This is a genomic window from Devosia sp. A369 (assembly GCF_054489345.1).
In genome coordinates this window covers 1-224576 of the sequence record NZ_JBTMWV010000001.1, presented here as the reverse complement: position 1 = coordinate 224576, position 224576 = coordinate 1, and the positions used below count along the sequence as shown (strand labels likewise).

Here is a 224576-nt window from a genome sequence, read left to right as displayed (position 1 = left end):
AAGGCCGTGGCGCCTTCGGTGGTCAATGTTTACGCTACCCGCATCGAGCAGCAGGCGGTGTCGCCCTTTGCCAATGATCCGTTCTTCTCGCGCTTTTTCGGCAATGGCCAATTCAGCAGCCGGCCGCGCGAATCCCATGCGCTGGGCTCCGGGGTGATTGTCGAGGCCGGCGGGGTGATACTCACCAACCGCCACGTCATCGAAGGCGCCACCGATGTGCGCATCGCGCTGTCGGATGGCCGCGAATTCCCGGTCGATATCGTCATCGAAGACGCCCAGACCGATCTGGCGGTGCTGCGGGTGCGCCAGCCGGGGGAGGTCAGCTTCCCCGCCATCCAGTTTGCCGATTCCGACGCGCTGCAGGTCGGCGATCTGGTGCTGGCGATCGGCAATCCGTTCGGCGTCGGCCAGACCGTCACCAGCGGCATTGTCTCGGCTTTGGCCCGCACCGGCGTCGAAACCTCGGATTATGAGTTCTTCATCCAGACCGACGCGGCGATCAATCCCGGCAATTCGGGCGGCGCTCTGGTCGATCTCGATGGCCAATTGGTCGGCATCAACACCGCGATCTTTTCCCAGAGCGGCGGCTCGGTCGGGATCGGCTTTGCCATTCCCGCCAATATGGCCCGGCTGGTGGCCGATGCCGGCGTCAGCGGCGGCGAGATCATCCGCCCCTGGTTCGGCGCCAAGCTGCAGCCGGTCACTGCCGATATTGCGTCCAGCCTGGGCATGACTGCCCCGCATGGTGCGCTGATCGCCGAAGTCGCGCCCGAAGGCCCCGCCGCCCGTGCCGGCTTTGCCGCTGGCGACGTCATCCTCAGCGTCGATGGACTGTCGGTCGATGATCCCAGCGCCTTCAATTTCCGCCTCGCCACCAAGCCCATCGGCCAGACGACGGCGCTGGAACGGCTGCGCGGCGGCGCCACGGACACCATCAGCTTCAACGTAGAGCCAGCGCCAGCGGCTGATGACGCCATGTTGGCGACTATCACCGGCAATTCCCGCTTCGCCGGCACCAGCGTCCGCCAGCTCGATGCAGCGCTAGCCGAGGCCAAGGGGCTGCCCTATGACGCCAGCGGCGTCATCATCACCAAGATCGAGCCCGGCTCGGCGGCCGAGCAGATGGGACTGCGCGTCGACGACGTGATCCTGGCGCTCAATGATGTGAAGATGGACACCGCTGCGACCTTCGCCCAGAACGCCAACCAGCGCGCCCGCACCTGGCAAATCATCCTGCAGCGCGATGGCCGGGTAACACGGAGCATTGTCAGCGGGTAGGGCGCGGACCCGATAGTGGGGAATTGCATGGCAAGGCTACGAAAGCCGGTTTCAATCCGCTAGAACAGGCCCATGACCGACCTTTTCGCCCCAGACCCGTCCGACGACTCCGAAAGCGCCCGTCCGCTTGCCGATCAATTGCGCCCGCGCACGCTGGACGAGGTCATTGGCCAGACCCATTTGCTGGGGCCGGACGGCACCTTGCGGCGGATGATTGCCAGCGGTCGGCTCGGCTCGCTGATCCTGTGGGGACCGCCCGGCACTGGCAAGACCACCGTGGCGCGCCTGCTGGCCGACCAGATTGGCTATAGTTTCGAGCAGATTTCCGCGGTGTTTTCCGGCGTCGCCGATCTCAAGAAGGTGTTCGAGAAGGCCCGCTTCCAGCGCCTGTCGGGCCATCGCACGCTGCTCTTTGTCGACGAAATCCACCGCTTCAACCGCGCCCAGCAGGATGGTTTCCTGCCGGTGATGGAAGACGGCACCGTGGTGTTGGTCGGCGCCACTACGGAAAACCCATCTTTCGAGCTGAATGCGGCTCTGCTGTCGCGCAGCCAGGTGCTGCGCTTTGAATCGCTTGGCCTCGACGATCTCGAAAAGCTGGCCGAGCGCGCCGAGGAGCTGACCGGCGACGCGCTACCGCTCGACGCCGAAGCACGGGCCACGCTGCTGACCCTCGCCGATGGCGACGGACGGGCGCTGCTCGGGCTGGTGGAAGAGGTGCTGGCCTCAGCCAAGCCAGGCGAAATCCTCGATGCGGCCAGCCTGCTCACCGTGGTGCAGCGCCGCGCGCCGATTTACGACAAGGCGCAGGACGGCCATTACAATCTGATTTCGGCGCTGCACAAAACCATTCGCGGCTCGGACCCTGATGCGGCGCTGTATTATTTCGCCCGCATGCTCGATGCCGGCGAAGATCCGTTGTTCCTTGCGCGCCGCCTGATCCGCATGGCCTCGGAAGATATCGGCCTTGCCGATCCGCAGGCACTGCCGCAGGCCGTCGCCGGCCGTGACGCCTATCAGATGCTCGGCTCGCCCGAGGGCGAGCTGGCGTTGGCGCAAGTGGTGGTTTATCTGGCGCTCGCACCCAAATCCAATGCCGTTTACACGGCCTTCAAGGGGGCGCTGAGCGTCGCCAAGACCACTGGCTCACCCACGCCGCCCATGGTCATCCTCAACGCCCCCACCAAGCTGATGAAGGGTTCTGGCTATGGCGAGGGCTATATCTACGACCACGACACCCCCGAAGCCTTTTCGGGGCAGGAATATTTCCCCGAAAAGATCGGCCGGCAGAAATTCTACGAGCCGGTCGAACGCGGCTTTGAGCGCGACCTAAAGAAGCGCATCGATTATTTCGACCGTCTCAGGGCCGCTAAACGCACCGGCGAGTAGGGCCAGGCCCTATCTCGGTGCTAAACGCACCGGCGAGTAGGGCCAGGCCCTATCTCGGCGTATTCTGCCAGGCCCCCGCCTTGCCATTGGCAAAACCAAACTCGAACAATTGTCCCAGCCAGGCGCTGTCCCCGAGAATGCTCTCGCTCTGCGGGAAGCTGCCGGGGATCGCCGACAGGCGGAAGGCGATGCCGTTGCGCGCGGCAATATTGGCCAATTGCTCGAGATTAGCCCGGCCGAGATATTTCAGCAGCGTCGGCACGGCGCGCTCCAGCAGATCCAGACTCGCGAGCTTGGTGACCGTTGCCGGGGTCGGATCGACCACACCGTTGAAGATCACATAAAGCTTCTGCGTGCCGCGCCCGCCCTTGTAGCCGCCCGGCATCAGCAGCACCTGCTGGGTCACGCCGCCATCGACATGCAACTCGTCAAACCCATAACCCTGAGCTTCCACGTCCAGCAGCACCGGGGCGAACACGCCGGGCACGGCGGTCGAGGCGAGAATGATGCGATGCACCAATTCGAGCTTGTTGGGGATGTTGCTGATGGCGATGGCGCCGATATCCCAGATCACCGGGCGCTGCGCATCAAGGTTGGTGGTGCCGATATAGAGTCGGCGGCCCTTCCGGTGCGCCGCGCCGACTTCGTTGATCACCTGCTCGTCGACCAGCGCCCGGATGGCGGTCAGGATAATTTTGTTGTCCAGCACCGAGGGAGCGCCGAACAGCGCCGCGAGAAAATCCACCCGCATATTGGTCTGCTGGGTCAGGGTCGAGAAGGCCGCTTGCAGCCGCGCGTCATAGCGTGGGCCGAGAAAGGCGAGGGGGGCCATCATGGCGCCAACGCTGATGCCGGTCACCACTTCAAATTCGGGCCGGTTGCCCTGATCCGTCCAGCCGACGAGATAGCCAGCGCCATAGGCGCCATTAATGCCGCCGCCCGACAGGGTCAGATAGTCGACAATGCCGTCGCCGCCGGCCTTGATGCTGGAATGGGTGGCGACGAAATCGGGATCGTCGCCCCAGTAGCGGATGGTCTGGTCCGCAGCAATGGTCGCATTGGCGGTGAGTTCAGGCGTCAGCGCCTTGCGCGGTGCCATGGTCCCGGCGCAAGCTGCGAGCAGCAGCGTTACCGCAATAATTGCGCTCAAGCGCGCCAGCATCCGACCCTGCATCCGTCACCCCCTTCAGAATCGGCGCTAACCTAGTGCAAAATCTGTCAAAATGCTTCCCTTCACACAGGTGAATTGCCCAATTGGTTGATCTTGTGCAAATGCGCGCGCTGCTGTTGGTGGGGTTGGGCGGCGCTATCGGCGCTATCAGCCGCTACGGTCTCGGCAGCGTGATCGGCCGATTTTGGCCCATGTCCTTCCCGCTGGCCACGCTGTTGATCAATATTATCGGTTCGCTCGCCATGGGCCTGTTCATTGGCCTGCTGGCCCGGTTCCTGCCGGCCTGGCAGGACAGTGCGCGCCTGTTTGTTGCCGTCGGATTGCTGGGCGGTTTCACCACGTTTTCGGCGTTTTCGCTCGAAACCGTGGTGCTGCTAGAGCGTGGGGAACTGTTGTTGGCGGGGACCTATGTGCTGTTGTCGGTTGTGGTTTGTGTGATTGGGCTTTATCTCGGGCTTTTGGTGACCCGAGGCGTGGCATGAGTGGCGTACAACAGCGACAGGTAGAGAGTGACGAAGACGGGATGCGTCTGGATCGCTGGTTTGCTTATCACTTCCCCCAGCTCGGCTTCGGCCGGCTGCAAAAATTGATCCGTAATGGCGAGATCAAGGTCGACAAGGCCAAGGTGACCACCAGCACGCGGTTGTTGCCGGGCCAGACCGTGCGCATCCCCCCGATCGATGATGCGGACACCCCCAAGCCGGTCAAGCTCAACGACGGCGATGCGGAATTCTTGCGCGGGCTGATCCTTTATGAAGACGACGATATCTACGTCTTCAACAAGCCATCCGGTCTTGCCGTGCAGGGCGGCAGCGGCACCACGCGCCACCTCGATGGCATGCTCAAGAGCCTTCCCAATGCCAAGGGAGAAGCCCCGCGTCTGGTGCATCGGCTTGACCGTGACACCTCCGGGTGTCTGGTGGTGGCCAAGACCAAAGCGGCGGCCAGCCATTTCGGCACCGTGTTCCGCTCGCGCTCGGCCCGCAAGATCTATTGGGCTATCGTGGCCGGCAACCCGCATCCCCAGCAGGGCGAAATCTCCTGCTTCCTGGCGCGCCAAAGCACTGCCGATGGCGAGCAGATGGTGGTGGTCCGCAATGGCGCCCCCGGTTCGCAGCATTCGCTGAGCTATTATTCCACCACCGATACCGCCAGCCGGCGCTTTGCCTGGGTCACGTTGAAGCCGGTTACCGGCCGCACGCATCAGCTGCGCGTCCACATGGCACAGCTCGGCACCCCGATCATCGGCGACCCGCGCTATTTCAATATCGAGAACTGGCAGGGCGCCCCGGGCCTTAGCGAAGGCCTGCATCTGCATGCCCGTCGCATCGCGCTGCCGCTGCGCAATGGCAAGCGGCTGGACATGTCCGCCCCGCTGCCGCCGCACATGCGGGCCAGCTTCGAGACATTGGGCTTTGATCCGGACCGCTATGATGTCAGCGGCGACCCCGAGGATGGGAAATGAAACTCGTCGTCTTCGACATGGATGGTACGCTGATCGACACCCAGGCGCTGATCAGCGAGCACATGGCGACCACTTTTGCCGGGCGCGGCCTCACCGTGCCGACGCCGGCAGAGGCGCGTCGGGTCATCGGCCTGTCGCTGCCCCTGGCGCTGGCCCGGCTGGCCCAGACCGAAGATCAGGTGCTGATCGACAATCTGGTGGATGACTACAAGACGCATTATCGCGCCTCGCTGCTCACCGAAGACAGCCGCGAAGGCCTGTTCCCCGGCACGTTGGAGGCGCTGAACCTGTTGCAGGCGCGGCCCGATACATTGCTCGGCATTGCCACCGGCAAGGGCCTGTCCGGCGTGCATCGCATTCTGGCGCTGCACCAGCTTGACGCCCATTTCGTCACTCTGCAGACGCCCGACCACAATCCCTCCAAGCCCCATCCCGGCATGCTGGAAACCGCCATGCGCGAAACCGGCGCCGTCCCCGCCGAAACCGTGATGATCGGCGACACCACTTTCGATATCGAAATGGGTGTGAACGCCGGCTGCAAAACCATTGGCGTTACATGGGGTTACCACGAGCCGGCCGAACTCATCGCTGCCGGCGCCTCTCTCATGATCGACCGCTACGACGAATTGCCCGGCGCGGTCGCCCAATTGCTGGATTAGACCCATGCGTGATCAGCTCGACGATATCCAGAAGCACCTCAATGACGGCTATGGCCGCGCCCAGCACCTCAACAAGGTCGAGCTGCCCAAGCGGTTCTACAAGGAGGTAGGCGTCGCGCCGGTGGAGCAGGGCTTCGTCGTGACCCTCGATGGGCGTCAGGTTCGCACGCCGGGGCATAAGTGGCCTGTTGTCGTGCCTGCGGCCAGCATTGCCACGGCCATGGCCGAAGAATGGGCGGCGCAGGGGGAATTCATCAATCCGGCGACCATGCCGATGGTGCGGTTGATCAACTCCGCCGTCGAGAGCGGTGGGGTGATGATCCCGGCGTTTCGCGAGGAAGTGCTCAAATTCGCCGCTGGCGATTTGCTGCTCTATCGCGCTGAGGCGCCACAGAAATTGGTGTCGGAGCAGGAGCAGGCCTGGGACAAGGCGCTGGTGACTCTGGCGCGCCATTTCGGCATTAGCTTCCAGCCCACCGTGGGCATCATGCACCAGCCGCAGCCGCAGACGACGCTCGACCGACTGGCCGAGGCGATGTCCGAGGAAAACCTGTTCACGCTGACGGCTTTGGTGTCGATCACCGGGCTGACTGGTTCAGGACTATTGGCTATCGGCTTGTGGGCGCAGCTGTTTTCGCCCGACCAGGTGTGGCAGGCCGCCCATGTCGATGAGGACTACCAGATCTCGCAATGGGGTCAGGACGAGGAAGCCGCCGAGCGCCGCGCCATGCGCCGGGTCGAGTTCGATACCGCCGTCGCCGTGGTCGACGCGATGCGCGCTTAGCCCCGGTTTGCCGCCGTCTCAACCACCCAGGTACTCACCTGCGGGGCGATTTCGCTGAGGGGTGTCAGCACGAAATCGCGCTCGTGGGCGTAGGGGTGGGGCAGGGTCAGGCGGGGGGTGTTCAGCACTAGCTGGTCATAGGCGATGATGTCGAGATCGATCAGTCGCGGGCCCCAGACTTCCTTGCGGATGCGGCCAATTTCCAGTTCGATGCCTTGCAGAATATCGAGCAGTTCCAGTGGCTTGAGGCTGGTTTCCAGCTCGATCGCCATATTGGCGAAGTCGGGCTGGTCGGTCTTGCCCCAGGCTTTGGTGATGATCACCCGTGACTGTTTGGTGATGCTGATCGCGTCGTGGGAATCGATGCGGCGCAGCGCTTCGGCCAGTTGCGCCGATGGATCGCCGATATTGGCGCCAAGGCTCAGCCAGGCCTTTGACATCATTGGGGTTTCCGCGCCCGATGCAATTCGATGGCGGCCTCGCCGCGAACCATGGCAATCGGCGCTTCCGGCTTGCGCAGGCGGATGATCACCCAGGTAACGCCTTCAAAACTCTCGAAAATTGCGTCGACGATGTTCTGCGCCACCGCTTCCAGCAGCTTCATCCGCCTGGCCTCGAAGGCGGCTTTGATCACGTCATAGATATCCGCATAGGAAATGCCGGTGCTGAGCCGGTCGGTGCTGGCCGGGACCGACAGGTCGGCGCCCAGTTCGATATCGATGAAGAATCGCTGACCCAGCGTCGCCTCCTCGGCGAAGACGCCGTGGTAGCCGTAAAAGCCCAGGTCTTTCAGGATGATACGGTCGCCCGTAAAGCTTTCGGCCATCTGGCTACCTCAGTTCTGCGGGCGGACCATACAGCGTTGCCTGCGCCACGCGAAGGGCATCGCGGTTGGCGCGCACGTCATGCACGCGAAAGATATGCCCGCCATTGCTGTATCCCAGGACGGTGGTCGCCAGCGTGCCGGCCAGCCGGTCTTCCGGTTGATTTTCCAACAGTTTTCCGATCATCGACTTGCGCGACGTACCGATCAGCATAGGCAGCATTGTCTGGCAGCATGCTTGCGGAATGCTGGCGGTTTTCTTGAGGATTTCATAATTTTCGGCGAGGGTTTTGCCGAAACCGAAGCCGGGATCGAGAATGAGCCGGTCGGTACTCAAGCCAGCGGCTGTCGCCAGCGCGATACTGCGAGCGAAATAGCTGGCCATCGCCTCGAGGATGGGCACGGCAGTGTCGCGCGCCTTGTCCCAGTGCATGGCGATCACCGCTGCATTGTGCAGCGCGGCGACTTCGGCCATTTCGGGCGCGCCTTGCAGGCCGTGGACGTCGTTGATGATCGACGCGCCGGCCTGCAGCGCCTGATCGGCGACCAGCGGCTTGTAGGTGTCGACGGAGATCGGGGCGGTGATGCCGGCGGCGATCAGTGCGTCGATGACTGGCATGACGCGATCGAGTTCCTGTTGCACGCCGACCGGCTCGGAGCCGGGGCGGGTGCTCTCGCCGCCGATATCGATGATGTCGGCCCCATCGGCCAGCATCTGCCGGGCGTGGGCGACGGCGCTGGCGACGAGGTTATGCTGGCCACCATCGGAGAAGCTGTCGGGGGTGACGTTGAGGATGCCCATGACCAGCGGCGTCTGGCCGAGGATCAGCGGCGCGCGGTTGGGCAGGGGGATGGTGTGGCTGGTGTGCATGGGGAGTGGTTTACGCCAGATTCGTGTGGCGGTGTAGGGTGGCGTGCTGCGGCGGAGTGGCTGGTAGTCAGACGCACATATTGCTCCAACCACAGTGTCACCCCGGCCTTGAGCCGGGGCCCATCCCCCAATGGTGCCAGTTCTCGCATCTCAGGATGGGTCCCGGCTCAAGGCCGGGATGACATGGAGTGTGGGGGACGCGTTGGTGGCAAAAAACTAAAACGGCCAGACCAGCATCAGCATGGGGACGGCGACGAGGACGACCAGGATCGAGAGCGGGGCCCCTAGGCGCCAGTAGTCGGAAAATTTGTAGCCGCCGGGGCCCATGACCAGGGTGTTGCACTGGTGGCCGATGGGGGTGAGGAAATCGCAGCCGGCGCCGATGGCCACGGCCAGCAGGAAGGCTTCGGGGGCGTAGCCGAGGCCGGTGGCGAAGGTGGCGGCGATGGGGGCCATGACCAGCACGGTGGCGGCGTTGTTGAGGAAGGGCGTGACCGCCATGGCGGCGACCATGATCAGCGCCAGCGCGCCCCAGCCCGGCATGGTGCTGGCCACCATGGAGAGCCAGCCGGCGATGATGTCGGTGCCGCCGGTGGATTGCAGGGTCGCCGAGACGGGGATCAGACAGGCCAGCATGATCAGTATCGGCGCGTCGAGCTGGGAATAGACTTCGCGCAGCGGAATCGAGCGGCTGAACACCATGGCGACGGCGGCGGCAAAGAAGGCCGGGGCGACCGGGATGAGGCCGAAGGCGGTGGCGCCCATGGCCACCAGCAGGATGGCCAGCGGCAGCAGCCCATTGCGGACGCTGCCCAATCGCAAGCCGCGCTCGACCAGCGGCAGGCAGTCCCATTCGCGCAGCAGCTCGGGCAGGCGCTTGAGATGGCCCTGCAGCAGGATCACGTCGCCATTCTGAAAACGGATCTGGCCGAGGCGGTCGGTGAAGCGCTGGTCGCGGCGGCTGATGGCGAGCAGGTTCAGCCCGGTGCGGTCGAACAGGGTCAATTCCTGCGCCGAAGCGCCGATCAGGCCGGAATTGTCGCCGATCACCGCTTCGATGACGCCGATATGGGCAGCGTCGCGGGTGGCGGCACCGCGCCGTTCGGAAAAGCTCAGGCCGGAGGTCGACACCATCTTGTCGAGGGCTTCGGGATAGCCCTCGATGATCAGGATATCGCCGGCGCGCAACTGGGCATCGGGCAAAGGGGTGCGGCGGCGGCCATTGGCGCCCATGATGCGGGTGATCATGGCCCTTCCATCGGCGGCGGCGTGAATTTCGGCGATGGTGCGGTTGATCGCCGCGCTGTCTTCGGTGACGCGGGCCTCGGTGGTGTAATTCTTGATCTCGATAGCGCGGTCAATGCCGCCATCCTCGCGCTTGCGTTCGGGCAGCAGGCGATAGCAGAAGGCGAGGAAAATCACCCCGACGATGGACAGCGCCAGCCCGGTGGGGGTGTAGTCGAACATCGAAAACGGCTTGCCGACCATTTCCTCGCGGACGCGGGAGACGATGATATTGGGCGAGGTGCCGATCTGGGTCATCAGCCCGCCGAGCAGCGAGCCGAACGACATCGGCATCAGGAACAGCGACGGCGACACCCCGGATTTGCGCGCCATCTGGAAGGCGATGGGCATCATGATGGCCAGCGCGCCAATGTTTTTGACAAAGGCGCTGAGGATGGTGACGGTGACCACCAGCAGGATCAATTGGGCGCGGGGCGTGCTGACATTGGGGGCAAAGCGCTGCACCGCCAGCTCCATGATGCCGGAGCGCGACACAGCGGCGCTGACGACCAGGGCACTGGCGACGATGATGACGATGTCATCGGCAAAACCGGTAAAGGCCTCGGCGGGCGGCACTATGCCCAGCAGCATGGAAGCCAGCAGGGCGCAGACCGCGACCACATCATAGCGCCAGCGGCCCCAGACGAACGCAACCATCATGAGCGCGATGATGGCGAAGGCGAAGATCTGCGGCAGGGTCATCAAGTGGTTCCGGCTGACATGGCGCTAGGGTCGCCGGGATGGCAGGTCCGGAGCAAGGGCAAAATCGTGTTGGGAGGCGATTATGTAGTGCAACCAATTGGCGCAGGGGGATGGGCGGTGGGGGCGTTTGTAGGTGGTTGCCCCATCCACGATGTCATCCCGGCCTTGAGCCGGGACCCATCTTGAGATCTCAGGATGGGCCCCGGCTCAAGGCCGGGGTGACACCGAGTTTGTGGAGCAATGCGGGCACCCGGATGACACCGAGCGTGTGGAGGGTGGAGGATTACGAAGGCGCTGGGTTAGCGCCAGCCGCCTTTGGCTTCGAGGGCGGATTTCAGCACCAGGGTGACCACCGCCATCAACGCCAGGGTCGAGGCGGCGGCGAAGGAGCCGGTGACGTTGAAATCGTTGAAGAGCTGGCTGATCTGCAGGGGCAGGGTGTTGGTCTGGCCGCGAATGGAGCCGGAGACCACGGAGACCGCGCCGAATTCGCCCATGACGCGGGCATTGGTGAGGATGGCGCCGTAGAGAATGGCCCAGCGGATATTGGGCAGCGTGACATACCAGAACATCTGCCAGCCATTGGCGCCGAGCGAGAGCGCGGCTTCCTCGTCTTCGGAGCCCTGCTGCTGCATCAGCGGAATCAGTTCGCGCGCCACGAAGGGGGCGGTGACGAACAGGCTAACCAGAATGATGGCGGTGAGCGAGAACATCAGCTGGATATTAGCGGCGGCCAATAGCGGCCCGAGCAGGCCCTGACCGCCATAGAGGAAAAGATAGACCGTGCCGGCGACAATCGGGCTGACGGCTGCGGGCAGCTCGATCAGGGTGATGATGAGCTGGCGACCGGGAAAGCGGAAGCGGCTGACCAGCCAGGCAATGGCCACGCCGACGCAGATATTGATCGGCACCACGATCAGCGCCGTCACCACGGTGAGGCCGATGGCGTGCAGCGTGGTGGCTTCGACGATATTGGCGAAATAGACGCCGAGCCCCTCGCGCAGGGCAAAGGCGAAAATGACCAGCAGTGGCACCAGCAGCATGATGGCAGAGAGCACGAAGGCGAGGGTGATCAGGGTCAGCTCAGCCAAGGAGCGGGGCTGGGCTGGATGGTGGTGTTCCCCTCCCCCTTGAGGGGAGGGGGTGTCGTTGGCGGTGCCTGACCGGGCGGGGCGAGTATGCTGATCGGCCGACACCCCCACCCTAGCCCTCCCCTCAAGGGGGAGGGGACCGTATGGAGCGTGTTGCGGCAGCGTGCTCATCAGCGGCTCCGATTCATGTAGCGCAGCTGCCAGGCTTGCAGGGCGTTGGTCAGCAGCAGCGTGAGGAAGGCCGCGAGCAGCAGCACGAAGGCCAGAGCGGCGGCGGCCTCGTAGTTGTATTCGTCGAGCCGGATGAAGATCAGCAGCGAGACGATTTCGGTGAGGCCGGGCAGATTGCCGGCGATGAACACCACGGCGCCGAACTCGCCGAGCGAGCGGGCGAAGGACAGGACGCAGCCGGCCATGAAGGCGGGCAGGATGGTTGGCCAGATGACGCGGGCAAACACCTGAAAGCGGGTGGCGCCGAGGGTGCGGGCGGCTTCCTCAAGGTCGACATGCACGTCTTCCAGCACCGGCTGGATGGTGCGGACGACGAAGGGAATGGACGTGAAGGTCATGGCGGCGATGATGCCGAACTGGGTGTAATTGACCTTGAGCCCGTTGGGCTCGAGGAATTGGCCATACCAGCCGGTCTTGGCGAACAGGGTGACCAGCACCAGCCCGGCGACGGCGGTGGGCAGGGCGAAGGGCAGGTCGACCAGTGCATCGAGGATGCGTTTGCCGGGGAAGCTGTAGCGGGTGAGCACCCAAGCCAGCAGCAGGCCGAAGGCGCCGTTGAGCACGGTGGCCGCAAGGGCGGAGCTGAAGGTGATGCGATAGGCCGCCAGCGAGCGGTTGGAGGCGACGATGCGCCAGAATTCGGGCCAGCCCATGCCGCTGACCTTGAGCAGCATGGCCAGCAGCGGCAGTGCCACGATGATGGTGAGATAGAGCATGGAGACGCCCAGCGTCAGCCCGAAGCCGGGCAGGAGATGCTTGCTGCGTTTCTGCGCCATGTGCCCTCACGTCGAAAGGCGGACACAATGTCCGCCTCATCTTCAATATTGTGTCTGTTGCCCCACCCCCTCCCGGCCTCCCCCGTCAAGGGGGAGGTGGGGCGCGGTGGGTGAGGCAGGGTGTTACTGGTTGAGGAACACCCGATCGAGCAACCCGCCATCGGCGAAATGTTCGGCGGCGACTTTTTCCCAGCCGCCAAAGGCGTCTTCCACGGTCACCAGACGAATCTCAGGGAAGTCGGCGGCGTGGGCGGCGGCGACATCGGCGTCCTGCACGCGGTGGAAATTGGATGCGGCGACTTCCTGGCCGGCGGGGCTGAACAGGAAGTCGAGATAGGCCTTGGCCTGCTCACGGCTGCCGCGGGCATCGACCACCTTGTCGACAATGGCGACCGGGAATTCGGAGAGGAAGCTCACCGAAGGAATGACGGCCTGGTAATTGTCGGCGCCGAGCTGGTGGCGCACGGACAGTACTTCGGCCTCAAAGCTGATCAGCACGTCGCCCAGCTCACGCTCGGTAAAGGCGGTGGTGGCGGCGCGGCCACCGGTCTCGAACACCGGCACGTTGGCGAACAACTTGGTGAGGAATTCTTCCACCTTGGCTTCGTCGCCGGCATATTCCTCAGTCGCCCAGGCGCGGGCGGCCAGATAGGTGTAGCGGCCATTGCCGGAGGTCTTGGGATTGGGGAAAATCACCTGCACGCCATCGGCGGCCAGATCGCCCCAGTCGGTGATGTTCTTGGGATTGCCGGCGCGGACGAGGAAGGCCGGGAAGGAATAGATCGGCGAGGCATTGTTGGGGAACTGGCTGGCCCAATCGGCCGCGACGAAGCCGCCCTGCACCAGCTTGTCGATATCGGTGACCTGATTGAAGGTCACGACGTCCGCCGCGAGGCCTTCGAGAATGGCGCGGGCCTGGGTCGAGGTTCCGGCATGCGACTGGTTGACGGTGACGGTGGCGCCCGACGCGGCATATGCGGTGTTCTCGGCCTCGAACAGCTCGCGGGCGATATCATAGGAGGCATTGAGGATATCGGTGGGCTGGGCAAAAGCCGGGGCCGAACCGAGGGCAATCGTCGCGGCGGCGAGGACGAGAAGCTTGTTCATGGACGCTGGTTTCCAACGAGGAGGAGGGACGTTGCCAGCTTGATGCAATGGGGTTCAGCGCGGCGTCCAGCGGTAAAGCCCTGTTCTGGATGAGTAATTTACGGGCGGGGCAGCGACGGCAATGGCGTTGCGCGGTGGGGGCGGTGGAGGGGATTTTTGTTCTGGGGGGAGGGTCACACTGGATGTCATCCCGGCCTTGAGCCGGGACCCATCTCGAGATCTGCGACAGCCGCAAGGTCGTGGTGTGATCGCCCATCTCAGGATGGGCCCCGGCTCGAGGCCGGGGTGACACCGTGGATGGGGATGCCATCTGGCAAACAAGTTGGCCGCAAAACAAAAGGCGCCGCTTGCGCGACGCCTTTTGTTTTGATTCCGAAGCAGGCCCTAGGCCGCTGTCAGTGCAGCGCTTTTAGCGGTTCGGCGAACAGGTCGTATTCGTCGCTGTCGGTGACCAGTACGTCGAGCATGTCGCCGGGCTTGATGCCGGTGGCGTTGTCGATGATCACCTGGCCGTCGATTTCGGGGGCGTCCCACTTGGAGCGGGCGATGGCGCGGTTGGCTTCGGGCTGGACGTCATCGACCAGCACCTGAATGGTGCGGCCGACCTTCTTGGCCAGCTGGCCGGTGGAGACATGCTGCGCCACTTCCATCAGGCGCTCGAAGCGGTCCTGCATCACGTCGTCGGGCACGATGCCTTCCAGCTCATTGGCCGGGGCGCCGGTGACGGGTTCATATTTGAAGCAGCCGGCGCGGTCGATTTCGGCTTCTTCGATGAAGTCGAGCATGATCTCGAAATCTTCTTCGGTCTCGCCGGGGAAGCCGACGATAAAGTTGGAACGCACTGTCAGATCAGGGACTTGGCGACGCCAGTCGAGAATTCGATTCAGCGTCTTTTCCTGATGGGCCGGACGGCGCATCGCCTTGAGGATTTTCGGCGAGGCGTGCTGGAACGGAATGTCGAGATACGGCAGCACCAGGCCTTCGGCCATCAGCTCCATCACCTGATCGACATGCGGGTAGGGGTAGACATAATGCAGGCGCACCCAGGCGCCGAGCTGGCCGAGTTCCTTGGCGAGATCATAGAACTTCGCCTTGACCGGACGGCCACGATAATTGGATTCGGCATATTTGATGTCGAGGCCATAGGCGCTGGTGTCCTGGGAGATGACCAGCAGCTCCTTGACGCCCGAACGGATCAGGCCTTCGGCCTCGCCGAGAATGCCGGCGGCCGGGCGCGAAGCCAGGTCGCCGCGAATCTGCGGGATGATGCAGAAGGAGCAGCGATTGTTGCAGCCTTCGGAAATCTTGAGATAGGCGTAGTGGCGCGGGGTCAGCTTGAGGCCCTGTTCGGGCACCAGGTCGACAAACTTGTTCGGCACCGGCGGCAGATGCTCATGCACCGCGTTGACCACGCTCTCGTATTGATGCGGGCCGGAAATGGCCAGCACCGACGGGTGGGTCTTGCGGATCAGCTCTTCTTCGACGCCCAGGCAACCGGTAACGATGACGCGACCGTTTTCGTTGAGGGCTTCGCCGATGGCTTCGAGCGATTCCTGCTTGGCGGAATCGAGGAAGCCGCAGGTGTTGACCAGCACGATATCGGCACCGGCATAGTCGCGGCTGAAGGCATAGCCCTGCGAGCGGAGCGTCGACATGATGCGTTCGCTATCGACGAGGGCCTTCGGGCAGCCGAGGCTGACGAGGCCAATTTTTGGCGCTTGGCTCATGTGAGCTTTGAGTTCCAATGTGGGAAATGTTGGCCGCGTCATATAGAAAAATTGACAGTTACGCAATGTGACTGACCCGCCGGAGAATGCGGGGCAGGTCTGCGCGCAGGTGCGGCGTGTCGAAATTGTGCCGATCCGAACGTCGCGAGCATGAGGCCCGTCACTGCGATGGCGCCTTTTGACCTGAACGTTCAAGGAGGAGCCAACAATGTTCGATCGTCTCTCCAGCTACGCGCCGCAGGCCCTGTCCGTGCTGCGTATCGTCACTGCGCTGCTGTTTGTCGAGAGCGGCAGCCAGAAGCTGTTCGGCTTCCCAACACCGTTCCCGATGCCGGTCGAGGGGCTGCTGCTGGTCGCCGGGATTCTCGAATTTGTCGGCGGCTTGCTGCTGCTGGTGGGGTTTTTCACCCGCCCGGTGGCCTTCGTGCTGTGCGGCTTCATGGCCGTGGCCTATTGGATGGGCCATGCCCCGATGGGGTTCTGGCCATCCGGCAATCTGGGCGGCGGGGCCATCCTGTTCTGCTTCATCTTCCTCAATCTGGTGTTTGCCGGCCCCGGAGCCTGGAGTTTCAACCAGCGCTAAAGTGGGCCGACGTTGCGCGGCAGCGAACAGTGCGGTCGGGATTGGTCACTTTCCGACCGGTAACGGATTGGGATAGTAGGGTTTTGCAGCGTCAAATAGGTGGCGCCATTCCAACCATGAGTTCTCACTAATGTTCGATCGCCTTTCCGCCTATCGGCCGCAGGCCCTCGCTGTGCTGCGCATCGTCACCGCGCTGCTGTTTCTGGCTCATGGCACGCAGAAGCTGTTCAATTTCCCCGCCATGCCGGACTTCGCCTTTCCGGGCGGGCTGATGCTGGTGGCCGGGCTGATCGAAGTGATCGCCGGGGTACTGATCGCCATCGGGTTGTTCACCCGCCCGGTCGCCTTCATCGCTTCGGGCATGATGGCGGTGGCCTATTGGATGGCGCATGCGCCGATGAGCCTGCTGCCGATCGAGAATTACGGCGAAACCGCCATCCTGTTCTGCTTCGTGTTTTTGTATCTGGTGTTCGCCGGCCCGGGTACCTGGAGCGTCAACAAGCGCTAAGCGACGCAACGCGATCGTCACCCTCGGGCTTGACCCGAGGGGACTGAACTTATGCTGGTGTCCGGAAGTGTAGAGCCCTCGGGTCAGGCCTGAGGGTGACGGGTGGTGGTGCTGCCAGAATGAATCGAAAAACCCGCCGAACGCATTGGTTCGGCGGGTTTTTTTGTTATCCCGCTCACCGAGTCACCCCTGGGTTTGAGCCGGGGCCCAACTCGAGATCTCAGGATGGGTCCCGGCTCAAGGCCGGGATGACATCGAGGACGTGGCTCAGCCTCAGGCCTTATTCCTTGCCCGGCGGGGTCCGCTTGGCGGTGCGGCGGGGCTTGAACACTTCGCCCGATGCGGTGGCCGGGCTGCGCAGGCCGTCGCTGGCGCTGGCACTGCTGCCGGCGGGCGGCACATAGGGGGCGGGTTCGGTGGCCGGGGTGATGTATTCGTCGGCCTCGGCATAGTCGATATCTTCGCCTTCCTCGGCGAGATCTCGGATGGCGTCGCGGACTTCGTCGAGCAGCGAAGCCGAGAAGCGCGAGCGGTTGACGGTTTCCCCGCTCGACTCATGGGCCTTGAACCACACCAGCAGCGCCTCGCAGGCGATGCGCAGCCCGACCAGCGACAGCAGGCCGAAGACGACAATCTCCAGCACGCCCCACAGCCCGTTGCCGAAGCCGAAGCCAAAACTCCAGAACAGATGGCTGATGGCCCAAAGCAGGATGGCGGCGAGGCCCAGCGCATAGAGGATGGGCACCAGCCGCGGCGACAGGATGGCGGCGAGCCGGAACAGGGTTTGCCTGGTAAACAGGCGCTTGAGGTCATCCAGGGTCATGGGGTCGTCCTCCAGGGGGCGATTCGGGTGTTATGCAACTTGGCTAGCGGCGCCGGTGCTGACAAGACTTTCCTCTGACGCAACGGTGGTGGGGCCAAAGCGTTGCTCGAAGGCGGTGCGCAGCACCGAATCCACCTCCGGCAGGTTGACCAATTGCCCGAGATCCTCAAAGCTGGTGACGCCCTGATCGGTGATGCCGCAGGGTACGATGCCGTCATAATGGCTGAGATCGGGGCTGACATTGAGCGAAATGCCGTGAAAGCTCACCCATTTGGAGACGCGCACGCCGATGGCGGCGATCTTGTCTTCCTTGAGCACGCCCTTGTCCGGACGCTTGACCCAGACGCCGATGCGGCCATCACGGCGCTCGCCGACTATATTGTGGGCGGCCAGTGTATCGATGACCCAGCCTTCCAGCCCCTGCACCAGTTGGCGGATATCGCGGCCGCGCTGGGTCAGGTCGAGCATGACATAGGCCACGCGCTGGCCGGGGCCATGATAGGTATATTGCCCGCCACGCCCGGCATCATAGACCGGGAAGCGATCGGACAGCAGGTCGCCGGCCACGGCCGAAGTGCCGGCGGTGTAAAGCGGGGGGTGTTCGAGCAGCCAGATGGCCTCCTCGGCCTCGCCAGCGGCGATGGCGGCGGCGCGGGCGCGCATGGTGGCGAGCGCTAGTTCATAGGGCACGGGGACCGCCGAAATGATCCATTGCACCGGGCGAGCGTCGATACGTGCCAGTTTGTTACTGATTTCGCTGTTCGTGCCGTTGCCTGTTAACGCTTCCATAACTATGCCTGCCGGAGAGTTGCTGCATCAGATTCAGCGGCCGCATGATCGGCCGGGACGGGTTTTTTATCTATCTATGGACACATTAGCCGATATTGAAGTGGACATCACCGTCGAGCTTGGCGCGACGACGATGCCGATCCACCATTTGCTGCGCATGGGCCGTGGCGCGGTGATCGAGCTGGATGCCAGCGAGAATGATCCGCTGAACATCTACGCCAATAATACGCTCATCGCCCATGGCGAGGTGAGTGTCGAGGACGGGCATCTGCGCGTGCTGATTTCGGAGAAGATTTTCCGGCGCGGCTAGGGCGGAACGGGGCGCAGAGAAAGTTCTGCACACCGGCATAGGCGAAAGCTGATTTAAACGCTTGAGGTTAGGGGAGACCTTTGCTACATCCCCACTCGCTTCGGCCCTCGGGCCAAGCTCTACCAAGCGTGCGGTCGTGGCGGAATTGGTAGACGCGCAGCGTTGAGGTCGCTGTGTCGCAAGACGTGGAAGTTCGAGTCTTCTCGACCGCACCAAATCACCTTCGGGTGACATGAAAAAAAGGCCGTCCTTCGGGGCGGCCTTTTTCGTTTTCGGCTTTAGCGAGAGTTTGGGCCGCGATTTTGGGCGGTGGGGCGGTTGCTCTTGATCCATGAGATGACGGATTCGGCGAGAAGCGCCGTCTCGGCCGGCAGGTTGTCGCGGATATGGGCGACGAATTCGATGTCGGGCAGGGCCGGGAGCTGCGCATCGGCATCGAGAATTTGCAGGGCATGCGGCACCGAACCGGCGTTGAGCGGGGTTACGGCGAGGGCGGCGGCGGCCATGGCGGTCAGGCTGCCCAGGCTGGGGCTGACCATGGCGATGCGCCATGCCCGGTCGGCCTTCGCCAGCGCGGCCAGCGCCGCATCGCGATAGGGGCAGGGCTCGGGGAACAGTGCCAGGGGGAGGGAGCGGTCCTGATCCAGCGCGGCGCCGCGGGCGAAGGCCCAGACCAGCGGCTCCTGCCACAGGCGGCGGCCGGTTTCGTCGCCGCGGCAGCGGCAGCCGACGATCAGATCGAGTTCGCCGCGCGCCATGCTGTCGAGCAGGGTGCTGGTGTTGGAGATATGGATTTCCAGCGTTCGGCCCAGCCTTGAGTCCTGGAATTTGCGCAACACCGACGGCAGCCAGGTGCTCATCAGATCATCCGAAGTGCCGATCCGCAGATGAAATTGGCTGCTGCCCTTCATATGGGCCAGCGCGTCTTCGCTGAGCCGCAGAATCGCCCGCGTGTAGCCGAGCAGGGCCTGGCCTTGCGGGGTGAGCGTCACTGTGCGGGTGTTGCGCTCGAACAGGGCGCAGTCGGCCTGCTGTTCGAGGCGGTGGATATGGGCGCTGACCGCCGACTGGGTCAGGTTCAGCTGCTGGCCGGCCTTGGTGAAGCTGGAGAGGCTGGCCACCGCCTCAAAGCTGCGCAGCAGCGGCAGATCGAACATGATGCCATCTCGTTTCGTACTGAATGGCATGATGATATATCGTTTTTACTAATCAATGAAGTCTGTTTAGATCGGCGCATCGCCACGAAAACAGAGGTGCCCCATGAGGTTGGCATCACGGGTTGCGACCCAGAATTGCCGTATGCGCCGCGCACTGCTGGCGCTGGTGTTTTGCATCAGTGTCCCGGCCATCGGGCTGGCCGAGGATGAACCGCTCATTCCCGACGACGCGGTCGAAGTCGAGGTGCAGGACGATATCACCGTCCATTTCTGGCAGACCGACATCATCAACCCCACGGCGATGATCGCCGACATGGTGGGGGTGTCGAGCCAGTTCCGGGATGGCGAGTCGATCCTCGGGCAGGTGTTTTTCAAGACGCCGATCCCGCTGACCGAACTCGAGGCCATGACCAGCGCCAAAAACTCATCTTCCATGTCGTTTCGGTGTGACCGCGGCGGCCTCTATCAAATCGAAGGGCATGACGTGATTGCCGGCGTGAACTGCGTGCTGGTCACGGATGCTCAAATTCCAGCAAACAGGCAGAAATGATGTTTCGTTCAGCACTGATTTTAGCCCTGGTGGCGGCGCCGCTGGCGGGCGTGGCCCAGGGCAGGGATTTTTCCTCGGCCATCGAGCCGGTGCCGGTTCTCACCCAGCTCTATGACGAGGCCGATTCGCGCTGTCGCCTCGCCAAGATCGATAGCGTCGAGGTCGATGTGGCCTGTGTCTCGAGCTCGATCTATGGTGTGGCGCTCAATGACAAGAACTGGTGTCGCGGCCGCCAAGGGCAGTCCAATGCCGAGATGGACTGGCATGAATGTGGCGAAGATTCGATGCGCTTCCCGCCGGTTGAATTGCCGGGTCTTTAGGGCAGGGCCATGGCCAGCTCGCTGGGGAAAGCCATTCGGCGCTGGCTGCGCCGGATGCAGGATTGTGGGGACAGCGAGGCGGAGCAAAGGCACTGGCAGGCCGATCCCTTCGCCCACCCGGCGATCCAGCGCATGACGCCGGCGCAGCTTGCCGATCTGCCCATCCGGCGGCCGGCTTGCCCGGGCCGGGCGGGGGACAAACGGCGCTAATCTGCCTTCGGCAACACACCGGGACGCTGGCTGGCCAGCTTGGCCGGGGCCTTGAAGCGCCAGGCGTCTTCGAGGCGTAGCGAGAGTTCCTCGTCGGCGATGGCATCGAGGTGGATCAGCACGGCCGGGTAGCCGACATAATGGGCGGTCTCGAAATAGATTTCGGGCGAAATTTCCATCAGCAGCGTCTTCTGCTCGGGCGGACATTGCAGCACCAGCGTCGCGGCGTCCTTGAGCCGGACGAAGGATTTGTCGCGCACCTTGAGCGACGGCGTGCCGTAGCTGGTGGCGCGGGTCAGCGCGGGCAGGGCCCGGGCGTGGGCCAGGCGTTCGATGCGGGTAAAGATTTGGTCGAGATCGGTTTTCATCGTCTAACCCTCTCAAATCGCTGTTCCCAGTCTGGCGGATTGCTGTGTGATTGGCTACAGCTTGGGTGCCCCGAAACCTCGGACACACAAGGGCCCCCACATGAGCACAGATCCCGAGACCTTGCCCGGCCACCAGGCCGGGATCGATCCTAATGCGTTGCGCGATGCGGACGACCGCATCAGTCCGCTCTGGCTGGAACGTTTGCACGCCTATTTGGCTGCGGGCCGGGATGACGATGTCGCCACGGTGATCGCGCCGCTGCATGCGGCCGACGTCGGCGACGTGCTCGAATCGCTCGACGCCGAGGAACGGCTGCATCTGGTGCGGGTGCTGGGCGACCGCTTCGACTATCTGGCGCTGACCGAGGTCGACGAGTCGGTTCGTATCGAGCTGATGGAGGAACTGCCCAACGCCGATATCGCGCGCGGCGTGGCCGGGCTCGAAAACGACGACGCCGTCGCCATTCTCGAGGACATGGATCAGGAAGACCGGGACGAGGTTCTGGCCAAGCTGCCGACCTTCGAACGGCTCAGCCTGAAGCGGAGTCTCGATTTTCCCGAAAAATCCGCCGGGCGGCGGATGCAGACCGCGTTTATCGCCATTCCGCCGTTCTGGACGGTGGGGCAGACCATCGACTATCTGCGCAGCGAACCGGACCTACCCGACGAATTCTACCAGATCTATGTGGTCGACGCGGCCTATCAGGTGCTGGGCACGATTCCGCTGGATAAATTCCTGCGGGCGCCGCGGGTGACCTCCATCGAAGCGCTGATGAACATTAATTTCGTGGTGGTCGCCGCCGAGGAAGACCAGGAAGAAGCGGCGCGCGATTTCGAGCGCTACGATCTGGTCGAAGTCGGCGTCATCGACGAGGGCAAGCGGCTGGTTGGCGTGCTGACCATCGATGACATCGTCGACGTGATCCACGAAGAAGCCGACGAGGATATCAAGCTGCTGGCCGGCGTCGGCGACGAGGATATTTCCGACACCATCGTCGATACGGTGCGCAGCCGCGCGCCCTGGCTGCTGGTCAATCTGTTCACCGCGGTGGCGGTGTCCTTCGTGATCGGGCTGTTCGACGGCACCATCGAACATATGGTGGCGCTGGCGGTGCTGATGCCGATCGTCGCCTCGATGGGTGGCAATGCCGGCACCCAGACCATGACGGTGACGGTGCGGGCGCTGGCGATGCGTGAACTGGACGGGCGGCGACTGCGCCGGCTGATCGGCCGCGAGATGCTGGTCGGGCTGGCCAATGGCGCGATTTTCGCGGTGTTGATCGGGCTGGTGACCTGGCTGCGCTTCGACAATCTGCAATTGGGGGCGGTGATCGCCTCGGCCATGATCATCAATCTGGTGGTGGCTGGCACGGCGGGGATTCTGACGCCGGTGCTGCTGGATAAATTCAAGGCCGACCCGGCCATCGCTTCGGCGGTGTTCGTGACCACGATGACTGATGTGGTTGGATTTTTTGCCTTTTTGGGCATTGCCGGGCTGTGGTTCGGGCTGTTTTGAGGCCGCTAAAATGCCACTAATCCGGCTATCTCGCGGTTAACTCTGCGCTTTAGCCGGCTGTGGAGTGTGGCAACTTCGCCGCTTGCAAAGATTTTGTGACGCAGTTAACGGTTTGCTACCGGCGCCCTGACGAACAAAGTCAGGCCCGGAGTGAACGGCTGACAAGGAGCGATCATGCGAAGTCAACCGAAGGCCACCATTTGGCGGGCTGCAAGCTGGACCCTGGTTTGTCTGCTGTCGATGGGATTGGTTTTCTCCATTATTGCTGGCGTATAGACGCTGGGAGTTTTTCACTTACAGCAATTTTGAAGGGCGCCCGGGCCACTGGGGCGCCCTTCTTTCTTCCCGGGAGGCAGATGTGAAGCTCTTGATCGGCAATCGCAATTATTCGACCTGGTCGCTGCGGCCCTGGTTGGTGCTGCAGCATTTCAACATCCCCTTCGAGGACGAAGTGCTGCAATTGCAGGGCGAGGGTTTTCGCGACGTGCTGGCGCAGCGCTCGCCGACCGGCCGGGTGCCGGTATTGCTCGATGGTGATCTGACCCTGGTCGAAACCATCGCCATCATCGAATATCTGGCCGACCGTTTTCCCGACAAGGCGATCTGGCCGGCCGATATTGCTGACCGGGCTCGGGCGCGGGCGGTTTCGGCCGAAATGCATGCCGGCTTTCAGGCGCTGCGCAGCCATGCCCCGATGAATTTGCGGGCGTCTCATCCCGGCAAGGTCAGTCGCGACAGCGTGGCCAAGGATCTGCACCGGGTAGAGACGCTGTGGGGCGAGCTGCTGGGGCGCTCGGGCGGGCCGTTCCTGTTCGGGGCGTTCACGGCGGCCGACGCCATGTTTGCGCCGCTGGCGACCCGGCTGCGCACCTATGGCCTGCCGATCTCCGATGTGGCGGCCGAGTATGTCGAAGCGATTTATGGCCTGCCGGCGTTTCAGGACTGGCTGGCGCTGGCGCTGCGCGAGCCGTGGATTGTCGATGAGGACGAGATCGACGTCATTCAGGGGCGGGTGAAGCCGGGGACGCTGACATGATCCACATGATCAAGCTGTGCGTCGGGGTGAAGTCGCTGGCCGAACTCGAATCCTATCGCGATGAGCGGGCCCATTGGTGGGATGCCGATTACGGCGAGGATGTGCATGTGCATCGCACCCGCATGATGCCCAAGCGTGCCGCCGAAATGGAAGGGCAGTCCTCGATCTATTGGGTGATCGCCGGGCAGGTGGTGTGCCGACAGAAGATTTTGCGGCTGGCCACCCATACCAATGCCGAAGGCATCAATTACTGCGACATCATCATGACGCCCGAACTGGTGAAGACGGTGCCCTATCCCAAGCGCCCGTTCCAGGGCTGGCGTTATCTGCGCCCCGAAGACGCGCCGCCCGATCTCGGCGCGAACGAGAATGCCGACTCGCTGGCCCTGGCGGCCGATCTGGCGAAGCTTGGGCTGATCTGAGGTTTCCACAAACCCCGGATGACACCGTGGGTGGAAGCGCGCGCGGGCTTGCGGCTCGGGCGGGTGGGCCACATATTGAAGCCATGAGCAAAAAAGACCCGGTTGCGCGTCCCACGACAGGCATGCCCCAAACCAGTGCGGTGAGTGGCGATATTGCCGCCTTCGTCAAGCAGGTGGGCAAAATGGCACGGCCCAATGCGGCGCAGGACGGGCGCTTGCTGTTCGCGCTGGATGCGACGATGAGCCGGCAGCCGACCTGGGACCTGGCCTGCACACTGCAGGCGGAGATGTTCCGCGCCATTCCCAAGGACAGCGCCTTGCAGGTGCAGTTGCAGTATTTTCGCGGCTTTGGCGAATGCCGCGCCTCCAAATGGGTGGCCGATGCTGGCGCGCTGGCCAAGCTGATGACCGGAATTGCCTGCCAGGGCGGCAATACGCAGATTTCCAAGGTATTTGCCCATGCGCGGGCCGAACATACGAAGCGTCGAATCAACGCCGTCGTGTATGTCGGTGATGCGATTGAGGAAAATGTCGATGACCTGGCCGAGAAAGCCGGTCAGCTGGGACTGTTGGGGTGTCCGATGTTCGTATTTCAGGAGGGGCGGGACGCCCGGGTCGAGGCGGCGTTTCGCGAATTCGCCCGGCTGACCAAGGGCGCCTATGCGCGGTTTGACGCCTCGGCGCCGCAGGAGCTGGCGGCGCTGCTCAAGGCGGTGGCGGCCTATGCCAGCGGCGGGCGCGACCTGCTGAAGCTGCAGGGCAGCGCGCCGGCCCAGGCGCTGCTGGCGCAGTTGCCGCGATGAGTTATTTTTTCCTCGGCGGCTTTGCCCTGCTGGCCGCGCTGGCGGCCTATCAATATCTGCGCAAGCTGGGCCGGCATCGGGTGATGCGCGGGCTGCGCTGGGTGGTCGGCGGCGGCGCGGCGCTGCTGACGGTCGGGTTGCTGCTGCTGCGGCGCTTCGACATCGCGCTGTTTGTCGGCGCGGCGGCGGTTTCGGTGCTGCGCAGTGGCCGGCTCGGGCCCTATTCCTTCGATGGCGGTGGCGTCGGGCAGGGCGGCGGCAATGTCTCGCGGGTCAAAAGCCCCTATTTCATGATGGAACTGGACCATGACACCGGCACGGTGACCGGCAACGTCACCGCCGGGCAGTTTGCCGGGGCCGATCTGATGGATCTGGGCGAATTCCACACCCGCGCGCTGATCGACGAAATTTCCGGGGACGCCGATAGTGTCAGCCTGCTGGAAAGCTGGCTCGACGCCAATCGCAGCGGCTGGCGCGAATATTTCGCCGGACAGGCGGAGGAGCCGCAGGATGCGCCGAATGCGGCGCGAGCTTCAGGCGATCCGCTGGCCGAAGCCTATGAGGTGCTGGGCTTGCAGCCGGGCGCCAGTGATGACGAGATTCGAGCGGCGCATCGTGAACTGATGAAAGCGGTGCATCCCGACCATGGCGGCTCGAGCTATCTGGCCTCGAAAATCAACGAAGCCCGCGACCGGCTGCTCAAGCAGTAGCATTGTTGCCGCATGGCGGCGTTAACGCCCCATTAACCATGAATGCCCCTGTTAGCAGACTTGGTGAAGCGCTGATTTGGAGCGGTCGATGTCGCGTGACGGGGCGCATGTCATTGTGGTTGGCAATGAGAAGGGCGGGTCGGGTAAATCGACCACGGCCTTTCATCTGGCGGTGTATCTGCTCTATGCGGGCCATCGCGTTGCCACCATCGATGTCGACAGCCGGCAGCAGACGCTGACGCATTATGTCCGCCATCGGCGGGCGCATTGCCAGCAGACCGGCCGCAGCCTGCCCAGTCCGACGCATTTCCATCTGCCATCGGCCTGGGGCGACTCGGTCAAGGAAAACCACAAGGCCGAGTTCGAGGTGTTTCGCCGCGCCGTCAGCGAGGTCGAGAACAGGGTCGATTTCCTGATCATCGACACGCCGGGCTTCGACACCAATCTGACGCGGCTGGCGCATTCGCTGGCCGATACGCTGGTGACCCCGGTCAATGACAGCCTGATCGACATCAACGTGCTGGCCCGCATTGATCCTGAAAGCGGCCTGCCGATCGAATCCAGCCATTATGCCAGGCTGGTGCAGCGGGCCCGCGCCGAGCGGCTGGCGATGGATGGCAGTAGCGTCGACTGGGTGCTGGTGCGCAACCGCATCTCCATGCTGGCGTCGCGCAATGCGCGGCAGGTTCACACCACGCTGGAGGGCATTGCCACGCGGTTTGGTTGTCGCATGGCTGACGGCATCGCCGAGCGGGTGATTTTCCGCTCGCTATTCGCCAGCGGCCTGACGGTGTTCGATCCGCTGGAGGGGGAGGGCGAGGCGTCCTCGGTGTCCCATGTCAGCGCAAGGCAGGAATATCGCAATCTGGTGGGCGCGCTGAATCTGCCGGCGCGTGAATTAGCGGCGGAGCCAGCCCGCCTCTCGGCCTGAACAACAGGCGAAATTGACGGGCCTTAGCGCTCGCCAAAAAACATGCTGATAGCGCGGGCGCCGCCGGGGGCGAAGACGTCGAGGTCGATAGCGACCGGCTCCTGCACCATGCGGCGCGTGCGGGCCGACAGGGCCAGCACCACACCGAGCAGATCGCCGACGCCACGCTTGCGCGGCAGCAGGCGCTGGGTCATTCCGGCCAGAGCGCGATTGCGCACGGCCATGTTTTCCGAGGCGAGACTGGACCGGCCGACAAAATTGGCAAGATCCAGCAGGGCAGTATTTTCGCTCATTGGGCTACTCCAAACACAGGCGCCAATTTGCTCCCCGAATGGCCGGCGCTCTGGGCGTCGGCGCGTTATTCTTGTTTAGCTCTGCATCGCCAGGCAGCTCAGATTCTGCTGCTTGAGCTGGTTGCACATCGCCGTCGCATCATCGCGTCCGCCGAAGCCGACGAAACGGGCACGGTAGAAAATCTGGCCGTTCTTTTCGAAGCGCTCCACATAGGAGCGGAAATCGCCGAGCTTGCCGACCTTGCCGGCGGCGTCCGACAGCATGGTGCGGGCGCTGTCTTCCGACGGGCCGGCGCCGATCTGCACCACCCAGCCGCCCGGCGGGGTAGCGACGGCAGCGGTCTGCACCGAGCCCGAGGTCATCAGGTCGACCGGCTGACCACCCTGGCTGGCCGCAGCGGGCGGTACGAAATCGAGCGGGGCGGACGGCGTGGTCTGGCCGAGAGCGGAGGGCGGCGCGCCCAGATTGTAGCTCTCGCTGAGCCAGGCACCGATAATGTCCTGGCTGGGATAGGCGGGCTGCGGCGCCTGGCTGGGCGCGGCAAGGATATTGGCGGCCTGGACGGCCGGCTGCAGGCCGAGATCGGCCGGCATGGGCGCAGGAGCCGGGGCAACGCTGGCGACGGCCACCGGCTGGATGGCCGGCGTCTGCGCCTGGGCACCATTGGCGGCGACCAGCTGGGCCAGGCGGAAGCCGGGCAGGGGCATGGGCTGGACGAAGACCGGCGCCGAGGAGGGCGACTGGGCCACGGCGACCTGTACGGCGCTGCCCTGACGGCCCGGGGTGGGGATCTGGGCGACATAGGTGCCGCTGCGGCTCTTGGGCAGGTAGTTGGCGACCAGCTGGCGCACCTTTTCGTCGCGGGCGCCGGCCGAATTGAAGCCGAAGGCGACGACGACGATGTGGCGGCCATCCTTGCGGGCGGCGGTCAGCAGGTTGGAACCGGCGGCGTTGATGTAGCCGGTCTTGATGCCGTCGACGGCGCCCATATAGCCGAGCACGCGGTTATGGTTGCCATAGGTCGACTTGCCGTAGCTGAAGCTCTTGGTCTGGAAGAATTCGTAATAGCTGGGAAAGTGCTGATAGACGGCGATGCCGAGGATCGCCTGGTCGCGCACCGTGGTCACCTGGCCGCCATCGGGCAGGCCCGAGGCGTTGCGGTAGGTGGTGTTGCGCATGCCGAGGGCGCGGGCCGTGGCGGTCATGCGTTCGGCGAATTTGCTTTCCGAGCCGGAAATATGCTCGGCGATGACGCGGGCCATGTCATTGGCCGACAGGGTCACCAGCGATTTGATGGCGTCTTCCACGGTGATGGTGGCGCCAGCGCGCAGGCCGAGCTTGGTCGGCACGGCGGCCGCGGCATGCTTGGACACGGTCATCTTGGTGGAGAGCTTGAGGTTGCCGGCGCTCAATTCCTGAAACAGGACATAGAGCGTCATCACCTTGGCGACGGAAGCGGGGTAACGCTTGCTGTCGGCAGCCTCTTCATACAGCACCTTGCCCGACTTGGCGTCGACCACGATCCCTGCATATTTGCGAAGATTTTCAATGGCCTGCGCCGGCGCCACAGTGTGGGCGCTGACAGCAAGGACAACGAGGACTGCGGCAAAGGCGCGCAAAAACACGACACGCCATGGGGTTTTCGCCTGGGAAGCCACCCGGTACTCCAACTTTACTCTCGGGTGCTTCTGCACCCGTACGCAACACACACTCGCAGCGGAATTCAGGCGAGCCCCACGCTCCCGAACCTCCATTGCTTCAGAACAGAATAAGGGCGTGCCGTTACCATTCCGTAAAATGCCGTCGATTTATGTTGGAGTGTGGAAAGATGGTCACGGGATGGCGGCCACTGGACTATCAGTCTGCCACCCTCCCCCTTGCGGGGAGGGAGAGCGAGATAGGACTTAGCCCTTCGCTAAGTCCGTGATCGAGCCGGGAGGGGGTGCGAGGGCCCCGGTATCCCGACCAAACCACCCCCACCCTTGATCCCTCCCCGCAAGGGGGAGGGTGTCGACTGGGACGGCGGCGGAGCACCCATTCCACGCCTTCACGCATTCGGCACATCATGCCCCTTAACACCGGCGAGTTTTTGCCTACATAATGGTCCTCACCAGGCTGCTTCGTTTTCCTTGCGACAGATGTTTTTGCCATGACTTTTGACGACCTCAATGCCATCGACCACGCGGCTGCGCTGCGGCCGGGGCTGGCGCATGCCGGCCCGGAAAAGGAGGGTGGAGACGGCAAGGGCAGCACCGAAACCGGGACGATCACCAAGACCCGTCCCAAAACCAAGCGCCCGAATCTCTATCGGGTGCTGCTTCTCAACGACGACTACACGCCGATGGAATTCGTCGTTCTGGTCTTGCAGGATGTCTTCAACAAATCGCGTGAAGACGCCATGCAGATCATGCTGCACGTTCACCAAAAGGGGGTGGGTGAGTGCGGCGTATATCCATACGAAGTGGCCGAGACCAAGGTCACCCGCGTCATGGATACGGCACGCAAAAACCAGCATCCGCTGCAATGCGTGATGGAAAAGCAATAGGAACATCATATGCCCTCATTTTCACGCGGACTTGAAAAGGCCCTGCATCAGGCGATGAACCTGGCGCGTGAGCGCAACCATGAGTTCGCGACGCTCGAACATCTGTTGCTGGCGCTGACCGAAGACCGCGAAACCATCGCGGTGCTGACCGGCTGCGACGTCGATATCGACGCGCTCAAGAGCGACCTCGAAGATTTCATCAATGAAGAGCTGGACAGCCTGATCGTGGCCAATGGCCAGGATGCGCGGCCGACCGCCGCCTTCCAGCGCGTCATTCAGCGCGCGGTGATCCATGTCCAGTCGTCCGGTAGGGAAGAGGTTACGGGTGCCAATGTGCTCGTCGCCATCTTTGCCGAGCGCGAAAGCCATGCCGCTTATTTCCTCGAACAGCAGGATATGAGCCGGCTCGACGCAGTCAATTTCATCAGCCACGGGATCACCAAGTCCGGTCCCAGCGAGGAGCGCAAGGTGCGCGGAGCTGAAGACGGAGACGGCCATGCCGAAGGCGGGGCCGAAGCCAAGAAGAGTTCGGCGCTGTCCGATTTCTGCGTCAATCTCAACGAGAAGGCCCGGGCCGGCAAGATCGACCCGCTGATCGGCCGCGACGCCGAGCTGCGCCGCACCATCCAGGTGCTGTGCCGCCGGAGCAAGAATAACCCGATCTATGTCGGCGATGCCGGCGTGGGCAAGACCGCCATTGCCGAGGGCCTGGCCCGCAAGATCGTCGAGGGCGATGTGCCCGAGGTGCTCCGTGAAGCGGTAATCTATGCGCTTGATATCGGCTCGTTGCTGGCCGGCACCCGCTATCGCGGCGATTTTGAGGAACGCCTCAAGGCCGTGATGAAGGAGCTGGAAAAGCTGCCGAACTCGGTGCTGTTCATCGACGAGATCCACACCATGATCGGTGCGGGCGCCACCTCAGGCGGCGCGCTCGATGCGTCAAACCTGCTCAAGCCGGCTTTGGCGAGCGGGGCGATCCGTTGCATCGGCTCGACCACCTATAAGGAATATCGCCAGTTCTTCGAGAAGGACCGCGCTTTGGTGCGGCGCTTCCAGAAGATCGACGTCAATGAGCCGTCGATCCCCGATGCCATCGAGATCATCCGGGGCCTGCGGCCTTATTACGAAGAGTTCCACAAGATCAAATACACCGATGATGCCCTCAAGGCGGCGGTGGAACTGAGCGCGCGCTATATCAATGACCGCAAGCTCCCCGACAAGGCCATCGACGTGCTCGACGAGACCGGCGCCAGCCAGATGCTGCTCACCGAAGACAAGCGCAAGAAAATCATCGATGTCGAAGACATCGAGGCGACCATCGCCACCATTGCGCGGATTCCGCCAAAGTCGGTCAGCAAGTCTGATGCCGAACTGCTGGGCGGGCTGGAGCGGAGCCTGAAATCGGTGGTGTTCGGCCAGGATGTGGCGATCACCGCGCTGTCGTCGGCGATCAAGCTGGCCCGTGCCGGCCTGCGCGAACCGGAAAAGCCGATCGGCTCCTACCTGTTCACTGGCCCCACCGGCGTCGGCAAGACCGAAGTGGCCAAGCAGCTCGCCGACACCCTTGGGGTGGAGCTGCTGCGCTTCGATATGTCCGAATACATGGAGCGCCACACGGTCAGCCGCCTGATTGGTGCCCCGCCCGGCTATGTCGGGTTTGACCAGGGTGGGTTGCTCACCGATGGCGTCGATCAGCATCCGCATTGCGTGGTGCTGCTCGACGAAATCGAGAAGGCCCATCCCGATCTCTACAACATCCTGTTGCAGGTGATGGACCACGGCAAGCTGACCGACCACAACGGCAAGTCGGTGGATTTCCGCAATGTCATCCTGATCATGACCTCCAATGCCGGAGCCATGGACTTGCAGAAGGCCCCGATCGGTTTTGGCCGCAAGCGCGAGCAGGGCGACGACGAAGAGGCGATCAATCGCCTGTTTACGCCGGAGTTCCGCAACCGGCTCGACGCCATCATCTCCTTTGCGCCGCTGCCGCGCGAAGTGGTGCGTCGCGTGGTGGAGAAGTTCGTGCTGCAGCTGGAAGGCCAGCTGGCCGAGCGCGGTGTCACCATCGTGCTGCAGCCGGAGGCCGCCGACTGGCTGGCTGAACGCGGCTATGATGAACGCATGGGCGCGCGGCCATTGAGCCGGGTGATCCAGGAATACATCAAGAAACCGCTGGCTGAGCAGGTGCTGTTTGGTGAGCTGGTTAATGGTGGCACGGTGACCGTGGCGGTTGTCGGCGTCGGCAATGAGGCCAAGCTGGAGCTGATCGCGGCGGCGCCGCGCCCGGCCAAGCCCAAGGCCCTGCCCAAGCCGAAAAAGCCCAAGGCCACGGCCGAAAAGAGCTAAGCAAAAGGGCCGGGAGCGATCCCGGCCTTTTCGTTTGCTGAGGTGGGCGCGATGTCTCCGCCCCACTGTGTCGTCCCGGCTGACATTTTGCTTGCAGGAAATGGCGAATGGGCCATGTCCATGGGCGCATAACGCAGGACACCCACAAGTCCAGCCAGAAAAAAAGCAGAAGGCTCAGTAGCATAGCGTCGCTAGCCTATTGCCCGTTTTGCCACGACCGTATCTACACGATGGCAAAAATGGGGGCCTACCAATGCTTGATTCTTTCCTGCCGCGCGCGGCGCTTGGTGCTGGGCTGCTTGCCCTTGGCATGGTCGGCGGGCTTGCCCTGACCGCGTCGGCATGGGCCGCTCCCGCAGTGAGCGGATGTTATGCCGGGCTCGAGGGCAACAGCGGGTTTGCTTACGGCGGGAACGCCTGTTCGGCGCCGACTGGATCGGCCGGTTCGGATCGTTGGGACACCACCGGCTTTATCGGGCTCAGCTTTTCCATCGGCGACGGCTTCAATCCCCATCTCGCCGTCGGCCTGCGCCACACCAACGTCAATCCCAGCAATTTCGTCTATGGCGGTGAAATCAACGCCTCGATCTCCCTCATCAAGGGGCTCGAGGACATGCAAGTTCGTCTGCTCGGCATCGCCGGCGATGCCGGAACGCTGGGCGTCGGCCTGCTCGGGAATGCTGGCATCGGCTGGGATTTTGGCGCCAATTCGCTGCTGTTGAACGCCGGCCTGCAGGTGCCGTATGCGCGCTTCTTCATCGACTATACGATTGATGACAGCACGCTGCGCGCCTTCCTCGAGGCCAACTCCTACGGCAAAATCGAAACGGTGCAGAACACGCTGACCTGCGGCAGTGGCACGGTACTGGCCAATGGCGCCGAAATGCTCCAGCAATGGGCAGGCGTCCTGCCCTCTACGGGCGTGTCGGGCGATATTTTCGCCGGATCTATCTTGTTTCCTGGCGCCTTCACCGAAACCTTTGCCGGCACCCCGTCGACTGCCTTCGTCAATGGCCAGTCCTGCTTCGAGGTGGGGACGCCGCGATCCTAGCCGCAGTCCGGTGCAGCGCTTGGCTTTTGCTCAGGGCTGGTTGCCGTTTTCGGACGCCTGCTGGTTATTTCCGGCAGGCGTTTCTGTTGGTCTCAGCCACCCAAACGGGAAGCTGGCATGCGGATTTTTCCGTTGACCGAGTCACTTAGGCTTCTTAGTTAATTCAGGTCGAAAAGAAGCAGCCGGTTGGTATCCCGGCCCCGTACAAGCGGGATTCGTCGCGCAAGCGTCCCATCGGCATCACACCTTTTATGTGGGGTGATGCTGGCGTGGGAATGCTCTCCGTCAGTGTCAGACCTGTTGGAGATTAGACTTTGCCAAAGAAAACCCAGATCGTTTTGCAGCTGCTCATCACCTTCATGATGGCGCTGACCATGTCAGGCATCATGGGCTTCGTCAGTGCCGGGCAGGACTTCCTGTCGCATTGGCCGCTGACCTTCGCCATCGCCTGGCCGGTTGCCTTCATCGTCACCCAGGTGGTGACCCCGGTCGCGTTCAAGCTGGCCTTCCTCATCGCGCCGCCCGCCAAGGCATAAGCCGAAAACACAAACGGCCGGGAGCAATCCCGGCCTCGTCTATCCGCCCACGAAGCGGGAAGCAGACTTGCGAACTCTGCCGTTGACGGAGTCACTTGCGCTTCCTACTTAATCCAGGTCGAAAAGAAGCTGGCGGTTGGTATCCGGCCCCGTACTCGCGGGATTCGGCGCGCAAGCGTTCCATCGGCGTCACAAGTTTCAAATTTTGTGGTGATGCTGGCGGAGCGTGTTCTTTGTCAGTGCCGGCCTGTTGGAGAGTAGATTTTTGCCAAGAAAAACCCAATTCGTGATGCAGCTGCTCATGACGTTCATGATGGCGTTGGCCATGTCGGGCGTCATGGGCTTTCTCAATGCCGGGAGTGAGTTCCTGCCGCGTTGGCCGTTGGCGTTTGCCATTGCCTGGCCGGTGGCCTTCCTGATCAGCAGTGTGGTGAGCCCGATTGCTCTCAAGCTGGCGCATCGGATCGCCCCGCCTGCCAAGGCGTAGCTGACCAACATAAAACGGCCGGGAGCGATTCCGGCCTTTTTGTTTGCCGCTCAGGCGGCGTGCCGCAGCGGCGGCCGGGCCACGAAAAACACCAGCAGCCCGAGATAGATCAGCGCCGGCACCAGCAGAGTGTTGATGCCGACCAGGGCATAGCCCCAGCCGCCGAGCAAGCCGCCCAGCAGCAGCGAGGCCCAGACCAGCATATGCTGGGCCCAGCGCCACGGCGGCACCAGGCCATGCAGCGCCCGCGCCAGATCCTGTCCCGCCGCGAACAAAGTGCCGGTGACGAAGGTGGTGCCCAGCCGCACCGAGCCGGCAGCCGGCAGAATGGCATTCTGCGCGCCGGCGCCCGCCGCCAGCACCAGCATGAACTGGCCGGGGACGAAGCCGGCCAAGGCCAGCAGCAGGGTGGCGATGAAGCTGGCCAGCACCAGAGCGGTGACGGCGCTGGAGCCCCAGCGCGGCCCGGCCATCAGCGCCAGCAGCGAACCGGCGAGGCTGCCAAGAAAGAACAGGCCGACCAGCGAGCCCGTCAGCAGCGCCACCGGCCACATGCCCTGCGCCAGCCCCGCGCCCAATTGGGTGATGTTGCCGCTCATGAACGAGATGAAATGGCCGCCCAGTTCGATGAAGCCGACCACGTCGGCGAAGCCGGCTGCGGCGGTGAGCAGCAGGCCGAGACTGAGTTGGGGCGTGGGGGTCATCGATTCCTCGGACGGGCAGGGCGGCGTGGCGGCACTGCACGCATTATCGGTGGTCAGGTCAACCGCCCAGCTTCATTTCCTAACGTCTCGTTAACCAGGGCTGGCCAATCCCCGCTGTTCCCATTGCCCACACTGGACAAGAACAAAGGACGAACCTATAAGAACATTATAGCAACACGGGAGATGCAGATGCTCACTTTCATCAAGGACCTCGCCGCCTTCGTCACGCTTGGCGCCTTCACCATCGGTTCGCTCACCTGGATGGATATGTTGGCCCGACTCGTGTGACGGTCCCTGTGGATTGCGGTCCGCGAGCGGTATGATCATCGCTCCGGGCCGGTCATAAAGGGCCATCATGACCAGTCCCGGCTTTATTCACCTTCACGTCCATTCCGCCTATTCCCTGCTTGAGGGTGCGCTGCAGCTTGATGCCATTCTCAAGCTCGCCAAGGATGACAATCAGCCGGCCATCGGCATTGCCGATAGCGGCAATCTGTTCGGGGCGCTCGAGTTCTCCGAAAAGGCCAGCAAGAAGGGCATTCAGCCACTGGCCGGGGTGGAACTGGCCATCGATTTTGCCGCCAGCGAAGAGCGGGTCAGCGAGCGCGGGCAGGTGGCCTGGGCTGGCAAATCCAGCGTCGTGCTGCTGGCGCAGACCGAGAACGGCTTTGCCAATCTGTCGCGGCTGGTGTCGAAATCCTACATCGAGGGCGATGGCGGCACGGCGCGGGCGCAGCTCGATTGGCTGACCCGCGAAGGTCTGCACGATATCATCTGTCTCAGCGGCGGCCCCGAGGGCGCCATCGACATGGCTTTCGCCCATGGGCAGGACGCCAATGCCATCCGCCGGCTCGACCGGCTGGCCGAATTGTTCGGCGACCGTTTCTATATCGAATTGCAGCGCCATGGCCGGGTGCAGGAAGCGGCGGTTGAGCCGCGCCTGATCGATTATGCCTATCGCAAGGGCATTCCGCTGGTGGCGACCAACGAGCCCTTCTTCAAATCTGCCAAGGAATTCGAGGCGCATGATGCGCTGCTGGCCATTGCCGGCGGCACCGTGCTGGCCCAGACCGAGCGCCGCAAGCTCAACGACCAGTATTATTTCAAGACCCGCGCCGAAATGGCCGCGCTGTTTTCGGACCTGCCCGAGGCGCTGGATTCCACCATCGAGGTGGCCCAGCGCATTTCCTACCGGCCGCGCACCCGTAGCCCGATCCTGCCCAAATTCGCCGCCGCGCCCGATCTGAGCGAAGACGATGCCGTCGCCGCCGAAGCCGCGGCTTTGCGCGCCATGGCGGAGGAGGGGCTGCGTGCCCGCCTCGCCAGTCGCGGCCCGGCGCCGGGCAAGACCGAGCAGGAGTATTGGGAACGGCTGGAATTCGAGCTGGGCATCATCGCCTCGATGAAGTTCCCTGGCTACTTCCTCATCGTGGCCGACTTCATCCGCTGGTCGAAGTCGCAGGGCATTCCGGTGGGCCCGGGCCGTGGTTCGGGCGCCGGCTCGCTGGTGGCCTATACCACCACCATTACCGACCTCGACCCGCTCGCCTACAATCTGCTGTTCGAACGCTTCCTCAATCCGGAACGCGTGTCGATGCCCGACTTTGATATCGACTTCTGCCAGGATCGCCGCGAAGAGGTGATCCATTACGTGCAGCAGAAATACGGCGCCGAGCAGGTGAGCCAGATCATCACCTTCGGAACGCTGCAGGCCCGCGCCGTGCTGCGCGACGTCGGTCGCGTGCTGCAAATGCCCTATGGGCAGGTCGACCGGCTGTGCAAGCTGGTGCCGGCCAATCCGGCCGATCCCTATTCGATCGAGCGCACCATGAATGAGGTGCCGCAGTTCAAGCAGATGGCCGACGAGGACGAGACGGTCGCCGATCTGGTGGCCATCGCCCGCGTTCTCGAAGGGCTGTTCCGCCACGCGTCCACGCACGCCGCCGGTATCATCATCGGCGACCGACCGCTGCAGGATCTGGCGCCGCTGTATCGCGATCCGCGCTCCGACATGCCGGTGTGCCAGTATAATATGAAGTGGAGCGAGGCCGCCGGGCTGGTCAAATTCGACTTCCTCGGCCTCAAGACGCTGACCACGATCCAGTATGCCGTGAACATGGTCAATCTGGATGGCGGCAGCTTCCGCATCGAAGATATTTCCATCCACGACAAGCCGACCTACGAGCTCTACGCCCGCGGCGACACGTTTGGCGTGTTCCAGGTGGAAGGCGCCGGCATGCGCCGCGCGCTGGTCGACATGAAGCCCGACCGTTTCGAGGACGTCATCGCCCTGGTGGCGCTGTATCGCCCCGGTCCGATGGACAATATTCCGCTGTTCAACGACCGTAAGCATGGTCGCGAAGAGGTGGAATATCCCCACCCCGAGCTGTCCCAGGTGCTCGACGAAACCTATGGCATCATCGTCTATCAGGAGCAGGTGATGCAGATCGCCCAGCTGCTGTCAGGCTACTCGCTCGGCGAAGCCGACATGCTGCGCCGCGCCATGGGCAAGAAGATCAAGGCCGAGATGGACGCGCAGCGCGAGCGCTTCCGCGAGGGAGCGATCACCCACGGGCTGAAAAAGGCCCAGGCCGATACGATTTTCGACCTGCTGGCCAAATTCGCCAATTACGGCTTCAACAAGAGCCACGCCGCCACCTATGCGCTGGTGTCGTACCAGACCGCCTTTCTCAAGGCGCATTATCCGCACGAGTTCCTGGCCGCGTCGATGACGCTGGATATGGGCAATACCGACAAGCTGGCCGAGTTCCGCAGCGAGGCCAAGCGCAACCGCATCGAGCTGGTGCCGCCCTGCATCAACAGCTCGCAGGTGGTGTTCTCGGTCAAGGACAAGCGCATTCATTATGGTCTGTGCGCGGTCAAGGGGGTCGGCCGGCAGGTGGCCGAGCATATCGTGGAAGTGCGCGGGGACACGCCGTTCAAGGATCTGGGCGATTTCGCCCGCCGCGTCGATCCGCGCGTGCTGTCCAAGCGGACGCTGGAAACGCTGGCCAATGCCGGCGCTTTCGACGCTATCGTGCCGCGCCGCGAAGTGGCTTTTGCCGCTATCGAGGCGGTGATGGGCATGGCGCAGTCGCTGACCCATGAGCGCAGTCAGGGCCAGTGGAACATGTTCGACGCCGGCGAGCCCGAGCCCGTCCGCCTGCCGGCGGGCATTCCTGATTGGAGCACCACCGAGCGGGCCGACCGCGAGCTGTCGGCCATCGGCTTCCATCTGTCGGCGCATCCGCTCGACGCCTATTCCGACCTGTTCGAGAAGCTGCGGGTGCAGCGCTGGGGCGATTTCGAGCGGGCGGTGAAGGATGGGGCGTCAGCCGGGCGACTGGCCGGCACCATCAGCGGTCGGCAGGATCGCCGTACCCGCAAGGGCACGCCGATGATGATCCTGACACTGTCCGACCAGACCGGTGGCTTTGAAGTGATCGCCTTTTCCGAGCAGATCAACGAGTTCGGCGCGCTACTACAACCGGGCAAGTCGGTGATCCTGCAAGTGGGCGCCGACGAGCGTGCCGAAGGCATCAGCCTGCGCCTGCTCTCGGCCCAGGCCATTGACGGCATCGAGGACACCATTGAGCGCCGGCTGACGATTTTCGCCGGCGGCGCGCAGGCCCTCGGCTCGATCAGCGCCCAGCTCAAGCGCGGCGGCGAGGGCAAGGTGAACTTCGTCGTCATCCGCGACGGCGGCGCCCGGGAATATGAGGTCGAACTGCCGGGCAGTTACCGGCTCACCGCCGAAGTCGCCGGCGGCATCAAGGCGCTGGATGGCGTGACGGATGTAAGGTTTCACTGAGGGGGCTTGGGGATTTGATTCCGATGGGTCGGCTAAGTCGCTGTTAATGCAGTGGAAATTGCAGGTGCGGAGCCGTGTTGCCCGGAGAGCTCCCACAAACGCGATGTCATCCCGGCCTTGAGCCGGGACCCATCCTGAGATGGGGGAACTGGCGCCATCTGGGGATGCGCCCCGGCGCAAGGCCGGGGCGACACGGTGGGTGGGATGAGATTTTGCCCAACCACCGGCTCCACCCTCCCCCTTGCGGGGAGGGAGAGCGAGATAGGACGTAGCCCTTCGCTAAGTCCGTGATCGAGCCGGGAGGGGGTGCGAGAGCCCCGATAACCGGGCCAAACCACCCCCACCCTTGATCCCTCCCCGCAAGGGGGAGGGTGTCGACTGCGACGTCCGTGCTCCTTCCCCCAGCCGTCACCCTCGGGCTTGACCCGAGGGCTCTATACTTCCCCTGCCGCAGCAAGTTCAGTCGCCCTCGGGTCAAGCCCGAGGGCGACGATCTGTGGGGGGCAGGGCGTCAACTTATCCATCTTATCCCCGCCCCCAATTCCTCCCGCATACTCCCCTCATCGCCCACGCCAGAGCGCGATCATGACGAGTGATGAGCGTGGGGACGGTCGGGGATGGGAGGTCGCTCCCATTGGGCAGAGGAAACCGGCAGCTGCGTCTGCAACATTGGCGTACCTGAACCAACCTGCGAAAATCCCGACGTGATGGCGAGGCGACTGGCTCACTATCAAAAAACTAATATCGAGGCAGCGTCTCGCCATCATCGCTCGAAAACCGCACACAGGCGGCGCTTTGGCACGACCCTTGCTCTTTTTCCCGTCTTCCCCTATATGGCGCATGCGTTTGACTGCGAGTCAGCGCGATTTCACACACGAGGCAGGCGGTTCGAGCAATCGAAAAGCCATCCGGTGACGGGAAACCGTCGCAAGATCTCGTGGCGGCATCAACCGGTAAACTAGGAGCAGCCATCATGGCACTGCCCGATTTCTCTATGCGTCAACTGCTCGAAGCAGGCGTTCACTTCGGTCACCAGAAGCACCGCTGGAACCCGAAGATGGAGCGCTACATTTTCGGCGTTCGCAACGACATCCACATTCTCGACCTGAGCCAGACCGTGCCGGCCCTGAGCCGCGCGCTGCAGCTGATCTCGGACACTGTTGCTGACGGTGGCCGCGTGCTGTTCGTTGGCACCAAGCGCCAGGCCGCTCCGCTGGTCGCCGAGGCTGCCAAGCAGTCCGCCCAGTATTTCGTGAACTCCCGCTGGCTCGGCGGCACGCTGACCAACTGGCAGACCATTTCGAACTCGATCTCGCGTCTGCGTACGCTCGAATCGATGAGCGAAGATGATCTGGCGCTGCGCACCAAGAAGGAGCGCCTGATGATGAGCCGCGAACAGGAACGCCTTGAGCGCGACCTGGGCGGCATCAAGGACATGGGCAATTTGCCGTCCCTGCTGTTCGTCATCGACACCAACAAGGAAGCGAACGCGATCAAGGAAGCCCGCCGTCTGGGGATTCCGGTCATCGCCATCGTCGACACCAATTGTGATCCGGATATCGTCGACTACGCCATTCCGGGCAATGACGACGCCAGCCGCGCTCTCGAGCTCTATGTCTCGCTGGTTGCCAAGGCTGCCATCGACGGTATCGGCCGTTCGTCGTCCGCACTCGGCGCCGACCTCGGCGCTGGCGACCTGACCCCGGCTGAAGAGCTGCCGGTCGAGGCGCCTGAGCCCGTCGCACCCGCCGCTAACTAAGCACGCTTCGCGTACTTCGTTCCGATTTGAACCAATGCGGCCCCTTGAAAGGGGCCGCCAAGAGGTGAACCTATGGAAATCACTGCAGGAATGGTCAAGCAGCTCCGCGACGCGACTGGCGTCGGGATGATGGACTGCAAGAAGGCTCTGGCCGAGACCAACGGCGACATGGAAGCAGCAATCGACTGGTTGCGCACCCGTGGCCTGGCCAAGGCTGCCAAGAAGGCCGACCGCGTGGCCGCTGAAGGCCTGGTTGGCGTTGCCGTCAACGGCGCCAAGGGCGCCGCTGTCGAAGTGAACTCGGAAACCGACTTCGTTGCGCGCAACGAACAGTTCCAGGGCATTGTCGGCAATGCAGCCACGCTGGCCCTCGACGCCGATGGCGACGTGGTCAAGCTCGGCGAAATGCCGTATCCCGGCTCGGGCCATTCGGTTTCGGCCGAACTGACCGCTGCCATCGCCAAGATCGGCGAGAACATGAATTTGCGCCGCACGCAGACCGTTTCGGTCAGCGATGGCGTGGTCGAAAGCTACGTGCACAACGCCGTCAAGGCTGGCCTGGGCAAGATCGCCATTCTGGTGGCGCTCGAGTCGACTGGCGACAAGGCCGTGCTGTCGGCCCTGGGCAAGCAGCTTGCCATGCATATCGCAGCGGCCCAGCCGCAGGCGATTGCGCCGGAAGAGCTGGACCAGGACGTGGTGGCGCGCGAGCGTGCGATCATTCTCGAGCAGGTCAAGGAATCGGGCAAGCCCGCCGAGATCGCCGAGAAGATGGTCGATGGCCGCATGCGCAAGTACTTCGAAGAAGTGACCCTGCTGTCGCAGGTGTTCGTGGTCGACGGCGAAACCAAGGTCGCCGACGTGATCAAGAATGCCGAGAAGGACGCTGGCGCCCCGATCAAGCTGACCAAGTTCGTGCGCTTTGCGCTGGGCGAGGGCATTGAGAAGGTCGAGACCGACTTCGCCGCTGAAGTCGCTGCCACTGCCGGCGTCAAGTAAGACGCCGATTGATTGCGGATGGGCCCAAGGGCCCGTCCGCCGCTCTCCCGCAGGGTTTATCCGAGCTGGGATTGAGCGCAAAACCCTGCCGTAATGTAGTTTCCAGTGGTGCGACGCCTTCTGTTGAAGGCGGTTTTGCCATAGGGTCATGCGGGTGTTGCCGGATTCGGCGCCCCGTCCGTTTTTCAGAAAGAGGGGTCTGCCGATGGCACCTGCCTATAAACGCATTCTCCTCAAGGTTTCGGGCGAGGCGCTGGCAGGAGACAACTCCTTCGGTATCGAACCCCCATTCCTGCAGGCCGTGGCCAAGCAGATCGCCGATGTCGCCAATACCGGCGTCGAGATTGCGATCGTGGTCGGCGGCGGCAATATTTTCCGCGGCATGGCCGGCGCTGCTGATGGCACCGACCGGGTCACTGCCGACATGATGGGCATGCTGGGCACCATGATCAACGCGCTGGCGCTGAGCAATGCCATCAGCCGCCAGGGCCGCAAGTGCAAGCCTTACAGCGCCGTTTCGATGCCGACCGTGGCCGATGCCTTCACCGCCCGCGCCGCCAAGCAGGCGCTGGAGGACGGCTATGTGGTGGTTCTCGGCGGCGGCACCGGCAATCCATTTTTTACCACTGACACCGCTTCCACCTTGCGCGCTATCGAGCTGGAATGTGACGTCGTGCTCAAGGGCACCAAGGTCGATGGGGTCTATTCCGCAGACCCGGTGACCAATCCCGATGCAACGCGCTATGAGGCCGTCAGCTACGACGAAGTCATCAGCAAGAACTTGCGGGTGATGGATACTGCGGCATTTGCGCTTGCCCGCGACAACGACATGCCGATAATCGTATATGCGCTCGACGACGCGGCCGGCCTCGCTGGTGTCTTGGCGGGAACTACCCGCTTCACGCGCGTCGGCAAGCCGCTCTAGCCTAGAAGGACGAATAGTATGGCCTATGACCTCGCAGATATTAAAACCCGTATGCAGAAGTCGATTTCCTCGCTGCGCGATGAACTCGTCGGCCTGCGCACTGGCCGGGCGAGTGCCAGCCTGCTGGAACCGGTGACTGTGGAGGCCTATGGTTCGCGCATGCCGCTGAACCAGGTGGCGACCGTCACCGTGCCCGAGCCCCGCATGCTGAGCGTGCAGGTGTGGGACCGCCAGATGGCCAATGCCGTCGAGAAGGCGATCCGCGACAGCGGGCTTGGCCTCAATCCGATGGGGGAGGGGCAGATCATCCGCGTGCCGCTGCCCGAGCTGAACGAGCAGCGCCGCAAGGAACTGTCCAAGGTCGCCCACAACTACGCCGAGGCCGCCCGCGTGGCGGTGCGCCATATCCGTCGCGACGGCATGGATGCGCTGAAGAAGGCGGAGAAGGACGGCGATATGGCCCAGGACGATGCGCGCGCGCAGACCGACCTGGTCCAGAAGGCCACCGACGCCGCCGTGGCCGAGATCGACCAGGTGGTCGCGGCCAAAGAAGCAGAAATCATGCAGGTCTAAGCCGGCTGAACTGCGCCAGGAGGGCGTAGATGTCCATTGATCCAGCCTTCACCATCGATCCTGCCCAGCGGCAACGCCTGCGGATTCCGGCCCATCTCGGCGTGATCATGGACGGCAATGGCCGCTGGGCGAAAGCCCGCGGCAAGCGCCGGACCGAAGGCCATATCGAGGGCGTCAAGGCGCTGCGCAATCTGGTCGAGCTGTGCATCACCTATGGCGTGCCGCATCTGACGGTGTTCAGCTTCTCGTCCGAGAACTGGACCCGTCCGAAGGATGAAATCTCCTTCATCTTCAATCTGCTGCGCCGCTTTGTTGCGTCCGATCTGCAAAGCCTGATCCGCAATAATGTGCAGGTGCGCATCATCGGTCGGCGCGAGGGGCTCGATGCGAGCCTGGTGCGGCTGATCAATGATGTTGAGGCCAAGACGGCGTCCAATAGCGGCCTCGTGCTGATTGTGGCCTTCAACTATGGCAGCAAGGCCGAAATCGTCGATGCGACGCGCCGTATCGCCCAGGCGGTTGCCGCCGGGGAGTTGGCGCCCGAGGCGATCACCGAGGAAACCATTGGCGCGGCGCTCTATACCGCCGGCCTGCCGGACCCCGATCTGATCATCCGCACCAGTGGCGAGCAGCGCATTTCCAATTTCCTGCTGTGGCAGGCGGCCTATGCCGAATTCGTCTTCGTCGATGAGTATTGGCCCGATTTTGGCGAGGCCAGCTTCATCCGCGTGCTTGAGACCTTCTCCCAGCGTGACCGGCGTTTCGGCGGTATCGAGGCTGTGCAACCTTGACCAGTCCCGGCGATCCTTCGTCAGAAAATTCCCAAAATCGTCGGCGGTTGTGGTCCGATCTCGGCCCGCGCCTCGCGTCGGCCATGGTGCTGATCGCGCTGACCGCGTCGGCGTTGTATATCGGCAGCTATGTGTTCGCCGCCGTGGTGGGGGCGGTGTTTGCCGGCGCCTATCGCGAATGGGAGACCATGGTGTCGCGGGCCGCGCCCTCGACGTCGGGCTGGGTGTTGATCGGCCTGGTGGGCCTGTCGGGCCTGATCTATCCGCTAACCGGGCCGCTGGGCACCATCGCGGTGATTGCCGTGGCCTGCGTCGTGGCGCTGACGATGCGGCGCGAAGGGGCGCCATGGCGGGTGCTCGGCCTGTGCATTTATGGCGCGATCATCATCGCCGCTTTGGCCATGCGGGGCGACACGATTACCGGTGTCTGGGCCGGCATCTATCTCGGCACTGTGGTGTGGATGACGGATTCGGCGGCGTTCTTTACCGGTCGACAGATCGGCGGGGAAAAACTCGCGCCGTGGATTTCGCCGTCCAAGACCTGGTCGGGCGCGCTGGGCGGGCTGGCGCTGGGCACCGGGGCAGGGCTGCTGGTCTGGGTGGTGGCGACGGATTCGCCCTGGTGGATCGGGCTGGTGCTGTCGGCGTCGATCAGCGTGCTGGGTCAACTCGGCGATCTGACCGAAAGCGGCATCAAGCGGCATTTCCGGATCAAGGATAGCGGCGATATCATCCCCGGCCATGGCGGGCTGATGGACCGGCTCGACAGCCTCACATTTGGCGTGTTGCTGGTATTGCTGGTCGGCGGCCTGCATGCCGGCTACGGCGCGGTCGCCGAGGGCCTGCTTTACTGGTAGGGCCACGAGCGCCCGGCGCTCGACCAAGCAAGGAAGACCATGTTCGAATTCATCTACTGGCTGCTGTCCTACGTGGTGCCCTTCCTGGCGGTGCTGACGGTCATCGTCTTCGTCCATGAGATGGGCCACTATCTGGTGGCGCGCTGGAACGGGGTGGCGATCCAGACCTTCTCGGTGGGCTTCGGCCGCGAGCTGATCGGCTGGGACGACAAGCACGGGACACGCTGGCGCATTTCGGCGATCCCGCTGGGCGGCTATGTGCGCTTTGTCGGCGACATGAACGAAGCCAGCGTGCCGGACCCCGAGGCAACCGCCAATGTCGATCCAGCGCTGGCGCCGCGACTGTTTGCCAACAAGAATGTCTGGCAGCGCATCGCCGTGGTGGCCGCCGGTCCCATCGCCAATGTGCTGCTGACGTTTTTCATCCTCTATGCCCTGCTGCTGGGCTATGGCCGCTACACCATTCCGCCGGTTGTCGGCGCGGTGATCGCTGGTTCCGTGGCGGAGACCGCCGGGATCGAGCCGGGTGACATCATCATCGCCGTCGACGGCTATGCCGTGCGGGGGTTTGAGGATTTCCAGCGGCTGGTTGCCACCAGCCCGGCGCGACCGGTGACGGTTGAGCTGGATCGCGGCAGCACCTCGGAAACCATCGTACTGGTGCCCGAGGTGGTCGAGGTAGAAGACCGTTTCGGCAATATGCAGAAGATCGGCAGAATCGGCGTGAGCCGTGACGTGGCACAGACCGATGTCAGCCTCTATCGGCCGGGCCCGGTCGAGGCCGTCGGCATGACGGTGGAGGAAATCCGCTTCATCATCCAGCGCACAGCGGCGTTCCTGGGGGACTTTTTCGTTGGGCGGGGCGACGTCGAGCAGCTGGGCGGACCGGTCAAAGTGGCCAAGGTTTCCGGCGAAGTGGCGACACTGGGCATTATCGCACTCATAAATCTGACCGCCTTGCTCTCGCTAAATATCGGTATCTTCAACCTTTTACCGGTTCCCATGCTCGACGGCGGGCACCTTCTGTATTATTTGGTTGAGGCCGTCAGAGGGCGTGCGCTCTCCATGAGGGTGCAGGAAATGGGGTTCCGCTTTGGATTCGCCCTGGTTCTTGCGCTCATGGTGTTCACGCTCTTTAACGACACGATTTTTGCATACTTCGGAATCCTGCGTTAACCTCTGGTTAGCCTTGGTTCGCAAGGTGTTGCAGGAATACAAGAGCACCAATCATTTGCTAACCGCGTCGAGGCTTCAGCCTTGTCCTTGGTTAAAAAGACGGTAAAACGGTGCAATGGAGTTAGTCTGGGGGAGCGCTGTGCATGGCGATTCCTCAGGCATGGTCGCAGAGGCAATAATAATATGATCAATCCCACCAAGCTGATGCGCGGCGCTTTTCTGGCGCTTGCGATACTGGGTGCAGCGCCACTGGCCGGATCCAGCATTCCGCTTCTTGGAGTTGTAACTGCGCAGGCCCAGGAACAACTGGTTGGCGCAGTTCTCTTTGAGGGCAATCGCCGCTTCTCCGATAGCCAGTTGCTGGCCATGGTCGATGTGTCGGCTTCCGGCATCTTCACCCAGCAGCGGGTCAACTCCGATATCGAGAGCATCCGTCAGGCCTATGACCGCGACGGCTTCCTTTCCGTTTCCGTGACGGCGCGCTCCGAGGCGACGGCCGATGGCCGCGTCCGCGTCATCTTCAATGTCAACGAAGGCAATCGCGCGGGCATCGCCGCGATCAACTTCACTGGCAACAACGCATTCGGCGCCAATAGCCTGAAGAGCACCATGCTCACCAAGGAAACTGGCCTGCTGAGCTGGCTGCTCAAGGATGATGGCTATGATGAGCAGAAGCTCGCCATCGACCGTGAGCGCATCCGCCTCTATTACGCCAACCGTGGCTATCCCGACGCGCAGGTGAATGCTGTTGGTGAATATGACGCCACCAAGAACGCCTACTTCATCAACTTCACCGTCAATGAAGGCCAGAAGTACCAGTTCGCCAATGTCGGTATTGAAACCAGCATCGACGGACTGAACACCGACGCGCTCAAGAGCACGGTGCAGACCGGGCAGGGCGGCTCCTATTCGGTTGCTGATCTGCAGCAGACGATCGAGGAAATGGCTTACGAAGCCACGACCCAGGGCTATTCCTTCGTCGACGTTCGGGCTCGCCTCGATCGTGACGTGGCGTCGGGCAAGTTCAATGTCACCTATCTGGTCGATGAAGGTGCGCGCCTCTATGTCGAGCGCATCAACGTCACCGGCAACACCAAGACCCGTGACTTCGTGATCCGCCGTGAGCTGGAGTTTGCCGAAGGCGACCCGTTCAATCGTGCACTGCTGGTGCGTGGCCGCGAAAACATCAATGGCCTCGGTTTCTTCTCGGCTGTGGACGTGACCACTGGCCCGGGCTCGTCGGCTGACAAGGTGGTGATCAACATCGCCGTGACCGAAACCTCGACGGGTGAATATGGCGCCACTGCCGGTTACTCCACCGTGGACGGTGTCCTGGGCGAGATCTCGCTGACCGAGCGGAACTTCCTGGGTCGTGGCCAGTATCTGCGCGCCGCCATTGGTGCCTCGCAGGCCGGCCGTACCTTTGACTTCTCGTTCACCGAGCCGCGCTTCATGGGCCTCAAGGTCTCGACCGGCGTCGACGTCTATCATCGCATCAACGAAGAAAACGCTGCCAGCTTCTACGGCTCGCAGGCAACTGGCGGTCAGTTCCGCGTCGGCGTGCCGCTGACCGGCGATCTGTCGGGTACCGTGTTCGTCGGTGGTGAGCGCAAGGTCATTGCTGACGATCCGGGCAAGCCGCCCGCATCGACGGTCGTTTCCGATGGCCAGGAGTTCTACAAGGCATTCGTTGGCTACAGCCTGACCTGGAATGGTCTTGATGACACCAAGAAGCCGACCGAAGGCCTGTTCGCCAGCTTCAGCCAGCAGTATATCGGCTGGGATCATAGCCTGGTGAAGACCGAGGCTCGGGCGCGCTACTTCGTCCCCGTGATCCAGGATAGCGGCATCGTCGCCAGCCTGCGTGGCCAGGCCGGTATCGTCAACGATCTGAGCGGCAATGGTGTTCACTCGGTCGAGGCGTTCATCCCGGGTCCGCAGCTCATCCGTGGCTTTGAAGGTCGTGGCCTTGGCCCGCGTCTGACCACTGGCGAGTATCTTGGTGCCGTCGCCTATGCTGGCCTCTCCGCTGAAGTGCAATTCCCGGTTCCGGGCCTGCCTGAGAGCTACGGTCTGTCGGGTGCATTGTGGGCTGACGCTGCCTGGGTCGATGGCGTGAATACGCCGCGTCTCGATGGCACCAACGCCGTCGATACGGCGAGCACTGACGTGCCGTGGCGGACCTCGATCGGCGCCTCGCTGATCTGGGACAGCCCGTTTGGCCCGCTGCGTGGCGACTTCGCCCACGTGATGAACAAGTCGACCTCGGATCGTACCCAGGTCTTCCAGTTGACCATGTCGACCTTGTTCTAGACCGCATAGCGTGTGACAGTTCATTGAGCCGCGGGGCGGTAGCGCCGCGGCTCAATTCTTTTTAAGTGACATCATGGTCGACACCCGTTTTCATCGTTTTGCCGGCCCGTCCACCATCGGTGCCATTCTCGCCACGCTTGGCCGCAGCGAGATGCTGACCGGGCTGGCCAATGCAGATTGGTCCGTTTCAGGGGTGACCGAGCTGGATCTTGCCGGTCCCGGCGATCTGGCCCTCGCAGCCCATACTGATTATGCCGAAGTGCTGCGCGCCACCGCTGCTGGCGCCGTGCTGGTCACGCCGGCGCTGCTCGAGATGGTGCCAGCGACCAGCATGGCCATTGTCAGCGACAAGCCGCATCTGCTGTTCGCCGAAATTCTCGATCTGCTCTATCCCGGCAATACCCGCGCCATACTCGCGGCTGGCCGAGATGACTTGGGCGAGCCGGTTTTCGAGCGCGATGTGATCATCGGCGCCAATGCGGTCATCGGGGCCGGGGTCGAGATCGGCCGTGGCACGGTGATCGGCGCCAATAGTGTCATCGGCGCTGGCGTCACCATCGGCCGCAACAGCATCATCGGCGCCAATTGCACCATCGACTGCGCCTATATCGGCAATGAGGTGGTGATCCATTCCGGCGTGCGCGTCGGCACCGAGGGCTTTGGTTGGCTAGATCACGGCCGGTCGAACCGCAAGGTGCCCCAGCTCGGGCGGGTGCTGATTCAGGATCGCGTCGAGATCGGCGCCAACTCCACCATCGACCGTGGCGCGCTGGGCGACACCATGATCGGTGAAGGCACCAAGATCGATAATCTGGTTCAGATCGGCCACAACTGCCGTATCGGCCGCAACTGCCTGATTGCCGCGATGAGCGGGCTATCGGGCTCCACCACTGTGGGCGATGGCGTGCTGATGGGCGGCGGCGTCGGTACCTCCGGTCATATGAGCATCGGGGCCGGTTCAATGGTGCATGGCCGCGCCGCCGTCACCAAGGACTGGCCGCCGGGCAGCAAACTGGCCGGTGCGCCGGCACAGGATATTCGAGATTTTTGGCGAGAAATCGCCACCATGCGGAAACTTTCCAAGGGGGAAAAGCGGGGATGACCGACAGCGCACCAGTGACCACCGAACTCGGGGCCATGAATATTGCGGAGATCCTGAAAAGCCTGCCGCACCGCTATCCGTTCCTGATGATCGACAAGATCATCAAGATCGACGGTGATGAGACGGCTATCGGCATCAAGAACGTCACGTTCAATGAACCGATCTTTCAGGGCCATTTCCCCGAGAACCCGATTTTTCCGGGTGTGTTGATCATCGAAGGCATGGCCCAGACGGCCGGCGCCATCGTCATCAAACATGACTCCGGTGGCGGCAAGAAGAACATCGTGCTCATGCTGGGTGTCGACAAGGCCAAGTTCCGCAAGCCGGCTGGCCCGGGCGACACCATCGAGTTCCACATCGCCAAGATCCAGCGCCGCCGCAATGTCGGGCGCTACGAGGCCAAGGCCATCGTTGATGGCACGATTATCGCGGAAGCCGAGATAACCGCCATGATCGTGGAGGCCGCTTCGTGAGCGGACCGAGCGTTCACCCGACAGCCATTGTCGGCCCGCTCGCCCGGTTGGGCAACGGCGTCAAGATCGGCCCTTATTGCATCGTCGGCGACCATGTCGTGCTGCATGACGATGTCGAGCTGATTTCCCATGTCAGCATTGATGGCCACACCGAAATCGGTGCGGGCACGCAGATCTATCCGTTTGCCTCGATCGGCCATACGCCGCAGGATCGCAAATATCACGGTGAGGCCTCGCGCCTAGTGATCGGCGAACGCTGCGTGATCCGCGAGTCGGTCACCATCAATCCGGGGACCGAGGGCGGCGGCATGCTGACCAAGATCGGCAATGATTGCCTGATCATGGCCAGCGCCCATGTGGCGCATGACGCGATCATCGGCAACAATGTCATCATGGCCAATTATGTCGGCATCGCCGGTCATTGTCAGATTGGCGATAATGTCATTTTTGGCGGCACCTGCGTCATCCACCAGTTCACCCGCATCGGCGCGCATGCCTTTATCGGCGCGCAGTCGATGGTCGATGGCGACGTCATTCCCTATGGCATGGCCGTGGGCAACCGCGCCGCGCTGACCGGGCTCAATCTGGTCGGGCTCAAGCGCAGCAAATTTGACCGCGAAGCCATTCACCGGCTGCGGGCGGCCTATCGGCTGATCTTTGCCAGCGAAGGCACGCTGCGCGAGCGGGTCGAGGATGCGGCCGAATTGTTCAAGGGCGATTCCTTGGTGCAGGATGTGGTTGCCTTCATCGTTGCCGCGTCGGATCGGCCGATTCTGATGCCCCGCAACGGCCACAGCACCGAGTAATGAGCGGGCAGGCGGGGCCGGCGGGCCCCGAGCACCTCAAGCTGTTCATCCTGGCCGGCGAACCCTCGGGCGACCGTATCGCCGCCGATCTGGTGATCCGCCTCAAGCGCATCGTGCCGCTGGCCATTATTGGTGTCGGTGGGCAGGAACTGGAGGCGCAGGGCCTGCGCTCGCTGTTCCCGATGCGCGATCTGGCGGTGATGGGGATCAGCGACGTGCTGCTGCGCCTGCCGCTGCTGCTGTGGCGCATTGAACAGACGGCCCGCGCCATCCGCGCCGCCAAGCCCGACATTGTGGTGCTGGTCGACTCCCAGGATTTTTCCCGGCTGCTGGCGCGTCGGCTGAAACAGCTGCGCTATGCCGGTACCCTCATTCTCTACGTTGCACCCTCGGTCTGGGCCCGCGCGCCGCAGCGGGCGGCCAAGCTCAAGCCGCTGTTTGCCGAAGTGCTGGCCGTGTTGCCCTTCGAGCCGGCGGTGATGCAGCGCCTTGGCGGTCCACCCACCAGCTATGTCGGCCATCCCGCCCTGGGCGAACGGCTTGACCGTGATGCGGTCGAGCAGGGGCCGCTGATCCTCTTGCCGGGGAGCCGCGAGGGCGAATTGCGCCGACATCTGCCGCTGTTCCGCCAGGTTGCGGCGCAACTGGCCAATCACCCGGCGGTTGACGGCATCGTCATTCCCACGCTGCCGGCGCTCGTCGAGCGGATCAGCCAGGAAGTGGCGGACTGGCCGGTGAAGGTGCAAATCGTCTCCGACCGTGCCGCCCGCGCGGCGCTATATCAGCGGGCGGTGATGGCACTGGCGGTCTCGGGCACGGTGACGCTGGAACTGGCGCTGGCGCGGGTGCCCATGGCGGTCAGCTATGTGATGGATGGGCCGCAGCGCGGCATTTATGCCCGGCTCGGCCGGCCGGCCGTATCCTTGCCCAATATCATCCTGGGACGTGAGGCTGTTCCCGAGCTGGTGCAGGATACGCCAGATGCGGCCGCGCTCGGCGGCGTGGTGCAGAACCTGCTCGACAACAAAAAAGCCCGCCAGGAGCAGATCGTCTGCTTTGGCGAGCTTGCGATGTTGATGGAAAGCGGCGAAGCCGATTTCCCGCGTCAGGACCCGGCGGACCGGGTCCTCGCCCATTGGGCTCAGCGGGTGCTGAGCGCCTCGTAGTCGCGGGCCGGAGCGCCGTTGTAGAGCTGGCGCGGACGACCGATCTTCTTCTGCGGATCGGCGATCATTTCCTTCCACTGGCTGATCCAGCCAACGGTGCGGGCGACCGAGAACAGCACGGTGAACATCGAGGTCGGGAAGCCGATAGCCTCGAGGATGATGCCCGAATAGAAATCGACGTTCGGATAGAGCTTGCGCTCGATGAAGTAGGGGTCTTCGAGCGCGATCTTTTCGAGCTCCTGGGCCACCTGCAAAGTCGGATTATTGTGCACGCCCAGCAGGTCGAGCACTTCCTTGGCGGTCTGCTGCATCACCGTCGCGCGCGGGTCGAAGTTCTTGTAGACGCGGTGACCGAAGCCCATGAGCTTGAAATTGTCGCTCTTGTCCTTGGCGCGCGCGATGAACTCGGGAATGCGATCGACGGTGCCGATTTCCTTGAGCATGTTGAGCGCCGCTTCGTTGGCGCCGCCATGCGCCGGACCCCAGAGGCAGGCAACGCCGGCGGCGATGCAGGCGAAGGGGTTGGCGTCGGACGAACCGGCCAGGCGCACGGTCGAGGTGGAAGCGTTCTGCTCGTGATCGGCATGCAGGGTGAAGATCAGATCCATCGCCTTGGCGATGGTCGGGTTCACCTGGTAGGGCTCGGCTGGAACCGAGAAGCACATATGCAGGAAGTTCGACGCGTAATCGAGATCGTTGCGCGGATAGACGAAGGGCTGGCCGACCGAATATTTATAGGTCATGGCGGCAATCGTCGGCATCTTGGCGATCATGCGGATCGAGGCGATCTCGCGCTGCTGCGGATCGTTGATGTCGGTGGAGTCATGGTAGAAAGCGGCCATGGCGCCGACCACGCCGGTCATCACTGCCATCGGATGCGCATCGCGGCGGAAGCCACGGAAGAAATAATGCATCTGCTCATGCACCATGGTGTGGCGCGTGACGATGTCGCTGAATTCCTCAAGCTGGGTCTTGGTCGGCAGCTCGCCATACAGTAGCAGATAGCAGACTTCGATATAGGAGCTTTTTTCGGAAAGCTGGTCGATGGGGTAGCCGCGATAGAGCAGTTCGCCCTTGTCACCGTCGATATAGGTGATGGCGCTGTCGCAGGCTGCCGTCGAGGTAAAGCCCGGGTCGTAGGTAAACATCCCCGTCTTGGCATAGAGCGAACGAATATCGATCACATCCGGGCCCACCGAGCCGGACAGCACCGGGAATTCGTGGGTCTGGTCCCCGATGACGAGTTTGGCGACTTTGTCGGTCATTGAGCTCTCCTCGATGGCCCCGAACCCCAGTCTGGAAGGGATTTCGGTAAGGGCGGGGCCGCATAATGGCAGTCTGGAATGGCTCGGTGAGGGGTATCAGTTTTTGCCCCTCCGAGGCAACTTATGGGTAAGCAAGGCTTACCCTCCTATTAGCACTAGACAGCGCCGATTTGATCCTCCAGCCGGGCCATACTTTCGTCGCGTCCGATGAGCACCATAACTTCAAAAATGCCCGGCGAAACAGTGCGTCCGGTGAGCGCGGCGCGCAATGGCTGCGCCAGTTTGCCGAGCTTGAGTCCCTTGGCTTCGGCCAGCAAGCGCATGGCCGCGTCGATGGTCGGCACCGACCATTCATTGAGCCCGCGCAGCACATCGGCCATGTCCTTGAGCACAGTGCGCGTGTCGGTGGTCAGCAGCGCTGCGGCGGCCGGCTCAATGGCCAGCGGGCGCACGGCATAAATGAACTGGGCCAGGTCGATCAGCTCCAGCACCGTCTTGGCGCGCGGCTGCAGCTCGGGCAGGGCGGCCAGCACCGTGTCCTTGTTGACGGAGAGGCCATCGACGTCGACCTGGCGGCCGAGTTCGATCGCCGTCGCCAGCATCACGTCATAGAGATAGGCCGGAGCGGCTTCGCGGATATAGTGGCCGTTGATGTTTTCCAGTTTGACGAAGTCAAACCGCGCCGCACCCTTGTTGAGCGCGTCGAGGCTGAACCACTCGACCATTTGCTGGGTCGAGAAGATTTCGTCATCGCCATGGCTCCAGCCGAGCCGGGCCAGATAATTGCGCAAGGCTTCGGGGAGATAGCCCAGCTGGCGGTAGGCTTCGACGCCCAGCGCGCCGTGGCGCTTGGAGAGCTTGGCGCCATCGGGACCATGGATCAGCGGGATATGGGCCATCTCCGGCACGGTCCAGCCCATCGCATTGTAGATGATGATCTGGCGGGCGGCATTGGTCAGGTGGTCGTCGCCACGGATGATGTGGGTCACGCCCATGTCGTGATCGTCCACCACCACAGCATGCATATAGGTCGGGGTGCCGTCCGAGCGCAGGATGATGAAGTCATCCAGGTTTTCGGTCTTGAACACCACCTTGCCCTGCACATGGTCGTCGACGACGATATCGCCGCTGACCGGGGCCTTGATGCGAACCACGGGCGCCACGCCAGCCGGCGCTTCGCTCTGGTCGCGGTCGCGCCAATAGCCGTTATAGCGCGGCGGCTTACCGGCAGCGCGGGCTTCTTCGCGCATCTGGTCGAGCTCGGCGGGCGAGCAATAGCAATAATAGGCGTGGCCGAGCTTGACCAATTCATGGGCGACTTCGGCGTGGCGCGCGGCGCGGCCGAACTGGCTGATCGGCTCGCCTTCCCAGTCGAGGCCCAGCCACTTGAGGCCATCGACCAGCGCCACCACGGCGGCCTCGGTCGAGCGTTCGCGATCGGTGTCCTCGATGCGCAGCAGCATCTTGCCGCCCTGGTTCTGGGCAAAGGCCCAGCTGAACAGGGCCGTGCGGGCACCACCGATATGGAGATAGCCGGTGGGAGAAGGGGCGAAACGGGTTACGACCTGGGACATGATACCGGAATGCTTGGAGGATTTTGCCGCCGTGTGTAGCATAGCACGGCACGAGCGCAAGGGCGGGGGCAAGCCGGGTGCAGGGGCGCGGAACACGCGAGCGTACAGCCGGCGTGGCGCATGCGCCGGCGCCATGGCTGGCTGTCGATGTGGCAATAGCCGCGCGGCGGCTATTCGTGCTGCTGCCCTTCGCCATGATTGCCGGTCTCGTTGTCTATGCCGGGCTGCCCTTTGAGCCGGAACACTGGGCGCTGGCCGGGGTGGCTGTCGCGCTGGCATTGAGCGCGGTCTGGCTCTGGCGGTCGCCGGCATTGCTGCTGCTCGGTCTGGTTATCGCCTTCTGGGCCGGGCTTTGCCTGTTGCCGCTGCATGGGCTGTGGTTCGGCACCTCGATGCTGGCGCGACCGGCCTACGGGCTGTTCGAGGCGCGGGTGGATGAGATTGTCTCCGCCACCGCCGAGACCCGCCGCATCGTGGTGTCGGAGCTGGTGCCGGTGGCGGGGGATCGGCCGGTGCGGATTGCCAAGGCGCGGCTGGTGGTGCCACCGACGCCGCCGCTAGCCCCCGGTGACATTATCCGCGCCAATATGCGACTGGCCCCGGTGCCGGGGCCGATCCTGCCGGGGGCGTTTGACGGGCAGTTCCACGCCTATTTCGCCGGCATTGGCTCCTATGGCACGGTCACCAGCGGCTTTGAACTGGTGGCACGCGGCAGCGAGTTGGACGCGACCCGCGCCGTGGAAAGCCTGCGCATGAGCATCGGCGGCCGGATCGATGCGGTGCTCGATGGTGCTTCGGCGGCGATTGGGCGGGCCATGGTGGTGGGCGACCAGAGCGCCATTGACGACGAGACGCGCAAGGTGATGGCGGCCTCGGGGCTGGCGCATATCTATTCCATCTCGGGGCTGCACCTCTCCATCGTCGCCGGCGGCATGTATTTTCTGCTGCGGCTGCTACTCGCCTCGATTCCGGCGACGGCGATGCGCTGGCCAGTGAAGAAAATCGCGGCGCTGGCCGGCATTGTTGCGGCGGCGGGCTATCTGCTGCTGGCGGGGGGCATCGCCAATGTTCCGGCCTTGCGCTCCACCATCATGCTGGGGCTAGTGTTCGGCGCGGTGCTGGCCGGGCGGCGGGCGCTGACCATGCGCAATGTCGCCATCGCGGCGCTCGCCATCATTCTCATCGATCCGGCCAGCGTGTTCCGCGCCAGTTTCCAGCTATCCTTCGCCGCCGTGGTGGCGCTGATCGGCATTTATGAATTGCCGCGCGGCGCGCCACCCGAAGATCGCTCCTGGGGGCTACGGCTGTGGGCGACGGTCTGGGCCACGGCGCTGACCAGTTTCATTGCCGGCACGGCCACATTGCTGTTTTCGGCCTATCATTTCCAGCAGACCGCCCCGCTTGGGGTAATCGGCAACGTGCTGGTGCTGCCGGTGGTCAGTCTCGTCATCATGCCGTTTGCCGTGCTGTCCGTGCTGGCCATGCCGTTCGGCGTGGAGCGGCCCTTCGTCATGGCGATGGGCTGGGGCATTGACCGCATGGTGGACGGGGCAGAGCTGGTAGCGGGCTGGAGCGAGGGCCTGACCGGTAACCCGTTGCTGACCCATTGGGCGCTGTTGATCGGGCTGGCGGCGCTGGCCTGGTTCGCCTTTCTCAATAGCTGGTGGCGCATGCTTGGCCCGGCCGTGGCGGTGCCGCTTATCCTGCTGGTTGGGCTCGATCAACGGCCCGATCTGCTCATCGCCGATACCACCCAGGCGGTCGCGCTACGAACCGAGACGGGCATGGGGCTGGTGACGGGCCGCGCCGGCAGCTTTGCCGTGGATGTGTGGAGCGAGCATTATCAGGAGGTGATTGCGGGGGAGGTGCAAGGAGCGCGCTGCGATAGTCTGGGCTGCATCGCCGGAACCGATGCATTCTCGGTCGCGGTGATCCGCAATGCGGCGGCGTTTGCCGAGGATTGTGGCTTGCACCAGTTGATCGTGGCCCGGATGCGTGCGCCGGTGACCTGCGGCGGCGGAGCGGTGATCGACGCCGATGCGCTGGCGGCGGGCGGGGTGCATTGGGTGCGCTGGGATGGAGCGGCGGCGCGGTTCGAGATCCGCACCGCCATTCCCAATCTCACGCGCCCGTGGCGAGTTTTGCCACCGTGACGCCGGCGGGCGGCATCTCGGCCGTCCCCAGCACATAGCCGGTCTCATCCTTGGCCGGGTTCAGCGTCGCCGGCTGCGCGCCGTAGTTCACATAGATGCGCCAGCCATCGCGGGTGCGGCAGCGAACGCCGGCGGGCAAGGCGAGGGTCGGCAAATCGACCTCGGCGATCAGATAATCCGCCACGCGCTGCACCAGCGCCTTGGTGCCACTGGCGCCGAGATAGAACAGCTTGCCTTGTGACACCAAGACCGGCCAGCCTTCGACGTCCTCGATCACCACATTGGCCTTGGTCTCAATGCGCTCGCGCCAATGGCGCACCGCGCCGCCGCCACCACGAACCTCGACATCGGTGCCGGGGCCGATGCTGTCGACGCGCGTCACCTTGACGTCGAGCAGATTGCTCGGCAGGTCCGGCGCCAGCGTAGCGGGAATGGCGAAATCTTGGGTCTTGGAGCCCGAGCGCGGGCCGATCAGCACATGGCCCTCGAATTCGGTGATAGCGCTGCGCAAATCGTCATTCCAGGCGAACAGCGCCGGAATGGCGACAATGTCGTAGCCGGCAAAGCTCTTGGTGCTGGGCGGCAGGATGTCGATATCGACGCCATGCTTGCGGAAGGCGGCATAGAGCGCGCGGACATGGGCACCATGGGAAAAGCCCTTGGCCTGCGGCTGGATTTCCCAGGCCCATTCGCTCTGGTAGTCATAGACAATGGCCACGCGGCCCTTGCTGGCCGTGCCGTCGATGCCAAGGCTTTGCAGTTCCTGCGCCACCTGCATGGCTTCGTGATAGGCCGGCGCCGGTTCGCTATCGGGCCGCAGCAGGCCGGCATGCATTTGTTCTTGTGCGAACGGCGCTTGCCGCCAGCGGAAATACGACACCACTTCGGCGCCATGGGCGATGGCTTCCCAGGCCCACATCCGGGCCATGCCGGGCAATGGATCGGGGTTGAAGTCGGCCCAGTTCACGGGCCCGGGCTGCTGTTCCATGATCCACATGCGGCCATGGCCGACGGCGCGATAGAGGTCGTGGTGGAAGGCGGCGTTGTCGGGATCGCCCTGCCGCATATAGAGCCGCTTGAACTCGTCCGGTTCGTCGCTGGTCGCCAGATGCCCCAGCGGATAGGAATCCCAGCTCGCTATGTCGAGCGTTTCGGCCAAATCGTAGTGGTCGAACTCGGTGTAGCGGCTCATGAAATTATGGATCACCGGCAGGTCGGGCCGCGCCGCCTTGAGGATGTCGTACTGCACCTTGTTGAAGGCAGCGACCTGATCGGAGGCAAAACGGCGGAAATCGAGATCATGCGCTGGCGCGGCCTCGCAGACCAGCAGATTGGGCAGCTCCACCTGATCGAAGCGGTTATATTCCATCGACCAGAACACGTTGCCCCAAGCTTGGTTCAGTGCGTCTACCGAGCCATATTTCTCGGCCAGCCAATTTTGGAAACCTTCCTTGGCGGCCGGCGAATAGGAATAGGTGGTGCCGTGGCAGCCATATTCATTGTCGGTCTGCCAGGCGGCCAGCGCGGGGTGATTGCCGACTGCTTCCGCCAACAGCCGCGTGATGCGGCCGGCTTCTTCGCGATAGCCAAGATGGCTGAAATCATAGTGACGGCGCGAGCCAAAGCCCTTGCGCCGACCTGCCGCGTCGACGGCCAGCATGTCGGGATGCTTGTCGATCATCCAGCGCGGCGGGGTGGCGGTCGGCGTGCCGAACACCACCTTTAGTCCGTGCCGACCCAGCACATCCATGGCGCGGATGATCCAGTCGAAAGTCAGCTGCCCCGGCGTCGGCTCCAGCTTGGACCAGGCGAATTCGCCAATCCGCACCCAGGCAATGCCGACCTCGGCCATGCGGGCCGCATCGCGCTCCCACATCTCCTCAGGCCAGTGTTCCGGATAGTAGCAGACGCCGAGGGCAGGGCTGGTCATGGCGGATCTCAGAGGGTGATGGGCGTTTCAGGCTGGCCGGCGACGTCGACCTCGATGGCAAGCAAACCGCCGGCGACTTTTTCAGCGGCCAGCTGTTCGGCACTCATGCCTTTGTTGGCGGTGGTGATGAACAGGGTTTTGAGGTCCGGCCCACCAAAAGCGGGGCAGGTGACCTGGCTTACCGGTACTTCGACAATGCGGTCGATGGAGCCGTCCGGCGCGTGGCGCACCACGCAGGAGCCGCCCCATTTGGCGTTCCACAGATAGCCTTCGCTATCGACCACGGCGCCATCGGGATAGCCGCGCCCGTCGGCGACATCGGCAAACAGCGTCCATTCGCCCACCGGCAGGCCGGTATCGGGATCGGTCGCCACCTGCATGATCTTGCGGGTAGGCGTGTCGGTCCAATAGGCGATGCGGCCATCGGGCGAAAAGCAGGTGGCGTTGGGAATGGAAATGCCCGATTTGAGCGTGGTCAGCGTCCCGGCGCGATAGTGATAGACCGAGCCGATCGGGGATTCCGGTTCGCTCTTGGTCATGGTGCCGATCCAGAACGCGCCGGATGGATGCACCCGGCTGTCATTGGTGCGCGTCGCCGGATTGTCGGCTTCAATCTCGTTGATCCGGTTCATGCCGCCTGTGTTCAGATCGAACTCCTTGAGGCCGGTTTCGGTGGCCAGCGCCAGCGTGTGGTCATCGATGATGGCAGCGGCGGCCACGATCTCGTTGAACAGCCAGCTATCGGCAATCTCGCCGGCCGCCGTCACCGCGAACAGCGTCTGCTCGTTGATATCGAAAAAGAACAATTGCTGGCGGCCAGCATGCCAGATCGGGCCTTCGCCCAGGGCACACTGGCTGTCGATCAAAAGGCGCGCGGTCTGGGTCACTGAGCGGCTCCCGCGTCATAGGCGGTGACGGCCGCGGCGGCACGCTCGGCCACCTGGGCGACGCTCATGCCGGGCTTGTAGATATAGGTGCCGAGGCCGAAGCCGACGCAGCCAGCGGCGAAATATTCATGGAAATTGTCGGGGTTGGCGCCACCCACGGCATAAAGCGGCAGCTCGGGCGGAAGCACCGCCTTCATCGCCTTGATGCCCTTGGGACCCAGCACTTCGGCCGGGAAGAATTTGAGACCGGTCGCACCGGCATGTACCGCGCGGAACGCGTCGGACGGGGAGAAGACCCCCGGATAGGAGCGCAGGCCCCGGCGCACCGTCTCGGCGATGACATCAGTGTTGGTGTCGGGCGAGACGATGAAACTGCCGCCCGCTTCGGCCACAGCGGCGACATTGGCGGTGGTGAGAACCGTGCCGGCGCCGATAGCGGCCTGCTGGCCCAGCGCCTTGACGGCGAGGGAAATGCTGGTCAGCGCATCGGGCGAATTGAGCGGCACTTCGATCATGGTGATGCCGGCGGCGACTAGCGCCTCGCAGACGCCCACAGTTTCGGCCGGCGTAATGCCGCGCAGGATGGCGATGATGTGACGATGGTTCATGGCAATGAACTCCAAACTAAGCGGCAAAACTGCGCGCGGCCTTGAGGCCGGCGAGCACGATAGCGGTGGTATCCTGGGCCTCGCCCGTGGCGCCGATCATGGCGAGCACCTGGGTGTAAAGTGCGCAGAGCGCCGGCGAGCCGATCAGCGGCACCGGCTCGGTGCCGATCAGGTGACGATTGCCACCAATCTCGGTGCCGATCAGCAGGCCCGACAGATAACCGGCGCACCAATCGGGCTGGCGGCCCGAAAGCAGCGAACTGGCCCGAACCTGGAACAGCGTGCCCAGCAATTGCTCGGGATGCGCCAGGCCGGCCGCCGCGCCTTCGGCAAAGCCCTCGGCCCGGCCGGGGCCATCGAGGTCGCCGCCCAGCGAATGGCGCAGCACGGAATTTACGCGCAGCACTTCAAACATTTCGCCGGTCATGGCGGTGGAGAAATGCTCGATGCGGGTGCCGGAGAGCTGCGCCCATTTGGAATGGGTGCCGGGCATGCAGACCACGCCGGTAAAGCCCGGGCGCAGCGCTGCCAGCCCCAGCAACTGGGTTTCTTCGCCACGCATCACATTGTCGGCGCCGCCCTTCTGGCAGACGCCGGGCAGGATGGCGGGGGCCAAAAAATTGTCGGGCATGACCGGGCGCACGGCGCCGTCGAACAGCCCGCGCAAATCGGTGGGCGCTTCGAGATAGGGCGCTTCCAGCCACCCTTGGCGGGCGCCGGCCATGCCGCAGATCAGCACCTCAATAGCGCCGGAGCGCTCCGGGCTAACGCCCTCGAGCACCTCGCTCAACGCGCCAGGAAACTCTTCGCGCGTCAGCTTGCCCATCCCCTTGGGCGAGCTTCGTTCGAACGCGACGCTGCCATCGGCGCGCACGCCCCAGGCCCGAAGGTTGGAGGTGCCCCAGTCAACGGCTACCCAGTCTGCAATCTCAGTCACGTCGTCTCCTCACCGCCTGCCTCGTCGCGGCGCGACCCTAATGGCTGATATCCGTTTCAGCCAGCCCGATTCTGCGTCAGAGAACAGCCCGGATCGGCCCATGCGGTCCCCTCGTTTGGTAAGGTTTTCAGAGCGTTGAGGAATATCGACGGGCGTGAATTCATCGCCGCGTTCAATTGTATGATTTTTTCTTCGGAATCGCGTTCACTCTGGCGTAAGCCGTGTTAGAACGGCTGCAAACGCGGGCCCGTCGGTGTGTTTCGCGACGCTAGAGGAAAATGACATGACTGCAGGCAATGGCCAGGGCGAGGCGCCCAAGAAACTGCGTTCGCGGGCCTGGTTCGACAATCCCGACAACCCGGATATGACGGCGCTCTATCTTGAGCGCTACATGAATTTTGGCGTGTCGCGGGAAGAACTGCAGTCGGGCAAGCCGATCATCGGCATTGCCCAGACCGGCTCGGATCTCAGCCCCTGCAATCGCCATCACATCGTGTTGGCCGAGCGCGTGCGCGAGGGCATCCGTGAAGCCGGCGGCATCGCCATCGAATTTCCGGTGCATCCGATCCAGGAAACCGGCAAGCGCCCCACCGCCGGGCTCGACCGCAACCTGGCCTATCTCGGCCTCGTCGAAGTGCTGTACGGCTATCCGCTCGATGGCGTGGTGCTGACCATCGGTTGCGACAAGACCACCCCGGCGATGCTGATGGGCGCGGCCACCGTCAATATTCCGGCCATCGCGCTGTCGGTTGGGCCGATGCTGAATGGCTGGCACAAGGGCGAGCGCACCGGCTCGGGCACCATTGTGTGGAAGGCGCGCCAGATGATGGCCGCCGGCGAGATCGACTATGCACAGTTCATCGAGCTGGTGGCGTCGTCGGCGCCGTCGACCGGCTTCTGCAACACCATGGGCACGGCCAGCACGATGAACTCGCTGGCCGAGGCGCTGGGCATGCAATTGCCCGGTTCGGCCGCCATTCCCGCGCCCTATCGCGACCGCCAGGAAATGGCCTATCGCACCGGCAAGCGCATTGTCGACATGGTCCACGAAGACCTCAAGCCGTCCGACATCATGACCAAGGACAATTTCCACAACGCCATCGTGGTCAATTCGGCCATTGGCGGCTCGACCAACGCGCCGATCCATATCAACGCCATTGCCCGCCATATCGGCGTACCGCTGGATATCGATGATTGGCAGGAGCAGGGCCACAAGGTGCCGCTGCTGGTGAATTTGCAGCCGGCCGGCGAATATCTCGGCGAGGATTTCTACCATGCCGGCGGCGTGCCCGCCGTGGTCAACGAGCTGATGACGCAGGGCCTGATCCGCGAGAACGCGCCCACCGTCAACGGCAAGACCATCGGCGAAAACTGCGCCAGCACGGTGATTCAGGACGACAAGGTCATCCGGCATTTCGGCAATCCGCTCAAGGCGGAGGCCGGGTTCCTGGTGCTGCGCGGCAATCTGTTCGACAACGCCATCATGAAGACCAGCGTCATCTCCTCCGAGTTCAAGGAGCGCTACCTCAACAATCCGGCGCATCCCGGCATGTTCGAAGGCAAGGCGGTGGTGTTTGATGGTCCCGAGGACTATCACCACCGCATCGACGATCCGGCGCTGGAAATCGACGAAAACACCCTGCTGTTCATGCGTGGCGCAGGGCCCATCGGCTATCCCGGTGCGGCCGAAGTGGTGAACATGCGGCCGCCCAACTATCTGATCAAGAAGGGCATTCATGCCCTGGCCTGCATTGGCGATGGTCGCCAGTCCGGCACCTCGGGTTCGCCCTCGATCCTCAACGCTTCACCCGAAGCAGCGGCCGGCGGCAATCTGGCTATCCTGCGGACCGGCGACAAGGTGCGCATCGACCTCAACAAGGGCCAGGCCAATATCCTGATCTCGGATGAGGACATCGCCACGCGCCGGGCCGAACTGGAAGCGGCGGGCGGTTACAAATACCCCAAGCACCAGACGCCGTGGCAGGAAATCCAGCGCGGTATCGTCAGCCAGCTGGGCGATGGCGCCATTCTCAAGCCAGCCGAGAAGTATCAGCGCATCGCCCAGACCGAAGGCGTGCCGCGCGACAACCACTAAGCGCACGGCAAAATAGCAAAGGCCCGCATTTCGATGCGGGCCTTTTGTTTTGCCGGTCAGCGCGGGATAGAACCCGCAAAAGAAAAGGGCCACCGCGCTTTCACGCGGTGGCCCTTGACCGAGCAGCGCCGAAGCGCGCTCGCCTTGCTAACTAGAGCAGGGTCAGGTTCGTTGCCGATTCCTTGCCGTCACGGCCGGTCTCGAGCTCGTAGGTCACCTTGTCGTTCTCATACAGGCCCTGCAGGCCCGAACGCTGAACAGCGGAGATGTGGACGAAGGCATCCTTGCCGCCATTTTCAGGCGAAATGAAGCCGAAGCCCTTGGTGGTGTTGAAGAATTTGACGGTGCCGGTGATGACGGACATGATAGTTTCCTTGTGCTCTTACGAGCGGTTATCCAATGGCAACACGCCAAAGGAAAATAACGTTCGCATGGTAGAGAAGGAAGCCACGGTCCGGCACGCCGGCATTAGGCAGCCGACTTAGGCTGAAAACGTATGCCCACTATGTGGCACGAAATGGCGCCGATTGCAAGGTCTCGCGAATAGTGGTTGCAAGAACAATGCAGCAGCCCAAGCAAACCGCCTGCCTGCTTGCTGTTCATCCCCGCCACACCGGCAGTGGGCTACGCCAACGCCGCCCTGATATGGGCCAGCGCCCGGACGAAGATCGGGTGCCAGTCGGGACCCGGCTCGGCCGCCAGCGGCCACCAGAAAAAAGCAAAGCGGTGGCCGCCATCATCCGCGGTGTCAAAAAGCCAGCGTGATTCCAGCGGTCCGGCCTCAACGCGCACAAAATGCCAGAGTTGATCGGGAGCGATAGCAAGGCTGCTGCCCAGGTCGGACGTCACAATGGCTTGGGTGAGGCCGGACTCCTCGGCCAGTTCGCGGAGCGCTCCGGTGGCGATAGTCTCATCAGCCTCAAGCGTGCCCTTGACCAGTTGTACGCCGGCGAGCGGATGCCGAAACACCAGCAGCTCCGGCCCGTCAGACGTGGGGCGGAGCAGCACAGGGCAAAGCTTTTCGATGGGAGCCGGCATGCGAGATTTATGCCCGTCATGCCGGCCAAAGGTCAAAGCCGTCGGCTCAGTATTTGCGCAAAAGTCCAACCAGACGACCCTGCACCTTGACCCGGTCAGGCGGGAAAATGCGGGTTTCATAGGCGGGATTGGCCGCTTCCAGCGCGATTGTATTCCCCTTGCGGCGCAGGCGTTTAAGGGTTGCTTCCTCATCATCTACCAGAGCAACGATGATCTCGCCGGTGCTGGCGACATCCTGCTTCTTGATGAGCACGGTATCGCCATCGAAAATGCCGGCATCGATCATCGAGTCGCCGCGCACTTCGAGCGCGTAATGCTCGCCGCTGCCCAGCATTTCGGGCGGCACCATGATGGTGTGGGAATGGGTCTGGATCGCCTCGATCGGCGTGCCGGCGGCGATGCGGCCCATGACCGGGATGGCGATCGGCCTTGCATAGTCATCAGCGGCCGACATGCGCGAGGGGGGCGACGCCACCTTGCCCAGATTGCCTTCGATGACCGAGGGCTCGAAGCGGGTCTTGCGGCCGCCAAGCGATGGGTTCATCGAATCGGGGAGCTTGACCACCTCCAATGCCCGGGCCCGGTTGGGCAGGCGGCGGATGAAGCCACGTTCCTCGAGTGCGGTGATCAGCCGGTGGATGCCCGATTTGGATGCCAGGTCGAGCGCATCCTTCATCTCATCAAAGGATGGTGGAATACCGCTTTCCTTCATCCGCTCGTGGATGAACATCAGCAGCTCGTGTTGTTTGCGCGTGAGCATGGACCCCTCGGGAGCAGAATCGGAACATAGACGGAACGACCATACGTGTTCCAGTTATGTTCTGCAATATCCCTTGGGCTTTTACTGTCAGAAGCCGTCCACGGGGAGGGCTTCGACTAGCGTGCCGGCGGGTTGGCCGGGGTCGTTTTCGGGCTGGATAATCAGCATATCGGCGCGCGCCAGCGACGAGGTATGGCCGCTGTCGGTTTGCGAAATAGGCAGCAATTGCAAGCCGTTAGCTGTGTGCAATAGCTGCGCGCGCATGAAGTGGCGGCGGGCAGTATTGGGTGGGGTCGGACCAGCCAGCGGAAGGTGCCAGGGGGTGGGTTCGGGGTGGCCGAGCCAGGCGCGGAGGGCAGGGCGGATGAAGACCATGGCGGTGACCATGGCGGAGACCGGATTTCCGGGCAGGCCGAAGATCAGCGTCTTGCCTTTTGTCCCAAACATCAAGGGCTTACCGGGGCGCATGTTGATGCGCCAGAAGTCCAGCTTCACGCCGAGATCGAGCAAAACCGCCTGCACGATGTCATGATCGCCGACGCTGGCGCCGCCAGTAGTCACCAAGATATCTGGCGGATTGTCGAAGATTTCTGCCAGCATGCTGGCAAGTTTCTTGCGGTTATCTTGCGCGATGCCGTGGTCGGTAACAGATTGGGCGTAGGGAGCGAACAAAGGAGCCAGACCAAAGCTGTTTGATGCAACAATCTGGTCGGCTCCGAGTGGGTTGCCGGGCAGCACCAATTCGTCGCCGGTGGCGAGCAGGGCAATGTTCGGCCGTTTGGCGACGCCCAAAGTTGCGGCATTGGCGGCGGCGGCGACGGCGAGGTGCATCGGGGCGAGGCGCATGCCCGGATCGAGCAATTGCTGGCCGGTGGCAAAGTCGTTGCCGCGGGGGCGAATGCTGTGACCGAGCCGGGCCGGGGCGGTGAAACGGACGACGCCGTCCGCTGCGACGGCCTCTTCCTGCATGATGACGGTATCGGCGCCGGGGGGCACCGGGGCGCCGGTGAAGATGCGGACGGCCTGGCCGGGCTCAATTGTGCCGGAGAAGCCGGCACCGGCTTGCGAGGTGCCGACAATGGTCAGGGCGTGGCCGTCGACCACATCGGCGGCGCGCATGGCGTAGCCGTCCATGGCGCTGGCGTTGAAGGGGAGCTGGTCGTGAGTGGCGAGCAGTGGCTCAAGCAGGACGCGACCGGCCGCCTGGGCGAGCGGCACGGTTTCCAGCGTCGGGGCAGGAACGCGGTTGAGGATGGCGGCGATGGCGGATTCGACCGGTAGCAGGCTCATGGCCGGGAGAAGTCGCCGGATTTGCCACCGGATTTTTCCAGCAGGCACATGTCGGTGATGGTCATGCCGCGATCGATGGCCTTGGCCATGTCGTAAAGGGTGAGCGCGGCGGTCGAGGCGGCGAGCAGCGCTTCCATTTCGACGCCGGTCTGGCCGGTGGTTTCCGCCGTGGCGTGGATGAGAATCGCTTCGGCTCCGTCCTGCTCGATATCGACGCTGACCTTGGTCAGCGGAATCGGATGGCAGAGCGGAATGAGGTCGCTGGTCTTTTTGGCGGCCATGATGCCGGCGATGCGGGCCACGGCCAGCGCATCGCCCTTTTTGAGACCGCCGCCCATGATCAGGGCGATGGTTTCGGCCCGAGCCAGAATGCGGGCCTGGGCCACGGCGCGGCGACGGGTGACGGCCTTATCGCCGATATCGACGATATGGGCCTCGCCCTTGGCGTTGAGGTGGGTGAGGCCCTGGGTCATCAGGCGACGACCTGTGATGCGCCGGTCAGCAGGGTGCGGGTGGCGGCGGCCACGTCGTCCTGCCGCATCAGGCTTTCGCCGACGAGGAAGGTGCCGATATTGGCGTCGCGGTCGAGCATCAGCACGTGGTCGTGGGTGACGATGCCGCTCTCGCTGACCAGCAGGGTGGATTTGGGCACGCCGACGGCCAGCTTGACCGACGTGTCGAGCGTGGTTTCGAAGGTGCGCAGATTGCGGTTGTTGATGCCGATAAAGCTCGCATCCAGCGCCAGCGCCCGGTCGAGTTCGAGCTGGTCATGCACTTCCACCAGCGCATCCATCTTCCACTCATGGGCGGCGTCGAGCAGATAGCGCGCCACGTCATCGCCTACAGCGGCGAGGATGATCAGGATACAGTCGGCACCCCAGGCGCGGGCTTCGGCCACCTGATAGGTTTCAAACAGGAAGTCCTTGCGCAGTACCGGCAATTGGGTCGCGGCGCGGGCTTGCTTCAGAAATTCCGGCGAGCCCTGAAAGCTGGGGCCATCGGTGAGCACCGAGAGGCACGCCGCGCCGGCCGATTCATAGGCGCGGGCGATGGCTGCCGGGTTGAAATCGGCGCGGATCAGTCCCTTGGAGGGGCTGGCCTTCTTCACCTCGGCGATCAGCGCATAATCGCCGGCCGCGCGTTTGGCCTTGAGGGCTTTGACAAAGCCGCGCGTCGGCGGCTGGTCGTGGGCCTGAGCCACCACTTCGGCCCAGGGGCGCAGGGCTTTGGCTGCCGCGATTTCTTCGCGCTTATAGACTTCAATCTGCTGGAGTATATCGCTCATTGCTCTCGTCCGTTCGAAACCGCCACGAGGCGGGCGAGGGTTTGTTTGGCTTTGCCGCTGTCGATCACCGCAGCGGCGGCTTCGGCGCCTTCGCGCAGATCGGCAACCTTGTCGGCGACGATCAGCGCCGCGCCGGCATTGAGTAGCACAATATCCCGATACGCGCCCGGCGCGCCGTCGAACAGGGCATGGATGGTGGCGGCGTTGTATTCCGGGTCAGCGCCGAGCAGGTCTTTTGGATCATGCCGCTTGAGGCCGGCCTGTTCGGGCGTCACCTCGAAGCTGCGCAGATCGCCATTGGCAATCTGGGCGACGAAGCTGGGGCCGGTAACGGTGATTTCGTCGAGCCCGTCGCTGCCATGCACCACCCAGGCCTTGATGGCGCGATTGGCGAGCAGGGCGGCGGCCACGGGCTCCACCCATTCCTGGGCATAGACGCCCAGCATGTAGCGGCGCACGCCGGCCGGGTTGGATTGCGGCCCGAGCAGGTTGAACATGGTGCGCACGCCCAGCTCGGCGCGAGCGGGGCCGACATGGCGCATGGTTGGATGGTGGCTGGGCGCGAACATGAAGCCGATGCCGGCGTCGCGGATACAGCGCGAAATTTCGGCCGGGGTCAGGTCGAGCTTGACGCCGAGGGCTTCGAGCGCCTGCGACGAGCCGGATTTGGAGGACAGGGCGCGATTGCCATGCTTGGCCACCGGAACGCCCGCCGCCGCCAGAACAATGGCGCTGGCAGTCGAAATGTTGAGCGTGCCGCCGCCATCGCCGCCGGTGCCGACAATGTCGATGGCGTCTTCAGGCGCGTCGACCGGCACCATCTGCTCGCGCATGATGGAGACGGCGGCGGCGATTTCGCCGACGGTCTCGCCCTTGATACGCATGCCCATCAGGAAAGCGCCGATCTGGCTGGGGGTGGCTTCGCCGGCCATGATGAAGCGCATCACGCCGCGCATTTCTTCGCCGGTCAGGTCCTTGCGGTCGGCGATCTTGTTCAGAGCTGCCTTGATATCCATTACGCTGCCCTCTGCTGGTTGAAGTCGCGCGCCAGATTCAGGAAATTCTGCAGCAGCGCATGGCCGTTTTCCGAAGCGATGCTTTCGGGGTGGAACTGCACGCCATGCAGCGGCAGGGTCTTGTGCTGCATGCCCATGATCAGCCCATCCTCGGTGGTCGCCGTCACTTCGAGTGTATCGGGCAGGCTGTTCTGGTCAACGATCAGCGAATGGTAGCGCGTCGCCTCGAAGCCGGCGTTTAGCCCACGGAACAGGCCCTTGCCGGTGTGATTGATGCGGGAGGTCTTGCCATGCACCAGATGGGGCGCGCGCACCACCTCGCCACCCATGGCCTGGCCGATGGCCTGATGGCCGAGGCAGACACCGAGAATGGGGATATCGGCCTGGAAGCGATCGATCAGCGCCAGGCAGATGCCCGCCTCATTGGGCGTGCGCGGGCCGGGCGACAGCAGGATGGCGTCAGGGGCCATGGTGGCGATGGCGTCGAGGGTGATCTTGTCGTTGCGCACAACGGTGAGGTCGGCGCCGAGTTCGCCCAGGAAATGGACAAGATTGTAGGTAAAGCTGTCGTAATTATCGATGACGAGAGTGCGGGTCATGGGTTTGGTCCTCAGCAGGTGGTTTTGACTACTGGGTCGGCTCCGCAGTGGAGCCTCCCGTTAGAACCAGCTGCGCCATCGAGAGGCGGTGAGTTTCTGACTTGGTGCAGCCACTGAACGATTTCCCAAACGCAGTGTCATCCCGGCCTTGAGCCGGGATCCATCCTGAGATGGTGTCGTGCGGTTTGATCTCAGGATGGGCCCCGGCTCAAGGCCGGGGTGACATCGAGATTGGGGCGAGGTGAAGTTCACGCCCATCATTGCCCGATCCTCGGTTCGCCGGCGTAGCGGAGGGCTTCTTCGGCGGCGCTGAAGACGGCGCGGGCCTTGTTTTCGCATTCCAGCTGTTCCAGCTCGGGCTGGCTGTCGGCGACGATGCCGGCGCCGGACTGCACATAGAGCTTGCCGTCCTTGAGGATGCCGGTGCGCAGCACGATGCAGGTGTCCATGGTGCCGTCGGCGCTGAAATAGCCGACACAGCCACCATAGACGCCGCGCTTGGATTTCTCCAACTCGTCGATGATTTCCATGGCACGCACTTTGGGCGCGCCGGAGACGGTGCCGGCGGGGAAGCCGGCGGAGAGGGCGTCGACGAAGTCATATTTCGGGTCGAGCACACCGACGACATTGGAGACGATGTGCATGACGTGAGAATAATATTCGAGGAAGAATTTGTCGGTCACCTTGACCGTGCCGGTCTTGGCAACGCGGCCGACATCGTTGCGGCCGAGGTCGAGCAGCATCAGATGCTCGGCCAGTTCCTTGGGATCGGCCAGCAGTTCGGCGGCCAGTTCGGCATCGCGGGTCGGGGTCGAGCCGCGCTTGCGGGTGCCGGCGATGGGGCGAATGGTGACCTCGCCATCCTGCACCCGCACCAGGATTTCAGGGCTCGAGCCGGCAATGGCAAAGCCGCCGAAATCGAGGAAATACATATAGGGGCTGGGATTGGTCCGGCGCAGGGCGCGATAGAGCGCGGTCGGCGGCAGATTGAATTCGGCCTCGAAACGCTGGCTCACCACCACCTGGAAAATATCGCCGGCGGTGATGTAGTCCTTGGCCTTGGCCACCATGGCAAAATACTCGTCTTTCGACGTGTTGCTGGTGACGGTGATGGATTCGAGGTCGGGCAGCGCGGCAGTCGGGGGCAGGGCCCGGCCCAGCCGCTCGATGGCGTCGTCAATGCGGGCTTCGGCGGCCTCATAGGCCTGACGGGCCGAGACGCCGGCACGGACATAGACCGGCGCGGTCAGATACAGTTCGTCCTTGAGCGTGTCGAAAATCGCCAGCAATGAGGGCCGCATCAAGATGGCTTCGGGGGTGTTTAGATGGTCCGGATTGCTGTCGGGCAGCTTCTCCATGTAGCGGACCATCTCGTAGCCGAGAAAGCCATAGACGCCGGCCGATTGCGGCGGCAGGCCCTCGGGCACGTCGACCTTGCTGTCGGCCACCAGAGCGCGCAGCGCGTCGAGCGGCAGCGCGGGCAGGGGCTCGAAACGGGCGTCATCGATCTGGGCCGAGCGATTGATCGAGGCGGTGCCGGCCTCGACCTTGAGGATCACGTCGGGCTGGCTGCCGATGATCGAATAGCGGCCCCGGATCGCCCCGTCCTGCACGGATTCGAACAGGAAGGTGTTCTGGCGACCCTGGGCCAGCTTGAGATAGGTGCCGACGGGCGTTTCGAGATCGGCCACGATGCGACGCCAGACGATCTGCGATTTTCCAGCGTCATATTGCTCGGAGAAGCGCTGATACAAGTCGTCGGCCATCGTCATGGTGTCCCGTTCAGGAAAAGTCCGGCCTGTGGGTTTACAGGCCGGTATTGAGTGTAAGCGCCTGCTCCAGCGCCTGCTGATTGATGCGCAGGCCGGCATCGTCGCGGATGGCGGTGATGAAATCGGCATAGAGGCCGTCGCGCGCCTGGCTTTCGATGCTGGTGTTGTCCGCCACCGGCAGGGTGCCTTCGGCTTCGGTCAGGTCGGTGACCTGGAAGACGATGAACTCGCCCGACTGGCTGACGGTGGCGCCGTGGTGATTGGCGTCGCCGGCAAAGGCGGCCGAGGCCACAGCGGGATCGACGGTGCCGTCTTCCGAACCGAAGCGGGTGAAGGGCAGGCTGAACTGCGGGAAGACGTTGTAGGACGCGGCCACGTCGGCCAGGGCTTCGCCATTGTCGAGCCGCTTCACCGCATCGGCCTGGGCGGCCAGAATGGCGTTGTTGATGCGCTCGGTGGTGACGGTGTCGACCAGGGTGTCGCGCACTTCGTCCAGCGTCTGGTCGCGGGCGGGTTCGATGGTGTTGAGGTCGAACCACAGATTGCCATTGCCGGCCAGCGAGATGGACGGGGTCAGCGCACCTTCGGCGGCCTTGAAAATGGCCTGGGTGACGCGCGGCGCGTCTTCGGCGGCCAGATTGGGCAGGACCGACAGTTCGGTGCCGCTGGCGGTGACATCGGCCTCATAGAGGTCGAGGCCAAAGCGCTGGGCGATTTCGGTCAGCGGGCGGAAGGCGGCGCGCAATTCCTCGATCTGGTCCTGCACTTCGGCAATGTCGTTGCGAGCCGCGGTCATGGCCAGGGCTTCGGCGATCTGGTCATGGGCATCGGCGAGGCTGGGGACGCCGCCGGCATCAATGGCCGACACATGCACGGCGCGCTTGCCAGCGACACCGTCGATCACGGCAAAGCCACCCTCGGCCAGGCCAAAAGCGGCGTTGGCGAGATTGGCATCGGTGATGTCGGCCTGGGCCATGGTGCCCAGATCGGTCGGGGTCAGGCCGGCTTCGGCGATCAGGGCTTCGAAGGGCGTACCGGCGGCGAGACCGGCTTCGAAGGCGGTGACCTGCTCGGCATTGAGCACGACCTGCTGGATGGTGCGGCGTTCCGGCTTGGTCAGATTGGCCTTGGTCCGCTCATATTCGGCGGCAATGGCCTCGTCGTCGATGGTCTTGGTGGCGGCCAGCTCGGCAGTCGACAGGCGCAGCATCTGCACCCGGCGGGTTTCGACGGTGCGGAATTCGGCCTGGTGCTCGGCGAGGTAAGCGGTCAGCTCAGCCTCGGTGGGAGCGGCGGGGGTGTCGATATTGGTTTCGGCCAGCACGAAATAGTCGATGGTGCGCTGGTCGGCGATGTAGCGGTTGATCAGGCTGGACGCGGTGGTGGGGAGCGTGGTGTCGGCAAACAGGCTGAGGATCAGCTGTTCGCGCCGCGCGGCGTCGGACTGGGTCTGGAAATATTCCGCCTCGGTAATCCCGCTTTGCTGCAGCACCTGGCTGAAGCTGGTCGGATTGAAGGTCCCCAGAGCGTTTTGGAACGAGGGATCCTCGCGCAGCATCTCGCTTAGCTTGTGCTCGGAGACGCCGAGGCCGAAGCTGGAGGCCATCTGGTCCAATGCGGCGCCCTGTGCCAGATTTTGCAGCACGGCCGAGGGAATGCCCAAATTCATGGCTTCTTCAGCGGTGGGGAAGGTGCCGTAGCGCTGGGCCCAGGCGTTCACTTCGTTCTGATAGGCGCGCAGGAACTGGCGGGAGTTGATCTCCGCATCGCCGACACGGGCAACGGTGCTGCTGCCCAGATCGGTGATAACGTTGTTGATGCCGAAGCCCGCAAGGCCTGCCAGAAGAAAGGCGCCCATGACCTTGCCGGGCCAGGATTTTGCAAAGTCACGCAAACTATCGAGCATCTGAGACGTTCCGTTGGTAACACCGGGCTTTACCGCGGCAGCGGGAGGGCACTAGTAATCCATTTTGACAGCTGGGGTTAGGGCAAAGCTTACCCAGGTGCAAGAGGTACAGGAGCAAAGATGACAACGACAATCACGCCGCTGATCGCTGGCAACTGGAAAATGAACGGCTTGCGGGCGTCGCTGGAGCAGCTGACGGCACTGGCAGACATGCTCACCACCGGGGACGCTCCGCGCGCTGTCGTCGTCATCTGCCCGCCAGCAACCATGCTGGCTGCGGTGGCACGGCAGGGGGCGAGCGCCGGCATTCTGGCGGGTGGGCAGGATTGCCACGCCGCTGCCTCCGGCGCCCATACCGGGGACCTCGCCGCGCCGATGCTGGCCGATGCCGGTGCCCAATATGTGATCGTCGGCCATTCGGAACGCCGCGCCAGCTATGGCGAAACCGATGAACAGGTGCGGGCCAAGGCGGAAGCCGCGCTCGGCGCCGGGCTGAAGCCAATCATTTGCGTCGGCGAGACCGAGGCCGACCGCGATGCGGGCCGGGCCGAGTCGGTGGTGTCCGCCCAATTGGCCGGTTCGATTCCCGATGCCGCCGAACAGCATCAGGTCATTGTCGCCTATGAGCCGGTCTGGGCCATCGGCACCGGCCGCACCCCGAGCAATGACGACATTGCCCAGATGCATAATTCGATCCGGGCCCAGCTGGTCGAGCGCTTCGGCGCACAGGGCGAGAGCATCCATATTCTCTATGGTGGTTCGCTCAAGCCGCAGAATGCCCGCGAAATCCTGGCCATCGACAACGTCAATGGCGGGCTGGTCGGTGGCGCCAGCCTCTTGGCAAAAGACTTCGCGACCATTATCTCCGCTGTGTAGTGCGTCGTGAGCGCCAGAAGCTGGTCGGAAATTCCGCCCGGCCTCTGGCATTTGCGGCGTGGGCCGTGTATGAGGCCGCATCTTTTGACCGACCTATAGACTGAGACACAATGGCAAACGTCCTGATCGTGGCCTATTTGCTGATCGTGCTGGCGCTGATCGCCGTGATCCTGCTGCAACGCTCTGAGGGCGGTGCGCTGGGCATTGGTGGCGGTGGTGGCGGCGGCGGCTTCATGACCGCGCGCGGTTCGGCCAATCTGCTGACCCGCTCCACAGCGATTCTGGCGACCTTGTTTTTTGCCACGGCAATCGGCCTGACTGTGATGTCGCAAATCGACCGCACCACCTCAAGCATTCTCGACCGTGCCGCCACCACCCAGGATGGCGCCGCACCGGGCAGCGTGCTTGATGCGCTCAATGCGCTGCAGGGTGGCGCTCCGGCGTCCGATCTGCCGGTTCCGACGACCGATCCGGTTGCGCCTGCTGGCGCCGACCCGGTGACGGCGGATTCCGTGCCGGCTCCTGCTCCGGCTGCCGAGTCGACTGCTACTCCGGACGCCTCTGGCGACCTGCCGGTGCCCGAGGCACCTGCGGAAACGCCGGCTCCGGCGACCAACTGATCGCCGCGAGGCGAAGTTGCAAAAGAAGGGGATGGCAACATCCCCTTCTTCTTTTTGTGTAGATCGGCTTGCCCGCTCTGCGAATCGGCGCTGATGTGATTAAGGTGAACGCCCATGGCTCGGTACGTATTCATCACCGGAGGCGTGGTCTCCTCATTGGGTAAAGGTCTTGCATCGGCGGCGCTTGGCGCCGTGCTGCAAGCGCGCGGCTACAAGGTCCGCCTGAGGAAGCTCGACCCCTATCTCAATATTGATCCGGGCACGATGTCGCCCACCCAGCATGGCGAAGTGTTCGTCACGGATGACGGGGCCGAGACTGATCTCGATCTTGGTCACTATGAGCGCTTCACGGGCCGCGCGGCCAACAAGCGCGACAACATCACCACGGGCCGGATCTATTCCGACATTCTCGCCAAGGAACGCCGCGGCGAATATCTCGGCGCTACCGTGCAGGTCATTCCGCACGTCACCGACGCGATCAAGGAATTCGTCGTTGAAGGCAACGAAGAATTCGATTTCGTGCTGGTCGAAGTCGGCGGCACGGTCGGCGATATCGAAGGCCTGCCGTATTTCGAGGCGCTGCGCCAGCTCGGCAATGATCTGCCGCGCAACCACGCCTGCTATCTGCATCTGACGCTGATGCCCTATATTCCCTCGGCCGGTGAACTCAAGACCAAGCCGACCCAGCATTCGGTGCGCGAGCTGCGCTCCATCGGCATTGCGCCCGATGTGCTGCTGGTGCGCTGCGACAGGCCCATCCCCGATGGGGAAAAGAAGAAGCTCAGCCTGTTCTGCAATGTGCGCGAAAGCGCCGTCATCCAGGGCCTCGACGTCGGCTCGATCTATGACGTGCCGCTGGCCTATCACAAGGAAGGCCTCGACACCGAAATCCTCGCCTCCTTCGGCATTACCGACGCTCCGGCGCCGGATTTGTCGGCCTGGGAGCAGGTGTCGGCCCGCGTGCATAACCCCGAGGGCGAGGTCAATATCGCCATCGTCGGCAAATATACCGGCCTCAAGGACGCCTATAAGTCGCTGTCGGAGGCGCTGATCCATGGCGGCATCGCCAACAAGGTCAAGGTGAACTTGCAGTGGATCGACTCGGAAGTGTTCGAGCGCGACGATCCGGCGCCCTATCTTGAGCATGTGCATGGCATTCTGGTGCCGGGCGGCTTTGGCGAGCGCGGTTCGGCCGGCAAGATCGAGGCAGCCCGCTTTGCCCGCGTCAAGGATGTGCCGTATTTCGGCATCTGCTTCGGCATGCAGATGGCCTGCGTTGAAGCGGCCCGCAACACCGCCGGCATCAAGAATGCCTCCTCCACCGAATTTGGCCCGACCAAGGAGCCGGTGGTTGGCATGATGACCGAGTGGGTCAAGGGCAACGACACCGAGACCCGCGCCTCCGAAGGCGATCTGGGCGGCACCATGCGGCTGGGCGCCTATCCGGCGCAGCTGACGCGCGGTTCGCGGGTGGCCGACATTTACGGCACCACCCGGATTTCCGAGCGCCATCGTCACCGCTATGAGGTGAACATGGATTACCGCAAGCTGCTGGAAAAGAACGGCTTGCTGTTCTCCGGCGTGTCGCCTGATGGCAAGCTGCCGGAAATCGTCGAGCGCACCGACCATCCGTGGTTCATCGGCGTGCAGTTCCACCCGGAACTAAAGTCGAAGCCGTTTGAGCCGCATCCGCTGTTCGCCAGCTTCATTGCTGCCGCGATGGATCAGAGCCGGTTGGTCTGATGGAACTTGCGACGGCGCGCCTGCTGCTCCGTCGCCCGCATCTGCATGATCTCGACGCCATGTTCGAGATCATGAGTGACCCGGTGGCCATGCGCTACTGGTCAACACTGCCCCATGCCAGTCGCGCTGTGACGGGCCCTTGGCTGGAGCAGATGATCGCTCGCACGGCGGCGGGCGGCGAAGATTTCCTCATTGAAATGGATGGCCGTGTCATCGGCACGGTCGGCGCTGGCCGGTTGCCCGATTTCGGCTTCATGCTGCATCGGGACTATTGGGGGCAGGGCATTGCCACCGAGGCGTCGCGAGCCTTTGTCGACTATGCCTTCACCCAGACCGCCGCCACCGAGTTGCGAGCCGATGTCGATCCGCGCAATCTGGCGTCGCTGGCGGTGCTGGCCCGGCTGGGCTTTGTCGAAACCGGGCGGGCGGAGAACACCTTCCTGCTCGGCGAGGAATGGTGCCACAGCATCTATCTGGCGCTCATGCGGCCGGTCGCCTGATCCGATTTCGCGCGCTATAGTGGCGCTCCAATCTGGAGGGCATGGCATGGCCGAGATCATCAACCTCAAAAATGTCCGCAAGCAGAAGGCCCGCGCCGAAAAAGAGGTGCAGGCGTCGCAGAACCGCGTGCTGTTTGGGCGGAGCAAAGCCGAGAAGCTGACGCAGGCGGCGGAGAAGGCGCTGGCTGAGCGGCGGATTGATGGGCACAAGAAGGACGAGTAGGGGGGCGGTCCGGGCGGTCGTCCAACGCATCCTGATTTTAGTGCCGCCGTCATTGCCGGGCTTGTCCCGGCAATCCATCGATGGTTGAGCATCCCCTGGACCACCCGAACAAGTCGGGTGGTGATGGCGGGGAGCTCTGATCTTGTCAGCTAGTCGATCGGTCTGGAGCTTATTGGGCTGTTGCCAGCAATTCAAACTCGGTGTCATCCCGGCCTTGAGCCGGGACCCATCTTGAGATGTGGTCAGCGGCTTGATCGGGGGATGGGCCCCGGCTCGAGGCCGGGGTGACACCGTGGTGGGGGCGGGATCGTACCCAAATCCACCCAGCCCAAAATCCTACCAGGTCACCTCACACACCGAGCCATGCGGTTTAAACTGCAGGCTGTCGGCGGTGTATTGGAAGATCTCCAGCTTCACCCCGTTGGGGTCATTGGTCCAGGACTGCCAGGTGCCGTCGGTGCCGAGTTTCTTGTCGGTGATGGTCACGCCCTGGGTCCGCACATGGGTGAGCAGGGCGTCGAGGTCTTCGGTTTCGAGGCAGATGTGGTTGATCTGGTTGGTTTCGGCGAAGCTGGATTCGGCTTTGCGGAACACTTCCACGAAGGTGCGGGCGCCGAAATCGAGGTAATAGCCGATGCGGTCGGGGCCGCGCTGGAAATTGAATGCGGTGGGGATGCCGAACACGTCGCGGTAGAATGCCTCGGTGGCGTCGAGGTCGTGGGCGAAAATGCAGGTATGGGCGACCTGCTTGATCAGGGGCTTGGTCATTCGGCGTCCTTGCGTTGCACTATCGCCAATACAAGCCGATTTCGCGGTGCCCGCCAATGCTCGTTGCGGCGATTGGCGGCTTTTCGGGGCGCTGGGACGGCTTTTGCGGGCTGCCCCCTTTTACTTGTCACCTGAGCCGTCTAGGAAGACGCGAACACTGTGCAATCCCATCCGGGAAAGGGCTTTATCCGATGTCTTCAATCATCCACGTCTCCGGCCGCCAGATCTATGACAGCCGCGGCAATCCCACGGTCGAAGTCGATGTGGTGCTGGACGACGGCAGCTTCGGTCGGGCCGCGGTGCCGTCAGGCGCATCGACCGGCGCGCATGAGGCCGTCGAGCTGCGCGACGGCGGCCAGAAATATGGCGGCAAGGGCGTGACCCAGGCCATCGAGAACGTCAACGTCGCCATTTTCGACGAAATTCAGGGCATGGACGCGCTGGACCAGCTCGGCGTCGATCAGGCGATGATCGAACTCGACGGCACGCCGAACAAGTCGCGCCTCGGCGCCAACGCCATTCTGGGCGTGTCGCTGGCCGTGGCCAAGGCTGCCGCCGAATCGAGCGAATTGCCGTTCTACCGCTATATCGGCGGCCCGAACGCGCATGTGCTGCCAGTGCCGATGATGAACATCATCAATGGCGGCGAGCATGCCGATAACCCGATCGACATGCAGGAATTCATGATCCTGCCAGTGGGCGCGGAAAACCTGGCCGACGCGGTGCGCATCGGCTCGGAAATCTTCCATACGCTCAAAAAGGGTCTGTCGGCTGACGGCCACAATACCAATGTGGGCGATGAAGGCGGCTTCGCGCCGAATCTTGGCTCCTCCGACGAAGCGCTGGGCTTCATCATGCGCTCGATCGAAAAGGCCGGCTATCGTCCGGGCGAGGACATTTTCCTCGGCCTCGATTGCGCGGCGACCGAATATTACAAGGGCGGCAAATACGAGATGGTCGGCGAGGGCAAGTCGCTGTCGTCCGAGGAAAACGTGCGCTACCTCGAAGATCTGGCCAATCGCTTCCCGATCATCACTATCGAAGACGGCATGGCCGAGGACGATTGGGACGGCTGGAAGGCGCTGACCGAGGCCATCGGCAAGAAGGTGCAGCTGGTCGGCGACGATCTGTTCGTCACCAACACGCAGCGCCTGGTGTCGGGCATCAAGATGGGCGTCGCCAACTCGATCCTGGTCAAGGTCAACCAGATCGGCTCGCTCAGCGAGACGCTCAATGCCGTCGATACTGCGCACCGCGCTGGCTACACCTCGGTGATGTCGCATCGCTCGGGCGAAACCGAGGATTCGACCATTGCCGACCTCGCCGTGGCGCTCAACTGCGGGCAGATCAAGACCGGCTCGCTGTCACGCTCGGATCGCCTGGCCAAGTATAACCAGCTGATCCGCATCGAAGAGCAGCTCGGCTCGACGGCGAAATATGCCGGCTATTCGGTGGTCAAGGGCCGCTAAGTTTTCGACGAATTGAATTGGAAAAGCCCGGCAGTGATGCCGGGCTTTTTTGTTTTGACGCACAGAATTTTCAGTCGATACCCTCCCCCTTGCGGGGAGGGATCAAGGGTGGGGTGTCCTCGATCATCGGGGCTCTCGCACCCCCTCCTAGCCTCCCCCGTCAAGGGGGAGGTATCGTTCGGTGGGTGGGGCAGGCGCGGTGCTACTGAAACGCAGTCTCTGCAAAGCTGCGGAGTTTGCGGGAGTGGAGGCGTTCGGCGGGCTGGTCGCGGAGGATTTCCATGGCGAGCAGGCCGATCTGCAAATGGCGGTTGACCTGGGTGCGGTAGAAGTCCGAGGCCATGCCGGGGAGTTTCAGTTCGCCATGCAGCGGCTTGTCGGAGACGCAGAGCAGGGTGCCGTAGGGGACGCGGAAGCGGAAGCCGTTGGCGGCGATGGTGGCGCTTTCCATGTCCAGCGCCACGGCGCGGGACTGGCTGAGCTGGCGCACGATCTCGGTCTGGTCGCGCAGTTCCCAATTGCGGTTGTCGAAGGTGGCGACGGTGCCGGTGCGCATGATCTTCTTGGTTTCGACGCCGGCGGTGTGGGTGATTTCCTCCACCGCCTGTTCCAGCGCCACCTGCACTTCGGCCAGCGCCGGCACCGGCACGGTCAGCGGCAGATCAGCGTCGAGCACATGGTCTTCCCGCACATAGGCATTGGCCAGCACGTAATCGCCCAGCTCCTGGGAATTGCGCAGGCCGGCGCAGTGGCCCAGCATGATCCAGGCATGCGGGCGCAGCACGGCGATATGGTCGGTGATGGTCTTGGCGTTGGAGGGGCCGACGCCGATATTGACCATGGTAATGCCACGCCCCTTGGGGGCGGTCAGATGATAGGCCGGCATTTGCGGCGCGCGCACCGGGGCGGTGCCGGCGACATTGCCGCCGCGCAGGGCGTTATCGGTCACCACATTGCCGGGCTCGATGAAGCTCTCGTAATGGGTGTGGCCGTCCTGCATATAGGTTTTGGCGATGCGGCAGAATTCGTCGATGTAGAAGGCGTAATTGGTGAAGATGACGAAGTTCTGGAAATGGGCGGCGTCGGTGCCGGTGTAGTGGCTGAGCCGGAACAGCGAATAGTCGACGCGCGGCGCGGTGAAGGTCGAGAGCGGGTAGGGTCCGCCCTTGGGGGGCACGAAGGTGCCATTGGCGATTTCGTCGTCGGTATTGGCCAGATCGGGCGCATCGAACACATCGCGCAGCGGGATGTTGAGGGCGTTGAGCGCCTCGCCATCAACCCGCTCATTGGCCTGCACGGCGAAATGCAGCGGGATCGGGGTGTCGGATTCGGCGATGTCGATGGTGCCGCCGTGATTGTTGAGAATGGCAGCGAACTGGTCCTGGAAATAGGTGCGGAACAGATCGGGCGCCGTCACCGTGGTGCGGTAGAGGCCGGGGGTATGCAGGAACCCATAGGGCAGGGTGCTCTCGTGCCGGCTATAGCTGGTGGAGCGCACTTCCACCTGCGGGTAGCAGGCGCGCACCCGGCCTTCGGGCACCACGCCCCGCGCCAGCTCGGCCAGATGGCCGCGAATGAAGCTGGTATTGCGGTGATAGAGCGCCGCCAGATGCTCCCAGGCCAGTGCCGGATCGGTGAAGGACTGTTTATCGAGGCGTGGCGGGCTGATTGTGGTCATGGTGCTCTTTCATCTCGCAGACCCCGGATCGGGCCTGCCTGCGGGCGGAATCGGGCGCTGCGTATCCGGGCAACGTCTAGCCATTTTAGATGACAGCTTCTGGGCGGCGCTTCAACTGCGGGGCCGCGCTGGCACTTGTTTCACATCGGTGTGATGGGCTCTTTTATTGCCGCAATTGGCCCCCATCTTCTCAGGCAGTTCACTGGCACGGCAAGCGACCCATGCAAACCGGTGAGCGAGGAACGATGTGCTGGCCGCTTGTCCCCCAAGCCCTCAACAGCGCGGTTGGCCGACGTTCCCCAGACCGCAATGGCAGCAATGCCATTGCGGTCTTTTTCTTTTCAGGGATCGGGATAGGTCGCGCGCAATACGCGCACCGAGATTTCGCTCAGCTCGCGCACCACCTCAATGTCGATATCGCTGAGCCGCTTGATGTAGAGACAGGCCTTACCCATGCGGTGCTTGCCCAGCCGCGCCAGCAGCGCATCACGGCGCTCGGTCTCCTCGGGGAAATAGCAGCCCATCAGATAGAGGCTGAATTCGGCTTTGCGCGGCGCGAAGCCGATGAGGAAGGCGTCACCCTCATGGCCGGTGGGGTATTTATAGTGATAGCGGCCGAAGCCGATCATGCTGCCCCACAGCACGGGTGGCTCGCCGCTGACCTGCTGCATCAGGGCGATCAAGGCATAGCTGTCGGCGCGTTTGACCGGGTCCGGCACGGCTGCCAGAAATTCATCGACATCGCCGGTATCAGCCTGGGTCTTCTGTTTATACATGGCCGCTCCGCGTGCTGTTTGCTCCAAGACGGTAGACGAAGCCCGCCGTCTTTTCTATTGCTGCGCCACGTTGCAGCATCAGGAGGTTTCCATGACGGCCAAGATCATCGACGGCAAGAGTTTTGCCGAGGGACTGCGGACCCGCGTCGCCGGCCATGTGAGCCGCCTCAAGGCCGAGCATGGCATTACACCGGGCCTTGCCGTGGTGATTGTCGGGCATGATCCGGCCAGTCAGGTCTATGTGACCAACAAGGCCAAGCAGACCGCCGAAGTGGGCATGGCCTCGTTCAAATATGAACTGGCCGAAGATGTCAGCGAAGCCGAATTGCTGGAGCTGGTCCGGCGCTTGAACAGCGACGAGCAAGTGCATGGCATTCTTGTGCAATTGCCGCTTCCGGCCCATATCGATTCCATCAAGGTGATCGAGGCTATCGCGCCGTCCAAGGATGTCGACTGCTTCACCCCGGCCAATGTTGGCAAGGTGCAGATCGGGCTCCCCGGGCCGGTCTCCTGCACGCCACTGGGCTGTCTGATGCTGCTGCGTGACCAGCTGGGTTCGCTGGCCGGGCTCAATGCGGTGATCATCGGCCGCTCCAATCTGGTGGGCAAACCGATGATGCAGCTGCTGCTGCGCGAGAATTGCACCGTCACCGTCGCCCATTCCAAGACGCAGAATCTGGCTGACGTGGTGCGCGGCGCCGATATCGTGGTTGCCGCCGTGGGTCGGCCCGAGATGATCAGGGGCGACTGGATCAAGCCGGGCGCCACGGTGATCGATGTGGGCATCAATCGCGTGCCGGCGCCCGACAAGGGCGAGGGCAAGACGCGGCTGGTGGGCGATGTGGAGTTCGCCACGGCCAAGGACGTCGCCGGCGCCATTACGCCGGTGCCGGGCGGCGTCGGGCCGATGACCATTGCGTGCCTCTTGGCCAATACGATCACCACCGCCTCGCTGATCCACGGCCTGATGCCACCGAGCGATCTGACGGCATGAGCCTTGCGGCGCATGACCCTGGCGGCAAGGTCCGGCTGAAGCTGATGCCGGGCGTCAATGGCGACGCGGTGATGAGCCCCGATGGCCGTCACCGCCAGTTGATGCGGCGCTGGACCGGCGAGCGCTTCCCCGAGCGTTATGTGCTGTTTATCGGCATGAACCCCAGCACCGCCGACGCCACGGTCAACGACCCCACCTGCGCCCGCGAATGGACTTTTGCCAATCGCGAAGGCTATGCGGCGATGGTCAAGGCCAATGTCGGCGACTATCGCGCCACCCATCCCAAGATGCTGCTCGAACCCGGCGTGGTGGCGGTGTCCGACGCCAATCTGCCAGCGATCCTCCAGGCAGCGGCGGGAGCCGATCTGGTGGTGCTGTGCCACGGCAAGCTCAACAAGGCGCTGGCGCCGGCCGGGGCGGCGTTGGTGGCGGCATTGCGCGGCGATGGCGTGGGGCTGTGGTGCTTCGGTACCAATGGTGATGGCTCGCCCAAGCATCCGCTGTATTTGCGGGCGGATACGCCGCTGGTGCGGTTCGAGGGGTAGGATTGTCCGCAGGGGCGTGTGGTGTCCGGCAATCGCACCCCTCACCCTAACCCTCTCCCCGGCGGGGCGAGGGGATTTGGCCGGTGGCCAAACACACATCTCGCCCCACCCCACGATGTCACCCCGGCCTTGAGCCGGGGCCCATCCTCGGATCGCGCCGGTGGATTCATCTCAGGATGGGTCCCGGCTCAAGGCCGGGATGACACCGCGTTTGGGACGGGTGAGGGGGCTCGCCGCAAGCGCCACGCGCTCCACTCAGATCAAAAAAAAGGCGGCCCGGAGGCCGCCTTTGGTGTTTCTAGCCTAGACCGAGGCGGCGCTGCCACCAGCCGGCTTTCTTCTTCGGCTCGGGCTGCTCCTCGCCTTCGGCTTCCGCCTTGGGGGCGGCGCTGGAGGTCACGACAACCCCCTCGGCCGGCAGTTCCTTCTTGGCGCGGCGCGGCTTGGGCGCTTCGGCCTCGTCAGCGGGTGTTGCCTCAGCCTGTGCAGCCGCAACCGGTGCGGTCTCAGCTGGCGCAGCTGCAACCGGAGCCGCCTTGGGGGCAGCCGGCCGGCGGGCTGGGGCCTTGGCGACGGGCGCGGCAGCTTCAGTCACCGAGTCAGCCGGAGCGGCTTCAGCGGTTTCGGCCTTGGGCTTGCGAGCCCGCGGCTTGCGCTTGGGCTTTTCCTCAGCGGCAGGCGCTTCGGCTTCAGCGTCGGCATCAGCCTCGGGCACTGCTGCGACCGGAGCCGATTCCAGCGGTGCGGACTCAGCGGTCTCTTCCACCTTCTTGCGACGGGTGCGCTTGGGCTTTTCGGCCGGAGCGTCGGCGGCGACCGGTTCGAGTTTGGCCACTTCAGGCGCAGCCTCGACGGCAACCGCTTCGGTCTCGGTGACCGTTACGCTGTCGTCCGACGTTGCGGCATTGGTGCCGGTCTCTTCACCATCGCGACGATTGCGGCGACCGCCACGGCGGCCCCGGCGACGGCGCTTGCGCGGCTCGTCATCGGACTGGGCATCGCCGGATGCCGGCGCGTCATTGCCCTCGTCGTCAGCGTCACCCTCGGCGTCGGCTTCGGTCTCGCTTTCGACGGCGACCGGAGCTGCAGCGCGCTGCGGCTGGGCGGTGGCGTCGTCGCTGCGTTCACCGCCACGACGGCGGCGACGGCGACGGCGACGGCCGTTTTCGCCTTCACCGGCTTCGGCGGGCTGCTCTTCGACTTCGGCCTCGACCTCGACTTCGTCGATCTCGTCCTCATCGGCGTCTTCGATGATGGCGCTATCAACCCGGACGTGCTCGGTGACGCGGGTGTCGGTGTAGGCCATGACGCGGGCTTCGCCCTTTTCGATGGCGAACTGGTGACCGGTCAACTTGCCGTCAGCGGTGATGGTGATCGACAGCTGATTGCGGATTTCCAGCGCGACCAGAGTCTCGCGCTTGAAGTTGAGGATGTAGAGCGCGACGTCGACCGGGACGCGGACGTTGATCGACTGGCCCTGGCGGCGCAGCACATGCTCCTCAATATGGCGCATGATCATCAGCGCCAGCGACTCGACCGAACGCACCAGCCCGGTGCCGTCGCAGATCGGGCACTTGTGGGTGGAGCTTTCGACGACGCCGAAGCGGATGCGCTGACGGCTCATTTCCATCAGGCCAAAGTGCGAAATGCGGCCAACCTGGATGCGGGCGCGGTCGTCCTTCAGGCAATCCTTGAGCTTGCGCTCGACGGCCCGGTTGGAGCGGTTCTCCATCATGTCGATGAAGTCGATGACGATCAGGCCGGCCAGATCGCGCAGGCGGAGCTGGCGGCTGACTTCCTCGGCGGCTTCCAGATTGGTCTGGAGCGCGGTGTCCTCGATATTGTGCTCCTTGGTGGAGCGGCCCGAGTTCACGTCGATGGAAACGAGCGCTTCAGTCGGGTTGATCACGATATAGCCGCCGGAGGGCAGGGTGACCGTGGGCGAGAACATCGAATCGAGCTGGGCTTCAATGCCATACTTGGAGAACAGCGGCTGATCATCCTTGTAGAGCTGCACGTTCTTGGCGTGGCTCGGCATGATCATGCGCATGAAGTCCTTGGCTTCGCGGTAGGCGTTGTCGCCCGCCACGAACACTTCATCGATGTCCTTGTTGTAGAGGTCGCGAATGGTCCGCTTGATCAGCGAGCCTTCCTCATAGACCAGGCACGGAGCCTGGCTCTTGAGCGTCAGCTCGCGCACGCTCTCCCACAGGCGCATCAGATATTCGAAGTCGCGCTTGACCTCGGCCTTGGTGCGCGAGGCGCCGGCGGTGCGCAAAATCACGCCCATGCCCTGCGGCACTTCCAGATCGGAGGTGATTTCCTTGAGGCGTTTGCGGTCGGCAGCGTTGGTGATCTTGCGCGAAATGCCGCCGCCACGGGCGGTATTGGGCATCAGCACCGAATAACGGCCAGCCAGCGACAGGTAGGTGGTGAGAGCCGCGCCCTTATTGCCGCGCTCTTCCTTGACCACCTGCACCAGCATCACCTGCCGGCGCTTGATGACTTCCTGGATCTTGTAGTGACGGCGATTATTGCTGGAACGACGACGCTCCGGCACTTCCTCAAGCGCGTCGGCGCCACCGATCGATTCGACCGGCTCGGAATTGACCGGGGCCTGTTCGATATGGCTGGCGTCGCCATCATCCTGCGGATCGGCGTCGGCGTCGGGCTCGGTGACGCCTTCCGGCAACGAGATCTCGTCGTCGTGGTGATCATCATGATGATCGTCCTCGGCCTCTTCGTCGCGCAGCAGGGCTTCGCGGTCGGCAACCGGGATCTGGTAATAGTCGGGGTGAATTTCGCTGAAGGCCAGGAAGCCATGGCGATTGCCGCCATATTCCACGAAGGCAGCCTGCAGCGACGGCTCAACGCGCGTTACCTTGGCGAGGTAGATATTGCCCCGCAGCTGGCGGCGCTGGGCCGATTCAAAGTCGAATTCCTCAAGGCGGTTACCCGCCGTAACGACAATCCGTGTTTCTTCCGGGTGGATGGCATCCACCAGCATTCTCTTGGTAGCCATAAAAGTGAACTCCGCGCGCTCGCGCGCCGACAAGAGGCCGCCGGATAGCCGGCATCCTTCTGGTGGCGCTGTGCGAGGCGAATGGTTTGGGGGGATTGGCGCGCAGAAGCTCTGCCTTGAGCGCGCGGGTATGTATGGTCACGGCCGGAAGATGCAGCGTGGCAAAACGGCAATCGGTAATCTCGATCGCGTCGCGTTCTGTCCGCTTGCGGGCCATCTGACCTCTTCCTATTGGGTTGCCTGACATCCAGGGATGAATGGCAACCGTCCGGTCCAGGGGGACCGAAATTTGTCGCGAAGCGCAGGATTTGCCGCTTCTGAACCAGTCTTCGGGGAATTTTCTCCGCCCCGTTGGCTGGCCACCTCCCGCGCCGCTGTCATTTGCCCGAGGGGCAACATAAAACTGGTTCCGCAAGAAGCATGCGCCTCCTGTTTAGCGTGTAGGGATGTTGCATCAGAATGGCAACAGGAAAGTCAAAATCGACACGCTCAAACCATTGTGTCGGAGGTTGTGTCGGGCGTTCTTGGCCCGCTGTGCAAATCATCGCATAAGAGCCGACGCGCCGTAGAATCGCCCGATCCGGGTGGCACAGGGCGCTGACAAGAATATGGGGCCGGTCTGCGCTTGTTGAAATCCCTTCGTTTGCTTGTTCTTCAGCTGGTGGTCGCCTGCGCTGTGCTTGGCGCGGTGCAGGCCCAGGACGTGCCCGCCGACGCTGCGCCGGTGGCGACGGCGCCGATTGCGCTGCCCAATGTCATGGATGTGCGCGTCTCGGCCACGCCGGAGCGGGCGCGGCTGGTGATCGATCTGGCGGACCGGACCGAATTCGCGCTGGTGTCGCTGAGCGACCCCGATCGGCTGGCCATCGATGTGCGGGCGGCGACCCTGTCGGTGCCGGAGCCGAATGGCGAACCGGCGGGCGAGGGCATGATTGCCGATTATCAGGTGGAGCAGGCGGCGCCCGACCGGGTGCGCACCACGCTGGTGCTGTCTGCGCCCGCACAGGTGCAGCAGGCCTATGTGCTCGATCCGTTCGAGGATCAGCCGGCCCGGCTGGTGGTGGATATCATCCCGGCGACGGCTGACGAATTTGCCGCCAATGTGGCGCGCGACCTGGCCGGCACGGTAGCGCCGGTCGCGACGGCGCCGACACCCGCCGGCGGCTCGGAACTGCCCATTGCGACGCGCCCGCTGGTGGTTATCGACCCCGGTCATGGCGGCATCGACAGCGGCGCGGAGACGGCGACGGGCATCAGGGAAAAGGACATCGTGCTGGCCTTTGCGCTGCGCCTGCAAGAATTGCTGGTGGGCTCGGGGCGCTTCGATGTGGCGCTGACCCGGCAGGACGATACTTTTCTGCGACTGGAGGAACGCGTGGCGCTGGCGCGGACCAACAAGGCTGATCTGTTCATCTCGATCCATGCCGACAGCTTCCAGCAGCCCGAAATCCGGGGCGCCAGCGTCTATACCAGGGACGAGAAGGCCACCGATGTGCTCGACAAGGTGCTGGCCGATAGCGAGAACAAGACCGACGTGATCGCCGGCTTCGCCATGCCGCAAATGGCGCCTGCCGTAGTGGATATCCTGCTCGATCTGATGCGGCGCGAAATGCGGCATCTCTCGTTCATGGCGGCACAGGCCATCGTGCATCAACTGGAGCCGAGCGTCGAACTGCGCCGCTTCCCAGTGCGGCAGGCCGATTTCTTCGTGCTGCAGGCGCCTGATGTGCCGTCGGTGCTGGTGGAACTGGGGTTTTTATCCAACGCCGACGACATGGCCAATCTGCTGCAGGGCCAATGGCAGGACCGTACCGCCGACGCGCTGGCGCGGGGCATTTCCACCTATTTCGACAGCCTGGCCCCCGACGAGTGATGTGATAATTCCGTCACGGGCTGCGCCAAGCGCCGGGTAACGCTCTGTCATGTCGGGCTTTTGATCCACTTTCGGGTCGCTGTCTGGTATGATTCTGCGGTGTGTCGGGCGCGCTCCGCAGGCGCCGCGTCGGATGGTTTTCGGCGGGCCGACGCTGGTCCGCCGCCGGAGAGAATGACTATATGCTGCGCTTGCTCGGCTGGATTTTTGGCTTTGGGATGTTCTTGGCGCTCGCCGGAATCGGCGTGGCGGCGGTGTATCTGACCTCGGTCGCCGCCCAATTGCCCGACTATACCGTGCTCAAGGACTACCAGCCGCCGGTGACGACGCGCGTGCATGCCGCCGATGGGGCGCTGCTGGCCGAATTCGCCCGCGAGCGCCGGCTGTTCCAGCCGATCGAAACCATGCCGCCGCTGCTGATCGAGGCGTTCCTGTCGGCCGAGGACAAGGAATTCTACAATCACGGTGGCATTTCCATCGATGGGGTGGTCCGCGCATTGCGCGACAATCTGCTGGCGCGGATGGATGGCAATTCGGCGATTCAGGGTGGCGGTTCCTCGATCACCCAGCAGGTCGCCAAGAATTTCCTGCTGACCAGCGAGCAGACCTGGGACCGCAAGATTCAGGAAGCGCTGCTGGCGATCCGGATTGAATCGACCTTCTCCAAGGACAAGATTCTCGAGCTGTATCTCAACGAGATTTTCATGGGCACGGTGGGCGGCCAGACCTATGGCGTGGCGGCGGCGGCGCTCAACTACTTCGACAAGGCGCTGTATCAGCTGACGCTGTCGGAAGTGGCTTATCTCGCCGCGCTCCCCAAGGGCGCCAATAATTACCATCCGTTCCGCAATCCCAAAGCTGCTGTCGAACGCCGCAACTGGGTGCTCGATAGGATGCAGGAGAATGGCTACGTCACCCCCGAAGAGGTGGCGGAGGCCCGCGAGGAGCCGCTGACCGTGGTGCCGCGCGCTTCGGGCAATCGGCTGTATTCGGCCGGCTATTTCACCGAGGAAGTGCGCCGCGAGCTGGCCAAGCTCTATGGCGAGGACCAGCTCTATGGCGGTGGTTTATCGGTGCGCACCACGCTTGATCCCAAGCTGCAGGAATATGCCCGCAAGGCGGTGATGGACGGGCTGATCGCCTTTGACCACACCAAGGGGTTCCGCGAGCCGGTGGCAAGCATCGAAATCGGCGAGGATTGGGGTCTGGATGTCGCCAAGGTCATCCCGCTGAATGACGTGCCCGAATGGCAGCTGGCGGTGGTGCTCGAGGTCGGGAGCAATGAGGCCCATATTGGCCTGCGCCCCGAAATCGTCGCCGGCGGCGGTGTCGCGGAAGCACGGCTGGAAGGCACATTGTCCGGCCCGGAAATCAAATGGGTTTCCAAGCCGGTGCAGGACATCTTTAAAGTGGGGGATGTGGTCTATGTCTCGCCGGTTGCGGGCAAGGATGGCATCTATACGCTCGAGCAAATCCCCGAAATCGAAGGCGCGCTGGTGGCGATGGACCCGCGCACCGGCCGCGTGCTGTCGATGGTCGGCGGCTTCTCCTACGCGTTGAGCGAGTTCAATCGCGCCACCCAGGCGCTGCGCCAGCCCGGCTCGTCATTCAAGCCCATCGTCTATGCGGCAGCGCTGGACAATGGCTATACGCCGGCCTCGGTGGTGCTGGATGCGCCGGTGGAGATCCGCAATGCCGATGGCTCGATCTGGCGGCCGGAAAACTACGCGCAGCAGTTTTATGGCCCGCAGACGCTGCGGCGCGGCATCGAGCGCAGTCGTAACGTCATGACGGTGCGGCTGGCTCGGGATATCGGCATGCCGCTGGTGGCCGAATATGCCAAGATGTTCGGCGTCTACGACACCATGCAGCCAGTGCTGGCGATGGCGCTGGGGGCCGGCGAAACCACCGATATGCGGATGACCGCCGCCTATGCCACCATTGCCAACGGCGGCCGCAAGATCGTGCCGACGCTGATCGACCGGATTCAGGATCGCTATGGCGCCACCGTCTATAAGCACGACCAGCGCCTTTGCCAGGGCTGCGTCGCCGAGGGCTGGAGCGGGCAGGGCGAGCCGCTGATCGTCGACAATCGCGAGCAGGTGCTCGATCCGATGACGGCCTACCAGATCACCTCGATGATGGAAGGCGTGGTGCAGCGCGGCACCGGCACCGGCGCCAAGGGGCTCAACCGCCCGGTGGCCGGCAAGACCGGCACCACCAATGACTACAAGGACGCCTGGTTCGTCGGCTTTACCCCGGAATTGGTGGTTGGCGTCTATGTCGGCTACGACCAGCCGCGCTCGATGGGCAGCTCGGTGACCGGCGGCAGCTTTGCCGTGCCGATTTTTACCGAATTCATGGCCAAGGCGCTCGCCGGCAAGCCGCCGACGCCGTTCAACGTGCCGCCCGGCATGAGCACGGCCTGGATCAACCCCAATTCCGGCGTCAAAGCCTTCGAGGGCGAGGCGGCGATTGAGGAAGCGTTCAAGCCCGGCACCGGGCCGAACCAGATGACCTCGGTGATCGGCGTCGACGTCAATGCCTATGATGCCGCCCTGCGCCAGCAGCAGATGCAGCAGCAATATGACTCGGGCTTTGCGCCGCAGCAGGGCACGCCGCAGCCGCAAACCGACGGCAATCGCCTGGTCTATGATCAGAATACCGGCCAGTGGGTGCAGCCCAATCTCGGGCGTGGCGGGCTGTTCTAGTGGGTGATTTCGTCGTCTATCCCGACGCCGCTTTGAGCCAGTGCGCACCGGCCCGGCCGGTCGATGCGGCCATGCTGGGGGCTGGGGAAGCTTTGCTCGCCGCCACGCGAGAAGCGCAGGCCTATGGTCTGGCGGCGGCGCATCTGGGCCTTGCCGAACCGCTGGTGGTGATCAGTGTGGCGACGGAGCTGAGCCAGCGCGACTATCGCGTGCTGTATAACCCCGAAATCATCCAGACCGCCGACGAGACGGCTGCTGGCATGGAGGGCTCGGTATCGCTGCCGGGCATCGAGGTTCCGGTGTTGCGGCCGATCTGGGCCGAGATCGCCTATGATGACGCCGATGGCGTGCGCCAGCAGCAGCGCTTCGATGGGTTTGTCGCCCGCGTCGCCCAGCATGAGATCGAGCAGATGAATGGCGTGTTCTTTCTCTCCCGGGTCTCGCGCATCAAGCGGGACACGGCCCTGCGTAAATTCGCTAAGTCGCAGCGCTAATAGAGGGGCCCGCGCCGTGGGCGCAGACCCGTAGTGGCGTCAGCCTCCCGGCATCACCGGCACGAAGACGAAATAGGGTGTCTTCGGGGTTTTGCCCGGCGGCACATAGCTGGGGGCAGGTTCGCCCGGCTCGCCCAGCGAGATGATATATTGGTGCAGCGAGCGGAGCTCGGACTCGTCGAGCACATGCACGTTGAACCAGGGCATGGGCGGCCGCGCCTCGAACGTCTGCAGATAGGTGACGAACTCGTCTTCCGAATATTTGGCGGCGACCAGACGCAGATTAGCGGCATAGGTGGTGCCCCAGGGGCCCTGGTAACCCACCGGGCTACCGATCAGCGCCATGGCGGGGTCCAGCACGCCATTGGCCTCGCCAAAGCCGGGGGTATGACAATCGTGACAGCCCCCGATCTTGGAAATCCGCTCCCCTTTGGCGACAGACACGTCCTGCGCCAGCGCGATTGATCCCATAGCCAGGACGGTCGCGCCGACGGTAATCAGTCTTGCAAACATGATTATACCTCCTCACAGGCGGGACGGATAATAGATCGGCGCCGAAGCGACGACAATGACATGCTGATGGGGCGGGTTGATCCCACTCTCCCGGTCCGCTAAACGGAGCGCCGTTACTGAAGGAATTGTCCAATGCGTACGGAAATCGAAAAGACCGTCGCCGAAATCGAGCAGGTTTTGACCCTGCTGAGGAGGCATCTTTGACTGGGATACTGCAGAACTTCGCCTCGACGCGCTGAACGCGCAGACTGAATCCCCCGATTTCTGGAATGATCCGGAAAAGGCCCGCGGCGCCATGCGCGACCGCGATGAACTCGACGTCGCGGTCAAAACCGTGCGCGAGCTGGAAGCCGGCATCCGCGACAATGTCGAATTGATCGAGATGGGCGAAGCCGAAGGCGACGCCGCAATCGTCAAGGAAGCCGAGAATGCGCTGCTTGAACTCAAGCAATCGGCACGCCGTCGCCAGATCGAGACGCTGCTCTCGGGCGAAGTCGACGCTAATGACTGCTATGTCGAAATCCACTCCGGCGCCGGCGGCACCGAGAGCCAGGATTGGGCCAATATCCTGCTGCGCATGTACACCCGTTGGGCGGAACGGCGGAAGATGAAGGTCGAAGTCATCGAAATGCACGATGGCGAAGAGGCGGGTATCAAATCGGCGACCATCCTGATCAAGGGGCACAATGCCTATGGCTGGATGAAGACCGAGAGCGGCGTGCACCGGCTGGTGCGGATCAGCCCCTATGATTCGGCGGCGCGCCGCCACACCAGCTTCTCCAGCGTCTGGGTCTATCCGGTGGTCGATGACTCCATCGACATCGAAATCCGCGACGCCGACCTCAAGGTCGACACCTATCGCTCCTCGGGCGCCGGTGGCCAGCACGTCAACACCACCGACTCGGCCATCCGCATCACCCACGTGCCCACCGGCATCGTCGTGGCCTGCCAGCAGGAGCGCAGCCAGCACAAGAACCGGGCAACCGCCATGGCGATGCTGAAGTCGCGGCTCTACGAGGCCGAATTGCAGAAGCGCGAAGAGGCGGCCAACGCCCAGGCGTCGAGCAAGACCGATATCGGCTGGGGCCACCAGATCCGCAGCTACGTGATGCAGCCCTACCAGATGGTCAAGGACCTGCGCACCGCCGTCGAAAGCGGCCAGCCGGCTTTGGTGCTGGATGGTGATCTGGATGAATTCATGGAAGCCGCATTGGCCCAGCGTGTTGGTGTCGCCACGGATGTCGTGTCGGATTAATCGAAGCTGGTGGGCCGGTGTGCTTGGCCCCACCCCACCCCACCCTCATTCCCTCCCCATCAAGGGGAGGGAGGCGCAGGTTGAGATGGCTGTGTTCATCGTCTCCCTCCCCCTTGTGGGGAGGGATCAAGGGTGGGGGTGCCCCACGCACCGCCCTGCGGAGAGAGCCGCCCACGGCCCAAAACTACCCCAGCAGCGCCAGCAGGCGCTTGCCGGCTTCGAGGAAGGCCTTGGGGTTGATCGGGTTGTCGGCCTTGCGCACTTCGAAATGCAGATGCGGGCCGGTGGAGCGGCCGGTGGAGCCGACCTTGGCGATAGGCGTGCCGGTATTGACCGCCTGGCCTTCGGCGCTGAGATAGCCGGAGAGATGGGCATAGCGGCTGATCAGCCCGTTGGCATGGGTGACTTCCACCACCTTGCCATAGCCTGACTTGGTGCCGACAAAGCTCACCACGCCCTTGCCGGCGCTGAACACCGTGGTGCCGCTTGGGGCGGCGAAATCGAGCCCCGAATGGAAAGCCCGGCCACCGGTGAACGGATCGGTGCGGTTGCCGAAGGTGGAACTCTGGCGAAAGCTGCCGGTGATCGGCATGTGGATCGGCGCGCCGTCGATACTGTCGCGCGCCACCTTGTAGCGCATCAGCGCCGCCATCACGGCATTGGCGTCATCGATCATCGGGGATGGCTCGGCATCGTCCAGCGCCGCCAGCAGCGGGCCGCCGACGCCATCCAGTTGCGCCGGCAGGGATACGCGAATGCCGAGGCCGGACAGTTCGGAGACGATGCTGTCGGTCCGCGCGGTGGCGGTTTCGGCAATGGAGGTCATGGCGAACTGGGTTTCGCCCATCATCTGGGCCACGGCGGCGGCTGTCGCATTGATATCGGGATTGCCGCCCGGGGTAAGGGCGGCGGTGTCAGGGCTGGCCATCGGCATGGCGGCGACCGCCTCGATGCCCAATTCGCCGGCTTTGTCGACCAGCACGCGCACCAGCTGATGCTGTTCGAGCAGCACGTCCTGCTGCTGGGCCAGTTCCTGCAACTGCAAATTGATGTCGCCGGCCTGCGCATAGCTGCGCGAATGCAAGCGGTCCACTTCCACCCGCAACTGGGCGATGCGGTTTTCGTAAGCTTCGATGACCTGTTCGTTCTGGCCGCTCAGCAGCTTGGAAATATCGGGCGAGAACAGGACGGCAGTGCCGAGCAGGCCGTTGCCGGCCAGCAGCAGGGTGAACATGCCGTAGAACAGGGCAGGGTGGACGCCGGGACGGCTGGGCTTGGCAGCTCCGCTATCGGAGCGCCCGAAACTGGCCTGGTTACGCACGCAACATACCCCGTGACGCCGAAGAACATGGTGAGCGGAGTATGACCCGCCATGGTTAACAAAGGCTATTTGTGAGGCGTGTCAGCGACATGGAGCGCCAGGGCATCGAGCATTTTCTGGGCGTGGCCGAGAATGCGGGTGGCGCGGATGATGCGGGCGACACGGCCCTCTTCATCGATGATGAATGAGGTGCGGATCAGCCCCATGAACTCGCGGCCATAGAGCTTCTTGAGCTTCCACACGCCAAAGGCCTCGATGGCCACATGATCCGGGTCGGCAGCCAGCGGCAGTACCAGATTGTATTTCTTGCGGAATTTGAGGTGAGTGGCCACGGTGTCGGGCGAAATCCCGACCAGCCGGGCGCCCAGTTGCGCGAAGGCTTCGGCGCGTTCGGAGAATTCGCGATTCTCGTCGGTGCAGCCGCCCGAATCGTCCTCGGGATAGAAAAACAGCACCACGGGCCGGCCGCGCTCGGCCGCCAGATGGAAGCTGGAGCCGTCATCCAGGGGTAGCGTGAAGTCTGGAGCAATGTCGCCTTCGCTCAAATCCGGCATGGAACCTGTCCTCAACTGGGGTGCGTGCGCGATAATGTGGGTGTCAGTGCCATATTGCAGCCGGTATCATTGGGCAAGTGACCGCCTTATGCGGTTGATTCTTGGGGTGCCAGAAATACCGGCAAAGCCTCGTTCTGGAAGCAAGTGAGCGCGTCAATCTTTTCCGCAGACCCAGCTGTTCCGCCGTCTGCGTTGCGCAAACGGCCACCTGCCAGGCACGCGGCCAAGCTCGCCGTGTGGGTGCTTGGCGTGCCCGCTGTGCTGTCGCTCCTGCTCTATCTGGTGCTGCTGATCACGCCGGTTCGGCTGCCTTTTGGCGGCCAGGCCGTGCGCTCGCTGGTGCAGTCCGCCATGCCGGCCTCATCGAGCCTTGATCTCGGCGAAATGAACCTGGCGCTGGAAAACGGCGTCTGGCCCGTCCTCCAGTTTACGCCGGTGCTGTTCACCGATGGCAAGACCGGCGCCCGGGTGGCGGTGGATGCGCTGGAGGTGGGGTTTTCGCCGGCCAGGGCGCTGTTCGGCCAGCCCGGCGCCACCGTGACCATCGTCCGGCCGCATATCCAGATGGTGCAGGATTTGTTCGGCCCGCGCCTCACCAGTTTCCAGCTGGTCAATGATCCTGAAATCGGCGCGACGGTGCGGGTGCAGGAGGGCGAAGATGCGTTCCCCAGCGTCGGCATTGGCGCCAGCGGCATCGACGTCGCCGGCAGTGGTCAGGCCGTGCCGATGCGGTCGGATAATGACTGGCTGATCTATAATCTGGAAGCCAGCGAGCAGGGCATTGCCGATATCGTCGCCCAGGCGGCGCAGGGGCGCTTTTCCAAGCTGGTGATCCGCGATGGCAGTGTGGCCATCAACGATGCCGTCTATGGGTTGTTCCGGCGCTTCGACAAGATCAATTTCGAGATCGGCCCCACCCCTGACCGCCGCAATACCAATGGTACGTTCTCGGCCGTGCTGGGGGGCCGCAAGATGACCGGCAGCCTGTCGCGCACCGTCGATGACGCGGGCAATTCCCGGCTCGAAGCCGATGTCACCAATATCGACTTCGCCGCCTTCCTGCCCTTTATCGACGATCCCACCAGCATGGCGGCGATGCGGGGCGCTGGCGCGTTGTCCATGGATATCAATTTCGAGCCGGCCGGCGGCAAGCTGGTCGATGGCCGGTTCAAGATCGACCTGACCGGCCTCGATCTGCGCATCGCCGACGCCTATTTCCCCGTCGCCAGCTCGATCATGGATATCGACTGGGTGCCCGAGGCGGGCCAGTTCGTGCTCAATGAGGCGGCGCTGCAGATCGGCCAGAGTTTCGCCTATGTCTCGGGCGTCTTCGCCATGGGGCTTGATGCCACCTATGGCCCCACCATCGGCATTTCGCTGAAGGCGCGGGACGTAGTCCTCCACCCCAACGATATGGACGCGCCGGAAACGCCCTTCGACAGCATGGTGTTTTCCGGCTGGTCGGCGCCGCTCTATGGCGCCATGGGCATTGATCGCTTCATCGCCCGCAAGGGTGACGCGACCGTCGAAACCACCGGCCGCATCGATCTGCTACAGGCCGGCCTTGGGCTGGACATGACAGTGGCCGGGCAGGGCGTCAGTGCTGACGACCTCAAGCGCCTCTGGCCCTATGTCATGGGCGGCGAGAGCCGGGACTGGTTCGTGGCCAATGTCACGGCCGGCGAGGTGAAGCAGGCGCGCCTCGATTTCAAATTCCCGGTTGGCACCATGAGTCTGGAAGGCGAGGACAAGCCGATTCCCACGGGCGGCATGCAGATCGACATGATCGGCACCGGCGTCGCCATCAAGCCCACCGTCGAAATGGACCCGATCGCCATCGACGGCGAGAGCCGGCTGCAGATCGATGACGCCAATGTCGTCATCTCGGCGACGGGCGGGCGGCTGGACACGGCGGCCGGCACGATCCGCGTCCGCAATCCGGCGCTGGTGATGGATAATTCCAATCCGGCCGAGAATATCCTCGAAATTTCCGGCGATATTGCCGGGCCGATCCCGGCGCTGCTCGACCTGATCAAGACCCAGCAGCCCGAGGCGCTGGCCAGCGCGCAACTGCCCATCGATCTGGCCGCCATCACCGGCTCGGTCGATCTGGGGCTGGTCGCCACCATCAGCCTTGCCGATGAAGCGAGCGGCCGGCCAATGGATCTCGACTATGTGGTCAATGGCACGGTTTCCAATTTCGCCAGCACCCAGCCGATTCAGGAGCGTCACATCGGCAATGGCCAGCTGGCGTTCAGCGCTTCCCAGGATGGCTACCAGCTCGGCGGCACCGCGGAGATCGACGGCATGCCGGCCGAAATCGAGATTGCCGGCACCCCCACCACCGATCCGAGTTTCCGCCTGGCCTCGACCATTGACGTTGCCGAGCTGGCAAAGATGGGCTTTGACGCCTCCGAATTCCTCTCCGGCCGGGTGCGCTTCGTGGCCCAGCCCCTCGCCGATGGCGCGTTGCAGATGGCGGTGGACCTCAAGGATGCGGCGCTGACCATCAAGGATCTCGGCATTCGCAAGGCCGCCGGCACCTCAGGCACGCTGAGCGCGACCATCAAGCCGGGCGCGGACGTGACCGAGCTCACCAATATCGACCTGTCCTTCGGCACCGTCCGCGCCGTGGGCGGCATCACCTATCACGCGACCAAAGGCTTGCAGCAGGCCAATTTCAGCCAGTTCGGGCTCAGCTCCGGCGATAATGCCCAGCTGGTGATGACGCCCATAGATGGCGGCTATGCGGTGCGCGTCAGTGGCAGCCAGCTCGACCTCAAGCCGATGCTGCGCCAGTTCTTCGGGCTGGGCGAAGGGGTGGGCGGCGTGCAATCGACCCAGTTCGACCAGACCATCGCGCTCACCGTCAAACTGGATCGGGCGCTGGGCTACTACGCCACCACCGCCTTCAACGTTGATCTCGACCTGCTGCTGCGCGGCAGCGACATGCGCCGCGCCAATCTGACGGCGCAGTTCAGCGACGGCAACGCCATCTCGGTCACCACCAATCCGGCGCCGGATGGGCGCACCCTGTCGGTGGCCTTCAACGACGCCGGCACGATATTACGCCTGCTCGGGGTCTATTCCCAGCTCGCCGGCGGCACCGGCAGCCTGGTGCTGACGACGCACCGGGCGGCGGATGTGGAAGCCGGGCAGTTGGTGATGCGCGATTTCGCCATTGTCGATGAGGCTAATGTCGCCCAGGTGCTGGGCAATCATTCCAATTCGCGCGCCGCCATCGCCCAGCAGAACCGGCTGGATTTCGACGTGGCGGAGGTGGATTTCCAGCGCCGCTCTGACCGCGTGGAAGTGACCAATGCCATGCTGACCGGCGATACGGTGGGCGGCACCATGCGCGGCTTCATCTACACCAATCAGCGTCAATACGACCTGACCGGCACCTATGTACCGCTGTTCGGGCTGAATAATGCCTTCCAGCAGATCCCGCTGCTCGGCCCCTTGCTGGGCGGCCGCCAGGGCGAAGGGCTGGTCGGCGTGACCTTTGCCGTGCAGGGGCCGCTGGACAACCCCCAGTTCCGCATCAACCCGCTGTCCATTCTGGTGCCAGGAGCGTTCCGCGAATTGTTCGAGTTCCGGGCGAAGGAACAGCCGCGCGGGGAGTAGTATGCATCGGTCATACCGGGTGCTATAATGGCCGTTCTGGAGGTGACTGGCATGAGCAATGTGAAAAAACGCACATTCAGTGTAACCGCCGCACAGTCGGACTTTATCGACGCATTGGTGGGCCGGGGCGGACACGCATCAGGTAGTGAAGTCGTCCGTGAAGGGCTTCGCCTGCTGCAGGAGCGCGATGCCGAAATCGAGCGCTGGCTACAGCGGGACGTTATCCCGACCTATGAGCGGTGGCAGGCCGGAGGGGAGAAGACCTATCCCCTCGACGAGGTGTTTGATGAGTTGCACCGGACCATTGACGAGATTGCCGCCAAGAAAGACGAAGCAGGCAATAAAGCCGCAGAATGAAGCAGCGGTCCATCATCCTGCTGGAAAGTGCCAAACAGGACTTGCGCCGCATGGTCGTCTGGCTGGCGCAAGAAGCGTCCGACGCCGTCGCTCACCGCTATGTGGACAAGGTCAGGAGTCGGATCGCTACATTGCGCTATGGGGCAGAGCGGGGCACCGTTCGAGACCCCAAAAGGGGTCTTCGTGTCATCGGCATCTTGCCCCACACTTCCCTGGTCTTCACCGTCGATGAGAGCCACGTCTATGTCCTGCGCATACTGCACGGCGGACAGTCGCTAGCCCTTGACGATGACGACGATCAAGCCGGTTCCTAAACCGGCTTGATCAGCGCATGGCGCTTTTTGCCAACCGAGAGTTTGATGACGCCCTCGGCCAGCAGCGCGTTGGCGCCGATGCTGAGCTTGTCATCTTCGATCACCGTGTCGTTGAGGCGCACAGCGCCCGACTGGATGTGGCGGCGGGCTTCGCCATTGGAGCCGGCCAGGCCTGCCGTCACCAGCGCGGCCAGAATACCGATGCCGTCATTGAGTTCGGCCCGGGTTACCGTCGCGGTGGGCAGCGACAGGTCGATGGCGCCGGATTCAAAGGTCGAGGCAGCGGTGGACGCAGCCTGTTCGGCGGCGGCGCGGCCATGCACGATGGCAGTGACTTCGGTCGCCAGCACCTTCTTGGCCTCGTTGATCTCGGTGCCGCCCAAAGCTTCCAGCTTGGCGATTTCGGCTAGCGGCAGGCGGGTGAAGATCTTGAGGAACTTGCCGACATCGGCGTCCTCGGTATTGCGGAAATACTGCCAGAAATCATAGGGGCTGAAGAGGTCGCCATTGAGCCAGACGGCCCCGGTGGCCGACTTGCCCATCTTCTCGCCGCTCGACTTGGTCAGCAGCGGCGTGGTCAGCGCATAGAGCTGCTCGCCGCCCATGCGGTGGTTGAGGTCGACACCATTGATGATGTTGCCCCACTGGTCCGATCCACCCATCTGCAACACGGTGCCATAGCGCCGGTTCAGCTCGGTGAAGTCATAGCCCTGCATGATCATGTAGTTGAATTCGAGGAAGCTCAGCGACTGCTCGCGGTCGAGGCGCAGCTTCACCGAATCAAAGCTCAGCATGCGGTTGACCGAGAAATGCCGGCCGACATCGCGCAGGAACTCGACATAATTCAGCTTGAGCAGCCAATCGGCATTGTTGACCATCATGGCCGGGTTGGAGCCGCCATAATTGAGAATATTGCCGTAAACGCGCTTGATGCTCTCGATATTGGTGTCGATCTGCTCGACGGTCAGAAGCTTGCGCTGATCGTCGCGGAACGAGGGATCGCCCACCATGGAGGTGCCGCCGCCCATCAGGCTGATCGCCTTGTGGCCGGTTTCCTGCAACCAGTAGAGCATGGTGACGGAAATCAGATTGCCGATATGGATCGAGGTCGCCGTGGCGTCATAGCCGACATAGGCGCTGATCGGGCCCTTGAGCGCGAGCGCGTCGAGCCCCTCGGGATCGGAAATCTGGTGAATGAAGCCGCGCTCATCGAGGACGCGGAGGAAGTCGGATTTGAACTTGGTCATTTTGGCAACCTGAGGAAGATGGAGTCCTCATGGCAGCCTGTCGAACCACGAGGTCGGTGTATGAGGGACCCCGTCCTTTGACAGGCTCAGGATGAGGTCCCTTCCAACTGATCGTCGTGTGTGCGCTTGAAACTAGCGCCCGCCGCCGGCGGCGATCTCCGCCCGACGACGGTCGAGATATTCTGCCGAGCGGGCGGTCAGTTCGTCGACCTTGCCCTCGAAGAAGTGGTTGGCGCCCTCAACGATCTGCTGTTCGATGACGATGCCCTTCTGGGTCTTGAGCTTGTCGACCAGCTTCTGCACCGAGGCGGGCGGGGCCACGCGGTCCTTGTCGCCATGAATGATCAGGCCGGAGGACGGGCAGGGGGCCAGGAACGAGAAGTCATAGAGGTTTTCCGGCGGGGCCACCGAAATGAAGCCCTCGACTTCGGGGCGGCGCATCAGCAACTGCATGCCGATCCAGGCGCCGAAGGAAAAGCCGGAAATCCAGCAGCCGCGCGATTCGCGGTTGATGACCTGCAGCCAGTCGAGCGCGGCAGCGGCATCGCTGAGTTCACCAATGCCATGGTCGAACATGCCCTGGCTGCGGCCGACGCCGCGCGAGTTGAAACGCAAGACGGCAAAGCCGCGCTCGGCGAACATGTAAAACTGGTTGTAGACGATCTGGTTATTCATCGTCCCGCCGAACTGCGGGTGGGGATGCAATACGATAGCGATAGGAGCATTGGGCTCCTTACCGGGCTGGTAACGGCCTTCCAGACGGCCTTCGGGCCCATTGAAAATTACTTCTGGCATGGTCAACTTTTCCGGCCACTTTGGGCTCTGTTAGCGAGGTTTCCCGGCCCGACAAGGGCGGTGTAGCGGCTTGACTAAGCGCGCACCGCTCCCTAAAACAGGGTCGAAAAAACCAGTTTAGAACTATTCAAAAACGGGTCTTCGGCCGTACAACGGCCTGCAAGAGCGCCCCTTGTAATGATGTTGGGCGGCAAATTTCAAGAAGTGTTTGGTTTCCGGGGCGTTGCGGCGCCTCGATCCGGGCATGGATGGTATGATCGGCGCGCATGCGCCTATGGAAAACAGATGACCCCAGCGGCGATCTATCTCGATCATAATGCCGCGTCTCCGCTTCTGCCTGAAGCGAAGGCGGCGCTGCTGGCTGCGCTCGACGTGACGGGAAATCCGTCGTCGGTGCATGGTCATGGCCGGGCTCTGCGCAATCTCATCGAGACGGCGCGCAGCCAAGTGGCCGCGCTGGCCGGGGCCGAACGCAAGCAGGTGGTGTTCACCGGCTCGGCCACCGAAGCCATCACCCAGGCCATTGTCGGTGGCGCCAAGGCCTTTGCGGCAGACGCCATCGTGATCAGCGCCGGGGAACATGCGGCGGTGTCCAAGGCGGCCGAGGCGACGGGTCTGCCGGTGCTCACTATTGGCCTGCTGGCTGATGGCAGCATTGATCTCGATCAATTGTCCGGCGTGATTGCGGCGGCCGAGGGCAATCTGCTGGTGGCGCTGCATTGGGTGAATAATGAGACCGGCGTGGTCCAGCCGATCGGGCGCATCAATGCGCTGGTTGGGCCGACCAGACACACACTGTTCATCGACGCCGTGCAGGCTTTGGGCAAGCTGCCCCTCGAATTTGCCGCCTCGGCACCCGATATGATGGCTATCAGCGGTCACAAGATCGGCGCACCGGCCGGCATCGGCGCGTTGCTGGTCAAGGCTCATGCCGACACCGCGCGGCTAATTCCGGGCGGCGGGCAGGAGCAGGGCAGGCGCGGTGGCACCGAAGCCACGGCGCTGATCGCAGCCTTTGGCGCAGCAGCAGCGGCGATTGCCGGACGCTACGCGGCGGCTGATGTGGCGGCGCTGACGGCGCGGCTGGAACAGGCGCTGCCGACCGACGCTGTCATCTTTGGCGGCAACCGGCTGGGCAATGTCACCAATTTTGCCATGCCCGGCGTCAACAATGCGACGGCGATGATGGGGCTTGATCTGCTGGGCCTGTCGGTGTCGTCGGGTTCGGCCTGTTCATCCGGCAAGGTCGGACCGAGCCACGTATTGGCCGCCATGGGCGTGCCGGTGGCGCTTGCCGAATGTGCCCTGCGCGTCAGCCTGGGCTGGAATTCTACCGCTGGCGATGTCGATGCTTTCATCGCCGGTTACCAATCGATCCTTGAGCGCCAACGGGCGCGGCAGGGACACGCGGCGTAAGCTGCATAGTTTTAGACGGCTCGCGGCGACCTTGAATCGCCGCCGGGTAAATAGGAGAAGCCAACATGGCGGACTACGCCGATATCCCCACGCTCAAGGAAGAAATTGATCGCGAGACCGTCGACTCGGTGCTGGCGCTTGATGTCGACAAGTACAAGTACGGTTTCGAGACCGACATCGAGAGCGACATGGCCCCGAAGGGCCTGAGTGAGGACATTGTCCGGTTCATCTCGGCCAAGAAGAATGAGCCGCAGTGGATGCTCGAGTGGCGCCTGGAAGCCTATCGGCGTTTCCTGACCATGACCGAGCCCACCTGGGCCAAGGTGCATTACCCGCAGCTCGACCTGCAGGACATGTATTACTACGCCGCGCCGAAATCGACGCCGGGGCCGACCAGCCTCGAGGACGTCGATCCCGAAATCCTGCGCATGTATGAAAAGCTCGGCATTCCGCTGCAGGAGCAGGAAATTCTGGCCGGCGTCGAGCGGCCCAAGATCGCCATCGACGCGGTGATGGACTCCGTCTCCGTTGTGACCACGTTCCGCGAGGAATTGGCCAAGGTCGGCATCATCTTCTGCTCGATCTCGGAAGCCATCCGCGAATATCCCGAGCTGGTGCAGAAGTATCTCGCTTCGGTCGTGCCGGTGACGGACAACTATTACGCGACGCTGAATTCGGCGGTCTTCACTGACGGCTCTTTTGTCTACATCCCCAAGGGCGTTCGCTGCCCGATGGAGCTGTCGACCTATTTCCGCATCAATGAGCGCAATACCGGCCAGTTCGAGCGCACGCTGATCATCGCCGAAGCTGACTCCTATGTGAGCTATCTCGAGGGCTGCACCGCCCCGATGCGCGACGAAAACCAGCTGCACGCCGCAGTGGTGGAACTGGTCGCGCTCGAAAATGCCGAGATCAAGTATTCCACCGTCCAGAACTGGTATCCGGGCGACAAGGACGGCAAGGGCGGCATCTACAACTTCGTCACCAAGCGTGGCGATTGCCGTGGCGACCACTCCAAGATTAGCTGGACCCAGGTGGAAACCGGTTCGGCGATCACCTGGAAGTATCCGAGCTGCATCCTGCGTGGCGACCACTCGCGCGGCGAATTCTACTCGATCGCCATTTCCAATGGCTATCAGCAGGTCGATAGCGGCACCAAGATGATCCATCTGGGCAAGAACACGTCCAGCCGCATCATCGCCAAGGGTATTGCTGCCGGCTTCTCGGACAATACCTATCGCGGTCAGGTCTCGGCCCACGCCAAGGCCACCAATGCCCGTAACTTCACCCAGTGCGACAGCCTGCTGATCGGCGACAAGTGTGGTGCCCACACCATTCCCTACATCGAGAGCCGCAATGGCACCGCGGTGTTCGAGCATGAGGCCACCACGTCGAAGATCTCCGACGACCAGATGTTCTACTGCCAGCAGCGCGGCCTCAATGAAGAGGAAGCCGTGGCGCTGATCGTCAACGGCTTCGTCCGCGATGTGCTGCAGCATCTGCCGATGGAGTTCATGGTCGAATCCCAGAAGCTGATCGCCATCAGCCTCGAAGGCAGCGTCGGCTAAGGCTGCCAATCCTTGAAGCCCTCCTCACCTCGCCCTTTACGGGTGAGGGGGCCTTCCACTGAACCTGGCGCCGGAATGGCAGCCGATACGATATTTGGAGCTTTGTATGACCACCCCAATCCTGGAAATCCGCAATCTGCATGCCCGCATCGAGGACCGCGAAATCCTCAAGGGCGTCAACCTCGTCATTCCCGCCGGCGAAGTGCATGCCGTGATGGGCCGTAATGGCTCGGGCAAGTCGACGCTGAGCTATGTGCTGGCCGGCAAGGAAGACTATGAGATCACCGAGGGCGAAGTGCTGCTCGACGGTCAGGACCTGCTGGCAATGGAGCCCTTCGAACGCGCTTCGGCCGGTCTGTTCCTGGCCTTCCAGTACCCGATCGAAATCCCCGGCGTCGCCACCATGACCTTCCTCAAGGCAGCGATGAACGCCCAGCGCAAGGCGCGTGGCGAGGGCGAAATGACGACCCCTGACTTCATGCGTGCGGTCAAGCAGGCCGGTACCGATCTCAATATCGACACCGATATGCTCAAGCGCCCGCTCAATGTCGGTTTCTCCGGCGGCGAGAAGAAGCGTGCCGAAGTGCTGCAGATGGCGCTGCTCCAGCCCAAGATGTGCATCCTCGACGAGACCGATTCCGGGCTCGACATCGACGCGCTGCAGGTGGTTTCCAAGGGCGTCAACTCTCTGCGCGACGCCGGTCGGTCGATGTTGATCATCACCCACTATCAGCGCCTGCTGAACTACATCGTGCCCGACGTGGTGCATGTGTTCTCCGACGGCAAGATCGTCGAAAGCGGCGGCAAGGACCTGGCGCTTCAGCTCGAAGCCAAGGGCTATGCCGACTTTGACGGCGCGGCGGCCTGACCCATGCGCCAGACCATGCCCGTCCGGCTCGGAGCCGCTGAAACTACCCTGATCGACCAGCTCAAGAGCGTGGGCGCCGACGCAGTTGCCGAACGGATCACCGTTGCCGGCCTGCCGACGCGTCGCGTCGAGAGCTATCACTATACCGACCTCAAGACCCTGCTGAAGGCGATCCCGCCTCTGGCCCAGGCCGCCAATGCAGCCAGCGCTCCGGCGCTGCGCGTTCCCGGCGCCTATCAACTGATGATCGCCAATGGCATCGTCCAGGCTGCCTCCACCGCGCCTGCCGGCGTCATCGTCGGCAAGACCGAAGGCAGCGTGCTGACCACCCGCGACGATACGCTGGTGCATCTGCACCAGGCTTTTGCCAAGGAAAGCCTGACGTTGACCCTCGAAGGCACCGTTGATCCGGTGATCCAGATCGACCGTCGCACCGAGGGCGAAGCCGCCCACGTCACCGACTCGCTGAAAGTCTTCGTGGCCGACGACGCCTCTGCCGTCGTGCTCGAAACCTTCTCGGGCTCGGACGCGGCGCATGTCGGCAACCACGCCAGCTATCTGGCGCTGGGCAAAAATGCCACGCTGACCCACATCACCGTGAACCTGTCGCCGATGGCGACGACGCATTTTGCCACCAACGAGTATCAGCTCGCCGATGGTGCCAAGCTGCGCACGGTGATCATCCAGGTCGGCTCGGCAGTGAGCCGCACCCATCTGTTCCCGCGCATGGCGGGGCCGGGGGCGCATGCCGACATCACCGGGATGAACCTGGTGAGCGACGGCCAGCATGCCGACATCACCATGGAAACCCTGCATGCGGTGCCGCACACCTCGTCGCAGCCGCTGTTCAAGTCGGTGACGCGCGGTCGCTCCAAGTCGGTGGTGCAGGGCAAGCTGATCGTGGCCCGCGATGCGCAGAAGACCGATGCCAAGTTCATGCATCAGGGTCTGATGCTGTCGGACGAAGCGGAAATCCTCTCGAAGCCCGAGCTGGAAATCTATGCTGACGACGTCGTCTGCGGCCACGGCTCGACCTGCGGCAAGCTCGACGAAGACAGCATGTTCTACCTGATGAGCCGCGGCATTCCGCGCAGCGAAGCCGAAACCATGCTGGTGCGCGGCTTCATCGAGGAAGTGCTCGATCCGGTCGAAAACGAAGCGCTGCACGAAGCCCTGACCGCCATCGTCGATGGCTGGCTGCTGAGCGGCAAGTAAGCCGACCACTGAACTGACCCTCCCCGCCAGGGGGAGGTTAGGAGGGGGGCGAGAGCCCGATATCAGGGGGCCAACCACCCCCACCCTCATTCCCTCCCCACAAGGGGGAGGGATGCACAGGAACCGATGGTTTAGTGTGACGCAGGTAGCGCCACATCGTCTCCCTCCCCCTTGTGGGGAGGGACCAAGGGTGGGGGTGTCCCGCCCACGGAACTCTTCATGACCTTTGATCTCGAAACCGTCCGCGCCGATTTTCCGATCCTCTCCGAGGTCATCAACGGCCATCGGCTGGTCTATCTCGATAGCGGCGCGTCGGCGCAAAAGCCGGTGCAGGTGCTCGACCGGATGGATTATGCCTTCCGCCACGAATATGCCAACGTCCACAGGGGCCTGCATACCCTCGCCAATCGCGCGACCGAAGCCTATGAGGGCGGCCGCGAAGCGGTGCGCAAATTCCTCAATGCCGGCCGCCCCGAAGAGATCATCTTTACCCGCTCAGCCACCGAGGCGATCAATCTGGTTGCGCAGTCCTTTGCCGGGCCGCGCATCAGCGAAGGCGACGAAATCGTCACCACGATCATGGAGCACCACTCCAATATCGTGCCGTGGCATTTCCACCGCGAGCGCAAGGGTGCCGTCATCAAGTGGGTCGATGTGCGCGACGATGGCAGCTTTGATATCGACGCCTTCGCCGCCGCGCTGACCGACCGCACCCGTATGGTTGCGGTTACCCATATGTCCAACGTGCTGGGCACCGTGGTGCCGATCAAGCAGGTGATCGAGATCGCCCATGCCCGCGGCATTTCGGTGCTGATCGACGGCAGCCAGGGCGCGGTGCATGAAAGCGTCGACGTGCAGGCGCTCGACGCCGATTTCTACATCATGACCGGCCACAAGCTCTACGGCCCGACCGGCGTCGGCGTGCTCTATGGCAAATACGACCTGCTGGCCGAGATGCAGCCCTATCAGGGCGGTGGCGAGATGATCGACACCGTCACCATGGAAGCCGTCACCTATAACGAGCCGCCGCATCGCTTCGAGGCCGGCACGCCGCCCATCGTCCAGGCCATCGGGCTGGGCGCGGCGTTGGCCTATATGGACAGCCTCGGCCACGACGCCATCGCCGCGCACGAGGCCGAAGTCACCGCTTATGCGCAGGAGCGCCTGAGCCGGATCAATTCGCTGCGCCTGATCGGCTCGGCGCCGGGCAAGGGCGGGATTTTCTCCTTCGAGATCGCCGGCGCCCATGCCCATGACATTTCCACCATTCTGGATCGCTACGGCATTGCCGTGCGCGCCGGCACGCATTGCGCCATGCCGCTGCTCAAGCGTTTCGGTGTCACCTCTACCTGCCGCGCCTCCTTCGCCCTATATAACGGCAAGGACGACGTTGATGCGCTGGTGGACGGCATCGAACGCGCCCAGAAATTTTTTGCGTGAAAGAGGACAAGATGACCGACGAATCCCAGAGCGCACCAGCCGAAAATCGCATGACCACCTCGACTGGCGGCGGCCTGCCTGAAGCCGAAGTCGAGCGCATCACCGCCGATCTGATCGGCGCGCTCAAGACTGTCTATGACCCGGAAATCCCAGTCGATATCTATGAGCTGGGCCTGATCTACAAGGTCGACCTCGATGATGACCGCAATCTGGTGATCGACATGACGCTGACCGCGCCGGGTTGCCCGGTGGCCGGCGAAATGCCCGGCTGGGTGGAGAATGCCGCCCGCGCCGTCGAAGGCATTCAGGATGTCACCGTCAACATGGTGTTCGATCCCCCGTGGGACGCCACCCGCATGAGCGAAGAAGCTCAAGTCGCGTTGAACTGGTGGTAATTTGCTGCGTTTCACCCTATATATCGTGAAACGCCGATAGAAAGTTTGACCCCGTGGCCTTCAAGATCATGTCGCTGACCGATGCCGCTGCCGAGCGCATCACCGAGATCATCGAAGATTCCGACACGCCGGTGATCGGCCTGCGCGTCGGCATCAAGAATTCGGGCTGCGCGGGCGTTGCCTACACCATGAACTACGTCGCCGAGCCGGTGGCCGGCGACGATCATGTCACCGACAAGAATGTCCATGTCTGGATCGACCCCAAGGCGACGATGTTCCTGCTCGGCACGGTGATGGATTTCGAAGAATCCAAGATGAGCGCCGGCTTCACCTTCAAGAACCCCAACCAGACCGGCGAATGCGGCTGCGGCGAAAGCGTCCAGCTCAAGCCCGCCGACCTGAAGGCCATCGCCGAGGCCCGGGCAGAGGCCTGAGTCCACCTGCGCTGGCGTGGTGTCATCCGACCCCGCCACACCCACGGTGTCACCCCGGGCTCGACCCGGGGCCCATCCTGAGATCTCAAGATGGGTCCCCGCTTTCGCGGGGATGACATTGAGTGGGTGGCACGATGGAATTGCATCCCCCGCGCCAATATCCTAACACGCCTCCATGGCCAGCTCTCTCCCCCCCGCCTTCACCATCGTCCCGCCCAACCGTCCGCTTGTCGGCCGCGTTTCGCCGCCGGGCTCGAAGTCCATTACCAATCGCGCGTTGCTGCTCGCGGCCTTGGCCAACGGCACCAGCCGGCTGACCGGGGCGCTCAAGAGCAAGGATACCGTGCTGATGGCCGCCGCCCTGCGGCAGATGGGCGTCATCATCGATGAGCCCGACGCCACCAGCTTTGTCGTCACCAGCACCGGCCGGTTGCAGCGCCCCGCGGCGCCGCTGTTTCTCGGCAATGCCGGCACCGCCACCCGCTTCCTCACCGTCGCCGTCGCCACGGTCGATGGCGAGGTGATTGTCGATGGCGACGATGAAATGCGCCTGCGCCCCATTGGCCCGTTGGTCACCGCATTGCAGTCGCTCGGCATCGACGCCACCAGCCCGAGTGGTTGCCCGCCGGTGACCATTCGCGGCAAGGGCAGTTTTGGTCAGGGCCGGGTCGAGATCGATGCGGGCCTCTCCAGCCAATATGTTTCCGCCCTGCTGATGGCCGCGCCGCTCGGCGACGGTCCCATCGAGATAGCCCTGACCGGCACCGATATCGGTGCGCGCGGCTATGTCGACCTGACGCTGGCGGCGATGCGCAGCTTTGGCGCCACTGTCGAACAGCGCGATGCCGGCACCTGGCTGGTGCAGCCGACCGGTTACACCGCCGCCGACCTGCTGATCGAGCCCGACGCCTCGGCTGCAACCTATCTGTGGGGCGCTGCGGCGCTCACTGGCGGCCAGATCGACCTTGGGGTGAGCGCAGATGCCTTCACCCAGCCCGACGCCGCTGCACAGGCCGTTATCGCGCAATTCCCCAATATGCCTGCTGTCATCGACGGCTCGCAGATGCAGGACGCGGTGCCGACGCTGGCCGTATTGGCCGCCTTCAACAATCATCCGGTGCGCTTCGTCGGCATTGCCAATCTGCGGGTCAAGGAAACCGACCGCGTCCGCGCCGTCGCCAATGAACTCAACCGCATCCTGCCCGGTCTCGGCACCGAAGAGGGCGACGATCTGATCGTCGCCGCCGACCCGAACCTGGTCGGTCGCGCCGCGCGCATCGAAACCTATCACGACCACCGCATCGCCATGAGCTTCGCCCTGGCCGGCCTGCGGCTGTCCGGCATCACCATCCTCGACCCAGCCTGTACCGGCAAGACCTACCCGGACTATTGGGAGATGCTGACCGGTCTGGGCGTGGAACTGCAAGCGACGGAATAGGTCTCGCGCGTGACGGGCATCGTCCCCTCACCCTAACCCTCTCCCCGAAGGGGCGAGGGGATTTGGCCGGTGGTGAACACAAATCTCGCCCATACTCGATATGTCCCCTCGCCCCTCTGGGGAGAGGGCTAGGGTGAGGGGGACGATCTCTCAGCAATCTGCCGCCTAAGCCGCCGTCTCCGGCTGCAGCAGGGCGGCCTCTGCCAGCATGCTGGCCAGTGCCGTCTCGCTGATGACCCGATTGCGGCCAGCATGCTTGGCGGCATAGAGACAGCGGTCGGCGCGTTCGATCAGCGCGCCCGGCGTGTCGCCCGACTGATAGGCGGCGACCCCGAATGACGCCGTGATGCGGCCCAGTTTCTCGTTGGTGGAGCGCTTGAGCAATTGCTTGGCCTGGATCGCCCGGCGAATATTTTCTGCCACGATCACCGCGCCCTCGATATCGGTCGAGGGCAGGATGGCGACAAATTCCTCGCCGCCATAACGGGCCGCCAGATCCTGGCCCTTGATATTGGATTTCAGCGTCATCGCCACCAGCCGCAACACCTGATCGCCGGTCTGGTGGCCATAGGTGTCGTTGAAGCTCTTGAAGTGGTCGATGTCGATGATCATCAGGCAAAGCGGGGTGTTGTTCAGCCCGGCTTCCCCGATAGCGGCCTCGAGCCCGTCGTCAAAGCTCTTGCGGTTGGCGATCTTGGTCAGCGGATCGAGCATGGATTCTCGCCGCACGTCATCGAGGTCGCGCTGCAGCGAGGCAATATCGTCGCGCGAGGCCTCGAGCTTTTGCTCCAGCACCTGGTTGGTTTCCTGCATGCGCCGGGTCTCGCTGAGCAGGCGGTCGGCCAGCGCCTTCATCGCCGGGGCGGTGATCGAGCGCTCGAGGTCGCCGCTGGCCGTCTGCAGCGAGCCGGAATAGGCGTTGGCCGTGGTCATGGCGCTGTCGATGGCCTCATGCACCGCCTCGATGCGCGCATGCATGCGCTCCGAGACATTGGTCATGCGGTCATTGACGTCGGATTTGAGAAATTCGTTGTACAGCGTCTCGGCCAGATTGGCGGAAGGCGTGTCGCCATCGCGGAAGATGGCGTTGATGCGCTGGTTCAGCGTCGGGTTGACGCCGGTCGCATAGGTATAGAGCAGTTCATAAAATTGGGGGTAGGGAGGAATTTCGCTCCGCTTCAGCAGGTCTAGCGCCGAATTGGCGTATCCAAGCGCACGTTTGAATTCCTGTTCGGACACAGCTTCCCTCGCGCATGGTTGCGCTGAACCGTCCCTGCTTAAAAACCCCGCAGTGTCGGGTCATCGGCAATAGGTAGAACCCCCTCGCCGATGAACACAACCATACAACCGCAATATTGGCGCGGCTTACACAAAGAAATCGTCTGTAATCAACTTACCAGCCGGGTGGGGCGAAGCAAAAACGCCGGAACCGGACCGTCATTGCCAAAAGGCGAGCTGCTTTCCGAAGCATTCGAATCACCCTTCTCGGACTCGGGACGCTGCCGGTCACGCCCACGCGAGGGGCGCTGGTTGCTGCGTTCGGTCTTGGCGGGCTCGCTATGCGCCTCTGCCGGAGCAGTGGGCTCGGCTGCCACTGGCGCCGGCTTGGGCCGCGAACGGTCGGGGCGGGGCTTTTCCGCCGGTGCCGCTGGCGCCGGTGCTGCAACCACGGCTGCAGCGGCAACGGGCTTGGCCTCGGCAGCAGGCTTTTCGGCCGGCCGCTTGGCTTCGGCCTCGACGCGGGTGCGGGGGCCACCACGACGCGAGCGGGCAGGGCGCGCGGGGCGCTCTTCGCCAGTTTCGTCGGTGGTCGGCGCCGCTGCGGCGGCCTTGGCGGTCGCCTTGCCGGCGGCTTCGAGATATTCGATGGGCTTCTGCGTCAACTTCAGGATGGCCTCAAGATATTTGCCGTCGGCGGGAGCGACCAGCGTGTAGGCGGCGCCAAGGCGACCGGCGCGGCCGGTGCGGCCAATGCGATGCACATAGTCTTCGGCATGCACGGGCACGTCGAAATTGAACACATGGCTCACGGCGGGGATATCGAGCCCGCGTGCTGCCACGTCGCTGGCGACCAGCAGGGTCAGCCGGTTGTTCTTGAACGCGTCGAGCGTCTCGGTCCGGCTCTTCTGGTCCATGTCGCCATGCAGGCCACCGGCGGAAAAGCCGTGGCGCTCCAGCGAGCGGGCGAGGGTCGCCACGTCGCGCTTGCGGTTGCAGAAGATGATGGCGTTGGTCAGCCCATCGGCGGCGCGCAATGCGTCACGCAAGGCGGCGCGCTTGTCTTCGGGCTTGGACGACACCTTGATCAGCTTCTGGTCAATGGTATCGGCGGTCGATGCGGCGCGGGAAACCTGCACATGCACCGGATCCTTGAGGAAGCGCTTGGTCAGCTTCTCGATCTGGGAATCCATCGTCGCCGAGAACAGCATGGTCTGGCGCCGGGGCGGCAGGCGCGAGCAGATCTTCTCGATATCGTCGATGAAGCCCATGTCGAGCATGCGGTCGGCCTCGTCGATGACGAGGATTTCGACGCCATTGAGCATGATCTTGCCGCGATCGATTTGATCGAGCAACCGGCCCGGCGTGGCAATCAAAACGTCGACACCACGGTCGAGCTTCTTGTTCTGATCTTCAAACGAGACGCCACCGATGATCAAGGCCATCGAGATGCGGTGATTCTTGCCGTATTTCTCGAAATTCTCGCTGACCTGCGCCGCGAGTTCGCGCGTCGGTTCGAGAATGAGGGTGCGCGGCATGCGGGCGCGGGCGCGGCCATTTTCCAGCAGCGTCAGCATCGGCAGCACGAAGCTCGCCGTCTTGCCGGTGCCGGTCTGGGCGATGCCGATGATGTCCTTCTTTTGAAGAACATGGGGGATCGCCTGCGCCTGGATTTCGGTCGGCTTGCTGTAGCCGGCGGCGGTGACGGCGTCGGTTACTTTTGTGGACAGGCCAAGGCCGGAAAAATCTTCAGTCAAGTTGGGTAATTCCACTCAAAATGTGGCCCGGGGCCAGGTCCAGTCCGAGACATTCGGACGGCGCGCCGGGGTCTTCAGTGGTGGGCGGGTACTTTAACATACGCGAACGCGTCTACCACTGGGTGGCCACCGGACGGCTGCAGCAAGTGCAATAAGCGACGGAGTGGCCCTGAGGCAATTTCAACAAATGCGGGTGTTGTCGCATAGACAAGCCGCCCAGCCAAAAACTGCTCCAGCGGCGCGGACCATAGCGCAAAGCCCTTGCCTGTCAACGGTTTTGCAATTGATGTCGTTAATTGAGGCAACTTCACCTCTCCCTTTGGGGGAGAGGTCGGCGGCGCAGCCGACGGGTGAGGGGGCCTTCCCTACGCATCGAGGCGCGGAAAGGCCCCACCCGACCCAAACGGGTCGACCTCTCCCCCAAAGGGAGAGGTCAGAAAGCCTAAACGTCCAGATCAGTCACAAACTGCGCATTTTCCTGGATGAAATCAAACCGCGCCTCGGGCTTGGTGCCCATCAGGCGGTCGACGCTGATCCTGGTGGCATCGAGATCGTCCCGCACCTTGACCTGCAACAGCGTGCGCGATTTCGGCGACATGGTGGTCTCGCGCAGATGCGCGAACGGCATTTCGCCCAGGCCCTTGAAGCGGGTCACATCGACCTTGCCCCGGCCGGTGAACTCGGTGGCCATCAATTCGTCCTTATGCGCGTCGTCGCGGGCATAGAGCGTCTTGCCGCCCTGGCTGATGCGATAGAGCGGCGGCAAAGCGAGGAACAGATGGCCGCCGTCGATCAGCTTGGGCATTTCCTGAAAGAAGAAGGTCATCAGCAAGGCGGCAATATGGGCGCCGTCGACGTCGGCGTCGGTCATCAGGATGATCTTGTCGTAGCGCAGATCCTCATCGCGATAGCGATCGCGGGTGCCACAGCCGACGGCCTGGATGATGTCCTGGATGATCTGGCTGGCGGCGAGTTTTTCGCGGCTGGCGCCGGCGACGTTGAGGATCTTGCCGCGCAGCGGCAGCACGGCCTGGCTGGCGCGGCTGCGGGCCTGCTTGGCGCTGCCACCAGCCGAGTCACCCTCGACGATGAACAGCTCCGCGCCTTGCGCCGCCGTCTGCGTGCAGTCGGCCAGCTTGCCGGGCAGGCGGAGCTTGCGCGTGGCGCTGGCCCGATCGATGTCCTTTTCCTTGCGGCGGCGCAGCCGCTCCTCGGCCCGCTCGACGGCCCAGTCCATCAGCTTGCCGGCCTGGTTGGGCGAGGCGGCGAGCCAGTGGTCGAAGGCATCGCGCAGCGCATTGTCGACGATGCGCGTGGCTTCGCCCGAGGCCAGCTTGTCCTTGGTCTGGCCGACAAATTCCGGCTCGCGGATGAACACGCTGAGCATGACGCTGCAATGGGCGAACACGTCCTCGGCGGTGAGGATGGCGGCGTTCTTGTTCTTGGTCAGCTCGGCATAATTCTTGAGGCCGCGCAGCAGCGCCGAGCGCAGGCCCGACTCATGGGTGCCGCCATCGGGCGTCGGCACGGTGTTGCAATAGGATTGCACCCCGCCATCGCCCAGCGTCCAGGCAATCGCCCATTCCACGGCGCCATGGGTGCCCGGCTTGCCGAGATTGCCGGAAAACAGCTCGTCGACGATGCGCGCTTCGCCTTCGATGCGCGCCGTCATGAAGTCCTTGAGCCCGTTGGGATAGTGGAACACCGCCTTGGCAGGGGCGTCCTCGGTCACCAGGCTCTCGTCACAGCTCCAGCGCAGCTCCACGCCGGCGAACAGATAGGCCTTGGCCCGCGTCATGCGGAACAGCCGTGCGGCCGAGAAATGGGCCAGATCGCCGAAAATCTGCGGATCGGGATGGAAACGCGTCGTGGTGCCGCGCCGGTTATTGACCCGACCAACGACTTCCACCTTGGTCTGGGGAATACCGCGTGAATAGGTCTGGCGATACAGCGTCTGGTCGCGGGCGACTTCTACCACCAGATCGTCGCTCAGCGCATTGACCACCGACACGCCGACGCCATGCAGGCCCCCGGAGGTCTCATAGGCCTTGGAGTCAAACTTGCCGCCGGCATGCAGCTTGGTCATCACCAGTTCGAGGGTCGACATCTCCGGGAATTTCGGATGCGGCTCGACGGGCATGCCGCGCCCGTTATCCGATACGGTGACATAGCCATCGGCGCCGAAATGCACCTCGATGCGGTTGGCGTGGCCAGCAATGGCCTCGTCCATCGAGTTGTCGATGACTTCGGCGAACAGATGGTGCAGCGCGTTGGCGTCGGTGCCGCCAATATACATGCCGGGGCGCCGGCGGACCGGTTCAAGCCCCTCCAGCACCTCGATATCGGCAGCCGTATAGCCTCCCGGCGCCGACGGCGACTTGGCCGCTGGCGTAGTGGGGTCAAGCTTGAGGCGCGGGCGCTCGGCTTCTTCCCCGCCACCGAAAAGATCTTCTGCTTGCGACATGCATCTTCCATTAGTGCCCGAATCAGGCGTTTTCGCCTTCTAGCATATCTCAACCACAGGCCAGCGCTGGAACCCGTTGCCGCGCCGCGCTTTGTCCACAAACTGAACGCCAGATGAACAAGCGATTGCGCTGCGGTTCAAGCGCATGCGCTAATCTGGGCGATCGCATCAGGACATCGAGGCCCGCCATGACCAGATTTATCGCTATCGCACTGACTGCGCTGCTGCTGGGCGCTGGTATCGCCGCGCCGGCCCAGGCGCAGTCGGTTGGTTTCGGCTTCTTCTTCGGCGATGAGGAATCCGATTTCTTTCCCGAGCTCATCACCTGCATGAGTGATTATCAGGTGCGCCAGGCCGTCGCCGCGCGCGGCTACAGCAATATCTACCTGAACGTCATGACCGACAAGCACGTCCAGGTCCGCGCCACCCGCGGCGACTGGGTCTATCTGCTCGACTTCAATTACTGCACCGGCCGCATCGAAGACCGCAGCGAGCTGCGCCCCGCGCGGTAAGGGGAGGGCACCAATTTGCTAACCAACTCGATGTCATCCCGGCCCTGAGCCGGGACCCATCCTGAGATCCATTCATCGGCACTATCTCGGGATGGGCCCCGGCTTTCGCCGGGGTGACGCGGAGGGTGGGGCGTCATCGTAGCAAGATGCTGCTTCTCGCCACCCGTTCTTGCCCCTCTCTCCCATCTCCGGACAATTCCGTCCCAAGATCGGGCGCCCGGTTTACGTTCCGTTTGCTTCTTGAAAGCACTTTCTTAAAGCCGCGCTGCTAAAACCACAGTCATACGGTCTTTTGTCTGGAGTTGCCGTATGCGAGCCGATCGGGATCCTAGTTCTGCGTATCCGGTCCCCGCCGGCTCGATTGTCTTCGGTGTTTGGCCGCATGCCGGATCTGGTTTTGTGTACCGGCTGGCCAAGCTCACCGCCCCGCGTTCCGGGGTCGTCGCGTTGATGGCGGCGCTGTTCTATCTCGTCTGATCAGTTGATTGATTTTTGCCGACCGCGTTGTTATTGGTGAAGCACGCCAATCGACAACCGGGGAGGGCGCGTTGACACTGCTATATCCGCACCACACCCGTGGCCCTGTTTTCGCCCTGTTTTCGCCCTGTGGCACCAGCTGCAGGGCTGACCGGTCGGTACGGACGTCTTTGCTGTCTTTCCATCTGGTTTGCCCTTCGTGGCGGTCATTGACCGCCTTCTGACGGCATTGGCGCTCGCCCTGCGAGCCGCCTGCACCAGTGAGACAACATCATGGGCTCCATCAGCCTCCGCAACGCCGGCCTCGTGGCTCTCGAAACCCTGTTTTCCAACCTCAATTTCGTCATCGGCGATGGCGACCGCGTCGGGCTCGTTGCCGGCAATGGCCGGGGCAAGACCACCTTGCTGCGCTCCATGGCCGGGCAGGGCGAACTGACCGCTGGCGATATCGTGCGCTCGCGCGGCCTCACCGTCGGCTATGTCGAGCAGGACATGCCCGCCGCCAGCATGGGCCTGACACTCTATGACGCGGTGCTGCAGGCGCTGCCGCCCAGCGAGCGCGACAGCGACAGCTGGCGCGTCGATGTGGTGCTCGATGAGTTCGAAACCCCGGCCGAGATGCGCAACCGGAAGCTGGCCGAGTTGAGCGGCGGCTGGCAGCGCATCGCCCTGATTGCCCGCTGCTGGGTGCTGCAACCCGATGCGCTGCTGCTCGACGAGCCGACCAATCATCTCGATCTGGGCAAGCTGTTCCAGCTGGAAAACTGGCTCAATCAGGCGGCCCGCAATATGCCGGTGGTCATCGCCAGCCATGACCGGCAATTTCTCGACGCCACCACTAACCGCACCCTGTTCCTGCGCCCCGACGCCAGTCACTACTTCGCCTTGCCCTACAGCAAAGCCCGCCTGGCGCTGGCTGAACTGGACGAAGCCGCCGAGGCCAAACGCGAAAAAGACCTCAAGGAGGTCAGCCGGCTGCGCAAGCAGGCTGCCAAGCTGACCAATGTCGGCATCAACTCCGGCAGTGACCTGCTGGTGGTGAAATCGAAATATCTGCGCGAGCGTGCCGCAAAAATCGAAAACGCCGTGTTGGCGCTGCATCAGGAGCGCAGCGGCGAGATCAAGCTCGGCAATAGCGGCGCCCAGGCCCGGGTCATGCTGGCCATCGAAAATGTCGATGTCACCAGCCCGGTCGGCGACAAATTATTCCGCATCGACAAGCTGCATGTGTTCCAGGGCGACCGGCTGGTCATCCTCGGCCGCAACGGCACCGGCAAATCGCAATTCATCGGCCTCATCCACCACGCCATGACCGGGACCGCCACGCCGGGCATTCGCGTCAGCCCGCAAATCGTCCCCGGCTATGTCGATCAGGCCATGAGTTTCCTGCTGACACGGGAATCGCCGCTCGGCTACATCACCAGCCGCTTCGATCAGGGCGACCAGCGCAGCAAGAGCCTGCTCGCCGCGGCCGGCTTCCCGGTGGAAAAACAGGAGCGGCCGATCGCCGAACTCTCCTTCGGCCAACGCACCAGATTGGGGCTGCTGGCGATCCGGTTGCAGGAGCCAAACTTCTACCTGCTGGACGAGCCGACCAACCATGTCGACATTCCCGGCCAGGAGCGTTTGGAGCAAGAAATCCACCAGCATGCTGCCAGCGCGATCTTGGTCTCGCATGACCGCAGTTTTGTCCGGGGCCTGGGTAGTCGCTTCTTCCTGATCGAGAACCGCCGCCTCAAGGAAGTCGATGGTCCTGAAGCACATTTCGCCGCCATGGCCAGCGAAGCGGGGTGACCGGCGCGGCGCTGGCGAGCGCCGTTTGCCGCTCCGCTAGCGCCTTGCTAACCATGCAGCAGAAACCCGCTTTCTTGTTCCGTGATGCACAAAACTCGCCGTTAAATCGGGAGAAGTCCTTAAGACCTGCCTCATAGGTTTCGTTCCGGTTGGGAACAAATGGATGAGGGACCATGTTTCGCAGCGACGACAATGGCGGCTTGCCGTCGCCATCTCATTTCGCCTGGCATGACGTCCGGTTCATCGGCGCCGTGGCCGGGCGCTATACGCTGTCAGAGCGTCGCGTTGGGGAGAATGGCAAAATCCCTGTCTATGCCTGCCGGCTATGCTCGGTCTCGACGCGGCTGTCGGTGGTGGTCGCGCCGGTGGTCGGCGCCGAGGGCGAGTCGATTACGGCGCATTTCGACGATTTCGGCATTTTGCGCGGCCGCATCAGCCGCAAGCTGCCCTCAGGCTTCGTCATGGACCTCATTCTCAGCGATGCCGAGCGGAACCGGCTGGGCGGCAAGATCGTCTGGCAGAAGAAGCGCGCCATCGAGCAGGTCCCCGACAAACGCGAGCATAAGCGCATCCCGCCGCGCGACCCCCGTACCACGCTCACCCTGGGCGACGGCTCGCAGCTGCCGTGTTTCGTCATCGATATCTCCCAGTCCGGCGTTGCCGTTTCGGCCGAAATCTGGCCGGGCCTGGGCACGCCGATGGCCATCGGCAAGCTGGTGGGCCGGGTGGTGCGCTATCTCGATGTGGGGTTTGCGCTGCGGTTTATCCAGTTGCAGGAGCTGGATCAGCTCGAAGTCCTGATGGCGCCACCGACCTGATCACCCACCTAGCAGGATGAAGTTTTGCTTACTGACATCGGGAAATCTGCTGTCAGTCGGTGAACGGGGTTTTTAGGGCCGCCCGCTAGGGTCTGCGCCACATGCGATGATTGGAATTGCGTCATGCCTGAGCTGGAAGCCGTAAGCAGTGTCACCAATATCAGCACCGTAGCGGGCCGCTATGTGCTCGATGATCAACCCAGCCATCCCGGCGTCAATGTGTTCGCCTGCCGCCTGCGCGCCATCTCGACCACGGACTTCGTGATTGCCGCGCCGGTGATCGGTCCGGTCGGCGCCATGGTGACGGCCAGCTTTGCCCCGTTCGGCACTTTGCAGGGGCGCGTGTCGCGGCTGGTCGCCGATGGTTTCGCGGTGACGCTCGCCGCTTCCGATCATGATGCGCTGGCCGAGCGCATCGAGGCGTTTCGCCACAAGCCCTGGTCTGGCATCGCCGAGAAGCGTGGCGAGGAGCGCCTGATGCCGGCCGAGCCGCGCTCGGTGCTCATTCTGGAAGACGGCACGGTGCTGCCGTGCCTCGTCGTCGATTATTCCGCCTCCGGCGCTGCGATTTCGGCGGATACAGATCCCCAGATCGGCGCGCGGGTTACCGTTGGTCATGTCGCGGCCAGCGTGGTGCGGCCGTTCGAGGTCGGCTTTGCCGTCCATTTCGATACGCCGCAGCCGGCCGACGAGATCGAATTCATGCTCGAAGCGCCCGAGGAATGGCGCAAGGCGGTGGCGGTGCTGACACCGGTCCACATCGACACCTCCGAGCCCGGCGATAGTGACGAAGGCTACGGTTACGACTAGCAAGAAAAAGGGCCCCTCGCGGGGCCCTTCGCATTTCTACCAATCGGGCTTAGGCCGAATAGTACATTTCGTATTCGACCGGATGCGGGGTCTGCTCGAACTTGATGACTTCGCCCATCTTCAGCTCGATATAGCTGCTGATCTGGTCGTTATCGAACACGCCCCCGGTGAGCAGGAACTCGCGGTCCTTGTCCAAGGCATCCAGTGCTTCGCGCAGCGAGCCGCAGACGTGAGGGATCTGCATCAGCTCCTGGCGCGGCAGCTCGTACAGATCCTTGTCCATTGGATCGCCGGGGTGGATCTTGTCCTTGATGCCGTCGAGGCCGGCCATCAGCATGGCGGCAAACGACAGATAGGGGTTGGCCAGCGGATCGGGGAAGCGGATTTCGATGCGCTTGGACTTCGGCGACTGGCCGAAGGGAATGCGGCACGAAGCCGAGCGGTTGCGGGCCGAATAGGCCAGCAGCACCGGGGCTTCAAAGCCGGGCACCAGACGCTTGTAGCTATTGGTGGTCGGGTTGGAGAAGGCGTTGATCGCTTTGGCGTGCTTGATGATGCCGCCAATGTAATACAGCGCTTCCATGCTGAGGCCGGCATACTGGTCGCCGGCGAACAGCGGCTTGCCGTCCTTCCAGATCGACTGGTGGCAATGCATGCCGGAGCCGTTATCGCCGAAGATCGGCTTGGGCATGAAGGTCGCGGTCTTGCCATAGGCGTTGGCGACCTGATGGATGACATACTTATAGATCTGTACGTCGTCGGCAGCCTTGATCATCGGCGCGAACTTGATGCCGAGTTCATGCTGGGCCGAGGCCACTTCGTGGTGGTGCTTTTCCACGACCACGCCCATTTCGGCCATCGCCGCCAGCATTTCGCCACGGATGTCCTGGGCGCTATCCAGCGGCGGCACCGGGAAATAGCCCTTCTTCAGGCCGATATGGTGGCCGTTATTGCCGGATTCATAGGCGGTGTCGTTGTTGGACGGCAGTTCGGGATGGTCGACCTCGAAGCCGACCTTGAACGGGGTGTTGGAGTATTTGACGTCGTCGAACAGGAAGAATTCGGGTTCGGCGCCGAACACGATGGTGTCGCCGATACCGGTGCTGCGCAGATAGGCTTCGGCCTTCTTGGCGGTGGTGCGCGGATCGCGGCTATAGGGCTGGTAGGTGAGGGGCTCGAGAATGTCGCAGTTCACCACCATGGTCGAGGCGCTGAAGAACGGGTCCATATAGGCCGATGTCGGATCGGGCATCAGCACCATGTCGGACTCGTTGATGGCCTTCCAGCCGCCAATCGAGGAGCCGTCAAACATCGTGCCTTCTTCGAACAGGTCTTCGTCGACGATGGAAACGTCGAGCGTGACGTGCTGCAGCTTGCCGCGCGGGTCGGTAAAGCGCAGGTCGAGATACTTGATGTTCTCGTCTTTGATGCGCTTGAGGAGATCAGCTCCGGTGGTCATTTAGGTATTCCCCTGTCTAAATCTGTCTGTTGTTGATTGACGGCGAGCCGCGCGGGTGGAGGGCCCTAGAGCGCGTCGTCGCCGAATTCGCCGGTGCGGATACGGATGGCCTGTTCGATCGAATAGACGAAAATCTTGCCGTCACCGATGCGACCGGTTTGCGCGGCATTGCGGATCGCTTCGATGGCTTTGTCGACCAATTCGTCGGAACAGACGACTTCCACCTTCACCTTGGGCAGGAAGTCCACGACATATTCGGCGCCGCGATAGAGTTCAGTATGGCCCTTTTGGCGGCCAAAACCCTTGGCTTCGGTCACGGTAATGCCCTGCAGGCCAACCTCCTGCAGCGCTTCCTTGACCTCGTCGAGCTTGAACGGCTTTACGATAGCCTCGATTTTTTTCATTTTTGAGCCTCCACGTGCCGCTTACGGCGGATACCGCCAACCCGTATGCACGGGGCGTGCCACGTTGCTGGCCAACAAAAAATGCTTGATCGTAGAATGGCTTAGCGCCGCAATCTCGCCGCGCTAGCGGGAGCGACAAAAGTCTTCTCGATCAAAACAGTGGCAGTATGCACAAAGTTTGGGCAGGTGCCAGCAGGGTCGCGGCAGCGGTGGTAAAAATGCGTCACCGGAGCGACTTGGAGCCGATCTGCCATTGCAGATGCGCATTCCCGGCAAATCGGCACTCTAGGCTTTGACTGGCTTTCCGTCTTCATATAGATGCAACCCCAACCCGGCCAACGGGTCCTTTAGCGGGCGTGGCGGAACTGGCAGACGCACTGGATTTAGGTTCCAGCGCCGCAAGGCGTGGAGGTTCGACCCCTCTCGCCCGCACCAAATAGGGACTAGGCCCTACGATCAATGAAGACGGGACATAAACCGAATGCAGGTTACCGAAACCCTCAATGAAGGCCTGAAGCGCAAGCTGAGCGTCACCATTCCGGCCACCGACCTCAACACGCGTCTCGACGCCAAGCTCGAAGAGCTTAAGGGCCAGGCCAACATCAAGGGCTTCCGTCCTGGTAAGGTGCCGCTGTCTTACATCCGTAAGCAGTTTGGTCGTTCGGCCATGTCCGAAGTGATGACCGACGCGATCAACTCGTCCGTGTCCTCGACGCTGGACGAGCGCAAGGAGCGCGCTGCCGCCCAGCCCAAGGTTGACCTGCCCGAAGATCAGACCGTCATCAATGACGTGCTGGACGGCAAGGCCGACCTGGCGTTTGAAGTCGAATATGAAGTTCTGCCGCCGGTCGAGTTGATGAAGCTTGAAGGCGTCAAGCTGACCAAGCCGGTGATCGAGATCACCGAAGAAGAGATCACCGCCGAAGTGAACCGCGTGTTCGCCCAGAACCGTGGCTACACCGACAAGGGTGACGAAGGCGTCGTCGAGACCGGCGACCGTCTCGGCCTGTCGTTTGTCGGCAAGATCAAGGGCAAGCCCTTCGATGGCGGTACCTCCGATCACGCTCACCTCACCGTTGGTGCGGGTGAATTCATCCCGGGCTTCGAAGAGCAGCTCGTTGGCATGAAGAAGGGCGAGACGCGCGAGATCGACGTCACCTTCCCCAAGGATTACCAGAGCGAAGAACTGGCCGGCAAAAAGGCCCAGTTTGAAGTCACCATCCTGCATGTCGACGGCCCGAATGCCGGCGAGCTGGATGACGAGTTCGCCAAGCGTCTCGGCGTCGAAAACCTCGCTGCCATGCGCGATGCGGTCAAGACCCAGATGGAAGCCGCTCTCGCCTCCATGAGCCGCCAGCACATGAAGCGCCAGATTCTCGATGCGCTTGATGATGGTCACAAGTTTGACGTTCCGGCCCAACTGGTCGAAGCCGAATTCGCCACCATCTGGCAACGCGTCGAGCACGAAGTGCAGAGCCATGGCCGGTCCTTCGAAGATGAAGGCACCACCGAGGAAGCCGCTCGCGAGCAGTACCGCAAGATCGCCGAGCGCCGCGTGCGCCTGGGTCTGGTGGTCGCCGAGATCGGCAACCAGAACGACGTGAACGTGACCGACGAAGAGCACCAGCAGGCGCTGATCGCCGAAGTCCGTCGCTTCCCCGGCCAGGAACAGCAGGTTTACGACTACTACCGCAAGAACACGCAGGCCCTCGCTGGCCTCCGCGCTCCGGTGTTCGAGAACAAGGTCGTCGATTTTGTCGCCGAAAAGGGCGAGATCACCGAAGCCAAGATGAGCCGCGAAGAACTCGCCAAGCTGATCCAGGCCGACGAGGACGACGTCCCCGAAGAGCACCACCACTAAGGTGTTCTGCCGCTGAATTTGAAGCCGCCCAGAAATGGGCGGCTTTTTGTTTTGTGCTGCCTGAGCCTGTTGAGAGTGTCCCCATGACCACCGCCCCCGCCGATATCCTGCTTACGCCCCGCCAGATGAGCGAGGCCGACCGTCTGGCCGTGCAGGGCGGCGTCAAGTCGCTCAAGCTGATGGAGGCCGCCGGCAAGGCCGTCGCCGAGGCGATCACCGAGCATTATTATCAGCGCTCGGTGCTGGTGCTATGCGGGTCCGGCAACAATGGCGGCGATGGCTTCGTGGTGGCGCGCCTGCTCAAGCAGAAGGGCTGGCCGGTACAATTGCGCCTGCTTGGCCCCCGCGAAGCGCTCAAGGGCGATGCAGCGGCCATGGCCGAGCAGTGGAGCGGTCGCATCGAGGCGCCAAGCCCCAGCGATCTTGAAAGCGCCGATCTGGTGATCGACGCGCTGCTCGGGGCCGGGCTCGACCGCGATGTGGATGGCGAACTCGCCACCATGATCGAGGCAGTCAATGCCAGCGCGCGCCCGGTGGTCAGCATCGACGTGCCCAGCGGCATTGATGGCGCCACCGGCGCCGTGCGCGGCACCGCCATCATCGCCGATATGACCGTCACCTTCTTCCGACTCAAGCCGGGCCATCTGCTGCAGCCGGGTCGTGACCGCTGCGGCGAGGTGGTGCTGGCCGAAATCGGCATCCCCGAAGCCGTGCTGGAGCCGATTGCTGCTACCGCCTGGCAGAACACGCCCAATCTGTGGGCCCTGCCGGTGCCCAGTAATGCCGGCAACAAGTTCCATCGCGGCCACTGCCTTGTCGTCTCCGGTGGCCCGCTGAACACCGGCGCGGCGCGCCTGGCCGCCATGGCTGCTTTCCGCGTCGGTTGCGGGCTGGTGTCGCTGGCGGGCTCAGAGGCGGCGCTGATGGTCCATGCGGCCCATGTCACCGCCATCATGCTCAAGCCCGCCGCTGACGCCCCGGCGCTGACGGAATTGCTGTCCGACAAGCGCATCAACGCTGTGGTCATCGGTCCGGCCGGCGGCGTTGGCGAGGCCACCCGCAACAATGTGCTGGCCGTTTTGGCCTCCGGCGCCGCCACCATGCTCGATGCCGACGCGCTGACCAGCTTCGCTGACGATTCCGCCACCCTGTTTGCCGACATCAAGGCCAGCGCCGCTCCGGTGGTAATGACCCCGCATGAGGGCGAATTCCAGCGCCTGTTCGGCGACGTTCCCGGCGGAAAGCTGGAAAAGGCCCGCGCCGCCGCTGCCCATTCCGGCGCCATTATCGTGCTCAAGGGCAGCGACACGGTGATTGCCAGCCCCGATGGCCGCGCCGCCATCAACGCCAATGCGCCGGCATGGCTCGGCACCGCCGGCTCCGGCGACGTGCTAGCCGGCATGATCGCCGGACTGATGGGGCAGGGCATGTCGGGCTGGTCCGCCGCCTGCGCCGGCGTCTGGCTGCACGCGGAAGCCGCTAACCGGTTTGGTGGCCCGGGCCTCGTCAGCGAGGATTTGCCGCTGCTGGTGCCGGGGGTGCTGGCGAGTTTGTAAGGGCCTCGGGGGCGCTCAAGCCCGAGGGTGATGCGTGGTGGTTGGGTTGCTACCGCCAGCGCACCATCAGCCGCTCCAGCCCATGGAAATGATACACGTCGTTATACCGCGGCTCTTCCGCCAGTCGCAGCTTCGGCAGGCGTCGGAACAATTCTCCCAACGCCACCTGGAGTTCGATCCGCGCCAGCGGGGCGCCGATGCAGAAGTGGATGCCTGCGCCAAAACTCACATTGGCGCCGTCGCTGCGGAACGGGTCAAAGCGATTGGCCTGGGCGAAGCGGGCCGGGTCACGATTGGCGGCGCCCAGTAACAGCCCCACCACATCGCCCTTGCGCAGTGAAATCCCTTCATATTCAAGATCTTCCAGCGCATAGCGGGTAAACATGTGCAGCGGCGCGTCGAAGCGCAGGCATTCTTCCACGGTTGCCGCTGTCTGCGTTTCGTTGGTAAAAAGCGTAACCGGATCGATACCGCTTTCGAGGATGGATTTGACGCCATTGCCGGTGGTGTGCACCGTCGCCTCATGGCCGGCATTGAGCAGCAGGATGGCGGTGGACATCACCTCTTCGTCGCTCAGCCGGTCGCCGCCGCGATCCGAAGTCAGCATGTGGCTGAGCAGGTCTTCGCGCGGCTGGCGGCGGCGTTCGGCGATCACCACGCGCAGAAAATCCATGAAATCGCTCGATGCCTGATTGGCATCCAGCTCGGTGTCATGGCTCACCCCGAACATATACATGGCCACCATGCGGTTGGACCAATTGAGCAATTGCGGGGCGCTGTCGGCCGGCAGTCCGATCATCTCGGCGATGATGATGGCCGGGAGCGGGGCTGCGAAAGCCTTGATCAGGTCGACGCTGTCATCATTCTCAAAGCCGTCGATGATCTCGTTGGCGAGCCTGACGATGCGCGGCCGCAATTGCTCGACATGGCGTGACACGAAGGCCCGGTTCACCAGCGTACGCAGTCGCGTATGGGACGGCGGCTCCAGATTGAGCAGGGAGTGCTTCTCGGTCAGGTCGAAGGCGGGGGTGTGCGGTTTGGGCGCGGGCATGCCCAGCTCTTCGCGGCTTGCCACATGCAGGATTTCGCGGCCAAACCGCTTGTCGCGGAGCAGGGCGCTGACCTGTTTGAAGCCGGCAAAGCACCAATGCCCATACTGGTCCCAGAAGAAACTGGGGTTGCTCGCATGCAACTGGTCATAGAACGCATAGGGGTTCTGGTAGAATGCCTGGTCGCGCGGTTCGGCGCTGGCGCGACGGTTTTCGGGCACGTCGGTGATGGGCTTGAGCTGAACGATGGCGGCCATGGGCGATGCAAAACCGGACTGAAAAACAACGTCCGACATTACGAGGTCACAAAGCCATTGCAATCGGCCGCTTGCCCTCCCGCCAAAAATCGCTAGTGGAAGGGCAACGAGCCAAGGAGTGCCCCAAGTGAGCGACCTCACCCTGAGCCAAGCCATCGACAACATCTACGCCTCGATCAAGAACGATAACGAGGATCTGGACGCCCATATCGCCGCGCTCAAGGCCGCCATGGCCCGCGAAGGCGCCAAGGAAGCCGTGTTCGAGCCGACCAAGCTGGCCCAGTCCAATCGCCAGGGCCGCAAGATCATGCAGTCCTACTTCAAGAAGAAGGGCGTGGCGGTCAGCTTCTCAGCTTAGGGGATCGCGTGGGCTGCTGCCCGCGCCCATTCACCCTTCCGTCAGATCGGCGACCCCGGCTATTGAAGCAGGCCCCATTGCCGCCTATCTGTGGCTTTACCGCCCATTAAGGCGAACTAGTCTGCTATCGACCGTCGCGTTGATTCGAAATTCGGCATGATTCCAACGCTCCGACATAGGCGTTCGGACCGGGGTCATGTTCCATTCTGTACGATAACTGCTGGCCAGGTCCGCGACACGGCACAGCGAAGGGGCATCACATGCGGGATCCGCACGATATTTACATGAATACGCTCGTGCCCATGGTGGTCGAGCAGTCCAATCGGGGCGAGCGCGCTTTCGACATTTACTCGCGCCTGCTGCGCGAGCGCATCATTTTCGTCACCGGTGTGGTCGAAGACAACATGGCTTCGCTCATCGTGGCGCAGCTGCTGTTCCTCGAATCGGAGAACCCGAAAAAGGAAATCGCGCTCTACATCAACTCGCCCGGTGGCGTCGTCACCTCCGGCCTGTCGATTTATGACACGATGCAGTTCATCCGTCCGGCCGTCGCCACCATGGTGATGGGGCAGGCGGCGTCGATGGGTTCGCTCCTGCTGGCCGCTGGCGAGCCGGGCATGCGTACCAGTCTGCCGAACTCGCGCATCATGGTCCACCAGCCTTCCGGCGGCTATCAGGGTCAGGTCACTGACATCATGATTCATGCCAAGGAAGTCGAGGGTTTGAAGCGTCGTCTTAATCAGATCTATGAGAAGCACACTGGCCGTACATACGAGGAAATCGAGCGGGCTCTCGAGCGCGATAATTTCCTCTCGCCGGAGGAAGCCAAGGCGTTCGGTCTCATCGACAGCGTCTATGAAAAGCGCATCGTGCCGGACGCTGCCAGCTGATTGGCCTGCGTTAAGCACATTGCCGATGCGCCGTGGACTGTGATCCGCGCGCAATTGCACCAAGCCGGATCGGTCTTTAGGATCGTTCCGGCTTAGACTTTGTTTATGCCTTCAGCGTTACCGTTCACGATAGCGCTGAATTTTGGGGGCACTCTGCTCCCGGGAGTGACAGGATGTCCAAAGAGACAACGAACGGCGAAACCTCCAAGAACACGCTTTATTGCTCGTTCTGCGGGAAATCCCAGCATGAGGTTCGCAAGCTGATCGCCGGTCCGACCGTGTTCATCTGTGATGAGTGCGTCGAGCTGTGCATGGACATCATCCGCGAAGAGAACAAGACCTCGATGGTCAAGTCCTCCGATGGCGTGCCGACACCAGCAGAAATCTGCAAGGTGCTCGACGATTACGTCATCGGTCAGTACCGCGCCAAGCGTGTGCTGTCCGTGGCCGTCCACAACCACTACAAGCGTCTGCACCACTCGTCCAAGAACCAGGATATCGAACTCTCCAAGTCGAATATCCTGCTGATCGGGCCGACCGGTTCGGGCAAGACGTTGCTGGCTCAGACGCTGGCGCGCATTCTTGATGTGCCTTTTACCATGGCCGACGCGACCACCCTCACCGAGGCTGGCTATGTCGGTGAGGATGTCGAAAACATCATCCTCAAGCTGCTCCAGGCGGCAGACTACAACGTGGAAAAGGCGCAGCGCGGCATCGTCTATATCGACGAAGTCGACAAGATTTCCCGCAAGTCCGACAACCCGTCCATCACCCGCGATGTGTCGGGCGAAGGCGTGCAGCAGGCTCTGCTCAAGATCATGGAAGGCACCGTGGCCTCGGTTCCCCCGCAAGGTGGACGGAAGCACCCGCAGCAGGAATTCCTGCAGGTGGACACGACCAATATCCTGTTCATCTGCGGCGGTGCCTTTGCGGGGCTCGAAAAGATCATCTCGGCGCGTGGCGAAGGTTCAGGTATCGGCTTTGCCGCGACCGTGAAGGACCCCAATGATCGTCGCGTCGGTCAGATTCTTGCCGATGTCGCTCCCGAAGATCTGGTCCGTTTCGGCCTGATCCCGGAATTCATCGGCCGTCTGCCGGTGCTGGCGACCCTGGAAGATCTCGACATCGCGGCGCTGATCGAAATCCTGACCGCGCCGAAGAACGCTCTGGTGCGTCAGTACCAGCGGCTGTTCCAGATGGAAGAAGTCGAACTGACCTTCCACGAGGACGCTCTCAAGGCGATCGCCGAGAAGGCCATCGAACGCAAGACCGGCGCGCGCGGCCTGCGCTCGATCATGGAAGCCATCCTGCTCGACACCATGTACGACCTGCCTTCGCTTGAAGGCGTTGAGGAAGTGGTGATCAGCGAGGAAGTGGTGCGGGGCAAGGACATCCGTCCGCTCTACATCTATTCCGAACGCAAAAAGGAAGACATCCCCGCGGGGGCATGATCGACTTTCGATAGAATTGAAAATGCCGGGCCCTTGGGTCCGGCATTTTTGTTTGTGGGGAGCCGCGTTAGGCCGCAGCCTGCGGCCGGGGTCCCACATAGACCGACATCGGGCGGATCAGCCGGCCGTCCAGCGCCTGTTCGCTGGCATGGGCGATCCAGCCACTCACCCGACCGGCGGCGAAGACGCAGGTAAAGGCGTCGCGGGGAAAGCCGAGGGCTTCGAGCAGCAGCGCGGTGTAAAATTCCACATTGGTTTCCAACGGCCGGTCCGGCTTTTTGCGCCGCAGCAGATCGAGCGCGGCCTGTTCCACGGCTTCGGCCAGGGCGAGGCGCGTCGGTTCGATAGCGCCGGATGCCGCCAGCCGCCGCACGGCGCTCTTGAGCGCGTCGGCGCGGGGATCGCGGACGCGATAGATGCGGTGGCCGAACCCCATCAGCCGCTCCCCGCGCGCCAGCGCATCGTCCAGCCAGGCGGCGGCATCGTTGGGCTGACCGACGCCGTCGAGCATATCCAGCACCGGGCCGGGCGCCCCGCCATGCAGCGGCCCCTTGAGTGCGCTCAATGCGGCCAGAACCGCTGACGCCAGCCCCGCCTGGGTCGAGGCGACCACGCGGGCGGCGAAGGTGGAGGCGTTCAGCCCGTGGTCGGCCACGGTCACCAGATAGCAGTCGAGCGCGGCAACCTGCTCCGGGCTGGGCATGGCGCCATGCAGCATGCGCAGGAAATCGGCGGCATGCGGCAGGGTAGCGTCCGGCGCGATCGGGGACAGCCCCTGCCGCAGCCGTAGCAGGGCCGCGGTGAACACTGCCGGCGCCGCCAGCAGGGGCAGCGCAATTGCCATGTCATCGCCATCGGGCAGGCGAGCCATCAGCGCCCGCAGGGCGTCCACCGGCGGCAGGGCGACCAGCGCGGCATCAGCAGTCGCCACATGGGCGAACAGGCCCGCCCTGGCCGCGCCTAGCGCCGCCGGCAGGTCGGCGGGCAGTGTCAGGAAGCCATCGAGCAGCAGGCGCACCACGTCCTCATAGGCGCTGCCCGCCACCAGCTCGTCCAGCGACACCCCGCGCACGATCAGCCGACCATGGGCGCCATCCACGTCCGACAGCACCGTTTCGGCGGCCACCACGTTTTCCAGACCACTCTTCATCACACTCTCCTTTGGCTGTTGTTGCAGCATTCAGGCGTGCTAACATTGACGTCAATCTTGACCATTTGGATCAATGTCATGGACTGGCTGACCGCCACCGAAGCGCTGGCGCTGCTCGGCACCCAGCCGCAGACGCTGTATGCCAATGTCAGCCGAGGCCGCATCAAGGCCCGGTCGGACCCGGCCGATAGTCGCCGCAGCCTCTATCGCGGCGATGACGTGCGACGGCTGGCGCAGCGTGGCGCGGGCCGGCGCCAGCAATCCGCCGTGGCGGTGGCGACGATGCATTGGGGCGAGCCGGTGCTGCAGTCGGCAATTTCCACCGTCGTTGAGGGTCGTCTGCTCTATCGCGGCCGCGATGCGGTCGAGCTGGCGGCCACGGCAACGCTGGAAGAAATCGCCGCGCTACTGTGGGACGCGGCTCCGCTCGGCCAGTTGCCAGCGGCCGCTGCCGGCGACGCCAGCATCGGGGCGGCGTTTGCCGCGCTGGCCGGTCGCGCCGCTATCGATCCACCCAGCCTGGGGCGGTCGCCTGCCGTCCTGCAGCAGGAGGCGGCTGCCATCCTGTCCATCGTCGGCGCTGCGCTGACCGCCAGTCCGTCTGGGGCTGACCCGCTCCATACGCGGCTGGCCGCAAGCTGGGGCTGCCCGGCGGCGGCGGATACGCTGCGCCGCACCCTGGTGCTGCTGGCCGACCACGAACTCAACGCCTCGACCTTTGCCGCCCGTGTCACCGCTTCAACCGGGGCTTCACTGGCAGCGGCAACGCTGTCGGGGCTGGCGGCGCTGACCGGGCCGCTGCATGGCAGCGCGGCCACCGCTGTGCTCGCTCTGGCTGATGACGCGGCGCGCGACGGCGCCGAAGCCGCGGTCATGGCGCGGCTGGGGCAGGGCATGCCGGTCCCGGCTTTCGGCCATCCGCTCTATCCCGATGGCGATACCAGGGCGCAGCATCTGCTGGCGCAAATGCCGGTGCCGCCGCTGTTCGCCGCGCTGGCCGAGGCAGGCGAGCGGATCACCGGCGATCGCCCCAATATCGACTTTGCCCTCGCCGCGCTGACCGTAACTCATGGCCTGCCGCGTCAGGCGCCCTTGCTGATCTTCGCCCTGTCACGCTGCGCCGGCTGGCTGGCGCATGCGCAGGAGCAGGCCGCCAGTGGCGAGCTGATCCGGCCCAGGGCGCGCTTTGTCGGGGGCCGGACATGAGGGGGCAATGGGGCCCAAACCGGCGGCAAAGCTTGACAATACCATGCTCGAGCGGGCTTCATGCCGGGCTGGGAGGGGGCCGTGGCTAAGCTGAGCGTCGAACAATTCGCTGATGTCACATCGATCCTGTTTGCGGCGGCGCTCGACCCGGCGCGGTGGCAGGATTTTCTGGATCGGCTGTCCACGCATATGGGTGTCGTCAATACCCACCTCTACGGCTACGACTTTGCGTCCAATCTGGGACTGGACCTGCTCCATCACGGCTACGCCCCCGAATTCATGCAGAGCTACCACGAGCATTACGGCACCCTCAACGCCTGGGCGCCGGGGCTGGCCAAGACGCCGGTTGGCAAGGTGGTGACCTCGGCCCAGTCCTTCCCCGAGGAGGAACTGTTCAAGACCGCATTCTACAATGAATGGGTGCTGCCCCAGGGCGATTTGCGCACCGGGGCCGGGGTTATTCTGGCCCGGGACGAATCTCGCTTCTTCGTGCTGGGCGGCAATATGAGCCAGCGCCACGCTGGCCACGAGCAGGACTTTTTCGACACGCTGACCCTGCTGACGCCGCATATGCGCCGCGCCCTCGAAATCAGCCGGACCATGTTCAATGAAACCATCCAGGTGGTGGCCGGCCAGAAATTTTCCGGCCAGTCGAGCGGCGGCGCCCTGCTGGCCCTGACCACGACGCGGCAGGTGATCTATGCCAATCCTGCCGCCCAGGCGCTGGCGGAAATTGGCGCGACCTTGCGCTTCAGCGCTCTCGGACGACTGCATTTCGTCGATATGGCGGCTGACAATGTGCTGCAGCAGGCGCTTGATGCCATGGCGCAGCGGCGGGGCGCCCCATCTGCCAGCCTGCAGTTGCGGCATCCGCATGGCGGCGTCACGCAGGTGCGCCTGGCCCGTATCGAGAGCGACCGGTTGGGCTTCATGCCGCTGGGCATGGCCAGCGGTTCCGGCGAACCGCATCTGCTGATCTCGCTGTCCCCGCCGCCCGACACCGCCAAGAGCGACGAGTTGCTGCGGCACGGCTTTGGCCTGACCGAGAGCGAAATCCGGGTTGCCGGCCTGATTGCTGATGGCCTCACCTCGCGCGAAATTGCCGACGCCCGCCAAGTGTCACTGCACACGGTGCGCGACCAGATCAAGGCGGCGCTGGCCAAGACCGGTTCACGCCGCCAGATCGAGCTGGTGCGGCTGTTGCAGAATATCCGGGGCGCTGCGGCAGAAGCGTAGCCATTCTGCATGCAGGGCACACAGGTGTTTCCGGGCTATTGCGCATATCTCCTGTGCGTTCTCGGGTTAACCGTCACAATACCGCGAAGCTTGACTTGCGTCCCCGCCAGACGGACCTATTTATTAACCGGAATCAGCTCAGCCTCGATGCTGAAGCTGTCTACAACGGGCGCGCATCCTCCCTTCCTCCCGCGCGCCCCGGAAAGGATACGAGATGACGGACGTCAATCCCACGGGCGGCGAATCCAGCCGGGATCGCGTTTACCCAGTGCTCCCGCTGCGCGATATCGTCGTTTTCCCCGGCATGATCGTGCCGTTATTCGTTGGCCGTGAAAAATCGGTCAAGGCGCTTGAAGAGGTCATGCGCGACGACAAGCATATTCTCGTCGTGACCCAGAAGAACGCCCAGGACGACGATCCCGCGCCCGACCAGATTTATGCCACCGGCACCATTGCCACGGTGCTACAGCTGCTGAAACTCCCCGACGGCACCGTCAAGGTGCTGGTGGAAGGCCTGCATCGCGCGGTCATCGACCGCTATCTGCAGACCGTCGATTATTTCGAGGCCGAGGCGTCGATCCTGCCTGAGCCCGCAGAAGACGCGACGGAGCTCGAAGCCTTGTCGCGCTCGGCCTCCACCGAGTTCGAAAACTATGTGAAGCTCAACAAGAAGATCTCTGCCGAGGTCGTCGCTGCGGTTGGGCAGATCGAAAACCACTCCAAGCTGGCCGACACCATTGCCAGCCATCTGGTGATCAAGATCAACGAGAAGGAAGATTTGCTCTCGACCATTTCGGTCGCCGAGCGCTTCCAGAAGATTCTTGGCCTGATGGAAGGCGAAATCGGCGTCTTGCAGGTAGAAAAGCGTATCCGTAGCCGCGTCAAGCGGCAGATGGAGAAGACCCAGCGCGAGTATTATCTCAACGAGCAGATGAAGGCGATCCAGAAGGAACTGGGCGACGGCGAAGAAGGCTCCAACGAGATCGCCGAGATCGAAGAGCGCATCGCCAAGACCCGCCTCAGCAAGGAAGCCAAGGCCAAGGCCGAGGCCGAACTGAAAAAGCTCAAGTCGATGAGCCCGATGTCGGCCGAAGCCACCGTGGTGCGCAACTATCTCGATACGCTGCTCGGCCTGCCCTGGGGCAAGAAGAGCAAGGTCAAGCGTGACCTGGCCATGGCCGAAAAGGTGCTGGACGAGGATCACTATGGGCTCGAGAAGGTCAAGGAACGCATCCTTGAATATCTGGCTGTGCAGGGCCGTACCGGCACCCTTAAGGGGCCGATCCTCTGCCTCGTCGGTCCTCCGGGCGTCGGCAAGACCTCGCTGGGCAAGTCGATCGCCAAGGCGACCGGCCGCGAGTTCGTGCGCATGGCGCTTGGCGGCGTTCGGGACGAAGCCGAAATCCGCGGCCACCGCCGCACCTATATCGGTTCCATGCCCGGCAAGGTGATCCAGTCGCTCAAGAAGGTCGGTAAATCCAACCCGCTCTTCCTGCTCGACGAAATCGACAAGATGGGCCAGGACTTCCGGGGCGATCCGTCCTCGGCGCTGCTGGAAGTGCTCGATCCCGAGCAGAACCACACCTTTGCCGATCACTATCTCGAGGTCGATTATGACCTGTCCGATGTGATGTTCGTCACCACGTCGAATACGCTCAACATTCCCGGCCCGCTGATGGACCGCATGGAGATCATTCGCCTGTCCGGTTACACCGAGCAGGAGAAGCACGCGATCGCCAAGCAGCACCTGATTCCGGAAACGTTGAAGGAAAACGGCCTCGCCCATGGCGAGTTCGAGCTGAGCGACGAAATGCTGACCGCCTTGATCCAGCGCTACACCCGTGAAGCGGGCGTGCGTAACCTCAAGCGCGAAATCGGCAAGCTGATGCGCAAGGCCGTGACCGAGATCGTCAGGACCAAGGTCAAGACCGTGGTTATCGATGAAGAGAAACTCACCAAGTATCTCGGCGCCGATATCTACACGCATGGCGAGATCGAAGCCGAAGCACAAGTTGGTCTGGTGACGGGCCTGGCCTGGACCTCGGTTGGTGGCGAGCTGCTGACCATCGAAGGCGTGATGACGCCGGGCAAGGGCCGCATGACGGTCACCGGCAACATCAAGGAAGTGATGAAGGAATCGCTGACCGCGGCAACGGCCTATGTCCGTTCGCGCTCGATCGATTTCGGCATCAAGCCGCCGATGTTCGACACGCGCGACATCCACGTCCATCTGCCCGAAGGCGCGACGCCCAAGGACGGCCCATCGGCTGGCATTGGCCTGGCCACGGCCATCGTCTCGGTGATGACCGGCATTGCCGTGCGCAATGACGTCGCCATGACCGGCGAAATCACGCTGCGGGGCAGGGTGCTGCCCATTGGCGGCCTCAAGGAGAAGCTGCTTGCGGCCCTCCGGGGTGGCATCAAGACCGTGCTGATCCCTGAGGAAAACGTCCGCGATCTCGCCGAGATTCCGGACATCGTCAAGGAAGGCATGGAAATCGTGCCAGTCAGCCGCATGGACCAGGTCATCGAGCGGGCGCTGGTGCGCAAGCCCGAGCCGATCGAGTGGAACTTCGATGAAGCCGCCGCCGCTGCGACCGCCAAGGTCGACACGACGGACGACGCCACCACCGGCCTGCCGCACTAAGCGGGCTGCTGGGTATCAAATAGAAACGGCGGTCCCTCGGGGCCGCCGTTTTTTTGTTTCCACCCACCGGCGCCCCCTCGCCCCTTGTGGGAGAGGGACAGACCTGACGCGTTCAGCGGAAGGTCAGGGTGAGGGGGGGCTGCGCCTCCCCATGATCTAAGCGTAGCAAAGCCCCCTCATCCGCCCTTCGGGCACCTTCTCCCACAAGGGGAGAAGGAAGGACCACCCAGCGCTACTCCGGCAATCCCGGCGGCAGGTCGCCGAGGCGCAGCAGCACCTTGGGCTCGTCATAGGTATCGGTTTCGATATCCACGGCCTGCGAGAAGGCAAAGACACCGGCCCGGCTGGTGGCCATCCGTTCGGCCAGGATGATAGCCGCCTCCGCTGTCTTGGCCGTTCTGGGCTGGTCGGGGGTCAGCTTACGACCCCGGAGCTGAAAGCCCTGCACGATATAGACGACGGCCATGATTTCCTCGCGGTTCTGATGGCCAGCCCTAGCATGGTTGCGACCACGACAAGGCAAACCAAATGCGCTCGGCGCCGCTGCTGCCAAAATCTGTCACCAGCACCCGCCATAACGCGGGCGGCCTTGTAACGGGGCTGTGAACCACCCACGTCAAATGCCGCTGGCGGCACCAATCGGAGCATCGCTTTGAACAAGGCCCTTGTCGTTATCCTCGCGGCCGTCACGCTCGACGCCGTCGGCATCGGCCTGATCTTCCCGATTCTGCCGGCGCTGTTGCGCGATGTCGGCCACATGACCGAGGTGGCGACCACGCTGGGCATCATGCTGGCGCTGTATTCGGCCTGCCAGTTTCTGTTTTCGCCGATTCTCGGCGTGCTGAGCGACCGCTTTGGCCGCCGGCCGGTGCTGCTGGTCTCGCTGGCCGGCGCGGCGATCGATTATCTGGTGATGGCGTTTGCGCCCGAGCTGTGGATGCTGGTGCTGGGCCGGGCCATTTCCGGCATCACCAGCGCCAATATGGCGGTGGCGACCGCCTATATCACCGATATTTCCACCGAAGAGGAGCGCGCCAGCCGCTTTGGCCTGTTCCATGCCATGTTCGGCATCGGTTTCATCATCGGGCCGGTTCTGGGTGGGTTGCTGGGTGATTTCTGGGTGCGGGCGCCCTTTATCGCCGCCGCTTTGCTCAACACCGCCAATTTTGCCCTGGCGCTGTTCGTGCTGCCCGAATCTCGCAAGGGCCAGCCTGGCGCGCGATTCGATCTTGATACCCTCAACCCGTTCAAGCCGCTGAAATGGGCGCTGACCTTCAAGGCGCTGGTTCCGATGATGGCGATCTTCGTCATCATGAATTTCGTCGGTACCATGTACGGCACCATCTGGGCGCTGTTCAGCGAGGACAATTTTCAGTGGAACGGCATGATGATCGGGCTGTCGCTGGGCGCCTTTGGCGTGTTCCACGCCGGCGCGCAGGCGTTTCTCACCGGTCCGGCCGTGGCCAGGCTCGGCGAGCGCTGGGCGCTGATCGTCGGCATGGGGTGTGAACTGACCGCGCTGGTGATTCTCGGCTTTGCCACGCAGGGCTGGATCATGTTCGCGCTGGCGCCGTTGTTTGCCCTGGGTGGCATCGGCATGCCCGCGCTGCAATCGCTGGTCACCCAGCAGGTGGGGCCGGACAAGCAGGGGCAGTTGCAGGGCGTGCTAGCCAGCCTGGTCAGCCTGGCCTCAGTGTTCGGGCCGCTGTTCTTCAGCTTCGTCTATTTCGGCGTGCGCGGCAGCTGGCCGGGGCTAATCTGGATTATCGGCGCCGGTATCTACCTGCTGGCCCTGCCGCTGATGCTGGGAATCAGGCGCAGCAAGGCGCCGACGCCGGCCCTCGGTGAATAAGTCGAGAAACAGGCGGAAAAGCCCAGAAAACCGGCGAGCAGGCGGCAAACCGCTCTTGCCGGGTCAAATTTTCCAGTCCATTAACAGTTTTGCACCGTCCGGCCTCGTGAGACCCCCGGAAATCCTTGCGTTTCGTCCAGAATCGACAAAGGGTTTCCAGGTATCAGGTCTGCCAAGCGAGGGCGGGCAATTCACGCGAGGAAACGCTATGAACAAGAACGATCTGGTTGGCGTCGTTGCCGACAAGGCGACGATCACCAAGGCACAGGCCGCTGAAGCGGTTGATGCAGTGTTCGAGGCAATCACCGGCTCCCTGAAGGCAGGCGAAGAAGTTCGTCTCGTCGGTTTCGGCACTTTTGCTGTGTCGGCACGCAAGGCTTCGACCGGCCGCAACCCAGCCACCGGCGCCGAAATTCAGATCCCGGCCTCCAATCAGGCCAAGTTCAAGCCCGGCAAGGGCCTGAAGGACGCGATCAACTAAGTCCGATCCTGTATCGGCATGCTGATCGGCCCCGAGCGCTTCGCGCCGGGGCCATTTTCTTTTTTGACGGTTGACGATCCCGGGCAGGGGCCCTAATCAGAGCGCCTTGCAGGGGCGTTTGCCCCAGCGGGCGATTAGCTCAGTTGGTAGAGCGCCTCGTTTACACCGAGGATGTCGGCGGTTCGAGTCCGTCATCGCCCACCATTTTCCTATTTCCCATATCGATGGTGACGTTCCGTCAGCCAGATGCGCTGAACGGCCATTTGGCGGTGTGCGGGCGGTTTTGAACCGTCACATCAAAAAACGCGCATTACCAACTGTAGCGATAGGGCTTTTCCACAGCCCAATCCGCTTTTTTTGAAATTCTGCTGCCGATCCTGCGAAGCTCGCTTGACTTGCTCAGAGGGGGTCGGTAAACGGACCACACGTTGCGCAAACGAGTTGAGTTTGCCGCTGCGGGAGTAGCTCAGTTGGTTAGAGCGCCGGCCTGTCACGCCGGAGGTCGCGGGTTCGAGCCCCGTCTCTCGCGCCACCTTCCCCCTTGAATTTACTAGGGATATGGAATGGTGGCGCTGGGCAGGGCCCGCGTTTTTACCCTTTTCCAAATCCCAAGCTTTCCTGCAGCACGCTGGCAGTTTTCTGGCAGCATGCTGGTGGTTTTCTTGCGGTTTTCTTGCCATTGGTCATTTCCGCGTGAGGCGGCTGTGCTGGTGTGGCGGCGAGCGCATAGTGACGATCCCTATCGCTCGTTCCGGAGCCGCCAAAATGACAGCGCGCAGCATTGCCATTCGTCGGATGAATTTTCGGCCAGCTCATCTGTTCGGCCTGCTGGTCGTGCTGGTGGCGTTCGGGAGTTGGAGCCAGCCGGGCAGGGCGCAGGAAGCGCCGGTGGTGATTCCGCCGTCAGCGACGGATCTCACCGAATCTGGCGCTACGGCGACCGCCGTCTTTGCGGGGGGCTGCTTCTGGGGCGTGCAGGGGGTGTTCCAGCATGTAGTGGGGGTCACCAATGCGGTGTCGGGCTATTCCGGCGGCGCGGCGGAGACGGCGACCTATGAGCAGACCGGCAGCGGCACCACCGGCCATGCCGAGGCGGTGGAGGTCACCTATGATCCGGCTGTAGTCAGCTATGGCGAGCTGCTGCAGATCTATTTCTCGGTGGCGCATAATCCCACCCAGCTCAACTACCAGGGCCCCGATCACGGAACGCAATATCGTTCGACCATTTTCCCGGCCAGTGATGAGCAAGCGGCGACGGCGAAGGCCTATATTGCCCAGCTCGATGCGACCGGGCTGTTCATCGGTCCGATCGTCACCACCATCGAACCGCTGCAGGCATTCTATCCAGCCGAGCAGTACCACCAGGATTTTCTGACCCTCAATCCGACCTGGCCTTATATCGTGGTCAATGACCTGCCCAAGGTCGCGGCGCTCAAGGCGCTGTTCCCCGACGCCTACCGCGACGAACCGGTGCTGGTCGGTACGCTCTAGGCCGGCAGGCTTTGTGGCTGTTCGGCCACGTATTGTTGCTGCCCTATTCTTGCCGCCTGAGGGGCGGCTTTTCGCCGACAAGCTCCAGCCAAATGTGAAACTTGGCGTTTCCGGGTGCTTCCAGTGAGTCGCGATGGGAGCGCCCCAATGACCTCGGACGGAACTGGACCGCGAAAGCCGCGTTTCTCGTCCAAAGGTCCAGCAGCGGGAGGGCAGCGATGAACCTGTTCAAGACGATGGCGCTTGCGGCGCTCGCCACGACCCTGTCGATCGGCACAGCGATGGCCGCAGACATGATCACCGTACCCACCAGCACCCCCGCCGAAATGCCGATCTATGAACAATCGGGATTCGACTGGTCCGGCTTTTATGCCGGCGTCTATGGTGGCGCGCAGAACAGCGCCGTCGGCGGCACCCAATATGGACTCGGCGTGCAGGCCGGCGTGAACGCGCAATTCGACTTCTATCTATTGGGCGCCGAAGTGGCGGTGCATGGGCTGACCGGCGGCAGCGTCGGCGACACCAGTTATGGCCAGATCCTGGGCCGCGCCGGTCTCGTGGTCAGCGATGACGTGCTGGTCTATGCCGCCGGTGGCTATGGCATTGATCTGGGCCCGCCCGATGAACAGGACGTGCTGCTCGGCGGTGGCGTCGAATTCGCCGTGACCGACAGCATTTCGGTCGAAGCGCAATATCTGCATGGTTTTCCACTGAATGGCGGCAGCGCCAAGGATCAGTTCACGGTGGGCGCGAACTTTCACTTCTAAGGCGACTCAAAACCGCCTGCGATTCTCATGGCCCCGCCTCGGCGGGGCCATTTTCGTTGCGTGGGACGGCTGCCGGCAGCTTGACGGCGAGACTCACCCATTGCCCAGATGGCGACACCTTGACGCCCCATCGGGACGCAAGTTCCGTCCAATTTGTATCAAATTGGGCCAATTGCGCGACATTGGCGCAACACCTGCCCCATAATGGTCATTTAGCATTAGCTGCATTGCTGAATTTGGGCGACCAAAGGGTTGTCACGCGCGTTGAGCTGATGCATCTAGTCGGTCGACTACGGTTAACTCTATGGGAGTGCAAGATATGTTTGTACGTTCGCTTTCTCTCGGTGTGGCTGCTGCCGCGCTGCTCGCTGGTGGTGCTCAGGCCGCCGATCTGATCATCCCGACCACCCCGCAGCCGATCTACGAAGCTGCTGGCTTCAACTGGGAAGGTCTCTATGCAGGCGTCCGCGTTGGCGGCCAGTTTGTTGGTGACTCGGTTGCTCCGGGCTACACCGGCTATCCGATCAGCAGCACCTCGGGTGTTCTGGGCGCTGCCGTCGGCGTGAACTTCATCCCCGTCGATCCGTTCCTGATCGGCGCTGAAGTCACCGGTGACTACATCTGGAACAGCGCATTCAGCACCGGCGAATTCTTCGCCAACCTGCGTGCTGGTGCCGTTGTTACCGATTCGGTTCTCGTCTATGCCATCGGTGGTATCGGCACGAACAACCGCACTGGTTCGAACACCGGCGTCTACCAGCTCGGTGGCGGTGTTGAACTGGCTGTGACCGATGCGGTCAGCGTTCGCGCTGAGCTCGTTGGCCAGGGCGACTTCGACGGCACTTCGGACGCCTTCTTTGAAGGTGCCAAGGCCACCGTCGGTGTGTTCTACCACTTCTAAGTTTTGCAATCGGGCAGGGCGGCTTGCCGCCCTCCCGACCTAGCGTCTTGCAAACCCAATTCGGCGAACCAGTTCACTGGTTCGCCGTTTTGCGTTTTGGGGGATGTGGTAAAATTCCGATGTTCTCACAAACTCGGTGTCGTCCCGGCCTTGAGCCGGGATCCATCCTGAGCGGGTTCCCTTGGCATGACCTCAGGATGGGCCCCGGCTCAAGGCCGGGGTGACATCGAGGGTAGGGTGACTACCGTGCTCGGGCCGCTGCCTTGGGTCGGTGCTCATTCCACAATTGTGATGGCGCCGAGCAAGCCATTGCCGCCGTATCCGCCGATTCGACGGGGATTTTGCGGGGGTCGGGCAGAAGTTTATATGATTGCTTCTGTCATGTTTTCTTTCCCTTGAAACCCTCTAGCCAAAGGTCTAAGCCCAAGCCATCGATGTCGCGTTGGTTCGCTCGCCCCAATTGCTTGCGGAACTCTCGCAACCGGCCTCCTTGCCGGACACTGTAAACAGGTTGCCGCATGACTGATTTGCTCAGCGACTATCTGCCGATTGTCATATTCATCGCCCTTGCTGGCGTTATCGGCCTCGCTCTTCTGGTTGCCCCCTTCATTGTGGCTGTCAAGAATCCCGACCCTGAAAAGGTGTCCGCATTCGAGGCCGGCTTTGAAGCCTTCGACGATGCCCGCATGAAATTCGACGTGCGGTTCTATCTGGTGGCGATTCTGTTCATCATTTTCGACCTCGAAGTGGCGTTCCTGTTCCCCTGGGCCGTCGCCTTCCGTGAAGTCGGCTGGTTCGGTTTCTGGTCGATGATGATCTTCCTTGGCGTGTTGACCGTCGGCTTTATCTACGAATGGCGGAAAGGGGCCCTGGAATGGGATTGAGCGAGCAGAACGATACGCTGGTCGCGCCGCGCCCCACGGGCCTCGTCGATCCGCGCACCGGCAAGACCGCCGGCGCTGCCGATCCGTTCTTCACCGATGTGACGGACGAGCTGGCCGACAAGGGCTTTCTGGTTTCGACCGTGTCGCAACTCGTCACCTGGGCCCGTACCGGCTCGCTGATGTGGATGCAGACCGGTCTGGCCTGCTGCGCCGTTGAAATGATGCAGATGTCGATGCCGCGCTACGACATCGAGCGCTTCGGCACCGCGCCGCGCGCCTCGCCGCGACAGTCCGACGTGCTGATCGTGGCCGGGACGCTGACCAACAAGATGGCTCCGGCTTTGCGCAAGGTCTATGACCAGATGCCAGAGCCGCGCTACGTCATCTCCATGGGTAGCTGCGCCAATGGCGGCGGCTATTATCACTATTCGTATTCGGTCGTGCGCGGCTGTGATCGCGTGCTGCCGGTGGACGTCTATGTCCCGGGCTGCCCGCCCACTGCCGAAGCGCTGCTATACGGCATCCTGCTGTTGCAAAAGAAAATCCGCCGCACCGGCACCATCGAACGCTAGGGCCACCCAGATGGATGAAGTTATCCAGGTCGATCCGCTTGTGGACCTCGGCGCGCATATTGCGAATGCCCTGGGCACGGCGGTGCTGTCTCAGGAAGTCGCCTTCGGTGAACTGACCGTGACGGTAGAAAGAGACGAGATCGTGGCGGTTGCCACCTTCCTGCGCGACGACCCGCGCTGCCGTTTCATCAGCTTTGTCGATGTGTGCGGCGCCGATTACCCGGCGCGCGATGTGCGCTTCGAGGTGGTTTACCACTTCATGAGCCCGCATCTGAATCAGCGCATTCGCGTCAAGCTGGCGGCTGACGATGTCACGCCCGTTCCCAGCATCACCGGCGTGTTCAAGGGCGCTGACTGGTTCGAGCGCGAGGCCTATGACCTTTATGGCGTGTTGTTCTCGGGCCATGGCGATTTGCGTCGCATCCTGACCGACTATGGTTTTGACGGCCATCCGCTGCGCAAGGACTTCCCGACGACTGGCTTCGTCGAGGTCCGCTATGACGACGAGCGCAAGCGCGTGGTGTATGAGCCGGTCAAGCTGATGCAGGAATACCGTTCGTTCGAGTATCTGTCGCCCTGGGAAGGCACCGATTACGTGCTGCCCGGCGACGAGAAAGCCAAGCCATGACCGTTGAAGCCGACGTCCGCAATTTCACCATCAACTTCGGCCCCGTGCACCCCTCGGCGCATGGTGTGCTGCGGCTGATTCTCGAACTCGACGGCGAAGTCGTCGAGCGCGTCGATCCGCATATCGGGCTGCTGCATCGCGGCACCGAAAAGCTGATCGAATCCAAGACCTATCTGCAGGCCGTGCCGTATTTCGACCGCCTCGACTATGTAGCGCCGATGAACCAGGAGCATGCGTTTGCCCTGGCCGTCGAGAAGCTGCTGGGCCTCGAAGTGCCGCGCCGTGGCCAGCTGATCCGCGTGCTGTATTCGGAAATCGGGCGCCTCCTGGCGCATCTGATGAACGTCACCACGCAGGCGATGGACGTCGGCGCGCTGACCCCGCCGCTGTGGGGCTTCGAGCAGCGCGAAAAGCTGATGATCTTCTATGAGCGTGCTTCGGGCGCGCGCATGCATGCTGCCTATTTCCGCCCCGGTGGCGTGCATCAGGACCTGCCGCAGGCGCTGATCGACGATATCGAGACTTTCTGCGCCGAATTCCCCAAGGCCGTGGATGATATCGACATCCTGCTGACCGAAAACCGCATCTTCAAGCAGCGCAACGTCGATATCGGCGTGGTGAAGCTGGAAGACGCCTGGAATATGGGCTTTTCGGGCGTGATGGTGCGCGGTTCGGGCGCGGCCTGGGATCTGCGCAAGAGCCAGCCTTACGAATGCTATGCCGAAATGGATTTTGACATCCCGATCGGCAAGAACGGCGACTGCTACGACCGCTATCTCATCCGCATGGAAGAGATGCGCCAGTCGAACCGCATCATGCAGCAATGCATCGCCAAGCTGAATGCGCCGGACGGCAAGGGCCCGGTGTCCTCGCTCGATGGCAAGGTGGTGCCGCCGAGCCGGGGCGAGATGAAGCGCTCTATGGAAGCGCTGATCCACCATTTCAAGCTCTATACCGAGGGCTACAAGGTTCCGGCCGGCGAGGTTTACGCCGCCGTGGAAGCGCCCAAGGGCGAATTCGGCGTCTATCTGGTCAGCGACGGCACCAACAAGCCGTATCGCTGCAAGATCCGCGCGCCGGGGTTTGCGCATTTGTCGGCCATGGATTCCCTGTGTCGCGGCCACATGCTGGCGGACGTTTCGGCCATTCTTGGCTCACTTGATATCGTGTTCGGAGAGGTTGATCGCTGATGGTTGCGCGTCGCCTTGCGGATGAGTCGGTTCAGCCGGCCGCGTTCGCCTTTACCGCTGAAAACGCCAAATGGGCGGAATGGAAGATCGGGCTATACCCGACCGGCCGGCAGCAATCCGCTGTGATTCCGCTGCTGATGCGGGCGCAGGATCAGGACGGCTGGGTCACCCGCGCCACCATCGAAACCATCGCGGACATGCTCGGCATGGCCTATATCCGCGTGCTGGAAGTGGCGACGTTCTACACCCAGTTCCAGCTGCAGCCGGTTGGCACACGCGCCCATATCCAGGTGTGCGGCACCACGCCGTGCATGCTGCGCGGGGCCGAGGCGCTGATCGAGGTCTGCAAGAGCAAGATCCACCACGAGGCGCATCATCTCAATGAAGATGGCACGCTGAGCTGGGAAGAGGTCGAATGCGCCGGCGCTTGCGTCAACGCGCCGATGATCGCGATTTTCCACGACACCTATGAAGACCTGACCGCTGATCGTCTCTCCGAGATCATCGATGCGTTCCAGGCCGGCAAGGGCGAGACCATCAAGCCCGGCCCGCAGGTCGACCGGCTGTATTCGGGCGCCGAAGGCGGCCGGACTACCCTGCTGGAAGCGCCGAGCGCCAAGCGCGAGAAGTTCATTCCGCCGGCGCCCCCGGCTGAGGCGGCTGCGGCAGCGCAGGCGCCGACTACGGCGGCCAAGCCCAAGGATGTGAGCGAAGAATCCGCACCCGCCCTCAAGGGTACGCCCAAGCAGGCCAAGGTTTCCGAGGCCAAGGCCGAGGGTGAGCGCAAGGCGGCGTCGGTCGCGGCCAATGCCAATGGCAAGCCCAATACCGCGATGCGCGAAGGTGCGACGGGTGCTGAGTCGCCGGCCGGCAAGGTCGATGGCGGCAAGGCTCCCAAGAAGAGCCGTACCATCATCGCGCCCAAGGCCAATCGGGCCGAAGTGACGCCGAATGCGGAAAAGGGTGGCGCTGCGCCGCTGTTTACCGCGCCGACCGGCAAGGCTGACGATCTCAAGCTGATCTCGGGCGTCGGTCCGGTGCTTGAGGGACGGCTCAACGGCCTGGGCATCACCACCTGGGCACAGGTTGCGGCGCTGAGCGCTGACGACATCGCCAGGATAGAAGATTCGCTGAGCTTTGCCGGTCGCGTGACCCGTGACAACTGGCTCGGCCAGGCCGCCGCGCTCGCCAAGGGTGGCGAAGCTGAATATATCCGCGTCTTCGGCAAGAAGCCGCGTTAGGAGTATGAAGCGTGCTCGCTGACAAGGATCGCATCTTTACCAATCTCTACGGCCAGGGTGACTGGACGCTCGAGGGCGCGCGTTCGCGCGGCGCCTGGGTGGGCACCAAGGAGTTCATCGACGCCGGCCGTGACTGGATCACCAACGAGGTCAAGACCTCGGGCCTGCGGGGCCGTGGCGGCGCCGGTTTCCCGACCGCGCTGAAATGGACTTTCATGCCCAAGGTCAGCGATGGCCGGCCGCATTACCTGCTGGTCAATGCCGACGAATCCGAGCCGGGCACCTGCAAGGACCGCGATATTCTGCGCCATGACCCGCATCATCTGGTGGAAGGGTGCCTGCTGGCGGCCCGCGCCATGGATGCGCATCTGGCGTTTATCTATGTGCGTGGGGAGTTCATCCGGGAGCGCCAGCATCTGGAGCGCGCCGTCGAGGAGGCCTATGAGGCCAAGCTGATCGGCAAGGACAATATCCACGGCTGGGACCTAGACATCATCGTCCATCACGGCGCCGGCGCTTACATCTGCGGCGAAGAAACCGCGCTGATGGAATCGCTGGAAGGCAAGAAGGGCCAGCCGCGCCTCAAGCCGCCATTCCCGGCAGGCATGGGCGTTTATGGCAATCCGACCACCGTGAACAACGTCGAATCGATTGCCGTGGTGCCGGAAATCCTGCGCCGCTCGGGCTCGTGGTTCGCTTCGCTGGGCCGCGCCAACAATACCGGCACCAAGCTGATGTGCGTGTCCGGCCATGTGAACAAGCCGGCCACGTTCGAAGAAGAAATGGGCGTGTCGTTCCAGGACATGATCGAAAAGCATTGCGGCGGGATTCGCGGCGGCTGGGACAATCTGCTGGCGGTGATCCCCGGTGGTTCGTCGGTGCCCTGCGTGCCGGGCGAGAAGATGCGCCATGCAGTGATGGATTTTGACGGCTTGCGCGAAGTGGGGTCCTCGCTGGGCACCGCTGCCGTGATCGTCATGGACAAGCAGACCGACATCATCAAGGCGATCTGGCGGATCTCGGCATTCTACAAGCATGAGAGCTGCGGCCAGTGCACGCCGTGCCGCGAAGGCACCGGCTGGATGATGCGCGTCATGGCGCGCATGGTCGAAGGCCGTGCCCAGAAGCGCGAAATCGACATGCTGTTCGAAGTGACCAAGCAGATCGAAGGCCACACCATCTGTGCCCTCGGCGACGCTGCGGCCTGGCCCATCCAGGGCCTGATCCGCAACTTCCGTCACGTCATCGAAGAGCGGATCGACCAGTACACATATTCGTCCACCTCCGATGGCGCCGTGCCGTCGATTGCGGCGGAGTAGGGCTGATGGCAAATATCAAGGTCGACGGTAAGCTCGTCGAAGTTCCCGATTACTACACGTTGTTGCAGGCGGCCGAGGCCGCTGGCGCTGAAATTCCGCGCTTCTGCTACCATGAGCGGCTGTCGGTCGCCGGCAATTGCCGCATGTGTCTGGTCGAGGTGAAAGGCGGTCCGCCCAAGCCGCAGGCATCCTGCGCCATGGGGGTCAAGGATCTGCGTCCCGGCCCGAATGGCGAGCCGCCCGAAGTGTTCACCAATTCGCCGATGGTCAAAAAGGCCCGCGAAGGCGTGATGGAATTTCTGCTGATCAACCACCCGCTGGATTGCCCGATCTGCGATCAGGGCGGCGAGTGCGATCTGCAGGACCAGGCCATGGCCTATGGCGTCTCCGGTTCGCGGTTCAACGAGAACAAGCGCGCCGTCGAAGACAAATATATGGGTCCGCTGGTCAAGACCGCGATGACCCGCTGCATCCAGTGCACGCGCTGCGTCCGCTTCACCACCGAAGTGGCCGGCGTTGCCGAAATGGGCGCGATCGGCCGTGGCGAAGACATGGAGATCATCACCTATCTGGAGAAGGCGCTGAGCAGCGAGCTGCAGGGTAACGTGATCGATCTGTGCCCGGTGGGCGCACTGACCTCCAAGCCCTACGCCTTCAATGCGCGTCCGTGGGAATTGGTGAAGACCGAATCCATCGACGTGATGGACGCTGTCGGCTCCAATATCCGCGTCGACAGCCGTGGCCGCGAAGTGATGCGCATTCTGCCGCGCATCAACGAAGCCATCAATGAAGAGTGGATTTCGGACAAGACGCGCTTCGTCTGGGACGGCCTCAAGAGCCAGCGGCTCGACCGCCCCTATGTGCGCAAGGGCGGCAAGCTGCAGGTTACCAGCTGGCAAGAGGCGCTCGGCGCCGTGGCTAACCGTATCAAGAAGGCCGGCAACAAGGTTGGCGCAATCGCCGGCGACCTGGCGGCCGTCGAAGAGATGTACGCCCTCAAGTCCCTGCTGGCTTCGGTTGGCTCGGGCATGACCGATGTCCGTCCCGCCATGTCGGGGATCGACCCGTCAATGCCGCGCTCGGCCTATATCTTCAACCCGACTATTGCCGGGATCGAGGAAGCCGACGCCATCGTGATCATCGGAGCCAATCCGCGCCGCGAAGCATCGCTGATCAATGCCCGCATCCGCAAGACCTGGCGCGCCAAGGGCCTGCCCATCGCCGTGATCGGCGAACGGGCCGACCTGACCTATGATTATGCCTATCTGGGCGAGGGCTTCGAGACGCTGGCCGATCTGGCGGCAGGACGGGGCGAATTTGCCGAAATCCTGTCCAAGGCGCAACGCCCGCTGATCATCGTGGGCGAACAGGCCGTCTCGCATGCCAATCTTGGCAAGCAGGTCGGGCGTGACACCATTGCGCTGGCCGCCAAGATGGCCAGCGGCTCGGCCGTGGCAGAAGGCTGGAATGGCTTTGCGCTGCTGCATAATGCGGCCAGCCGTGTGGGCGGCATCGACATCGGCTTCGTGCCCCATGATGGTGGCGTCTGCTCCGCCGACCAGATCGCTCTGGCCGGCAAGGGCGAACTCGACGTGCTGTTCCTGCTCGGTGCCGACGAATATGACACCAAGGCGATGGGCAAGGCGTTCGTCGTCTATATCGGCAGCCATGGCGATGCCGGCGCCCATCGCGCGGACGTCATTCTGCCGGCGGCGACCTATACCGAGAAGTCGGGGACCTATGTGAATACCGAGGGCCGCGTGCAGATTACCAATCGCGCCGTATTCCCGCCGGGCGACGCCAAGGAAGACTGGGCGATCATCCGTGCGCTGTCGGGCGCCATGGGCAAGCCGCTGCCGTTCAATTCACTGACCCAGCTGCGCGCCGCCATCTATGCGGAATTCCCGCATCTGGCTCGGGTCGACGCCATTGCCGCCGGTAATGTCGCCGATATCGCCAAGCTGGCCAAGGCCGCGATCAAGACCAAGGCCGCGCCGTTCGGCTCGGCCGTTACCGACTTCTATCTCAGCAATCCGATTGCCCGCGCTTCGGCCGTTATGGGCGAATGCGCCGCCACGGCCGCCGGTCTCCGGCAGGCTGCGGAGTAGGGGAGCACAATGGACTTTATTACCACCGCTCTCGACTACCTGCTCGGTATCCCCATTCTCGGATGGGGCGTGCAGGTTGGCATGATCTACAAGGCCCTGCTGGTACTGGTGTGCCTGCTGGTGTTCACCGCCTTCATCCTGCTGGCCGATCGCAAGATCTGGGCGGCCGTGCAGCTGCGTCGCGGCCCCAACGTGGTGGGCCCGTTCGGCCTGCTGCAGAGCTTCGCCGATCTGCTGAAATTTGCGCTCAAGGAGCCGATCATTCCGGGCGGCGCCGACAAGGTGCTGTTCCTGTTTGCGCCGCTGATCACCGCCACGCTGGCGCTGGCCGGTTGGGCCGTGATCCCGTTCGGCGAAGGTCTGGTCATTGCCGACATCAATATCGGCATTCTCTATTTGCTCGCCGTGTCTTCGCTCGGCGTCTATGGCGTAATCATCGGTGGCTGGGCCTCCAACTCGAAATACCCGTTCCTCGGCTCGCTCCGGGCCGCGGCGCAGATGGTGTCCTACGAAGTCTCCATTGGCCTCGTCATCATCACCGTGCTGCTTTGCGTCGGTTCGCTGAACCTCAGCGACATCGTGACGGCACAGTATGAAATGGGCCTGGCCCATATGATCGGCCTGCCGCAGCTGACGTTCCTGAACTGGTTCTGGCTGCCGCTGTTCCCGATGTTCATCGTGTTCTACATTTCGGCCCTGGCAGAAACCAACCGTCCTCCGTTCGATCTTGCCGAAGGCGAGTCCGAGCTGGTGGCCGGTTTCATGACCGAATATTCGGCTACGCCCTACATGCTGTTCATGCTGGGCGAGTACATCTCGATCCTGCTGATGTGCGCCATGACCACCATCCTGTTCCTGGGCGGCTGGACGTCGCCGATCGACCTGCCGCCCTTCACCTGGATTCCGGGCGTGGTGTGGTTCGTCATCAAGCTGAGCCTGGTGTTCTTCATGTTCGCCATGGCCAAGGCCATCGTGCCGCGCTACCGCTACGACCAGTTGATGCGCATTGGCTGGAAGCTGTTCCTGCCGCTGTCGCTGGCCATGGTCATCATCGTTGCATTCGTGCTTCAGCTTACGGGCTGGGGCTGGCATGGAGGGATGGCGTGATGCGTGCCGCCCAGTTCGTCAATACGCTGCTGCTCACGGAGCTGGTGAAAGCCTTTCTCCTGGCCATGCGCTATTTCTTCTCGGCCAAGCCGACGATCAACTATCCCTTTGAAAAGGGGCATGTGAGCCCGCGGTTCCGCGGTGAACATGCGCTGCGCCGCTATCCCAACGGGGAAGAGCGCTGCATTGCCTGCAAGCTGTGCGAAGCCATTTGCCCGGCGCAGGCCATCACCATCGAAGCCGGCCCGCGCCAGAATGACGGCACCCGCCGTACGGTGCGCTATGACATCGACATGGTGAAGTGCATCTATTGCGGCTTCTGTCAGGAAGCCTGCCCGGTGGATGCCATCGTGGAAGGCCCGAACTTCGAATTCGCAACCGAGACGCGTGAAGAGCTGTATTTCTCCAAGGAAAAGCTCCTCGCCAACGGCGACCGTTGGGAGCGCGAAATCGCGGCCAACCTCAGCGCCGACGCGCCGTATCGCTGAGAGGAATAGAGCATGACCCTTCCACTATTCTTCTTCTACCTGTTCTCGGCCATCGCCATCGTGGCGGCCGTTATGGTGATTTCGTCCCGGAACCCGGTGCATGCCGTGCTGTTCCTGATCCTGACGTTTTTCAACGCGTCGGGCCTGTTCATGCTGGCCGGTGCCGAGTTTTTGGCGCTGATCCTGATCGTCGTCTATGTCGGCGCGGTCGCGGTGCTGTTCCTGTTCGTCGTCATGATGCTCGACGTCGATTTTGCCTCGATGCGGCAGGGTTTCCTGCAATACGCGCCGGTGGGCATGGTCGTCGGGCTGATCCTGCTGCTGGAGCTGTTGCTGCTGGCGGGGAGCTTCGTGATTTCGCCGGAAGTGGCCGGCGCCACGGTGCTGCCGATTGATGGCGGCGTCGATAATATCCGCGCGCTGGGGCAGGTGCTCTATACGCGCTACGTCTTCCTGTTCCAGGGGGCCGGGTTGGTGCTGCTGGTGGCCATGATTGGCGCCATCGTGCTGACGCTGCGTCACAAGAGCAATGTGAAGCGCCAGAATCCCATCGCTCAGGTCGGCCGCAAGCCGTCCGAGACGCTGGAAGTCGTCAAGGTCAAGAGCGGTCAAGGGCTGTAGGAGGCAAACATGGGCTTGGGTATCGGGCTCGGTCACTACCTGACCGTAGCAGCAATTCTGTTCACGCTCGGCGTGTTCGGCATCTTCATCAACCGCAAGAACGTCATCGTCATTCTGATGTCGGTCGAGCTCATCCTGCTCGCGGTCAATCTCAACATGGTGGCGTTCAGCGCCCAGCTCGGCGATCTGCAGGGGCAGGTCTTCGCGCTGCTGATCCTCACCGTGGCTGCTGCGGAGGCCGCTATCGGCCTCGCCATTCTGGTCATTTTCTACCGCAACCGTGGCTCCATCGCGGTTGAAGACGTCAACATGATGAAGGGCTAAGAACCACCGCTATGATTCAAGCGATTGTTTTCCTGCCCCTCGTCGGCGCGCTGGTCGCGGGGCTGCTGGGCCGTACCATCGGCCACCGCACGAGCGAAATTATCACCACCGGCCTGCTGCTGATTGCAGCGGTGCTGAGCTGGGCCGTGTTCCTGCCGGTCGCCTTTGGCGGCGGGCTGGTCGATGGCGACGGCGGTGTCCTCAAGGTTGAGGTGATGCGCTGGATCCAGGTCGGTGACATGGATCTGCGCTGGGTGCTGCGGGTCGATACGCTGACGGCGATCATGCTGGTGGTGGTCAACACCGTGTCCAGCCTCGTGCACGTCTATTCCATCGGCTACATGGCCGACGATCCGCATCGCAGCCGGTTCTTTGCCTATCTGTCGCTGTTCACCTTCGCCATGCTGATGCTGGTGACCGCCGACAACTTCCTGCAGATGTTCTTTGGCTGGGAGGGCGTGGGGCTCGCGTCCTATCTGCTGATCGGCTTCTGGTACACCAAGCCGTCGGCTACCGCCGCCGCGATGAAGGCCTTCGTGGTCAACCGCGTGGGTGACTTCGGCTTTGCGCTGGGCATCTTTGGTGCCTTCATGGTGCTGGGCAATATCACCTTTGACGGCGCGTTTGCGGCCGCCGGGGCGTTTGCCACCGAAGGCCTGCCGGTGATGCGGTTCCTCGCCTGGGACGTCGACGCGATGACCGTGGTGTGCCTGCTGCTGTTCATGGGCGCCATGGGCAAGTCGGCACAGTTCCTGCTGCACACCTGGCTGCCGGACGCCATGGAAGGCCCGACCCCGGTGTCGGCGCTGATCCATGCCGCCACCATGGTGACGGCCGGCGTTTTCATGGTGGCGCGTCTGTCGCCGCTGTTCGAGACCTCGCCAGTGGCGCTGACCGTGGTCATCATCATCGGTGCCATCACCGCGTTTTTCGCGGCGACGGTTGGCCTGGTGCAGAACGACATCAAGCGGGTGATCGCCTATTCGACCTGTTCGCAGCTCGGCTACATGTTCGTGGCGCTGGGGGCGGGGGCTTATTCGGCCGGTGTGTTCCACCTGTTCACCCACGCCTTCTTCAAGGCGCTGCTGTTTTTGGGCGCCGGCGCGGTGATCCACGCCATGCACCATGAGCAGGACATGCGGAACATGGGCGGCCTGCGCAAGAAGATCCCCATCACCTATGCCATGATGCTGATCGGCACGCTGGCGCTGACCGGCGTGGGTATTCCGGGTACGGATTTCCTCGGCTTTGCCGGCTTCTTCTCCAAGGACTCGATCATCGAAGCGGCTTATGCCGTTGGTGGCAATACCGGCATGTTCGCCTTCTGGATGCTGGTGGTCGCGGCGCTGTTCACGAGCTTCTACTCGTGGCGCCTGATCCACCTGACCTTCCACGGCGCACCGCGTCCGGCCACGCATGCTCATGATGAGCATGCCGAGCCCGACACCCATGCCCAGCATGGTTCGGCCTATGACCATGCCCATGAGGCGCCGGCTGTGATGCAGCTGCCGCTCTACGTGCTGGCTCTCGGGGCGGTGCTGGCGGGTGCGGTGTTCTACGGCATGTTCTTTGGTGACGTGGCGCAGGTCGAGCAGTTCTTTGCCGGCTCGCTTGTGGTCGACCACGAGATCATCGAAGCGGCGCACCATGTTCCCGTCTGGGTCAAGTGGAGTGCCACGGTGGCCATGGTGCTCGGGTTCGTCACGGCCTGGTTCATGTATATCAGCCGCCCGGAAATGCCGGGTCGGCTGGCTGCCACCAATCCGGGGCTGTACAAGTTCCTGCTCAACAAGTGGTATTTCGACGAGCTTTACGACGCGATCTTCGTTCGCCCGGCTCTGTGGATCGGACGCGCCTTCTGGAAGGGGTTCGATGACTGGCTGATTGACGAGAAGCTCTCGGAGGGCCTTGGCCGCCGCGTGCAGAACGTGACCTCCTGGGTCACCAAGCTGCAGTCCGGCTATGTCTATCATTACGCCTTCGCCATGCTGATCGGCGTGGCGGCGCTGCTGACCTGGGCCCTGACGGCCGGGGGACTGATCTGATGAACTTTACCAATAGCATTCTCACAGTCCTCACCTGGTTGCCCTTCGCGGGCGCAGTGGTGCTGCTGTTCACGCCGAAAACCTCGGAGAACGCCATCCGCTGGATGGCCCTCATCGTCACCGTGATCACCTTCGGGCTGTCGCTGGCGATGTGGCAGAGCTTCGATGCGTCCAATCCGGGCTTCCAGTTCGTCGTGAACAATCCCTGGATCGGCGACACCATCGGCTATCGTGTCGGCGTGGACGGCATTTCGGTGCTGTTCGTGGTGCTGACCGCCTTGCTGATGCCGTTCTCCATTCTGGCGAGCTGGGAGATCAAGGATCGGGTCAAGGAATACATGATCGTATTCCTGATCCTCGAGACGTTGATGATCGGCGTGTTCACCACGCTCGATCTGGCGATGTTCTACGTGTTCTTCGAAGGCACGCTGGTACCGATGTTCCTGATCATCGGGATCTGGGGCGGCTCCGCCCGCATCCAGGCCAGCTACAAGTTCTTCTTCTATACCTTTGTCGGCTCCGTGCTGATGCTGCTGGCCATCATGGCCATGTATTGGAGCGGCGGCACCACCGACATCATCAAGCTGCTGAACCACCAGTTCCCCAGCTCCTGGCAGCCCTGGCTGTGGTGGGCGTTCTTCGCCTCGCTCGCCGTCAAGATGCCGATGTGGCCGCTGCATCGCTGGCTGCCCGAAGCTCACGTGCAAGCGCCGACCGCCGGCTCGGTGATCCTGGCTGCCATCCTGCTCAAGCTGGGCGGCTACGGCTTCCTGCGCTTCAGCCTGCCGATGTTCCCGGAAGCCTCGGCACAGTTCGCCAATATCATTTTCTTCCTGTCGGTTGCCGCCATCATCGTGACCTCGCTGGTCGCTCTGGTGCAGACCGACATGAAGAAGCTCATCGCCTATTCGTCGGTCGCTCATATGGGCTTCGTCACCATGGGCATCTTTGCCGGCAACGCGCTGGGCGTGCAGGGTGCGCTGTTCCAGATGATCTCGCACGGTATCGTGTCGGGCGCGCTGTTCCTGTGTGTCGGCGTCATCTATGACCGCATGCATACCCGCGACATTGCCGCCTATGGCGGGCTGGTCGAGCGCATGCCGAAATATGCCCTCGCCTTCATGGTGTTCAGCATGGCCAATGTCGGCCTGCCGGGCACCTCGGGCTTCGTCGGTGAATTCCTCACCATGATCGGCGTGTTCCAGGTCAATACCTGGGTCGGCTTTGGCGCTGCCTTCGGCGTGATCCTGTCGGCCTGCTATGCGCTGTGGTTGTATCGTCGCCTGATTTTCGGTGCACTGACCAAGGAAAGCCTCAAGGGCATTCTGGACCTCAATCTGCGCGAGAAGGTCATGCTGTATCCGCTGCTGATATTGACGGTGGTGTTCGGGTTCTACCCGGCGCCGATCCTCGATACGACGGCAGCGGCGGTCAACAAGCTGGTCACGCAGTATGCCACCGTTACCGGGACCGACCCGGCGGTTGCGCTGGCCGATGCCCAGGCCCCCCTTGCCCATGCCGAACCGGCTGCCGCTGCTGAAGCGCCGGCCACGCCTGCTGCCCACTAGGAGAGTCCCGTGAACTCAGACGTTATGGATTTCGCGAGCCTGGCTCCCGCCTACCCAGAATTGCTTCTGGCCGTCGGCGCAGTGGTGCTGCTGCTCATCGGTGTGGTGATCAACAAGGAACGCTCGCTGCTGGTGTCGTATGGCGCCGTGGTGCTGCTGCTGGCCGCTGCTGCCCTGATTCTGTTCATTCCGGCGGACGGCGTGCTGTTCAATGGCGTGTTTATCGCCGACAGCTTCGCCCGTTACATGAAGGTGCTCGTGCTGGGTGGCTCGGCGTTCTCGCTGCTGCTGTCGCTCCCCAATGCCGAGGCGCAGGGGACGCACAAGTTCGAATATGCGGTGCTCATTGTGCTGGCTTCGGTCGGCATGCTGGCCATGGTTTCGGCCAATGACCTGATGAGCCTGTATGTCGGCATCGAGCTGCAGTCGCTGTCGCTTTACGTCCTCGCCGCCATTAAGCGCGATGACGGCCGGGCGACTGAAGCGGGCCTCAAGTATTTCGTGCTCGGCGCGCTGTCCTCGGGCATCCTGCTCTATGGCGCCTCGCTGCTATACGGCTTTACCGGCCATACAAATCTGCAGGAAATCATCCTGGCCATCGCCAGCGAAGGCCGCTCGATCGGGCTGATCTTCGGCGTGGTGTTCCTGCTGGCCGGCGTGGCCTTCAAGATCTCGGCCGTGCCGTTCCACATGTGGACGCCCGACGTTTATGAAGGCGCGCCGACCCCGGTCACCGCCTTCTTCGCGACCGCCCCCAAGGTGGCCGCCATGGCGCTGCTGATCCGTCTGGTCACCGACACCTTCCAGGGCATTGCCGGTGACTGGCAGCAGATCGTCATCTTCCTGTCCATTGCCTCGATGGTGCTGGCGTCGTTCGCGGCCATCGGCCAGCGCTCGATCAAGCGGCTGATTGCCTATTCCTCGATCGGTCACGTCGGTTTTGCGCTTGTCGGTCTGTCGTCGGGTACGCAGGGCGGTGTCGAGGGCGTTGCCATCTACATGGCGATCTATGTCGCCATGACCATCGGCATGTTCGCCTGCATCCTGTCGCTGCGCTCGGACAAGGGCTTTGTCGAGAATATCGACGATCTGGCCGGCGTCGCCCGGACGCGCCCCTTCGTCGCGGCTGTCATGGCGGTGATGATGTTCTCGCTGATCGGCATGCCGCCGCTGGCCGGGTTCTTTGCCAAGTGGCACGCCTTCCTCGCCGCCATCGACGCCCAGCTCTATGTGCTGGCGGTGATCGGCGTGCTGGCTTCGGCCATCAGCGCCTTCTACTACCTGCGCATCGTCAAGCTGATGTATTTCGATGAGCCGGTACAGGAGTTCGAGGCCGTTCCGGGTGAGCTCAACATCATCATGGGGCTGACCGGCTTTGCCATTGTTACCTACTATTTCACCATCGGCAGCCCGCTTGCCTCTTATGCACGCGTTGCCGCCGGAAGCCTGTTCTAGGTGAGCGACTTCGCCCTCGGGCCCATAGCGCGCACAGCCGGATACCGGCTGCGCGGGTTTGACAGCATTGGCTCGACCAATGCCGCGGCCCTCGAAGCTGCTGCCGCCGGTGATGCCGGCGGCATCTGGTTTGCCGCCCGCCAGCAGACGGCCGGGCGGGGCCGGCGCGGACGCGCCTGGGAAAGCCCGCACGGCAATCTGGCCGCGACGCTGCTGATCGTTCCCGAGGCCGATCCGACTCTGGCGGCAACGCTGGGATTCGTCGCCGGCGTCTCGCTCAACCGGGCGCTCTCGGCGATTCTGCCGGGTGGACTGGTCAAGATCGGTATTGATGGCGCGGACGGGCTGGGCGGGAATTCCCGCATTGCGCTCAAATGGCCCAATGATGTGCTGGCAGATGGCAGCAAACTGGCGGGTATTCTGCTGGAAGCCAGCAAGCTGCCCGATGGCCGTCAGGCCATTGTCATCGGCTTCGGCGTCAATGCAGTTGCCGCGCCGCAGGGTTTGCCCTATCCAGCGACCAGCCTGGTCGATCTGGGTGTCAGCCGAACGGCTGAAGATGTCTTCGAAGCGCTTAGCGACGCCTGGGTCGAGGTTTTCGGCCTGTGGAATGATGGTCGTGGCGTGGGTGATGTGCTGAAACACTGGCGCGCTTCGGCTGCCGGGATCGGTGCACCAGTCGCCGTCAATCAGAACGGCGAAGTGCTGCGTGGAATTTTTGAAACCATCGACGATAGCGGACGACTCATCGTCCGTGCCGACGACAACCGTCGCATCGCCATTACCGCGGGCGACGTTCATTTTGGGGCAACGGCCAGCGCCCGAAGCTGACCACAACAATTGCGCAGCGACCGGCGACCAATGATCGCCTTGGCGTTGCGCGCGAAAGGACTGAACTGACCCATGGCTAAAAACCAAAGGGACGAACTCGTATTCGTGCCGCTCGGCGGCGTTGGCGAAATCGGGATGAATATGGGCGCTTACGGCTTTGGGCCGGAGCGTTCGCGCAAATGGATCGTGGTCGACTGCGGCGTGACCTTTGGCGGGCCCGACCTGCCGGGGATCGAGCTGATCATGGCCGACCCAGAATTTCTCGAAGAGCGCGCCGATGACGTGCTGGGCCTCGTGCTCACCCACAGCCACGAAGACCATTATGGCGCGGTGCTCGATCTGTGGCCGGGCTTTGAGAAGCCGGTGTTCTGCACGCCGTTCACGGCAGCGATGCTGGCGGCGAAGCGGGCAGGCGATGGCATTGTCGAAAATGTCGACGTCACCATCATGCGTCCGGGCAAGCCGTTCCAGATCGGGCCGTTCACGCTCGAGGCGATCAATGTCGCCCACTCGATCCCCGAATCCAATGCGCTGCTGATCAGCACCCCGGTCGGACGCGTGCTGCATACCGGCGACTGGAAGCTCGATCCGACCCCGGTGCTGAATGCGCCGACCGACGTCGCGCGCCTCAAGCAGATCGGCGAAGACCGCTCGACGCCGCTGGCTCTGGTCTGCGATTCGACCAACGCGCTCAAGGACGGCGAAAGCCCGAGCGAAGCCGCTGTCGCCGAGACACTGGCCGAGATGATCGCTGCCGCGCCCAACCGCGTGGCCGTGACCACTTTTGCCTCCAATGTCGGCCGTGTGGTGTCCATCGTGCGTGCCGCCGCCCTGGCTGGCCGTCAGGTGGTGATGTCGGGTCGCTCGCTGCACCGCATCACCGGCATTGCCCGCGAACTGGGCATGCTGGAAGGTCTGCCGCCGCTGCTCGATCAGGATGCGTATCGCACCATACCGCGCAACAAGATCGTGCTGATCTGCACCGGCTCGCAGGGCGAGGCGCGTGCCGCCATCGCCCGCATCGCGCGCGGTGAGCATCCGGTGATCGAGCTGGCCGCCGGCGACCGGATGATCTTCTCGTCCTGGGCGATTCCGGGCAATGAGCGCGAAGTCATCGACATCCAGAACATGCTGATCGACAAGGGCGTCGAAGTCATCACCCAGAGTGATGGCCTGGTGCACGTCACCGGCCACCCGCGCCGGGGCGAATTGCAGAAGCTCTATGAAATGGTCAAGCCGGACGTGCTGGTGCCGGTGCATGGCGAAGCCGTGCATCTGAAGGCCCACGCCAAGCTGGGCCGCGAGTCGGGCATTGCCAATGTGTGCGAAGCGCGCAATGGCGATCTGGTGCGGCTGTTCCCCGAGACGATGTCGTTCCCGGCCGAAGTGCGGGTCGGCGAGCTGTATCTCGATGGCCTGGTGCTGTGCACGCCTGAGGAATCGGGCGTCAAGGGCCGTCGCCGGCTGTCGTTTGGCGGCCACGTCGTGGTCAGCCTCTGCGTCAATGGCGGCGGGCAGATCGTTTCCGGTCCCGATCTGGTGATCGAAGGCCTGCCGGAAACCGAGGACGAGTCGCTGACCGAGCTGGTGGAAGACACCGTGGCCGGCGTGCTCAAGTCGATGCCGCCCAAGCGCCGTAGCGATACCGAAGTGCTGAATTCGGCCCTGTTCAAGGCCATCCGCAACGAGGTCAATTCCTATTGGGGCCGCAAGCCCAACGTCTCGGTGTTCGTGCACCGGGTCTAGGTCCACGCAAAGGGTCGTTCCTCAGGGAGCGACCCTTGCTGCGGCAATAGGACCGGCGTTCCCGCTATCGCGGGAGCGCGTCAGGTTGTATTCATCAAGGCAACACCAACGCGAAGGGAATTTCCATGCAGATCGGCTCGATGATCGCCATTTTCTTCGTCGTCTGGTGGCTCAGCTTTGTCGCGGTCCTGCCGATCGGCAACCGCAGCCAGGCCGAGGCGGGTGAAATCACCGCCGGGACCGAGCCTGGGGCCCCGATCACGCCGCGCCTGGGGCGACGCCTGCTGATCGCCACCGGCGTGGCCATCGTCATGACCGGCCTGCTGATGTGGGGCATGTCGAACGAAACGCTGCATTACTACTGGAACCGCTAGGCTACTAGCGCTTGGGTTTGCCGACCGCGTGGCTATAGGCCAGTTCCAGGGCAGCGCTGAGGTCAGCCTCCGTCGCCGCCGCCAGATTGGCTGTCGTCCAGCCTTGACGGCCCCAGCCATTATTGATGGGGGCAAAGACCTCCGGGGCGAGCTGGCATTTGAAGTCCTGCTCATCCGGGGTGAATTTGAAATTCGCGGTCAGCGCGTCGGCGGCCAGGGTGACGTAGGTGCGGTCGACCTTGAAGGCGCGGCGATCGAAATGGGGGGCTTCGGTGGTGCCGGGCAGGGCAAGGGCCAGGCGTCTGAGAGTGGCAGCATCGGCCATGATCGAACGCCTCCAAGTCGCATTAACTTCGGCATCGGAATCAAAAAAGCGGGGCACAAGGCCCCGCTGAAATGAGTTTGTTCGACAATACGCTGGTCTTAGGCACGCTATACAGCGGCAGCCAACGCTCCTCCCTTGACGTTGTCGACGTCCGGCAGTTTGTAACCGCCTGTGTCTTATTGCGAGGGACCCTAACAACAAGAATCGGACCTGTCACGCAGATTCTGCATGCCTTCCATGCTTGCATCGGGTGGACGAGTAGGATTTGAGTGGGCATCAACAGTAACCTAGAGTCGATTGATCTTTTCGGGAGTTCCCATGCGCCTGTCTCGTTATTTTTTGCCGGTGCTGCGCGATGTTCCGAAGGAAGCAGAGATCGTTTCGCACCGCCTGATGCTGCGTGCCGGCATGATCCGCCAGCAGGCGTCCGGCCTCTATTCCTGGCTGCCGCTCGGCTACAAGGTGCTGATGAAGGTTCAGCGCATCATTGAAGAAGAGCAGAACCGCGCCGGCGCCATCGAGCTGCTGATGCCGACCATCCAGTCGGCCGATCTGTGGCGCGAGTCGGGGCGCTACGACGCCTATGGCAAGGAGATGCTGCGCATCGAGGATCGCCACGAGCGCGAATTCCTCTATGGCCCGACCAATGAGGAGATGGTCACCGACATCTTCCGCAGCTCGGTGAAGTCCTACAAGGATCTGCCGCTGAACCTCTATCATATCCAGTGGAAGTTCCGCGACGAGGTGCGTCCGCGCTTCGGCACCATGCGGTCTCGCGAATTTTTGATGAAGGATGCCTATTCCTTCGATCTGACCAAGGAAGATGCTGTCAAGGCTTACGAGCGCATGTTCGTGGCCTATCTGCGCACCTATGCCCGCATGGGCCTGACCGCGATTCCGATGCGCGCCGATACCGGCCCCATCGGCGGCGATCTCAGCCATGAATTCATCATCCTGGCCGACACCGGCGAAAGCGCCGTGTTCTGCCATCGCGATCTGCTGGACAAGCCGATCCCGGCCCTGGATACCGATTTCCGCGGTGACCTGACGCCCATCGTCGATGACTGGACCTCGCTCTATGCGGCGACCGAGGAAATGGTCGATCAGGCCGAGTATGAGGCCTCCGTTCCCGAGGATAAGCGGGTTTCGGCGCGCGGCATCGAAGTCGGCCATATTTTCTACTTCGGTACCAAGTATTCCGAGCCCATGAAGGCCAGCGTCACCGGCCAGGATGGCAAGGATACCGCCGTGCATATGGGCTCTTATGGCATTGGGCTCACCCGCGTGGTGCCCGCCATCATCGAGGCGTTCCATGACGAGGCCGGCATTGTCTGGCCGGTGTCGGTGGCGCCGTTCGAGGCCGTGCTGATCAACCTCAAGGCCGGTCAGGCCGAGGTCGATGCGGCATGCGAGGCGCTCTATGCCGAACTCAACGCGGCCGGGATCGACATGCTTTATGACGATCGCGACCAGGGGGCCGGGGCCAAGTTCACCACGGCCGATCTGATCGGCATTCCCTACCAGATCATCATCGGGCCGCGTGGCCTGGCCAATGGCGAGGCCGAGATCAAGCACCGCAAGACCGGCGAGCGCGAAACGCTGCCGATTGTTGATGCTGTCGCGCGCCTCAAGGGCCTCATCGAACCGCAGCGAAAGACCGACATTTGACCGATACGGCGCCGCCTCTGCTGAACAAGGGCACGCGTGCCTTTTCGCGTTTCGAGTGGATGGTGGCCGGGCGCTATCTGCGCGCCCGCCGCAAGGAGGCGTTCATCTCGGTGATCGCCAGCCTGACCATGGTCGGCGTTGCCATTGGCGTGGCGACGTTGATCGTCGTCATGTCGGTGATGAACGGATTCCGGGCCGAGCTGCTGACCAAGATCCTTGGCCTCAACGGCCATTTCACCGCCTATCCGATCGAGCGTCAGTTCACCGACTACAAGGAGACGGTGAAGGCGCTGGAGCAGATCGATGGCGTGAGCTTTGCCGTGTATTTCGTCGAGGGCCAGGTGCTGGCTTCGGGGCGAGGCAGCTCCACCGGCGTCACCGTGCGCGGCATGGACGAAGAGAATATCAGCAAGCTAAAGCTGCTGCATGATGCGGCGGAGCAGGGCGGCTGGGACTCCTGGGACGAGAGCAAGGGCGTCGCCATCGGCTATCGGCTGGCGCAGACGCTTGGCGTGTCGCTGGGCGATCAGGTGCAGATCATCAATCCCAATGGGGCGATGACGCCGTTCGGCTCGACGCCGCAGATCAAGTCCTATCCGGTCAATGTCATTTTCGACCTGGGCATGGTCGAGTTCGACAGCTTCTTTATGTATATGCCGCTCGAGCCGGCACAGGACTATTTCAAGATGTTCGACGAGGTCCTGAGGCCCGGCATGGGGCCGCTGGACCCGCTGGCCTCGGACGAGGAAATCGACGCCGCCTATGAGCGTATCAACCAGGCGACGGCGGCGGAAATCTTCATCGATGATCCCGACGACATCGTCACCATGCGCAACCGGCTGCAATCCGATCCCTCGACCCGCCCGCTGGTGCTGACCGACTGGCAGCAGCGCAACGAGACCTTCTTCTCGGCGCTGCAGGTGGAGCGGGTGGTGATGTTCACCATCCTGTCGATGATCATCCTGGTGGCGGCGTTCAACATCATTTCCAGCCTGATCATGCTGGTGAAGGACAAGAGCTCGGATATCGCCGTGCTGCGCACCATGGGCGCGACGCGTGGCGCCATCATGCGGATTTTCTCGATCACCGGCACCACTATCGGCGTCATCGGCACGATGACCGGCGTGGTGCTGGGACTGATCGTGGCCGCCAATGCCGAGCCGCTGCGGGCCTTCCTGTCCAACACGCTGGGCGTGGCCATCTTCCCGCCGGAAGTGTTCTTCCTGTCATCGCTGCCGTCCAAGACCGATCCGGTCGAGGTGACTGTGGTGGTGTGTCTGGCGCTGGGGCTGAGCTTCCTCGCGACGCTGTATCCGGCCTGGCGCGCCGCCCAATATGATCCGGTCGAGGCGCTGCGCTATGAGTAATCCACATCTGGTGCTGACCGACGTCCACCGTCACTACGGGCAGGGCGACAGCATTATCCGCGTGCTCGACGCGGCCAATCTCACCGTCAATAGTGGTGAGCTGGTGGCGCTGGTGGCGCCTTCGGGGGCCGGCAAGTCGACGCTGCTGCACCTCTCCGGGCTGCTGGAAAGCCCGCAGGGCGGCGAAGTGGCCATCATGGGCATTCCCACCAGCAAGCTGGGGGATCGCGGCCGTACCCAGCTGCGCCGCTCGACAGTGGGCTATGTGTATCAGTTCCACCATCTGTTGCCGGAATTCACCGCGCTCGAAAACGTCACCATGCCGCAGCTGATCGCCGGCAAGTCGCCGGCCGAGGCTGACAAGCGCTCGATGGAACTGCTGGACCTCTTGGGTGTGGCGCCGCGCGCCAGCCATCGACCGGCGGAGCTTTCGGGTGGCGAGCAGCAGCGCATTGCGATTGCTCGCGCTGCCGCCAACCATCCCAAGGTGATTTTGGCGGACGAGCCCACCGGCAATCTCGACCCCGAAACCAGTGACCTGGTGTTCGCGGCGCTGGCCAATCTGATCAAGAATGAGGGCGCTGCCGCGCTGATCGCCACGCATAACCATGATCTGGCGCGTCGCGCGGACCGGATTGTAACGCTCAAGGGCGGGTTGGTGATCGACCACATTTTGTGATGCGACCAGACTGAGGCATACTGCGTTCTTCCTGCTCAAGGAGAACGGCGATGACCTTGCTGATGATCATTGGGACTATGGCAATCGTGGCCGCGCTGACACTCAAGCGCCGCCCCAGGCAGCCGGATAATTTCCGGAATGGTCACACCCACTAAGGGAGCGTGACCCGGCTTTGCTGGCGCCTTACAGCGCCGCTGCGATATCTTTGGCGAGAGCTGCCAGCTCGGCGTTGTCGGCTTGGCTCTTGCCATGCGCGCCGAGCGCTACACCGTCATAAACCGGAATAACGTGGAAATGCAGATGGAACACCGTCTGCCCGGCCGGCGCTTCGTTGAACTGGGCGAGGCGGATGCCGTCGGCCTTGGTCACGGCTTTCACCGCCTTGGCGATTTTCTGCACCAGCGGCATCACGGCTGAGAGGGCCGCCGGATCGGCATCGAGCAGGTTACGCGATGCTGCCTTGGGAATGATGAGCGTATGCCCGCGCGACTGCGGGAAAATATCCATCATCACCAATGCGGTATCGTCCTCGAACACCTTATGCGCCGGGATTTCGCCGCGCAGGATTTTGCCGAAGATATTGGATGGATCATAGCTCATGGTTCATTCCGCCGGCTGAGAAACATCCGGCTGCCCCTTCTGGAAAAAACGAAAACGGAAATAGTTGAGCAGGGCCAGCCCGGTCAACGTCACCGGCACATAGCGGAAGCCGCGCCGGATGAAAAACAGCGCGATATTGACTGCCGTGCCCGCGCTCATCGCGCCCTTGCCCATGGGTGAGGTGAAGGATGACGGCACGATGTGGCGATAGATCAGTGCATTGGAGCGGTAATATTCGCGGGCCTGTAGCGCGAAGGCGCGCTTGGAGGCGGAATAGGCCTTCAACTCCTCCATGCCCATATCGCCGTGGAATTCCACCTCTGAGCCTAGTGCCCACACTTCGGGCGGGGCGAGGCGGGTCTTGCCGATCTCGGTGAACAGCTCGGTCAGCTCACAGAAGGTGACATTGTTGGCGTTCCAGCAGTCGTCCGTCTTGGCGCCATGGGCCAACACCAGCACTTCGGCCTGTTCGAGCTTGCCGCGCATGGCGGCATAGTTGCCGGCGGAAAAATCGACGCCGAATTTGGCGGTTTCGACGATGCCGCCCAGCTGGGTGAGCTTGTCGACCATGGCGGAGCCGAAGGCGCCACTGGCACCGGTCACCAGGAAGCGTCGCCCCTTGATCTGGCAGGAGGTGCCGACGACCAGGTCGAAGACGTTGGAGAAGGACGAGAAGAAATTGTGCGGATAGACGTGGTGCATGGCGTGGTAATTATTATCCACCCAGAGCAGGCCCTGCTGGCCGCCGACGCGATCCATAGACATGTGGTTGTAATCCAGGCCTTCCTCGCGCAGCGTCATCACCAGCATGACGGTGCGGATCACCGCCACGAGCGCAATCGGCGGCCAGGGGAAGATCAGCAGGAAGGGCAGGGTGCCCAGCATCGAAGTCAGATATTCGGGCAGGATATGGAACCAGATATTGGCCCGGGCATAGGCCGGGTTGATCTGCATATCGAGGCCGAGAAATTTGTGATGCACCCAGTGCCAGGCCGAGAATTTGCGCAGCAGCGGGTTGGACGAGCCTTCCCACTGGTGCAGCGTCCAATGCAGCGCGTCAAACAGCGCCGTCGAGACGACGAAGGCGAGGCCGGCCTGCAGGATGAATACGACAATGTCCCAGATCATGAGTCTCTACTTAAAGCCGAAGGCGGCAGGACGATAGTCCCACCTCATTGATCGGTGCGCTCGCCCTTGCGGAACGGGGTGAACTGTTCGAGCAGCTCCTGGCTGCGCTCGACGGAGGTTCGCTCCTGTTCGAGATAGTCGGCGACCGCGTGGCGCAGGCCGGGATGGGCGATCCAGTGTACCGAATAGGTGGTGGCAGGGGCATAGCCTCGCGCCAGCTTGTGTTCGCCCTGTGCGCCGGCCTCCACCACCGCCAGTTTGTGGGCGATGGCGTAGTCGATGGCCTGATAATAGCACAATTCGAAATGCAGGAACGGCACATCGCGGGTGCAGCCCCAATTGCGGCCGTAAATCCGGTCCTTGCCGACAAAGTTGATGGCGCCGGCAATGGCTTCGTCGCCGTCATAGGCCAGCATCAGCACGATGCGGTCAGCCATGGTGGCGTTGAGGCGGGAGAAGAATTCGCGATTGAGATAGGGGCGGCCCCATTTGCGGGCGCCGGTGTCCTCGTAGAAGGCGTAGAAGGCGTCCCAGTGGTGTTCCTTGAGGTCGGCACCACTCAGCCATTGCACCGTCAGCCCATCGGCCAGCGCGTCGCGGCGCTCACGGCGGATGGTCTTGCGCTTGCGCGAGGACAGGGTTTCGAGGAATTCCTCGAAGCTGGCATAGCCCTGATTGTGCCAGTGAAACTGGGTGTCGACGCGCTTGAGCCAGCCATCGGCCTCGATTTCGTCGGCCTCGGCCTGGGGCACGAAAGTGGCGTGGACCGAGGAGGCGTGGCGCTGACCGGCCAGTTGCTGGGCGGTCGAGAGCAATGCAGCCCTGATGGCGGGATCGCCGGAGGGCACCAGTAGCTTGGGCGCGGTTGCCGGGGTGAAAGGCACCGAACATTGCAGCTTGGGATAATAGCTGCCGCCGGCGCGTTCCAGCGCATCGGCCCAGCCATGGTCGAAGACATATTCGCCCATGGAATGGGTTTTGAGGAACAGTGGCATCAATCCCAGGGGCTGCCCGGCGGCGTCGCTCAGCAGGACATGTTGCGGCTGCCAGCCGGTGCGGCCAGTGGCGCAGCCGGATTCTTCCAGCGCCATGAAAAAGGCGTGGTCTAGAAAGGGATTGTCGGGCACGCCCGCCGTCGAGGGCGCAAGCGCGTTCCACACGGCAGCGGGAATGCTGGCCGTGCTGGGATGGATGGTGGCGTGGAGAGAGGACTGGTCAGCCAAGGCAGGTCCGGCGCGAACAAGAGAGGCCCTAGAAATAGGACGGTTCGCCGGAGAATGTAAGGCAGGGCCCTGGAAAGACGAAGCCGCCAGTGCTGGCGGCTTCGTAAACGCGCTTAGACTTCGACGACGGCTTCGATTTCGACCGCTGCGCCGAAGGGCAGGGCGGCGACGCCGAAAGCGGCGCGGGCATGCTTGCCCTTGTCGCCCAATACGGCCACCAGCAGATTGGAACAGCCATTGGCCACCAGATGCTGCTCGGTGAATTCGGCGGTGGAGGCCACCAGCACGGTCACCTTGAGGATGCGCTTGATGTCTTCCAGCTGCACGCCGCCCATATGGACGATCTGCGACAGCACGTTGACGGCGGCCAGCTCAGCGGCGTTGCCACCCTGCACCACATTCATGTTGTCGCCGAGCCGGCCGGTGACCACACCGCTTTCGTTGCTCGAAATCTGGCCGGAGACATAGAGGATATTGCCCGACCGGGAGACCGGCACATAATTGGCGACGGGCGCCTTGGAAGCGGGGAGTTCGTAGCCGTATTCGCGGAGCTTTTCGATCGGATTGGTCATCTGGTCTTGCCTTCGTTCTGGTCGTCGTCGTGTTCGTCCGGCGTGCTGGCCGGTTTTTTCTTGTAGAGCTTGCCGCGGATCACGGCCTCGCGGCCAAAGCGGGTGCGGACCCGGTCCATGGCCCGTTCGGCTGCGGCCTTGCGGGCAATGGACGGCTCCAGCAAATCAGCCGGATCGCTGCCATCGGCGGTATCGATACCTGAAACGCCGATTCCGATCAGCCGGAAAGCGGTGCCATCGACCTCGCGCTCCAGCAATGATCGGCCGGTTTCGTAGATCACATTGGCCAATTGCGTGGGGATCATCAAATGCCGGGCGCGCGTACGCAAGCGGAAACCGGCCGATTTGAGCTTTAGCGTCACCGTGTCGCCAACCACGCCCTTGGCCTTGAGGCGTTCGGAGAGGCGCTCCGTCACCTTCAGCAGTTCGGTAGAGAGTTCGTCGAGGCTGCTGATATCATTGTTGAATGTGGTTTCTGACGAGATGGTCTTCATCTCGCCGTCCGAGGAAATGCGGCGGCTGTCCTCGCCGCGCGACAGGCGGGCCAGGCGGGCGCCGGTTTCGCCGTAACGGCGCATCAGTGTCTCGGGTTTTTCTTCCTGCAGCTGCCCGATGGTGACGAGGCCATCCTTGCGCAGGGTTTCGGCGAAGACTTTTCCGACGCCATAAATCAGGCTGATCGGCTTGGGCGCCAGGAAAGACCGGGTTTCGGCAGCGCCGATGACAGCGAAGCCGCGCGGCTTGTCGAGGTCGGAGGCGATCTTGGCGAGGAATTTATTGTGGCTCAGCCCCACCGAGATAGTGACGCCGATTTCGGCCTCGACGGTGCGGGCGAAACGGGCCAGCACCAGTGCCGGCGGGGCCTTGTGCAGCGCCTGGGTGCCAGAGAGATCGAGAAAGGCCTCGTCGATGGAGAGCGGCTCGACCAGCGGGGTCAGCGCGTCCATATGCTGGCGAATCTGCCGGCTGACGCCGACATATTTGGCCATGTCCGGCTTGATGATCACTGCGTCGGGGCAGAGCTTGCGGGCCTGGAACATCGGCATGGCCGAGCGGACGCCGGATTGGCGGGCGATATAGCAGCAGGTGGAGACCACGCCGCGCACGCCGCCGCCGATGATCAGCGGTTTGTCGCGCAGGCTGGGGTCGTCGCGCTTTTCCACCGAGGCATAGAAGGCGTCACAATCGACATGGGCGATGGTGAGGGCAAATAGCTCGGCATGGCTGCGCAGGCGTGGCGAGCCGCAGCCTGGACAGCGCGCCGGTACGGCGGCGCTGGAGCCATGGGTCAGGCAATCGCGGCAGAGCCAATCCAGCGCCAAAATTCACCCCGATGGGTTGAGTCGATGCCACACCTGCATGAACTGTTCGGGCGATAGCCCCGAATTTGCGCAGAGGGCGAGCAGAATCGGCTCGTTTGAGGCAAAGTAGTCCACAAGGCCGCGTTGCAGGCTGGAAGACCCCACCGAGCGACGCAGCGTATCAGGATCGAGGCCGGCAAACTGCATGAAAGCCAGCAGTTCCTCAGGGTTTTCTGCCAGATAGCCGAGGCAGGAATCGGCCAAAGCGGCCAGGGACGTGTCGGCTTTCTCGGTACGCGGCACCGCCGGGCCTCATTTGGTGTTTTGTAAGAGATTCAATGGTAGCTGAATGGAGCGGCAAAGCGAAGCGCCGCCATCGGCCTGCGTGGCGCGAGGAAGTATCGATGCCCAAGACTGTGATGATCGTTGAAGACAATGAGCTGAATATGAAGCTCTTCAATGACCTGCTCGAATCGCGCGGCTATGCCGTTATCCAGACCCGTAACGGCATGGAGGCGCTCGATCTCGCGCGCGCCCACCATCCCGATCTCATCCTGATGGATATCCAGCTGCCGGAAGTCTCCGGGCTGGTGGTCACCAAATGGCTGAAGGATGACGACGATCTGGCGCATATCCCGGTGATTGCTGTCACGGCCTTCGCCATGAAGGGCGATGAAGAGCGGATTTTACAAGGCGGGTGCGAGGGTTACATCAGTAAACCGATCTCGGTGCCTCACTTTCTGGAAACTATTGCCCGCTATATTGGCCCTGCCTGATCAAGTTGTGCCGGGCCACCGGCCTGCCTGATCGGTTCGCTTGACGCCAATGGTTCAGTTCATTGGCCGGCGCACGGGGGTGGGGCTCAGAGTGACTGCACGCGTACTGATCGTTGACGATATTCCGACCAATGTCCGGTTGCTCGAAGCACGGCTGGCGGCCGAATATTATGATGTCGTCACGGCGTCGTCCGGCGCGCAGGCGCTTGAAATCTGCGACACATCCGACGTCGATATCGTTTTGCTCGATGTGATGATGCCGGAAATGGACGGCTTCGAGGTCTGCCGGCGGCTGAAAGCCAATCCCCGCACCCAGCACCTGCCAGTGCTGATGATCACCGCCCTGGACCAGCCCTCTGACCGCGTGAAGGGGCTTGAGGTCGGTGCCGATGATTTTCTGACCAAGCCGGTCGACGACATGCAGTTGATGGCCCGGGTCAAGAGCCTGGTGCGGCTGAAGTCGCTGACCGATGAATTGCGCGCCCGCGCCATGACCGGGCAGCAGATTGCCATCGAAGACGCCATCCGCGCGATGGACAAGATCAAGACAACTGGGGGCTCGATCCTCATTGTCGATACCGATCAGCGCCATGCCGACCGGATCAAGAATTACCTCACGCCTGAGCATAGCGTGGATATCCTGCTGCATCCGGCCGACGCCGTGTTCCAGGTCACGGGCGGGCACTACGAATTGGCGCTGATTTCGATGGCGCTCGCGGATTTCGATGCGCTGCGGGTGTGCTCGCAGATCCGGACGCTGGAACATTCGCGCAATTTGCCGATCATCCTGATGGCCGACGAAGGCGACAAGCCGCAGGTGGTGCGGGCGCTCGACCTAGGGATCAACGACTATATTTCCCGGCCGGTGGAGCGCAACGAGCTGGCGGCGCGGGTGCGCACCCAGATTCGCCGCCATCGCTATGGACTGGAGCTGCGCCAAAGCGTCAGCAACACCATGGCCTTGGCCGTGACCGACGATATGACCGGGCTGTATAACCGGCGCTATTTCGACCGCCATCTGGGCGTGATGCTGGGCAAGGCGCAGAGCCAGGACCGCGACATGGCGCTGATGATTCTGGACATCGATCACTTCAAGGCGGTCAACGACACCTATGGCCATGATATCGGCGACGCCGTGCTCAGGGAGTTCGCGGTGCGGCTCAAGCGGAACATCAGAGGCGTTGATCTGGCTTGCAGATTCGGCGGCGAGGAGTTTGTGGTGCTGATGCCCGACACCGATTACCAGCAGGCCGAACTGGTGGCCGAGCGGGTACGGCAGTCAATTGCCGAGCGGGTGTTCGAGGTCAATGCCGGGCGGCCGCTGACGGTGACGGTATCAGCCGGGCTGACGCTCAATGAAAGTGCGGCCGATACGGCCGAGACGCTGATCAAGCGGGCCGATGTGGCCCTGTATCGCGCCAAGCGCGAGGGGCGAAATCGGGTGGTGTTCGACGCCGCCTGAACCGTCGCAATTGCGCGCGTTAGGGTTATTTGTTATAATTAACAAAGCTTTACCGACCGCAAATGACTGCTTTTGCTTGAGTTTTTGGAGCCTGGGGGTAGGTTGCCCTCAACACCAGCGCAGCTCCCGACCGGGACGGCGCTGAGGGTTCCCTACGGCTTCTCTCAGGTCCGCCGCAACTCCTGAGTCCCGTAGGGCGGCTGGTTCCGGATGCGGACAGAGTGGCCTCTTCGACATGCCGCTTCGGGACCAGCCACTCCATTCGCGTTCCGCACACAGCAAGTCAGGCTCACGTCACACAGAGCAGCAAAAAGCCCCGCATCAATGATGCGGGGCTTTTTGATTCTCGCGAGCGAGCAGGCGCCAGATTACTTGATCTTGGCTTCCTTGAACTCGACATGCTTGCGCACGACCGGATCGTACTTGTTGTACGTCAGCTTTTCGGTCTGGGTGCGGGCGTTCTTCTTGGTGACGTAGTAATAGCCAGTATCAGCCGTCGACACGAGCTTGATCTTGACGGAAGCGGCTTTGGCCATTTGTCAGTCCTCATAAAAGCGAAGGCGCCGCGGATTCCCCGGCGCCGGAATTTGGCCGCAAACTACGGATTTGCGGCCAATTGTCAAGCAGGTTCAGTCGATCTGCCCGGTGCCATAGCCATACATGCGATTGGCCCACTGCAGACCAACGATGCTGCCCTTGACCGAAGGCAGGATCGCCAGGGGCATGAGCACTGCCAGCGGCAGCAGGGTGTAGAGATAGATAGCCGGGTTAACGTGGTAGCTCATCTCCATATGCATCATGACCAAGATCAGGATGTGGCCGACAATGGTGATGGCGATATAGGGCGGGAAGTCATCGGCGCGGTGCAGATTGAGCTGCTCGCCGCAGGAATCGCAATTATCCGCCACCTTGAGGTAACTGCGGAACAGCTTGCCCTGGCCACAATGCGGGCACTTGCACAGCGTGCCGCGCCACATTGCCTGACCAACACTACGCACGTCCAAAGTCTCGACCTGGCTATCCATACCGCTACCTCTTTTTGCGTCCCCTGGGACCATAGGACTGAGATGGGCGCTTTGTGCCGCGACGGAAAGATGACGGATTGACGCGTGTGCCTTCCGACAGCAGCTCAAAGCGTAACGCGCCGGCGACGGGTGCGGCTTCCAGCAGCCGTACCTGGACTCGGTCACCCAGGGCGAATTTCTCGCCAGTACGGTCGCCGATCATCGCCTGCAGGTCTTCCACATAGCGATAATAGTCCTGGCCGAGGGTGGAGGCGGGGATGAAGCCATCGGCGCCGGTTTCGAGCAGGCGCACAAACAGGCCCGAGCGGGTGACCCCGGAAATGCGGCCATCGAAGGTGGCGCCGATCTTGGTGGCGAGGAATTGCGCCAGCAAGCGATCGGAGGTTTCACGCTCGGCCAGCATGGCGCGGCGCTCGGTGGCCGAGATGTGCTGGGCGATACCGGCCAGCCGGAGGCCTTCGGCCTCGCTGAGGCCGTCATTGCCGAGGCCCAGCGCGGTGATCAGCGCGCGGTGGACGATGAGGTCGGCATAGCGGCGGATCGGCGAGGTGAAGTGGGCATAGCGGTCGAGATTGAGACCGAAATGGCCGTAATTGTCGGGGGCGTATTCGGCCTGCGCCTGCGAGCGCAGCACCATTTCGCTGACCTGCTCGATATTGCCGGCCTTGCGGGCCTGGCCGAGAATGCCGTTGAAGTCACTGGCGCGGACGCTGTCGGACTTCTTGACCGATATGTCGAGCGAGCCGAGGAAATCGCGCAGGGTCTGCAGCTTTTCCGCCGAGGGCTCATCGTGGACGCGGTAGAGCAAAGGCGATTTTTTCGCCTCGAGCGTTTCAGCCGCCGCGACGTTGGCCGCGATCATCATCTCTTCGATGAGGCGGTGGGCATCGAGCCGTTCGGGGATGCGGATATCCTTCACCAGCCCCTTGTCATCGAGCACGATCTTGCGCTCGGGCAGGTCGAGATCGAGTGGGCCGCGCTGGTCGCGGGCTCGTGTCATGGCCTTGTAGGCGTCCCAGAGGGGCCGCAGGATGGTGTCGAGGATCGGGCCGGTGGTGTCGTCGGGCTGGCCGTCAATGGCGCCCTGCGCCTGCTGGTAGCTGAGCTTGGCGGCCGAGCGCATCAGGATGCGGTGGAAACCGTGGCTGCGCTTGCGGCCATCGGCGCCGAACACCATGCGGACGGCGAGGGCAGCGCGGGGCTGGCCCTGCTTGAGCGAGCACAGCTCATTGGAAATGCGCTCGGGCAGCATCGGCACCACCCGGTCGGGGAAATACACCGAATTGCCGCGCAGATAGGCTTCGCGGTCGAGTGAAGTGCCGGGCTGCACATAGGCGGCGACATCGGCGATGGCGACGATGACGATGTGGCCGTCGGCATTGGCCGGATCGCTGTCGGGCTCGGCATAGACGGCGTCGTCGTGATCCTTGGCATCGGGCGGGTCGATGGTGATCAGCGGGATATGGCGCCAATCCTCGCGGCCCTTGAGCGAGGCTTCCTTGGCTTCGTCGGCTTCGCGAAGGACGGCGGCGGGGAAGCGGTAGGGGATTTCCAGATTGTGAATAGCGATCATGCTGATCGCGCCCTCACTCATCGGATTGCCGATGACGGCGGTGACCTTGGCGCGCGGGATCATCAACCGGCCGGAGAGCTTGACCTCCACCTCCACCAGGTCGCCATCGGCGGCAGTGAGCAGATCGCCGAGCGGAATGCGCATTTCCTTGCTCTTGCGATCAATCGGGATCAGGCGGGCGCCGTCGTCGTCCATGCGGACGATGCCGATCTGGCCGCGCCGGGGCTTGTCGAGGATCTTCATCGCCTTGGCGGTATAGGTCGGCACTTCGCCGTCGCCGGCGTCGATGCGGGCCAGGATGCGGTCGCCGGGGGCGGGCACAACGCGGGCATCGCGGCCGCCCAGCACGGTGACGCGCGGCTTGTCGCCTTCCTCGTCATTCCAGTGCGCCGGATAGGCATGCAGGTCATCGGGATCTGCATCGGTGGGGATGTCGAGCACGGTGACATGGGGGAGGGCGGCGGTGCGGCGCAGGGCTTTTCGGGTGCGCGTGATGACGCCATCGCCCTCCAGCTCAGCCAGCATGGCCTTGAACGGGCGGCGCATATCGCCGCGAATGCCGAACAGCTTGGCCAGATCGCGCTTGCCCTTGATGTCGGCCTGCTCGGCAAGGGCGGCGAGCAGCTGCTCGCGGGAGGGAAGGGTATCGGCGCGCGGACTGACGGCGCGCTTGGGGCCGGAGGTATTTTTAGATTTTGTGGGCTTGGCCATTGGGTCGTTTCTGAAAGTGTTGAGGATTAGATAGGGCAATCCGGTCGCGATTGCCAATTTTTGCGGGGGATGGGTGGCAGAGGGTGCGGTGGGTGTGGCCCCACCCCCTCCAGCCTCTCCCTCTGATGGGGGAGGCTGGGAGGGGTGCTACGGTGGCGGGACGATCGCTGATTCTCCGGTAGCCCAGATGACCAACATTCCCTTCTTCGACGGCCATAACGATACCTTGCTGCGCCTGCTGGAATTGCCTGGTCCTAACCAGGAACAGGCCTTTATCGATGGTGGCGCTGGCGGGCATATCGACCTGCCGCGGGCCAGGGCGGCCGGGATGGCGGGTGGGTTCTTCGCCATGTTCCCGCCGCCGCTCAAGACTGGGCTTGGTGGGGTGACAGCGAGCGCCGCCAGTTCCAAGGGGGAATTGCCGCCCGAGCTGGCGCTGGCGGATGCGCAGGCGTCGACCAATGGCATGGCCTCTGTTCTGCTGCGGCTGGAGCGGGCGGGTGCCGTGGCGGTGTGCCGCTCGGCCGGGGAGGTCCGTGCGGCGATGGCGCAGGGCGGGCTGGCGGCGGTGGCCCATATCGAGGGGGCCGAGGCCATCGATACCGAGTTCCGGGCGCTGGATGTGCTCTATGCGGCCGGGCTGCGTTCCATCGGCATCGTCTGGAGCCGCGCCAATGCGTTTGGCACCGGGGTGCCGTTTCGCCACAATGTCGATCCCGATATCGGGCCGGGGCTGAGCGAGGCCGGCAAGGAACTGGTGCGGCAGTGCAATGCGCTGGGGGTAATGCTCGATCTATCCCATCTCAACGCCGCCGGGTTCCGCGACGTGGCGGCGATCAGCAGCCATCCGCTGGTGGCGACGCATTCCAATATGCATGCGATCTGCCCGCATGCGCGCAATCTGGTTGACTGGCAACTGGCGGCCATTCGCGACAGTGGCGGCATGGTGGGGCTGAATTTCGCCACCGGCTTCCTGCGGCCGGATGGGGCGTTCAACACCGATACGCCGATCGAGCTGATGGTGCGCCATGTCGATGCGCTGGTGGAGGCGCTGGGCGAGGATGGCGTGGCGCTGGGCAGCGATTTCGACGGGGCCCAGATGCCGGCCGAAATCGGCGATGTCACCGGGGTGCCCAAACTGCTGCAGGCGCTGGTCGACAAGGGCTATGGCGAGGAACTGGTGCGCAAGATCGCGCTGGAAAACTGGCTGGCGATGATCGAGCGGACAGTTGGCTAAGGTGGGATAGGTCCTGTCGGCGGTCAAGTGCTGCCAAAGGATTACAAGATTACCTGCGCTGCGACAAACAAGCCATTGAAAAGCCTAAATTAATGTCCATCTTAGGAGTGAGCCAAAAGCTCGTTCCGTCTTTGTCATCAATAATACATGCTTCCACCGATGGGTGAGAAGCCAGGAGGTTATCATGCCCGCCCTTAGGCTCTGTCAATCATGTGCTGGACCCCGGCCGCGTGCCGCCGTTCGTTGCCCATGGTGCTTGGCAAGCTATACATCGCCACGTCGCGTACCCGAACATCTGTTTGCGGCCGCTGATGGCGAGAAAGGCATGGCACCTCAAGCCTATCCGATGGCGGCGGAGAACCGCCGCTAGCACCTAGCTCCCCACGACCACTTGCTGTCGCATCGGTTTTGCGAGTTTTTCGCCCGGTGCAGTAGTGCGACCAAACGCCCATCGCAATGTGCCGATATATGGCCATGATGGGCGCAGCGGTGCCTGCCGGCAACGACGGCACCGCAGGGGCTTGAGCGCTGAACAGCTAGGCGCTCGCCCCGATATTTTCCTGACCAACTCGCCCCGGCTCAATGCCGGGGCTTTTTGTTGGGCCTTCGGCCCTTGGACTTGAGGGGGGCATTCCCACCCGCTGGTGCGTGGGATACCCCCACCCTTGATCCCTCCCCACAAGGGGGAGGGAGACGATGAACACCGTCATCGCAACCTGCGCCTCCCTCCCCATGATGGGGAGGGAATGAGGGTGGGGTGGGGTCAACACACAGAGTTTGTTGAGACGTTGCTAGAACGGCACGTCTTCGTCGGCCACGACCTTCTTGGGTGCGGCTTTTTTCGCGGCTGGCTTCTTGGCGGCGGCGGGCTTTTTGGCCGCTGCGGTCTTGGCAGCTGGCTTTTTGGCAGCGGCTTTCTTGGCCGGAGCTTTTTTCACCTTGGTGCCGGTGACCTCGGCCCGGGCGGCGATCCAGGCGACGGCCTGGTCCAGCGTCACGGCTTCGGGCGCCACATCCTTTGGAATGGTGGCGTTGATCTTGCCCTGGTTGACGTAAGGCCCGTAGCGGCCGGCGCGGACGGTGATGGGGCCGGCATCATGCTCAAAGGTCTGGATGGCTGCCACGGCGCCAGCGCGTTTGAAGCCGCCAGCGGCCTTTTGGGCGATCAGGTCGACGGCGCGGTTGAGGCCGACAGTGAACACTTCCTCGACGTCGGGCAGATTGGCGTATTTGCCGTCATGCAGCACGAAGGGGCCGTAACGACCCAGGCCAGCCGAAATCGGCAGGCCGGATTCGGGATGCAGGCCGACTTCGCGCGGCAGCTTGAGCAGCCGCATCGCCGATTCCAGCGTCATCGCTGCGGCTTCCCAGCCCTTGGGTAGCGAGGAGCGCTTGGGTTCCTTGCCGTCGCCAAGCTGGACATAGGGGCCAAAGCGGCCGGACTTGAGGAAGACCTCGTCGCCGGATTCCGGATCGGTGCCGAGAATGCCGTCACCAGCTGCGGCTTCCGGGGACTGGCCGGAGGCCGCGTCGGAGAGCTGCATGGTGTGCTTGCACTCAGGATAGTTGGAGCAGCCGATAAAGGCGCCGAACTTGCCCAGCTTCAGCGACAGCTGGCCGGTGCCGCAGGTGGGGCAGATACGCGGGTCCGAACCGTCTTCCTTGGGCGGGAAGATGCGGCTGGCCAGCACCTCGTTGAGGGTGTCGAGCACCTCGGAGACGCGCAGATCCTTGATCTCGTCGGTGGCGGCGGTGAAATCCTTCCAGAAATCACGCAGCACCGTCTTGTAGTCGAGGTCGCCGGCGGAGACCTGGTCAAGCTGCTCTTCGAGACCGGCGGTGAAGCCATATTCGACATAGCGATTGAAAAAGCTTTCGAGGAAGGCGGTGACGATGCGGCCGCGATCTTCAGGATGCAGTGCCTTGCCCTCAAGGCGGACATAGTCGCGGTCCTTGAGCGTGGTCAGCGTCGCCGCATAGGTGGAGGGCCGGCCGATGCCGAGCTCTTCCATCTTCTTGATCAGGCTGGCTTCGGTGTAGCGGCTCGGCGGCTGGGTGAAATGCTGCTCGATGTCGACCGACTGAAGGTCGGGCTTGTCGCCTACGGCCAGCGGTGGCAGCTCGCGGCTATCCTCGTCCTCGGTCTCTTCGTCGGACTTGGCTTCGACGCCATAGAGCTTGAGGAAGCCGGGGAAGGTGACCACGGAGCCGACGGCGCGCAATTCGACGGCGCGGCCGGGGACGTTGACGGCGATATCGACCGTGGTGCGGTCAATTTCGGCCGACTTCATCTGCGACGCGAGCGTACGACGCCAGATCAGGCCATAGAGCTTGGACTGGTCTGCGTCGAGATGCAGCTGCTCGGGGCGCTTGAACATGTCGGTGGGGCGGATGGCCTCGTGCGCCTCCTGGGCGTTCTTGGCCTTGGTCTGGTAGATGCGCGGCTTTTCGGGCAGGAATTCCTCGCCGAAATATTTGCCGATCACCGAACGGGCCATGGAAATGCCCTCGGGCGCCATCTGCACCGCGTCGGTACGCATATAGGTGATCAGACCGTCTTCGTAGAGCCGCTGGGCGATCTGCATGGTCCGGCTCGGCGACAGGCCAAGGCGCGAGGAGGCGTCCTGCTGCAGCGACGAGGTGGTGAAGGGCGCGTAGGGATTGCGCTTGGTCGGCTTCTTTTCAACGTTGGAGACGTTGAACTGGCCGCCTTCGATCAACTTTTTCAGCTCGGCGGCGTTTTCGCCGGTTTTGATGTCGAGCTTGTCGGTCTTCTTGCCGTCAACCGAGAACAGGCGGGCGAGGAAGCTCTTGCCGGACTGCGCCAGCTTGGCTTCGACGGACCAATATTCATCGGCCTTGAATTTTTCGATCTCGGCTTCGCGGTCCGACACCAGACGCAGCGCCACCGACTGCACACGGCCAGCCGAACGCGAGCCCGGCAGCTTGCGCCACAGAATGGGCGAGAGGGTGAAGCCCACGAGATAATCGAGCGCGCGGCGTGCCAGATAGGCGTCGACCAGCGGCATGTCGATTTCGCGCGGCTTGGCCATCGCCTGGGTGACGGCGTCCTTGGTGATGGCGTTGAACACCACACGCTGGACGGTCATGTCCTTCTTGATGACCTTCTTCTGACGCAGCACATCGAGCACGTGCCAGGAAATCGCCTCACCTTCGCGGTCAGGGTCAGTCGCCAGGATCAGGCCATCGGCTCCCTTGAGGGCGTTGGCGATGTCGGCCAGCCGCTTCTTGGAAGCGGTGTCGACCTCCCAGGACATGGCGAAATCTTCGTCGGGACGCACCGAGCCGTCCTTGGCCGGCAAATCGCGGACATGGCCGAAGGAGGCAAGGACTTCATAGCCCGAACCCAAATACTTGTTGATTGTCTTGGCTTTAGCCGGACTTTCAACGACAACGACCTTCATGGAATACCCGTTCCGCAACGCTTTATGAGACGTGGCGCAACATGGTGAAGCCGGGGGGAGGTGTCAACGGGCCGAAAAGGGCAAAGGGACGCTCTCTCTTAGAGAGAGGATTTTTTGGGGCATAAACGGGTCAGTATCGCAGCGCCACCAATTGGCCGCTGGACCATTCGATCTGGCCGGACAGGTCGAGTTCGAGCAGCAGCATCTGCATGGCGGCGGCGGTGAGGCCGGCTTGGCGGATCAGTTCATCGACCTCGATCGGGGTGGCGCTAAGGGCGGAGAGCAGCCGGGATTTGTCATCGTCGCTGGGTGGCGGTCCGTCGGTCACCAGGTCCGGCTCCCAGTCGCGGTCGTAAAGGGCATGGCGGGACGGATCGGCGCTGCCCAGGGTTTCGATGATATCGGCGGCGTTGGTGATGAGCTTGGCGCCTTGCTGGATCAGCGCATTGCCACCTTCGGCGCGGGGATCGAGCGGCGAGCCGGGAACGGCGAAGACGTCGCGATTCTGTTCGAGGGCGAGGCGGGCGGTGATCAGCGAGCCGCTGCGCTTGGCCGCTTCCACCACCACGACGCCGAGCGAAAGACCCGAAACCAGCCGGTTACGCCTCGGGAAGTCGCGGGCGCGGGGCTCCCAGCCCAGCGGCATTTCGGTGAGCAGCGCGCCGCCAGAATCGAGAATGTCGTGTGCGAGGGGGATGTTTTCGGCCGGGTAGATCTGGTCGAAGCCACCGGCCAGCACGGCAATGGTGCCGGTGGCGAGGGTGGCGCGGTGGGCGGCAGTGTCGATGCCGCGGGCGAGGCCGGAGACCGTGGTGTAGCCGCGTTCGCCTAGATCGAGCGCCAGCATGCGGGTCATCTTGATCCCGGCGGCCGAGGCATTGCGGGCGCCGACAATGCCCACCGTGCGCTGCCAATCGAGATTAGCGCCGCCCGCCAGCGTGAGCAGCGGCGGCGCGGAGTGGATATAGCTCAGCAGTTCGGGATAATCGGCGTCGCCGCTGGCCACGAGGCGCGCGCCATAGCGCGTGAGGCCGGCAATTTTATCCTCGGCCTGGCTCTGGCTGGCGATGTGCAGCGGCTTGCCGGTGCGTTGGAACAGGCCGGGCAGGGCATCAAGCGCCGCCTCGGCCGAGCCGAAGCGGTTGAGCAATTGGCGGAAGGTGGTGGGGCCGACATTGTCGCTGCGCAGCAGGCGGAGCCAGGCGATGCGCTGGGTATCGGTGAGACGGCTCCCCTGACCCAGCGCCATGGCGCTATTTGGCCGTTTTTTCGGAGCCGATCTTGGGCTCGGTGCCGGCCATCAGGCGGGCGATGTTCTCGCGGTGCTGGTAGAACAGCACCAGCGCCAGCACGGCAGCCGTGCCGGCCAGCCATTCATTGACCAACACGAAGGCAAAGATCGGCGCGGTGGTAGCGGCGGTCAGCGCGGCCAGGGAGCTCAATTTCTGGGCAAAGGCGATCAGCAGCCACACGGCGCAGAAGATCAGGCCTACGGGCCACGACAGCGCCAGCAATGAGCCAATCATCACGGCGACACCCTTGCCGCCCTTGAAGCCGAGCCAGGCCGGGAAGCAATGGCCGAGAATGGCGCCGATGGCGGCGATCATGGCGGCTTCTTCGCCCCAATAGTAGCGGGCCACCAGAATCGGCAGCGCGGCCTTGGCGGCGTCGAGCACCAGCGTGGCAGCGGCGACCCAGCGATTGCCGGTGCGCAGGACATTGGTGGCGCCAATATTGCCCGAGCCGATCTGACGGATATCGCCCAGACCGGCGGCGCGGGTCAGCAGCAAGCCGAAGGGGACGGAGCCGCAGAGATAGCCGATGATGGCGGCGTAAAGCAGATTGATGGTGTCGGCAGGCATCAGGCGGTTCCCCTCGTCTTTACGTCGAGGAATACCCTTACCTCGGCCCTCCCCACAAGGGGGAGGGCGCAGAGCGGCCTATTCGGTATGCGTGTGCACCGTTTCGCCGCCGACGATGGTGCGCATCACCTTGCCGGCGAGGCGGGCGTTTTCGAAGCTGGTGTTGCGCGAGCGGGAGCGGATCTGGCGCTCGCTGACCTGCCAGGGATAGTCCAGATCGAACAGGATCAGATCGGCGGGCGCGCCCTTGGCGATGCGGCCGGCAGGCAGGCCGAGAATTTCGGCGGGGCGGCTGGTCATGGCGCGCAGCACCGTGAGCAGGTCTACATCGCCGGAATGAACAAGGCGCAGGGCGGCCGCGAGCAGGGTTTCAAGGCCGATGGCGCCGTCCGAGGCTTCGGCGAAGGGCTGACGCTTTACCTCGGTATCCTGCGGATCATGGTCGGAATGGATGGTGTCGATGGTGCCGTTGCGCAGGCCTTCGATCACCGCCTGCCGGTCATCTTCGCTGCGCAGCGGCGTCGACAGCTTGAAGAAGCTGCGATAGCGGCCAATGTCGTTTTCGTTGAGCGCCAGATTGTTGATCGAGACGCCAGCGGTAACCTTCTTGTTGCGCTTCTTGGCGGCGGCCAACAGCTCGATGGAGGCGGCGCAGGACACTTGCGCGGCGTGATAATTGACGCCGGTCAGGGCGGCCAATTGCAGGTCTCGGGCCAAGGGAATGGTCTCGGCTTCGCGCGGAATACCCTTAAGGCCGAGAATGGTGGCAAACAGGCCCTCATTCATCACCCCTTCGCCGGTGAGGCTCTTGTCGGAGAGATGGTGAACGATGGTCATGCCGTAATTGGCGGCATAGCTCATCACCGTCCGCAGCAAAGCGGGCGACTGGATGGAATTGCGGCCATCGGTGAGGCAGACCGCACCGGCCTCCTGCAGCAGGCCGAATTCGGTCATTTCCTGGCCGGCAAGGCCCTTGGTGATGGCGCCGGCGGGCAGCACATTGACCTTGCTGGTCGCCTTGGCGCGGCGAATGAGAAAGTCCACCAACGCGCCGTCGTCCACCACGGGGGTGGTGTCGGGCATCATCACGAAGCTGGTGATACCACCGGCAGCAGCGGCTTCGCCAGCCGATTGCAGGGTTTCGCGATATTCCTTGCCGGGCTCGCCGGTGAAGACGCGCATGTCGATCAGGCCCGGGGCGAGAATCAGCCCCTGCGCATTGATGACTTCCGCCCCTTCGGGCACGCCAACCGGCGCGCCGATGGCGATCTCGGCAATCAGGCCGTTTTCGACCAGCACAGCGCCCATGGCGTCGGTGCCGGAGGCCGGATCGACGATGCGGGCGTTTTCGATAAGCAGCGGGCTTGTCATGACTGGCCTCCGGCGGGCAGCAGGGCGTCCAACACGGCCATGCGCACGGCAACGCCCATTTCCACCTGCTCGGTGATCACCGATTGGACACCATCGGCGATGGCGGGGTCGATCTCGACGCCGCGATTCATCGGGCCGGGATGCATGACGATGGCGTCGGGCTTGGCGAAGGCCAATTTTTCGGCGTCGAGGCCATAGAAGCGGTAGTACTCGCGCACCGAGGGGATCATGCGGCCATTGGCGCGTTCGTGTTGCAGGCGCAGCATCATCACCACATCGGCGCCCTTGAGGCCCTCGCGCATGTCGGTGAAGACCTCGGTGGCGAGGTGTTCGATGCCGGCGGGAAGCAGGTTGCGCGGGGCGATGACGCGGGTGCGTACATTGAGTGCGCCGAGCAGCAGCAGATTGGAGCGCACCACGCGGGAATTGGCGATATCGCCGCAAATCGCCACGGTGAGCCCGGAAATCCGGCCCTTGTGGCGGCGGATGGTTAGCGCGTCGAGCAGGGCTTGGGTCGGATGCTCATGGGCGCCGTCGCCGGCATTGATCACGGCACAGCCGACCTTCTGGCTGAGCAGTTCCACCGCGCCGGCCGCCGAATGGCGCACGACGATGACGTCGGGGCGCATGGCGTTGAGCGTGGTGGCGGTGTCCACGAGGGTTTCGCCCTTGGAGACCGAACTGGATTTGACCGACATGTTCATCACCAGCGCCCCGAGGCGCTTGCCGGCGATCTCGAACGAGCCCTGCGTCCGCGTGGACGGCTCGAAGAACAAATTGATCTGGGTCTTGCCCGCTAGCGTCGGATGGCTTTTCCGCTCCTGCCGGGAGACTGGAACCATGCGCTCGGCGCGATCGAGCAGGTCGATGATCTCATGCTGTTTGAGATCGGCGATCGACAGCAGATGGCGCTGGTTGAACGGGGGGAAATCGCCGGACGAACCGGCGGGCGTCGAGGTTTTGCTGGCGCGATCTTGGGCCATGCGCTCCCATCCTTGATGTTGGATGGGGTCTAGCGGAGGGGGCCGGGAGGGGCAAGGGGCTGGCCCGGCTCAGCAGGCATTTTTCACCGGAATGACGGCGTGGGCGGCGATCAGCTGTTGCGCAGCCGATCCAGCGCGCCCTGCAGGATATAGCTGGCGGCCAGCTTGTCGACGACTTCGGCGCGACGGTCGCGGCGGAGGTCGGCCTGGATCATCATGCGGGTGACCGCGCTGGTGGAGAGCCGCTCGTCCCAGAAGGCGATGGGCAGGGCGATGCGTTGCGCGAGGCTGCGAGCAAAGGCGCGGGTGGACTGGACGCGCGGGCCCTCAGAGCCATCCATATTGAGCGGCAGGCCCAGGATGACGGCGACGATGGCGTTTTCGGCGATCAACTGGTCGAGACGAATGGCGTCCTGGGTGAATTTGGTGCGCTTGATGGTTTCGAGCGGGGTGGCCGAATAGCGCATGCCGTCGCTGATGGCGACGCCAATGGTCTTGGTACCGAGATCGAGCCCCATGATGCGGCCAGCGGCCGGTATGGATTCGAGCGGATTGGCGAATTCGTCAGTCATGGAGCACCCGCTTGCCACTTTTGCCTCGTCCTATAGGGTGCGGCCCGGTTTGGCGACAGGAAAGCGGCGGATGAAACTGACCTGGTTCGGCGGCACGACGATCCGCATTCATATTGGCGGGGCGATTCTGGTGCTGGATGCGACGAGCGCGCCGGCGGGAATCGATGCGGCGGAGCTGGTTTCGGGGGCGGATCAGGTGATTGCCGGCTTCGGCGTGGCGCTGCCCACAGTTGATGCCGCGCAGTGGAAAGCGCGCAAGCCGCAGCGGTTGCTTGATGCGGACGATTCCCTGCCGGCGGTGGAGGTTTGGTCGGTAGGGCCGGGGGCGGTGCTGGTAGACGCGATGGGCGAAGCGCCGCTGCTGCTGGTGGCGGGAGCGGTGCCGGCGCTGGGGCGTTGGGCCGAGGGGGCGGTGATCTGCCTGTTTGGCGATGCGGAGCGGCTGGTGGGGCTTGGTCAGGCGGTGCTGGAAGACCGGCCGCCGCGCCTGCTGGCGCTGGCTGGGGACGAGGCGTCGGTCGATGCCACCATCCCGGCGCTGCGTGATCGGTTGGACAGAAGCGGGCTGGTGGCGCTGGAAGCCGGACTGGCGCTGGAAGTCTGATCCGCCATTTTCATTGTCTTTTGTGGCGCGGCGTTGCTAATAACGGCCCAAACGAGCCGCTATTTGTTGGAGTTTCCTATGTCTGTCGACGCCGCAACCGTAAAGCGCATTGCGAGCCTGGCGCGCATCCGCATCGAAGAAAATGAAGTGGCGAGCTATCAGCAGGAGCTGAATTCCATTCTGGGCTTTGTGGAACAGCTGGCCGAAGTCAATGTCGAGGGTGTCGAAGCCATGACCTCGGTGACCCCGATGGCGCTGCGCCGCCGCGATGATGTGATCAGTGATGGCGGCTATGCCGACAAGATCGTCAGCAACGCGCCGCTGAGCGAAGACAATTTCTTTATGGTGCCCAAGGTGGTCGAATAGAAATGTCGGTAAAAGTCGCCATCGAGACGCCGCTGCAGGACGATGTGCGCGGTCTCGTCGGCAAGCTCAACGCGCATTTACTGCCGCTATCGCCGCCAGAGTTCCAGTTCAAGATGACTGTGGAACAGATGGCGGGCGAGGACACGACGCTGTTTGTGGCGCGCGATGAGGCCGGTCATGCCGTAGGCATGGGCGCACTCAAGGTGCATTCGGCCGAGCTGGGCGAAGTGAAACGCATGTTCACCGACCCGGACATGCGCGGCCAGCGGATTGGTTCGGCAGTGCTCGACGCCATAATCGAGCTGGCGCACGTCAAGGGGTTGAATTGCCTGATGCTGGAAACCGGCGTTGGCAGCGGCTTTGAGGGCGCCTACGGGCTCTATGCCAGCCGTGGCTTTGTGACTCGCGGCCCGTTTCTGGACTATCCTGACAGCCAATGGTCGGCATTTTTCGAACTGCCGCTCGCCCAGGAGATCAGTGCATGAAACCAGTGTTGTTCGCGCTCGGCGTGTCTCTGCTGGCCGGTTCGGCGATGGCGCAGGAATTCCTCATCGACCAGACCAAGATCTATGCTGCGTCGCCGGAACTGTGCCAGGGTCTGGAAACCGAGGGCCTGTCGGCCTTTGAGGACCCGATGGCCAGTGTGCTGTCGTTCACCAGCGGCATTCAGGCCATGGAATTCCACTGCAATTTTTTCGATCTGAAGAGCCGTAAGGGTAGCAATTTCCTGTTTGCATCCGCGATTTGCGAGCATCCAGGGGAAGTCTATCCCGACAGCTTTTCGATCACTCCCTATGACGAAACCACCATTCAGGTCGTTTCGGCGCATATGAATGCGCTGGTAATGGCCGGTGTCTTTGACAGCAGCGAGGGGGAAGGGGTGTCAGCCGCCACCATCTACCACCGCTGCGATAATCTGAGCGAGATTCCCTTTGACTGACCTGACCAAACTCAGCCTCGCCGATGCCCGCAAGGGTCTCCAGGCCAAGAGCTTTACCGCCACCGAATTGACCGGCGCCTATCTGGCGGCGATCGAGAAGGCCAATCCGAGCCTGAACGCCTATGTGGCGGTGACCGGCGAACAGGCGCTCGACATGGCCAAGGCCAGCGACGCCAAGCTGGCGCAGGGGCAGGGCGGCACGCTGGAAGGCATTCCGCTCGGCATCAAGGATCTGTTCGGCACCAAGGGCGCGCATACCCAGGCAGCCAGCCATATTCTCGATGGCTTCAAGCCGGAATATGAATCGACGGTGACGTCCAATCTGTGGCGCGACGGTGCGGTCATGCTGGGCAAGCTCAACATGGACGAGTTCGCCATGGGCTCGTCCAATGAGAGCAGCTATTACGGCCCGGTGATCAACCCGTTCCGCGCCGAAGGCAGCACCGAGAAACTGGTGCCCGGCGGCTCGTCAGGTGGTTCGGCGGCGGCGGTGTCGGCCTGGCTCTGTGCCGGGGCGACGGCCACCGATACCGGCGGCTCGATTCGCCAGCCGGCGGCCTTCACCGGCACGGTGGGCATGAAGCCGACCTATGGCCGCTGCTCGCGCTGGGGCATTGTCGCCTATGCGTCCTCGCTCGATCAGGCTGGCCCGATTGCCCGCACGGTTGAAGACGCGGCGATGATGCTGACCTCGATGGCTGGCTTTGACGTCAAGGATTCGACCAGCGCAGAGCTGGCTGTTCCTGACTTCGCCGCCGCTGTGGCGCGCGGCGTCAAGGGGCTGACCATTGGCGTGCCGCAGGAATACCGCATGGAGGGCATGCCGGCGGAAATCGAGAAGCTGTGGAGCCAGGGGCTCGACTGGCTCAAGGCCGAGGGCGCCACGGTGCGCGATATCTCCCTGCCACATACCAAGTATGCGCTGCCGGCCTATTACGTGGTGTCGCCGGCTGAAGCCTCGTCCAACCTCGCCCGCTATGATGGGGTGAAGTATGGGCTGCGCGTGTCGGGCAAGGACATCACCGACATGTATGAGCTGACCCGCGCTGCCGGCTTTGGCCGCGAGGTGAAGCGTCGCATCATGATCGGCACCTATGTGCTCAGCGCCGGCTATTTCGACGCCTACTACGTCAAGGCGCAGAAGGTGCGGACGCTGATCAAGAAGGACTTTGAAGACGCTTTCCACGCCGGAATCGACGCGATTCTGACGCCGGCAACGCCTTCTGCGGCCTTTGCCATTGGCGACGAAGCGCTCGCCGCCGATCCGGTGGCGATGTATCTCAACGACATTTTCACCGTCACCGTGAACATGGCGGGCCTGCCGGGCATCGCCGTTCCGGCCGGCAAGGATGCCAAGGGATTGCCGCTCGGGCTGCAGCTGATCGGCAAGCCGTTCGACGAGGAAACCCTGTTCGCAGCGGCCCGCGTCATCGAGAAAAGCGCCGGTGGCGACTTCGCGCCGAAGCCCTGGTGGTAAGCGTAATGAGCGGCGCCACTTGATCGTGGCGCCGATCCGCCTTATTTGGCCCCAATGCACAAATTGAAATTGGTTGTGACCCCGCCGCGTGCGGCGTCCGGGCCGACAAGGGTTTCACCGATGGCCGCTGATATCTTCACCTCGCTCGACTGGTCCGAGCCGCCTCGGGACATGAGCAAGCCGTTGCAGGCGCTGTGGTGGCTCAAGAAGGGCAGCCTGCGCGTCGGTCCCGAATGGGAGCAGGCGCATGGCATCGTCCAGGCCATGGAGGGCGTGCAGGCGTTCGACTGGGTGCATGCGCTGATGCACTGGATCGAGGCCGATATGGGCAATGCCGACTATTGGTATCGCCGCGCCGGCAAGAAACGCGCCACTGCCAGCGTCGCCAGCGAGTGGGAACACATCGCCGCCGCGCTGAGCGAAGTCACCCGCCACTGACCAAGCATGCTGCCAGCATGCTGATGGTTTGCTGGCGGTTTTCTGCCAGCATGCTTGCGTTCCGCTGCCGCTGTGGCAGGCTTCTGCTGTAGGGATTCCACCCGCAGGAGGAGTGAATGGAATTTGACGGTGTAGGTTGGCTCTCGGCCATCATCATCGGCGGCATCGCCGGATGGCTCGCCAAACAGTTCATGAACACCAATACCGGGCTGTTGATGAATATCGTGCTCGGAATTGTCGGCGCTGTGGTTGCCAGCCTGATCCTCGGTCTGGTCGGCATTTCGTTCGGCGGCTGGATTGGCTATCTGATCACAGGCTTTATCGGCGCCTGCGTCATCATCACCATCGGCCGCGCCGTTTCGCGCTAGCCAGACTGGATGGCCGGCCGCCTGGGGCCGCCGACCATCCGTTGCCGACGTCTTACCGGTTGTCGTATTCGCTGCGGACCAGTTCGAGGCCGCGGCGGGTGATGCGGTAGGGTTGACCGGCGGTGGACTTGATCGCCTTCTTGGCCTTGAGCTTTCTGAACAATAGCAGGCTGCACTGGTTCAGTAGCCAGCCCTCGCGGTTGAAGAATTCGAGTCCAGTCACCTTGCCGGCGTCATTTTTGAGCAGCGCAATGCGGCCGCCCTGCGCGAGGGCGTGCAGCACCCGCTGTTCGTCTCGTGAAATATCCATGGAAAATCAGTCGCCTGTAGCGGCGGGTTAAACCCGCGAACAAACATTGCCGTCCGCCCGCAAAGCGCAGGGCGGTCGACTGGTTCATTCATGCCCCGTGCCAGTTGGACGGGGCCTCAGACGGTTTCAGACTGACTAGACATGCGGGTTTGATAGCGCCGGCGCGGCGGGTTGTGCAAGCCGGGCGGTTGAAATTGGCGGCGGTCCGGTGCAAACCAGCAACAGCAAAACCGACTGGATAGCCCAAGTGACCGCTGTGAAATCGCCCGAGACCTGCCAGACCAAGGACGACGTGCGCGTCGAGATCGATCGTATCGACCATGCCTTGCTGACCCTGTTTGCCGAGCGCCACCGCTATGTGACGCGCATGGCCGAGATCAAGACCGATCCGCATGAGGCGCGCGACCCGGCCCGGATCGAGGCGGTGATCGCCAAGCTCCGCGAGCGCAGTTTGGCCCTTGATCTTGATGAGGATCAGGCCGAACTTGTGTGGCGGACCCTGATCGATTGGAACATCAATTACGAGAAGGGCATCATCGCGGCGCGCCGCCGCAGCTAGCAGGTTCGGCAAGGAGGTCACCATGGCAGGTATTTCCATCCGCAAGGCAGAAACCGCCGATGCAAGCCGGCTTGCCGATATTGCTTACCGCGCCTGGGAAAGCGGGATTTTTCCGCTGCTGACGCCGCAGCCCGGCCTGCAACAGGCCGAGCAGCGCCGGCTGGCGCAGGTGGTGGCCGAAACCCTGTCGCGGATCATCGTGGCCGAGGTGGACGGCATCGCGGTGGCGTGGTGCTCGCGCGCCATGCGGCGGGCCTATATTCCCTATCTGTTCGTGATGCCGGAACTGCAGGGGCATGGGCTGGGCTCGATGCTGCTGCGGCGCATGGAATCGATGCTGGAGCTGGAAGGCGCCGAGCGGGTGCAGCTGGAAACCCCGGCCGACAATGTGCGCGCGGTGCAGTTTTATGAAAAGCAGGGCTATCGGATTTTGGCGCTGCGGCCGGATGGCCGCGCGGCGCATGAGCCGTTCATGAGCGTGCATCTGGAAAAGCGGCTGAGCCCGTTTTATGGGGAAATCGAGGACGAGGACTGAGGGCCTCTCCCAAAGGGGTGTTGCACTGCCTGGCGTCCAAACGCGGTGTCATCCCGGCCTTGAGCCGGGACCCAGCCTGAGATGAGTTTCACCGGCGTGATCGGGGGATGGGCCCCGGCTCAAGGCCGGGGTGACATCGGGGGTGGGGTTTGTCCCGCTACCCAAAAAACGTTTGAGGACGTCAACGTCTGAGCATAGGCGGACGCAGTCCCCTCACCCTGACCTTCCGCTGAACGCGTCAGGTCTGTCCCTCTCCCGCAAGGGGCGAGGGGAAGGACGCTGGTGGATTGGCTTAATTGGTGCAAAGCAATTGCTTCTCTCACCCCTACCAACTATGCGTTTTGTAAGAATATCGTACATCGCCGCAGGACTCCGCTTTGACCCTCATCGACACCCGCACGCCTAATCCCAAGAGCTTCATTGCCGGCTCGACCGGCGCTTGGGAAATTGTCATCGGCATGGAAGTGCATGCCCAGGTGACCAGCGAGAGCAAGCTGTTCTCTGGCGCGTCGACCGAATTCGGCAATCCGCCCAATGCCAATGTGTCGTTCATCGATGCGGCCATGCCCGGCATGCTGCCGACCATCAATGAGGAATGCGTGCGCCAGGCCGTGCGCACCGGGCTGGGCCTCAAGGCGGCGATCAACAAGCGCAGCGTGTTCGACCGCAAGAATTATTTCTATCCTGATCTGCCCCAGGGCTATCAGATCAGCCAGTTCAAGGACCCGATCGTCGGCGAGGGCCTCGTGGTGCTCGACATGCCCGAGGGGCAGATCGAGATCGGCATCGAGCGGCTGCATCTGGAGCAGGACGCCGGCAAGTCGATCCACGACCAGCATCCCAATATGAGCTTTGTCGATTTCAACCGCACCGGCGTGGCGCTGATGGAAATCGTCAGCAAGCCCGATCTGCGCTCGTCCGAGGAAGCCAAGGAATATCTGGGCAAGCTGCGCACCATCCTGCGCTATCTGGGCACCTGCGACGGCAATATGGAGCAGGGCTCCATGCGCGCCGACGTCAACGTCTCGGTGCGTCGCCCGGGCGGCGAATTCGGCACGCGCTGCGAAATCAAGAACGTCAATTCCATCCGCTTCGCTGGCCAGGCCATCGAATATGAAGCGCGCCGCCAGATCGATATTCTGGAAGACGGTGGCTCCATCGCGCAGGAAACCCGGCTGTTCGACCCCAAGCTGGGCGAGACGCGCTCGATGCGCAGCAAGGAAGAGGCGCATGATTATCGCTACTTCCCCGATCCCGACCTGCTGCCGCTCGAATTCGACGATGCGTTCATCGCCGAGCTGGCGCAGCATCTGCCCGAGCTGCCGGACGAGAAAAAGGCCCGCTTTGTCGCCGATTATGGCGTGACCGCCTATGATTCCATGGTGCTGACGCTCGACCGCGAAACCGCTGACTATTTCGAAGCCGTGGTGGGTTTCGGTGGCACCAAGCGCGATGGCAAGGCCGTGGCCAATATGCTCAACGCGGACGTGGCTGCCTTTGCCAATAGCCAGGGGCTGGCGGTGTGGGAAACCCACCTCAAGCCAAGCCAGGTTGCCGGCATTGTCGACCTGGTGGCCGCCGGGACGATTTCGTCCAAGGGCGCCAAGGATCTGCTGCAGATCGTCATCGCCGAGGAGCCCGATGGCAATCCGGCCGAGATCGTCGAGCGCCGCGGCCTGACGCAGGTGACCGACATGGGCGCCATCGAGGCGATTGTCGACGAGATCATCGCCGCCAATCCCGATCAGGTGGCCAAGGTGCTGGCCAAGCCGACAATGATCGGCTGGTTCGTCGGGCAGGCGATGAAGGCCTCGGGTGGCAAGGCCAACCCGCAGGCGCTCAGCGATCTGATGAAGCAGAAGCTGGGGATCGAATAGCATGAGTGATCCGACCAATGACGACGTGAAGGTCGTCAGGTCTACTTCGGTGGGGTCGGGTCTTGTCGATCATAAGGCGCCTTGGCCGTTGCGGCTTATCGGCCAGCTGGTGAGCGGCGTCATGATTGTACCGGTGGTGGCGACGATGGTCGCTGCCGTCGCGTTGATCATCTACGGCACGATAGAAAGCTGGCACTTTGTCGACGGGCTGTTCTTCTCGGTGGAGCACCGGCTAACCCGCGACGAGGTGCTGCTGCACGCCATCGAGCTGGTCGATCTGTTCCTGCTGGCAACCGTGGTGCAGGTGGTGTCGCTGGGGCTGTATCAGCTCTATTTCAACCAAGATCTGCAACTGCCTGACTGGCTCAAGATTCGCACGCTGGACGATCTGAAGTCCAAGCTGGTCGGCGTGTCGGTTACCGTGCTCGCGGTGTATTTTCTTGGTCGCGCGATTACCTCGAGCGGCGGCATTGATATCCTGTATCTAGGCGGCGCTACCGCCGTGGTGATCGTGGCGCTGACCTGGTTTCTCAGCACGATCGACGATCACCACTAGATTGTATCGACAGTCAGCTTTTGCTGGGGCTCCGCTCTAAATCGGCTTGCCGACCGTCATGGCGGTTCGGAACTCATCATTCTCATCAAGGAAGATCGGCTCTGGAGCTGCGCCGGTGGCGTCGAAGAAGCGGCTGACGAAGCTGCGGATTGAGGCGCAGAGGGCGATGTCGGAGATTTCGACATCGGAAAAGCCGACTTCGCGCAGCGCGTCGATGTGATTCTGGGTGATTTTTGAGGCGTCGCGCGCCACCTGTTCGGCATAGGCCAGCATGGCCACATCGCGGGTGCTGAGGCCGGCATTGCGGAAATCGCGCTGGATGGCCAGCACCTGCGCCTTGCCGAGGTCGCGGGCCAGCGTCCGCGCATAGACATGGCTGCAATAGGTGGATGGCACCTGCTTGGCGGCGATCAAGGTGATCAGCCGCCAGCCGCGCATGCCGAGGGAAAAATTGGCTTTGACGCCTTCGGTGAAGTGCTCGAACAGCGGCAGCACCTCGGGCCGGGTGGTCCAGCAGCGCGTCGCCGCCATCAGGAAACCGTTGGCGTCGATTTCCTTGCGGTAAATTTCGGCGACTTCACCCGTCGCCGCTTCCGGCGCGATGGTTTGCAGGAACATGGCGTTCTCCCGAGCCTGACCGGCAGTCACACTAGCGGCAACAGCTTGTGGATCAAGCCCAGGTGGGGGGCTGGTCGGTGCCGGGGCTGGGAGCGGGCGCCGGCTGGCCGGGCGTGGGGTCTTCCACCGGCTCGGGGGTGTCGGGCAGTTCCTGCGGGTGCGGCGGGCGTGGATCGAATGGCTGCGGCGGCACGGGTTCGGCGGGCGGCACGATTTCCGGGATTGGGCGGGGATCGATATCGGGCTTGGGCTGGTTCATGGGAGCTCCTATGGGAATAGGAACGGTTGGGTGGGGAGGGGGTTCCGCGGGCGGCGGGGGCATTTCCCCACTCTCGATGTCACCCCGGCTCAAGGCCGGGATGACACTGCGTTTTGAAGGCCGCAGGAATTACGCCGCCACGACGCGGCGGCGGACGAGGCGGCCGTCCATGAAGATCAGGCCGATGAAAATCACCAGCACGCCCAGCACATGGGCGGCTTCGAAGCGTTCATGCAGCACCAGCACGCCGAGCAGAATCGCCGAAATCGGGGTGATGAAGGTGTTGAGCGACAGATTGGTCGCGCCAACCTTGGGCAGCAGCCAATAGACCAGCAGGAAACTGAAGCTGGTGGAGAAGGCGGCGATGGCGAAGAGTGCGCCCCAGGTTTCGGCCCGGGTGATGATCGGAATGCCGCTGAACAGCAAAGCGATGGGCAGCGAAATCAGCGCCGCGGCGGTGAGCGAGCAGGTCGCCACGGCGGCTGAGTCGATATCCTTGAAGCGGCGGGCATAGTTCAGCGTCAGCGCGTAGCAGAGGGTGGCGCCGACGGCAGCGAGCAGGCCCAGCACCTGCGCCGAGGCACCGGCACCGAGCGAAGGCAGGGCCAGGATCAGCGCGCCGATAAAGCCGAGGGCGACGCCGGCCAGCTTGTTCCAGGTGGCCTTTTCGCCGCCGGGCCAGAGCTGGGAGACGATCACCGTGCTCATCGGGGTCAGGCCATTGATGACGCCGACAATGCTGCTGGCGACGGTCTGCTCGGCAAAGGGAAACAGGGCGAAGGGAATGGCGTAGTTGAGGCAGCCGAGGAGGGTGAGCTGGGCATAGACGGGCCAGCCGGTGGGCAGTTTTTTGCGGCGGGCGAGGAAATATACCCAGCAGATGGCGGCGCCGATGGTGACGCGGCCGGCCGAGACCCAGAGCGGGCTGATTTCGCGGATCAGAATGGCGTTGAAGAGGAAGGAACTGCCCCAGACAGCGCCAAGCAGAATGATAAGCAGCCAATAGCGCAGCGGCATAGACGTTCTCCATTTGTGCCGAGACTATTGCAGCGGCAGAGTCGCGTCGAACCGATTTTGACGATGGGTGGGATCAAATTGGGTGATGGGGGCGAAAGTGTTCTACCCACCGTGTCACCCCGGCCTTGAGCCGGGGCCCATCCCCAGATCTCAGGATGGGTCCCGGCTCAAGGCCGGGATGACATCGAGCGTTGGCAGGCCTTGGAGCTACCTTGCGCCGCTGGCCAGCATCCTGAGCGCTTCGGGGTAAATCCGGTGTTCTTCGACCAGCACGCGGGCGGAGAGGGTGTCGGCAGTGTCGTTGGGCAGGACGGGGACGGTCGCTTGCAGGATGGGGGCGCCTTCGTCGAGGCCGGGGCTGACGAAGTGGACGGTGCAGCCATGGCTGGTGGCGCCATCGGCGAGGGCGCGGGCGTGGGTGTCGAGGCCCTTGTAGAGGGGGAGCAAAGAGGGGTGGATATTGATCATCCGCCCGGCCCAGTGATTGACGAAATCCTCGCCGAGAATGCGCATGAAGCCGGCAAGGCAGACGAAGTCGACGTTCCAGCTTTCCAGCGTCTGGGTCATCACATCCTCGAACATGTCGCGGCTGGGAAAGCGGCTCTGCGCCAATGAGGCGGTGGCGATGCCCTCGGCAGCAGCAATGGCAAGGCCCGGCGCGGCGGCGCGGTTGGAGAGGACGCCGACGATTTCGGCGGGATAATCCGGGGCCCTGGCGGCCTCGATCAGCGCCGACATGTTCGAGCCACGGCCGGAGATGAGGATGCCGACGCGTTTGCGGTCAGTCATTGATCGTCGCTTTCGTCATAGAGGGCGCGCTCCTCGGCGGTCGGCTCCTCGAAGGCGCTGGCCCATAGCTGCAGCATGGGGCGGGTAATCGGCGGGTCTTCGCGGCCGCGCTGGTGGATGCGATCGAACAAGATGTCCGGCTCGGCGGTGAGATAGTGCAGTTCGACACTGGCACCGAGGTTGCGGGCGGCGAGGCGCAGCATGTCGCGTTCGGCGCGGCTCCAGGTGCCCCATTCGATGATCGCGGTGCCGCCGACGGTGAGAACCTGCTGGGCGACCTGCCATTGCAGATTTTCGATGCGGGCGCGGCGATCCTGGTCCCACAGGTCGAGCGCCAGGCCGTCCATCCAGTCATCGGGCGAAAAGGAGACGCCGCCATGGCGGGTGATCAGGGCCTGGGCATGGGTGGTCTTGCCCGAACCGGGCAAGCCACAGACGATGATCAGACGGCCGGCGGCGCTGGCCATGGCTAGAGCGCGAGCTTGCCGTCGAAGGTCACGGCTTCGCCGGTGCGGGGCGTGAGCTTGCCGACCACCGAGGCGATTTCGCCGGCTTCGGTGAGATGGGTCACCAGCTTTTCCGCATCGTCCGGGGCAACGGCGACCAGCATGCCGACGCCGCAATTGAAGGTGCGCAGCATCTCACGCTCCTCGATGCCGCCGACCTTGGACAGCCAGCCAAAGACCTTTGGCACGTTGACCGCGCCGAGATCGACATGGGCGGCCAGATGGTCGGGCAGCACGCGGGGGATGTTGTCGATGAAGCCGCCGCCGGTGATGTGAGCCAGCGCCTTGATGTTGATGCCGGATTTGAGGGCGGCGAGCAGGGGCTTCACATAGATACGGGTCGGGGTCAGCAGGGCTTCGGAGAGCGACTGGCCGGGGGCGAAGGGGGCGTCGGCGGTCCAGGCGAGGCCGGACAGGTCCACTATCTTGCGGACCAGCGAATAGCCGTTGGAATGGACGCCCGAGGAGGCAATGGCGACCAGCGTGTCGCCGGCGGCGATATCGGGGCGGGGCAGCAGCGTGCCGCGCTCGGCCGCGCCGACGGCAAAGCCGGCGAGGTCATAGTCGCCGCCGTGATACATGCCGGGCATTTCGGCGGTTTCGCCGCCTAAAAGGGCGCAGCCGGCGAGGCGGCAGCCTTCGGCAATGCCGGAGACGATGGCGGTGCCCTGTTCGACGTCGAGCTTGCCGGTGGCAAAATAGTCGAGGAAGAACAGCGGCTCGGCGCCCTGCACGATGATGTCGTTGACGCACATCGCCACCAGGTCCTGCCCGATGGTGGAGTGATTGCCGGTATCGATGGCGATCTTGAGCTTGGTGCCGACGCCATCATTGGCGGCGACCAGCACCGGATCGGTGAATCCGGCTGCCCGCAAATCGAACAGACCGCCGAATCCGCCGATCTCACCATCAGCACCGGGACGGCGCGTGGAACGAACTGCGGGTTTGATGGCTTCTACCAGCGCATTGCCAGCATCGATGTCGACGCCGGCCTGCTTGTATGACAGACCATTTGATGTCAGGTTTTGGGGATCGGACATTGGCCTCGGACCGTAGTGGGGAAAGCGTGCGCAAAGCCGTTACCGGAAGACCAAGGCGGTTGCCAACTCCGGAGCCGGAAGCTAGACGGCCTGATAGCTTCTCCACCCAATCGACGCAAGGGCCGCTCGGCACCATGACCTTACGAAATCAAGTCCTGATCTGGGTCGGCTTCCTGATCGTCCTGGTGCTGCTGTTGTGGCTGTTCCGCGGCATATTGCTGCCCTTCGTGGTCGGCGCGGCGCTGGCCTATCTGCTCAACCCGCTGGTCAACCAATTGCAGCGCTGGCGTTTTAACCGCGCCTGGGCGACGACCGTGGTGCTGCTCTGCGTCATCACCGGTGCCCTCGGTCTGTTGTTTACGTTCCTGCCAATGATCGGTCAGCAGATTATCGAACTGCTGAAGGGCGCACCGAAAATTGTTGCCGATCTGCAGGAATTGTTCGCGCGCTGGTCGCCTGAGGTCAATGAATGGCTCGGCCCGGAGCGGGCGGCGCAATTGCAGACCAGCATCAATGATCTGGCGCGGCAGGCCTTGGGATTCATCACCACGCTGCCGGGTGAACTGGTCAATATCGGCATTACCGGCGCGGCGGTGATCGGCTTTACCGTGCTGACTCCGGTGGTGGCGTTCTATCTGCTGCTCGACTGGGAAGGCATGGTGCGCGGCGTCGAAGGGCTGCTGCCGCAAAACCACAAGGGTGAAATCAACACCATTCTGCGTGATATCGACAAGTCGATGGCCGGCGTGATCCGCGGGATGGGTAGCGTGCTGCTGCTCGACGCAGCCTTCTATGCCACGGCGCTGAGCCTGATCGGGCTGAATTTCGGACTGGCGGTGGGGCTGATCGGCGGGCTGCTGAGCTTCATTCCCTTTGTCGGCTTTGCCTTGGGGTTCGGCCTGTCTGTCGGCATCGCCATCGTGCAGTTTGGCGATATCTGGATGGTGGCCCTGGTGGCCGGCATTTTCCTGTTCTGGCAGTTCATCGAGGGCAATATTCTTTACCCCAAGCTGGTCGGCTCCTCGATCAACATCAATCCGGTGTGGATGATGTTCGCTTTGCTCGGCCTGGGCGCGCTGTTCGGCTTTGTCGGTTTGTTGCTGGCGGTGCCGATGGCGGCCATTGCCTCGGTGCTGGTGCGGTTCGGCGTCGCCAAATACAAGAGCAGCACGCTCTATCTTGGGCAGAATGGTGGGGCCGATGGCGCTGCCGGCAAGCCCTGAGGATGACCAGTCCATCGGCCAGCTGACCTTCGATCTGGGCCATACCGCTGCGCAAGGCGAAGCTGACTTCCTCACGGGCGAGGGGAATGCGCTGGCGCATGGGCGGATCATGGCGTTTCCGCACTGGCCCGACCCGATCACGCTGGTGACCGGTCCGGCCAAATCGGGCAAGTCGCATCTGGCAAGGATTTTTGCCGACCGCAGCGGCGCAATCTTTGCCGGCATCCATGACCTTGAAGCGCTGGCGACGGCGGGCGGCACCAGCCCGGTGATCGTCGAGGATGTCGACCGGCTGGGCTATGACGAGGCCGGACTGTTCCACCTGCTCAACCAGTCGATGCGCGAATTGCGGCCGTTGCTGCTGACGGCGCGGGAAGACATTGCGAACTGGCCGCTGACGACCGATGATGTGCGCTCGCGGGCCCGGCGGGCCGCTGCCTATACGCTGGAACTGACGGACGACATTCAATTGTCACAGATGTTCGTGAAATTGTTCGGGGATCGCCAGATTGCGGTCGATCCGAAAATCATCGCCTATCTGGTGGCGCGCATGGAGCGTTCTGCCGAAGAAGTGGTGTTTTTGGCCGGATTGATGGACCAGCTGGCGCTGGCCAAGGGCACGGCCATCACCCGCAGCATCGCCGCCGATGCGCTCGACCGCCGCCGGATCGCGCATGGCGGCGCGCGGCTTGAACAGGATTGGGACACCGAAGACGATGAATGAAATAAGCGAGTTCCCCGAGACGGACGTGTCGGTCCCCGATACCGAGGCGCTGCGCAAGAGCCCGGCGCGCTTCGTCAATCGCGAGGTGAGCTGGCTGCAATTCAACATGCGGGTGCTCGAAGAGGCCGGCAATGAGCACCATCCGCTGCTGGAGCGGCTGCGCTTTGTCTCGATCTCGGCCAATAATCTCGATGAATTCTACATGGTCCGTGTCGCGGGCCTCAAAGGCCAGATGCGCGCCGGACTGACCAAGCAGAGCGCCGATGGGCTGACCCCGGCCGAGCAGATGGAAGAAATCGCCACGCTGGCCCAGCATTTGCAGCTGGAACAGCAGGACCATTGGCAGAATCTGCGCGAGGAATTGTTTGCGCAAAACGTGGTGATCCACGAAGCGCCGGACCTCAGCGACGATCAGGTCAGCTACCTGCAAAAGCTGTTCCGCGAGGAAATTTTCCCGGTGCTGACCCCGATTGCGGTCGACCCGGCGCATCCATTCCCGTTCATCCCCAATCTGGGGCTGGCGCTGGCCTTTGAGTTGAAACGCCCCGATACCGATGTGCCGCTGACCGCGCTGGTGCGCATTCCGGGCAATCTCGACCGCTTCATCAACCTGCCGAGCGGACTGGCTTCGGACGGGCGCAGCGAAGTGGTTACCATCGACACGCTGGTCAAGCTGTTCTTCCACAAGATGTTCCCCGGCCACCAGGTGGTCGGCTCGGGCGCCTTCCGGGTGATCCGCGACAGCGAAATCGAAATCGACGACGAAGCCGCCGATCTGGTGGTGGAATTCGAGAGTGCGCTGCGCCAGCGTCGTCGCGGCCAGGTGATAAGGCTCGAAATCGAAAGCTCGATGCCGCGGGCGCTGAAGCGCCAGATCGGCGAGCAGATCGGCGTCAAGGAAGCCGAAGTGTTCGAGGTGCATGGCTTTCTGGGCCTCGCCGATGCGCGCAAGATTTGCGACATCGACCGCCCAGACCTCAAATTCGTCCCCTATCACGCGCGCTTCCCCGAGCGGATTCGCGACTATAATGGCGACAGCTTTGCGGCCATTCGCGCCAAGGACATTCTGGTCCACCACCCGTTCGAGAGCTTTGACGTGGTGGCGCAGTTTTTGATGCAGGCGGCGCGCGACCCCGATGTGGTGGCGATCAAGCAGACGCTGTATCGCACCTCGGCCGATAGCCCGATCATCAAGGCGCTGGTGCTGGCGGCCGAAGCCGGCAAGTCAGTGACGTGCTTGGTGGAACTCAAGGCGCGGTTTGACGAAGAGGCCAATATTCGCTGGGCGCGCGATCTGGAGCGGGCCGGGGCGCAGGTGGTGTTCGGCTTTATCGAGCTGAAAACTCACGCCAAATTGAGTCAGGTGGTGCGGCGCGAAAAGGGCAAGCTGGTGAGCTATTGCCATATCGGCACCGGCAATTATCACCCGATCACCGCCAAGATTTATACCGATCTGAGCTACTTCACCATCGACCCCTCGATCACGCGGGATGTGGCGCGGGTGTTCAATTTCATCACCGGTTACGCCCGACCAACCGAGCTGGAAACCATCGCCGTGTCGCCGGTCAATCTGCGGCAGACGCTGATCGACAATATCTATCGCGAAGTGGAATTCGCCAGTAACGGCCAGCCGGCCAGCATCCTGTTCAAGATGAACTCGCTGGTCGATCCGCAGGTGATCGATGCGCTGTATGACGCCAGCCAGGCCGGGGTCAAAATCGACCTGATCGTGCGCGGTATCTGCTGCCTGCGGCCGGGCATCCCCGGATTTTCCGAGAATATCCGCGTGAAATCGGTGGTCGGGCGGTTCCTCGAACACAGCCGCATCTATTGTTTCGGCAATGGCGAAACCATGCCCAGCCCGCGCGCCAAGGTGTATATTTCCTCGGCCGACCTGATGGGGCGCAACCTTGATGGCCGGGTCGAAGTGATGGTGCCGATTCTCAACAAGACCGTACATAAGCAAATTCTGGATGTGATTCTGGTTGCCTATCTGCGTGACAACCAGCAGAGCTGGGAAGTGCTGCCGGATGGCAGTTCGCACCGTGTACGGGTGGCGGATGGCGAGGAGCCGTTCGGCGCGCAAGACTACTTCATGACCAATCCGTCGCTGTCCGGTCGTGGCAGTGCCGGCGGGGACGGCGAAGAGGGCCTGGCTTGAACCAATTCTGGGGCGTCGATGCGGATCCAACCGCGCAAGGCCGCATCAAGGGCGCCAAGCCCGTAGCGGTGCTCGATATCGGCTCCAACTCGGTGCGTCTGGTGGTCTATGAGCGCCATGCGCGGGCGCTGACGCCGCTGTATAACGAGAAATCGGCCTGTGCGCTGGGGCGCGGGGTGGGCCAGACCGGCCGGCTCGCCGACGCCAATGTCGCCCAGGCGCTGAACGCCATCCAGCGCTACGCGCTGGTGGCGCGGCTGATGCGCGTCGGCAAGGTCTATGTGCTGGCCACTTCGGCAGTGCGTGAAGCGGCCAATCGGCAGGAATTCGTCGATGCCGTCACGACGCTGATCGGCACCAAGGTGCAGGTGCTCAGCGGCGACCAAGAGGCGCATTTTGCGGCGCTCGGGGCGGCGGCGGGCATTCCCGGCTTTACCGGCATGGTCGGCGATCTGGGCGGCGGGAGCCTTGAATTGTCGCGCATTGTCGATGGCGACAATACCAACGAAGAATCCTTCGAGCTGGGCGTCATTCGCCTGCAGGACGATAGCGACGGCGATGCGATGGCGGCGGCGGGGCTGGTGCATGACCGGCTGCAGGAATCGGCGCTAGCCAGACTGGGGCCCGGCAGCGCCTTTGCGGCGATCGGGGGCACCTGGCGCTCGCTGGCCAAGCTGCATCAGGCGGTCACCGGCTACCCGTTGCGCATGGTGCAGCATTACATCGTGCCGGCGGCGGAGATGATCGCGTTTTGCGACGAGATCGTCGGGGCCAAATCGCTCAAGCATTATCCCGGCTCCAACCAGGTCAGCTCGTCGCGGCGCGATCTGGTGCCGTTCGGCGCGGCGGCGCTGAGCGAAGTGCTCAAGGCGGGTCAATTCGCCAATGTGGTGTTTTCGGCGCTGGGCGTGCGCGAGGGCTATCTCTACGGCATGCTCGACAAGCGCGAGCAGGCGATTGATCCGCTGATTCAGGGCGCCGAGGAATTGTCGGTGCTGCGTTCGCGTTCGCCGTCGCATGCCGACGATCTGATCGGGTTCACCAACCAGTTTCTCGAAATATCCGACCTGACCGAAACGCCGGCGGAGACGCGGTTGCGCACCGTGGCGTGCCTGCTGGCGGATATCGCCTGGCGCTCGCATCCGGATTATCGCGGTCCGCAGGCGGTCGAGGCGGTGGCCTATAGCTCGCTCAGCGGGGTGGATCATCCCGGGCGGGCTTTTCTCGCCCAGGTGATGGCGGTGCGCTATGACGGGCTCAAGAGCAAGGCGGCAGCGCCGCTGGTGGGCCTGGGGACGCCGGAATTGACGGCGCAGGCCCGGCTGCTGGGGGCGTTGTTCCGGGTGGCCTATCCGATGACGGCGGCGATGCCCGGCATTTTGCCGCGCATCCGCTTTGAAATCGAGGATGGCGGGCTATCGCTGATTCTGCCCAGGGATCTGGTGTTTCTGGATGGCGAGCATCTGCGGAGCCGGCTGGATCAGTTTGCCGGGGTCGCGGGGTTCAAGCATTCGATGGTGCGGGTGGCTTAGGATGGGCCCCGGCTCAAGGCCGGGGTGACACCGCGTTTTTTGAGGCCCTGCGGCTATTCGGCCGGGACGCTGTCTTTTACCGCGAATTCGACGATGCCCTTGCGGGTGGCGACAAGGCCGATGCGGCCGTGTTTGATGTCGAGGGCCTTTTCGCCGAACAGCTTGCGGCGCCAGCCTTTGAGGGCAGGGACGTCGGCATCGTCATCGAGCACCAGGGCGTCGATATCGTCGGAGGTGGCCAGAATGCGGGCGGCGACGCCATGTTGTTCGGCGACAGACTTTAGCAGCACGCGGATCAGATCGCCGACGGCGCCCTTGGGTGAGGGACCGCGATAGCGCTCGGGCATGGTGGGCAGCTCGGTCTTGGTCAGGGCTTCCACGTCCTTGAGCAGCACCATGATTTCGGCGGCGGCAGAGCTGCGGCCGAAACCGCGCGGCACGGCGCGGAGCTTTTCAAAGGCGTCGGCGGTCAGCGGGCGCTGCATGGCCAGCTCGAACAGCACATCGTCCTTAAGCACGCGGCTGCGCGGCTGATCGCTGTCCTGGGCGCGCCGTTCGCGCCAGGCGGCGAGCTTTTTCATCGCGGCCAGATCGCGCGGGCGATTGATCTTCATCTTGAGGCGTTCCCACGCCTGCTCGGGCTGCACCACATAGGTGTCGATGCTGCGCAGCACGCCCAGCTCGTCCTCGACCCAGTCCCAGCGCTTGGTGGCTTCGACCTGCTTGCGCAGTTCCTTGTAGATATCGCGCAGATGGGTGACGTCGGCGACGGCGTAAAGCCGCTGCTTTTCGGTGAGCGGACGGGCCGACCAGTCGGTGAAGCGCGATGACTTGTCGAGTTCGACCTGGGTGATGGCGCGCACCAGATTGTCATAGGAGACGCTGTCGCCGAAGCCGCAGACGCTGGCGGCGATCTGGGTATCGAAGATATTGGCCGGAACCTTGCCGGTCAGCTTGACGAAGATTTCGATATCCTGCCGGGCCGCGTGGAACACCTTGGTGATGTTGGGATTGGCCAGCAGCGTGAAAAAACTGCTCAAATCGAGGTCGGGCGCCAGCGGATCGATCAGCACCGCCTCGTCTTCGGTCGCTGCCTGAATGAGACAGAGCTTGGGCCAGTAGGTGGTTTCGCGCAGGAACTCGGTATCGACAGTTACAAAGTCAAATTTAGCGGCCCGCTCGCAAAATGCCGCGAGCATATCTGTGGAAACTATGAGGTCCATACCGGCGTCCGTCTCAAATTCGTCGTTATTCTTCCTAGCAGGTGCGGCAAGCCCACTCCATACCGGATTTGTTGAGTATCAGGGAAGGGTTACCGCGCGGCAGGTGGCGTCGGGGTCCTCGGGGCCCGATTACCTTGACAAGCGGGGGCTCCCATGCGCTTTTCCCGCCAAGATTCCGGCCTTTTTGCAGAGTTTCGTCATGACCACACATCGCTATCGCTCGCACACTTGCGGGGCTCTCACTGCCAACGAAGCCGGCCAGACCGTGCGTCTGAGTGGCTGGGTGCATCGTATCCGCGACCATGGCGGGTTGCTGTTCATGGATCTGCGCGACCATTACGGGCTGACGCAGGCCGTCATCGACCCTGATTCTCCGGCCTTTGCCGCCGCCGAAAAAGTGCGCTCGGAATGGGTCATCCGCATCGATGGTGAAGTGAAGCTGCGCGACGCCGCTGCGGTGAACCCGAACCTGCCCACCGGCACCATCGAGGTGTTCATCCGCGAGATCGAAGTGCTGTCGGCCGCCAAGGAATTGCCGCTGCCGGTGTTCGGCGATCAGGACTATCCGGAAGACGTGCGGCTGAAGTACCGCTTCATCGACCTGCGCCGCGAAAAGCTGCATGCCAATATCGTCAAGCGCACCAAGGTGATCGCGGCGATGCGCAACGGCATGACCGAGCAGGGCTTTGCCGAATATTCGACGCCGATCCTGACGGCCAGCTCGCCGGAAGGCGCGCGCGACTTCCTGGTGCCGAGCCGCATTCATCCCGGCAAGTTCTTTGCCCTGCCGCAGGCGCCGCAGCAGTATAAGCAGCTGCTGATGGTGGCCGGCTTTGACCGCTATTTCCAGATTGCGCCGTGCTTCCGCGACGAAGACCCGCGCGCCGACCGCCTGCCGGGCGAATTCTACCAGCTCGACCTGGAAATGAGCTTCGTTACCCAGGAAGACGTGTGGAACACCACGGAACCGGTGATCACCTCGATTTTCGAGCAGTTCGCCGAGGGCAAGCGCGTCACCAAGGAATGGCCGCGCATTCCCTATGACACCGCGATCCGCAAATATGGTTCGGACAAGCCGGATCTGCGCAACCCCATCGAAATGCAGGCCGTGACCGAGCATTTCGCCGGTTCGGGCTTCAAGGTGTTCGCCGGCCAGATCGAGGCTGATTCCAAGGTGGAAGTCTGGGCGATTCCGGCCAAGAACAAGGCAGGCGCCGAGCCGATCGGCCGCGCCTTCTGCGACCGCATGAACGCCTGGGCACAGGGCGAGGGCCAGCCGGGGCTGGGCTATATCTTCTTCAAGGACGGGCAGGGCTCTGGCCCGATCGCCAAGAATATCGGCGAGGAACGCACTGCTGCGCTCAAGGCCCAGCTGGGTCTGGATGATGGCGACGCGGTGTTCTTCGTCTGCGGCCGCCCGGAGAAGTTCTACAAGTTTGCCGGCGAAGCCCGCACCAAGGCCGGTACGGATTTGGGCGTGGTCGACACCGAGCAGTTCGCGCTGTGCTGGATCGTCGACTTCCCGTTCTACGAGTGGAGCGAAGAGGAAAAGCGCGTGGACTTCGCGCATAACCCCTTCTCCATGCCGCAGGGTGGCATCGACGCGCTCAACAGTCAGGACCCGCTGACCATCAAGGCGTATCAGTATGACGCCGTGTGCAATGGCTTTGAAATCGCCTCCGGGTCGATCCGTAACCAGCTGCCCGAGACCATGGTCAAGGCGTTCGAGCTGACCGGCAAGAGCCGCGACGAGGTCGAAGAGCAGTTCGGCGGGCTGTATCGCGCCTTCCAGTATGGCGCACCGCCGCATGGTGGGGCCGCCTTCGGTGTGGACCGCATCGTCATGCTGCTATGCGGCGTGCAGAATCTGCGCGAAATCACGGCGTTCCCGATGAACCAGCAGGCCGAAGACCTGCTGATGGGCGCACCGAGCCCGGCGGCCCCCAAGCAGCTGCGCGAGCTGAGCATTCGGTTGAACGTGCAGGACAAGTAGGGGCGCGGCTAACCACAGCCACCGAACTGCACCTCCCCCTCGACGGGGGAGGTTGGGAGGGGGTGACGAGAGCCCCGATGATTGGGGCCAAACCACCCCCACCCTTGATCCCTCCCCGCAAGGGGGAGGGTGTCGACTGGGAAATTTGGCGCTAGCTACAGTGTGTGGATTGTCCCTCCACGCTCGCCAACATGGTTTCCGGCCGATTAACCAGCGTTAATGGTGTATTAAACGCAAATTGCTACCGATGGACCGTTGAAGCGGTCATTTCGGATTCGTGACTTGAAATCCAAATATTCACATGTCCTGACACTGATGGGGGCGCTGCTGGCGTTCGTGCCCATTGTGGCGGTGGATTATGTGCTGGACAGCTATGTGCGCGTCCAGGAAAAAGCCAACACACGGCAGTATGTTGGTACAGTTTCCTCACAAATTGAAATCAGTGTAAATGATGCCGTTCGGGCGCTGCGCCGGGTGCTGGCCGAGAGCCCATCGCTGTGCACGCCGACATTTATCGCCAATGTGCAGCGCGAGATCGAATCCAGTCTCAATTTGAAGCAGGTGCTGGTCGAGAACGCCGATGGCGTCCAGTATTGCGACGCCTTTGGCCGCAATGTCGTGTTCTCGCCGCTGTCGGAAAGCCTGCCGGTACCGGGCCATACCGAGAGCATCACCGTGGTGCAGCTGGGCGAGATGGCGATGCCGGCGCTCAAGATCACCCAGTCCTTCGGCCAGACCCGCAAGGTGTCGGCCTTTGTGCCGCTGATGAGCCAGACGGCCGGCGGACTGGCCCAGGGCATTGCCGGCGGCTCGATGCTGCGGGTGCTGCTGACCAATGGCACGCCGATCCTGGCGGTGGGCGATGCGGCGGGTTTTGACCGGCGCGGGTCGAGCGCCGAGTTTGTCTTTGCCCAGAGCTTTGCCGGCGAGCTGCCGCTCAAGGTGGAATATGCCGTGCCCTTCGTCATGGCCCGCGCCAGCTATACCAGCCTCGATGTTGCCTTTACCGCCATCGCCTGCCTGATCAGCGCGGGTTTCCTGCTGCTGTCGCTAAGCTATGTGCGGCGCTCGCGCGTCCCGGCCTTCGACCTCGAACGGGCCATCGCGCGCGGCGAAATCAAGCCCTATTACCAGCCGGTGATCAATCTGCGCACCGGCGAGCTGATGGGCTGTGAGGTGCTGTGCCGCTGGGAAAAGAAGAACGGGCAGGTGGTACAGCCGGGCGCCTTCATCGATTATGCCGAGGTGACCGGGCTGGCCATTCCGATGACGCTGTCGCTGATGCAGCAGGTCAAGTTCGACCTGGGCGAGCTGAGCCAGAAGGTGCCGGACCTCAAGATTTCCATCAATCTGTTCGAGGGGCACTTCCGCGACGACAGTATTGTCGAGGACGTCCAGGCCATTTTCGGCAATTCGCCGATCAGTTTCCGCCAGCTGGTGTTCGAAATCACCGAGCGGCACCCGCTGGCCAATTCGGCCATCGCCAATAGCGTTATCGCCGGCCTGCATGCGCTGGGCTCCAAGCTGGCGATGGATGATGCGGGCACCGGCCACTCCAATCTGGCCTATCTGGGGACGCTTGGCGTCGATGTGATCAAGATCGACCGGATTTTTGTCGACATGATCAAGCCCGGCACCACGCAGGTTGCCGTGCTCGACGGCTTGATTGCCATGGCCAAGGATCTCGATTGCGAAATCGTCGCCGAGGGCGTCGAGACCGAGGAGCAGGCGCTGTATCTGCGGGCGCGGGGCGTCATTCAGGCGCAGGGCTTCATCTTTGCGCCGGCGCTCAAGATCGGCGCCTTCCGCCAGCTGGCGCTGGCGCTCCACGCCGCCCACGCACCGCGCGGGCGCATCGACGGCGGCGTTGCCAGCGCCGCATAAGTCGGGGTTTGCGACTTTAGTCGCAGGCCAGTCTGGAGGTACCCACTTTTCATCGCCGGCGATTGGTGGCACCAACGCGGCCTATGCCCTGTCTGCCGAGGAGGATTGCGTGTCGAGCGACGTCAACGAACAGAAGAACGCCCTGCGTGAAGCAGCGCTCCACTTCCATGAGTTCCCCAAGCCCGGCAAGCTGGAAATTCAGCCGACCAAGCCGTTGGGCAACCAGCGCGACCTGGCGCTGGCCTATTCGCCCGGCGTGGCCGCGCCCTGCGAGGAAATCGCCGCCAACCCGGATTCGGTGTCCAAATATACCTCGCGACAGAATCTCGTCGCGGTCATCTCCAACGGCACCGCCGTGCTGGGGCTGGGCAATATCGGCGCGCTGGCTTCCAAGCCGGTGATGGAGGGCAAGGCGGTTCTGTTCAAGAAATTCGCCGGCATCGACGTGTTCGATCTCGAAATCGACGAGACCGATCCGGAGAAGTTCATCAACGCCGTGGCGCCGCTCTGGCCGACTTTTGGCGGCATCAACCTCGAAGACATCCGCGCGCCGGATTGCTTTGAAATCGAGGAAACGCTGCGCGAGCGCATGCCGATCCCGGTGTTCCATGACGACCAGCATGGCACCGCCATCATCGTCGGCGCCGCCGTGCTCAATGGGCTGGAGCTCAAGGGCAAAAAAATCGAGGACGTCAAAATCTGCGCCTCGGGGGCAGGGGCGGCGGCCATTGCCTGCCTCAATGTGCTGGTGGCGCTGGGCGCCAAGCATGAGAATATCTGGGTCGCCGACAAGGATGGCTTGCTGAGCCACAAGCGCAATGACGTCAATGACAAGTGGCGCGGCCAGTTCCGCCGCACCACCGACTTCACCACGCTGGCCGAAGTGATCGATGGCGCGGACGTGTTTGTCGGGTTGTCGGCGGCTGGTGCGCTGACGCCGGAGATGCTGCTGAAGATGGCGCCCAAGCCGCTGGTGCTGGCGCTGGCCAATCCATATCCCGAAATCATGCCGGATCTGGCCAAGGCGACGCGGCCGGACGCCATGGTGTGCACCGGACGCTCGGACTTTCCCAATCAGGTCAATAACGTCCTGTGCTTCCCGTTCATCTTCCGCGGCGCGCTCGACGTGGCGGCGACCACGATCAACGAGGAAATGAAGCTGGCGGCGGTGCGGGCCATCGCAAGGCTGGCGCATGATCCGGGGCTGGAGTCCTCGCCTTCGGGCACGCCGGCGGTGTTCGGCCCTGACCACATCATTCCCAACCCGTTCGACCAGCGGCTGATCCTGCGCATCGCGCCGGCCGTGGCCCGCGCGGCGATGGAATCGGGCGTGGCCAAGAAGCCGATTGCCGATTGGGACGCCTATCAGGACAGTCTCAACCGCTTCGTGTTCCGCTCCGGGCTGGTGATGAAGCCGATCATCGATCGGGCGCATGGCAAGAACAAGCGCATCGCCTTTGCCGATGGCGAGGATGAGCGCGTGCTGCGCGCCGCCCAGGTGATCCTGGAAGAGCGGATCGCCCGGCCGATCCTGGTCGGTCGTCCCTCGGTGATCGAGGCGCGCATCGAGCGGTTTGGCCTCAATCTGAAGCCCAGTGATTTCGAGATCATCAATCCCGAGGACGATCCGCGTTACCGCGATTATGTCAGCCTGTTCCACTCGCTGGTCGGCCGCGACGGGGTGACGCCGGACACCGCACGGCAGGTGGTGCGCACCAATACCACGGTGATCAGTGCGCTGGCGGTGAAGCGGGGCGAAGCCGATGCGATGATCTGCGGCCTGCAGGGCCGGTTCATCAAGCATGTCCGCGATATCCGCTCGATCATCGGGCTGCAGGACGGCGTGACCGACGTGTCGGCGCTGTCGATGCTCATTATGCCACGGGGGGCGTTTTTCCTCGCCGATACCTATGTGAACCCGGACCCGACGACCGACGAAATCGTCCGTATCGCCTTGCAGGCGCGCAATCACCTGCGTCGGTTCAACATTCCGGCCAAGGTGGCGCTGCTGAGCTATTCCAACTTCGGTTCGCGCGACGGCGACAGCGCCTACAAGATGCGCGATGCCTATCAGAAGCTCAAAGCCATCGCCCCCGACCTGATTGTCGAAGGCGAGATGCAGGGCGATCTGGCGCTGAATCAGGATTTGCGCGAGCGCTACGTGCCGGACAGCGTGTTGAGCGGGGAAGCCAATCTGCTGATTTTCCCTAATCTCGACGCGGCAAACCTGTCGATGACGCTGCTCAAGGAAATGAACAATGCGCTGTCGGTCGGCCCGATCCTGATGGGGCCGAAATCGCCGGCGCATATTCTGGCGCCGTCGACCACCAGCCGCGGCATCGTCAATATGGCGGCGATTGCGGCGACGGAGGCGATCGCGGCAGAAACGCCGTAGCGAGTTGACTGGAATGACGCGGGGTGGCGCTGTCGCAACCCCGCGTTAAGTCCTTGTCAGCCATAGTGGTGGGGTTCAGTATTCGGTTCGCCCATTCATGCCCACCACCCGTCTAAAACGCCCGTCCATTTGGCGCCCGCTGGCGATGACGGCCGCCTTGCTTGGCTTTCAGGGCTATCTCGGCTTCTCGGCCATTGGCGGGCAGTTCGGCATTGAAAACCGCACCCAGATCCTGCTCGATATCGACCAGCTCAAGGCCAGATCATCGGCGCTGCAGGCCGAGATCGATTCCTATCGCCATCGCGCCACGCTGATGGATACGCGCCGGCTCGACCCCGATATCGTCACCGAGCGGGCGCGGCGGCTGCTGAATATGGCCAATAAGGACGATGTTCTGGTCATGGTCGACCCGCATACGGGTAAACCACTTTCTGGTAAATTCCAAGTATTAGCCACAGATGAGTTAATGCGTCTTATCGAAGCAGATTCAACGCTCTAGCGGCGGTTGTCTGCTGCATTTGAGCATTGTGTTCTGCGGATTGCTTGCACTATGATGCGCAAGTGTGGCCAAGTCGGGCCAGGCGGCAATTCCATTTCGATGCGGAGCGTTCCCCCTATGGCGCGTAAGGCTGTGGCCACCAAGGCCAAGATGCAATCCAACGTACCTCAGTTCACCAAGGAACAGGACCTCGAAGCGTATCGCGAGATGCTGCTGATCCGTCGGTTCGAGGAAAAGGCCGGCCAGATGTATGGCATGGGCCTGATCGGTGGTTTCTGCCACCTCTATATCGGCCAGGAAGCCGTGGTCACCGGCATCACCATGGCTAGCGAGAAGGGCAAGGACGCCCAGATCACCGGCTATCGCGATCACGGCCACATGCTGGTCATGGGCCTCGATCCCAAGGGCGTCATGGCGGAGCTGACCGGGCGTCAGGGCGGCTTGTCGAAAGGCAAGGGCGGCTCGATGCACATGTTCAGCAACGAGCACAAATTCTATGGCGGCAACGGCATTGTCGGCGCCCAGGTGCCGATTGGCGCCGGCCTGGCCTTCGCGGCCAAGTATAAGGGCGACGGCTCGGTCTCGCTGGCCTATTTTGGCGACGGCGCGGCCAACCAGGGCCAGGTCTATGAGACCTTCAACATGGCCAAGCTGTGGAAGCTGCCCATCGTCTTCATCATCGAAAACAACAAATACGCCATGGGCACCTCGATCGAGCGCGCCGCGGCAACCACTGACATGTCCATGCGTGGCGCGTCGTTCGACATTCCTGGCGAGCAGGTCGACGGCATGGATGTGCGCATGGTCTATGATGCGGCCAAGCGCGCCATCGAATATGCCCGCACGGGCAATGGTCCGTTCATCCTCGAAATGCTGACCTATCGCTATCGTGGCCACTCGATGTCCGACCCGGCGAAGTATCGCTCCAAGGACGAAGTGACCAAGTACCGCCAGGAGCGCGACCCGATCGAGCAGGTCAAGGCGCGGCTGCTGGAAGCTGGCGTTTTGACCGAGGACGAGATCAAGACCATCGAGAGCGATGTGCGCGCTGTGGTTACGGCGGCGGCGGATTTCGCCACCACCGATCCCGAGCCCGATGCTGCCGAGCTGTGGACCGACATCACCATCAGCGCCTGACCCCATGGCGGGCGCTGCCGCGCTGAACATTCACCTATCTGCCCGCCGCGTGGCGACTACGCCCGGCGTCTTATTGCTGGAGAGCTGATATGCCTCAAATCCTGATGCCTGCGCTGTCGCCTACCATGGAAGAAGGCAAGCTCGCCAAGTGGCTGGTCAAGGTCGGCGACACCGTCAAGTCCGGCGACGTGCTGGCCGAAATCGAAACCGACAAGGCGACGATGGAAGTCGAGTCGGTCGATGAAGGCGTGGTCACCGAATTGCTGGTTGCCGAAGGCACCGACGGGGTGAAGGTGAATACCCCAATCGCCATGGTGCTGGCCGAAGGCGAAACCGCAGCGCCGGCAGCGGCACCGGCCGCCGAAGCTACGCCCAGCATGGTAGAGGCCGAGGCGCCGATGGCGGCTCCGGCGCCGACCGTGCCGGCTGCGCCCAAGTTTGAAGCGCAGAATGATCCCGACCTGCCGGAAGGCGTGGAAATGGTCGAGATGACTGTGCGCCAGGCGCTGAACGAGGCGATGGCCGAAGAGTTGCGCCGCGACAAGGACGTCTTCGTGATGGGCGAGGAAGTCGCCGAATATCAGGGCGCCTACAAGATCACCCAGAACCTGCTGCAGGAATTTGGGCCCGACCGCATCATCGATACGCCGATCACCGAGCATGGCTTTGCCGGCCTCGCGGTCGGCGCGGCCTTTGCCGGGCTCAAGCCAATCGTTGAATTCATGACCTGGAACTTTGCCATGCAGGCAATCGACCAGATCATCAACTCGGCGGCCAAGCAGCTGTATATGTCGGGCGGTCAGGTCAAGGCGCCGATGGTGTTCCGTGGCCCGAACGGCGCCGCCGCCCGCGTTGGCGCGCAGCACAGCCAGGACTATTCGGCCTGGTACAGCCATATCCCGGGCCTCACCGTCATCGCGCCTTATAGCGCCGCTGACGCCAAGGGCCTGCTGAAAGCGGCTATCCGCTCGCCGAACCCGGTGATCTTCCTCGAAAACGAAATCCTCTACGGCTCCACCGGCCTTGTGCCCAAGGTCGATGATTTCCTGCTGCCGATCGGCAAGGCCCGTATTGCCCGCAAGGGCGCGGATGTGACCATCGTATCGTTCTCGATGGGCATGCGCTACGCCACCCAGGCCACCGAAAAGCTGGTTGCTGCCGGGGTCGACGTGGAACTGATCGACCTGCGCACTTTGCGCCCGCTCGACAGCGATACGGTGATTGCATCGGTCAAGAAGACCGGCCGTCTGGTGACGGTGGAAGAGGGCTGGCCGCAGGGCGGCATTGGCGCCGAGCTGTCGGCCCGCGTCATGGAGCAGGCGTTCGACTATCTCGACGCTCCGGTGATGCGCGTGACCGGCAAGGACGTGCCGATGCCCTATGCCGCCAACCTCGAAAAGCTGGCGCTGCCGAACGTCGATGACGTGATCGCAGCGGTCAATGCCGTGACCTACCGCTCGTAAGGAGAACCGGGATGCCAATCGATATCACCATGCCGGCGCTCTCCCCCACGATGGAAGAGGGCAAGCTCGCCAAGTGGCACGTCAAGGAAGGCGACAGCGTCTCCTCCGGTGACGTGATCGCCGAAATCGAAACCGACAAGGCCACGATGGAAGTCGAGGCCGTCGACGAGGGCAAGATCGGCAAGATCCTGGTCGCCGAAGGCACCGACAATGTGAAGGTCAACGCGGTGATCGCCATTCTGCTGCAGGAAGGCGAAAGCCTGGATGCGGCGGCTGCACCCAAGGCTGCTCCGACGCCTGCCGCCGAGGCTCCCAAGGCAGAAGCGCCGAAGCCGGCTGCTGCCGCACCGGCGCCGCAGGCTGTGGCCGCAGCGCCAAAGCCTGCCGCTGCTCCGGCAGCGAAGGCTGAGGGCGGCAAAGTGTTCGCTTCGCCGCTGGCGCGTCGTCTGGCCAAGGAAGCCGGGATCGACGTGGCGGCCATTTCCGGCTCGGGTCCCAAGGGCCGTGTGGTCAAGGCTGACGTGGAATCTGCCAAGTCGGGCAAGACCCCGCTCAAGGCCGTGGCTTCGGCTCCGGGTGCTGCCGCTGGTGGCGGCGTGGCTGCGACCGGCATGACCAAGGAGCAGGTGCTGGCGCTCTATCCCGAAGGCTCCTACGAGCTGGTGCCCAATGATGGCATGCGCAAGGTGGTGGCTGCCCGCCTCACCGAGTCCAAGCAGACCGTGCCGCATTTCTATCTGACGCTGGATTGCAAGATCGATGCGCTGCTGGCAGCGCGCGAGCAGATCAATGCGCTGGCCCCCAAGAGCAAGGAGGGCAAGCCGTCCTACAAGCTTTCGGTCAATGATTTCGTGATGAAGGCCTGGGCCGTCGCCTTGCAGCGCGTGCCGATGGCCAATGCCACCTGGGCCGGGGATTCTATCCTCTATCACAAGCGCTCGGACGTGGCGGTTGCCGTGGCCGTGCCGGGTGGTTTGTTCACCCCGGTGGTCAAGAGCTGCGATACCAAGACGCTTCGGGAAATCTCCGAAGAGGTCAAGGATCTGGCTGGTCGCGCCAAGTCCAAGAAGCTGGCGCCGCATGAATATCAGGGTGGGGCGTCGTCGGTGTCCAATCTGGGCATGTTCGGCATCCGCGAATTTGCCGCGGTGATCAACCCGCCGCATGGCACGATCCTGGCGGTCGGTGTCGGCGAAGAGCGCGTCTATGCCGAGGCCGGGCAGGTCAAGGTGGCGAGCTTCATGACGGTGACCCTGTCCTGCGACCATCGCGCCGTCGATGGTGCGCTGGGGGCGGAACTGCTCGGCGTATTCAAGGGCCTGATCGAAAATCCGGTAATGATGCTGGCCTAAGGGGCAGGGCGCATGAAGACCATTCTCGCCTATGGCGACAGCCTGACTTACGGCGCCAATCCTGAGGCCGGCGGGCCGCGCCATGCTTATGCGGATCGCTGGCCAACGACATTGGAGCAGGGCCTGGGCGGCAAAGCCCGGGTCATCGCTGAGGGGCTGGGTGGGCGCACCACGGCGTTTGACGATTTTACCGCCAATGCGGATCGTAACGGCGTGCGGATCCTGCCGACGCTGCTGGCCAGCCATGCGCCGCTCGATCTGGTCATCATCATGCTGGGCAGCAATGATTTGAAGCCCGCCATCCACGGCAGCGCGCTGACCGCATCCTATGGGATGCGCCGGTTGATGCAGGTGGTGCGCGGCCATTTCGTTGAGCCGGGCGCGGTAATGCCGCAAATCCTGCTCGTCGCACCGCCGCATCCTTGCGAAACCGGTAACACCGACGTTGCCACTAATTTCGGTGGCGCCGACGCCCTCGCGCAGTCGCAAGCGTTTGCCCGCCACTACAAGAACCGGGCCGACGAATACGGTGCGGGTTTTTTCGATGCCTCGACGGTGGCCAAGGCCAGCCCGCTCGATGGCGTTCATCTCGACGCTGCCAATACGCGCGCGATCGGCGAGGGGCTGGTGCCGCTCGTCAAACAAATGCTGGGTCTCTAGACCCCAATCGACCAAATGGAGGCCCAAATGGCTGACCAATACGATCTTCTCGTCATCGGCGCCGGCCCCGGCGGCTATGTTGCGGCCATTCGCGGCGCGCAGCTCGGCATGAAGGTGGGCATCATCGAGCGCGAGCATATGGCGGGCATCTGCTCCAACTGGGGCTGCATTCCGACCAAGGCGCTGCTGCGCTCGGCCGAAATTTTCGGCCATATGAGCCATGCCAAGGATTATGGCCTGACGGTCGAGAAGATCGGCGTCGACATCGACGGTGTGGTGAAGCGCTCGCGCGCCATCGCCGCCCAGATGAATAATGGCGTCCAGTTCCTGATGAAGAAGAACAAGGTCGACATCATCTGGGGCGAAGCGGTGATCACCAAGCCGGGTGAGGTCAAGGTTTCCCCGACCAAGAAGGCCATTGTGCAGCCGCAGGGGCCGGTGCCGAAGAACCCGCTGGGCGAGGGCACCTACAAGGCCAAGAACATCATCATCGCCACGGGCGCGCGGCCGCGCGTGCTGCCGGGCATCGAACCCGATGGCGACAAGATCTGGACCTATTTCGAGGCGATGAAGCCGGCTGAAATGCCCAAATCGCTGGTGGTGATGGGGTCGGGCGCCATTGGCGTCGAGTTTGCCTCGTTCTATCGCTCCATGGGCGCCGAGGTGACCATTATCGAATTGCTGCCGCAGATTATGCCGGTGGAAGACGCCGAAATCTCGGCGCTGGCCCGCAAGCGCCTTGAAAAGCGCGGCATCAAGATTTTGACCGACACCAAGGTGACCAAGGTCGAAAAGAGTAAGGCTGGGGTTACCGCTCACGTCGAACTCAAGGATGGCAGCAAGCAGCAGATTTCCGGCGACAAGCTGATTTCGGCCGTGGGCGTGATGTGCAATATCGAAGGTCTTGGGCTGGAGACGGTCGGGGTCAAGACCGAGCGCGGCGCCATTGTCATCGATGGCTATGGCCAGACCAATGTGGCCGGCATCTGGGCGATTGGCGACGTCGCCGGCCCGCCCATGCTAGCGCACAAGGCCGAGCATGAGGCCGTCATCACCGTCGAAAAGATCGCCGGGATGAAGGTGCATGGCCTCGACAAGACCAAGGTGCCGGGCTGCACCTATTGCGAGCCGCAGGTGGCCAGCGTCGGGCTGACCGAAGCCAAGGCGCGCGAAGCCGGGCGCGAGATCAAGGTCGGGCGCTTCCCGTTCGTCGGCAACGGCAAGGCGATTGCGCTGGGCGAGCCCGATGGGCTGGTCAAGACCATTTTCGACGCCAAGACCGGCGAACTGCTGGGCGCGCATATGGTGGGCGCGGAAGTGACCGAGCTGATCCAGGGCTTTGTCATCGCCATGAACCTCGAAACCACCGAGGAAGATCTGATGCACACCATTTTCCCGCATCCGACGCTGAGCGAGACGATGAAGGAAAGCGTGCTGGATGCTTATGGCCGCGCGCTGAATATGTGATGGTCGCCGTAGTCTCGATTTGACAGCTTTGGAGCAGACAAAATGAGCGTTGGAACCACGGAACTGCTGATCTTTCTCGGCATCGGGCTGGTCGCCGGATGGCTGGCCGGGTTGGTGCTGGGCGGCGGCGGCTTGCTGCGCAATCTGATTGTCGGCGTGATCGGCGCTTTTGTAGGTGGCTGGCTGCTGTCGGTGGCCGGGATTTCGCTGCCGATCGAGAATGCGCTGATCAGCCAGATCATCACCGCGACGATTGGTGCTGTCGTCGTCATTGCCGTGGCGCGGGTGATTGCGCGATAAGGGGCAGGGCACCTTGAAGACGGACGCGCGGAACGCAATATTCGGCGCAGAGTTCGCGAGGGCAAACACAAATGGCATTACCGGAACGGCAAAGCGCGGGCGGGGGCTTCACCATGGGTGGCAATAATAATCGCGCGATCCTGGTGTTTCTCGGCATCGGTATTGTGGCGGGCTTTCTCGCCAGCCTGATCGTTGGAGGCGGCGGGCTGATCACTTACCTCATCAGCGGGGTGATCGGTTCGTTCGTGGGGGGATATCTGTTCACGGCGCTGCGGATCGATCTCGGCATCCGCAACGATCTGGCCCGCCAGATCGTGACCTCGACGGTCGGCGCCATTATCGTCGTGCTGCTGGCACGGTTGATTGCTTAGAAGTCAGGACATCCCTTGGTCACTCTGATCGACACTTCCGCGCTCAAGCCCCGCCACCCGGAAAAGGCCAACCGGCCCGACAGCGTGGTGCTGCGCAAGCCGGACTGGATCCGCGTCAAGGCGCCAGGTTCGCCGATCTATAAGGAAACCCAGGCCATCGTGCGCGAGCATGGGCTGGTGACGGTGTGTGAAGAGGCTGGCTGCCCCAATATCGGCGAGTGCTGGTCCAAGAAGCACGCCACCATGATGATCATGGGCGAAATCTGCACCCGCGCCTGCGCCTTCTGCAATGTGCGCACCGGCATGCCGGGACCGCTTGATCCCCACGAGCCGGAGAACGTCGCCAAGGCGGTGGAAAAGCTCGGCCTGCAGCATGTCGTCATCACCTCGGTGGACCGCGATGACCTGGCCGATGGGGGCGCCCAGCATTTTGCCGATGTGATCCTGGCCATTCGGGCGCGCAATCCGCGCACCACCATCGAAATCCTGACGCCGGACTTTTTGCGCAAGGACGGGGCGCTGGAAATCGTCGTGGCGGCCAAGCCGGACGTGTTCAACCACAATCTGGAAACGGTGCCGTCGAAATATCTCAAGGTCCGTCCGGGCGCGCGCTATTTCCACTCGATCCGGTTGCTGCAGAAGGTCAAGGAACTCGATCCGACGATGTTCACCAAGTCGGGCATCATGGTCGGGCTGGGTGAAGAGCGGAACGAAGTGCTGCAGCTGATGGACGATCTGCGCTCGGCCGAGGTGGATTTCCTCACCATCGGCCAGTATCTGCAGCCGACGCGCAAGCACACGCCGCTGATCCGTTTCGTGACGCCGGATGAGTTCAAATCCTTCGCCACGGTGGCGACGGCCAAGGGCTTTGCGCTGGTGTCGTCCAGCCCGCTGACCCGCTCGTCGCATCACGCCGGCGAAGATTTTGCCCGCCTCAAGGCGGCGCGGATGGCCCGGCTGGGGCATTAGCCTGTGCCGGGTCACCAAGACAAGAATTTGAAATGAAGCGTTTTTTTGAGCGGCATGTGCCGCATCTGCCGCAGCGCATGTTCGAGATCGTCGCGGACCTCGGCGACTATCCGCGCTTCATTCCCAACTGCAAGGCGATGGAAATTCGCAAGGACCCGGCGGCCGGCGATGCCGACGTGCGGCTGGCCAAGATGACGCTGTTTTTCGGACCGATCACCCAGGCCTATACCAGCCGGGTGACGCTGGACGCCCAGGCACGCACCATCAGCGCCAAGGCGGTGGATGGGCCCTTCGCCTATCTCGATAGCGTCTGGAGCTTTGAGCCCGAAGGTATGGGCACGCGGGTGCGCTTCGAGATCGACTTCAAGATCTCCAATCCCTTCATCGCCGCCGTGGCCGAGCCGGCGTTTGCGGCCAAGCAGGAAGAGATCATGCGGGCGTTTGCCGATGAGGCGGATCGGCGCTACGGGGAATAAGGGGGCGCACGAAGCCTGCAGTCGACACCCTCCCCCTTGCGGGGAGGGATCAAGGGTGGGGGTGGTTTGGTCCAATCATCGGGGCTCTCGCACCCCCTCCTAGCCTCCCCCGTCAAGGGGGAGGCATCGTCCGGTGGGTGGGGATGGCGCAGTAGCCATCATCGGTACGCAGCTATTCCTTGTCGCTGGTCAGGACGTGCAGCACCAGTTCGAGGGCGGCGTTGACGCTGGCTTTGCGGACCAGGTCGCGGCCGAGGTCGCCGAAGCGGTGTTCGATGACGACGGTGGCCAGCTCCGATGAGACGGCGACATAGACCAGACCGATCGGCTTCTTTTCGCTGCCGCCATCGGGGCCGGCAATGCCGGTGACGGCGACGGCGAAATCGGCGCGCGCTGTGTTGCGGGCACCATCGGCCATGGCCCGGGCTACCTGATTGGACACCGCGCCATAGTCGCGGATCAGCCGGGCCTGCACGTGGATCATGCGTGACTTGGCGGTATTGGCGTAGGTGACGTAACCGCCATAGAGCGCCGCCGAAGCACCGGGAATGTCGGTGAGCGCGGCGGCGATCAGACCGCCGGTGCAGCTCTCGGCCGTAACGATGGTCTGGTTTTTCTCGGTCAGGATTTCGATGATCCGTTTGCCCGGATCAATTTGTGGTGCGGCTTTGGCTGCCATCAATCCCCCCTCGGCATTTCAATGCTGGCGCTGGCCATGGACACGATCCCTTCCTCCCGCCCGATAAACCCGAGCTTCTCATTTGTCGTCGCCTTGATGGCAACGCGTGACGTCGCAATCCCCAGCGTATCGGCAATGACCTGGCGCATCGCCGGCACGTGTTCGGTGATCCTCGGCGCTTCGGCAACAATTGTCACGTCCAGATTGACGATGCGGCCACCCGCCTTGGCCACCAAGGCACCGGCATGCTTGAGAAAAACCGTCGAGGCGGCGCCGCGCCACTGCTCGTCGGAGGGCGGGAAGTGGACACCGATATCGCCTTCGCCAATGGCGCCCAGGATGGCGTCAGTCAGCGCATGCAGCGCCACGTCGGCATCGGAATGGCCATTGAGCTTGGCCTTGTGCGGAATGCGGACACCCGCCAGCCAGACGGCATCACCGGGCTCGAACGAGTGGACGTCGTAGCCGGTGCCAACGCGGGTTTCCATGGTGTGATCTCCTGAAAGAATGCGCTCAGCCCGAGTGAAATCCTCGGGATGCGTGATTTTGATATTGTTGCGGTCGCCCATGACCATGGCGACACGGAGACCAGCCCATTCGGCGATCTCCGCATCGTCGGTGAAATCGCGGCGCAGGGTGGAGGCGCGCATATGCGCCGAGAAAATCTGGCCGAAGCGGAAGCCCTGCGGCGTTTGCGCGGCAAATAGCTGCCGGCGATCCTCGGTGGTCGCCACCAACTGCCCGTCGAGCGAGCGCTTGATGGTGTCGGTCACCGGCACGGTGGGCAAGGCGCCATCGAACTGGCCGAGGGCAGCAATGACGTCACCAATCAGCCTCGGGGAGCCGAAGGGGCGGGCGGCATCCTGAATCAGCACCAGATCGGGCCGGCTCGGGGCCAGCGCCTTGAGACCCTCGAGCACCGAGGCCTGACGCGACGCGCCGCCGAGCACCGGCGGCAGCAGGCGCGTATCAGCAAGGGTCAGCGCGGCATAGCGGTCGGCGTGGTCGGGGTGGATGACGGCGAGGACAGACGTGACGGCAGACAGTTCAAGAAAACTCTGCAGCGTACGGGCCAGCACCGGCACGCCGGCAATGGGCCGATACTGCTTGGAGTCCGACGAACCATCCGCGCTGGCGCGCTCGCCTTTTCCGGCGGCAACGACGATGACGGCAATGGACTTTTGACGCATGAAACTGGGCACTCGATACTGGCATTCGCCACCTCGATGTGGTCTAGCGCCCACCAAGGCATGCGGCAAGTGCAGGGCTGCCGAACCGTCGCAGGCCGCAGATAACATATTGCGCCGCCAGACGATTTGACTACTGTGCAGGCAGACCTTCCAAGATGACCATTTCCGAGGCAATTCGTGTCAAAGGGTGCCTGTAAGTTAAGCATCGGGAGCCATGTGGTTCGCAACAATGCTTTCCTCGCGCCCATGGCCGGAATCACCGACCGGCCGTTCCGCAAATTGGCCGAGCGCTTTGGCGCCGGCATGGTGGTGTCCGAAATGATCGCCAGCAATGCACTGGCCGTGGGCAACCACGAAATGGCCCGCAAGCTGGGCAAGCCCGGCACGCTGCCGCATATGGTGCAACTGGCCGGCTGCGAAGCCGAGTGGATGACCCGCGGCGCCAAGATTGCCCATGATGCGGGCGCCGACATCATCGACATCAATTTCGGCTGCCCGGCCAAGCGGGTCACCAGCGGCTATGCCGGCTCGGCGCTGATGCGGGTGCCTGACCATGCCATGACGCTGATCGATGCCGTGGTCAGCGCCACGCCACTGCCGGTGACGGTGAAAATGCGGCTGGGCTGGGACGACAAGGGCCTCAATGCGCCGGAGATGGCGCGGCGGGCCGTCGAGGCCGGGGTGCAGATGATCACCGTGCATGGCCGCACCCGGCAGCAATTCTATAAGGGCACGGCCCGCTGGGAGCTGGTGCGCCGGGTGGTTGAAGCGGTGGATGTTCCCGTGGTCGTCAATGGCGACATCATCGATCTGGCGACGGCGCGCGAGGCGCTGGAGCAATCCGGGGCGGCGGCGGTGATGCTGGGTCGGGGCGCGCAGGGGCGGCCCTGGGCGGTGGCGCAGATCGGGGCAGGGCTGCAGGACCAGACCGGACCCGAGGCGCCGCAGGGCGCGGCGCTGGTGGCGCTGGTCAGCGAGCATTATGAGGACATCCTGGTGGAATATGGCGTTGCCGTGGGTCTGCGGGCGGCACGCAAGCATCTGGGCTGGTATCTGGAAGCCGCCGGCATCGTGGTGGACAAGCCGGTACGCAACGAGCTGCTGAACAATGAAACGCCGGCGGAGGTGCTGCGCATGATTGGCGCCATTTTCGCCCCCGAGCAGGAAGCAGCGGCATGAGCGCGCTTGAGACCGTGACTGCCGCCGTCGAACCTATTCCCGCCATGGGCGTGCTGCAGGCGCTGCCGCAGCCGATCATGGTCTGCGACGAGACGCGGCAGGTGGTGTTCGTCAATTATGCCGCCGAGGGGTTTTTCGGCGCGTCGCTCAGCGTGCTGACGCGGCAGCGACTGGACGATTTGATCGCGTATGACTCGCCGATCATCGGGCTGGTGGAAACCGTGGCGGCACGGCGGGCGCCGATGACCGAATATCGGGTGCGCATCGGCTCGTCCCGTTTTGGCGAAGAGCGGGTGACCGACGTCTATGCCAGTCCGCTGTCGGACATTGACGGTCGCGTGGCGCTGCTGATCCAGGAGCGCACCATGGCTGACAAGATCGACCGACAGATGGTGTCGCGTGGCGCGGCGCGTTCGGTGACCGGGCTGGCGTCGATGCTGGCGCATGAAATCAAGAACCCGCTCTCAGGCATTCGCGGCGCGGCGCAGCTGTTGGAGCAGACCGTCACCAGCGAGGAAATCCCGCTGGCCCGGCTGATCCGCGAGGAAACCGACCGGATCGTTCATCTGATCGACCGGGTGGAAGTGTTTGGCGACGAGCGCCCGATGGAGCGCGAGCCGATCAATATTCACGTGGTGCTCGATCGGGTGAAGCTGCTGGCCCGCAATGGCGTGGCGCGCGGTATCGTCTTTTCCGAGGAATATGATCCGTCGCTGCCGCCGGTCTATGGCAATCGCGACCAGCTCATTCAGGTGTTCCTGAATTTGGTGAAGAACGCCTCGGAAGCCCTTGAACGGACACAGAAACCAGAGATCAGGTTCACCACGGCTTTCCGCCCCGGCATCCGCGTCAGCGTGATGGGCGCGGCGGAACGGGTCTCGCTGCCGCTCGAAATCGTCATCGAGGATAACGGCCCCGGCATCCCGGCGGACCTGCTGGCATTCCTGTTCGACCCGTTCGTTACCACCAAGGTCAACGGCTCCGGCCTGGGGCTGGCTTTGGTGGCCAAGATCGTTGGTGACCATGGCGGGGTCATCGACTGCGAAAGCCGGCCCGGCCGGACCCGATTCCGCATTTTGCTGCCGGTGGCGAGCGCGGCCTTCCAACTGCCTGATGAAGAAGAAAGGGCGACATGAGCCAGATTGTCCTGCTCGCCGATGATGACGCCGCGATCCGCATGGTGCTCAATCAGGCCCTGACCCGCGCCGGCTACGAGGTTCGCCCCACCGGCAACATGTCCACCATGTGGAACTGGGTCAGCCGGGGCGAGGGGGATGTGCTGATCACCGACGTCGCCATGCCCGACGGCAATGCCTTCGAGGTGATGCCCAAGATCAAGAAGCTCCGCCCCGACCTGCCGATGATCGTGATGAGCGCGCAGAACACTTTCATGACCGCTATCCGGGCGTCGGAGGTGGGGGCGTATGAATATCTGCCCAAGCCCTTCGACATCGCCGAGGTGTTGTCGGTGGTGGCGCGGGCGCTGGCCGATGCGCGCAAGCCGGCGGGTGAACGCCGGGTCGAGGAGCCGGGCGAAACCATGCCGCTGGTCGGCCGCTCGACCGCCATGCAGGATATTTACCGGGCACTGGCGCGGCTGATGCAGACCGACCTGACGGTGACCATCACCGGCGAGAGCGGCACCGGCAAGGAACTGGTGGCGCGGGCGCTGCATGACTTCGGCAAGCGCCGCAACGGACCGTTCGTGGCCATCAATATGGCGGCCATTCCCCGCGACCTGATCGAGGCTGAATTGTTCGGCCATGAGAAGGGGGCCTTTACCGGGGCCAATAGCCGCTCGTCGGGCCGCTTCGAGCAGGCCGAGGGCGGCACGCTGTTTCTTGATGAAATCGGCGATATGCCGATGGATGCCCAGACCCGCCTGCTGCGCGTGCTGCAAGAGGGCGAATACACCATGGTCGGCGGGCGCAATGCCATCAAGACCAATGTCCGCATCGTCGCCGCCACGCATCGCGATCTCAGCCAGATGATCCGGCAGGGGCTGTTCCGCGAAGATTTGTACTACCGCCTCAATGTGGTGCCGATCCGCCTGCCGCCGCTGCGCGAGCGGGTCGACGATGTCGGCGATCTGGCGGCGCATTTCCTCAAGACGGCGCAGCGTGATGGCGAGCCGGTCAAGACCATTTCGCCGGAAGCCATCCGGCTGATGCAGAACTACTCCTGGCCCGGCAATGTCCGCGAGCTGGAGAATCTGGTGCGGCGGCTGTCGGCGCTTTATGCCGACGAATCGATTTCGGCCGAGATCGTGCAGAACGAGCTGAACATCACCGAACGCCCACAGGCGGTCGCATTAGCTGGCCCGATGGATGTGGCCATGGCGGTGGAAACCCATGTCGGCCAGCTGCTGCGCGAATATGAGCCCAACCTGCCGCCGCCGGGGCTGTATCAGCGGGTCATCGACCGGGTGGAGGCGCCGCTGATCGCCATGGCGATCAATGCCTGCGGCGGTAACCAGATCAAGGCGGCCGAGCTGCTCGGGCTGAACCGCAATACGCTGCGCAAGAAGATCCGCATGCATAGCATCGAGATCGTGAAGCAGAGCCGGCGGGGCGGGTAATCTGGCCCCTCACAGCTTTGTTGAGATCGCATTTGGCCTGCGTCTGGGCCCTGCGAGCGTAGCTCTTCGGGCCTGATCGCCTGAAAACGCGCCACTGGCGCTGACTGTCATCACGTATGCGCGCGGTATTCGCAATTAAACAGCGGCTGAATCAATGAACCGCATCCTGTAAGCCCAATATATCCTACCTCGAATATGGGCATTCGTACGCCGCTCGATCACGAACCGCGCCTTGTCAGGTTTGCGCCCATTGCAGTCATCCAAGACCCTTCGACGACTTCCCGAAAGCTGCCGTTCCGAGAAGGTCTTACCGAAGGGCACTGCAATTTACCGGCGCAAATTCCGCGAACGAAACACCCCCCCGCGGCCAAAAATGGATGCGCGGTTGCAACCGACAATTTTAGGGAGTCGGCGGCCACGCAAGGCCATAACTGGCTTCCGCAAGTCCTTGGCTGAAGCTGTCGTGTTTGCCGGTTAGTGATGAACGGTCCAGCGCCACATAGAATAGCGCTTCGGCATACTCATGAGCTGCATTAGCGGCCGTCCAGTCGACGAACTCGCTGGCAGAGCTTGCGGAACGCAACCCGGGCATCGAGGGGGTATTCCGGCGGGTCGACGCCAACCGCTTCTTCGCCACAGTCTACCGGGACGGAAAGGACGTCGCCAAGGCCACCATCTACATGGGCGGTGACAGCTTTGGGCGGGGCATCAACTACGTCCAGGGCCACACGACCGCCGGCAACACGATCAACGAGTCCCTCAACGTGGATGCCGACGACCAGGCGATCTACCTCAAGACCATGGGCATGATGCACTACGGCGACCAGGGCGACAGGAAGCTGTCCCCGGAGGGCGGTGCGGAACTCTACTGGGAGAACCTCGTCAGTCCGCTCCAGGAGAGGTGGTAATCCATGCTGGCGCCAGAAGAGTTCACCGTTGGTACGTTCCATTCGGCGCCCTTGAGGAGCCTCATCCTTCCGCGCAGCAAGCATGAGGCGGCCGCGATAGTGGGGATTCTCGACGATGCTCCGACCGTTGTGTTCCTGAGTGACCAATTTCAGTTCAGCTACTTCCCGGCTGCGGGGGCCGAGAATTGGTCCGGGCTCATCGTTCCCAACGTGCGGATCGAGGTCGACGAAACGACGGCGTTCGATCCCGGCTACGGCAAGCCGCTGGGTGCGGTCATCAGGGTGGACACCTCGCTAAGTATTTACGCGAAGACAGAGCGCTCGTTCGGTCGTACGCGAGCGGTCCCTCTGATCGTGAACCTCCCTGCCGCCAACGAGGGTGGTGTCGGATTCACGAAGTGGCAGGTCGTGCTTGGGGCAGGGGTCGATAAGCAGATCCTCCTCGAGATCGCCGTCAACGCAGCATAGCAATGACCAACCGGATGCGGGAGGCATCGTCGAGATGCTGGTAAGCGCGACGGCCATCCAGGCGGAGATGGCCGCGTTGAGGGATGGTGACCCTTGGCAGCTGGAGTGCATGCGCCTCTGCACTGTTGCCATTGACCTATTCGCCGCCGCAGCCGCAGTGACGCTTACGCCGCGGCACGACGACGGCCAGGCCGAACGGGAGTTGGTCGCACAGCAGGTTCTCGGTATCCGGGTCCTCAACAGCATAGGCGCCGCCGACGAGTTGATCCTGCAGGGCTTCTTCCAACCTGCCGGCATCATGATCCGGGACATCGTGGAGTGCGCCTATCTGCTCGACTTGTTCAGCCGGGCCCCGGAGCATCTGCCGAAGTGGATAGCACTCGGCCAGGAAGCCGGCTTGAAGGAATACAAGCCGGGGCAAGTCCGGGACCTGCTGAACGCGATCGATGGCGTCGACCGGGGTGCCCGGCAGGCGCCCTACACGTTCTACTCTCGCTACGGCACACACCCGAACTCGGAAGCGGTCGGGCTTATAGCCCCGGAAGGCGCTGTCCATATCGGACCGTTCGTGGATGAGACGCGTCTAATAGGCCTCACCTACGACCTCACCCGGTTTGGGGTGTTGGCGGCAATGCACCTAAGCCGCTGGATGATTGTCGTGGACCTGGTCGACAACCAGGTATACCAGGCGCTGGGCGAAGCCTGTGTGGCCATCGAGATGGCCTTCATGGGCTTGAACGCGCACCTCAAGACGGTCCCACGGGACCGACTGCGGGAATGACGATAGAACGCGTCCGGTGAGTTTAAGCACCATCCTGCTTGGTCCCGACAGCGACGATTTTAGCCTGCCGTCGGGCAGTGAGAGCGGCGGTGCAAAATTAGTCCACGGTAGCGGCGGGATAGTCCCGCTTCGGGCGGCGTAAAAGTCGGCCACCTATCTTCCTTCTGCGACGCTTGCAGGAGGGTTGGGGATCTATACCGTGG

At 63.0% G+C, this 224576-nt stretch carries 210 protein-coding genes and 4 tRNA genes (1 of these 214 running past the window's edge); 139 read left to right on the top strand and 75 right to left on the bottom strand.

Going from position 1 to position 224576, the window contains the following annotated elements:
• Together ACX3OZ_RS01070 and ACX3OZ_RS01065 are read left to right on the top strand one after the other, a co-directional pair.
• Positions 1-1278, top strand: the 3' portion of a protein-coding gene (locus ACX3OZ_RS01070) for a Do family serine endopeptidase (protein WP_459103669.1). Its footprint begins 189 nt before the window's first position; only the last 1278 of its 1467 coding nucleotides appear in the window; the start codon falls outside the window, past its left edge; its stop codon occupies positions 1276-1278.
• Positions 1279-1350: 72 nt separating this feature from the next.
• On the top strand, positions 1351-2667 hold the full coding sequence (locus tag ACX3OZ_RS01065) for a replication-associated recombination protein A (RefSeq protein WP_459095260.1): 1317 nt from the start codon (positions 1351-1353) through the stop codon (positions 2665-2667).
• Positions 2668-2716: 49 nt separating this feature from the next.
• On the opposite strand, the gene ACX3OZ_RS01060 is transcribed toward ACX3OZ_RS01065, so the two are convergent.
• Positions 2717-3817 (bottom strand): patatin-like phospholipase family protein, encoded by a 1101-nt coding sequence (locus ACX3OZ_RS01060; RefSeq protein ID WP_459103668.1) that lies wholly within the window; start codon positions 3815-3817, stop codon positions 2717-2719.
• Positions 3818-3939: 122 nt separating this feature from the next.
• On the opposite strand from ACX3OZ_RS01060, the gene crcB reads away from it, so the two are divergent.
• Genes crcB through ACX3OZ_RS01040 form a run of 4 tightly spaced genes read left to right on the top strand, consistent with a single transcriptional unit; the run spans position 3940 to position 6746 of the window.
• Complete coding sequence (gene crcB / locus ACX3OZ_RS01055) at positions 3940-4320, top strand: fluoride efflux transporter CrcB (protein WP_459095262.1); 381 nt, start codon at positions 3940-3942, stop codon at positions 4318-4320.
• Positions 4317-5303 (top strand): RluA family pseudouridine synthase, encoded by a 987-nt coding sequence (locus tag ACX3OZ_RS01050; RefSeq protein ID WP_459095263.1) that lies wholly within the window; start codon positions 4317-4319, stop codon positions 5301-5303. The genes crcB and ACX3OZ_RS01050 overlap by 4 nt, the downstream gene beginning before the upstream one ends.
• On the top strand, positions 5300-5962 hold the full coding sequence (locus tag ACX3OZ_RS01045) for an HAD-IA family hydrolase (protein WP_459103667.1): 663 nt from the start codon (positions 5300-5302) through the stop codon (positions 5960-5962). Before ACX3OZ_RS01050 ends, ACX3OZ_RS01045 begins: the two co-directional genes overlap by 4 nt.
• Before the next feature lie 4 nt (positions 5963-5966).
• Positions 5967-6746, top strand: coding sequence for an ATP12 family chaperone protein (locus tag ACX3OZ_RS01040; RefSeq protein ID WP_459103666.1), 780 nt, complete (start codon positions 5967-5969; stop codon positions 6744-6746).
• Here ACX3OZ_RS01040 and folK read toward each other — a convergent pair.
• The 8 genes from folK to rimO form a co-directional block, all read right to left on the bottom strand.
• Positions 6743-7189, bottom strand: coding sequence for a 2-amino-4-hydroxy-6-hydroxymethyldihydropteridine diphosphokinase (gene folK / locus ACX3OZ_RS01035; RefSeq protein ID WP_459103665.1), 447 nt, complete (start codon positions 7187-7189; stop codon positions 6743-6745). The genes ACX3OZ_RS01040 and folK overlap by 4 nt on opposite strands.
• Positions 7186-7572, bottom strand: coding sequence for a dihydroneopterin aldolase (gene folB, locus ACX3OZ_RS01030; RefSeq protein ID WP_459103664.1), 387 nt, complete (start codon positions 7570-7572; stop codon positions 7186-7188). The genes folK and folB overlap by 4 nt, the downstream gene beginning before the upstream one ends.
• Positions 7573-7576: 4 nt before the next feature.
• A complete protein-coding gene (gene folP / locus ACX3OZ_RS01025) occupies positions 7577-8440 on the bottom strand; it encodes a dihydropteroate synthase (RefSeq protein WP_459103663.1) in 864 nt (287 codons plus the stop codon).
• A 216-nt stretch (positions 8441-8656) separates the two neighbouring features.
• Positions 8657-10426: an SLC13 family permease gene (locus ACX3OZ_RS01020; protein WP_459103662.1), complete on the bottom strand. Its 1770-nt coding sequence runs from the start codon at positions 10424-10426 to the stop codon at positions 8657-8659.
• Positions 10427-10725: 299 nt separating this feature from the next.
• A complete protein-coding gene (gene cysW, locus ACX3OZ_RS01015; protein WP_459103661.1) occupies positions 10726-11517 on the bottom strand; it encodes a sulfate ABC transporter permease subunit CysW in 792 nt (263 codons plus the stop codon).
• A gap of 170 nt (positions 11518-11687) precedes the next feature.
• A complete protein-coding gene (cysT, locus tag ACX3OZ_RS01010) occupies positions 11688-12524 on the bottom strand; it encodes a sulfate ABC transporter permease subunit CysT (RefSeq protein ID WP_459103660.1) in 837 nt (278 codons plus the stop codon).
• Between the two features lie 123 nt (positions 12525-12647).
• The gene (cysP, locus tag ACX3OZ_RS01005; protein ID WP_459095271.1) at positions 12648-13631 is read right to left on the bottom strand and encodes a thiosulfate ABC transporter substrate-binding protein CysP; all 984 of its coding nucleotides are present in this window, start codon (positions 13629-13631) and stop codon (positions 12648-12650) included.
• A 395-nt stretch (positions 13632-14026) separates the two neighbouring features.
• Complete coding sequence (gene rimO, locus ACX3OZ_RS01000; RefSeq protein ID WP_459103659.1) at positions 14027-15358, bottom strand: 30S ribosomal protein S12 methylthiotransferase RimO; 1332 nt, start codon at positions 15356-15358, stop codon at positions 14027-14029.
• A gap of 208 nt (positions 15359-15566) precedes the next feature.
• Between rimO and ACX3OZ_RS00995 the strand changes: the two genes are divergently transcribed.
• Entirely contained in the window at positions 15567-15941 is a 375-nt protein-coding gene (locus ACX3OZ_RS00995; protein WP_459095273.1) for a DoxX family protein, read from the top strand.
• Positions 15942-16071: 130 nt separating this feature from the next.
• Positions 16072-16449 (top strand): DoxX family protein, encoded by a 378-nt coding sequence (locus tag ACX3OZ_RS00990; protein WP_459103658.1) that lies wholly within the window; start codon positions 16072-16074, stop codon positions 16447-16449.
• A gap of 280 nt (positions 16450-16729) precedes the next feature.
• Here the strand turns inward: ACX3OZ_RS00990 and ACX3OZ_RS00985 are convergent, their stop codons facing one another.
• Together ACX3OZ_RS00985 and lipB are read right to left on the bottom strand one after the other, a co-directional pair.
• On the bottom strand, positions 16730-17272 hold the full coding sequence (locus ACX3OZ_RS00985) for a DUF4282 domain-containing protein (protein WP_459103657.1): 543 nt from the start codon (positions 17270-17272) through the stop codon (positions 16730-16732).
• Positions 17273-17302: 30 nt separating this feature from the next.
• Complete coding sequence (lipB, locus tag ACX3OZ_RS00980; RefSeq protein ID WP_459103656.1) at positions 17303-18061, bottom strand: lipoyl(octanoyl) transferase LipB; 759 nt, start codon at positions 18059-18061, stop codon at positions 17303-17305.
• Positions 18062-18137: 76 nt separating this feature from the next.
• Here lipB and ACX3OZ_RS00975 point away from each other — a divergent pair, with 76 nt between their 5' ends.
• Entirely contained in the window at positions 18138-18371 is a 234-nt protein-coding gene (locus tag ACX3OZ_RS00975) for a FliM/FliN family flagellar motor switch protein (RefSeq protein WP_459095277.1), read from the top strand.
• Between the two features lie 130 nt (positions 18372-18501).
• A tRNA-Leu gene (locus tag ACX3OZ_RS00970) sits at positions 18502-18586 on the top strand.
• Positions 18587-18649: 63 nt separating this feature from the next.
• On the opposite strand, the gene ACX3OZ_RS00965 is transcribed toward ACX3OZ_RS00970, so the two are convergent.
• Positions 18650-19528, bottom strand: coding sequence for a LysR family transcriptional regulator (locus tag ACX3OZ_RS00965; RefSeq protein ID WP_459103655.1), 879 nt, complete (start codon positions 19526-19528; stop codon positions 18650-18652).
• A gap of 142 nt (positions 19529-19670) precedes the next feature.
• Between ACX3OZ_RS00965 and ACX3OZ_RS00960 the strand changes: the two genes are divergently transcribed.
• Genes ACX3OZ_RS00960 through ACX3OZ_RS00950 form a run of 3 tightly spaced genes read left to right on the top strand, consistent with a single transcriptional unit; the run spans position 19671 to position 20608 of the window.
• The gene (locus ACX3OZ_RS00960) at positions 19671-20078 is read left to right on the top strand and encodes a hypothetical protein (RefSeq protein ID WP_459095291.1); all 408 of its coding nucleotides are present in this window, start codon (positions 19671-19673) and stop codon (positions 20076-20078) included.
• Positions 20075-20398, top strand: coding sequence for a hypothetical protein (locus ACX3OZ_RS00955; RefSeq protein ID WP_459103654.1), 324 nt, complete (start codon positions 20075-20077; stop codon positions 20396-20398). The genes ACX3OZ_RS00960 and ACX3OZ_RS00955 overlap by 4 nt, the downstream gene beginning before the upstream one ends.
• A gap of 9 nt (positions 20399-20407) precedes the next feature.
• On the top strand, positions 20408-20608 hold the full coding sequence (locus ACX3OZ_RS00950) for a hypothetical protein (RefSeq protein ID WP_459095293.1): 201 nt from the start codon (positions 20408-20410) through the stop codon (positions 20606-20608).
• Here ACX3OZ_RS00950 and ACX3OZ_RS00945 read toward each other — a convergent pair.
• Positions 20605-20976, bottom strand: a complete 372-nt coding sequence (locus tag ACX3OZ_RS00945) for an MmcQ/YjbR family DNA-binding protein (RefSeq protein ID WP_459095294.1) — start codon at positions 20974-20976, stop codon at positions 20605-20607. The genes ACX3OZ_RS00950 and ACX3OZ_RS00945 overlap by 4 nt on opposite strands.
• A 100-nt stretch (positions 20977-21076) precedes the next feature.
• On the opposite strand from ACX3OZ_RS00945, the gene mgtE reads away from it, so the two are divergent.
• The 6 genes from mgtE (at position 21077) to ACX3OZ_RS00915 (ending at position 26394) form a co-directional block, all read left to right on the top strand.
• Positions 21077-22492, top strand: coding sequence for a magnesium transporter (mgtE, locus tag ACX3OZ_RS00940; protein WP_459095295.1), 1416 nt, complete (start codon positions 21077-21079; stop codon positions 22490-22492).
• Between the two features lie 358 nt (positions 22493-22850).
• Entirely contained in the window at positions 22851-23528 is a 678-nt protein-coding gene (locus tag ACX3OZ_RS00935; RefSeq protein ID WP_459095296.1) for a glutathione S-transferase family protein, read from the top strand.
• Positions 23525-23950, top strand: coding sequence for a DUF1489 family protein (locus ACX3OZ_RS00930; protein WP_459095297.1), 426 nt, complete (start codon positions 23525-23527; stop codon positions 23948-23950). Before ACX3OZ_RS00935 ends, ACX3OZ_RS00930 begins: the two co-directional genes overlap by 4 nt.
• A gap of 122 nt (positions 23951-24072) precedes the next feature.
• A complete protein-coding gene (locus tag ACX3OZ_RS00925) occupies positions 24073-24753 on the top strand; it encodes a VWA domain-containing protein (protein ID WP_459095298.1) in 681 nt (226 codons plus the stop codon).
• The gene (locus ACX3OZ_RS00920) at positions 24750-25463 is read left to right on the top strand and encodes a DnaJ domain-containing protein (RefSeq protein WP_459103653.1); all 714 of its coding nucleotides are present in this window, start codon (positions 24750-24752) and stop codon (positions 25461-25463) included. The genes ACX3OZ_RS00925 and ACX3OZ_RS00920 overlap by 4 nt, the downstream gene beginning before the upstream one ends.
• A gap of 88 nt (positions 25464-25551) precedes the next feature.
• Positions 25552-26394, top strand: coding sequence for a division plane positioning ATPase MipZ (locus tag ACX3OZ_RS00915; protein ID WP_459103652.1), 843 nt, complete (start codon positions 25552-25554; stop codon positions 26392-26394).
• Between the two features lie 23 nt (positions 26395-26417).
• Here the strand turns inward: ACX3OZ_RS00915 and ACX3OZ_RS00910 are convergent, their stop codons facing one another.
• Positions 26418-26687: a hypothetical protein gene (locus ACX3OZ_RS00910; protein WP_459095301.1), complete on the bottom strand. Its 270-nt coding sequence runs from the start codon at positions 26685-26687 to the stop codon at positions 26418-26420.
• A 75-nt stretch (positions 26688-26762) separates the two neighbouring features.
• On the bottom strand, positions 26763-28346 hold the full coding sequence (locus tag ACX3OZ_RS00905; protein ID WP_459095302.1) for a serine hydrolase: 1584 nt from the start codon (positions 28344-28346) through the stop codon (positions 26763-26765).
• Between the two features lie 491 nt (positions 28347-28837).
• Between ACX3OZ_RS00905 and clpS the strand changes: the two genes are divergently transcribed.
• From clpS to ACX3OZ_RS00880, 5 genes are all read left to right on the top strand, one after another.
• Positions 28838-29233 carry an ATP-dependent Clp protease adapter ClpS gene (gene clpS, locus ACX3OZ_RS00900; protein ID WP_459095303.1) on the top strand — a complete coding sequence of 132 codons (396 nt, stop codon included), beginning with the start codon at positions 28838-28840 and terminating at the stop codon, positions 29231-29233.
• A 9-nt stretch (positions 29234-29242) separates the two neighbouring features.
• Positions 29243-31582 carry an ATP-dependent Clp protease ATP-binding subunit ClpA gene (gene clpA / locus ACX3OZ_RS00895; protein WP_459103651.1) on the top strand — a complete coding sequence of 780 codons (2340 nt, stop codon included), beginning with the start codon at positions 29243-29245 and terminating at the stop codon, positions 31580-31582.
• 253 nt (positions 31583-31835) lie between these two features.
• Positions 31836-32633: a hypothetical protein gene (locus ACX3OZ_RS00890; protein WP_459095305.1), complete on the top strand. Its 798-nt coding sequence runs from the start codon at positions 31836-31838 to the stop codon at positions 32631-32633.
• 314 nt (positions 32634-32947) lie between these two features.
• Positions 32948-33169 (top strand): DUF2798 domain-containing protein, encoded by a 222-nt coding sequence (locus tag ACX3OZ_RS00885; protein ID WP_459095306.1) that lies wholly within the window; start codon positions 32948-32950, stop codon positions 33167-33169.
• A gap of 289 nt (positions 33170-33458) precedes the next feature.
• Entirely contained in the window at positions 33459-33656 is a 198-nt protein-coding gene (locus tag ACX3OZ_RS00880; RefSeq protein WP_459095477.1) for a DUF2798 domain-containing protein, read from the top strand.
• 50 nt (positions 33657-33706) lie between these two features.
• Here the strand turns inward: ACX3OZ_RS00880 and ACX3OZ_RS00875 are convergent, their stop codons facing one another.
• On the bottom strand, positions 33707-34360 hold the full coding sequence (locus ACX3OZ_RS00875; protein WP_459095307.1) for a YoaK family protein: 654 nt from the start codon (positions 34358-34360) through the stop codon (positions 33707-33709).
• A 355-nt stretch (positions 34361-34715) separates the two neighbouring features.
• Between ACX3OZ_RS00875 and dnaE the strand changes: the two genes are divergently transcribed.
• From dnaE to ACX3OZ_RS00810, 13 genes are all read left to right on the top strand, one after another.
• Positions 34716-38171, top strand: coding sequence for a DNA polymerase III subunit alpha (gene dnaE, locus ACX3OZ_RS00870; protein ID WP_459103650.1), 3456 nt, complete (start codon positions 34716-34718; stop codon positions 38169-38171).
• Positions 38172-39144: 973 nt separating this feature from the next.
• Positions 39145-39930: a 30S ribosomal protein S2 gene (gene rpsB / locus ACX3OZ_RS00865; protein WP_459103649.1), complete on the top strand. Its 786-nt coding sequence runs from the start codon at positions 39145-39147 to the stop codon at positions 39928-39930.
• 72 nt (positions 39931-40002) lie between these two features.
• Entirely contained in the window at positions 40003-40929 is a 927-nt protein-coding gene (tsf, locus tag ACX3OZ_RS00860; protein ID WP_459103648.1) for a translation elongation factor Ts, read from the top strand.
• Positions 40930-41134: 205 nt separating this feature from the next.
• Positions 41135-41854 (top strand): UMP kinase, encoded by a 720-nt coding sequence (gene pyrH, locus ACX3OZ_RS00855; RefSeq protein ID WP_459103647.1) that lies wholly within the window; start codon positions 41135-41137, stop codon positions 41852-41854.
• Between the two features lie 18 nt (positions 41855-41872).
• Entirely contained in the window at positions 41873-42427 is a 555-nt protein-coding gene (gene frr, locus ACX3OZ_RS00850; protein ID WP_459095312.1) for a ribosome recycling factor, read from the top strand.
• A gap of 29 nt (positions 42428-42456) precedes the next feature.
• Positions 42457-43218, top strand: coding sequence for an isoprenyl transferase (locus tag ACX3OZ_RS00845; RefSeq protein WP_459103646.1), 762 nt, complete (start codon positions 42457-42459; stop codon positions 43216-43218).
• Positions 43215-44075, top strand: a complete 861-nt coding sequence (locus ACX3OZ_RS00840; protein ID WP_459095314.1) for a phosphatidate cytidylyltransferase — start codon at positions 43215-43217, stop codon at positions 44073-44075. The genes ACX3OZ_RS00845 and ACX3OZ_RS00840 overlap by 4 nt, the downstream gene beginning before the upstream one ends.
• Before the next feature lie 39 nt (positions 44076-44114).
• Positions 44115-45251, top strand: coding sequence for an RIP metalloprotease RseP (rseP, locus tag ACX3OZ_RS00835; protein ID WP_459095315.1), 1137 nt, complete (start codon positions 44115-44117; stop codon positions 45249-45251).
• A gap of 183 nt (positions 45252-45434) precedes the next feature.
• On the top strand, positions 45435-47564 hold the full coding sequence (gene bamA / locus ACX3OZ_RS00830) for an outer membrane protein assembly factor BamA (protein WP_459095316.1): 2130 nt from the start codon (positions 45435-45437) through the stop codon (positions 47562-47564).
• A gap of 73 nt (positions 47565-47637) precedes the next feature.
• Positions 47638-48666: a UDP-3-O-(3-hydroxymyristoyl)glucosamine N-acyltransferase gene (gene lpxD, locus ACX3OZ_RS00825; RefSeq protein ID WP_459095317.1), complete on the top strand. Its 1029-nt coding sequence runs from the start codon at positions 47638-47640 to the stop codon at positions 48664-48666.
• A complete protein-coding gene (fabZ, locus tag ACX3OZ_RS00820; protein ID WP_459095318.1) occupies positions 48663-49139 on the top strand; it encodes a 3-hydroxyacyl-ACP dehydratase FabZ in 477 nt (158 codons plus the stop codon). The genes lpxD and fabZ overlap by 4 nt, the downstream gene beginning before the upstream one ends.
• Complete coding sequence (lpxA, locus tag ACX3OZ_RS00815; RefSeq protein ID WP_459095319.1) at positions 49136-49945, top strand: acyl-ACP--UDP-N-acetylglucosamine O-acyltransferase; 810 nt, start codon at positions 49136-49138, stop codon at positions 49943-49945. Before fabZ ends, lpxA begins: the two co-directional genes overlap by 4 nt.
• Positions 49945-51111 carry a lipid-A-disaccharide synthase gene (locus ACX3OZ_RS00810; RefSeq protein WP_459095320.1) on the top strand — a complete coding sequence of 389 codons (1167 nt, stop codon included), beginning with the start codon at positions 49945-49947 and terminating at the stop codon, positions 51109-51111. The genes lpxA and ACX3OZ_RS00810 overlap by 1 nt, the downstream gene beginning before the upstream one ends.
• Here ACX3OZ_RS00810 and gltA read toward each other — a convergent pair.
• Positions 51087-52376 (bottom strand): citrate synthase, encoded by a 1290-nt coding sequence (gene gltA / locus ACX3OZ_RS00805; protein ID WP_459095321.1) that lies wholly within the window; start codon positions 52374-52376, stop codon positions 51087-51089. The genes ACX3OZ_RS00810 and gltA overlap by 25 nt on opposite strands.
• Positions 52377-52531: 155 nt before the next feature.
• On the bottom strand, positions 52532-53953 hold the full coding sequence (gene gltX, locus ACX3OZ_RS00800; protein WP_459095478.1) for a glutamate--tRNA ligase: 1422 nt from the start codon (positions 53951-53953) through the stop codon (positions 52532-52534).
• 110 nt (positions 53954-54063) lie between these two features.
• On the opposite strand from gltX, the gene ACX3OZ_RS00795 reads away from it, so the two are divergent.
• On the top strand, positions 54064-56103 hold the full coding sequence (locus tag ACX3OZ_RS00795) for a ComEC/Rec2 family competence protein (RefSeq protein WP_459095322.1): 2040 nt from the start codon (positions 54064-54066) through the stop codon (positions 56101-56103).
• On the opposite strand, the gene ACX3OZ_RS00790 is transcribed toward ACX3OZ_RS00795, so the two are convergent.
• The 4 genes from ACX3OZ_RS00790 to ACX3OZ_RS00775 are packed head-to-tail and all read right to left on the bottom strand — an operon-like array spanning position 56072 to position 60465.
• On the bottom strand, positions 56072-58033 hold the full coding sequence (locus tag ACX3OZ_RS00790) for a beta-galactosidase (RefSeq protein WP_459095323.1): 1962 nt from the start codon (positions 58031-58033) through the stop codon (positions 56072-56074). The two genes, ACX3OZ_RS00795 and ACX3OZ_RS00790, sit on opposite strands and share 32 nt — an antisense overlap.
• A gap of 8 nt (positions 58034-58041) precedes the next feature.
• Entirely contained in the window at positions 58042-58920 is an 879-nt protein-coding gene (locus tag ACX3OZ_RS00785; RefSeq protein ID WP_459095324.1) for an SMP-30/gluconolactonase/LRE family protein, read from the bottom strand.
• Positions 58917-59528 (bottom strand): 2-dehydro-3-deoxy-6-phosphogalactonate aldolase, encoded by a 612-nt coding sequence (locus ACX3OZ_RS00780; RefSeq protein WP_459095325.1) that lies wholly within the window; start codon positions 59526-59528, stop codon positions 58917-58919. The genes ACX3OZ_RS00785 and ACX3OZ_RS00780 overlap by 4 nt, the downstream gene beginning before the upstream one ends.
• A gap of 16 nt (positions 59529-59544) precedes the next feature.
• Positions 59545-60465 carry a 2-dehydro-3-deoxygalactonokinase gene (locus ACX3OZ_RS00775; protein WP_459095326.1) on the bottom strand — a complete coding sequence of 307 codons (921 nt, stop codon included), beginning with the start codon at positions 60463-60465 and terminating at the stop codon, positions 59545-59547.
• A gap of 283 nt (positions 60466-60748) precedes the next feature.
• Here ACX3OZ_RS00775 and ACX3OZ_RS00770 point away from each other — a divergent pair, with 283 nt between their 5' ends.
• Positions 60749-62560: an IlvD/Edd family dehydratase gene (locus tag ACX3OZ_RS00770; protein ID WP_459095327.1), complete on the top strand. Its 1812-nt coding sequence runs from the start codon at positions 60749-60751 to the stop codon at positions 62558-62560.
• A 151-nt stretch (positions 62561-62711) separates the two neighbouring features.
• On the opposite strand, the gene ACX3OZ_RS00765 is transcribed toward ACX3OZ_RS00770, so the two are convergent.
• From ACX3OZ_RS00765 to ACX3OZ_RS00720, 10 genes are all read right to left on the bottom strand, one after another.
• Positions 62712-62924 (bottom strand): cold-shock protein, encoded by a 213-nt coding sequence (locus tag ACX3OZ_RS00765; RefSeq protein WP_332688260.1) that lies wholly within the window; start codon positions 62922-62924, stop codon positions 62712-62714.
• A 260-nt stretch (positions 62925-63184) separates the two neighbouring features.
• Positions 63185-63598 carry an NUDIX hydrolase gene (locus ACX3OZ_RS00760; RefSeq protein WP_459095328.1) on the bottom strand — a complete coding sequence of 138 codons (414 nt, stop codon included), beginning with the start codon at positions 63596-63598 and terminating at the stop codon, positions 63185-63187.
• A gap of 46 nt (positions 63599-63644) precedes the next feature.
• A complete protein-coding gene (lexA, locus tag ACX3OZ_RS00755; RefSeq protein WP_459095329.1) occupies positions 63645-64358 on the bottom strand; it encodes a transcriptional repressor LexA in 714 nt (237 codons plus the stop codon).
• An 87-nt stretch (positions 64359-64445) separates the two neighbouring features.
• Positions 64446-65648 carry a molybdopterin molybdotransferase MoeA gene (locus tag ACX3OZ_RS00750; RefSeq protein ID WP_459103645.1) on the bottom strand — a complete coding sequence of 401 codons (1203 nt, stop codon included), beginning with the start codon at positions 65646-65648 and terminating at the stop codon, positions 64446-64448.
• The gene (moaC, locus tag ACX3OZ_RS00745; RefSeq protein ID WP_459095331.1) at positions 65645-66121 is read right to left on the bottom strand and encodes a cyclic pyranopterin monophosphate synthase MoaC; all 477 of its coding nucleotides are present in this window, start codon (positions 66119-66121) and stop codon (positions 65645-65647) included. The genes ACX3OZ_RS00750 and moaC overlap by 4 nt, the downstream gene beginning before the upstream one ends.
• Complete coding sequence (trpC, locus tag ACX3OZ_RS00740; protein WP_459095332.1) at positions 66121-66933, bottom strand: indole-3-glycerol phosphate synthase TrpC; 813 nt, start codon at positions 66931-66933, stop codon at positions 66121-66123. Before trpC ends, moaC begins: the two co-directional genes overlap by 1 nt.
• Positions 66930-67949 carry an anthranilate phosphoribosyltransferase gene (gene trpD, locus ACX3OZ_RS00735; protein WP_459103644.1) on the bottom strand — a complete coding sequence of 340 codons (1020 nt, stop codon included), beginning with the start codon at positions 67947-67949 and terminating at the stop codon, positions 66930-66932. The genes trpC and trpD overlap by 4 nt, the downstream gene beginning before the upstream one ends.
• On the bottom strand, positions 67949-68548 hold the full coding sequence (locus ACX3OZ_RS00730; protein WP_459095334.1) for an anthranilate synthase component II: 600 nt from the start codon (positions 68546-68548) through the stop codon (positions 67949-67951). The genes trpD and ACX3OZ_RS00730 overlap by 1 nt, the downstream gene beginning before the upstream one ends.
• A 257-nt stretch (positions 68549-68805) precedes the next feature.
• A complete protein-coding gene (trpE, locus tag ACX3OZ_RS00725) occupies positions 68806-70314 on the bottom strand; it encodes an anthranilate synthase component I (protein ID WP_459095335.1) in 1509 nt (502 codons plus the stop codon).
• A 40-nt stretch (positions 70315-70354) separates the two neighbouring features.
• Complete coding sequence (locus ACX3OZ_RS00720; RefSeq protein ID WP_459103643.1) at positions 70355-72226, bottom strand: peptidylprolyl isomerase; 1872 nt, start codon at positions 72224-72226, stop codon at positions 70355-70357.
• Positions 72227-72346: 120 nt separating this feature from the next.
• On the opposite strand from ACX3OZ_RS00720, the gene tpiA reads away from it, so the two are divergent.
• The 5 genes from tpiA to ACX3OZ_RS00695 all read left to right on the top strand — a co-directional run bounded on the left by tpiA (position 72347) and on the right by ACX3OZ_RS00695 (position 76188).
• Complete coding sequence (gene tpiA, locus ACX3OZ_RS00715) at positions 72347-73102, top strand: triose-phosphate isomerase (RefSeq protein ID WP_459095337.1); 756 nt, start codon at positions 72347-72349, stop codon at positions 73100-73102.
• Between the two features lie 110 nt (positions 73103-73212).
• On the top strand, positions 73213-73722 hold the full coding sequence (gene secG, locus ACX3OZ_RS00710; RefSeq protein WP_459095338.1) for a preprotein translocase subunit SecG: 510 nt from the start codon (positions 73213-73215) through the stop codon (positions 73720-73722).
• 114 nt (positions 73723-73836) lie between these two features.
• Positions 73837-75465: a CTP synthase gene (locus ACX3OZ_RS00705; RefSeq protein WP_459095339.1), complete on the top strand. Its 1629-nt coding sequence runs from the start codon at positions 73837-73839 to the stop codon at positions 75463-75465.
• On the top strand, positions 75465-75965 hold the full coding sequence (locus tag ACX3OZ_RS00700) for a GNAT family N-acetyltransferase (RefSeq protein WP_459103642.1): 501 nt from the start codon (positions 75465-75467) through the stop codon (positions 75963-75965). Before ACX3OZ_RS00705 ends, ACX3OZ_RS00700 begins: the two co-directional genes overlap by 1 nt.
• Positions 75966-76011: 46 nt before the next feature.
• A complete protein-coding gene (locus ACX3OZ_RS00695) occupies positions 76012-76188 on the top strand; it encodes a DUF4169 family protein (RefSeq protein ID WP_459103641.1) in 177 nt (58 codons plus the stop codon).
• A 336-nt stretch (positions 76189-76524) separates the two neighbouring features.
• On the opposite strand, the gene ACX3OZ_RS00690 is transcribed toward ACX3OZ_RS00695, so the two are convergent.
• The gene (locus ACX3OZ_RS00690) at positions 76525-76956 is read right to left on the bottom strand and encodes a VOC family protein (protein ID WP_459103640.1); all 432 of its coding nucleotides are present in this window, start codon (positions 76954-76956) and stop codon (positions 76525-76527) included.
• 191 nt (positions 76957-77147) lie between these two features.
• On the opposite strand from ACX3OZ_RS00690, the gene eno reads away from it, so the two are divergent.
• The gene (gene eno / locus ACX3OZ_RS00685; RefSeq protein WP_459103639.1) at positions 77148-78425 is read left to right on the top strand and encodes a phosphopyruvate hydratase; all 1278 of its coding nucleotides are present in this window, start codon (positions 77148-77150) and stop codon (positions 78423-78425) included.
• Between the two features lie 202 nt (positions 78426-78627).
• Here eno and ACX3OZ_RS00680 read toward each other — a convergent pair whose 3' ends face one another.
• Together ACX3OZ_RS00680 and ACX3OZ_RS00675 are read right to left on the bottom strand one after the other, a co-directional pair.
• Positions 78628-80103 (bottom strand): AMP nucleosidase, encoded by a 1476-nt coding sequence (locus ACX3OZ_RS00680; protein WP_459095344.1) that lies wholly within the window; start codon positions 80101-80103, stop codon positions 78628-78630.
• Between the two features lie 341 nt (positions 80104-80444).
• Positions 80445-80879, bottom strand: a complete 435-nt coding sequence (locus ACX3OZ_RS00675) for a DUF1801 domain-containing protein (protein ID WP_459103638.1) — start codon at positions 80877-80879, stop codon at positions 80445-80447.
• A gap of 91 nt (positions 80880-80970) precedes the next feature.
• On the opposite strand from ACX3OZ_RS00675, the gene folD reads away from it, so the two are divergent.
• Together folD and ACX3OZ_RS00665 are read left to right on the top strand one after the other, a co-directional pair.
• A complete protein-coding gene (gene folD / locus ACX3OZ_RS00670; protein ID WP_459103637.1) occupies positions 80971-81873 on the top strand; it encodes a bifunctional methylenetetrahydrofolate dehydrogenase/methenyltetrahydrofolate cyclohydrolase FolD in 903 nt (300 codons plus the stop codon).
• Complete coding sequence (locus ACX3OZ_RS00665; protein ID WP_459103636.1) at positions 81870-82418, top strand: DUF1643 domain-containing protein; 549 nt, start codon at positions 81870-81872, stop codon at positions 82416-82418. Before folD ends, ACX3OZ_RS00665 begins: the two co-directional genes overlap by 4 nt.
• Positions 82419-82716: 298 nt before the next feature.
• Here ACX3OZ_RS00665 and ACX3OZ_RS00660 read toward each other — a convergent pair whose 3' ends face one another.
• Complete coding sequence (locus tag ACX3OZ_RS00660; protein ID WP_459095348.1) at positions 82717-85440, bottom strand: Rne/Rng family ribonuclease; 2724 nt, start codon at positions 85438-85440, stop codon at positions 82717-82719.
• Positions 85441-86083: 643 nt separating this feature from the next.
• Here ACX3OZ_RS00660 and ACX3OZ_RS00655 point away from each other — a divergent pair.
• From ACX3OZ_RS00655 to ACX3OZ_RS00645, 3 genes are all read left to right on the top strand, one after another.
• Positions 86084-87313, top strand: a complete 1230-nt coding sequence (locus tag ACX3OZ_RS00655; protein ID WP_459095349.1) for an N-acetylmuramoyl-L-alanine amidase — start codon at positions 86084-86086, stop codon at positions 87311-87313.
• Positions 87314-87495: 182 nt separating this feature from the next.
• On the top strand, positions 87496-90024 hold the full coding sequence (locus ACX3OZ_RS00650; protein ID WP_459103635.1) for a penicillin-binding protein 1A: 2529 nt from the start codon (positions 87496-87498) through the stop codon (positions 90022-90024).
• The gene (locus ACX3OZ_RS00645; RefSeq protein WP_459103634.1) at positions 90024-90518 is read left to right on the top strand and encodes a peptide deformylase; all 495 of its coding nucleotides are present in this window, start codon (positions 90024-90026) and stop codon (positions 90516-90518) included. The genes ACX3OZ_RS00650 and ACX3OZ_RS00645 overlap by 1 nt, the downstream gene beginning before the upstream one ends.
• Before the next feature lie 39 nt (positions 90519-90557).
• Here ACX3OZ_RS00645 and ACX3OZ_RS00640 read toward each other — a convergent pair whose 3' ends face one another.
• Entirely contained in the window at positions 90558-91031 is a 474-nt protein-coding gene (locus ACX3OZ_RS00640; RefSeq protein WP_459103633.1) for a hypothetical protein, read from the bottom strand.
• A 132-nt stretch (positions 91032-91163) separates the two neighbouring features.
• On the opposite strand from ACX3OZ_RS00640, the gene prfB reads away from it, so the two are divergent.
• A protein-coding gene (gene prfB / locus ACX3OZ_RS00635; protein ID WP_459095353.1) for a peptide chain release factor 2 occupies positions 91164-92286 on the top strand; the annotation gives its coding sequence in 2 pieces (ribosomal slippage) (positions 91164-91232 and positions 91234-92286; 1122 coding nt in all).
• Between the two features lie 184 nt (positions 92287-92470).
• Here prfB and ACX3OZ_RS00630 read toward each other — a convergent pair.
• Both ACX3OZ_RS00630 and ACX3OZ_RS00625 read right to left on the bottom strand, forming a co-directional pair.
• Positions 92471-93607, bottom strand: a complete 1137-nt coding sequence (locus tag ACX3OZ_RS00630; protein WP_459095354.1) for a M23 family metallopeptidase — start codon at positions 93605-93607, stop codon at positions 92471-92473.
• Positions 93608-93672: 65 nt separating this feature from the next.
• Positions 93673-94161, bottom strand: a complete 489-nt coding sequence (locus ACX3OZ_RS00625; protein ID WP_459095355.1) for a peroxiredoxin — start codon at positions 94159-94161, stop codon at positions 93673-93675.
• A gap of 249 nt (positions 94162-94410) precedes the next feature.
• Between ACX3OZ_RS00625 and ACX3OZ_RS00620 the strand changes: the two genes are divergently transcribed.
• Genes ACX3OZ_RS00620 through ACX3OZ_RS00610 form a run of 3 tightly spaced genes read left to right on the top strand, consistent with a single transcriptional unit; the run spans position 94411 to position 98459 of the window.
• Positions 94411-97788: a hypothetical protein gene (locus ACX3OZ_RS00620; protein WP_459095356.1), complete on the top strand. Its 3378-nt coding sequence runs from the start codon at positions 94411-94413 to the stop codon at positions 97786-97788.
• Positions 97789-97839: 51 nt separating this feature from the next.
• Positions 97840-98145: a ribbon-helix-helix domain-containing protein gene (locus ACX3OZ_RS00615; protein ID WP_459095357.1), complete on the top strand. Its 306-nt coding sequence runs from the start codon at positions 97840-97842 to the stop codon at positions 98143-98145.
• Positions 98142-98459 (top strand): type II toxin-antitoxin system RelE/ParE family toxin, encoded by a 318-nt coding sequence (locus ACX3OZ_RS00610; RefSeq protein ID WP_459095358.1) that lies wholly within the window; start codon positions 98142-98144, stop codon positions 98457-98459. The genes ACX3OZ_RS00615 and ACX3OZ_RS00610 overlap by 4 nt, the downstream gene beginning before the upstream one ends.
• Here the strand turns inward: ACX3OZ_RS00610 and tyrS are convergent.
• Positions 98456-99706 carry a tyrosine--tRNA ligase gene (gene tyrS, locus ACX3OZ_RS00605; protein ID WP_459095359.1) on the bottom strand — a complete coding sequence of 417 codons (1251 nt, stop codon included), beginning with the start codon at positions 99704-99706 and terminating at the stop codon, positions 98456-98458. The genes ACX3OZ_RS00610 and tyrS overlap by 4 nt on opposite strands.
• Positions 99707-99838: 132 nt before the next feature.
• The gene (locus ACX3OZ_RS00600) at positions 99839-100501 is read right to left on the bottom strand and encodes an alpha/beta hydrolase (RefSeq protein WP_459095360.1); all 663 of its coding nucleotides are present in this window, start codon (positions 100499-100501) and stop codon (positions 99839-99841) included.
• A gap of 285 nt (positions 100502-100786) precedes the next feature.
• On the opposite strand from ACX3OZ_RS00600, the gene ACX3OZ_RS00595 reads away from it, so the two are divergent.
• The 8 genes from ACX3OZ_RS00595 (at position 100787) to ACX3OZ_RS00560 (ending at position 109275) form a co-directional block, all read left to right on the top strand.
• Complete coding sequence (locus ACX3OZ_RS00595; RefSeq protein WP_459095361.1) at positions 100787-101917, top strand: cysteine desulfurase family protein; 1131 nt, start codon at positions 100787-100789, stop codon at positions 101915-101917.
• A gap of 65 nt (positions 101918-101982) precedes the next feature.
• Positions 101983-103485, top strand: coding sequence for a Fe-S cluster assembly protein SufB (gene sufB, locus ACX3OZ_RS00590; protein WP_459095362.1), 1503 nt, complete (start codon positions 101983-101985; stop codon positions 103483-103485).
• 118 nt (positions 103486-103603) lie between these two features.
• On the top strand, positions 103604-104353 hold the full coding sequence (sufC, locus tag ACX3OZ_RS00585; RefSeq protein ID WP_459103828.1) for a Fe-S cluster assembly ATPase SufC: 750 nt from the start codon (positions 103604-103606) through the stop codon (positions 104351-104353).
• A 3-nt stretch (positions 104354-104356) separates the two neighbouring features.
• Positions 104357-105568 (top strand): Fe-S cluster assembly protein SufD, encoded by a 1212-nt coding sequence (gene sufD / locus ACX3OZ_RS00580; protein WP_459095363.1) that lies wholly within the window; start codon positions 104357-104359, stop codon positions 105566-105568.
• A gap of 219 nt (positions 105569-105787) precedes the next feature.
• Positions 105788-107008, top strand: coding sequence for a cysteine desulfurase (locus tag ACX3OZ_RS00575; protein WP_459103632.1), 1221 nt, complete (start codon positions 105788-105790; stop codon positions 107006-107008).
• A gap of 50 nt (positions 107009-107058) precedes the next feature.
• On the top strand, positions 107059-107403 hold the full coding sequence (locus ACX3OZ_RS00570) for an SUF system Fe-S cluster assembly protein (protein WP_459095480.1): 345 nt from the start codon (positions 107059-107061) through the stop codon (positions 107401-107403).
• 68 nt (positions 107404-107471) lie between these two features.
• On the top strand, positions 107472-107837 hold the full coding sequence (locus ACX3OZ_RS00565; RefSeq protein WP_459095481.1) for a HesB/IscA family protein: 366 nt from the start codon (positions 107472-107474) through the stop codon (positions 107835-107837).
• 175 nt (positions 107838-108012) lie between these two features.
• Entirely contained in the window at positions 108013-109275 is a 1263-nt protein-coding gene (locus ACX3OZ_RS00560) for a 3-phosphoshikimate 1-carboxyvinyltransferase (RefSeq protein ID WP_459103631.1), read from the top strand.
• A 165-nt stretch (positions 109276-109440) separates the two neighbouring features.
• Here the strand turns inward: ACX3OZ_RS00560 and ACX3OZ_RS00555 are convergent, their stop codons facing one another.
• The 3 genes from ACX3OZ_RS00555 to parE form a co-directional block, all read right to left on the bottom strand.
• Entirely contained in the window at positions 109441-110514 is a 1074-nt protein-coding gene (locus ACX3OZ_RS00555; RefSeq protein ID WP_459095366.1) for a GGDEF domain-containing protein, read from the bottom strand.
• A gap of 149 nt (positions 110515-110663) precedes the next feature.
• Complete coding sequence (locus ACX3OZ_RS00550; RefSeq protein WP_459103630.1) at positions 110664-112250, bottom strand: DEAD/DEAH box helicase; 1587 nt, start codon at positions 112248-112250, stop codon at positions 110664-110666.
• Positions 112251-112692: 442 nt separating this feature from the next.
• Positions 112693-114714 carry a DNA topoisomerase IV subunit B gene (gene parE, locus ACX3OZ_RS00545; RefSeq protein WP_459095368.1) on the bottom strand — a complete coding sequence of 674 codons (2022 nt, stop codon included), beginning with the start codon at positions 114712-114714 and terminating at the stop codon, positions 112693-112695.
• Positions 114715-114902: 188 nt separating this feature from the next.
• On the opposite strand from parE, the gene ACX3OZ_RS00540 reads away from it, so the two are divergent.
• From ACX3OZ_RS00540 to ACX3OZ_RS00525, 4 genes are all read left to right on the top strand, one after another.
• Positions 114903-115226, top strand: coding sequence for a hypothetical protein (locus ACX3OZ_RS00540; protein ID WP_459095369.1), 324 nt, complete (start codon positions 114903-114905; stop codon positions 115224-115226).
• Positions 115227-115976: 750 nt separating this feature from the next.
• Positions 115977-117497 carry an ABC-F family ATP-binding cassette domain-containing protein gene (locus ACX3OZ_RS00535; RefSeq protein ID WP_459103629.1) on the top strand — a complete coding sequence of 507 codons (1521 nt, stop codon included), beginning with the start codon at positions 115977-115979 and terminating at the stop codon, positions 117495-117497.
• A gap of 173 nt (positions 117498-117670) precedes the next feature.
• Positions 117671-118315, top strand: a complete 645-nt coding sequence (locus ACX3OZ_RS00530; RefSeq protein WP_459103628.1) for a PilZ domain-containing protein — start codon at positions 117671-117673, stop codon at positions 118313-118315.
• Between the two features lie 123 nt (positions 118316-118438).
• Entirely contained in the window at positions 118439-119125 is a 687-nt protein-coding gene (locus tag ACX3OZ_RS00525; protein WP_459095372.1) for a PilZ domain-containing protein, read from the top strand.
• A 49-nt stretch (positions 119126-119174) separates the two neighbouring features.
• On the opposite strand, the gene glnA is transcribed toward ACX3OZ_RS00525, so the two are convergent.
• Both glnA and ACX3OZ_RS00515 read right to left on the bottom strand, forming a co-directional pair.
• Entirely contained in the window at positions 119175-120584 is a 1410-nt protein-coding gene (gene glnA / locus ACX3OZ_RS00520; protein WP_459103627.1) for a type I glutamate--ammonia ligase, read from the bottom strand.
• A 65-nt stretch (positions 120585-120649) separates the two neighbouring features.
• Complete coding sequence (locus tag ACX3OZ_RS00515) at positions 120650-120988, bottom strand: P-II family nitrogen regulator (RefSeq protein WP_459095374.1); 339 nt, start codon at positions 120986-120988, stop codon at positions 120650-120652.
• Between the two features lie 350 nt (positions 120989-121338).
• Here ACX3OZ_RS00515 and ACX3OZ_RS00510 point away from each other — a divergent pair.
• The 3 genes from ACX3OZ_RS00510 to ACX3OZ_RS00500 all read left to right on the top strand — a co-directional run bounded on the left by ACX3OZ_RS00510 (position 121339) and on the right by ACX3OZ_RS00500 (position 124405).
• Positions 121339-121423: transfer RNA gene (locus ACX3OZ_RS00510), tRNA-Leu, on the top strand.
• 46 nt (positions 121424-121469) lie between these two features.
• Complete coding sequence (gene tig / locus ACX3OZ_RS00505) at positions 121470-122849, top strand: trigger factor (RefSeq protein ID WP_459103626.1); 1380 nt, start codon at positions 121470-121472, stop codon at positions 122847-122849.
• An 83-nt stretch (positions 122850-122932) separates the two neighbouring features.
• A complete protein-coding gene (locus ACX3OZ_RS00500; RefSeq protein WP_459095376.1) occupies positions 122933-124405 on the top strand; it encodes an NAD(P)H-hydrate epimerase in 1473 nt (490 codons plus the stop codon).
• A 49-nt stretch (positions 124406-124454) separates the two neighbouring features.
• Here ACX3OZ_RS00500 and ACX3OZ_RS00495 read toward each other — a convergent pair whose 3' ends face one another.
• Positions 124455-125711 (bottom strand): cytochrome P450, encoded by a 1257-nt coding sequence (locus ACX3OZ_RS00495; protein WP_459095377.1) that lies wholly within the window; start codon positions 125709-125711, stop codon positions 124455-124457.
• A 127-nt stretch (positions 125712-125838) separates the two neighbouring features.
• Between ACX3OZ_RS00495 and ACX3OZ_RS00490 the strand changes: the two genes are divergently transcribed.
• From ACX3OZ_RS00490 to clpX, 3 genes are all read left to right on the top strand, one after another.
• Positions 125839-126069 (top strand): hypothetical protein, encoded by a 231-nt coding sequence (locus ACX3OZ_RS00490; protein WP_459095378.1) that lies wholly within the window; start codon positions 125839-125841, stop codon positions 126067-126069.
• Between the two features lie 260 nt (positions 126070-126329).
• On the top strand, positions 126330-126959 hold the full coding sequence (locus tag ACX3OZ_RS00485; protein WP_459095379.1) for an ATP-dependent Clp protease proteolytic subunit: 630 nt from the start codon (positions 126330-126332) through the stop codon (positions 126957-126959).
• A 173-nt stretch (positions 126960-127132) separates the two neighbouring features.
• A complete protein-coding gene (gene clpX, locus ACX3OZ_RS00480) occupies positions 127133-128410 on the top strand; it encodes an ATP-dependent Clp protease ATP-binding subunit ClpX (protein ID WP_459095380.1) in 1278 nt (425 codons plus the stop codon).
• Positions 128411-128477: 67 nt separating this feature from the next.
• On the opposite strand, the gene ACX3OZ_RS00475 is transcribed toward clpX, so the two are convergent.
• The gene (locus tag ACX3OZ_RS00475; RefSeq protein WP_459095381.1) at positions 128478-129560 is read right to left on the bottom strand and encodes a citrate synthase/methylcitrate synthase; all 1083 of its coding nucleotides are present in this window, start codon (positions 129558-129560) and stop codon (positions 128478-128480) included.
• A gap of 78 nt (positions 129561-129638) precedes the next feature.
• On the opposite strand from ACX3OZ_RS00475, the gene ACX3OZ_RS00470 reads away from it, so the two are divergent.
• From ACX3OZ_RS00470 to lon, 3 genes are all read left to right on the top strand, one after another.
• A complete protein-coding gene (locus tag ACX3OZ_RS00470; RefSeq protein ID WP_459103827.1) occupies positions 129639-130766 on the top strand; it encodes a citrate synthase in 1128 nt (375 codons plus the stop codon).
• A gap of 81 nt (positions 130767-130847) precedes the next feature.
• Positions 130848-132002 (top strand): helix-turn-helix transcriptional regulator, encoded by a 1155-nt coding sequence (locus ACX3OZ_RS00465; protein ID WP_459095382.1) that lies wholly within the window; start codon positions 130848-130850, stop codon positions 132000-132002.
• A gap of 214 nt (positions 132003-132216) precedes the next feature.
• Positions 132217-134649: an endopeptidase La gene (gene lon, locus ACX3OZ_RS00460; RefSeq protein WP_459095383.1), complete on the top strand. Its 2433-nt coding sequence runs from the start codon at positions 132217-132219 to the stop codon at positions 134647-134649.
• Positions 134650-134881: 232 nt separating this feature from the next.
• Here lon and ACX3OZ_RS00455 read toward each other — a convergent pair whose 3' ends face one another.
• Positions 134882-135115 (bottom strand): hypothetical protein, encoded by a 234-nt coding sequence (locus ACX3OZ_RS00455; RefSeq protein ID WP_459095384.1) that lies wholly within the window; start codon positions 135113-135115, stop codon positions 134882-134884.
• Between the two features lie 186 nt (positions 135116-135301).
• On the opposite strand from ACX3OZ_RS00455, the gene tet reads away from it, so the two are divergent.
• The 24 genes from tet (at position 135302) to ACX3OZ_RS00335 (ending at position 158642) form a co-directional block, all read left to right on the top strand.
• Entirely contained in the window at positions 135302-136501 is a 1200-nt protein-coding gene (tet, locus tag ACX3OZ_RS00450) for a Tet(A)/Tet(B)/Tet(C) family tetracycline efflux MFS transporter (protein WP_459095385.1), read from the top strand.
• A gap of 208 nt (positions 136502-136709) precedes the next feature.
• Positions 136710-136982 (top strand): HU family DNA-binding protein, encoded by a 273-nt coding sequence (locus tag ACX3OZ_RS00445; RefSeq protein WP_046140229.1) that lies wholly within the window; start codon positions 136710-136712, stop codon positions 136980-136982.
• Positions 136983-137110: 128 nt separating this feature from the next.
• Positions 137111-137186, top strand: a tRNA-Val gene (locus ACX3OZ_RS00440).
• Between the two features lie 251 nt (positions 137187-137437).
• Positions 137438-137514, top strand: a tRNA-Asp gene (locus ACX3OZ_RS00435).
• A 233-nt stretch (positions 137515-137747) separates the two neighbouring features.
• Positions 137748-138473, top strand: coding sequence for a peptide-methionine (S)-S-oxide reductase MsrA (msrA, locus tag ACX3OZ_RS00430; RefSeq protein ID WP_459095455.1), 726 nt, complete (start codon positions 137748-137750; stop codon positions 138471-138473).
• Between the two features lie 218 nt (positions 138474-138691).
• Positions 138692-139240, top strand: a complete 549-nt coding sequence (locus ACX3OZ_RS00425) for an outer membrane protein (protein WP_459095456.1) — start codon at positions 138692-138694, stop codon at positions 139238-139240.
• Between the two features lie 319 nt (positions 139241-139559).
• A complete protein-coding gene (locus ACX3OZ_RS00420) occupies positions 139560-140141 on the top strand; it encodes an outer membrane protein (RefSeq protein WP_459095457.1) in 582 nt (193 codons plus the stop codon).
• A 518-nt stretch (positions 140142-140659) separates the two neighbouring features.
• The gene (locus tag ACX3OZ_RS00415) at positions 140660-141025 is read left to right on the top strand and encodes an NADH-quinone oxidoreductase subunit A (protein WP_459097206.1); all 366 of its coding nucleotides are present in this window, start codon (positions 140660-140662) and stop codon (positions 141023-141025) included.
• Complete coding sequence (locus ACX3OZ_RS00410; RefSeq protein WP_459097205.1) at positions 141016-141597, top strand: NuoB/complex I 20 kDa subunit family protein; 582 nt, start codon at positions 141016-141018, stop codon at positions 141595-141597. The genes ACX3OZ_RS00415 and ACX3OZ_RS00410 overlap by 10 nt, the downstream gene beginning before the upstream one ends.
• 10 nt (positions 141598-141607) lie before the next feature.
• Entirely contained in the window at positions 141608-142225 is a 618-nt protein-coding gene (locus tag ACX3OZ_RS00405) for an NADH-quinone oxidoreductase subunit C (RefSeq protein WP_459097204.1), read from the top strand.
• Positions 142222-143415: an NADH-quinone oxidoreductase subunit D gene (locus tag ACX3OZ_RS00400; protein ID WP_459097203.1), complete on the top strand. Its 1194-nt coding sequence runs from the start codon at positions 142222-142224 to the stop codon at positions 143413-143415. Before ACX3OZ_RS00405 ends, ACX3OZ_RS00400 begins: the two co-directional genes overlap by 4 nt.
• Positions 143415-144656 carry an NADH-quinone oxidoreductase subunit NuoE gene (gene nuoE, locus ACX3OZ_RS00395; RefSeq protein WP_459097202.1) on the top strand — a complete coding sequence of 414 codons (1242 nt, stop codon included), beginning with the start codon at positions 143415-143417 and terminating at the stop codon, positions 144654-144656. The genes ACX3OZ_RS00400 and nuoE overlap by 1 nt, the downstream gene beginning before the upstream one ends.
• Positions 144657-144667: 11 nt before the next feature.
• A complete protein-coding gene (gene nuoF, locus ACX3OZ_RS00390) occupies positions 144668-145975 on the top strand; it encodes an NADH-quinone oxidoreductase subunit NuoF (RefSeq protein ID WP_459103625.1) in 1308 nt (435 codons plus the stop codon).
• 5 nt (positions 145976-145980) lie between these two features.
• Positions 145981-148083, top strand: a complete 2103-nt coding sequence (nuoG, locus tag ACX3OZ_RS00385) for an NADH-quinone oxidoreductase subunit NuoG (RefSeq protein WP_459097200.1) — start codon at positions 145981-145983, stop codon at positions 148081-148083.
• Between the two features lie 81 nt (positions 148084-148164).
• Positions 148165-149190, top strand: a complete 1026-nt coding sequence (gene nuoH, locus ACX3OZ_RS00380) for an NADH-quinone oxidoreductase subunit NuoH (protein ID WP_459097215.1) — start codon at positions 148165-148167, stop codon at positions 149188-149190.
• Entirely contained in the window at positions 149190-149678 is a 489-nt protein-coding gene (gene nuoI / locus ACX3OZ_RS00375) for an NADH-quinone oxidoreductase subunit NuoI (protein WP_459097214.1), read from the top strand. Before nuoH ends, nuoI begins: the two co-directional genes overlap by 1 nt.
• A 12-nt stretch (positions 149679-149690) precedes the next feature.
• A complete protein-coding gene (locus tag ACX3OZ_RS00370) occupies positions 149691-150299 on the top strand; it encodes an NADH-quinone oxidoreductase subunit J (RefSeq protein WP_459097199.1) in 609 nt (202 codons plus the stop codon).
• Between the two features lie 15 nt (positions 150300-150314).
• Complete coding sequence (gene nuoK / locus ACX3OZ_RS00365; protein WP_459097213.1) at positions 150315-150623, top strand: NADH-quinone oxidoreductase subunit NuoK; 309 nt, start codon at positions 150315-150317, stop codon at positions 150621-150623.
• Between the two features lie 11 nt (positions 150624-150634).
• Positions 150635-152668, top strand: a complete 2034-nt coding sequence (gene nuoL / locus ACX3OZ_RS00360; RefSeq protein ID WP_459097198.1) for an NADH-quinone oxidoreductase subunit L — start codon at positions 150635-150637, stop codon at positions 152666-152668.
• Complete coding sequence (locus tag ACX3OZ_RS00355; RefSeq protein WP_459097197.1) at positions 152668-154236, top strand: NADH-quinone oxidoreductase subunit M; 1569 nt, start codon at positions 152668-152670, stop codon at positions 154234-154236. The genes nuoL and ACX3OZ_RS00355 overlap by 1 nt, the downstream gene beginning before the upstream one ends.
• Before the next feature lie 9 nt (positions 154237-154245).
• Entirely contained in the window at positions 154246-155691 is a 1446-nt protein-coding gene (gene nuoN / locus ACX3OZ_RS00350; RefSeq protein ID WP_459097196.1) for an NADH-quinone oxidoreductase subunit NuoN, read from the top strand.
• A complete protein-coding gene (locus ACX3OZ_RS00345) occupies positions 155692-156522 on the top strand; it encodes a biotin--[acetyl-CoA-carboxylase] ligase (protein ID WP_459097195.1) in 831 nt (276 codons plus the stop codon). It begins immediately after the preceding gene.
• 72 nt (positions 156523-156594) lie between these two features.
• Complete coding sequence (locus ACX3OZ_RS00340) at positions 156595-158268, top strand: ribonuclease J (protein WP_459097194.1); 1674 nt, start codon at positions 156595-156597, stop codon at positions 158266-158268.
• A gap of 125 nt (positions 158269-158393) precedes the next feature.
• Entirely contained in the window at positions 158394-158642 is a 249-nt protein-coding gene (locus ACX3OZ_RS00335) for a DUF1467 family protein (protein ID WP_459097193.1), read from the top strand.
• Between the two features lie 4 nt (positions 158643-158646).
• Here ACX3OZ_RS00335 and ACX3OZ_RS00330 read toward each other — a convergent pair whose 3' ends face one another.
• Complete coding sequence (locus ACX3OZ_RS00330; RefSeq protein ID WP_459097192.1) at positions 158647-158967, bottom strand: MmcQ/YjbR family DNA-binding protein; 321 nt, start codon at positions 158965-158967, stop codon at positions 158647-158649.
• A gap of 318 nt (positions 158968-159285) precedes the next feature.
• Between ACX3OZ_RS00330 and proS the strand changes: the two genes are divergently transcribed.
• Genes proS through ACX3OZ_RS00315 form a run of 3 tightly spaced genes read left to right on the top strand, consistent with a single transcriptional unit; the run spans position 159286 to position 162681 of the window.
• A complete protein-coding gene (gene proS, locus ACX3OZ_RS00325) occupies positions 159286-160635 on the top strand; it encodes a proline--tRNA ligase (protein ID WP_459097191.1) in 1350 nt (449 codons plus the stop codon).
• Between the two features lie 59 nt (positions 160636-160694).
• Positions 160695-162002 carry an ABC transporter permease gene (locus tag ACX3OZ_RS00320; RefSeq protein WP_459097212.1) on the top strand — a complete coding sequence of 436 codons (1308 nt, stop codon included), beginning with the start codon at positions 160695-160697 and terminating at the stop codon, positions 162000-162002.
• Positions 161995-162681 carry an ABC transporter ATP-binding protein gene (locus tag ACX3OZ_RS00315; RefSeq protein ID WP_459097190.1) on the top strand — a complete coding sequence of 229 codons (687 nt, stop codon included), beginning with the start codon at positions 161995-161997 and terminating at the stop codon, positions 162679-162681. Before ACX3OZ_RS00320 ends, ACX3OZ_RS00315 begins: the two co-directional genes overlap by 8 nt.
• A gap of 183 nt (positions 162682-162864) precedes the next feature.
• On the opposite strand, the gene ACX3OZ_RS00310 is transcribed toward ACX3OZ_RS00315, so the two are convergent.
• From ACX3OZ_RS00310 to ACX3OZ_RS00285, 6 genes are all read right to left on the bottom strand, one after another.
• Complete coding sequence (locus ACX3OZ_RS00310) at positions 162865-163281, bottom strand: HIT family protein (protein ID WP_459097189.1); 417 nt, start codon at positions 163279-163281, stop codon at positions 162865-162867.
• 3 nt (positions 163282-163284) lie between these two features.
• The gene (locus ACX3OZ_RS00305) at positions 163285-164409 is read right to left on the bottom strand and encodes a hypothetical protein (protein WP_459097188.1); all 1125 of its coding nucleotides are present in this window, start codon (positions 164407-164409) and stop codon (positions 163285-163287) included.
• A 44-nt stretch (positions 164410-164453) separates the two neighbouring features.
• Complete coding sequence (locus ACX3OZ_RS00300; RefSeq protein WP_459097187.1) at positions 164454-165632, bottom strand: GNAT family N-acetyltransferase; 1179 nt, start codon at positions 165630-165632, stop codon at positions 164454-164456.
• A gap of 113 nt (positions 165633-165745) precedes the next feature.
• Positions 165746-166204, bottom strand: a complete 459-nt coding sequence (locus ACX3OZ_RS00295) for a RidA family protein (protein ID WP_459097186.1) — start codon at positions 166202-166204, stop codon at positions 165746-165748.
• Positions 166201-167526 carry a DNA polymerase IV gene (locus ACX3OZ_RS00290; protein ID WP_459097185.1) on the bottom strand — a complete coding sequence of 442 codons (1326 nt, stop codon included), beginning with the start codon at positions 167524-167526 and terminating at the stop codon, positions 166201-166203. The genes ACX3OZ_RS00295 and ACX3OZ_RS00290 overlap by 4 nt, the downstream gene beginning before the upstream one ends.
• 3 nt (positions 167527-167529) lie before the next feature.
• Entirely contained in the window at positions 167530-167808 is a 279-nt protein-coding gene (locus ACX3OZ_RS00285; RefSeq protein WP_459097184.1) for a DUF3572 family protein, read from the bottom strand.
• Between the two features lie 101 nt (positions 167809-167909).
• Between ACX3OZ_RS00285 and ACX3OZ_RS00280 the strand changes: the two genes are divergently transcribed.
• Together ACX3OZ_RS00280 and ACX3OZ_RS00275 are read left to right on the top strand one after the other, a co-directional pair.
• Positions 167910-168281, top strand: a complete 372-nt coding sequence (locus ACX3OZ_RS00280; RefSeq protein WP_056233995.1) for a response regulator — start codon at positions 167910-167912, stop codon at positions 168279-168281.
• Between the two features lie 91 nt (positions 168282-168372).
• Positions 168373-169743: a PleD family two-component system response regulator gene (locus ACX3OZ_RS00275; RefSeq protein ID WP_459097183.1), complete on the top strand. Its 1371-nt coding sequence runs from the start codon at positions 168373-168375 to the stop codon at positions 169741-169743.
• Between the two features lie 368 nt (positions 169744-170111).
• Here ACX3OZ_RS00275 and rpmG read toward each other — a convergent pair whose 3' ends face one another.
• The 3 genes from rpmG to rnr all read right to left on the bottom strand — a co-directional run bounded on the left by rpmG (position 170112) and on the right by rnr (position 173052).
• Positions 170112-170279, bottom strand: coding sequence for a 50S ribosomal protein L33 (rpmG, locus tag ACX3OZ_RS00270; RefSeq protein WP_046135884.1), 168 nt, complete (start codon positions 170277-170279; stop codon positions 170112-170114).
• 93 nt (positions 170280-170372) lie between these two features.
• A complete protein-coding gene (locus ACX3OZ_RS00265; RefSeq protein WP_459097182.1) occupies positions 170373-170768 on the bottom strand; it encodes a DUF983 domain-containing protein in 396 nt (131 codons plus the stop codon).
• Positions 170769-170772: 4 nt separating this feature from the next.
• The gene (gene rnr, locus ACX3OZ_RS00260) at positions 170773-173052 is read right to left on the bottom strand and encodes a ribonuclease R (protein WP_459097181.1); all 2280 of its coding nucleotides are present in this window, start codon (positions 173050-173052) and stop codon (positions 170773-170775) included.
• 187 nt (positions 173053-173239) lie between these two features.
• On the opposite strand from rnr, the gene ACX3OZ_RS00255 reads away from it, so the two are divergent.
• Entirely contained in the window at positions 173240-174289 is a 1050-nt protein-coding gene (locus ACX3OZ_RS00255) for a dipeptidase (protein WP_459103624.1), read from the top strand.
• 791 nt (positions 174290-175080) lie between these two features.
• Here ACX3OZ_RS00255 and topA read toward each other — a convergent pair.
• From topA to ruvX, 6 genes are all read right to left on the bottom strand, one after another.
• Positions 175081-177714 (bottom strand): type I DNA topoisomerase, encoded by a 2634-nt coding sequence (topA, locus tag ACX3OZ_RS00250; protein ID WP_459103623.1) that lies wholly within the window; start codon positions 177712-177714, stop codon positions 175081-175083.
• 130 nt (positions 177715-177844) lie between these two features.
• A complete protein-coding gene (gene dprA / locus ACX3OZ_RS00245) occupies positions 177845-178963 on the bottom strand; it encodes a DNA-processing protein DprA (RefSeq protein WP_459103622.1) in 1119 nt (372 codons plus the stop codon).
• A gap of 4 nt (positions 178964-178967) precedes the next feature.
• A complete protein-coding gene (gene plsY, locus ACX3OZ_RS00240; protein ID WP_459097177.1) occupies positions 178968-179576 on the bottom strand; it encodes a glycerol-3-phosphate 1-O-acyltransferase PlsY in 609 nt (202 codons plus the stop codon).
• A gap of 78 nt (positions 179577-179654) precedes the next feature.
• Positions 179655-180947: a dihydroorotase gene (pyrC, locus tag ACX3OZ_RS00235; RefSeq protein WP_459097176.1), complete on the bottom strand. Its 1293-nt coding sequence runs from the start codon at positions 180945-180947 to the stop codon at positions 179655-179657.
• On the bottom strand, positions 180944-181930 hold the full coding sequence (locus tag ACX3OZ_RS00230) for an aspartate carbamoyltransferase catalytic subunit (protein WP_459097175.1): 987 nt from the start codon (positions 181928-181930) through the stop codon (positions 180944-180946). The genes pyrC and ACX3OZ_RS00230 overlap by 4 nt, the downstream gene beginning before the upstream one ends.
• A 110-nt stretch (positions 181931-182040) precedes the next feature.
• A complete protein-coding gene (ruvX, locus tag ACX3OZ_RS00225) occupies positions 182041-182502 on the bottom strand; it encodes a Holliday junction resolvase RuvX (protein ID WP_459097174.1) in 462 nt (153 codons plus the stop codon).
• 70 nt (positions 182503-182572) lie between these two features.
• Between ruvX and ACX3OZ_RS00220 the strand changes: the two genes are divergently transcribed.
• The 7 genes from ACX3OZ_RS00220 to ACX3OZ_RS00190 all read left to right on the top strand — a co-directional run bounded on the left by ACX3OZ_RS00220 (position 182573) and on the right by ACX3OZ_RS00190 (position 186695).
• Positions 182573-183106, top strand: coding sequence for a hypothetical protein (locus ACX3OZ_RS00220; RefSeq protein WP_459097173.1), 534 nt, complete (start codon positions 182573-182575; stop codon positions 183104-183106).
• Between the two features lie 78 nt (positions 183107-183184).
• Positions 183185-183472 (top strand): Asp-tRNA(Asn)/Glu-tRNA(Gln) amidotransferase subunit GatC, encoded by a 288-nt coding sequence (gene gatC / locus ACX3OZ_RS00215; RefSeq protein ID WP_459097172.1) that lies wholly within the window; start codon positions 183185-183187, stop codon positions 183470-183472.
• Positions 183473-183474: 2 nt separating this feature from the next.
• Positions 183475-183957, top strand: a complete 483-nt coding sequence (locus tag ACX3OZ_RS00210) for a GNAT family N-acetyltransferase (protein ID WP_459097171.1) — start codon at positions 183475-183477, stop codon at positions 183955-183957.
• Positions 183954-184412: a hypothetical protein gene (locus ACX3OZ_RS00205; protein ID WP_459097170.1), complete on the top strand. Its 459-nt coding sequence runs from the start codon at positions 183954-183956 to the stop codon at positions 184410-184412. The genes ACX3OZ_RS00210 and ACX3OZ_RS00205 overlap by 4 nt, the downstream gene beginning before the upstream one ends.
• The gene (gene gatA / locus ACX3OZ_RS00200) at positions 184405-185889 is read left to right on the top strand and encodes an Asp-tRNA(Asn)/Glu-tRNA(Gln) amidotransferase subunit GatA (protein WP_459097169.1); all 1485 of its coding nucleotides are present in this window, start codon (positions 184405-184407) and stop codon (positions 185887-185889) included. The genes ACX3OZ_RS00205 and gatA overlap by 8 nt, the downstream gene beginning before the upstream one ends.
• Before the next feature lie 120 nt (positions 185890-186009).
• Positions 186010-186327, top strand: a complete 318-nt coding sequence (locus ACX3OZ_RS00195; protein WP_459097168.1) for a hypothetical protein — start codon at positions 186010-186012, stop codon at positions 186325-186327.
• Positions 186328-186443: 116 nt separating this feature from the next.
• Entirely contained in the window at positions 186444-186695 is a 252-nt protein-coding gene (locus ACX3OZ_RS00190; RefSeq protein WP_459103621.1) for a GlsB/YeaQ/YmgE family stress response membrane protein, read from the top strand.
• A gap of 52 nt (positions 186696-186747) precedes the next feature.
• On the opposite strand, the gene ACX3OZ_RS00185 is transcribed toward ACX3OZ_RS00190, so the two are convergent.
• A complete protein-coding gene (locus ACX3OZ_RS00185) occupies positions 186748-187005 on the bottom strand; it encodes a YjhX family toxin (protein ID WP_459097166.1) in 258 nt (85 codons plus the stop codon).
• A gap of 247 nt (positions 187006-187252) precedes the next feature.
• Here ACX3OZ_RS00185 and ACX3OZ_RS00180 point away from each other — a divergent pair, with 247 nt between their 5' ends.
• The 4 genes from ACX3OZ_RS00180 to ACX3OZ_RS00165 all read left to right on the top strand — a co-directional run bounded on the left by ACX3OZ_RS00180 (position 187253) and on the right by ACX3OZ_RS00165 (position 190532).
• Positions 187253-187564 carry a chorismate mutase gene (locus tag ACX3OZ_RS00180; RefSeq protein WP_459097165.1) on the top strand — a complete coding sequence of 104 codons (312 nt, stop codon included), beginning with the start codon at positions 187253-187255 and terminating at the stop codon, positions 187562-187564.
• 22 nt (positions 187565-187586) lie between these two features.
• Positions 187587-188099, top strand: a complete 513-nt coding sequence (locus tag ACX3OZ_RS00175; protein ID WP_459097164.1) for a GNAT family N-acetyltransferase — start codon at positions 187587-187589, stop codon at positions 188097-188099.
• Positions 188100-188476: 377 nt separating this feature from the next.
• Positions 188477-189976, top strand: coding sequence for an Asp-tRNA(Asn)/Glu-tRNA(Gln) amidotransferase subunit GatB (gene gatB, locus ACX3OZ_RS00170; RefSeq protein WP_459097163.1), 1500 nt, complete (start codon positions 188477-188479; stop codon positions 189974-189976).
• A 1-nt stretch (position 189977) separates the two neighbouring features.
• Positions 189978-190532, top strand: a complete 555-nt coding sequence (locus tag ACX3OZ_RS00165; protein WP_459097162.1) for a YqhA family protein — start codon at positions 189978-189980, stop codon at positions 190530-190532.
• Positions 190533-190568: 36 nt separating this feature from the next.
• Here ACX3OZ_RS00165 and ACX3OZ_RS00160 read toward each other — a convergent pair whose 3' ends face one another.
• From ACX3OZ_RS00160 to purM, 6 genes are all read right to left on the bottom strand, one after another.
• Complete coding sequence (locus ACX3OZ_RS00160; protein WP_459097161.1) at positions 190569-191150, bottom strand: carboxymuconolactone decarboxylase family protein; 582 nt, start codon at positions 191148-191150, stop codon at positions 190569-190571.
• A gap of 52 nt (positions 191151-191202) precedes the next feature.
• Positions 191203-191409: a hypothetical protein gene (locus ACX3OZ_RS00155; protein ID WP_459097160.1), complete on the bottom strand. Its 207-nt coding sequence runs from the start codon at positions 191407-191409 to the stop codon at positions 191203-191205.
• A 129-nt stretch (positions 191410-191538) separates the two neighbouring features.
• Entirely contained in the window at positions 191539-192426 is an 888-nt protein-coding gene (locus ACX3OZ_RS00150; RefSeq protein ID WP_459103620.1) for a DMT family transporter, read from the bottom strand.
• A 207-nt stretch (positions 192427-192633) separates the two neighbouring features.
• A complete protein-coding gene (gene purN, locus ACX3OZ_RS00145; RefSeq protein ID WP_459103619.1) occupies positions 192634-193215 on the bottom strand; it encodes a phosphoribosylglycinamide formyltransferase in 582 nt (193 codons plus the stop codon).
• Complete coding sequence (locus tag ACX3OZ_RS00140) at positions 193212-193682, bottom strand: AAA family ATPase (RefSeq protein WP_459103618.1); 471 nt, start codon at positions 193680-193682, stop codon at positions 193212-193214. The genes purN and ACX3OZ_RS00140 overlap by 4 nt, the downstream gene beginning before the upstream one ends.
• Before the next feature lie 2 nt (positions 193683-193684).
• On the bottom strand, positions 193685-194761 hold the full coding sequence (gene purM, locus ACX3OZ_RS00135; protein ID WP_459103617.1) for a phosphoribosylformylglycinamidine cyclo-ligase: 1077 nt from the start codon (positions 194759-194761) through the stop codon (positions 193685-193687).
• A gap of 134 nt (positions 194762-194895) precedes the next feature.
• On the opposite strand from purM, the gene ACX3OZ_RS00130 reads away from it, so the two are divergent.
• The 4 genes from ACX3OZ_RS00130 to ACX3OZ_RS00115 are packed head-to-tail and all read left to right on the top strand — an operon-like array spanning position 194896 to position 200401.
• Positions 194896-195984 (top strand): AI-2E family transporter, encoded by a 1089-nt coding sequence (locus tag ACX3OZ_RS00130; RefSeq protein WP_459097155.1) that lies wholly within the window; start codon positions 194896-194898, stop codon positions 195982-195984.
• Positions 195962-196708 (top strand): P-loop NTPase family protein, encoded by a 747-nt coding sequence (locus ACX3OZ_RS00125; RefSeq protein ID WP_459103616.1) that lies wholly within the window; start codon positions 195962-195964, stop codon positions 196706-196708. Before ACX3OZ_RS00130 ends, ACX3OZ_RS00125 begins: the two co-directional genes overlap by 23 nt.
• Complete coding sequence (locus ACX3OZ_RS00120; RefSeq protein WP_459097153.1) at positions 196701-198869, top strand: RNA degradosome polyphosphate kinase; 2169 nt, start codon at positions 196701-196703, stop codon at positions 198867-198869. Before ACX3OZ_RS00125 ends, ACX3OZ_RS00120 begins: the two co-directional genes overlap by 8 nt.
• Complete coding sequence (locus ACX3OZ_RS00115; protein WP_459103615.1) at positions 198866-200401, top strand: Ppx/GppA phosphatase family protein; 1536 nt, start codon at positions 198866-198868, stop codon at positions 200399-200401. Before ACX3OZ_RS00120 ends, ACX3OZ_RS00115 begins: the two co-directional genes overlap by 4 nt.
• Before the next feature lie 53 nt (positions 200402-200454).
• On the opposite strand, the gene rnd is transcribed toward ACX3OZ_RS00115, so the two are convergent.
• Complete coding sequence (gene rnd, locus ACX3OZ_RS00110) at positions 200455-201624, bottom strand: ribonuclease D (RefSeq protein ID WP_459097151.1); 1170 nt, start codon at positions 201622-201624, stop codon at positions 200455-200457.
• A gap of 199 nt (positions 201625-201823) precedes the next feature.
• On the opposite strand from rnd, the gene aspS reads away from it, so the two are divergent.
• From aspS to ACX3OZ_RS00045, 13 genes are all read left to right on the top strand, one after another.
• Positions 201824-203617 (top strand): aspartate--tRNA ligase, encoded by a 1794-nt coding sequence (gene aspS / locus ACX3OZ_RS00105; RefSeq protein ID WP_459103614.1) that lies wholly within the window; start codon positions 201824-201826, stop codon positions 203615-203617.
• Positions 203618-203899: 282 nt separating this feature from the next.
• Positions 203900-205501 carry an EAL domain-containing protein gene (locus ACX3OZ_RS00100; RefSeq protein ID WP_459097149.1) on the top strand — a complete coding sequence of 534 codons (1602 nt, stop codon included), beginning with the start codon at positions 203900-203902 and terminating at the stop codon, positions 205499-205501.
• 109 nt (positions 205502-205610) lie between these two features.
• The gene (locus ACX3OZ_RS00095) at positions 205611-207896 is read left to right on the top strand and encodes an NADP-dependent malic enzyme (protein WP_459103613.1); all 2286 of its coding nucleotides are present in this window, start codon (positions 205611-205613) and stop codon (positions 207894-207896) included.
• Between the two features lie 97 nt (positions 207897-207993).
• A complete protein-coding gene (locus ACX3OZ_RS00090) occupies positions 207994-208395 on the top strand; it encodes an FtsB family cell division protein (RefSeq protein ID WP_459097147.1) in 402 nt (133 codons plus the stop codon).
• A gap of 117 nt (positions 208396-208512) precedes the next feature.
• On the top strand, positions 208513-209532 hold the full coding sequence (pdhA, locus tag ACX3OZ_RS00085; RefSeq protein WP_459097146.1) for a pyruvate dehydrogenase (acetyl-transferring) E1 component subunit alpha: 1020 nt from the start codon (positions 208513-208515) through the stop codon (positions 209530-209532).
• An 89-nt stretch (positions 209533-209621) separates the two neighbouring features.
• Positions 209622-210995 carry a pyruvate dehydrogenase complex E1 component subunit beta gene (locus ACX3OZ_RS00080; protein WP_459097145.1) on the top strand — a complete coding sequence of 458 codons (1374 nt, stop codon included), beginning with the start codon at positions 209622-209624 and terminating at the stop codon, positions 210993-210995.
• Positions 210996-211006: 11 nt separating this feature from the next.
• The gene (locus tag ACX3OZ_RS00075; RefSeq protein ID WP_459097144.1) at positions 211007-212347 is read left to right on the top strand and encodes a pyruvate dehydrogenase complex dihydrolipoamide acetyltransferase; all 1341 of its coding nucleotides are present in this window, start codon (positions 211007-211009) and stop codon (positions 212345-212347) included.
• Between the two features lie 12 nt (positions 212348-212359).
• Positions 212360-213007: an SGNH/GDSL hydrolase family protein gene (locus tag ACX3OZ_RS00070; protein WP_459097143.1), complete on the top strand. Its 648-nt coding sequence runs from the start codon at positions 212360-212362 to the stop codon at positions 213005-213007.
• Positions 213008-213034: 27 nt separating this feature from the next.
• Entirely contained in the window at positions 213035-214474 is a 1440-nt protein-coding gene (gene lpdA, locus ACX3OZ_RS00065) for a dihydrolipoyl dehydrogenase (RefSeq protein ID WP_459097142.1), read from the top strand.
• 42 nt (positions 214475-214516) lie between these two features.
• Positions 214517-214774, top strand: coding sequence for a GlsB/YeaQ/YmgE family stress response membrane protein (locus ACX3OZ_RS00060; RefSeq protein ID WP_459097141.1), 258 nt, complete (start codon positions 214517-214519; stop codon positions 214772-214774).
• 113 nt (positions 214775-214887) lie between these two features.
• Positions 214888-215145 carry a GlsB/YeaQ/YmgE family stress response membrane protein gene (locus ACX3OZ_RS00055; RefSeq protein ID WP_459097211.1) on the top strand — a complete coding sequence of 86 codons (258 nt, stop codon included), beginning with the start codon at positions 214888-214890 and terminating at the stop codon, positions 215143-215145.
• 15 nt (positions 215146-215160) lie between these two features.
• A complete protein-coding gene (gene lipA / locus ACX3OZ_RS00050) occupies positions 215161-216114 on the top strand; it encodes a lipoyl synthase (RefSeq protein WP_459097140.1) in 954 nt (317 codons plus the stop codon).
• A gap of 32 nt (positions 216115-216146) precedes the next feature.
• Positions 216147-216590, top strand: a complete 444-nt coding sequence (locus ACX3OZ_RS00045; RefSeq protein ID WP_459097139.1) for a type II toxin-antitoxin system RatA family toxin — start codon at positions 216147-216149, stop codon at positions 216588-216590.
• A gap of 172 nt (positions 216591-216762) precedes the next feature.
• Here ACX3OZ_RS00045 and ACX3OZ_RS00040 read toward each other — a convergent pair whose 3' ends face one another.
• Complete coding sequence (locus ACX3OZ_RS00040) at positions 216763-217269, bottom strand: CinA family protein (protein ID WP_459097138.1); 507 nt, start codon at positions 217267-217269, stop codon at positions 216763-216765.
• Positions 217269-218459 carry a bifunctional 2-C-methyl-D-erythritol 4-phosphate cytidylyltransferase/2-C-methyl-D-erythritol 2,4-cyclodiphosphate synthase gene (locus tag ACX3OZ_RS00035; RefSeq protein ID WP_459103612.1) on the bottom strand — a complete coding sequence of 397 codons (1191 nt, stop codon included), beginning with the start codon at positions 218457-218459 and terminating at the stop codon, positions 217269-217271. Before ACX3OZ_RS00035 ends, ACX3OZ_RS00040 begins: the two co-directional genes overlap by 1 nt.
• 216 nt (positions 218460-218675) lie before the next feature.
• On the opposite strand from ACX3OZ_RS00035, the gene dusB reads away from it, so the two are divergent.
• The 6 genes from dusB (at position 218676) to ACX3OZ_RS00005 (ending at position 224373) form a co-directional block, all read left to right on the top strand.
• Positions 218676-219638: a tRNA dihydrouridine synthase DusB gene (gene dusB / locus ACX3OZ_RS00030; RefSeq protein ID WP_459103611.1), complete on the top strand. Its 963-nt coding sequence runs from the start codon at positions 218676-218678 to the stop codon at positions 219636-219638.
• Positions 219635-220774, top strand: a complete 1140-nt coding sequence (locus ACX3OZ_RS00025; protein WP_459097135.1) for a two-component system sensor histidine kinase NtrB — start codon at positions 219635-219637, stop codon at positions 220772-220774. Before dusB ends, ACX3OZ_RS00025 begins: the two co-directional genes overlap by 4 nt.
• Positions 220771-222216 carry a nitrogen regulation protein NR(I) gene (gene ntrC, locus ACX3OZ_RS00020; RefSeq protein ID WP_459097134.1) on the top strand — a complete coding sequence of 482 codons (1446 nt, stop codon included), beginning with the start codon at positions 220771-220773 and terminating at the stop codon, positions 222214-222216. Before ACX3OZ_RS00025 ends, ntrC begins: the two co-directional genes overlap by 4 nt.
• A gap of 680 nt (positions 222217-222896) precedes the next feature.
• On the top strand, positions 222897-223124 hold the full coding sequence (locus ACX3OZ_RS00015) for a hypothetical protein (RefSeq protein ID WP_459097133.1): 228 nt from the start codon (positions 222897-222899) through the stop codon (positions 223122-223124).
• A 3-nt stretch (positions 223125-223127) separates the two neighbouring features.
• On the top strand, positions 223128-223592 hold the full coding sequence (locus ACX3OZ_RS00010) for a hypothetical protein (RefSeq protein ID WP_459097132.1): 465 nt from the start codon (positions 223128-223130) through the stop codon (positions 223590-223592).
• Positions 223593-223626: 34 nt separating this feature from the next.
• The gene (locus ACX3OZ_RS00005) at positions 223627-224373 is read left to right on the top strand and encodes a hypothetical protein (protein ID WP_459097131.1); all 747 of its coding nucleotides are present in this window, start codon (positions 223627-223629) and stop codon (positions 224371-224373) included.
• Positions 224374-224576: the final 203 nt, after the last annotated feature.

What these genes read in the sequence shown, in the direction of transcription:
- pyrC (WP_459097176.1), bottom strand. Translation starts at nt 180,947, where the DNA reads ATGACAAGCCCGCTGCTTATCGAAAACGCCCGCATCGTCGATCCGGCC.
- ACX3OZ_RS00575 (WP_459103632.1), top strand. Translation starts at nt 105,788, where the DNA reads ATGACCTTTGATCTCGAAACCGTCCGCGCCGATTTTCCGATCCTCTCC.
- ACX3OZ_RS00470 (WP_459103827.1), top strand. Translation starts at nt 129,639, where the DNA reads ATGGACTGGCTGACCGCCACCGAAGCGCTGGCGCTGCTCGGCACCCAG.
- ACX3OZ_RS00565 (WP_459095481.1), top strand. Translation starts at nt 107,472, where the DNA reads ATGTCGCTGACCGATGCCGCTGCCGAGCGCATCACCGAGATCATCGAA.
- ACX3OZ_RS00945 (WP_459095294.1), bottom strand. Translation starts at nt 20,976, where the DNA reads ATGAAAACCGATCTCGACCAAATCTTTACCCGCATCGAACGCCTGGCC.
- ACX3OZ_RS00975 (WP_459095277.1), top strand. Translation starts at nt 18,138, where the DNA reads ATGGACACATTAGCCGATATTGAAGTGGACATCACCGTCGAGCTTGGC.
- ACX3OZ_RS00455 (WP_459095384.1), bottom strand. Translation starts at nt 135,115, where the DNA reads ATGGCCGTCGTCTATATCGTGCAGGGCTTTCAGCTCCGGGGTCGTAAG.
- ACX3OZ_RS01065 (WP_459095260.1), top strand. Translation starts at nt 1,351, where the DNA reads ATGACCGACCTTTTCGCCCCAGACCCGTCCGACGACTCCGAAAGCGCC.
- ACX3OZ_RS00810 (WP_459095320.1), top strand. Translation starts at nt 49,945, where the DNA reads ATGAGCGGGCAGGCGGGGCCGGCGGGCCCCGAGCACCTCAAGCTGTTC.
- nuoE (WP_459097202.1), top strand. Translation starts at nt 143,415, where the DNA reads ATGGTTGCGCGTCGCCTTGCGGATGAGTCGGTTCAGCCGGCCGCGTTC.
- ACX3OZ_RS00665 (WP_459103636.1), top strand. Translation starts at nt 81,870, where the DNA reads ATGAGCCTTGCGGCGCATGACCCTGGCGGCAAGGTCCGGCTGAAGCTG.
- ACX3OZ_RS00155 (WP_459097160.1), bottom strand. Translation starts at nt 191,409, where the DNA reads ATGAACCAGCCCAAGCCCGATATCGATCCCCGCCCAATCCCGGAAATC.
- ACX3OZ_RS00915 (WP_459103652.1), top strand. Translation starts at nt 25,552, where the DNA reads ATGTCGCGTGACGGGGCGCATGTCATTGTGGTTGGCAATGAGAAGGGC.
- trpE (WP_459095335.1), bottom strand. Translation starts at nt 70,314, where the DNA reads ATGGCCGACGACTTGTATCAGCGCTTCTCCGAGCAATATGACGCTGGA.
- ACX3OZ_RS00090 (WP_459097147.1), top strand. Translation starts at nt 207,994, where the DNA reads ATGCCCACCACCCGTCTAAAACGCCCGTCCATTTGGCGCCCGCTGGCG.
- ACX3OZ_RS00195 (WP_459097168.1), top strand. Translation starts at nt 186,010, where the DNA reads ATGGCCGCTGATATCTTCACCTCGCTCGACTGGTCCGAGCCGCCTCGG.
- ACX3OZ_RS00295 (WP_459097186.1), bottom strand. Translation starts at nt 166,204, where the DNA reads ATGACCAATCCGATCGAAAAGCTCCGCGAATACGGCTACGAACTCCCC.
- ACX3OZ_RS00035 (WP_459103612.1), bottom strand. Translation starts at nt 218,459, where the DNA reads ATGCGTCAAAAGTCCATTGCCGTCATCGTCGTTGCCGCCGGAAAAGGC.
- clpS (WP_459095303.1), top strand. Translation starts at nt 28,838, where the DNA reads ATGACTTTTGACGACCTCAATGCCATCGACCACGCGGCTGCGCTGCGG.
- ACX3OZ_RS00610 (WP_459095358.1), top strand. Translation starts at nt 98,142, where the DNA reads ATGAAGCAGCGGTCCATCATCCTGCTGGAAAGTGCCAAACAGGACTTG.
- ACX3OZ_RS00700 (WP_459103642.1), top strand. Translation starts at nt 75,465, where the DNA reads ATGGAACTTGCGACGGCGCGCCTGCTGCTCCGTCGCCCGCATCTGCAT.
- proS (WP_459097191.1), top strand. Translation starts at nt 159,286, where the DNA reads ATGCGCCTGTCTCGTTATTTTTTGCCGGTGCTGCGCGATGTTCCGAAG.
- ACX3OZ_RS00535 (WP_459103629.1), top strand. Translation starts at nt 115,977, where the DNA reads ATGGGCTCCATCAGCCTCCGCAACGCCGGCCTCGTGGCTCTCGAAACC.
- ACX3OZ_RS00925 (WP_459095298.1), top strand. Translation starts at nt 24,073, where the DNA reads ATGCCCCAAACCAGTGCGGTGAGTGGCGATATTGCCGCCTTCGTCAAG.
- ACX3OZ_RS00930 (WP_459095297.1), top strand. Translation starts at nt 23,525, where the DNA reads ATGATCCACATGATCAAGCTGTGCGTCGGGGTGAAGTCGCTGGCCGAA.
- lon (WP_459095383.1), top strand. Translation starts at nt 132,217, where the DNA reads ATGACGGACGTCAATCCCACGGGCGGCGAATCCAGCCGGGATCGCGTT.
- pyrH (WP_459103647.1), top strand. Translation starts at nt 41,135, where the DNA reads ATGGCACCTGCCTATAAACGCATTCTCCTCAAGGTTTCGGGCGAGGCG.
- folK (WP_459103665.1), bottom strand. Translation starts at nt 7,189, where the DNA reads ATGATGTCAAAGGCCTGGCTGAGCCTTGGCGCCAATATCGGCGATCCA.
- purM (WP_459103617.1), bottom strand. Translation starts at nt 194,761, where the DNA reads ATGTCCGATCCCCAAAACCTGACATCAAATGGTCTGTCATACAAGCAG.
- frr (WP_459095312.1), top strand. Translation starts at nt 41,873, where the DNA reads ATGGCCTATGACCTCGCAGATATTAAAACCCGTATGCAGAAGTCGATT.
- ACX3OZ_RS00400 (WP_459097203.1), top strand. Translation starts at nt 142,222, where the DNA reads ATGACCGTTGAAGCCGACGTCCGCAATTTCACCATCAACTTCGGCCCC.
- parE (WP_459095368.1), bottom strand. Translation starts at nt 114,714, where the DNA reads ATGTCGCAAGCAGAAGATCTTTTCGGTGGCGGGGAAGAAGCCGAGCGC.
- crcB (WP_459095262.1), top strand. Translation starts at nt 3,940, where the DNA reads ATGCGCGCGCTGCTGTTGGTGGGGTTGGGCGGCGCTATCGGCGCTATC.
- ACX3OZ_RS00070 (WP_459097143.1), top strand. Translation starts at nt 212,360, where the DNA reads ATGAAGACCATTCTCGCCTATGGCGACAGCCTGACTTACGGCGCCAAT.
- rpmG (WP_046135884.1), bottom strand. Translation starts at nt 170,279, where the DNA reads ATGGCCAAAGCCGCTTCCGTCAAGATCAAGCTCGTGTCGACGGCTGAT.
- ACX3OZ_RS00405 (WP_459097204.1), top strand. Translation starts at nt 141,608, where the DNA reads ATGGATGAAGTTATCCAGGTCGATCCGCTTGTGGACCTCGGCGCGCAT.
- ACX3OZ_RS00315 (WP_459097190.1), top strand. Translation starts at nt 161,995, where the DNA reads ATGAGTAATCCACATCTGGTGCTGACCGACGTCCACCGTCACTACGGG.
- ACX3OZ_RS00560 (WP_459103631.1), top strand. Translation starts at nt 108,013, where the DNA reads ATGGCCAGCTCTCTCCCCCCCGCCTTCACCATCGTCCCGCCCAACCGT.
- moaC (WP_459095331.1), bottom strand. Translation starts at nt 66,121, where the DNA reads ATGACCCAGGGCCTCACCCACCTCAACGCCAAGGGCGAGGCCCATATC.
- ACX3OZ_RS00950 (WP_459095293.1), top strand. Translation starts at nt 20,408, where the DNA reads ATGGCCAGCTCGCTGGGGAAAGCCATTCGGCGCTGGCTGCGCCGGATG.
- ACX3OZ_RS00595 (WP_459095361.1), top strand. Translation starts at nt 100,787, where the DNA reads ATGACCCCAGCGGCGATCTATCTCGATCATAATGCCGCGTCTCCGCTT.
- ACX3OZ_RS00165 (WP_459097162.1), top strand. Translation starts at nt 189,978, where the DNA reads ATGAGTGATCCGACCAATGACGACGTGAAGGTCGTCAGGTCTACTTCG.
- ACX3OZ_RS00040 (WP_459097138.1), bottom strand. Translation starts at nt 217,269, where the DNA reads ATGGCAGCCAAAGCCGCACCACAAATTGATCCGGGCAAACGGATCATC.
- trpC (WP_459095332.1), bottom strand. Translation starts at nt 66,933, where the DNA reads ATGAGCGATATACTCCAGCAGATTGAAGTCTATAAGCGCGAAGAAATC.
- tig (WP_459103626.1), top strand. Translation starts at nt 121,470, where the DNA reads ATGCAGGTTACCGAAACCCTCAATGAAGGCCTGAAGCGCAAGCTGAGC.
- bamA (WP_459095316.1), top strand. Translation starts at nt 45,435, where the DNA reads ATGATCAATCCCACCAAGCTGATGCGCGGCGCTTTTCTGGCGCTTGCG.
- ACX3OZ_RS00990 (WP_459103658.1), top strand. Translation starts at nt 16,072, where the DNA reads ATGTTCGATCGCCTTTCCGCCTATCGGCCGCAGGCCCTCGCTGTGCTG.
- aspS (WP_459103614.1), top strand. Translation starts at nt 201,824, where the DNA reads ATGACCACACATCGCTATCGCTCGCACACTTGCGGGGCTCTCACTGCC.
- ACX3OZ_RS00310 (WP_459097189.1), bottom strand. Translation starts at nt 163,281, where the DNA reads ATGAGCTATGATCCATCCAATATCTTCGGCAAAATCCTGCGCGGCGAA.
- ACX3OZ_RS00750 (WP_459103645.1), bottom strand. Translation starts at nt 65,648, where the DNA reads ATGAGCCTGCTACCGGTCGAATCCGCCATCGCCGCCATCCTCAACCGC.
- ACX3OZ_RS00045 (WP_459097139.1), top strand. Translation starts at nt 216,147, where the DNA reads ATGAAGCGTTTTTTTGAGCGGCATGTGCCGCATCTGCCGCAGCGCATG.
- ACX3OZ_RS00025 (WP_459097135.1), top strand. Translation starts at nt 219,635, where the DNA reads ATGAGCGCGCTTGAGACCGTGACTGCCGCCGTCGAACCTATTCCCGCC.
- msrA (WP_459095455.1), top strand. Translation starts at nt 137,748, where the DNA reads ATGACAGCGCGCAGCATTGCCATTCGTCGGATGAATTTTCGGCCAGCT.
- ACX3OZ_RS00150 (WP_459103620.1), bottom strand. Translation starts at nt 192,426, where the DNA reads ATGCCGCTGCGCTATTGGCTGCTTATCATTCTGCTTGGCGCTGTCTGG.
- ACX3OZ_RS00985 (WP_459103657.1), bottom strand. Translation starts at nt 17,272, where the DNA reads ATGACCCTGGATGACCTCAAGCGCCTGTTTACCAGGCAAACCCTGTTC.
- ACX3OZ_RS00570 (WP_459095480.1), top strand. Translation starts at nt 107,059, where the DNA reads ATGACCACCTCGACTGGCGGCGGCCTGCCTGAAGCCGAAGTCGAGCGC.
- nuoG (WP_459097200.1), top strand. Translation starts at nt 145,981, where the DNA reads ATGGCAAATATCAAGGTCGACGGTAAGCTCGTCGAAGTTCCCGATTAC.
- cysT (WP_459103660.1), bottom strand. Translation starts at nt 12,524, where the DNA reads ATGGCGCAGAAACGCAGCAAGCATCTCCTGCCCGGCTTCGGGCTGACG.
- ACX3OZ_RS00330 (WP_459097192.1), bottom strand. Translation starts at nt 158,967, where the DNA reads ATGGCCGATGCTGCCACTCTCAGACGCCTGGCCCTTGCCCTGCCCGGC.
- ACX3OZ_RS00475 (WP_459095381.1), bottom strand. Translation starts at nt 129,560, where the DNA reads ATGAAGAGTGGTCTGGAAAACGTGGTGGCCGCCGAAACGGTGCTGTCG.
- ACX3OZ_RS00955 (WP_459103654.1), top strand. Translation starts at nt 20,075, where the DNA reads ATGATGTTTCGTTCAGCACTGATTTTAGCCCTGGTGGCGGCGCCGCTG.
- ACX3OZ_RS00010 (WP_459097132.1), top strand. Translation starts at nt 223,128, where the DNA reads ATGCTGGCGCCAGAAGAGTTCACCGTTGGTACGTTCCATTCGGCGCCC.
- folB (WP_459103664.1), bottom strand. Translation starts at nt 7,572, where the DNA reads ATGGCCGAAAGCTTTACGGGCGACCGTATCATCCTGAAAGACCTGGGC.
- sufB (WP_459095362.1), top strand. Translation starts at nt 101,983, where the DNA reads ATGGCGGACTACGCCGATATCCCCACGCTCAAGGAAGAAATTGATCGC.
- ACX3OZ_RS00255 (WP_459103624.1), top strand. Translation starts at nt 173,240, where the DNA reads ATGACCAACATTCCCTTCTTCGACGGCCATAACGATACCTTGCTGCGC.
- nuoH (WP_459097215.1), top strand. Translation starts at nt 148,165, where the DNA reads ATGATCTACAAGGCCCTGCTGGTACTGGTGTGCCTGCTGGTGTTCACC.
- ACX3OZ_RS00175 (WP_459097164.1), top strand. Translation starts at nt 187,587, where the DNA reads ATGGCAGGTATTTCCATCCGCAAGGCAGAAACCGCCGATGCAAGCCGG.
- folD (WP_459103637.1), top strand. Translation starts at nt 80,971, where the DNA reads ATGACGGCCAAGATCATCGACGGCAAGAGTTTTGCCGAGGGACTGCGG.
- ACX3OZ_RS00920 (WP_459103653.1), top strand. Translation starts at nt 24,750, where the DNA reads ATGAGTTATTTTTTCCTCGGCGGCTTTGCCCTGCTGGCCGCGCTGGCG.
- ACX3OZ_RS00525 (WP_459095372.1), top strand. Translation starts at nt 118,439, where the DNA reads ATGCCTGAGCTGGAAGCCGTAAGCAGTGTCACCAATATCAGCACCGTA.
- ACX3OZ_RS00780 (WP_459095325.1), bottom strand. Translation starts at nt 59,528, where the DNA reads ATGAACCATCGTCACATCATCGCCATCCTGCGCGGCATTACGCCGGCC.
- topA (WP_459103623.1), bottom strand. Translation starts at nt 177,714, where the DNA reads ATGAAGGTCGTTGTCGTTGAAAGTCCGGCTAAAGCCAAGACAATCAAC.
- ACX3OZ_RS00660 (WP_459095348.1), bottom strand. Translation starts at nt 85,440, where the DNA reads ATGGCTACCAAGAGAATGCTGGTGGATGCCATCCACCCGGAAGAAACA.
- clpX (WP_459095380.1), top strand. Translation starts at nt 127,133, where the DNA reads ATGTCCAAAGAGACAACGAACGGCGAAACCTCCAAGAACACGCTTTAT.
- ACX3OZ_RS00335 (WP_459097193.1), top strand. Translation starts at nt 158,394, where the DNA reads ATGCAGATCGGCTCGATGATCGCCATTTTCTTCGTCGTCTGGTGGCTC.
- rimO (WP_459103659.1), bottom strand. Translation starts at nt 15,358, where the DNA reads ATGAGCCAAGCGCCAAAAATTGGCCTCGTCAGCCTCGGCTGCCCGAAG.
- ACX3OZ_RS01050 (WP_459095263.1), top strand. Translation starts at nt 4,317, where the DNA reads ATGAGTGGCGTACAACAGCGACAGGTAGAGAGTGACGAAGACGGGATG.
- ACX3OZ_RS00280 (WP_056233995.1), top strand. Translation starts at nt 167,910, where the DNA reads ATGCCCAAGACTGTGATGATCGTTGAAGACAATGAGCTGAATATGAAG.
- ACX3OZ_RS00370 (WP_459097199.1), top strand. Translation starts at nt 149,691, where the DNA reads ATGACCCTTCCACTATTCTTCTTCTACCTGTTCTCGGCCATCGCCATC.
- rseP (WP_459095315.1), top strand. Translation starts at nt 44,115, where the DNA reads ATGTTCGAATTCATCTACTGGCTGCTGTCCTACGTGGTGCCCTTCCTG.
- tpiA (WP_459095337.1), top strand. Translation starts at nt 72,347, where the DNA reads ATGACAACGACAATCACGCCGCTGATCGCTGGCAACTGGAAAATGAAC.
- ntrC (WP_459097134.1), top strand. Translation starts at nt 220,771, where the DNA reads ATGAGCCAGATTGTCCTGCTCGCCGATGATGACGCCGCGATCCGCATG.
- ACX3OZ_RS00210 (WP_459097171.1), top strand. Translation starts at nt 183,475, where the DNA reads ATGTCGGTAAAAGTCGCCATCGAGACGCCGCTGCAGGACGATGTGCGC.
- dprA (WP_459103622.1), bottom strand. Translation starts at nt 178,963, where the DNA reads ATGGCGCTGGGTCAGGGGAGCCGTCTCACCGATACCCAGCGCATCGCC.
- ACX3OZ_RS00190 (WP_459103621.1), top strand. Translation starts at nt 186,444, where the DNA reads ATGGAATTTGACGGTGTAGGTTGGCTCTCGGCCATCATCATCGGCGGC.
- ACX3OZ_RS00600 (WP_459095360.1), bottom strand. Translation starts at nt 100,501, where the DNA reads ATGCCAGAAGTAATTTTCAATGGGCCCGAAGGCCGTCTGGAAGGCCGT.
- ACX3OZ_RS00005 (WP_459097131.1), top strand. Translation starts at nt 223,627, where the DNA reads ATGCTGGTAAGCGCGACGGCCATCCAGGCGGAGATGGCCGCGTTGAGG.
- ACX3OZ_RS00410 (WP_459097205.1), top strand. Translation starts at nt 141,016, where the DNA reads ATGGGATTGAGCGAGCAGAACGATACGCTGGTCGCGCCGCGCCCCACG.
- ACX3OZ_RS00120 (WP_459097153.1), top strand. Translation starts at nt 196,701, where the DNA reads ATGAATGAAATAAGCGAGTTCCCCGAGACGGACGTGTCGGTCCCCGAT.
- gatC (WP_459097172.1), top strand. Translation starts at nt 183,185, where the DNA reads ATGTCTGTCGACGCCGCAACCGTAAAGCGCATTGCGAGCCTGGCGCGC.
- tsf (WP_459103648.1), top strand. Translation starts at nt 40,003, where the DNA reads ATGGAAATCACTGCAGGAATGGTCAAGCAGCTCCGCGACGCGACTGGC.
- dnaE (WP_459103650.1), top strand. Translation starts at nt 34,716, where the DNA reads ATGACCAGTCCCGGCTTTATTCACCTTCACGTCCATTCCGCCTATTCC.
- pdhA (WP_459097146.1), top strand. Translation starts at nt 208,513, where the DNA reads ATGGCGCGTAAGGCTGTGGCCACCAAGGCCAAGATGCAATCCAACGTA.
- ACX3OZ_RS00695 (WP_459103641.1), top strand. Translation starts at nt 76,012, where the DNA reads ATGGCCGAGATCATCAACCTCAAAAATGTCCGCAAGCAGAAGGCCCGC.
- ACX3OZ_RS00265 (WP_459097182.1), bottom strand. Translation starts at nt 170,768, where the DNA reads ATGGATAGCCAGGTCGAGACTTTGGACGTGCGTAGTGTTGGTCAGGCA.
- ACX3OZ_RS00495 (WP_459095377.1), bottom strand. Translation starts at nt 125,711, where the DNA reads ATGGCCGCCATCGTTCAGCTCAAGCCCATCACCGACGTGCCCGAAAAC.
- ACX3OZ_RS00680 (WP_459095344.1), bottom strand. Translation starts at nt 80,103, where the DNA reads ATGACCACAATCAGCCCGCCACGCCTCGATAAACAGTCCTTCACCGAT.
- ACX3OZ_RS00880 (WP_459095477.1), top strand. Translation starts at nt 33,459, where the DNA reads ATGCAGCTGCTCATGACGTTCATGATGGCGTTGGCCATGTCGGGCGTC.
- ACX3OZ_RS00080 (WP_459097145.1), top strand. Translation starts at nt 209,622, where the DNA reads ATGCCTCAAATCCTGATGCCTGCGCTGTCGCCTACCATGGAAGAAGGC.
- ACX3OZ_RS00875 (WP_459095307.1), bottom strand. Translation starts at nt 34,360, where the DNA reads ATGACCCCCACGCCCCAACTCAGTCTCGGCCTGCTGCTCACCGCCGCA.
- ACX3OZ_RS00075 (WP_459097144.1), top strand. Translation starts at nt 211,007, where the DNA reads ATGCCAATCGATATCACCATGCCGGCGCTCTCCCCCACGATGGAAGAG.
- plsY (WP_459097177.1), bottom strand. Translation starts at nt 179,576, where the DNA reads ATGCCTGCCGACACCATCAATCTGCTTTACGCCGCCATCATCGGCTAT.
- ACX3OZ_RS00540 (WP_459095369.1), top strand. Translation starts at nt 114,903, where the DNA reads ATGACCAGATTTATCGCTATCGCACTGACTGCGCTGCTGCTGGGCGCT.
- ACX3OZ_RS00340 (WP_459097194.1), top strand. Translation starts at nt 156,595, where the DNA reads ATGGCTAAAAACCAAAGGGACGAACTCGTATTCGTGCCGCTCGGCGGC.
- ACX3OZ_RS00995 (WP_459095273.1), top strand. Translation starts at nt 15,567, where the DNA reads ATGTTCGATCGTCTCTCCAGCTACGCGCCGCAGGCCCTGTCCGTGCTG.
- ACX3OZ_RS00355 (WP_459097197.1), top strand. Translation starts at nt 152,668, where the DNA reads ATGAACTTTACCAATAGCATTCTCACAGTCCTCACCTGGTTGCCCTTC.
- lpxD (WP_459095317.1), top strand. Translation starts at nt 47,638, where the DNA reads ATGGTCGACACCCGTTTTCATCGTTTTGCCGGCCCGTCCACCATCGGT.
- lipB (WP_459103656.1), bottom strand. Translation starts at nt 18,061, where the DNA reads ATGGAAGCGTTAACAGGCAACGGCACGAACAGCGAAATCAGTAACAAA.
- ACX3OZ_RS00845 (WP_459103646.1), top strand. Translation starts at nt 42,457, where the DNA reads ATGTCCATTGATCCAGCCTTCACCATCGATCCTGCCCAGCGGCAACGC.
- nuoL (WP_459097198.1), top strand. Translation starts at nt 150,635, where the DNA reads ATGATTCAAGCGATTGTTTTCCTGCCCCTCGTCGGCGCGCTGGTCGCG.
- cysP (WP_459095271.1), bottom strand. Translation starts at nt 13,631, where the DNA reads ATGAACAAGCTTCTCGTCCTCGCCGCCGCGACGATTGCCCTCGGTTCG.
- gltA (WP_459095321.1), bottom strand. Translation starts at nt 52,376, where the DNA reads ATGACCGACAAAGTCGCCAAACTCGTCATCGGGGACCAGACCCACGAA.
- ACX3OZ_RS00515 (WP_459095374.1), bottom strand. Translation starts at nt 120,988, where the DNA reads ATGAAAAAAATCGAGGCTATCGTAAAGCCGTTCAAGCTCGACGAGGTC.
- ACX3OZ_RS01045 (WP_459103667.1), top strand. Translation starts at nt 5,300, where the DNA reads ATGAAACTCGTCGTCTTCGACATGGATGGTACGCTGATCGACACCCAG.
- ACX3OZ_RS00765 (WP_332688260.1), bottom strand. Translation starts at nt 62,924, where the DNA reads ATGTCCGTCATCACCGGCACCGTCAAATTCTTCAACACCACCAAGGGC.
- ACX3OZ_RS00305 (WP_459097188.1), bottom strand. Translation starts at nt 164,409, where the DNA reads ATGATCTGGGACATTGTCGTATTCATCCTGCAGGCCGGCCTCGCCTTC.
- ACX3OZ_RS00185 (WP_459097166.1), bottom strand. Translation starts at nt 187,005, where the DNA reads ATGGATATTTCACGAGACGAACAGCGGGTGCTGCACGCCCTCGCGCAG.
- ruvX (WP_459097174.1), bottom strand. Translation starts at nt 182,502, where the DNA reads ATGACTGACGAATTCGCCAATCCGCTCGAATCCATACCGGCCGCTGGC.
- ACX3OZ_RS00015 (WP_459097133.1), top strand. Translation starts at nt 222,897, where the DNA reads ATGGGCGGTGACAGCTTTGGGCGGGGCATCAACTACGTCCAGGGCCAC.
- ACX3OZ_RS01020 (WP_459103662.1), bottom strand. Translation starts at nt 10,426, where the DNA reads ATGACCCTGCCGCAGATCTTCGCCTTCGCCATCATCGCGCTCATGATG.
- ACX3OZ_RS00205 (WP_459097170.1), top strand. Translation starts at nt 183,954, where the DNA reads ATGAAACCAGTGTTGTTCGCGCTCGGCGTGTCTCTGCTGGCCGGTTCG.
- rnd (WP_459097151.1), bottom strand. Translation starts at nt 201,624, where the DNA reads ATGGACCTCATAGTTTCCACAGATATGCTCGCGGCATTTTGCGAGCGG.
- folP (WP_459103663.1), bottom strand. Translation starts at nt 8,440, where the DNA reads ATGCACACCAGCCACACCATCCCCCTGCCCAACCGCGCGCCGCTGATC.
- ACX3OZ_RS00445 (WP_046140229.1), top strand. Translation starts at nt 136,710, where the DNA reads ATGAACAAGAACGATCTGGTTGGCGTCGTTGCCGACAAGGCGACGATC.
- ACX3OZ_RS00770 (WP_459095327.1), top strand. Translation starts at nt 60,749, where the DNA reads ATGACTGCAGGCAATGGCCAGGGCGAGGCGCCCAAGAAACTGCGTTCG.
- ACX3OZ_RS00960 (WP_459095291.1), top strand. Translation starts at nt 19,671, where the DNA reads ATGCGCCGCGCACTGCTGGCGCTGGTGTTTTGCATCAGTGTCCCGGCC.
- clpA (WP_459103651.1), top strand. Translation starts at nt 29,243, where the DNA reads ATGCCCTCATTTTCACGCGGACTTGAAAAGGCCCTGCATCAGGCGATG.
- lexA (WP_459095329.1), bottom strand. Translation starts at nt 64,358, where the DNA reads ATGCTCACGCGCAAACAACACGAGCTGCTGATGTTCATCCACGAGCGG.
- ACX3OZ_RS00060 (WP_459097141.1), top strand. Translation starts at nt 214,517, where the DNA reads ATGAGCGTTGGAACCACGGAACTGCTGATCTTTCTCGGCATCGGGCTG.
- ACX3OZ_RS00530 (WP_459103628.1), top strand. Translation starts at nt 117,671, where the DNA reads ATGTTTCGCAGCGACGACAATGGCGGCTTGCCGTCGCCATCTCATTTC.
- ACX3OZ_RS00730 (WP_459095334.1), bottom strand. Translation starts at nt 68,548, where the DNA reads ATGACCCGCACTCTCGTCATCGATAATTACGACAGCTTTACCTACAAT.
- ACX3OZ_RS00640 (WP_459103633.1), bottom strand. Translation starts at nt 91,031, where the DNA reads ATGTTTGCAAGACTGATTACCGTCGGCGCGACCGTCCTGGCTATGGGA.
- ACX3OZ_RS00890 (WP_459095305.1), top strand. Translation starts at nt 31,836, where the DNA reads ATGCTTGATTCTTTCCTGCCGCGCGCGGCGCTTGGTGCTGGGCTGCTT.
- ACX3OZ_RS00500 (WP_459095376.1), top strand. Translation starts at nt 122,933, where the DNA reads ATGACCACCGCCCCCGCCGATATCCTGCTTACGCCCCGCCAGATGAGC.
- glnA (WP_459103627.1), bottom strand. Translation starts at nt 120,584, where the DNA reads ATGACCACCGGAGCTGATCTCCTCAAGCGCATCAAAGACGAGAACATC.
- ACX3OZ_RS00055 (WP_459097211.1), top strand. Translation starts at nt 214,888, where the DNA reads ATGGGTGGCAATAATAATCGCGCGATCCTGGTGTTTCTCGGCATCGGT.
- ACX3OZ_RS00615 (WP_459095357.1), top strand. Translation starts at nt 97,840, where the DNA reads ATGAGCAATGTGAAAAAACGCACATTCAGTGTAACCGCCGCACAGTCG.
- ACX3OZ_RS00790 (WP_459095323.1), bottom strand. Translation starts at nt 58,033, where the DNA reads ATGACCAGCCCTGCCCTCGGCGTCTGCTACTATCCGGAACACTGGCCT.
- ACX3OZ_RS00675 (WP_459103638.1), bottom strand. Translation starts at nt 80,879, where the DNA reads ATGTATAAACAGAAGACCCAGGCTGATACCGGCGATGTCGATGAATTT.
- ACX3OZ_RS00130 (WP_459097155.1), top strand. Translation starts at nt 194,896, where the DNA reads ATGACCTTACGAAATCAAGTCCTGATCTGGGTCGGCTTCCTGATCGTC.
- ACX3OZ_RS00910 (WP_459095301.1), bottom strand. Translation starts at nt 26,687, where the DNA reads ATGAGCGAAAATACTGCCCTGCTGGATCTTGCCAATTTTGTCGGCCGG.
- rpsB (WP_459103649.1), top strand. Translation starts at nt 39,145, where the DNA reads ATGGCACTGCCCGATTTCTCTATGCGTCAACTGCTCGAAGCAGGCGTT.
- trpD (WP_459103644.1), bottom strand. Translation starts at nt 67,949, where the DNA reads ATGGATATCAAGGCAGCTCTGAACAAGATCGCCGACCGCAAGGACCTG.
- ACX3OZ_RS00720 (WP_459103643.1), bottom strand. Translation starts at nt 72,226, where the DNA reads ATGCTCGATAGTTTGCGTGACTTTGCAAAATCCTGGCCCGGCAAGGTC.
- ACX3OZ_RS00485 (WP_459095379.1), top strand. Translation starts at nt 126,330, where the DNA reads ATGCGGGATCCGCACGATATTTACATGAATACGCTCGTGCCCATGGTG.
- lpdA (WP_459097142.1), top strand. Translation starts at nt 213,035, where the DNA reads ATGGCTGACCAATACGATCTTCTCGTCATCGGCGCCGGCCCCGGCGGC.
- secG (WP_459095338.1), top strand. Translation starts at nt 73,213, where the DNA reads ATGGCAAACGTCCTGATCGTGGCCTATTTGCTGATCGTGCTGGCGCTG.
- ACX3OZ_RS00690 (WP_459103640.1), bottom strand. Translation starts at nt 76,956, where the DNA reads ATGACCAAGCCCCTGATCAAGCAGGTCGCCCATACCTGCATTTTCGCC.
- purN (WP_459103619.1), bottom strand. Translation starts at nt 193,215, where the DNA reads ATGACTGACCGCAAACGCGTCGGCATCCTCATCTCCGGCCGTGGCTCG.
- rnr (WP_459097181.1), bottom strand. Translation starts at nt 173,052, where the DNA reads ATGGCCAAGCCCACAAAATCTAAAAATACCTCCGGCCCCAAGCGCGCC.
- ACX3OZ_RS00760 (WP_459095328.1), bottom strand. Translation starts at nt 63,598, where the DNA reads ATGCCGGCTCCCATCGAAAAGCTTTGCCCTGTGCTGCTCCGCCCCACG.
- ACX3OZ_RS00965 (WP_459103655.1), bottom strand. Translation starts at nt 19,528, where the DNA reads ATGTTCGATCTGCCGCTGCTGCGCAGCTTTGAGGCGGTGGCCAGCCTC.
- eno (WP_459103639.1), top strand. Translation starts at nt 77,148, where the DNA reads ATGTCTTCAATCATCCACGTCTCCGGCCGCCAGATCTATGACAGCCGC.
- ACX3OZ_RS00415 (WP_459097206.1), top strand. Translation starts at nt 140,660, where the DNA reads ATGACTGATTTGCTCAGCGACTATCTGCCGATTGTCATATTCATCGCC.
- ACX3OZ_RS00320 (WP_459097212.1), top strand. Translation starts at nt 160,695, where the DNA reads ATGGTGGCCGGGCGCTATCTGCGCGCCCGCCGCAAGGAGGCGTTCATC.
- ACX3OZ_RS00425 (WP_459095456.1), top strand. Translation starts at nt 138,692, where the DNA reads ATGAACCTGTTCAAGACGATGGCGCTTGCGGCGCTCGCCACGACCCTG.
- mgtE (WP_459095295.1), top strand. Translation starts at nt 21,077, where the DNA reads ATGAGCACAGATCCCGAGACCTTGCCCGGCCACCAGGCCGGGATCGAT.
- ACX3OZ_RS00140 (WP_459103618.1), bottom strand. Translation starts at nt 193,682, where the DNA reads ATGGCCAGCGCCGCCGGCCGTCTGATCATCGTCTGTGGCTTGCCCGGT.
- ACX3OZ_RS00650 (WP_459103635.1), top strand. Translation starts at nt 87,496, where the DNA reads ATGCTGCGCTTGCTCGGCTGGATTTTTGGCTTTGGGATGTTCTTGGCG.
- tyrS (WP_459095359.1), bottom strand. Translation starts at nt 99,706, where the DNA reads ATGACCAAGTTCAAATCCGACTTCCTCCGCGTCCTCGATGAGCGCGGC.
- ACX3OZ_RS00625 (WP_459095355.1), bottom strand. Translation starts at nt 94,161, where the DNA reads ATGCCGGATTTGAGCGAAGGCGACATTGCTCCAGACTTCACGCTACCC.
- ACX3OZ_RS00420 (WP_459095457.1), top strand. Translation starts at nt 139,560, where the DNA reads ATGTTTGTACGTTCGCTTTCTCTCGGTGTGGCTGCTGCCGCGCTGCTC.
- fabZ (WP_459095318.1), top strand. Translation starts at nt 48,663, where the DNA reads ATGACCGACAGCGCACCAGTGACCACCGAACTCGGGGCCATGAATATT.
- ACX3OZ_RS01040 (WP_459103666.1), top strand. Translation starts at nt 5,967, where the DNA reads ATGCGTGATCAGCTCGACGATATCCAGAAGCACCTCAATGACGGCTAT.
- nuoI (WP_459097214.1), top strand. Translation starts at nt 149,190, where the DNA reads ATGCGTGCCGCCCAGTTCGTCAATACGCTGCTGCTCACGGAGCTGGTG.
- sufD (WP_459095363.1), top strand. Translation starts at nt 104,357, where the DNA reads ATGCGCCAGACCATGCCCGTCCGGCTCGGAGCCGCTGAAACTACCCTG.
- ACX3OZ_RS00705 (WP_459095339.1), top strand. Translation starts at nt 73,837, where the DNA reads ATGGCTCGGTACGTATTCATCACCGGAGGCGTGGTCTCCTCATTGGGT.
- ACX3OZ_RS00220 (WP_459097173.1), top strand. Translation starts at nt 182,573, where the DNA reads ATGAAACTGACCTGGTTCGGCGGCACGACGATCCGCATTCATATTGGC.
- ACX3OZ_RS00230 (WP_459097175.1), bottom strand. Translation starts at nt 181,930, where the DNA reads ATGGCCCAAGATCGCGCCAGCAAAACCTCGACGCCCGCCGGTTCGTCC.
- ACX3OZ_RS00160 (WP_459097161.1), bottom strand. Translation starts at nt 191,150, where the DNA reads ATGTTCCTGCAAACCATCGCGCCGGAAGCGGCGACGGGTGAAGTCGCC.
- ACX3OZ_RS00125 (WP_459103616.1), top strand. Translation starts at nt 195,962, where the DNA reads ATGGCGCTGCCGGCAAGCCCTGAGGATGACCAGTCCATCGGCCAGCTG.